Annotated in this window: 204 protein-coding genes, 7 tRNA genes, 4 pseudogenes and 1 riboswitch (1 of these 216 running past the window's edge); of the genes and pseudogenes, 124 read left to right on the forward strand and 91 right to left on the reverse strand. The window is 69.5% G+C overall.

What is annotated here, in order from left to right; translation table 11 throughout:
• The 3 genes and pseudogenes from ABZ194_RS04340 to ABZ194_RS04350 form a co-directional block, all read right to left on the reverse strand.
• A pseudogene (locus ABZ194_RS04340) lies at nt 1-96 on the reverse strand (hypothetical protein); the annotation flags it as partial.
• A gap of 112 nt (nt 97-208) precedes the next feature.
• Nucleotides 209-691: a hypothetical protein gene (locus ABZ194_RS04345; RefSeq protein WP_355592204.1), complete on the reverse strand. Its 483-nt coding sequence runs from the start codon at nt 689-691 to the stop codon at nt 209-211.
• The gene (locus ABZ194_RS04350) at nt 688-909 is read right to left on the reverse strand and encodes a hypothetical protein (protein WP_355592206.1); all 222 of its coding nucleotides are present in this window, start codon (nt 907-909) and stop codon (nt 688-690) included. The genes ABZ194_RS04345 and ABZ194_RS04350 overlap by 4 nt, the downstream gene beginning before the upstream one ends.
• 171 nt (nt 910-1,080) lie before the next feature.
• Here ABZ194_RS04350 and ABZ194_RS04355 point away from each other — a divergent pair, with 171 nt between their 5' ends.
• From ABZ194_RS04355 to cimA, 4 genes are all read left to right on the forward strand, one after another.
• Complete coding sequence (locus tag ABZ194_RS04355) at nt 1,081-2,355, forward strand: helix-turn-helix transcriptional regulator (protein ID WP_355592208.1); 1,275 nt, start codon at nt 1,081-1,083, stop codon at nt 2,353-2,355.
• 177 nt (nt 2,356-2,532) lie between these two features.
• Nucleotides 2,533-3,183 carry a YdcF family protein gene (locus ABZ194_RS04360; RefSeq protein ID WP_355592210.1) on the forward strand — a complete coding sequence of 217 codons (651 nt, stop codon included), beginning with the start codon at nt 2,533-2,535 and terminating at the stop codon, nt 3,181-3,183.
• Nucleotides 3,180-3,365, forward strand: a complete 186-nt coding sequence (locus ABZ194_RS04365) for a DUF397 domain-containing protein (RefSeq protein ID WP_355592637.1) — start codon at nt 3,180-3,182, stop codon at nt 3,363-3,365. Before ABZ194_RS04360 ends, ABZ194_RS04365 begins: the two co-directional genes overlap by 4 nt.
• Before the next feature lie 422 nt (nt 3,366-3,787).
• Nucleotides 3,788-5,365, forward strand: a complete 1,578-nt coding sequence (gene cimA, locus ABZ194_RS04370) for a citramalate synthase (RefSeq protein ID WP_355592212.1) — start codon at nt 3,788-3,790, stop codon at nt 5,363-5,365.
• 106 nt (nt 5,366-5,471) lie between these two features.
• Here the strand turns inward: cimA and ABZ194_RS04375 are convergent, their stop codons facing one another.
• Entirely contained in the window at nt 5,472-7,166 is a 1,695-nt protein-coding gene (locus ABZ194_RS04375; protein ID WP_355592214.1) for a heparinase II/III family protein, read from the reverse strand.
• 192 nt (nt 7,167-7,358) lie between these two features.
• On the opposite strand from ABZ194_RS04375, the gene ABZ194_RS04380 reads away from it, so the two are divergent.
• The gene (locus ABZ194_RS04380; RefSeq protein ID WP_355592216.1) at nt 7,359-7,955 is read left to right on the forward strand and encodes a cyanamide hydratase; all 597 of its coding nucleotides are present in this window, start codon (nt 7,359-7,361) and stop codon (nt 7,953-7,955) included.
• 21 nt (nt 7,956-7,976) lie between these two features.
• On the opposite strand, the gene ABZ194_RS04385 is transcribed toward ABZ194_RS04380, so the two are convergent.
• Genes ABZ194_RS04385 through ABZ194_RS04415 form a run of 7 tightly spaced genes read right to left on the reverse strand, consistent with a single transcriptional unit; the run spans nt 7,977 to nt 11,119 of the window.
• Entirely contained in the window at nt 7,977-8,420 is a 444-nt protein-coding gene (locus tag ABZ194_RS04385) for an antibiotic biosynthesis monooxygenase (RefSeq protein ID WP_355592218.1), read from the reverse strand.
• Between the two features lie 52 nt (nt 8,421-8,472).
• Nucleotides 8,473-9,060: an alkaline shock response membrane anchor protein AmaP gene (locus tag ABZ194_RS04390; RefSeq protein ID WP_355592220.1), complete on the reverse strand. Its 588-nt coding sequence runs from the start codon at nt 9,058-9,060 to the stop codon at nt 8,473-8,475.
• Between the two features lie 5 nt (nt 9,061-9,065).
• Entirely contained in the window at nt 9,066-9,779 is a 714-nt protein-coding gene (locus tag ABZ194_RS04395) for a DUF6286 domain-containing protein (protein WP_355592222.1), read from the reverse strand.
• Nucleotides 9,776-10,246, reverse strand: coding sequence for an Asp23/Gls24 family envelope stress response protein (locus ABZ194_RS04400; RefSeq protein ID WP_355592224.1), 471 nt, complete (start codon nt 10,244-10,246; stop codon nt 9,776-9,778). The genes ABZ194_RS04395 and ABZ194_RS04400 overlap by 4 nt, the downstream gene beginning before the upstream one ends.
• Nucleotides 10,243-10,431: a hypothetical protein gene (locus ABZ194_RS04405; protein WP_355592226.1), complete on the reverse strand. Its 189-nt coding sequence runs from the start codon at nt 10,429-10,431 to the stop codon at nt 10,243-10,245. Before ABZ194_RS04405 ends, ABZ194_RS04400 begins: the two co-directional genes overlap by 4 nt.
• Complete coding sequence (locus ABZ194_RS04410) at nt 10,428-10,694, reverse strand: hypothetical protein (RefSeq protein ID WP_355592228.1); 267 nt, start codon at nt 10,692-10,694, stop codon at nt 10,428-10,430. The genes ABZ194_RS04405 and ABZ194_RS04410 overlap by 4 nt, the downstream gene beginning before the upstream one ends.
• Nucleotides 10,691-11,119, reverse strand: coding sequence for an Asp23/Gls24 family envelope stress response protein (locus tag ABZ194_RS04415; RefSeq protein ID WP_355592639.1), 429 nt, complete (start codon nt 11,117-11,119; stop codon nt 10,691-10,693). Before ABZ194_RS04415 ends, ABZ194_RS04410 begins: the two co-directional genes overlap by 4 nt.
• Before the next feature lie 369 nt (nt 11,120-11,488).
• Here ABZ194_RS04415 and ABZ194_RS04420 point away from each other — a divergent pair, with 369 nt between their 5' ends.
• On the forward strand, nt 11,489-12,265 hold the full coding sequence (locus ABZ194_RS04420) for a fumarylacetoacetate hydrolase family protein (protein ID WP_355592230.1): 777 nt from the start codon (nt 11,489-11,491) through the stop codon (nt 12,263-12,265).
• Between the two features lie 28 nt (nt 12,266-12,293).
• Nucleotides 12,294-13,664 carry a glutamate--tRNA ligase gene (gene gltX / locus ABZ194_RS04425; RefSeq protein ID WP_355592641.1) on the forward strand — a complete coding sequence of 457 codons (1,371 nt, stop codon included), beginning with the start codon at nt 12,294-12,296 and terminating at the stop codon, nt 13,662-13,664.
• 151 nt (nt 13,665-13,815) lie between these two features.
• On the opposite strand, the gene ABZ194_RS04430 is transcribed toward gltX, so the two are convergent.
• The gene (locus ABZ194_RS04430) at nt 13,816-15,795 is read right to left on the reverse strand and encodes a M3 family metallopeptidase (protein ID WP_355592232.1); all 1,980 of its coding nucleotides are present in this window, start codon (nt 15,793-15,795) and stop codon (nt 13,816-13,818) included.
• 284 nt (nt 15,796-16,079) lie between these two features.
• Here ABZ194_RS04430 and ABZ194_RS04435 point away from each other — a divergent pair.
• The 3 genes from ABZ194_RS04435 (at nt 16,080) to ABZ194_RS04445 (ending at nt 16,377) form a co-directional block, all read left to right on the forward strand.
• Nucleotides 16,080-16,151, forward strand: a tRNA-Gln gene (locus tag ABZ194_RS04435).
• A gap of 62 nt (nt 16,152-16,213) precedes the next feature.
• A tRNA-Glu gene (locus ABZ194_RS04440) sits at nt 16,214-16,289 on the forward strand.
• Nucleotides 16,290-16,304: 15 nt separating this feature from the next.
• Nucleotides 16,305-16,377, forward strand: a tRNA-Glu gene (locus tag ABZ194_RS04445).
• 251 nt (nt 16,378-16,628) lie between these two features.
• Here ABZ194_RS04445 and ABZ194_RS04450 read toward each other — a convergent pair.
• Both ABZ194_RS04450 and ABZ194_RS04455 read right to left on the reverse strand, forming a co-directional pair.
• Nucleotides 16,629-18,365 (reverse strand): hypothetical protein, encoded by a 1,737-nt coding sequence (locus ABZ194_RS04450; RefSeq protein WP_355592234.1) that lies wholly within the window; start codon nt 18,363-18,365, stop codon nt 16,629-16,631.
• 51 nt (nt 18,366-18,416) lie between these two features.
• Nucleotides 18,417-19,133 (reverse strand): IclR family transcriptional regulator, encoded by a 717-nt coding sequence (locus ABZ194_RS04455; RefSeq protein ID WP_355592235.1) that lies wholly within the window; start codon nt 19,131-19,133, stop codon nt 18,417-18,419.
• 70 nt (nt 19,134-19,203) lie between these two features.
• On the opposite strand from ABZ194_RS04455, the gene leuC reads away from it, so the two are divergent.
• The 4 genes from leuC to ABZ194_RS04475 all read left to right on the forward strand — a co-directional run bounded on the left by leuC (nt 19,204) and on the right by ABZ194_RS04475 (nt 21,859).
• The gene (gene leuC / locus ABZ194_RS04460; protein WP_355592237.1) at nt 19,204-20,583 is read left to right on the forward strand and encodes a 3-isopropylmalate dehydratase large subunit; all 1,380 of its coding nucleotides are present in this window, start codon (nt 19,204-19,206) and stop codon (nt 20,581-20,583) included.
• A 12-nt stretch (nt 20,584-20,595) separates the two neighbouring features.
• Nucleotides 20,596-21,183 carry a 3-isopropylmalate dehydratase small subunit gene (gene leuD, locus ABZ194_RS04465; RefSeq protein WP_355592239.1) on the forward strand — a complete coding sequence of 196 codons (588 nt, stop codon included), beginning with the start codon at nt 20,596-20,598 and terminating at the stop codon, nt 21,181-21,183.
• A complete protein-coding gene (locus tag ABZ194_RS04470; RefSeq protein ID WP_355592241.1) occupies nt 21,162-21,416 on the forward strand; it encodes a hypothetical protein in 255 nt (84 codons plus the stop codon). Before leuD ends, ABZ194_RS04470 begins: the two co-directional genes overlap by 22 nt.
• A gap of 143 nt (nt 21,417-21,559) precedes the next feature.
• A complete protein-coding gene (locus ABZ194_RS04475) occupies nt 21,560-21,859 on the forward strand; it encodes an HU family DNA-binding protein (RefSeq protein WP_355592243.1) in 300 nt (99 codons plus the stop codon).
• Nucleotides 21,860-22,065: 206 nt separating this feature from the next.
• Here ABZ194_RS04475 and ABZ194_RS04480 read toward each other — a convergent pair whose 3' ends face one another.
• Both ABZ194_RS04480 and ABZ194_RS04485 read right to left on the reverse strand, forming a co-directional pair.
• Complete coding sequence (locus ABZ194_RS04480) at nt 22,066-22,299, reverse strand: hypothetical protein (protein WP_355592245.1); 234 nt, start codon at nt 22,297-22,299, stop codon at nt 22,066-22,068.
• Between the two features lie 9 nt (nt 22,300-22,308).
• Complete coding sequence (locus ABZ194_RS04485) at nt 22,309-23,070, reverse strand: TetR/AcrR family transcriptional regulator (RefSeq protein ID WP_355592247.1); 762 nt, start codon at nt 23,068-23,070, stop codon at nt 22,309-22,311.
• Between the two features lie 212 nt (nt 23,071-23,282).
• On the opposite strand from ABZ194_RS04485, the gene ABZ194_RS04490 reads away from it, so the two are divergent.
• Complete coding sequence (locus ABZ194_RS04490) at nt 23,283-24,740, forward strand: MFS transporter (protein ID WP_355592250.1); 1,458 nt, start codon at nt 23,283-23,285, stop codon at nt 24,738-24,740.
• A gap of 102 nt (nt 24,741-24,842) precedes the next feature.
• Here the strand turns inward: ABZ194_RS04490 and cofC are convergent, their stop codons facing one another.
• Nucleotides 24,843-25,508, reverse strand: coding sequence for a 2-phospho-L-lactate guanylyltransferase (gene cofC, locus ABZ194_RS04495; protein ID WP_355592252.1), 666 nt, complete (start codon nt 25,506-25,508; stop codon nt 24,843-24,845).
• 69 nt (nt 25,509-25,577) lie between these two features.
• On the opposite strand from cofC, the gene ABZ194_RS04500 reads away from it, so the two are divergent.
• From ABZ194_RS04500 to ABZ194_RS04515, 4 genes are all read left to right on the forward strand, one after another.
• Nucleotides 25,578-26,291 (forward strand): lysophospholipid acyltransferase family protein, encoded by a 714-nt coding sequence (locus ABZ194_RS04500; RefSeq protein ID WP_355592254.1) that lies wholly within the window; start codon nt 25,578-25,580, stop codon nt 26,289-26,291.
• Between the two features lie 20 nt (nt 26,292-26,311).
• The gene (locus ABZ194_RS04505; protein WP_355592256.1) at nt 26,312-27,322 is read left to right on the forward strand and encodes an NAD(P)H-dependent glycerol-3-phosphate dehydrogenase; all 1,011 of its coding nucleotides are present in this window, start codon (nt 26,312-26,314) and stop codon (nt 27,320-27,322) included.
• A gap of 162 nt (nt 27,323-27,484) precedes the next feature.
• Nucleotides 27,485-28,666, forward strand: a complete 1,182-nt coding sequence (locus ABZ194_RS04510; protein ID WP_355592258.1) for a PLP-dependent transferase — start codon at nt 27,485-27,487, stop codon at nt 28,664-28,666.
• Between the two features lie 50 nt (nt 28,667-28,716).
• On the forward strand, nt 28,717-29,826 hold the full coding sequence (locus ABZ194_RS04515) for a D-alanine--D-alanine ligase family protein (protein WP_355592260.1): 1,110 nt from the start codon (nt 28,717-28,719) through the stop codon (nt 29,824-29,826).
• On the opposite strand, the gene ABZ194_RS04520 is transcribed toward ABZ194_RS04515, so the two are convergent.
• Entirely contained in the window at nt 29,809-30,255 is a 447-nt protein-coding gene (locus ABZ194_RS04520; RefSeq protein WP_355592262.1) for a DUF3515 domain-containing protein, read from the reverse strand. The two genes, ABZ194_RS04515 and ABZ194_RS04520, sit on opposite strands and share 18 nt — an antisense overlap.
• Before the next feature lie 17 nt (nt 30,256-30,272).
• The gene (locus tag ABZ194_RS04525) at nt 30,273-30,506 is read right to left on the reverse strand and encodes an Lrp/AsnC ligand binding domain-containing protein (RefSeq protein WP_355592264.1); all 234 of its coding nucleotides are present in this window, start codon (nt 30,504-30,506) and stop codon (nt 30,273-30,275) included.
• Nucleotides 30,507-30,557: 51 nt separating this feature from the next.
• Between ABZ194_RS04525 and ABZ194_RS04530 the strand changes: the two genes are divergently transcribed.
• The 3 genes from ABZ194_RS04530 (at nt 30,558) to thiD (ending at nt 33,462) form a co-directional block, all read left to right on the forward strand.
• Nucleotides 30,558-31,514 (forward strand): thiamine-phosphate kinase, encoded by a 957-nt coding sequence (locus tag ABZ194_RS04530; protein WP_355592266.1) that lies wholly within the window; start codon nt 30,558-30,560, stop codon nt 31,512-31,514.
• Between the two features lie 97 nt (nt 31,515-31,611).
• On the forward strand, nt 31,612-32,643 hold the full coding sequence (locus ABZ194_RS04535; RefSeq protein ID WP_355592268.1) for a hypothetical protein: 1,032 nt from the start codon (nt 31,612-31,614) through the stop codon (nt 32,641-32,643).
• A gap of 15 nt (nt 32,644-32,658) precedes the next feature.
• Nucleotides 32,659-33,462 (forward strand): bifunctional hydroxymethylpyrimidine kinase/phosphomethylpyrimidine kinase, encoded by an 804-nt coding sequence (thiD, locus tag ABZ194_RS04540; RefSeq protein ID WP_355592270.1) that lies wholly within the window; start codon nt 32,659-32,661, stop codon nt 33,460-33,462.
• 96 nt (nt 33,463-33,558) lie between these two features.
• Here the strand turns inward: thiD and rpmB are convergent, their stop codons facing one another.
• Nucleotides 33,559-33,744, reverse strand: a complete 186-nt coding sequence (gene rpmB / locus ABZ194_RS04545) for a 50S ribosomal protein L28 (protein WP_012894387.1) — start codon at nt 33,742-33,744, stop codon at nt 33,559-33,561.
• A gap of 369 nt (nt 33,745-34,113) precedes the next feature.
• Here rpmB and recG point away from each other — a divergent pair, with 369 nt between their 5' ends.
• The 9 genes from recG (at nt 34,114) to ABZ194_RS04590 (ending at nt 41,196) form a co-directional block, all read left to right on the forward strand.
• The gene (recG, locus tag ABZ194_RS04550) at nt 34,114-36,285 is read left to right on the forward strand and encodes an ATP-dependent DNA helicase RecG (RefSeq protein ID WP_355592272.1); all 2,172 of its coding nucleotides are present in this window, start codon (nt 34,114-34,116) and stop codon (nt 36,283-36,285) included.
• A 515-nt stretch (nt 36,286-36,800) separates the two neighbouring features.
• Complete coding sequence (gene rsmD / locus ABZ194_RS04555) at nt 36,801-37,370, forward strand: 16S rRNA (guanine(966)-N(2))-methyltransferase RsmD (RefSeq protein WP_355592274.1); 570 nt, start codon at nt 36,801-36,803, stop codon at nt 37,368-37,370.
• A 15-nt stretch (nt 37,371-37,385) separates the two neighbouring features.
• Nucleotides 37,386-37,862 carry a pantetheine-phosphate adenylyltransferase gene (gene coaD, locus ABZ194_RS04560; protein ID WP_355592276.1) on the forward strand — a complete coding sequence of 159 codons (477 nt, stop codon included), beginning with the start codon at nt 37,386-37,388 and terminating at the stop codon, nt 37,860-37,862.
• Nucleotides 37,863-38,055: 193 nt separating this feature from the next.
• Nucleotides 38,056-38,484, forward strand: a complete 429-nt coding sequence (locus tag ABZ194_RS04565; protein ID WP_355592278.1) for a YceD family protein — start codon at nt 38,056-38,058, stop codon at nt 38,482-38,484.
• Nucleotide 38,485: 1 nt separating this feature from the next.
• Entirely contained in the window at nt 38,486-38,665 is a 180-nt protein-coding gene (rpmF, locus tag ABZ194_RS04570) for a 50S ribosomal protein L32 (RefSeq protein ID WP_179824792.1), read from the forward strand.
• Between the two features lie 262 nt (nt 38,666-38,927).
• Nucleotides 38,928-39,611 (forward strand): ribonuclease III, encoded by a 684-nt coding sequence (rnc, locus tag ABZ194_RS04575; RefSeq protein ID WP_355592643.1) that lies wholly within the window; start codon nt 38,928-38,930, stop codon nt 39,609-39,611.
• 62 nt (nt 39,612-39,673) lie between these two features.
• Nucleotides 39,674-40,540, forward strand: coding sequence for a bifunctional DNA-formamidopyrimidine glycosylase/DNA-(apurinic or apyrimidinic site) lyase (mutM, locus tag ABZ194_RS04580; RefSeq protein ID WP_355592281.1), 867 nt, complete (start codon nt 39,674-39,676; stop codon nt 40,538-40,540).
• The gene (locus ABZ194_RS04585; protein ID WP_355592283.1) at nt 40,537-40,812 is read left to right on the forward strand and encodes an acylphosphatase; all 276 of its coding nucleotides are present in this window, start codon (nt 40,537-40,539) and stop codon (nt 40,810-40,812) included. The genes mutM and ABZ194_RS04585 overlap by 4 nt, the downstream gene beginning before the upstream one ends.
• Before the next feature lie 189 nt (nt 40,813-41,001).
• Nucleotides 41,002-41,196 carry a hypothetical protein gene (locus ABZ194_RS04590; protein WP_355592285.1) on the forward strand — a complete coding sequence of 65 codons (195 nt, stop codon included), beginning with the start codon at nt 41,002-41,004 and terminating at the stop codon, nt 41,194-41,196.
• Nucleotides 41,197-41,277: 81 nt separating this feature from the next.
• On the opposite strand, the gene ABZ194_RS04595 is transcribed toward ABZ194_RS04590, so the two are convergent.
• On the reverse strand, nt 41,278-42,072 hold the full coding sequence (locus ABZ194_RS04595; protein WP_355592287.1) for a hypothetical protein: 795 nt from the start codon (nt 42,070-42,072) through the stop codon (nt 41,278-41,280).
• 152 nt (nt 42,073-42,224) lie between these two features.
• On the opposite strand from ABZ194_RS04595, the gene smc reads away from it, so the two are divergent.
• On the forward strand, nt 42,225-45,908 hold the full coding sequence (smc, locus tag ABZ194_RS04600; protein ID WP_355592289.1) for a chromosome segregation protein SMC: 3,684 nt from the start codon (nt 42,225-42,227) through the stop codon (nt 45,906-45,908).
• Nucleotides 45,909-45,958: 50 nt separating this feature from the next.
• A complete protein-coding gene (gene ftsY / locus ABZ194_RS04605) occupies nt 45,959-47,137 on the forward strand; it encodes a signal recognition particle-docking protein FtsY (protein WP_355592291.1) in 1,179 nt (392 codons plus the stop codon).
• Between the two features lie 118 nt (nt 47,138-47,255).
• On the opposite strand, the gene ABZ194_RS04610 is transcribed toward ftsY, so the two are convergent.
• The gene (locus ABZ194_RS04610) at nt 47,256-48,332 is read right to left on the reverse strand and encodes a PLP-dependent cysteine synthase family protein (protein ID WP_355592292.1); all 1,077 of its coding nucleotides are present in this window, start codon (nt 48,330-48,332) and stop codon (nt 47,256-47,258) included.
• Between the two features lie 280 nt (nt 48,333-48,612).
• Here ABZ194_RS04610 and ABZ194_RS04615 point away from each other — a divergent pair, with 280 nt between their 5' ends.
• The 5 genes from ABZ194_RS04615 to fmdA all read left to right on the forward strand — a co-directional run bounded on the left by ABZ194_RS04615 (nt 48,613) and on the right by fmdA (nt 53,191).
• Entirely contained in the window at nt 48,613-49,200 is a 588-nt protein-coding gene (locus tag ABZ194_RS04615) for a sigma-70 family RNA polymerase sigma factor (protein ID WP_355592645.1), read from the forward strand.
• A gap of 509 nt (nt 49,201-49,709) precedes the next feature.
• Entirely contained in the window at nt 49,710-50,570 is an 861-nt protein-coding gene (locus ABZ194_RS04620; protein WP_355592294.1) for a polysaccharide deacetylase family protein, read from the forward strand.
• A 302-nt stretch (nt 50,571-50,872) separates the two neighbouring features.
• Nucleotides 50,873-51,145, forward strand: coding sequence for an FmdB family zinc ribbon protein (locus ABZ194_RS04625; RefSeq protein WP_355592296.1), 273 nt, complete (start codon nt 50,873-50,875; stop codon nt 51,143-51,145).
• 73 nt (nt 51,146-51,218) lie between these two features.
• Nucleotides 51,219-51,866, forward strand: coding sequence for an AmiS/UreI family transporter (locus tag ABZ194_RS04630; protein WP_355592647.1), 648 nt, complete (start codon nt 51,219-51,221; stop codon nt 51,864-51,866).
• A 77-nt stretch (nt 51,867-51,943) separates the two neighbouring features.
• The gene (fmdA, locus tag ABZ194_RS04635; protein WP_355592298.1) at nt 51,944-53,191 is read left to right on the forward strand and encodes a formamidase; all 1,248 of its coding nucleotides are present in this window, start codon (nt 51,944-51,946) and stop codon (nt 53,189-53,191) included.
• Nucleotides 53,192-53,312: 121 nt separating this feature from the next.
• On the opposite strand, the gene ABZ194_RS04640 is transcribed toward fmdA, so the two are convergent.
• Nucleotides 53,313-53,555 (reverse strand): DUF397 domain-containing protein, encoded by a 243-nt coding sequence (locus tag ABZ194_RS04640; RefSeq protein ID WP_355592300.1) that lies wholly within the window; start codon nt 53,553-53,555, stop codon nt 53,313-53,315.
• A gap of 582 nt (nt 53,556-54,137) precedes the next feature.
• Nucleotides 54,138-55,991, reverse strand: a complete 1,854-nt coding sequence (gene typA / locus ABZ194_RS04645; RefSeq protein WP_355592302.1) for a translational GTPase TypA — start codon at nt 55,989-55,991, stop codon at nt 54,138-54,140.
• 357 nt (nt 55,992-56,348) lie between these two features.
• On the opposite strand from typA, the gene ABZ194_RS04650 reads away from it, so the two are divergent.
• The 3 genes from ABZ194_RS04650 (at nt 56,349) to ABZ194_RS04660 (ending at nt 60,537) form a co-directional block, all read left to right on the forward strand.
• Entirely contained in the window at nt 56,349-57,209 is an 861-nt protein-coding gene (locus ABZ194_RS04650) for an alpha/beta hydrolase (RefSeq protein WP_355592304.1), read from the forward strand.
• A 78-nt stretch (nt 57,210-57,287) separates the two neighbouring features.
• The gene (gene pta / locus ABZ194_RS04655; protein WP_355592306.1) at nt 57,288-59,330 is read left to right on the forward strand and encodes a phosphate acetyltransferase; all 2,043 of its coding nucleotides are present in this window, start codon (nt 57,288-57,290) and stop codon (nt 59,328-59,330) included.
• A 70-nt stretch (nt 59,331-59,400) separates the two neighbouring features.
• Nucleotides 59,401-60,537 (forward strand): acetate kinase, encoded by a 1,137-nt coding sequence (locus ABZ194_RS04660; protein ID WP_355592308.1) that lies wholly within the window; start codon nt 59,401-59,403, stop codon nt 60,535-60,537.
• Between the two features lie 287 nt (nt 60,538-60,824).
• Here the strand turns inward: ABZ194_RS04660 and ABZ194_RS04665 are convergent, their stop codons facing one another.
• Nucleotides 60,825-62,258, reverse strand: a complete 1,434-nt coding sequence (locus ABZ194_RS04665) for an aldehyde dehydrogenase (RefSeq protein ID WP_355592310.1) — start codon at nt 62,256-62,258, stop codon at nt 60,825-60,827.
• A 312-nt stretch (nt 62,259-62,570) separates the two neighbouring features.
• Here ABZ194_RS04665 and ABZ194_RS04670 point away from each other — a divergent pair, with 312 nt between their 5' ends.
• Nucleotides 62,571-63,482 carry a hypothetical protein gene (locus tag ABZ194_RS04670; protein ID WP_355592312.1) on the forward strand — a complete coding sequence of 304 codons (912 nt, stop codon included), beginning with the start codon at nt 62,571-62,573 and terminating at the stop codon, nt 63,480-63,482.
• Nucleotides 63,483-63,844: 362 nt separating this feature from the next.
• On the opposite strand, the gene ABZ194_RS04675 is transcribed toward ABZ194_RS04670, so the two are convergent.
• The 8 genes from ABZ194_RS04675 to ABZ194_RS04710 form a co-directional block, all read right to left on the reverse strand.
• On the reverse strand, nt 63,845-64,384 hold the full coding sequence (locus ABZ194_RS04675) for an NADPH-dependent FMN reductase (RefSeq protein ID WP_355592314.1): 540 nt from the start codon (nt 64,382-64,384) through the stop codon (nt 63,845-63,847).
• 104 nt (nt 64,385-64,488) lie between these two features.
• The gene (locus ABZ194_RS04680) at nt 64,489-65,850 is read right to left on the reverse strand and encodes an MFS transporter (RefSeq protein WP_355592316.1); all 1,362 of its coding nucleotides are present in this window, start codon (nt 65,848-65,850) and stop codon (nt 64,489-64,491) included.
• Nucleotides 65,851-65,943: 93 nt separating this feature from the next.
• The gene (locus tag ABZ194_RS04685) at nt 65,944-66,702 is read right to left on the reverse strand and encodes a hypothetical protein (RefSeq protein WP_355592317.1); all 759 of its coding nucleotides are present in this window, start codon (nt 66,700-66,702) and stop codon (nt 65,944-65,946) included.
• A gap of 78 nt (nt 66,703-66,780) precedes the next feature.
• Nucleotides 66,781-68,097: a hypothetical protein gene (locus ABZ194_RS04690; protein WP_355592319.1), complete on the reverse strand. Its 1,317-nt coding sequence runs from the start codon at nt 68,095-68,097 to the stop codon at nt 66,781-66,783.
• Between the two features lie 79 nt (nt 68,098-68,176).
• Nucleotides 68,177-69,325 (reverse strand): YcaO-like family protein, encoded by a 1,149-nt coding sequence (locus tag ABZ194_RS04695; protein WP_355592321.1) that lies wholly within the window; start codon nt 69,323-69,325, stop codon nt 68,177-68,179.
• Complete coding sequence (locus ABZ194_RS04700; protein ID WP_355592323.1) at nt 69,322-70,662, reverse strand: TfuA-like protein; 1,341 nt, start codon at nt 70,660-70,662, stop codon at nt 69,322-69,324. Before ABZ194_RS04700 ends, ABZ194_RS04695 begins: the two co-directional genes overlap by 4 nt.
• 123 nt (nt 70,663-70,785) lie before the next feature.
• Entirely contained in the window at nt 70,786-70,923 is a 138-nt protein-coding gene (locus tag ABZ194_RS04705) for a hypothetical protein (RefSeq protein WP_355592325.1), read from the reverse strand.
• Nucleotides 70,924-71,357: 434 nt separating this feature from the next.
• Complete coding sequence (locus ABZ194_RS04710) at nt 71,358-72,656, reverse strand: GH1 family beta-glucosidase (protein ID WP_355592327.1); 1,299 nt, start codon at nt 72,654-72,656, stop codon at nt 71,358-71,360.
• 71 nt (nt 72,657-72,727) lie between these two features.
• On the opposite strand from ABZ194_RS04710, the gene ABZ194_RS04715 reads away from it, so the two are divergent.
• Both ABZ194_RS04715 and ABZ194_RS04720 read left to right on the forward strand, forming a co-directional pair.
• Nucleotides 72,728-73,378 carry a TetR/AcrR family transcriptional regulator gene (locus ABZ194_RS04715; RefSeq protein WP_355592329.1) on the forward strand — a complete coding sequence of 217 codons (651 nt, stop codon included), beginning with the start codon at nt 72,728-72,730 and terminating at the stop codon, nt 73,376-73,378.
• Nucleotides 73,379-73,507: 129 nt separating this feature from the next.
• The gene (locus ABZ194_RS04720) at nt 73,508-75,037 is read left to right on the forward strand and encodes a penicillin-binding transpeptidase domain-containing protein (protein WP_355592331.1); all 1,530 of its coding nucleotides are present in this window, start codon (nt 73,508-73,510) and stop codon (nt 75,035-75,037) included.
• Here ABZ194_RS04720 and ABZ194_RS04725 read toward each other — a convergent pair.
• Nucleotides 75,025-76,824 (reverse strand): ABC transporter ATP-binding protein, encoded by a 1,800-nt coding sequence (locus tag ABZ194_RS04725; RefSeq protein ID WP_355592333.1) that lies wholly within the window; start codon nt 76,822-76,824, stop codon nt 75,025-75,027. The two genes, ABZ194_RS04720 and ABZ194_RS04725, sit on opposite strands and share 13 nt — an antisense overlap.
• A gap of 428 nt (nt 76,825-77,252) precedes the next feature.
• Between ABZ194_RS04725 and ABZ194_RS04730 the strand changes: the two genes are divergently transcribed.
• From ABZ194_RS04730 to ABZ194_RS04750, 5 genes are all read left to right on the forward strand, one after another.
• Nucleotides 77,253-79,724 (forward strand): tetratricopeptide repeat protein, encoded by a 2,472-nt coding sequence (locus ABZ194_RS04730; protein ID WP_355592335.1) that lies wholly within the window; start codon nt 77,253-77,255, stop codon nt 79,722-79,724.
• Nucleotides 79,725-80,262: 538 nt separating this feature from the next.
• The gene (locus tag ABZ194_RS04735; RefSeq protein WP_355592337.1) at nt 80,263-81,039 is read left to right on the forward strand and encodes an AMP-binding protein; all 777 of its coding nucleotides are present in this window, start codon (nt 80,263-80,265) and stop codon (nt 81,037-81,039) included.
• Between the two features lie 140 nt (nt 81,040-81,179).
• The gene (locus tag ABZ194_RS04740; RefSeq protein ID WP_355592339.1) at nt 81,180-82,463 is read left to right on the forward strand and encodes an extracellular solute-binding protein; all 1,284 of its coding nucleotides are present in this window, start codon (nt 81,180-81,182) and stop codon (nt 82,461-82,463) included.
• 114 nt (nt 82,464-82,577) lie between these two features.
• Nucleotides 82,578-83,465 (forward strand): sugar ABC transporter permease, encoded by an 888-nt coding sequence (locus ABZ194_RS04745; protein ID WP_355592341.1) that lies wholly within the window; start codon nt 82,578-82,580, stop codon nt 83,463-83,465.
• A 104-nt stretch (nt 83,466-83,569) separates the two neighbouring features.
• Nucleotides 83,570-84,394: a carbohydrate ABC transporter permease gene (locus ABZ194_RS04750; protein WP_355592649.1), complete on the forward strand. Its 825-nt coding sequence runs from the start codon at nt 83,570-83,572 to the stop codon at nt 84,392-84,394.
• 177 nt (nt 84,395-84,571) lie between these two features.
• Here ABZ194_RS04750 and ABZ194_RS04755 read toward each other — a convergent pair whose 3' ends face one another.
• Nucleotides 84,572-85,114 carry an RICIN domain-containing protein gene (locus ABZ194_RS04755; protein WP_355592343.1) on the reverse strand — a complete coding sequence of 181 codons (543 nt, stop codon included), beginning with the start codon at nt 85,112-85,114 and terminating at the stop codon, nt 84,572-84,574.
• A 160-nt stretch (nt 85,115-85,274) separates the two neighbouring features.
• Here ABZ194_RS04755 and ABZ194_RS04760 point away from each other — a divergent pair, with 160 nt between their 5' ends.
• Nucleotides 85,275-86,495, forward strand: a complete 1,221-nt coding sequence (locus tag ABZ194_RS04760) for an MFS transporter (RefSeq protein ID WP_355592345.1) — start codon at nt 85,275-85,277, stop codon at nt 86,493-86,495.
• An 8-nt stretch (nt 86,496-86,503) separates the two neighbouring features.
• Here the strand turns inward: ABZ194_RS04760 and ABZ194_RS04765 are convergent, their stop codons facing one another.
• Together ABZ194_RS04765 and ABZ194_RS04770 are read right to left on the reverse strand one after the other, a co-directional pair.
• On the reverse strand, nt 86,504-87,028 hold the full coding sequence (locus tag ABZ194_RS04765; RefSeq protein WP_355592347.1) for a cysteine dioxygenase family protein: 525 nt from the start codon (nt 87,026-87,028) through the stop codon (nt 86,504-86,506).
• 52 nt (nt 87,029-87,080) lie between these two features.
• The gene (locus ABZ194_RS04770; protein WP_355592349.1) at nt 87,081-87,971 is read right to left on the reverse strand and encodes an amidohydrolase; all 891 of its coding nucleotides are present in this window, start codon (nt 87,969-87,971) and stop codon (nt 87,081-87,083) included.
• Nucleotides 87,972-88,198: 227 nt separating this feature from the next.
• Between ABZ194_RS04770 and ABZ194_RS04775 the strand changes: the two genes are divergently transcribed.
• Nucleotides 88,199-89,152: a LacI family DNA-binding transcriptional regulator gene (locus ABZ194_RS04775; protein WP_355592351.1), complete on the forward strand. Its 954-nt coding sequence runs from the start codon at nt 88,199-88,201 to the stop codon at nt 89,150-89,152.
• A 140-nt stretch (nt 89,153-89,292) separates the two neighbouring features.
• Here the strand turns inward: ABZ194_RS04775 and ABZ194_RS04780 are convergent, their stop codons facing one another.
• Entirely contained in the window at nt 89,293-89,661 is a 369-nt protein-coding gene (locus tag ABZ194_RS04780; protein ID WP_355592353.1) for a phage holin family protein, read from the reverse strand.
• Between the two features lie 255 nt (nt 89,662-89,916).
• Here ABZ194_RS04780 and ABZ194_RS04785 point away from each other — a divergent pair, with 255 nt between their 5' ends.
• From ABZ194_RS04785 to ABZ194_RS04800, 4 genes are all read left to right on the forward strand, one after another.
• Nucleotides 89,917-90,969 carry an NADP-dependent oxidoreductase gene (locus tag ABZ194_RS04785; protein WP_355592355.1) on the forward strand — a complete coding sequence of 351 codons (1,053 nt, stop codon included), beginning with the start codon at nt 89,917-89,919 and terminating at the stop codon, nt 90,967-90,969.
• Nucleotides 90,970-91,047: 78 nt separating this feature from the next.
• Nucleotides 91,048-91,299, forward strand: a complete 252-nt coding sequence (locus tag ABZ194_RS04790) for a hypothetical protein (protein WP_355592357.1) — start codon at nt 91,048-91,050, stop codon at nt 91,297-91,299.
• A 60-nt stretch (nt 91,300-91,359) separates the two neighbouring features.
• Complete coding sequence (locus ABZ194_RS04795; protein ID WP_355592359.1) at nt 91,360-91,755, forward strand: OsmC family protein; 396 nt, start codon at nt 91,360-91,362, stop codon at nt 91,753-91,755.
• Between the two features lie 442 nt (nt 91,756-92,197).
• Nucleotides 92,198-92,274 (forward strand) — tRNA-Lys (locus ABZ194_RS04800).
• A gap of 126 nt (nt 92,275-92,400) precedes the next feature.
• Here ABZ194_RS04800 and ABZ194_RS04805 read toward each other — a convergent pair.
• From ABZ194_RS04805 to ABZ194_RS04820, 4 genes are all read right to left on the reverse strand, one after another.
• Complete coding sequence (locus ABZ194_RS04805; RefSeq protein ID WP_355592361.1) at nt 92,401-93,021, reverse strand: LuxR C-terminal-related transcriptional regulator; 621 nt, start codon at nt 93,019-93,021, stop codon at nt 92,401-92,403.
• A 745-nt stretch (nt 93,022-93,766) separates the two neighbouring features.
• On the reverse strand, nt 93,767-94,336 hold the full coding sequence (locus tag ABZ194_RS04810) for a YdeI/OmpD-associated family protein (RefSeq protein ID WP_355592363.1): 570 nt from the start codon (nt 94,334-94,336) through the stop codon (nt 93,767-93,769).
• 387 nt (nt 94,337-94,723) lie between these two features.
• Nucleotides 94,724-95,479 carry a hypothetical protein gene (locus ABZ194_RS04815; protein WP_355592365.1) on the reverse strand — a complete coding sequence of 252 codons (756 nt, stop codon included), beginning with the start codon at nt 95,477-95,479 and terminating at the stop codon, nt 94,724-94,726.
• A 758-nt stretch (nt 95,480-96,237) separates the two neighbouring features.
• Complete coding sequence (locus tag ABZ194_RS04820; protein ID WP_355592367.1) at nt 96,238-96,792, reverse strand: shikimate kinase; 555 nt, start codon at nt 96,790-96,792, stop codon at nt 96,238-96,240.
• A 77-nt stretch (nt 96,793-96,869) separates the two neighbouring features.
• Between ABZ194_RS04820 and ABZ194_RS04825 the strand changes: the two genes are divergently transcribed.
• Together ABZ194_RS04825 and ABZ194_RS04830 are read left to right on the forward strand one after the other, a co-directional pair.
• Nucleotides 96,870-97,130, forward strand: coding sequence for a DUF6458 family protein (locus ABZ194_RS04825; protein ID WP_355592369.1), 261 nt, complete (start codon nt 96,870-96,872; stop codon nt 97,128-97,130).
• Between the two features lie 323 nt (nt 97,131-97,453).
• Nucleotides 97,454-97,672, forward strand: a complete 219-nt coding sequence (locus ABZ194_RS04830; protein ID WP_355592371.1) for a DUF4235 domain-containing protein — start codon at nt 97,454-97,456, stop codon at nt 97,670-97,672.
• A gap of 226 nt (nt 97,673-97,898) precedes the next feature.
• Here ABZ194_RS04830 and ABZ194_RS04835 read toward each other — a convergent pair whose 3' ends face one another.
• Nucleotides 97,899-99,119 carry a glycosyltransferase gene (locus ABZ194_RS04835; protein WP_355592373.1) on the reverse strand — a complete coding sequence of 407 codons (1,221 nt, stop codon included), beginning with the start codon at nt 99,117-99,119 and terminating at the stop codon, nt 97,899-97,901.
• A 148-nt stretch (nt 99,120-99,267) separates the two neighbouring features.
• On the opposite strand from ABZ194_RS04835, the gene ABZ194_RS04840 reads away from it, so the two are divergent.
• Both ABZ194_RS04840 and ABZ194_RS04845 read left to right on the forward strand, forming a co-directional pair.
• Nucleotides 99,268-99,513, forward strand: a complete 246-nt coding sequence (locus ABZ194_RS04840; protein WP_355592375.1) for a BON domain-containing protein — start codon at nt 99,268-99,270, stop codon at nt 99,511-99,513.
• A complete protein-coding gene (locus tag ABZ194_RS04845; protein ID WP_355592377.1) occupies nt 99,510-100,223 on the forward strand; it encodes a metallophosphoesterase in 714 nt (237 codons plus the stop codon). The genes ABZ194_RS04840 and ABZ194_RS04845 overlap by 4 nt, the downstream gene beginning before the upstream one ends.
• A 150-nt stretch (nt 100,224-100,373) precedes the next feature.
• Here the strand turns inward: ABZ194_RS04845 and ABZ194_RS04850 are convergent, their stop codons facing one another.
• Nucleotides 100,374-100,523: a GPGG-motif small membrane protein gene (locus tag ABZ194_RS04850; protein ID WP_184719841.1), complete on the reverse strand. Its 150-nt coding sequence runs from the start codon at nt 100,521-100,523 to the stop codon at nt 100,374-100,376.
• A 22-nt stretch (nt 100,524-100,545) separates the two neighbouring features.
• The gene (locus tag ABZ194_RS04855; RefSeq protein ID WP_355592380.1) at nt 100,546-101,049 is read right to left on the reverse strand and encodes a DUF6328 family protein; all 504 of its coding nucleotides are present in this window, start codon (nt 101,047-101,049) and stop codon (nt 100,546-100,548) included.
• A gap of 67 nt (nt 101,050-101,116) precedes the next feature.
• On the opposite strand from ABZ194_RS04855, the gene ABZ194_RS04860 reads away from it, so the two are divergent.
• Both ABZ194_RS04860 and ABZ194_RS04865 read left to right on the forward strand, forming a co-directional pair.
• Complete coding sequence (locus ABZ194_RS04860) at nt 101,117-101,713, forward strand: nucleotidyltransferase family protein (protein ID WP_355592382.1); 597 nt, start codon at nt 101,117-101,119, stop codon at nt 101,711-101,713.
• 72 nt (nt 101,714-101,785) lie between these two features.
• Nucleotides 101,786-101,859: transfer RNA gene (locus ABZ194_RS04865), tRNA-Lys, on the forward strand.
• Between the two features lie 103 nt (nt 101,860-101,962).
• Here ABZ194_RS04865 and ABZ194_RS04870 read toward each other — a convergent pair.
• Both ABZ194_RS04870 and ABZ194_RS04875 read right to left on the reverse strand, forming a co-directional pair.
• Complete coding sequence (locus ABZ194_RS04870; protein ID WP_355592651.1) at nt 101,963-102,271, reverse strand: helix-turn-helix domain-containing protein; 309 nt, start codon at nt 102,269-102,271, stop codon at nt 101,963-101,965.
• 12 nt (nt 102,272-102,283) lie between these two features.
• Entirely contained in the window at nt 102,284-103,315 is a 1,032-nt protein-coding gene (locus ABZ194_RS04875; RefSeq protein WP_355592384.1) for a dipeptidase, read from the reverse strand.
• A 428-nt stretch (nt 103,316-103,743) separates the two neighbouring features.
• On the opposite strand from ABZ194_RS04875, the pseudogene ABZ194_RS04880 reads away from it, so the two are divergent.
• From ABZ194_RS04880 to ABZ194_RS04900, 5 genes and pseudogenes are all read left to right on the forward strand, one after another.
• Nucleotides 103,744-103,935 (forward strand): annotated as a pseudogene (locus ABZ194_RS04880) (FAD-dependent oxidoreductase); the annotation flags it as partial.
• Between the two features lie 185 nt (nt 103,936-104,120).
• The gene (locus ABZ194_RS04885; protein ID WP_355592386.1) at nt 104,121-104,258 is read left to right on the forward strand and encodes an acyl-CoA dehydrogenase family protein; all 138 of its coding nucleotides are present in this window, start codon (nt 104,121-104,123) and stop codon (nt 104,256-104,258) included.
• 83 nt (nt 104,259-104,341) lie between these two features.
• Nucleotides 104,342-105,718 (forward strand): annotated as a pseudogene (locus ABZ194_RS04890) (carboxyl transferase domain-containing protein); the annotation flags it as partial.
• A gap of 13 nt (nt 105,719-105,731) precedes the next feature.
• Nucleotides 105,732-106,352, forward strand: coding sequence for a DUF6537 domain-containing protein (locus ABZ194_RS04895; RefSeq protein WP_355592653.1), 621 nt, complete (start codon nt 105,732-105,734; stop codon nt 106,350-106,352).
• A 155-nt stretch (nt 106,353-106,507) separates the two neighbouring features.
• Nucleotides 106,508-106,738, forward strand: coding sequence for a DUF2277 domain-containing protein (locus ABZ194_RS04900; protein WP_355592388.1), 231 nt, complete (start codon nt 106,508-106,510; stop codon nt 106,736-106,738).
• A gap of 73 nt (nt 106,739-106,811) precedes the next feature.
• Here ABZ194_RS04900 and ABZ194_RS04905 read toward each other — a convergent pair whose 3' ends face one another.
• A complete protein-coding gene (locus ABZ194_RS04905; protein WP_355592390.1) occupies nt 106,812-107,174 on the reverse strand; it encodes a hypothetical protein in 363 nt (120 codons plus the stop codon).
• Between the two features lie 565 nt (nt 107,175-107,739).
• On the opposite strand from ABZ194_RS04905, the gene ABZ194_RS04910 reads away from it, so the two are divergent.
• Entirely contained in the window at nt 107,740-108,831 is a 1,092-nt protein-coding gene (locus ABZ194_RS04910) for a hypothetical protein (RefSeq protein ID WP_355592392.1), read from the forward strand.
• A 167-nt stretch (nt 108,832-108,998) separates the two neighbouring features.
• Here the strand turns inward: ABZ194_RS04910 and lpdA are convergent, their stop codons facing one another.
• Nucleotides 108,999-110,399, reverse strand: a complete 1,401-nt coding sequence (gene lpdA / locus ABZ194_RS04915; RefSeq protein WP_355592394.1) for a dihydrolipoyl dehydrogenase — start codon at nt 110,397-110,399, stop codon at nt 108,999-109,001.
• Nucleotides 110,400-110,664: 265 nt separating this feature from the next.
• Between lpdA and ABZ194_RS04920 the strand changes: the two genes are divergently transcribed.
• The 5 genes from ABZ194_RS04920 to ABZ194_RS04940 all read left to right on the forward strand — a co-directional run bounded on the left by ABZ194_RS04920 (nt 110,665) and on the right by ABZ194_RS04940 (nt 116,872).
• Complete coding sequence (locus ABZ194_RS04920) at nt 110,665-111,573, forward strand: MurR/RpiR family transcriptional regulator (RefSeq protein WP_355592396.1); 909 nt, start codon at nt 110,665-110,667, stop codon at nt 111,571-111,573.
• Between the two features lie 126 nt (nt 111,574-111,699).
• Complete coding sequence (locus ABZ194_RS04925; RefSeq protein WP_355592398.1) at nt 111,700-113,154, forward strand: APC family permease; 1,455 nt, start codon at nt 111,700-111,702, stop codon at nt 113,152-113,154.
• A gap of 29 nt (nt 113,155-113,183) precedes the next feature.
• Nucleotides 113,184-114,470, forward strand: a complete 1,287-nt coding sequence (locus tag ABZ194_RS04930) for a glutamine synthetase family protein (RefSeq protein ID WP_355592400.1) — start codon at nt 113,184-113,186, stop codon at nt 114,468-114,470.
• A complete protein-coding gene (locus ABZ194_RS04935; RefSeq protein ID WP_355592402.1) occupies nt 114,460-115,635 on the forward strand; it encodes an amidohydrolase family protein in 1,176 nt (391 codons plus the stop codon). Before ABZ194_RS04930 ends, ABZ194_RS04935 begins: the two co-directional genes overlap by 11 nt.
• 73 nt (nt 115,636-115,708) lie before the next feature.
• On the forward strand, nt 115,709-116,872 hold the full coding sequence (locus ABZ194_RS04940; protein ID WP_355592404.1) for a M20 family metallopeptidase: 1,164 nt from the start codon (nt 115,709-115,711) through the stop codon (nt 116,870-116,872).
• A 14-nt stretch (nt 116,873-116,886) separates the two neighbouring features.
• On the opposite strand, the gene ABZ194_RS04945 is transcribed toward ABZ194_RS04940, so the two are convergent.
• The 3 genes from ABZ194_RS04945 to ABZ194_RS04955 all read right to left on the reverse strand — a co-directional run bounded on the left by ABZ194_RS04945 (nt 116,887) and on the right by ABZ194_RS04955 (nt 119,223).
• A complete protein-coding gene (locus tag ABZ194_RS04945; protein WP_355592406.1) occupies nt 116,887-117,117 on the reverse strand; it encodes a hypothetical protein in 231 nt (76 codons plus the stop codon).
• A 101-nt stretch (nt 117,118-117,218) separates the two neighbouring features.
• Nucleotides 117,219-117,986 carry a DeoR/GlpR family DNA-binding transcription regulator gene (locus ABZ194_RS04950; protein ID WP_355592408.1) on the reverse strand — a complete coding sequence of 256 codons (768 nt, stop codon included), beginning with the start codon at nt 117,984-117,986 and terminating at the stop codon, nt 117,219-117,221.
• A 271-nt stretch (nt 117,987-118,257) separates the two neighbouring features.
• Nucleotides 118,258-119,223: a D-isomer specific 2-hydroxyacid dehydrogenase family protein gene (locus ABZ194_RS04955; protein ID WP_355592410.1), complete on the reverse strand. Its 966-nt coding sequence runs from the start codon at nt 119,221-119,223 to the stop codon at nt 118,258-118,260.
• A gap of 239 nt (nt 119,224-119,462) precedes the next feature.
• On the opposite strand from ABZ194_RS04955, the gene pglW reads away from it, so the two are divergent.
• Nucleotides 119,463-123,620, forward strand: coding sequence for a BREX system serine/threonine kinase PglW (gene pglW / locus ABZ194_RS04960; RefSeq protein WP_355592412.1), 4,158 nt, complete (start codon nt 119,463-119,465; stop codon nt 123,618-123,620).
• 564 nt (nt 123,621-124,184) lie between these two features.
• Complete coding sequence (locus ABZ194_RS04965) at nt 124,185-128,513, forward strand: DNRLRE domain-containing protein (RefSeq protein WP_355592414.1); 4,329 nt, start codon at nt 124,185-124,187, stop codon at nt 128,511-128,513.
• Nucleotides 128,514-128,618: 105 nt separating this feature from the next.
• On the opposite strand, the gene ABZ194_RS04970 is transcribed toward ABZ194_RS04965, so the two are convergent.
• From ABZ194_RS04970 to ABZ194_RS04985, 4 genes are all read right to left on the reverse strand, one after another.
• Nucleotides 128,619-129,092 (reverse strand): hypothetical protein, encoded by a 474-nt coding sequence (locus ABZ194_RS04970; RefSeq protein WP_355592416.1) that lies wholly within the window; start codon nt 129,090-129,092, stop codon nt 128,619-128,621.
• A gap of 184 nt (nt 129,093-129,276) precedes the next feature.
• Nucleotides 129,277-130,908 carry an integrase gene (locus tag ABZ194_RS04975; RefSeq protein ID WP_355592418.1) on the reverse strand — a complete coding sequence of 544 codons (1,632 nt, stop codon included), beginning with the start codon at nt 130,906-130,908 and terminating at the stop codon, nt 129,277-129,279.
• Nucleotides 130,909-131,149: 241 nt separating this feature from the next.
• The gene (locus ABZ194_RS04980) at nt 131,150-131,560 is read right to left on the reverse strand and encodes an ATP-binding protein (protein ID WP_355592420.1); all 411 of its coding nucleotides are present in this window, start codon (nt 131,558-131,560) and stop codon (nt 131,150-131,152) included.
• The gene (locus ABZ194_RS04985) at nt 131,557-131,820 is read right to left on the reverse strand and encodes a hypothetical protein (protein ID WP_355592422.1); all 264 of its coding nucleotides are present in this window, start codon (nt 131,818-131,820) and stop codon (nt 131,557-131,559) included. Before ABZ194_RS04985 ends, ABZ194_RS04980 begins: the two co-directional genes overlap by 4 nt.
• A gap of 199 nt (nt 131,821-132,019) precedes the next feature.
• On the opposite strand from ABZ194_RS04985, the gene ABZ194_RS04990 reads away from it, so the two are divergent.
• From ABZ194_RS04990 to ABZ194_RS05025, 8 genes are all read left to right on the forward strand, one after another.
• Entirely contained in the window at nt 132,020-132,877 is an 858-nt protein-coding gene (locus tag ABZ194_RS04990) for a helix-turn-helix transcriptional regulator (protein ID WP_355592424.1), read from the forward strand.
• Nucleotides 132,878-132,900: 23 nt separating this feature from the next.
• Entirely contained in the window at nt 132,901-133,191 is a 291-nt protein-coding gene (locus ABZ194_RS04995) for a DUF397 domain-containing protein (RefSeq protein ID WP_355592426.1), read from the forward strand.
• A 240-nt stretch (nt 133,192-133,431) separates the two neighbouring features.
• Complete coding sequence (pglX, locus tag ABZ194_RS05000) at nt 133,432-137,019, forward strand: BREX-2 system adenine-specific DNA-methyltransferase PglX (RefSeq protein ID WP_355592428.1); 3,588 nt, start codon at nt 133,432-133,434, stop codon at nt 137,017-137,019.
• 4 nt (nt 137,020-137,023) lie between these two features.
• A complete protein-coding gene (locus ABZ194_RS05005; protein ID WP_355592430.1) occupies nt 137,024-140,770 on the forward strand; it encodes a DUF6079 family protein in 3,747 nt (1,248 codons plus the stop codon).
• Nucleotides 140,767-143,403 (forward strand): BREX-2 system phosphatase PglZ, encoded by a 2,637-nt coding sequence (pglZ, locus tag ABZ194_RS05010; RefSeq protein WP_355592432.1) that lies wholly within the window; start codon nt 140,767-140,769, stop codon nt 143,401-143,403. The genes ABZ194_RS05005 and pglZ overlap by 4 nt, the downstream gene beginning before the upstream one ends.
• A 72-nt stretch (nt 143,404-143,475) precedes the next feature.
• Entirely contained in the window at nt 143,476-144,780 is a 1,305-nt protein-coding gene (brxD, locus tag ABZ194_RS05015) for a BREX system ATP-binding protein BrxD (RefSeq protein WP_355592434.1), read from the forward strand.
• Nucleotides 144,777-146,885 carry a DEAD/DEAH box helicase gene (locus ABZ194_RS05020; protein WP_355592436.1) on the forward strand — a complete coding sequence of 703 codons (2,109 nt, stop codon included), beginning with the start codon at nt 144,777-144,779 and terminating at the stop codon, nt 146,883-146,885. The genes brxD and ABZ194_RS05020 overlap by 4 nt, the downstream gene beginning before the upstream one ends.
• Before the next feature lie 652 nt (nt 146,886-147,537).
• Nucleotides 147,538-147,798: a hypothetical protein gene (locus ABZ194_RS05025; RefSeq protein ID WP_355592438.1), complete on the forward strand. Its 261-nt coding sequence runs from the start codon at nt 147,538-147,540 to the stop codon at nt 147,796-147,798.
• 40 nt (nt 147,799-147,838) lie between these two features.
• Here the strand turns inward: ABZ194_RS05025 and ABZ194_RS05030 are convergent, their stop codons facing one another.
• Complete coding sequence (locus ABZ194_RS05030) at nt 147,839-148,186, reverse strand: hypothetical protein (RefSeq protein WP_355592440.1); 348 nt, start codon at nt 148,184-148,186, stop codon at nt 147,839-147,841.
• A 161-nt stretch (nt 148,187-148,347) separates the two neighbouring features.
• Here ABZ194_RS05030 and ABZ194_RS05035 point away from each other — a divergent pair, with 161 nt between their 5' ends.
• The 4 genes from ABZ194_RS05035 to ABZ194_RS05050 all read left to right on the forward strand — a co-directional run bounded on the left by ABZ194_RS05035 (nt 148,348) and on the right by ABZ194_RS05050 (nt 149,728).
• On the forward strand, nt 148,348-148,497 hold the full coding sequence (locus tag ABZ194_RS05035; protein ID WP_355592442.1) for a hypothetical protein: 150 nt from the start codon (nt 148,348-148,350) through the stop codon (nt 148,495-148,497).
• Nucleotides 148,478-148,684 (forward strand): hypothetical protein, encoded by a 207-nt coding sequence (locus ABZ194_RS05040; RefSeq protein ID WP_355592444.1) that lies wholly within the window; start codon nt 148,478-148,480, stop codon nt 148,682-148,684. The genes ABZ194_RS05035 and ABZ194_RS05040 overlap by 20 nt, the downstream gene beginning before the upstream one ends.
• 79 nt (nt 148,685-148,763) lie before the next feature.
• On the forward strand, nt 148,764-149,360 hold the full coding sequence (locus tag ABZ194_RS05045) for a type II toxin-antitoxin system antitoxin SocA domain-containing protein (protein ID WP_355592446.1): 597 nt from the start codon (nt 148,764-148,766) through the stop codon (nt 149,358-149,360).
• A complete protein-coding gene (locus ABZ194_RS05050) occupies nt 149,357-149,728 on the forward strand; it encodes a type II toxin-antitoxin system PemK/MazF family toxin (protein ID WP_355592448.1) in 372 nt (123 codons plus the stop codon). Before ABZ194_RS05045 ends, ABZ194_RS05050 begins: the two co-directional genes overlap by 4 nt.
• Before the next feature lie 194 nt (nt 149,729-149,922).
• On the opposite strand, the gene ABZ194_RS05055 is transcribed toward ABZ194_RS05050, so the two are convergent.
• From ABZ194_RS05055 to ABZ194_RS05075, 5 genes are all read right to left on the reverse strand, one after another.
• A complete protein-coding gene (locus ABZ194_RS05055) occupies nt 149,923-150,168 on the reverse strand; it encodes a hypothetical protein (protein WP_355592450.1) in 246 nt (81 codons plus the stop codon).
• Nucleotides 150,107-150,775: a hypothetical protein gene (locus ABZ194_RS05060; RefSeq protein WP_355592452.1), complete on the reverse strand. Its 669-nt coding sequence runs from the start codon at nt 150,773-150,775 to the stop codon at nt 150,107-150,109. The genes ABZ194_RS05055 and ABZ194_RS05060 overlap by 62 nt, the downstream gene beginning before the upstream one ends.
• 421 nt (nt 150,776-151,196) lie before the next feature.
• Nucleotides 151,197-151,934, reverse strand: coding sequence for a hypothetical protein (locus ABZ194_RS05065; protein ID WP_355592454.1), 738 nt, complete (start codon nt 151,932-151,934; stop codon nt 151,197-151,199).
• A 286-nt stretch (nt 151,935-152,220) separates the two neighbouring features.
• Nucleotides 152,221-152,934, reverse strand: a complete 714-nt coding sequence (locus ABZ194_RS05070) for a hypothetical protein (protein WP_355592456.1) — start codon at nt 152,932-152,934, stop codon at nt 152,221-152,223.
• Nucleotides 152,931-154,334 carry a hypothetical protein gene (locus ABZ194_RS05075; protein ID WP_355592458.1) on the reverse strand — a complete coding sequence of 468 codons (1,404 nt, stop codon included), beginning with the start codon at nt 154,332-154,334 and terminating at the stop codon, nt 152,931-152,933. The genes ABZ194_RS05070 and ABZ194_RS05075 overlap by 4 nt, the downstream gene beginning before the upstream one ends.
• Before the next feature lie 259 nt (nt 154,335-154,593).
• Between ABZ194_RS05075 and ABZ194_RS05080 the strand changes: the two genes are divergently transcribed.
• Nucleotides 154,594-154,740 (forward strand): hypothetical protein, encoded by a 147-nt coding sequence (locus ABZ194_RS05080; protein WP_355592460.1) that lies wholly within the window; start codon nt 154,594-154,596, stop codon nt 154,738-154,740.
• A 77-nt stretch (nt 154,741-154,817) separates the two neighbouring features.
• Here the strand turns inward: ABZ194_RS05080 and ABZ194_RS05085 are convergent, their stop codons facing one another.
• The 4 genes from ABZ194_RS05085 to ABZ194_RS05100 all read right to left on the reverse strand — a co-directional run bounded on the left by ABZ194_RS05085 (nt 154,818) and on the right by ABZ194_RS05100 (nt 158,652).
• The gene (locus tag ABZ194_RS05085) at nt 154,818-155,606 is read right to left on the reverse strand and encodes a DUF6082 family protein (protein ID WP_355592462.1); all 789 of its coding nucleotides are present in this window, start codon (nt 155,604-155,606) and stop codon (nt 154,818-154,820) included.
• The gene (locus ABZ194_RS05090; RefSeq protein WP_355592464.1) at nt 155,606-156,226 is read right to left on the reverse strand and encodes a DUF6879 family protein; all 621 of its coding nucleotides are present in this window, start codon (nt 156,224-156,226) and stop codon (nt 155,606-155,608) included. The genes ABZ194_RS05085 and ABZ194_RS05090 overlap by 1 nt, the downstream gene beginning before the upstream one ends.
• The gene (locus ABZ194_RS05095; protein ID WP_355592655.1) at nt 156,219-156,488 is read right to left on the reverse strand and encodes a hypothetical protein; all 270 of its coding nucleotides are present in this window, start codon (nt 156,486-156,488) and stop codon (nt 156,219-156,221) included. Before ABZ194_RS05095 ends, ABZ194_RS05090 begins: the two co-directional genes overlap by 8 nt.
• A 562-nt stretch (nt 156,489-157,050) precedes the next feature.
• Nucleotides 157,051-158,652, reverse strand: a complete 1,602-nt coding sequence (locus tag ABZ194_RS05100) for a M4 family metallopeptidase (protein WP_355592466.1) — start codon at nt 158,650-158,652, stop codon at nt 157,051-157,053.
• A gap of 578 nt (nt 158,653-159,230) precedes the next feature.
• Here ABZ194_RS05100 and ABZ194_RS05105 point away from each other — a divergent pair.
• From ABZ194_RS05105 to ABZ194_RS05120, 4 genes are all read left to right on the forward strand, one after another.
• Nucleotides 159,231-159,446, forward strand: a complete 216-nt coding sequence (locus tag ABZ194_RS05105; protein ID WP_355592468.1) for a hypothetical protein — start codon at nt 159,231-159,233, stop codon at nt 159,444-159,446.
• Between the two features lie 13 nt (nt 159,447-159,459).
• Nucleotides 159,460-160,035 (forward strand): DUF6879 family protein, encoded by a 576-nt coding sequence (locus tag ABZ194_RS05110; protein ID WP_355592470.1) that lies wholly within the window; start codon nt 159,460-159,462, stop codon nt 160,033-160,035.
• Between the two features lie 208 nt (nt 160,036-160,243).
• Nucleotides 160,244-162,298: a tetratricopeptide repeat protein gene (locus ABZ194_RS05115; RefSeq protein WP_355592472.1), complete on the forward strand. Its 2,055-nt coding sequence runs from the start codon at nt 160,244-160,246 to the stop codon at nt 162,296-162,298.
• Entirely contained in the window at nt 162,240-162,896 is a 657-nt protein-coding gene (locus tag ABZ194_RS05120; protein WP_355592474.1) for a GNAT family N-acetyltransferase, read from the forward strand. Before ABZ194_RS05115 ends, ABZ194_RS05120 begins: the two co-directional genes overlap by 59 nt.
• 53 nt (nt 162,897-162,949) lie before the next feature.
• On the opposite strand, the gene ABZ194_RS05125 is transcribed toward ABZ194_RS05120, so the two are convergent.
• The 3 genes from ABZ194_RS05125 to ABZ194_RS05135 all read right to left on the reverse strand — a co-directional run bounded on the left by ABZ194_RS05125 (nt 162,950) and on the right by ABZ194_RS05135 (nt 166,283).
• Nucleotides 162,950-163,339 carry a hypothetical protein gene (locus ABZ194_RS05125; RefSeq protein ID WP_355592476.1) on the reverse strand — a complete coding sequence of 130 codons (390 nt, stop codon included), beginning with the start codon at nt 163,337-163,339 and terminating at the stop codon, nt 162,950-162,952.
• Nucleotides 163,340-163,420: 81 nt separating this feature from the next.
• Nucleotides 163,421-164,827 (reverse strand): DNRLRE domain-containing protein, encoded by a 1,407-nt coding sequence (locus ABZ194_RS05130; protein WP_355592478.1) that lies wholly within the window; start codon nt 164,825-164,827, stop codon nt 163,421-163,423.
• Nucleotides 164,828-165,467: 640 nt separating this feature from the next.
• Nucleotides 165,468-166,283, reverse strand: a complete 816-nt coding sequence (locus tag ABZ194_RS05135; RefSeq protein WP_355592657.1) for a helix-turn-helix transcriptional regulator — start codon at nt 166,281-166,283, stop codon at nt 165,468-165,470.
• A gap of 272 nt (nt 166,284-166,555) precedes the next feature.
• Here ABZ194_RS05135 and ABZ194_RS05140 point away from each other — a divergent pair, with 272 nt between their 5' ends.
• The 4 genes from ABZ194_RS05140 to ABZ194_RS05155 are packed head-to-tail and all read left to right on the forward strand — an operon-like array spanning nt 166,556 to nt 169,685.
• Entirely contained in the window at nt 166,556-166,954 is a 399-nt protein-coding gene (locus tag ABZ194_RS05140; RefSeq protein WP_355592480.1) for a helix-turn-helix transcriptional regulator, read from the forward strand.
• A gap of 15 nt (nt 166,955-166,969) precedes the next feature.
• Nucleotides 166,970-167,758, forward strand: coding sequence for a molybdate ABC transporter substrate-binding protein (gene modA / locus ABZ194_RS05145; RefSeq protein ID WP_355592481.1), 789 nt, complete (start codon nt 166,970-166,972; stop codon nt 167,756-167,758).
• An 11-nt stretch (nt 167,759-167,769) separates the two neighbouring features.
• Nucleotides 167,770-168,570, forward strand: coding sequence for a molybdate ABC transporter permease subunit (gene modB, locus ABZ194_RS05150; protein WP_355592483.1), 801 nt, complete (start codon nt 167,770-167,772; stop codon nt 168,568-168,570).
• Entirely contained in the window at nt 168,552-169,685 is a 1,134-nt protein-coding gene (locus ABZ194_RS05155; protein ID WP_355592485.1) for an ABC transporter ATP-binding protein, read from the forward strand. Before modB ends, ABZ194_RS05155 begins: the two co-directional genes overlap by 19 nt.
• Nucleotides 169,686-169,812: 127 nt before the next feature.
• Here the strand turns inward: ABZ194_RS05155 and secA2 are convergent, their stop codons facing one another.
• Nucleotides 169,813-172,014 carry an accessory Sec system translocase SecA2 gene (gene secA2 / locus ABZ194_RS05160; protein ID WP_355592659.1) on the reverse strand — a complete coding sequence of 734 codons (2,202 nt, stop codon included), beginning with the start codon at nt 172,012-172,014 and terminating at the stop codon, nt 169,813-169,815.
• A 458-nt stretch (nt 172,015-172,472) separates the two neighbouring features.
• Here secA2 and ABZ194_RS05165 point away from each other — a divergent pair, with 458 nt between their 5' ends.
• From ABZ194_RS05165 to ABZ194_RS05195, 7 genes are all read left to right on the forward strand, one after another.
• Nucleotides 172,473-172,835: a VOC family protein gene (locus tag ABZ194_RS05165; protein WP_355592487.1), complete on the forward strand. Its 363-nt coding sequence runs from the start codon at nt 172,473-172,475 to the stop codon at nt 172,833-172,835.
• 103 nt (nt 172,836-172,938) lie between these two features.
• Entirely contained in the window at nt 172,939-173,829 is an 891-nt protein-coding gene (locus ABZ194_RS05170) for a DMT family transporter (protein ID WP_355592489.1), read from the forward strand.
• A 165-nt stretch (nt 173,830-173,994) separates the two neighbouring features.
• Complete coding sequence (locus ABZ194_RS05175) at nt 173,995-174,756, forward strand: NERD domain-containing protein (RefSeq protein WP_355592491.1); 762 nt, start codon at nt 173,995-173,997, stop codon at nt 174,754-174,756.
• Between the two features lie 162 nt (nt 174,757-174,918).
• Nucleotides 174,919-174,992 (forward strand) — tRNA-Lys (locus tag ABZ194_RS05180).
• Nucleotides 174,993-175,487: 495 nt separating this feature from the next.
• A complete protein-coding gene (locus ABZ194_RS05185) occupies nt 175,488-177,425 on the forward strand; it encodes an ATP-binding protein (RefSeq protein ID WP_355592493.1) in 1,938 nt (645 codons plus the stop codon).
• Nucleotides 177,426-177,629: 204 nt separating this feature from the next.
• Complete coding sequence (locus ABZ194_RS05190) at nt 177,630-177,980, forward strand: helix-turn-helix transcriptional regulator (protein WP_355592495.1); 351 nt, start codon at nt 177,630-177,632, stop codon at nt 177,978-177,980.
• Nucleotides 177,981-178,308: 328 nt separating this feature from the next.
• Entirely contained in the window at nt 178,309-179,001 is a 693-nt protein-coding gene (locus ABZ194_RS05195; RefSeq protein ID WP_355592497.1) for a restriction endonuclease, read from the forward strand.
• Between the two features lie 92 nt (nt 179,002-179,093).
• Here the strand turns inward: ABZ194_RS05195 and ABZ194_RS05200 are convergent, their stop codons facing one another.
• Nucleotides 179,094-180,011, reverse strand: coding sequence for an aminotransferase class IV (locus tag ABZ194_RS05200; RefSeq protein ID WP_355592499.1), 918 nt, complete (start codon nt 180,009-180,011; stop codon nt 179,094-179,096).
• A 337-nt stretch (nt 180,012-180,348) separates the two neighbouring features.
• Here ABZ194_RS05200 and ABZ194_RS05205 point away from each other — a divergent pair, with 337 nt between their 5' ends.
• The 3 genes from ABZ194_RS05205 to ABZ194_RS05215 all read left to right on the forward strand — a co-directional run bounded on the left by ABZ194_RS05205 (nt 180,349) and on the right by ABZ194_RS05215 (nt 184,770).
• Nucleotides 180,349-181,983: a Coagulation factor 5/8 type domain-containing protein gene (locus ABZ194_RS05205; protein WP_355592501.1), complete on the forward strand. Its 1,635-nt coding sequence runs from the start codon at nt 180,349-180,351 to the stop codon at nt 181,981-181,983.
• Between the two features lie 315 nt (nt 181,984-182,298).
• A complete protein-coding gene (locus tag ABZ194_RS05210) occupies nt 182,299-183,093 on the forward strand; it encodes a DUF4253 domain-containing protein (RefSeq protein WP_355592503.1) in 795 nt (264 codons plus the stop codon).
• A gap of 453 nt (nt 183,094-183,546) precedes the next feature.
• Nucleotides 183,547-183,698: riboswitch (cyclic di-AMP (ydaO/yuaA leader) on the forward strand.
• A 238-nt stretch (nt 183,699-183,936) separates the two neighbouring features.
• Nucleotides 183,937-184,770: a hypothetical protein gene (locus ABZ194_RS05215; RefSeq protein ID WP_355592505.1), complete on the forward strand. Its 834-nt coding sequence runs from the start codon at nt 183,937-183,939 to the stop codon at nt 184,768-184,770.
• A gap of 175 nt (nt 184,771-184,945) precedes the next feature.
• Here ABZ194_RS05215 and ABZ194_RS05220 read toward each other — a convergent pair whose 3' ends face one another.
• The 5 genes from ABZ194_RS05220 to ABZ194_RS05240 form a co-directional block, all read right to left on the reverse strand.
• Nucleotides 184,946-185,317: a hypothetical protein gene (locus tag ABZ194_RS05220; protein ID WP_355592507.1), complete on the reverse strand. Its 372-nt coding sequence runs from the start codon at nt 185,315-185,317 to the stop codon at nt 184,946-184,948.
• Nucleotides 185,318-185,329: 12 nt separating this feature from the next.
• Nucleotides 185,330-185,710 (reverse strand): roadblock/LC7 domain-containing protein, encoded by a 381-nt coding sequence (locus tag ABZ194_RS05225; RefSeq protein ID WP_355592509.1) that lies wholly within the window; start codon nt 185,708-185,710, stop codon nt 185,330-185,332.
• A gap of 58 nt (nt 185,711-185,768) precedes the next feature.
• Complete coding sequence (locus tag ABZ194_RS05230; protein WP_355592511.1) at nt 185,769-186,731, reverse strand: hypothetical protein; 963 nt, start codon at nt 186,729-186,731, stop codon at nt 185,769-185,771.
• A gap of 4 nt (nt 186,732-186,735) precedes the next feature.
• Entirely contained in the window at nt 186,736-187,116 is a 381-nt protein-coding gene (locus tag ABZ194_RS05235; protein ID WP_355592513.1) for a roadblock/LC7 domain-containing protein, read from the reverse strand.
• 235 nt (nt 187,117-187,351) lie between these two features.
• Nucleotides 187,352-187,999, reverse strand: a complete 648-nt coding sequence (locus tag ABZ194_RS05240) for a class II aldolase/adducin family protein (protein WP_355592515.1) — start codon at nt 187,997-187,999, stop codon at nt 187,352-187,354.
• A 326-nt stretch (nt 188,000-188,325) separates the two neighbouring features.
• Between ABZ194_RS05240 and ngcE the strand changes: the two genes are divergently transcribed.
• Nucleotides 188,326-189,765, forward strand: coding sequence for an N-acetylglucosamine/diacetylchitobiose ABC transporter substrate-binding protein (gene ngcE / locus ABZ194_RS05245; protein ID WP_355592517.1), 1,440 nt, complete (start codon nt 188,326-188,328; stop codon nt 189,763-189,765).
• Nucleotides 189,766-189,866: 101 nt separating this feature from the next.
• The gene (locus tag ABZ194_RS05250) at nt 189,867-190,157 is read left to right on the forward strand and encodes a 4a-hydroxytetrahydrobiopterin dehydratase (protein WP_355592519.1); all 291 of its coding nucleotides are present in this window, start codon (nt 189,867-189,869) and stop codon (nt 190,155-190,157) included.
• Between the two features lie 204 nt (nt 190,158-190,361).
• On the opposite strand, the gene ABZ194_RS05255 is transcribed toward ABZ194_RS05250, so the two are convergent.
• Both ABZ194_RS05255 and ABZ194_RS05260 read right to left on the reverse strand, forming a co-directional pair.
• Entirely contained in the window at nt 190,362-192,644 is a 2,283-nt protein-coding gene (locus ABZ194_RS05255; protein ID WP_355592521.1) for an immune inhibitor A domain-containing protein, read from the reverse strand.
• A gap of 110 nt (nt 192,645-192,754) precedes the next feature.
• A complete protein-coding gene (locus ABZ194_RS05260) occupies nt 192,755-193,393 on the reverse strand; it encodes a GntR family transcriptional regulator (RefSeq protein ID WP_355592523.1) in 639 nt (212 codons plus the stop codon).
• Between the two features lie 110 nt (nt 193,394-193,503).
• Here ABZ194_RS05260 and ABZ194_RS05265 point away from each other — a divergent pair, with 110 nt between their 5' ends.
• The 10 genes from ABZ194_RS05265 to ABZ194_RS05310 all read left to right on the forward strand — a co-directional run bounded on the left by ABZ194_RS05265 (nt 193,504) and on the right by ABZ194_RS05310 (nt 207,032).
• Nucleotides 193,504-195,720 (forward strand): beta-galactosidase, encoded by a 2,217-nt coding sequence (locus ABZ194_RS05265; RefSeq protein ID WP_355592525.1) that lies wholly within the window; start codon nt 193,504-193,506, stop codon nt 195,718-195,720.
• Entirely contained in the window at nt 195,717-197,048 is a 1,332-nt protein-coding gene (gene gcvPA, locus ABZ194_RS05270) for an aminomethyl-transferring glycine dehydrogenase subunit GcvPA (protein WP_355592527.1), read from the forward strand. Before ABZ194_RS05265 ends, gcvPA begins: the two co-directional genes overlap by 4 nt.
• Complete coding sequence (gcvPB, locus tag ABZ194_RS05275; protein ID WP_355592529.1) at nt 197,045-198,604, forward strand: aminomethyl-transferring glycine dehydrogenase subunit GcvPB; 1,560 nt, start codon at nt 197,045-197,047, stop codon at nt 198,602-198,604. Before gcvPA ends, gcvPB begins: the two co-directional genes overlap by 4 nt.
• The gene (locus tag ABZ194_RS05280; protein ID WP_355592531.1) at nt 198,601-199,875 is read left to right on the forward strand and encodes an NAD(+)/NADH kinase; all 1,275 of its coding nucleotides are present in this window, start codon (nt 198,601-198,603) and stop codon (nt 199,873-199,875) included. The genes gcvPB and ABZ194_RS05280 overlap by 4 nt, the downstream gene beginning before the upstream one ends.
• Complete coding sequence (locus ABZ194_RS05285) at nt 199,872-200,639, forward strand: SDR family NAD(P)-dependent oxidoreductase (RefSeq protein ID WP_355592533.1); 768 nt, start codon at nt 199,872-199,874, stop codon at nt 200,637-200,639. The genes ABZ194_RS05280 and ABZ194_RS05285 overlap by 4 nt, the downstream gene beginning before the upstream one ends.
• 37 nt (nt 200,640-200,676) lie before the next feature.
• The gene (locus ABZ194_RS05290) at nt 200,677-201,990 is read left to right on the forward strand and encodes a sugar ABC transporter substrate-binding protein (protein WP_355592535.1); all 1,314 of its coding nucleotides are present in this window, start codon (nt 200,677-200,679) and stop codon (nt 201,988-201,990) included.
• Between the two features lie 5 nt (nt 201,991-201,995).
• A complete protein-coding gene (locus ABZ194_RS05295; protein WP_355592537.1) occupies nt 201,996-202,934 on the forward strand; it encodes a sugar ABC transporter permease in 939 nt (312 codons plus the stop codon).
• An 11-nt stretch (nt 202,935-202,945) separates the two neighbouring features.
• Nucleotides 202,946-203,797: a carbohydrate ABC transporter permease gene (locus ABZ194_RS05300; RefSeq protein ID WP_355592539.1), complete on the forward strand. Its 852-nt coding sequence runs from the start codon at nt 202,946-202,948 to the stop codon at nt 203,795-203,797.
• A 2-nt stretch (nt 203,798-203,799) separates the two neighbouring features.
• Nucleotides 203,800-205,467, forward strand: a complete 1,668-nt coding sequence (locus tag ABZ194_RS05305) for a glycogen debranching protein (protein WP_355592541.1) — start codon at nt 203,800-203,802, stop codon at nt 205,465-205,467.
• Between the two features lie 194 nt (nt 205,468-205,661).
• Complete coding sequence (locus ABZ194_RS05310) at nt 205,662-207,032, forward strand: helix-turn-helix domain-containing protein (RefSeq protein ID WP_355592543.1); 1,371 nt, start codon at nt 205,662-205,664, stop codon at nt 207,030-207,032.
• A gap of 194 nt (nt 207,033-207,226) precedes the next feature.
• On the opposite strand, the gene ABZ194_RS05315 is transcribed toward ABZ194_RS05310, so the two are convergent.
• The 5 genes from ABZ194_RS05315 to ABZ194_RS05335 all read right to left on the reverse strand — a co-directional run bounded on the left by ABZ194_RS05315 (nt 207,227) and on the right by ABZ194_RS05335 (nt 212,268).
• Nucleotides 207,227-208,369, reverse strand: a complete 1,143-nt coding sequence (locus tag ABZ194_RS05315; RefSeq protein ID WP_355592545.1) for a methyltransferase domain-containing protein — start codon at nt 208,367-208,369, stop codon at nt 207,227-207,229.
• A 20-nt stretch (nt 208,370-208,389) separates the two neighbouring features.
• Complete coding sequence (locus ABZ194_RS05320; protein WP_355592547.1) at nt 208,390-209,250, reverse strand: radical SAM/SPASM domain-containing protein; 861 nt, start codon at nt 209,248-209,250, stop codon at nt 208,390-208,392.
• A gap of 145 nt (nt 209,251-209,395) precedes the next feature.
• Nucleotides 209,396-210,253 carry a helix-turn-helix transcriptional regulator gene (locus ABZ194_RS05325; protein WP_355592549.1) on the reverse strand — a complete coding sequence of 286 codons (858 nt, stop codon included), beginning with the start codon at nt 210,251-210,253 and terminating at the stop codon, nt 209,396-209,398.
• A gap of 12 nt (nt 210,254-210,265) precedes the next feature.
• On the reverse strand, nt 210,266-210,778 hold the full coding sequence (locus ABZ194_RS05330; RefSeq protein WP_355592551.1) for a DUF6879 family protein: 513 nt from the start codon (nt 210,776-210,778) through the stop codon (nt 210,266-210,268).
• Between the two features lie 524 nt (nt 210,779-211,302).
• Nucleotides 211,303-212,268 carry a pirin family protein gene (locus ABZ194_RS05335; protein ID WP_355592553.1) on the reverse strand — a complete coding sequence of 322 codons (966 nt, stop codon included), beginning with the start codon at nt 212,266-212,268 and terminating at the stop codon, nt 211,303-211,305.
• Between the two features lie 274 nt (nt 212,269-212,542).
• Between ABZ194_RS05335 and ABZ194_RS05340 the strand changes: the two genes are divergently transcribed.
• Nucleotides 212,543-214,342 (forward strand): ABC transporter ATP-binding protein, encoded by a 1,800-nt coding sequence (locus ABZ194_RS05340; RefSeq protein ID WP_355592555.1) that lies wholly within the window; start codon nt 212,543-212,545, stop codon nt 214,340-214,342.
• The gene (locus ABZ194_RS05345) at nt 214,339-216,180 is read left to right on the forward strand and encodes an ABC transporter ATP-binding protein (RefSeq protein ID WP_355592557.1); all 1,842 of its coding nucleotides are present in this window, start codon (nt 214,339-214,341) and stop codon (nt 216,178-216,180) included. Before ABZ194_RS05340 ends, ABZ194_RS05345 begins: the two co-directional genes overlap by 4 nt.
• A gap of 68 nt (nt 216,181-216,248) precedes the next feature.
• On the opposite strand, the gene ABZ194_RS05350 is transcribed toward ABZ194_RS05345, so the two are convergent.
• Nucleotides 216,249-217,097, reverse strand: coding sequence for a fused MFS/spermidine synthase (locus ABZ194_RS05350; protein ID WP_355592559.1), 849 nt, complete (start codon nt 217,095-217,097; stop codon nt 216,249-216,251).
• A 62-nt stretch (nt 217,098-217,159) separates the two neighbouring features.
• Between ABZ194_RS05350 and ABZ194_RS05355 the strand changes: the two genes are divergently transcribed.
• From ABZ194_RS05355 to lat, 4 genes are all read left to right on the forward strand, one after another.
• Nucleotides 217,160-218,701: a penicillin-binding transpeptidase domain-containing protein gene (locus tag ABZ194_RS05355; protein WP_355592561.1), complete on the forward strand. Its 1,542-nt coding sequence runs from the start codon at nt 217,160-217,162 to the stop codon at nt 218,699-218,701.
• A gap of 87 nt (nt 218,702-218,788) precedes the next feature.
• Nucleotides 218,789-219,463 carry a hemolysin III family protein gene (locus ABZ194_RS05360; RefSeq protein ID WP_355592563.1) on the forward strand — a complete coding sequence of 225 codons (675 nt, stop codon included), beginning with the start codon at nt 218,789-218,791 and terminating at the stop codon, nt 219,461-219,463.
• 193 nt (nt 219,464-219,656) lie between these two features.
• Nucleotides 219,657-220,226, forward strand: a complete 570-nt coding sequence (locus ABZ194_RS05365) for an HdeD family acid-resistance protein (RefSeq protein WP_355592565.1) — start codon at nt 219,657-219,659, stop codon at nt 220,224-220,226.
• Nucleotides 220,227-220,327: 101 nt separating this feature from the next.
• Nucleotides 220,328-221,635 (forward strand): L-lysine 6-transaminase, encoded by a 1,308-nt coding sequence (lat, locus tag ABZ194_RS05370; protein ID WP_355592567.1) that lies wholly within the window; start codon nt 220,328-220,330, stop codon nt 221,633-221,635.
• A gap of 141 nt (nt 221,636-221,776) precedes the next feature.
• On the opposite strand, the pseudogene ABZ194_RS05375 reads toward lat, so the two are convergent.
• From ABZ194_RS05375 to ABZ194_RS05405, 7 genes and pseudogenes are all read right to left on the reverse strand, one after another.
• A pseudogene (locus tag ABZ194_RS05375) lies at nt 221,777-221,983 on the reverse strand (helix-turn-helix transcriptional regulator); the annotation flags it as partial.
• A 211-nt stretch (nt 221,984-222,194) separates the two neighbouring features.
• Nucleotides 222,195-222,267, reverse strand: a tRNA-His gene (locus ABZ194_RS05380).
• 77 nt (nt 222,268-222,344) lie between these two features.
• The gene (orn, locus tag ABZ194_RS05385) at nt 222,345-222,947 is read right to left on the reverse strand and encodes an oligoribonuclease (protein ID WP_355592569.1); all 603 of its coding nucleotides are present in this window, start codon (nt 222,945-222,947) and stop codon (nt 222,345-222,347) included.
• 22 nt (nt 222,948-222,969) lie between these two features.
• The gene (locus tag ABZ194_RS05390) at nt 222,970-224,205 is read right to left on the reverse strand and encodes a DUF2510 domain-containing protein (protein WP_355592571.1); all 1,236 of its coding nucleotides are present in this window, start codon (nt 224,203-224,205) and stop codon (nt 222,970-222,972) included.
• A gap of 52 nt (nt 224,206-224,257) precedes the next feature.
• Nucleotides 224,258-225,763 (reverse strand): hypothetical protein, encoded by a 1,506-nt coding sequence (locus tag ABZ194_RS05395; RefSeq protein WP_355592573.1) that lies wholly within the window; start codon nt 225,761-225,763, stop codon nt 224,258-224,260.
• Between the two features lie 22 nt (nt 225,764-225,785).
• Complete coding sequence (locus ABZ194_RS05400) at nt 225,786-227,465, reverse strand: protein kinase (protein WP_355592575.1); 1,680 nt, start codon at nt 227,463-227,465, stop codon at nt 225,786-225,788.
• A 90-nt stretch (nt 227,466-227,555) separates the two neighbouring features.
• Complete coding sequence (locus ABZ194_RS05405; RefSeq protein WP_355592577.1) at nt 227,556-228,209, reverse strand: pyridoxamine 5'-phosphate oxidase family protein; 654 nt, start codon at nt 228,207-228,209, stop codon at nt 227,556-227,558.
• Nucleotides 228,210-228,276: 67 nt separating this feature from the next.
• Between ABZ194_RS05405 and ABZ194_RS05410 the strand changes: the two genes are divergently transcribed.
• Nucleotides 228,277-228,803, forward strand: partial view of a PLP-dependent aminotransferase family protein gene (locus ABZ194_RS05410; protein ID WP_355592579.1) — the start only. 1,057 nt of this gene lie beyond the right edge of the window; the window shows 527 of its 1,584 coding nt (coding positions 1-527); the start codon lies at nt 228,277-228,279; its stop codon lies beyond the right edge, outside the window.

Consider the following 228,803-nt stretch of genomic DNA (forward strand, 5'->3'; position numbering starts at 1 on the left):
GCCGTGCTCCAGGGTGTCGGCCGCGACGTGCCCGGCCAGGTGGTGCACACCGTACAGCGGCACATTCCAGGCCAGCGCGAACGCCTTGGCCGCGGTTCTTAGGCCGCGTCCCGGTAGGGGTGGCGCGGGACCCCTCCGGCCCGGGTCGCACGACAGTGGGTACGGCGGCGTCCCCTTGGGAGGTGATGACCGCCGCCGCACCGGCTTCTTAGGCCGCGTCCCGGTAGGGGTGGCGGGGGTGGTGCGGCGCGGCGGCGGATGCCGGGGAAGGGACGCCGCCGCGCCTGCTCGGGGGAGACAAGAACGGTGAGGGCGTCGGGAGAGGCGAGGGTGCCGGAGGTGTCGGGGGCACCGAAGCGGTCGGGGCGGTTGGGGTGGCCGGGGCGGTGAGGGGGGTCTCACGGCGGACGGTCACGGTCATGATCGCCTCGTACATTCGCCTCTCCAGGTCCTCGGCGCCGGCGGCCTCGACCATCAGCGGCTCGGTCGTCACCCAGGCGGCGATGGCGTAGAAGCGGCGGCTGCCCACGCCGTACAGGACGATCCAGCTCGGCCACGCCTGGGCGAGTCGTTCGGCCTGGGCGCGGGCCGGGCCGTCCCACAGGCGGCGATGCACCACGGCCGGGCGGACCTGCCCGGCGCGGTTACGGCCCGAGGTGTAGGAGTCGCGGGAGGGGCGGCGCCACATCATGCGTTCACCACCCCGGCCGCTGCGGTTTCCTCCTGGCGGGCGGTCTCGGCCCGCAGCTCATCGAAGGTGTCGGCGTCCATCGTGCGCTCGGCCCCGGCGTGGAACGCCTCCGGGGAGAACGGCTCCCGGCGGCTGGCCCAGAACCGGCCCCTGTCGCTGAGGAACACCTGCCAGCCGGGGATGGCCGGTGCGGGCGCGGCGGCCCTAACATCACTCATGGATCGCACTCCTTTGCGATCAAGGAGCCCCGCATGGCCTGTCCGCCTGCGGGGTTCCGCTTTACGTAACGCTGACTGCTGCCATAGTTGAAGTCACGCATTGTGTGGGACAAGACGCAGAGTGTTACAGGCGGAGCGTGTAAGCCGTGTAACAGGGCCGAGGCGAGGGCGATGGGCGCAGAATCGCAGGAGTGGCAGGAGTTCGGTCGCGCGATACGAAGCCGGCGAGAACAGCGTCAGATGACCCAACGGCAGCTCGGTGAGCTGATCAGTTGGGCCTACTCGATGGTGAGTCGCTGGGAGGCCGGCGGCCACCGCCCGCCCGTCGAGGCGATCGAGGCGATGGACGCCGCGCTTGGGGCCGAAGGGAGGCTGATCTCCCTGGGATTTCGTGCCGCCATGGCCGATAGCAACCGGCTACGGAAGGGTACCGTCGAGGCGAAAGCCTCAACATGGGATGAGGATGATGAGATGGAACGCAGGCGGCTCCTCCAGTTCGCCGCTGGAGTGGGTGCCATGGGCGCGCTCGGCGCCGATGACGCCGTACGCAAGGTGCTGGATCTCACGATGGAGCCCCGCCCCCTCGATGACTGGCACCTCGCGTGCGCCGACCATCTTCACGCCGTACGGACCCGTCCGCCCATGCAGGCACATCGCGACCTGCTCGTAGACCTGGCGGCTCTTCAGCGGCAACTGTCCCTCGGCGGGCCGGATACGGCCGAGCTGTACCGTGTCGTCGCCGTGCTGGCCTCCTACGAGGGCAGCGTGATGACCCGGCTGGCCGACCCTGGAGCGGCGATTCGCTGGTATCGCACCGCCAAGAGCGCGGCCAACGCTTCCGATGACCTCGACTTGCGGGTGCGGGTCCGTGCTCACGAGGCCGGGCACAGTCTGTATGGGCTGCGCGACCCCGGTACGGTGCTGGCGCTCTGCGAGGAGGCCGAACGCCTCGCGGGCTCGTCCCCGTCGGTCGGCCTGGTCATGACCCTGCGTATCAAGGCTCACGCTCTGGCCCAACTCGGGCGTCACCAAGAGGCGTTCGCGGAGCTACGCCGGGTCCTGGAGTTGGCGCACCGGGACATTCCCACGGTCGAGGGTTGGTGGAGCGGCAACGGTTCGATCAATCTGACCGAGAGTCAGGTGCACGCCGCCGCGGGACGGACCGAGGACACGGCCAAGGCCGTGGAGAGCGTCGTCGCCAACAGTGCGATCACCGACTATCACGTACCTGTGAACGCCCGGCTTCACCTCGCTCAGTGCGCCGTGGTGAACGGAGACATCGAGGGTGGGGCCGACATGGCGGCCGCCGCGCTGGACTCGCTCGCGCCTCCCTACCGGAATTCGATGACGACCGAGACCGCCCAGCGCGTGCTGTCCGCCGTCCCGATCGACCAGCGGCAACACCCGGCCGTCGCCCAACTGCGCCACCTCGCGATCACAGCGTAAGACGCAAAAGATCTCAACCGCGTCCGTCACGCATCGGACATGACGGCGCAGAGGGACGGTGGTTCGTCGTCGACCCTCGACGAGACGACTCGGTGCGGAGCGGTACGCCGAGAGCAAGTGGGAATTCGGCATGATTCGAATGGTTCTATAGTTTCACGATTCCAGAATAGGCCGAGCATGGATATTCTGCCTGAAAACATTCTAGACGACCTTGAAATTCTGTGGGACTACCACAACCTGCACCATGAGCTGCGGCATTCCGATATCGGAGTGGGGCTCGGGAGTCACGACATAGGAGTGGCCACCTTTACAGCTGGGCTTTTCAAGAGGGGAATGTTCCCGCGCCTCGTCTTCACCGGCGCCAACTCGCCGACCACGGTCAAGCGGTTCCCGCGAGGCGAGGCGATTCACTATCGGGACGAGGCCGTCGGGCTGGGCGTGCCTTCAGAGAGGATCCTTGTCGAGACGAGGGCGACCAACACGGGGCAGAACATCGAGTTCACCCGTACGCTGCTTGCGGATCACGGCGTAGACGTCTCGTCCGTCACGCTTGTGTCCCGTCCCTACCAGCAGAGGCGAGCGTACGCGACCTGCAGGAAGATGTGGCCCGAGGTGGATGTCATCTGCGCGGCCGAACCCTTGTCGCTGGAGGATTACATCGAATCGATAGGAGACGTTGAACGGGTCGCCGACATGATCGTCGGAGATACTCAGCGCATCTCCAAGTACGCTGAACTCGGGTTTGCCATACCGCAGGAAATGTCCGACGAGGTGCGACGCGCATACGATCGCCTCGTCACGGCAGGCCATACGAGCAGGCTGATCTGACCGGTGCCGAGTTCCGCGGGTCCCGCCTCGGCGGAGCGGACAACAACCGCGTCGAGGTGGCGGCGAACCTTCCGGAGGTCGTCGCCGTCCGCGACGGTAAGGTCCCGTCCGGCCCGGCGCTGACCTCCTCCCCGGCCGCCTGGAGCGATTTCCTCATGGGTGTCCGCGCCGGGGACCTCTGATCCTCGGCACGGAAGGCGCCGCGCGGCCGGATGCCCGGGAACGCTCCCGGTCGCGCCTCCCGATCGAGGCCCGGACGGCCATGGCGAACGTCCTTGGGGCGCTGGATGAGAAGATCGCCGCGTACCACCAGGTCAGCCGGTCAACGGCTGGGGCGCGTGATGCTCCTCCGGGCGTCCGCCCAGCTGTTCCGGTGAGCGGACAGGTCTCGGATCCTGAGATCAATGTGTCAAACGGTGGTGGCGTGTGGCAGACTCCGAGGCATCATGTTCTACGGTCTGCTCATTATCGGCAGGCGCGCTGGCTGACAAGGGACACCGCCAGCGCGCCGACCTCTCACGTCCGTGAGGGGTTTTTTTGTTTCTCGGAGCCGAGACGAGCGCGCGGCGATCAGCGAATCATCGAACCCGCGAAGGAGACCGATATGGCCGACGACCGCTTCCATGTCTACGACACGACACTGCGTGACGGTGCCCAGCAGGAGGGCCTCAACCTCACGGTGGTCGACAAGCTGGCCGTCGCCCGCCAGCTGGACAGCCTGGGAGTCGGCTTCATCGAGGGGGGCTGGCCGGGCGCCAACCCCAAGGACACAGAGTTCTTCAGGCGTGCTCAAACAGAGCTGGACCTGAAGCACGCGCAGCTCACCGCGTTCGGCGCGACCCGCCGGGCCGGGGTGAAGGCAGCCGACGACCCATTGGTGGCCGCTCTGCGCGAATCCGGCGCGCCGGTCGTGACCCTTGTCGCCAAGAGTCACGACCGGCACGTGGAGCTCGCCCTCCGCACGACCCTCCGGGAGAACCTCGCGATGATCCGCGACACGGTCTCCCACCTCCGCGCGGAGGGACAGCGGGTCTTCCTCGACGCCGAGCACTTCTTCGACGGCTACGCCTCCAATCCGGCCTACGCGCTGGAGGTGCTGCGCACCGCGGCCGAGGCGGGCGCCTCCGTCGTCGCCCTGTGCGACACCAACGGCGGCATGCTCCCCGACGAGCTCGCCGATGTCGTCCACGCGGCCGTGCAGACGTCCGCCAGGATCGGCATCCACTGCCACGACGACACCGGCTGCGCGGTGGCCAACACCCTCGCCGCGGTGAAGGCCGGCGCCACCCACGTGCAGGGCTGCGCCAACGGGTACGGCGAGCGGGCCGGCAACGCCAACCTGTTCACCGTCGTGGCCAACCTCCAGCTCAAGCGGGGCTTCGACCTCGTCCCGCCCGCCGCGCTGGCCGACATGACCCGCATCGCGCACTCGATCACCGAGGTCACCAACGTCACCCCGAACTCCCACGCCCCCTACGTGGGTGTCTCCGCCTTCGCGCACAAGGCCGGGCTGCACGCCAGCGCCATCAAGGTGGACCCCAACCTCTACCAGCACATCGACCCCGCCCAGGTGGGCAACGACATGCGCATGCTCGTCTCCGACATGGCCGGCCGCGCCTCCGTCGAGCTCAAGGGCCGCGAGCTGGGCTACGAGCTGTCGCCGGACACCTCCCGCGAGCTGGTGAACCGGGTCAAGGACCTGGAGTCCAAGGGCTACACCTTCGAGGCCGCCGACGCCTCCTTCGAGCTGCTGCTCCGCGACACCGTGGCGGGCGAGCGCAGGCGCCACTTCGAGGTCGAGTCCTGGCGGGTGATCGTCGAACGGACCCGCGGCGGCGAACTGGTCAGCGAGGCCACGGTCAAGCTGCACGCCAAGGGGGAGCGGATCGTCGCCACCGGCGAGGGCAACGGGCCGGTCAACGCCTTGGACCGTGCCGTCAGGCTGGGGCTGGAGCGGCTCTACCCGGAGCTGGCGGCGGTCGAGCTGATCGACTTCAAGGTGCGGATCCTGGAGGGCGCCCACGGCACCGACGCGGTCACCCGCGTACTGATCACCTCCAGCGACCCGACCTCCGAGTGGGCCACCGTCGGCGTCGACGAGAACATCATCGAGGCCTCCTGGCAGGCACTGGAGCAGGCGGTCACCTACGGCCTGCTCCGGGCGGGCCACACCACCGACTGATTCCTCCGCCGGGGCGGGGAGGCCGGGAAACGTGGGGTACGGCCCGGCCGTACCCCACATCTGGGCTCTCCCGGGGACCCCGGGGGAGGGGTCTCCCGAGGGGATCTCAGGAGAGGCCGGTCCCGGCGGCCCGGAAGCTCACCGGGCCCTTGGCGGTCTCCAGGCGGACCTTGCCGCCCGAGCAGGAGACCGCGGGGTTGTCGACGCCGGGGACCACGACGGTGAGCAGCGCGTTCTCCGAGGTGGGGGAGAGGACCGCGGGAGCGGCCTGCTTGCGCAGGTAGGCGGGGGAGACCCAGCCCTGGTAGGGGTTCTGCAGGCCCTGGACCACCCGCAGCCCGTCCACCGGCCTGCACGACGGCATCGAGAGCTGGACCAGCGTCGCCTTCCAGCCCGTCCTGTCCTTGACCACGACCCGGCCGCCGGTGTTGGACACGGTGGACAGCTCGCGGGCGAGGTGCCAGACGTTGCCGACCCGGGAACCCCGGGGGACCGTGTCCAGCACGGCCATCACGTCCTGCTCGTGGTTGACCAGCACCGAACGGGTTCTCGGCACGCCGTACGCCCTGTCGGTCAGCCGGTGGCTCTGCCTGCCGTCGCGGATCGAGGAGCCGCTCAGAGTGGTGGCGGTTCTGGCCCGGAAGGCGGCGCCGATCACGGCCGGCGTGTTGTGCGCCTGCGGGGACATGGTCCAGCGGCGGTAGGGGTTGTTCTCGTAGGAGTGGAAGCCCACGTCGACCAGGACATCGCGCCCCTGGGCGTAGTAGGTCACGCCTAGGTGGTCCTCGTGGCCGTGGTACTTCAGCCCGGGGCCGAAGCGGATGGAGTAGAACGCCGACGCGGGGTCGTCCCAGGCGGTGCGCCCGTAGACGTAGCCGTTGCCGAACACCCGCACGGTCTTCTTGGGGTGGGTGTATCCGACCGGCCGCACGTCCGCGCCGCCGTCGCCGATCGGGACCATGAACCCGTTCGGCTGGGTGGAGTGCGAGATGAAGTCCTCCAGTGACTCCCACCGCCTGGAGATGTCGGCGGGCACCTTCCTGCCGCACTCCTCGATGCGGTCCATCGCGACCTTGAGCCGCTCGTAGACGTAGATCGCGTAACGCGGCGCCTGCTCCCGCAGCACGCCCTGGGAGTCGACGTCGAGTTTCACCGTCTCGGTCAGCCGCCTGACCGCGAGGTTGGACCAGCTCGTGTTCTTGTATCGGCAGCCGATGCCGAGCAGTGCGATGTCCTGGTCTATCCCGTGGTTGTGGCCCTTCTCGTAGCGGCGGGGGTCGGACAGCACCGTGGCGTGCTCGGCCAGGCTCTTGGAGAGCCAGGGCGCGTCGACGTGCTTGCTGAGGCAGACCAGCGCGGGCGCGCGCAGCGCGATCGGGTGTTCCTGCCAGGCGTAGGGGCTGGCCTTGGCCCCGCCGCCGCCTCGGGGGTTGTCCGCCACCCAGTCCTTGGCGATCTCGGTGGCCCGGGCCAGGTAAGCGCTCTCCCCGCTGGTCTCGTAGTCGGCGACCAGGCGGCCCATCCAGCGCAGCGAGTGGAAGACCATGCTCCAGGACCGGTTGCGGTAGGGGTCGGTTCGCCAGTTGACGTCCTTGTCCACCCGCACCGGGGGCAGGCCCACGAAGTCGACCTTGCCCGCCATGATGTCCGCCGCCGCCGGGGTCGCCGGCAGCCAGTCGCCCTGGCACTCGGCGGTGCGTTTGACCGTCTCGGCCGCCTCGGCGGTGACGGTCGTCGCACCGCAGGTCAGGAGGAGGACGAGGGAGAGGGAGAGGGGGAGTGCTTTGGTGCGGCGGCGCACGCCAGTTCCTTCCGGGCCGGACGAAGATAGCTGATCATGCTCTCCGAATCCCACCAAAACGGTCAAGTCGAGCGGCTTTTTCCCAGCACATCGTTAGCAACCAGACGCGTGGCAGAGGTTTACCGCTCTCCGGACGGATTCATCGGTGCGGGCCGGTCGCGGATGGTCCGGCGCGTGGGCCAGGCTGGGCGCATGAGACTCGCAGACATCGTGATCCCCGAGACCCCCGCGACCCGTGCCGCGCTGGAGGTGGCCACCGCCTACTGCTCGCCCGCGCTGCTGAACCACTCCGCGCGGTCCTATCTGTGGGCCGCGGCGTACGGCCTGGCCAACGGCGTCGCCTTCGACGCCGAGCTGCTGTACGTCTCCTCGATGTTGCACGACATCGGCCTGGTCAAGGAGTTCGACAGCCACACCGTGCCGTTCGAGGAGGCCGGCGGGCACCTCGCGTGGGTCTTCGGCGCGGCGGCGGGGTGGCCCGTCGAGCGGCGGGCGCGCGCGTCGGAGGTGATCGTGCGCCACATGTGGGAGAAGGTGGACGTCGCGGAGGACCCGGAGGGGCACCTGCTGGAGATGTCCACCGGGCTGGACATCTGCGGACGACGCTGGGAGGACCTCCCCGCCGGGCTGCGGGCCGAGGTGCTGGAGCGCCATCCCCGGCTGGGGCTCGGCGGGGAGTTCATCGCGTGCTTCAGGGACCAGGCCGACCGCAAGCCGGAGAGCCCGGCCGCCCTGTGCGTACGCGCCGGGATCGCCGAGCGCATCGAGGCGAACGCGCTGGACCGCTGACCGGCCGGTACGGCGTGCCTCTCACCCGGTCCGGGGACCGGCGCTCTGCACGACCTCGAACGACCAGAGCTCGGCATCGGAGGCGGCGGGCCCCTGCCCGTGGCCGTGTCCCTGCCCGTGTCCCTGCCCGTGTCCCTGGCCGGTGGCCTGTCCGTGCGGCTGCTCCCCGCCGTGCCCGTTCCCGTGACCCGGTCCGCCCGGTCCCGCGCCCGCCTGCCCGGCGCCCGCCTGGGCGTGCCCCCGCTGGAACGCCTGACTCTCGGTCCAGCGCCGGAAGTCCTCCTCCGACCGCCAGCGGGTGTAGACCAGGTAGCGGTCGGTGCCCTCCTGCGGGCGCAGCAGCTCGAACCACTCGAAGCCCTCGGCGGACTCCACCACCCCCGCCCGTCCGGAGAACCGGCGCTCCAGTTCCTCGCGCATCTCCGGGGACACCGTCAGCACATTTATCTTCACGACCGAAGGCACATCTTCTCCTCGAAGTGTTGGTTGCCCTGACCACTCTATGATCGGCGGCCGGTCAGACGACGGTCCTGCGGGGGTGCGGAGGCTCCTCCAGGCTCACCTGGGCGACCGCCGGTACGGTCTCCATCTCCAGGGCCTGACGCATGTGCGGGATGGCGTGGCCGCCCAGGTGTTCACGGAGCGCGCTCATCGGGACGTTCTCGTCGGCCACCACGCGCAGCCGTACGGCGGGGTGCGCCCTGGTGCCGATCATCGAGGCGCCGGCGCTCAGCACGGCGGGGTGGGCGCCGACCTCGTCGGCCATCGCGTTGGCCACGGTGTCCGCCCGGACGTCGGTGACCCCGTCGGAGCCGCTCTCCAGGCGGAAGTCGCCCAGCCGCTCACGCCGTCCCTGGACCAGCAGCCAGCGCAGCCCGAACAGGGCGAGCACGACGGCGCCCGCCGCGATCACCCACCACAGCCACGGGTCGTAGCGGGCGAAGGCCGCCCGTACCGGGTCGTTGATCAGCGGCTCCCCGCCGGGCGCCACGTTCTGCGGCCACGCGTGCGCGCCGCGGGCGAGCGTGTAGCCGCCCAGGAGCGTCAGCAGCAGCCCTATGATCAGCAGCCCCAGCCGGTTGCCCCGTATGGTCTTCCTGTCCATGGCGATCACTTTCCCCGCAGGCGCACGCGCACGGGATAGTCGTTCAGCGGGGTGAGCGCGGCGATCCGCGCCGCCACGGTCCGCCGTACGGCCTCGGCGAGCCCGGTGGGGTCCCGCAGCGGACTGTGGGCCGTCACCTCCGCGGTCCTCCCGCGCAGCCTCACCCGGGCGTGGTCCACCCCCTGCACCTGCTCGGCCGCGTGGGCCAGGGCACGGGTGAAGCCCCGCGGTCGCATGCCGATGATCAGATTGGGGTCGCCGGTCCTGACCGGAATGAGCCTGGGCCGGCCGGGCAGGAGCGCGAGCAGCACGAGCAGCAGGCCCAGCGCGGTGACCACGCCCGCGCCCAGCATCACCGACGGGTCGTCCCAGCGGGTGGAGGACGCCCAGGCCGACAACCGGTCGTACGGTATCCAGCGCAGCGGGCGGCCGAGCAGCGCGGAGATCACCTCCGCGGCCACGACGGCGCCGATCACGGTCATCAGGGCGGCGGTGATCACGGCGGGGATCACCCGGCGCGGGCGGAAGGCCCTGACCGCCGCCCGGTCCGCTCCGGGGTTCCTCGGAACCTCGGCGGGCGCGGGCGGGGTGGGCTCATCCGGATGTCCCGCGCCGGGTGCGGTCGTCGCCTCCGGGACGGGACCTGTCCCGGAGACAGGATCCGGGACAGGTCCCGCGCCGGAGGCGGGAACAGGCGGCCCGGTGGGAGGGACGGTCATCCGCCGTCCTCCTGCCGGGCGGGGACCACGCCGGTCACGTCGATGTCGATGTGGCCGACGGTCAGGCCGGTCAGCGTGTGGACCCGGTCGTTCACGTGCCGCCGGATCTCCTCGGCCACGCGCAGGAGCGGGGCGGGGTATCGCACCGTCACCTCAAGCTCCAGCGTGACCAGCCCTCCGTCCATGACGGCGCGGGTGCGCCTGCCGAGGGCCGTGGCCTTCCGTTCACGGACCGCCACGACCTGCTCCACCTCCCGGGCCGCGCGGGCGGCGATCCGCGTCACCACCCGCTCGGGGATGTCGGTCCTGCCCCGCAGCTCGGCCGGTACGGCGGGCCCGGCCGGGCCCGACCTCCGCGTCACGTCCGTGGGCGCGGTGTTCCCCGGCCCCGGGTCGTGACGGCCGGTCGCGCCGGTGGACGTCCCGGCTTCGGAGGGTGTGGCGCGGTGCTCGACCGGGGCGGTCATCGTCGCCTCGCGGCCAGCCGGGACAGATCGACCTCGCCACCCTCGACGACGTGGCCGACGAGGAGTCCGACGGCGCCCAGGACCAGCACCAGCAGGAACGCGCCGAGACCGCCGAAGGCTCCAGCGAATCCCAGTGCGATGCCGACGAACAAGCCGATCACTGTCCAAATGGGGAGCTGATTCATCGCATACCTCCGATATGTACGTTCACCGGGCGGTCTCCCACCAGGGGTGCGAGCGCCGTCCGGACCTCGTCGGCGATCTCCGGCAGCGGTCGCCCCGGCTGGACGACGATGGAGATCTCCACCTCGTCGTCACGGAGGGCGACACCGGGGATCTTCTCCCCCGGCAGGTAGGTCGCCACGACCCCGAAGGGGCCGCCCGACAGGTCCGCCACGCCGGGGCAGCGCCGTACGGCGTCCGCTATCTCGTGCGCGAGCTCGCTCACTGGACGCGCGGCTCCGGCTCGGACTGCTCGGATCCGCCCTTCCTGCCGCCGGTGTCGCCACCGGTGTCCTGGTCGGGCAGGTGGACGTCGTCGACCTTGATGTTGACCTCGGTGACCTCAAGCCCGGTCATGCGCTCGATGGCCGTGATCACGTTGCGGCGCACCGCGGCGGCGAGGTCCGGGATGGCCACGCCGTACTCGACCACCAGGTCGAGGTCGACCGCGGCCTGCCGCTCGCCCACCTCCACGGACACGCCCTGCGTGGCGCTCGCCTTGTCGCCGCTCACCATGCCGCGGACCGCGCCGAGGGCGCGTGCGGTGCCGGCGCCCATGTTGTAGACCCCCGCGACCTCCCGGGCCGCCAGGCCGGCGATCTTCGCCACGACCCCGCTGTCGATACTGGTGGTCCCCTTGGGGGTAACCAGACCCCCCTGGCCCGCGGGGACGTCGGTCCGGGCCCGCGACGCCGGGCCCTCGCCGCCGTTCGGCCTGTTCACCGTGTTGGCTTCGGTCACGTCGATTACCTCCCCCGAGGGGAAGACGGTCTGCTTCCCCGGAAGTCACCTCTAGCTCGTAATACCCCCCATATGAACAACAATCGGCACATATCTCTTCTTAGAGAATCCTTTATATTGACATCTCGGGCTTTTAGTAACTTTTTTGAATCTAACGGCTTTGTGTGTGTTTTGTCGCTTTTGGGGTCCTGTTGGGGGCCGTACGGCGCGGGGCCATCGGTACGGTTCCGGCGGCCGGCCACGGTCCGGCGGGACTCCGGGCGCGACTAGCCTTGTCGTGTGCGCATAGCGAGGTTCTCCACAGGTGAGGGTGTCGGATTCGGCGTGGTCGAGGGTGGACCCGGCGAGGAGTTCATCTCCGCGATCTCCGGCCACCCGTTCGGCTCGATCCAGTTCACCGGTGAGCGTCACTCGCTCTCCCAGGTCAAGCTGGTCGCGCCGATGCTGCCCAGCAAGGTCGTCGCGATCGGCAAGAACTACGCCGACCACGCCGGCGAGATGGGCGGTGAGGTCCCCGACGAGCCGCTGGTCTTCCTCAAGCCGTCCACCTCGGTGATCGGCCCGGGGGAGACCATCACCTACCCGACCGGACTGACCCGCCGGGTCGACTACGAGGGCGAGCTGGCGGTGGTCATCGGCCGTCTCTGCCGGGAGGTCCCCGCGGAGCGGGCCCACGAGGTCGTCTTCGGCTACACCTGCGCCAACGACGTCACGGCCAGGGATCTGCAGCAGAAGGACGTCCAGTTCACCCGGGCCAAGGGCTTCGACACCTTCTGCCCGCTCGGCCCGTGGATCCAGACCGAGCTCGACGCGGGCGACGTGGGCATCACCACCACGGTGAACGGCGAGGTCAAGCAGAGCTCCCGCACATCCCATCTCGTCTACGACATTCCCACGCTGATCGCCCACGTGAGCGCGGTCATGACCCTGATCCCCGGTGACGTCATCCTGACCGGGACGCCCGCCGGGGTCGGCCCGCTGAACATCGGCGACAAGGTCAGCGTCGGCATCGAAGGAATCGGCACTCTCACCAACCGGGTGGTCTCCCGTGATTAGGGTTCGTTTCGCTCCCTCTCCCACCGGCATGTTCCATGTCGGCGGCGCCCGGTCCGCGCTGTTCAACTGGGCGCTGGCCGAGCAGACCGGCGGCAGGTTCGTGCTGCGCATCGAGGACACCGACGCCGCCCGCAACCGGCCGGAGTGGACCGAGGGCATCATCTCCGCGCTGGCCTGGATCGGCGTCAACGGCGACAACCCCGTCTTCGAGGGCCCCTACTTCCAGTCGGCCTACGCCGGGCGGCACCGCGAGGCCGTCGCCAAGCTGGCCGCCGACGGCCGCGCCTACCACTGCGCCTGCACCCGTGACGAGGTCAAGGCCCGCACCGGTTCCGAGCACCGCGGTTACGACGGCTTCTGCCGCGACCGGGGCCTGACCGAGGGCGCCGTGCGCTTCCGCACCCCCGACGACGGCGTCACCGTGGTCGAGGACCTGGTCCGCGGCACCGTCGAGTTCCCCAACGACGCGATGGAGGACTTCGTCGTCGCGCGGGCCGACGGCTCCCCGCTGTTCGTGCTCGCCAACGTGGTGGACGACATCGAGATGCGGATCAGCCACGTGGTCCGCGCCGAGGAGCACCTGTCCAACACGCCCAAGCAGCAGCTGCTCTGGCAGGCGCTCGGCGCGACCGCGCCGGTCTGGGCGCACGTGCCGGTCATCGTCAACGAGAAGCGCCAGAAGCTGTCCAAGCGCCGGGACAAGGTCGCCCTGGAGTCCTACCGCGAGGAGGGCTACCTGGCCGAGGCGATGGTCAACTACCTGATGCTGCTCGGCTGGGGGCCGGGCGACGACCGGGAGATCATGCCCTGGTCGGAGATGGTGCCGCTGTTCAGGCTGGAGGACGTCAACCCGTCCCCGGCCTTCTTCGACGAGAAGAAGCTGCGGGCCTTCAACGGCGAGTACATCCGGGCGCTGCCGCTCCCCGTCTTCATCGCCCGCTGCGAGCCGTGGCTGAGGCCCGACTGGGACCGTGAGACCTTCGCCAGGGTCGCCGAGCTCGTCCAGACCCGTATCGCGGTCCTGTCCGAGGTCACCGCGAACGTGGACTTCCTCTTCCTGGACGAGCCCGTCTTCGACCAGGCGTCGTGGGACAAGGCCATGAAGAACTCCGCCGTGGAGATCCTCGGCGGTTACCTCGCCCGGCTGGAGAAGGCCGGCATGGACCCCGAGTCGCTCAAGACCGCGCTGGAGGAGGTCGGCACCGAGTACGGACTCAAGCTCGGCAAGGCCCAGGCCCCGGTCCGGGTGGCGATCACCGGCCGGACCGTCGGCCTGCCGCTGTTCGAGTCGATCGAGGTGCTCGGCCGTGAGCGCTCGATGGATCGGATCCGCGCCGCGCTCGCCAGACTCGGAGGCCGAACCGGAGCCGGAGAGGCCGGCCCCGGCACTGGAGGCTGAACCGGAGCCGGAGAGCCGGGCCCCGGCCCCGGATACGGGGGATTCCGTATCCGGGGCCGGGGCCCTTTCACCTCATGGGCCTCACCTCGTGGGGCGGGCCGGGTGAGCCGGGCAGGTGCCGACGGCGGCGGGACATCGGCCCGTGGGCGGCTCAGGTCAGCAGGCCACGGCGCTCCAGGAGGGGCTCGATGCGGGGGTCACGCCCGCGGAAGTCGCGGAAGGCGTCCATCACGTCCGTGGAGCCGCCGACCGACAGCAGCGTGGACCGGAAACGGTCGCCGTTCCTCCGCTTGAGACCGTCGTTCTCCTTGAACCACTCGACGCTCTCGGCGTCCAGCACCTCGCTCCAGATGTAGGAGTAGTAGCCGGCGCTGTAGCCGCCCACGCCGCTGCAGAAGACGTGGGCGAAGTAGTTGGTCCGGTAGCGGGCGCGGATCGGCGCGAAGGCGATCCCCAGCCGCTCCAGGGCCGCCGCCTCGAACGCCTCGGCGTCCTCGACGGTCTCACCGGGGGACAGCCGGTGCCAGGCCCAGTCGAGCAGGGCCGCGGAGAGATACTCCACGGTCGCGTACCCCTGGTTGAACGTCTCGGCGGCCTTCATCTTCTCCAGCAGTTCCCCGGGCACCGGCTCGCCGGTCTCGTGGTGCCTGGCGAAGTTGGCGAGGACCGAGGGCCAGGTCGCCCACATCTCGTTCACCTGGGAGGGGTACTCCACGAAGTCCCTCGGCACCTCGGTGCCGGAGACGAGGGGGAAGCGGACGTCGGAGAACAGGCCGTGCAGGGCGTGGCCGAACTCGTGGAAGGTGGTGATGACCTCGTCGAAGGTCAGCAGCGTCGGGCCCTCGGACGGCTTGGTGATGTTGAGGTTGTTCAGTACCACGGGCAGGTCGCCGAAGAGGTGCGACTGGTCCACGAGGTTGTTCATCCACGCGCCGCCACGCTTGGTGGGCCGGGCGTAGGGGTCGAACGCGAACAGGCCGAGCGGTGAGCCGTCCGCTTCGAACACCTCGAAGACCCGTACGTCCGGGTGGTATCCGGACAGGTCGTCGCGGTCGGCCAAGGTGATCCCGTACAGCTCGCCGGCGGCGTGGAAGACACCGTCCCTGAGCACCCGGTTCAGCTCGAAGTAGGGGCGCAGTTCGGAGCCGTCGAAGTCGTAGCGGGCCTTGCGCACCTTCTCCGCGTAGAACGACCAGTCCCACGGCTCGATGGGGAAGCCGGCCTGCTCGGCCAGCGCCTCGGCCTCGCGCCGGGCGTTGGCCACCGCGGGGCCCACCAGTTTGCCCAGCATCTCCTCGACCGCGTCGGTGGTCTTGGCCGTCTGGTCGGCGACGGAGTAGGCGGCGTGGTCGGGGTAGCCGAGCAGGGCGGCCCGCTCGGCGCGGAGTGTCGCGATCCTGGCGGCCAGCTCGAAGTTCTCCGGTGCCCGGTTCGCCGAGAGCTCGTACAGCCTCCTGCGGGTCTCCCTGTCGGTCAGCTCGGCCAGGGCGGGCTGGTTGGTGACGTTGAGCAGCGGCAGGACGTAACCGCCGTCCCTCTCGATCGCCTTGATCGCGCTGTCGGAGAGCCCGTCGAGCTCCCTGGCGTCCTCGACGACCAGCGCCGAGGCGGTGGAGGCCGCCAGCAGGTTCTGGGAGAAACAGGTGGCCAGCCTGGTCAGCTCCTCGTTGAGCTCCTTGAGCCGCCCCTGCTCGACCTCGGTCAGGTCGGCGCCGGCCCGGACGAAGTCCACGCGGTACTTCTCCAGCAGCCACGCCTCCTCGGGATCCTCGGTGGACACCTGCTTGATCCGTTCGTACAGCGCGCGGTTCAGCCGGACCGCGTCGCCGTGTTTGGTCAACCGTGGGTAGACCTCGGTTTCGAGCTCCCGGACGCGGTCGGTCGCGTCGGAGGCGGCGATGCTGGAGAAGACCGTGACGGTCCGCTTCAGGATCTGGCCCGAGCGCTCCAGCGCCTCGACGGTGTTGGCGAACGTGGCCGGCTCGGCGTCACCGGCGATCGCCTCTATCTCCCGCAGTTGTTCGGCCATGCCGCGTTCGAAGGCGGGAAGATAGTGCTCCTCCCGGATCTCGCCGAAATTTGGCAACTTGTAGGGCAATGGGCTGGGGGCGAAGAACGGGTTCTCGGCCAAGGCATGGCTCCTTAGATGGGGACGGATCTCCTGAGCAGCGTTACACAACGACCCGCCGGAGGGCACGGCGACGGTGGGGGACGGTCTCGAAAGACATCCGTGGGACACCGAGGGGGGAGGGCCTGGAGGCGTGAGGGGAGGGGCGCTGAGATGCCGGGGAAGGGCCGTGGGGGAGCGCGGGACACCGAGGGGATTGGCGGTCAGTCAATCGTTTTGGTCTTGACCCCCAACCTGGGCTATTCTTTCGGAGTCGCCAGCGAACCCCGCAAGGGGGTCAAGCGCGGTGGGGTATGGTGTAATTGGCAACACGGCTGATTCTGGTTCAGTTGTTCTAGGTTCGAGTCCTGGTACCCCAGCTGCACCTCCTTCGGGAGGTGCCGCGGATTCCTCTCCGGCGGGATCCGACGACAGTGTGTATGGTCCCGTCGTCTAGTGGCCTAGGACGCCGCCCTCTCAAGGCGGTAACGCCGGTTCGAATCCGGTCGGGACTACCACTGTCATCTTCGCAAGGCTCCGTCGTCTAGTGGCCTAGGACGCCGCCCTCTCAAGGCGGTAGCGCCGGTTCGAATCCGGTCGGGGCTACCCGGCTGAAACCCTCGGAAGCATTGGCTTCCGGGGGTTTTCGCATTTCCGGCCACCGCTTTCCGGCGATCGCCCTCTTCTCCCGTCTCCCGGCGACACCTCTGTTTCCCGGTCACCCCTGTCCGGAGGGCGCCACCACCCCTGCCCGGAGGGCGCCGCGGCGGCGCGGGCCGTATCCCCCGTACAGTCGTCCGCACCGAGCACGCCGCGGTGGCGCGGGCCGTACACCCGTGCCACCGCGGTCACGCCGTCTAATTGTGGGCGGAGCGGGCCTTGAACAGGGCCCGCTTGGCGGCCTTGCCCACCTGCTTGTCCGGGTGGGCCTTGCCGATCGCCTCCAGCAGCTCCTCCAGATGCGGGTGTGGCACCTTCCAGATCACGTCCAGCAGGCTGATCAGGTTCGGTACGTTGCCGATGTCGTCCAGGCTGCTGACGAACTCCGGCCGGCCGAGACCGGCGGAGATGGTCAGCATGTCGAGGATCAGCCAGTGGGTGTCGGCCTGGGTGGGCGCGGGAGCGTCCTCGATGCCGAGCTGGGCCAGGTGGGTGGCGGCGTACGGGCGCAGGGACGGCTCGTTGAGGGCCTCCTGCCACGCGGGCACGGCCACCTCGCCGAGCGAGCCGACCATGCTGGCCGCCTGGACCCGGACCAGCGCGTCCGCGTCGTCCTCGGCGGCGGCCTCCAGCAGCTCCTTGGCCGCGTGGTCGGGCCGACGCAGCTCCATCCAGGCGGCGAACTCGGCGTCCGCCTCCTCCTCGGGCAGCTCCGCGCTGAAGGAGAGCAGGTCCAGGGCGGTCATCGCGTCGATGGCCGGCCGGGCGTCCAGCTCGATGTCGGCGTCGTCCGCCAAGTGGACGACGCCCTCCATGCCGAGCGGCGTCAGCCGTACCTGCTCGTGCTCGACCTCGACCATGCCGTAGCCGGCGAGCCAGTCGAGCACGGGGCTGAGCGGGTCGCCGTACTGCGCGATGGCCGAGGTCCAGGCGTCGGCGCCCTGCTCGTCGTACTCGGAGACGGCCTCGGCCAGTTCGGTACGGAGGTCGGCCAGCGGTTTGGAACCGGTGGCCAGGAGCACCCGGACCAGCAGCGCCCGGGTCAGCCCGGACAGGGCGATCGTGGCGTCCTCGTCCTCCAGCTCGGGGTCCCCGTAGTCGATCGAGTGCAGACCGGCCATCCAGGCGTCCAGGACGTCGTCGTCCTCCTCGAAGGGCCACTCGGTGGTGTCGGCGTCGGCGCTGACGGTGTCCTCGCCCTCGGGCTGGAGGAAGTCCAGGTCGATCGCGAGGTTCCAGATGTTCCAGAGCGCGGGCACCGAGTCGGCCAGCGGCCTGTCGCCCGCGGCCGGGACGGCGAGCCCCAGCGCCCCCAGGGCCTCGGTGATCTCGGCGTCGGTGAGCAGGTTCGTCTCGCCCACCCGGCGCTCGGATCCGACCCAGATCGCGAGGTCGCGGGCCTTGACGATCAGCTTCGCCCGCCGGGCGGCGGCGGCCAGCTCGGCGTCCGGGCGGAGCCGGATGGTCGGCAGTTCCGCCAGCTCGTCGGCGAACGGCTCGAAGTCGCCGAGCCCGTCGGTCTCCTCCTCGTCCTCGTCCCCGTAGTCGTCCTGCTCGACGAGGTCCTCCATCGCGTCGACGAAGTCGTCTTCGAGGTGGTCGAGCTCGGTCAGCAGCTCGGTGAGCGCGGCGGAGCCCTTGGTCAGCCGGTCCGTCTCCGACAGGAAGGTCAGATAGGCGCGGATCGAGGGCACCATGCCGTCGGCTGCGGCGTCCGGATCCTCCACGACCTGTGGCATCCGGTCGAGCAGCACGGTGCGCAGATCTGCCTGCCTCCACCGGCCGACGTCGGTGGAGGCGATCAGCCGGTGCCACAGGGCGACGGAACCGACCAGATTGGAATCGCTCCCGGGCGCGTTCTCCCGCGCCCAGAGAATGAAGTCTTGGAGCAGGGGGCGCAGTTCAGCGGCGGCTGCCTCGATGCGATCTGTCACCTACCCAGCCTAGGGGGCCGCAAGGGTGCTCGCCTCCCCATATCGCACAGCTCAGTTGGCCCGTCGCATCGATTCGGTGATCCGTTCGGCGGCGGAGACCACCGGAGCGGCGTGCAGCCGGCCCGGGGTACGGGTCAGACGCTCGATGGGGCCGGAGACCGAGATCGCCGCGACCACCTTGCCGGCCGCCCCCCGGATCGGCGCCGAGACGCTGGCCACGCCCTGCTCACGCTCGCCCACGCTGTGCGCCCACCCCCTGCGGCGGACGCCGGCCAGGGTCGACGCGGTGAACTTGGCGCCGCGCAACCCCCGGTGGAGGCGGTCGGGCTCCTCCCAGGCGAGCAGGATCTGCGCGGCCGATCCGGCGAGCATCGGCAGGGCCGAGCCGACCGGGACGGTGTCGCGGAGCCCGCTGGCCCGTTCGGCGGCGGCCACGCACACCCGCTCGTCGCCCTGGCGGCGGTAAAGTTGGGCGCTTTCGCCGGTCAGGTCCCTGAGCTGGGTCAGCACCGGCGACGCGACGGCCAGCAGCCTGTCCTCCCCGGCGGCGGTGGACAGCTCCGACAGCCGGGGGCCCAGCACGAATCGGCCCTGCGGGTCGCGGGAGACGATGCGGTGATGTTCCAGCGCGACGGCGAGACGATGGGCCGTGGGCCGGGCCAGTCCGGTGGCGTGGACGAGCTGGGCCAGCGACGCCGGACCGGCTTCGAGGGCGTTGAGCACCAGTACGGCCTTGTCGAGTACGCCGACTCCGCTAGAGTTGTCCATACACCGATACTGCCGTCTCGACATATGAGAAAGCAAGTGGGGTGCGGAATGGCGATCGCAAGGAGGCGACATGGGCCGCACGCTGGCGGAGAAAGTCTGGGAGCAGCACGTCGTACGACGTGCCGAGGGAGAACCCGACCTGCTCTATATCGACCTGCACCTCATCCACGAGGTGACCAGCCCCCAGGCGTTCGACGGCCTGCGCCTGACCGGCCGCCCGGTCCGGCGCCCCGAGCTGACGATCGCCACCGAGGACCACAACGTCCCGACCGTGCTCGGCCCGATCACCGACCCGGTGTCGCGCGCCCAGGTCGAGACGCTGCGCAAGAACTGCGCCGAGTTCGGCGTCCGGCTGTACCCGATGGGTGACGCGGGCCAGGGGGTCGTGCACATCATCGGCCCGCAGTTCGGCCTGACCCAGCCGGGCATGACGATCGTCTGTGGCGATTCTCACACCTCCACCCACGGCGCGTTCGGCGGCATCGCCTTCGGCATCGGCACCTCCGAGGTGGAGCACGTGCTGGCCACCCAGACGCTTCCCGCCTACCGGCCGAAGACGATGGCCGTCGAGGTCTCCGGCGAGCTGCCGGTGGGCGTCACGGCCAAGGACCTGATCCTGGCGATCATCGCCAGGATCGGCACCGGCGGCGGCCAGGGCTACATCGTCGAGTATCGGGGCGAGGCCATCCGCAGGCTCTCCATGGAGGGCCGGATGACCGTCTGCAACATGTCCATCGAGGCGGGCGCCCGGGCGGGCCTGATCGCCCCGGACGAGACCACGTTCGAGTATCTCAAGGGTCGTCCCCACGCCCCGGCGGGCGAGCGGTGGGACGCCGCGGTCGCGCACTGGCGGTCGCTGGCCACCGACGAGGACGCCGTCTTCGACGCGGTCGTGGAGATCGACGCCTCCGCGCTGACCCCGTTCGTCACCTGGGGCACCAACCCGGGCCAGGGGGCTCCGCTGGGCGCCTCCGTGCCGGACCCGCATGACACCGACGACCCGGCCGCGGCCCGGCGCGCGCTGGACTACATGGGCCTGACCGCCGGCACCCCGCTCCGCGAGATCGAGGTGGACACGGTCTTCGTGGGCTCCTGCACCAACGGCCGTCTGGAGGACCTGCGGGCCGCGGCCGACGTGCTGCGGGGCCGCCGGGTCGTCACCCGCACGCTGATCGTCCCCGGCTCGATGCTGGTCAAGCTGGAGGCCGAGCGGGAGGGGCTGCACGAGGTGTTCAAGGCCGCCGGCGCTGAGTGGCGCGAGGCGGGCTGCTCGATGTGCCTGGGCATGAACCCCGACACCCTCGCCCCCGGTGAGCGCAGCGCCTCGACGTCCAACCGCAACTTCGAGGGACGTCAGGGCAAGGGAGGCCGTACGCACCTGGTCTCCCCGCAGGTCGCCGCAGCGACCGCCGTCACCGGAAAACTGACCGCGCCCGCCGACCTGGCCTAGGAGACCCCGATCATGGAAGCCTTCACCGTTCACACCGGCCGGGCCGTACCGCTGCGCCGCAGCAACGTGGACACCGACCAGATCATCCCCGCCGTCTGGCTCAAGCAGGTCAGCCGGACCGGGTTCGAGAGGGGCCTGTTCTCCGCCTGGCGCGAGGACCCGGGCTTCGTGCTGAACGACCCCGCCCACGAGGGCGCCTCGATCCTCGTCGCCGGACCCGACTTCGGCACCGGCTCCTCGCGCGAGCACGCCGTCTGGGCGTTGCAGCAGTACGGCTTCCGCGCCGTGATCGCAGCCCGTTTCGGCGACATCTTCCGTAATAATTCCACCAAGATGGGCCTGCTCCCGGTCGTCCTGCCGGCCACCGCGGTCGAGGCCCTGCAGGCCGCGGTGGAGGCCGACCCCGCTCTGGAGATCACCGTTGACCTGCGGGAACGGCAGGTGCGCTGGGCCGGCGAGGTCGTCGCGTTCGAGATCGACGACTACACCCGCTGGCGGCTGACGGAGGGGCTCGACGACATCGGCCTGACCCTCAGGAACGCCGATGACATCGGGATATACGAGAATGGTCGGCAGCCATGGCTGCCGACGACCGTCTGATCCGTTCAGAAGACGAGCTGGCGCGGCGGTTGCGCGACGCGCACCGCCGCGTTCGCGTCCTGTCCCTGCCCGCCGCCCAGCGGGAGCGGCTGGCCAGGCGCCTGCTCTCCATCTGCGACCTCGCCAAGCGTGATCTCCTCCACGCAGCGGGGCGTCTTGATTTATTCCTTCTCGACCTTGATGCTCTGGTTTCAGATACGCCAAGTGCTGGAAACATTGCGGAAGGTGATTGAGTCATACGGCTCCGTCCCTTAATTTCAAGCGGGCAAGGGGTTTCTCGCTCTGTTGAGACCTCAGGCCGTGACAAATCGGGTGAGACGGGCTATCTGCCTTATGACCCACTCCCAGACATCGGTAAGCAGGGGGAGCAACCTTTATGAACAAGAAGGAACTCGTCGACGCGATCGCGGATCGAGTGGGCGACAGGAAAACCGCCACCGAGGCCGTGAACGCGGTGCTCGACACCATCCAGAAGACCGTGGCCGGTGGAGACAAGGTCTCGATCACCGGCTTCGGCGCCTTCGAGATGGTGCACAAGCCCGCCCGTTCGGCCCGGAACCCTTCGACCGGCGCCGAGATCAAGGTCGCCGAGAGCTGGGGGCCCAAGTTCCGGCCCGGTTCGGACTTCAAGGAGCTCGTCAACGTGGAGGGGAAGAAGGCCGCGAAGAAAAAGTAGGGCTCCACTCGGGTGCCCGGGCTCCCGTTGAGGGGATCCGCCGCATCCGCCCTTACGGGGTCGCCCCGCCCGCACGGGCGGGGCGGCGGCCGGTCGGCCGGAACGGGTCCGAGGTCGCCTCGGGAAACGGGGCCTCGGCCGGCCGGAGCGGGCTTCGGGGCCGTCTCGCGGGGCGCGGGCCCCGGCCGGTCAGGCCCGGTCCGCGATCATTTCGGGGGCCCGAGCGGGGGGCTCGGGGCTTCGGGCAGGGGAAAGGTCGACAGCGTGACGTAGGTGACGAGACCGTCGTCCACCAGGATGTTCACCCGCTGGCCCGCCCTGAGCAGCCGGAGCGGCCCGGCGTCGAAGGCCGCAGCGCCGAACGGGATCTCGGTCCCGTCGTCGAGATAGGCCGACCCCGACCTGGTCGCCGGGTCGAAGGCCCGCACCGTCGCCTGCACCCGGTCAGCCTAGTCCCGGCCGGGCTCGGCGGAGGGGGACGGGTCCGCGTTCCGCGCGGCCTCCTCGGCGAAGGACGCCAGGCCCCGGATGATGATCTCGATACCGAGGTCGAACCGCTCGTCGTTGCCGCTCACCAGCATCAGGTCGCCGAGTGAGGTCAGGTTCGGGAAACGCTCGGGCGGTAGATCCCTGAAGTAGAGGCGCAACGTCTCGCGCATGTCCGCCCAGGACCGCTCGCCCGCCTCCTGGCGGCGGGCCTCCCACATGCTCTCCTCCAGCGCGAAGCCGTCGATGAAGGTGGAGATCACGTCGCCCGCCGCCCCGGCGAGGCGGTCGGGGAGTCCCGCGGCCCGGAAGAGGCCCAGAAGCTGCTCCAGATGCGGCAGCGTCTCGGGACCGAAGGGCGTCTCCCCCATCGAGAGCCGGGCCATGTCGCGGTGCTCAAGCAGCTTGGCCCGGCCGGTGCGGGCGTAGTCCCTCACCTGCTCCCGCCAGCGCTCCGGGTCGGGGGTGGGCAGATCCCAGCCGGTGAAGAGCCGGGCGTACATCAGCTCAAGGAGATCGTCCTTGCCCGTGACGTGGGCGTAGAGGGCGGAGACCGCGACGCCCAGCTCGGCCGCGACCTGGCGCATGCTCAGCCTCTCGTAGCCCTCCCGGTCGAGCACCGCGTAGGCCGCGTCCACGATCCGGTCCCGGGTGAGCGGGATCCGGGTGGGTCCGGGCCTCCGGCGTGCTCGCTCCCAGGGCAGTGCGGGCAGCTCGTCACTCATGGCACCAGTCTAACGCTTCCCTGAACAGTGCTCACGTTGGCGAACGCTGCTCATTTTCGCGACATATCTTGTCTAGCGGAGAGATGCGACATATCTTAAGAACATCGCACTGTTCGGCGAACATCATTCGTTTTGAGAACAGTGTTCATGTATGCTGAACGCCGTTCACAACCGATGAGCGCGCCCCCCGCGGATCAGTACGAGGAGTCCCCATGTCCACTGGCCTGACAGCCACGGCCCAGCCGGCGACCGAGCCGGCCGCCTACCGGTGGCGCTGGGCCGCGCTCCTGGTGATCCTGGCCGCCGAGGTGATGGACCTCCTCGACGCGATGATCACCAACATCGCCGCCCCCACCATCCGGGCCGAGCTCGGCGGCACCGCCGGCACCATCCAGTGGCTCGGCGCCGCCTACACCCTCTCCATGGCCGTCGGGTTGATCACCGGCGGGCGGCTGGGCGACATCTTCGGCCGCAAGCGGATGTTCCTCATCGGCGCGCTCGGGTTCACCGCGGGCTCGCTGCTGTGCGCCGTCGCCCAGTCGCCCGAACTGCTCGTCGCCGCACGGGTCGTACAGGGCCTGTTCGGCGCGGTCATGCTGCCGCAGGGGCTCGGCATGATCAAGGAGATGTTCCCGCCGAAGGAGATGGGAGCGGCGTTCGGCCTGTTCGGGCCGGTCATGGGCCTGTCCTCGGTGGGAGGCCCGATCCTGGCCGGATGGCTGATCGACGCCGACTTCCTCGGCACCGGCTGGCGCATGATCTTCCTGATCAACCTGCCGCTCGGCCTGGCCGCGCTGGCCGCCGGGCTGCGCCTCCTGCCCGAGTCCCGCTCGCCGCGCCCTCCCAGGCTCGACATCCCCGGGGTGATCCTGGCCTCCGCCGCCGGGCTGCTCCTGGTCTTCCCACTGGTCCAGGGCCGGGAGAGCGGCTGGCCCGTCTGGTCCTTCGTGATGATGGGCGCGTCCGTGGCGGTCTTCGCGGTCTTCGGCTGGTTCGAGTCCCGAAAGAGCCGCGCGGGCGGTGACCCGCTGGTCGTCCCCAGCCTCTTCCGCAAGCGGGCCTTCACCGGCGGGCTCCTGACCGGCCTGGTCTTCTTCTCCTCCATGTCGGGCTTCGCGCTGGTGTTCAACCTCTACAGCCAGATCGGCCTCGGATACTCCACACTCAAGGCCGGCCTGGTGATGATCCCCTGGTCGCTGGGCATGGTCGCCGGCTTCGGCCTGGCCCAGGCGGTGGCGAGGTTCGGCCGCCGGGTCCTGCAGGGCGGGGTCCTGGTCATGGCGCTCGGCACGCTGGGCGTCCTGCTGACGATCACACTCGTGGAGGCGCCGGCGACCCCCTGGCAGTTCGTTCCCGCCCTGGCGGTCACCGGCGTCGGCATGGGGCTGCTGATGGCACCGTTCTTCGACATCGTGCTGGCCGGGGTCGAGCAGCACGAGACCGGTTCCGCCTCCGGCACGCTGACCGCGGTCCAGCAGCTCGGCGGCGCCTTCGGGGTGGCGCTGCTCGGCACGGTCTTCTTCGACCTGCTGGCGGCCTCGCCGGCCCCCGACTTCGCCGGGGCGATGCGGGTCGTGCTCTGGACTGTCGCCGGCATGCTTCTGCTGACCTTCCTCGCGGCCTTCCTGCTGCCGGGGCAGGCTCGCGAGGAGGAGCACGCCGGGCACTGACCCGCGGGTCCGGCGGCGCGACGAGAGGCCGCGCCGAGGGGCCGGGGAAGCCGGAGAGGAGCGGGGAGGCCGAGAGGCGGGGAGGGAGCGGAGGGGGAGTCCCTAAGGGGGGTTCCCCCTCCTCAGCTCGTCCACCACCGCGAGGGTGCGGGGGCCGACGCCGAGCGCGAGCGCGGCCCACAGGTCGTCGGGGGTGTCCACGTCCCGGCGGACCGAATCGGTCCCGTCCGGGCAGAGCTCCTTCGTCCCGCGCCGCAGATGGCGCTCGCGGGACTCGCCGCCGAACCCGGGGGTGAACGGGACGCCGGCCCGCACCCCGTAGAAGGTCGTGCCCACCTCGGCGGCGTCGGGCAGGAACGCCTGGTCGAACTCCGCGGCGGCGGCGAGCACACGGGCCAGCTCCGCCGGGCGGAGCGCCGGGAGGTCGGCCTGGAGCGCGCCCACCGGGTCGCCGGGCGCCAGCCGTACGGCTTCGGCGGCGCCGTGGCGCAGCGCCGCGTTCAGCCCGGCCTCCGGGTCGCCGACCACGTGGGCGCCCACCGCGCCGAGCGCCTCGGCGGCCACCGGATCACCCGTCACCACCACGACCCGTGCGACGGCCGCGCAGCTCAGCGCCGCCTCGACGGTGTCGCAGGCGATCGCCACGGCCAGTGCCGCCCGGTACGGCCCCGCGGCCCGCGACAGCCGGGTCTTGGCGGCGACCAGCGTCTTGACGGGTACCACGAGGGTCCAGGTGGAACATTCCTGAGCAGGCATAGCCTTAAGCATCTCGCCTCGACATCCCGTGCGGCCAACCGGGACACTTGGGGCGCACCCCGCTCGGATGGAGGAGCTGCGATGAGACGCCCTGGATGGCCTTCCCGCTTCTGGGTCGCCGTGGCCGTCACGATCGTCAAGCCGATCTCGTGGCTCCTGGTCGGAAGGGACTGGCGCGGGGCGGGTCATCTGCCGGACGGCGGCGGGATCATCCTGGTGGTCAACCACCTCTCCTGGGCCGACCCCATCCTGGTGGCGGACTACCTTTACAGCAACGGCCGCTGGCCGGTGATCCTGGCCAAGTCGGGGCTCTTCTCCGTGCCGGTGCTCGGGCGCGCGGTGAAGGGGCTGATGGCCATCCCGGTCTATCGGGAGAGTGCCGACGCGGCCCGCTCGCTCGCGGAGTCGGAGCGCAGGCTCGCCGAGGGGGCCTGCGTGATGTTCTATCCTGAGGGCACCTGCACCCGCGATCCCCGGCTCTGGCCGATGGAGGGCAAGACCGGCGCCGCCCGGCTGGCCCTGGCGACCGGCGCGCCGGTGATCCCGGTGGCCCACTGGGGTGCCCAGGAGATCCTGCCCTACGGCCGCAGGTGGCCCCGTCTCCTGCCGCGCAAGACCTTCCGGGTGCTGGCCGGGCCGCCGGTCGACCTGTCGAGGTACGAGGGGCGGCCGCTCCACGCCGACGTCCTGCGCCGGGCGACCGCCGACATCATGACGGCGATCGCCGTTCAGCTCGCCGAGTTACGCGGGGAGAAGGCACCCGAGACGCTGTTCAAAAGACCCTCTGACCATTGACTTCGACGTACGGTGATGAAATGACCAAGGCGGCTGTATTCGGCACGGGTTCGTGGGGCACGACCTTCGCGATGATTCTCGAAGGGGCGGGCTGCCGGACGACCCTGTGGGGCAGGCGGCCGGAGGTCGTCGAGGCGATCGACCGCCGGCACGAGAACCCCGACTACCTGCCCGGCGCGATGCTGCCCGAGACCCTGCGCGCCACCACCGATCCCGCCGAGGCCCTCGACGGCGCCGACTTCGTGGTGCTCGCCGTCCCCTCCCAGACGCTGCGGTCCAACCTGATCCGGTGGAAGCCGGATCTGCCGCCCGAGGCGGTGCTGGTCAGCCTGATGAAGGGCATCGAGCTCGGCACCACCAAGCGGATGAGCGAGGTGATCTGCGAGGTCGCCGAGGTGTCCCAGGAGCGGGTCGCGGTGGTGTCGGGGCCCAACCTGGTCGGGGAGATCATCCGGGGGCAGCCGGCCGCGACCGTGGTCGCGTGCGCCGACGAGCGCGTCATGGAGCGGCTTCAGGCCGCCTGCCACCTGCCGCCGTGGTTCCGTCCCTACACCAACCCCGATGTGGTGGGGGTGGAGCTCGGCGGGGCGGTCAAGAACGTGATCGCCCTGGCCGTCGGCGTCGCGGCGGGGATGGGCCTCGGCGACAACGTCGGGGCGATGCTGATGACGCGCGGGCTGGCCGAGATCTCGCGGCTGGGTACGGTGCTCGGCGCGGATCCGCACACCTTCGCCGGGCTCGCCGGGATGGGGGATCTCATAGCGACCTGTACGTCCCCATTGTCCAGGAACCGTACCTTCGGTGAGAATCTTGGCCGGGGCATGACCCTCTCCGAGGTCATCGCCGCGACGAAACAGACCGCCGAGGGGGTCAAGTCCTGCGAGTCGGTCTTGGAACTGGCCAGAAAGCACGACGTGGAGATGCCGATCACGGAGGTGGTGGTGGCCGTCGTCCATGACGGGATGCCCCCCAGCGAGGCCGCGATGCTGCTGATGTCGCGGACCCCCAAACCGGAACGGTACGGCATTTGACGTCCACTCCGACCTCGGCGGCCGAGGACTGTCGGCCATCCGACCCACCGATGTCCTGAGGGAGGGAAGTGCCGTCGCCCTCCGGCCCGAAGACCGGAGCGTTTCGGCGCGGATAGGGTGAACCGACGTATACGCAGACAGAAGGGCGAGAACACCCGATCGGTGCATCCGCCCCCCCTGACCACACACGGGCAGGTCCCGCTGGGCCTTCCGGTATGGCGCAACTCCGCGTGGGGCTTCGGCGAGTGCGCCGAGTACGCCGACGCGTGCGGTGACAGCCGCTCCGCCTTGGCCCCCGGCCGGGTGGACAACCCCACCACCGCCGCGTTCGCCGCCGCGGTGGCCTCGCTGGAGGGGGCCGCGGCGCCCGAGGACGTCTCCGGGCAGGCGTTCGCGTCCGGGATGGCCGCGATCACCGCCGTCCTGATGACCTTCCTGCGCGCGGGGGCGCACATCGTCGCCCCGGTCCCGGTCTGCGGCGGGACCCGCTCGCTGATCACCAACGTGCTGTCCAGGTTCGGGGTCAGCGCGAACTTCGTCGACTACGGCGATCTCAGCCGGGTGAGCGCCGAGATCAGGCCCAGCACAAAGATCATCTACGCGGAGACGCTGTCCGACCCGACCATGGCCGTCTCCGACATCCGCGGCCTCTACCGGATCGCCCGCGGAGCCGGGGCGCTGCTGGTGGTCGACTCCACCTTCGCCACCCCGATCGTGTGCCGCCCCCTCGAACACGGCGCCGACCTGGTGATCCACTCCGCGACCAAGTACCTCGGCGGGCACGACGACTGCGTCGGCGGCGTCGCGGTCGGCCGGCCCGACCTGATCGCCCGGCTCCGCGAGGTCCGCGTCGACACCGGCGGCGCGCTCTCCGCCGACGACGCCTTCCTGCTCCGCCGGGGCCTGGCGACCCTGCCGCTCCGGGTGCGCAGGATGTGCGCCACCGCGATGGTCTTCGCCGCGGCGGTGGCCAAGCATCCCGCCGTGCGCCGGGTCGACTACCCGGGCCTGCCGGAGCACCCCGGCCACCGGCTCGCCAGGCACCTGTTCGACTCGGGGCCCGAGGGGACCAGGTACGGCGCCTGCGTGACGGTCACCCCGCACGGCGGCTACGACGCGGGCGTGGCGCTGGCCGACGGCCTCAGGCTCGCCTCGATCGCCACCTCGGCGGGCGGCACCCGCACCAGGGCCACGCACGTGGTCTCGGCCGGCCATCCCCGGCTCGGCGCGGGCTCCGGCGTCGACGCGGCGGCCGTCCGGTTCTCCATCGGGCTGGAGGACGCGGAGGACCTCATCGCGGATGTGACCCAGGCGTTGGACTCCCTTCCCACATCGGATGGATAGGCATGTCTGACAACGGGAACGACATTTTAGAGGGGGTAGATTCGGTCATCATGAGCGATCAGTATGGAAGCCGGCCTCGGGTCGCGGTCGTCTTCGGTGGGCGCAACTCCGAGCACGCCGTCTCCATCCTCGGAGCCGGGAGCGTGCTGGATGTCATCGACCGGTCGAAGTACGAGGTGGTTCCCGTGGGGATCGCCCAGGACGGCCGCTGGGTGCTCGCCTCCGGAGAGCAGCGCTACGCGATCGAGGGCGACGATCTGCCGGTCGTCGACGCCCAGGGCATCGGGCTGGCGCTGCCGTCGGGCGACGGTTCGCTGGTGGCCTGCGATGTCGGCGACATCCCGGTCGAGCTCGGCAGGGTGGACGTCGTCTTCCCCGTGATGCACGGACCCTTCGCCGAGGACGGGACGATCCAGGGGCTGCTGGAGATGGCCGGGGTCCGCTACGTCGGCTCCGGGGTGCTGGCCAGCGCGGTCGGCATGGACAAGGGCTACATGAAGATGGTGCTCGCCGCCTCCGGCCTGCCCGTCGGCCCGCACGTCGTCGTCCGCGACCGCGACTGGCGGATCGACCGGGAGCGGGTGCTCAAGGAGGTCCAGGAGCTCGGCTGGCCGGTCTTCGTCAAGCCCGCCCGCGCCGGGTCGAGCCAGGGCATCTCCAAGGCCCACGACCTGCGGGAGCTGGAGTCGGCGATCGAGTTCGCCCGGGGGCACGACCCCAAGGTGCTGGTGGAGGCCGCGATCGTGGGCCGTGAGATCGAGTGCGCGGTGCTGGAGTCGCTGGGCGACGAGCGCCCCAGGGCCAGCCTGCCCGGTGAGGTGCTGGTCCACGGCGACCACGAGTTCTTCGACTTCGCGGCCAAGTACATCGGGCAGGACATGTCGCTGGCCGTGCCCGCCGACATCCCGGCGGACGTGGTCGAGGAGCTGAGGGCGATGGCCGTGCGCGCCTTCGAGGCGCTGGGCTGCGAGGGACTGTCCCGGGTCGACTTCTTCTACACCGCCGACGGACGGCTGATCCTCAACGAGATCAACACGATGCCCGGCTTCACCGCGGTGTCGGTCGCGCCGCAACTGTGGGCCGCCACCGGCCTGCCGTACGCCGGGCTGGTCGACCGGCTGATCCAGCTGGCGCTGCGCCGCTCACCCGGTCTGCGATAGCGCGGCCTTGACGGGGGCCGCGAGCTCGACGAGCACGTCCTGCGGGACGTGGTCCCGGGAGATCGTCACCTCGACGTAGGCCGCCCCGCCGACCGCGGTGAACAGCGCCGGTCTGGCGGGATCGGGGAACCACGCCACCCCGTCTATCTCCGGCACCTGCTCGGTGGCCGTCATCGTCGCCGGGCGGGGCACCCCGCAGCGCAGCGCGATCCGGGCGTCCCCCCACACCGCCACGTACGGCGAGGCGGGCGTCGACTCCACCCGGTCCAGGCCGTCGAGTGTGCCGGGAAGGTGCCCGGCGAGCGACCTGCACGCGGCGGCGGCCGCCCCCTCCGGGACCGGCGGGTCCACGCGGACCGGGCCGCCGCATCCCGCCAGCGTCAGCAGGACGCAGGCGCACGCCGCCCAGCGGGCGGACCGGAGTGACATCTCACGTTCCCGATGGATCAGATATGGACGATGGGACAGGTAAGCGTACGCGTTATGCCGTCCACCGCCTGAATCTGCGCCACCACGAGCTTGCCCAGATCATCCACGTTACGGGCCTCGGCACGGACGATCACGTCGTAGGGGCCGGTGACGTCCTCGGCCTGGGTCACACCGGAGATGGAGGCGATCTGACCGGCGACGTTCGCCGCCTTGCCGACCTCGGTCTGGATAAGGATGTAGGCCTGCACCATAACGTCCTCCCGGGCGATCGGATCAGTGCCGAAGGGCCACCGTACCCTGTGATGAACGGGAGGTGTGTCATCACAGTCGGAGATCTCGGCGAATTCGGAGTAATTGCGCGTATTGCCGGACGTTTGCCACAGGGTGGGACGGTACTGCTCGGTCCGGGAGACGACGCCGCGATGGTGCGGGCTCCTGACGGGCGGGTCGTCGTGACGACGGACCTACTGCTTGAGGGTAGGCACTTTCGCCGCGATTGGTCCAGTGGCTATGACATCGGCCGTAAGGCGGCGGCCCAGAATCTCTCCGACATCGTGGCGATGGGCGCCGAGCCCACCGGCATCGTGGTCGGCCTCGGCCTGCCCGCCGACGCGGCCACGGGCTGGCTGGACGACCTCGTCGACGGCTTCCGCGACGAGTGCGACCTCGTCGGTGCCAGCGTGGTGGGCGGCGACATCACCCGCTGCGACCTGGTCGTGATCGGGATCACCGCCCTGGGCGACCTGGGCGGGCGTGCCCCGGTCACCCGCTCGGGGGCGCACCCCGGCGACGTGGTCGCGGTGGCGGGGCGGCTCGGCCACGCCGCCGCCGGTCTCGCGCTGCTCACCGCGGGCCTGACCGGTCCCGAGGAGCTGATCGAGGCCCACCGCCGTCCGGACCCGCCCTACGCCTGCGGCCCGCGGGCGGCCAGGCTCGGGGCGACCTCGATGCTCGACGTCAGCGACGGCCTGCTCCAGGACCTCGGCCACCTCGCGGAGGCCGGCGGGGTGGGCGTCGTCCTGCTGCCGGAGAAGTTCGCGGTCCCGCCCGCGATGGAGGAGGCCGCCCGGCTGCTCGGCGCCGACCCGCTGGAGTGGGTGCTCGCCGGTGGGGACGACCACGCCCTCGCCGCGACCTTCCCCGCCGGCGTACGGCTCCCGCCCCCGTGGACCGTGGTGGGTCACGTCGTCGCCGGCGACGGGGTGCAGGTCAAGGGCCGATCGCCGATTTATCGGGGCTGGGATCATTTCCGGAAGTGACGTTTCCCACTCTTGTGACATTAGTTAAATTTGCCACGAACGGTTACGGAACTGATATGAAGTTGGGCGGCCGAGATTCCCAAGAGGAAGGGGCGACATGGGCCGCCATGGTGAACATGGGGAAAACGCCCCCCGTGGCCGGGGGAAACCTGAGCCGAAGCCCGCTCCGGAGCCCGTAACCCGAGACGAGCCGACCGGACGCCGGCTCCGTCCGGAGGAGTCGGCGATCACCGAGCCACCCGAGGGGTCTCCCGGGTCCGGATGGTCGTCCACCACCCAGCTGTCCGACCCGCTCTGGCCCGACGAGGAACGGAGCCCCGGCGGGCGGGTCAAGACGGCGCTGCTCGCCGTCGCGGCGGTGATCGTGGTGCTCGGCGGGACCGTGATGGGCATCCAGGCGATGAGCGGCCCGGCGGGTTCGGCCGTCGACTGCTCACCGGGCCGGTGCCTCGCCGACGCCTCCAACCAGCCTGAGCCCTACATTCCGCTCACCGAGCCGGCGGACGGCCCCCCGCCCGCCGAGGAGCCCACGGCGCCCGAGGACTCCGCGGGCACCACCTCCGCCCCCGCCCCCGCTCCGGCACCGACTCCGCAGCGGGCCGGCCGTACCTCCGGCACCGGGCCCAGGCCGGCGCCGACGGCCACCCGCACCTCGCGCCGCCCCCAGCCGGCCCACCCCAGTGGAGAGCCCCGGCCCACGCCGAGCGCGACCGGAGAGTCGGTCATCACCGACACCCGCACCCACAGGCCGGCCGTGACCACCGAGCCCTCCGCCACCGCCGAGCCCACGGCCGACCCGAGCGCGGCCTCCGGAACCCCCGCCCCGGTGGGGGGCGCGGCGGTCACCGTCGGCTTCGGCATGGTGAAGGAGAAGGAACAGATCTACACCGCCGAGCTCGTGGTCGCCGCTCAGCAGCGGCTCGACCACCTGACACTGAGCGTGCCGGTCGGCGGCCGGGTCGCCTCGGTGAGCGGAGCCGACTGGAGGCAGTCCGGCCACACCCTGGTGATCGAGTCCGTCCGAGCCCTCGGCGCGGGTGAGAACCTGGTCGTCACCTTCACCGCCTACGGCGAGGCACAGCCGCCGCGGACCTGTCAGAGCACCCAGGGCGACTGTGTGATGACCTGACCGGAACCTGATTGGATGGGGTGCATGACCGGTTCAACCCCTCCCCGAGTGCTGACCGTCGCGGGCTCCGACTCCGGCGGCGGCGCGGGCATCCAGGCCGACCTGAAGACCATGCTGGCCCTCGGCGTGCACGGAATGAGCGTCGTCGCCGCGGTGACCGCCCAGAACTCACTGGGCGTGCAGGGATACTGGGAGCTCCCGCCTGAGGCGGTCCGGGCCCAGCTCGACTCGGTGCTGGGCGACATCGGCGTCCAGGCGGTCAAGACCGGAATGCTGGCCTCACCCGTGCTGGTGGAGACGGTGGCCGAGGTGCTGGCGCGGGTCGAGGCGCCGGTCGTGGTGGACCCGGTGGGGGTCTCCAAGCACGGTGACGCGCTGCTCGCGCCCGAGGCGGTGGACACGGTGAGGACGCTGCTGCTGCGGACGGCCACCGTCGTCACCCCGAACCTCTGGGAGGTGGCGCAGCTCACCGGCGTGAAGGTCGAGGACGACCGGGACATGCGCCGGGCCGCCGACGCCATCCTGGAGCTGGGGCCCGTCTGGGCGCTGATCAAGGGCGGTCATCTGCCCGGAGCCCCGGTGGACCTGCTGACCGACGGCACCCGGGAGTTCCGCTTCACCGCCGAACGCCACGACAACCGGCACACCCACGGCACCGGCTGCACCCTGGCCTCCGCCATCGCCTCCCACCTGGCCCTCGGTGACGACGTGCCGGCCGCCGTGGAGAAGGCCAAGCTGTACGTCACCGGCGCCATCGCCCACGGCTTCGCGCTGGGTTCGGGCATCGGCCCGGTGGACCACGCCTGGCGCTGGCGCTAGCCGTACCCGGCCGGCGCGGGACGCGGCGAGAGCGGCCCCGCACAGGCGACAGCCCGCCGCCCCGTGAAGGGGCGGCGGGCTGCGCGGAGGTTCTGACTAGCGGGTGACCTTGCCCGCCTTGATGCAGGAGGTGCACACGTTCAGCCGCTTCGGCGTGCCGTTCACCACTGCGCGCACGGGCTGGATGTTCGGGTTCCAGCGGCGGCGGGTGCGGCGGTGCGAGTGGGAGACGTTGTTGCCGAAGGTCGGCTTCTTAGCGCAAACATCGCAGACGGAAGCCACGGTTCGCTCCTTAGATCAGTCGAGAGGCTCGATCCGCCGCACTGGCGACGGTCATCGGGCACGCCGGGACGACCGGCTGGCCACACGAGGATATCCGATGTCCGGCCATGCATGCCAACACGGGCCGCCATGACTGGCCGAACGGGGATAATCTCCAAGGGCCACCGTAGCGCATCCCGGAGGGGCGGACGGCGGGCGTGCTGCGGGTTCTCCGTCCGGCCGCGCCGCGGCGGCCGTCGCGGGCGGGGGCCGGGCGGGTTCCGGCGGGGGAGCCGTACGGGGCGCGGGGAGGGCGTCCGCGCGGGTTCACAGGTGAGGCTTGGGGTGAGGTGCGTCGATTATGTCGCACGGACGCGGTAGAAACTTGGGGTGACGAGCTTCGACGAGCCGCTGACCAAGGCGCTTGACCCCAAGACGGCCAAGCTGCTGGAGAGCGTCCTCGACCTGCGCACCGTCGGCGACCTGCTGCGCCACTACCCCCGGCGCTACGCCGAGCGGGGGGAGCTGACCGACCTCGACGACCTGCGGATCGACGAGCACGTCACCGTGGTGGGCGAGGTCGCCAGGGCCATGCGCAGGCCGATGCGGAACAAGGGGGGCACCTGGCTGGAGGTCGAGGTCGTCGACGGCCGTCGCAGCAGGATCTACCTGTCGTTCTTCGGCAAGACCTCCCACATGGTGGAGTCGCGGCTGCGGCCCGGCGCACGGGGCATGTTCGCCGGGAAGGTCGGCGCGTTCGGCCAGGGCGACAAGCGCAGGTGGCAGCTCTCCCACCCCGAGTTCGAGATGTTCGACGAGAGCGAGGCCAAGGCCGAGGAGTTCGCCGCCGCGCTGGTGCCGATCCATCCGGCGGGCAAGGACGTCACGCCCTGGGCCGTCCGCAGGGCGCTGAGGGTGATCCTCGACACCCTGGAGCCCCTCGACGACCCGCTCCCGGCCGACCTGCGGAGCCGGCGAGGCCTTCCCGGTCTGGCCGAGGCGCTCCTGGCGATTCACCGGCCGCGTGACCACGCCGACGTCACCAGGGCGCGCCGGAGGCTCAAGTTCGACGAGGCGTTCCTGCTCCAGGCCGTGCTCATTCAGCGCCGGATGGCCGCCGCCTCCTGGTCGGCCACGCCCCGGCCGCCGCGCGGCGACGGGCTGCTGGCCGGCTTCGACGCGCGCCTGCCGTTCCAGCTCACCGAGGGGCAGCGGAGCGTGGGGGAGGAGATCGCGGGCGACCTGGCCCTGGCCCACCCCATGCACCGGCTGCTCCAGGGCGAGGTCGGCGCGGGCAAGACCGTCGTCGCGCTGCGGGCCATGCTCCAGGTGGTGGACGCCGGGGGGCAGGCCGTGCTGCTGGCGCCCACCGAGGTGCTCGCCCAGCAGCACCACAGGTCGATCTCCGCCATGCTCGGAGACCTGGCCGCCGGCGGGATGTTCGGCGGCACCACGGTCGCCCTGCTCACCGGTTCGCTCGGTATGGCGGCTCGCCGCTCGGCCATGCTCGACGCGGCCTCCGGCGCCGCCGGGATCGTGGTCGGCACCCACGCGGTCCTCCAGGAGCGCGTGCAGTTCGCCGACCTCGGCCTGGTCGTGGTGGACGAGCAGCACAGGTTCGGCGTCGAGCAGCGCGACGCGCTCCGGGAGAAGGCCGGCGGCGGTCGCCCGCACGTGCTGGTCATGACCGCCACGCCGATCCCGCGCACGGTCGCCATGACGGTCTTCGGCGACCTCACCGTCTCCACGCTCTCCCAGCTGCCCGCCGGGCGCGCGCCGATCACCACCCACGTGGTGCCCGCCACGGAGAAACCCCACTTTTTGGAGCGGACCTGGACGCGGCTGCGCGAGGAGGTCGAGCTCGGCCGGCAGGCGTACATCGTCTGCCCGCGGATCGGGGACCTGGAGGGGGACGAGGGCGATCTGTCGAAGGACGACGACGAGCGGCGTCCGCCGCTGGCCGTGCTCGACGTGGCCGCGACGCTGTCGGAGGGGCCGCTGCGCGGCCTCCGTACGGCGGTGCTCCACGGCAAGCTGCCGCCGGAGGAGAAGGACGCCGTGATGAGGGCCTTCACCCGGGGCGAGGCCGACGTCCTGGTGGCGACCACGGTCATCGAGGTCGGCGTGGACGTGCCCAACTCCTCGGTCATGGTCATCATGGACGCGGACCGGTTCGGGGTCTCCCAGCTCCACCAGCTGCGCGGCCGGGTCGGCCGGGGCGGGCTGCCCGGGCTCTGCCTGCTGGTGACCGACTCCCCGGGTGGCGGTCCGGCCCGTGAGCGTCTTGACGCGGTGGCCGCGACCCTGGACGGCTTCGAGCTGTCCCGCGTCGACCTGGAGCAGCGCCGTGAGGGTGACGTGCTGGGGGTGGCCCAGTCGGGCCGCAGGTCGTCGTTGAAGATGCTTCAGCTCCTGCGTGACGAGGAGGTCATCCACACCGCCCGCCTGGACGCCGAGGCCATGCTGACCGCCGACCCCGGGCTGGCGGGGTACCCCGTCCTCCGGATGGAGATCGACAGACTGCTGGCGGACGAGCGCGCCGAATATCTCGAAAAGGCATGAGACCGAGAGGGCCGGAGCTCGAAAGGGCTGGGAAACGCCCAACTGCGGGGACGGCCTCCCCCCGAATGCCGTCCCCGCTTGGGCCCACTCTCGGGTCAGGTGCCGAGAGCACCGGCGTGCGGAAGGGCTCACGATCACGCCGGTCGGCCTTCCCCTGGGTCACTTGAAGGCCGCAGGACTCATCATGCAAGGCCCCGTGGCCGGGGGGAACGACCCTTGCGCTTTCGTCGCCACTCCTTGCCCACTCTTGACCTAGATCACCTCGCCAGACCCTTTTGACCTGCGGTTATGTGATGCGCCACGACACGCCGGGCTGCGGACGCGCCTCGGTGCCGGGACCGTCGGGACAAGGGAGGACATCTTTCCGGGGCGTCTTCGCCCCCGGCGCGGCACCGCTCGCCGGCCCCCGGACCCGGCGTTCCACGACGGGTCCCGGAACCGGGGCCGGAGCCGGGACCGCACGGCGCGATCCCCGCCTGGACGGTCGCCGGGACGGCCGCTGAGACAATGGGCGGGTGAGTCGAGTCATCGCGGGAAGCGCAGGAGGACGGCGGCTGGCCGTGCCGCCGGGGATGGGGACCCGCCCCACGAGCGACCGGGCCAGGGAGGGGATCTTCTCCACGGTGGGGTCGCTGCTCGGCCCACTCGACGGCGCCAGGGTGCTCGACCTCTACGCGGGGTCCGGCGCGGTCGGCCTGGAGGCGCTGTCGCGGGGGGCGGCGCACGCGCTGCTCGTGGAGTCGGACGCGAAGGCGGTCCGCACGATCAGGGCCAACATCGCGGCCCTCGGGCTGCCGGGGGCCGAGCTGGTGGGCGACCGCGTCGAGCGGGTGCTGGCGCGCGGGGCCGCCGAGCCGTACGACCTGGTGTTCGCCGATCCGCCCTACGCGGTGACCGCCGAGGCGGTGGACACCGTGCTTGAGCTGCTGAGGGACCACGGCTGGCTGGCCGGGGAGGCGCTGGTGGCGGTGGAACGGGAGAGCCGGGGAAAAGACCTGGTATGGCCCTGTGGATACGAACAGGAGAGGGTCCGTCGTTACGGTGAAGCGTCCGTTTGGTACGGTCGCGCCGCCGGGAATTCATAGAGCAGGGGGTTCGCCTTGCGTCGCGTTGTCTGCCCTGGATCGTTCGATCCCGTTACCAACGGCCACCTGGACATCATCGGCCGCGCCTCCCGTCAGTATGACGAGGTCGTCGTGGCCGTCCTGATCAACATCGAGAAGAAGAGCCTGTTCACGGTCGAGGAGCGGATCGAGATGCTCCAGACCGTGACCAAGGAGTACGGCAACGTCCGCGTGGACAAGTTCCACGGCCTGCTCGTGGACTACTGCAAGAAGCAGGAGATCCCAGCCATCGTCAAGGGCCTGAGAGCGGTCAGCGACTTCGACTACGAACTCCAGATGGCCCAGCTCAACTATCGGATGTCCGGGGTCGAGACGCTGTTCATGGCCACCGGCCCCGAGGTGTCGTTCCTCTCCTCCAGCCGCATCAAGGAGATCGCCAAATACGGCGGGAACGTGGCCGGTCTGGTCCCCGATCTCGTCCAGGAACTCCTGGTGGAACGGCTCAGGGGCTGAGCCCTGGTATTCTTCTGTTTCTGCCTTGCACAACGGCGTTGATTCGCCATGCCTGATGAGAGTGGCAATGACTCCGCACAGCCTTGACCCCCGCGCCCCATGGGTGATCTCCACCCATGATCTGGGCCGGAGGCCCGGGTCGATGCGCCGAATGAGCCTCTCTCTCCCGGCACCGGCCGATATCGGCGTTGACATGATCGGTGTCCCCAAGGGCGCCGATGTCGAGCTGGACGTCCGGCTTGAGGCGGTCATGGAGGGTGTGCTCGTCACGGGCACCGCGCAGACCCCGCTGCGGGGGGAGTGCGCACGCTGCCTGGAACCTCTCACCTCGCACACCGAGGTGGGTTTCCAGGAGCTGTTCTTCTACTCGGCAGAGGATGCTGCCGAGGACGACTCGCTTCTGGCCGGTGAACTGCTCGACCTGGAACCCGCGTTCCGCGACGCGGTGGTGCTCACACTGCCGCTGAGCCCGGTCTGCAGTGAGGACTGCGCCGGGCTCTGCGTGGAATGCGGGATCAGGCTGGCGGACGCCGAACCTGGTCACAAGCACGAGGTGATCGACGCCCGCTGGGCCAAGCTGCAGGGTCTGGTTCCGGAACACAACAACGATCAGGAGAGCTGACGTGGCTGTCCCCAAGCGCAAGATGTCGCGGAGCAACACTCGCTCCCGCAGGTCGCAGTGGAAGGCCGCCGCGGTTTCGCTCGTGAGCTGCCCCCAGTGCCGCTCGCCGAAGCGTCCGCACGTGGCGTGCCCCTCCTGCGGCACCTACAACCGCCGTCAGGTGATCGAGCCCTCCGCCTGATCGCATTCTGACCGACGGACGTCGGCCGGGTCCCTTCGACGCCGGCCGGCGCCACCGTCCGCACTCCACTGCGATGGCGGTCGGCCCGCGGCCGTGGTGGACGCCGGGGTTCGCGGTAGCGCGTACCCATTCCCGGCGTCCACCACGTCTTCGGGCACTTCTCGTTCCCCCCTTCGCCATCGCGCATCCGACGAGAGACGTGCGAGGAGAAGACGTGGGTACGAGTGTTAAGCCGGTGGCCGTCGAGCTCGCCAGGGACGAGCTGGAACGGTTGCTTTCGGTGCGGCTGGACGTCGCGATCCTGGAGCGGGCGCTGACGCACCGCTCCTACGCCTATGAGAACGGCGGGCTGCCCACCAACGAGCGGCTGGAGTTCCTCGGTGACTCCGTGCTGGGCCTGGTGGTGACCGACACCCTCTACCGCAACCACCCCGACCTGCCCGAGGGGCAGCTGGCCAAGCTCAGGGCCGCGGTGGTCAACATGCGGGCGCTCGCCGATGTGGCACGTTCCCTGGGCCTGGGACGGTTCCTGCGGCTCGGCCGGGGCGAGGAGGGCACCGGGGGGCGCGACAAGTCCTCCATCCTCGCCGACACCCTTGAGGCGCTGATCGGCGCCGTCTACGTGGACAGGGGCCTGGACGAGGCGTTCCGGGTCGTCCACCTGCTCTTCGACCCCCTCATCGTCCGTTCGGCCTCGCTGGGGGCCGGGCTCGACTGGAAGACCTCGCTCCAGGAGCTCACCGCGTCCGAGTCGCTGGGCGTGCCCGAGTACCACGTGGACGAGAGCGGCCCCGACCACGCCAAGTCCTTCACCGCGGTCGTCCGGGTCGGCGGCGAGGAGTACGGCTCCGGCGCGGGCCGTTCGAAGAAGGAGGCCGAGCAGCAGGCCGCCGAGACGGCCTGGACCCGGATCCGCCAGGACCGGGAGAGCGCCGAGGCGGGCTGACCCCGTCCGAGTGAGAACCACTCCCCGAGCGAGAAACCGGCCGATCTGCCCGAGGAGGGTGCATGCCCGAGTTGCCGGAGGTCGAGGTCGTACGGCGCGGCCTGGAGCGCTGGGTGTCCGGGCGGGTCGTCGCCCACGCCGAGGTGCTGCACCCGCGGGCGGTCCGCCGCCATCTGTCCGGGGCCGAGGAGTTCGCCTCCCGGTTGAGGGGCCGCGTGATCGGCTCGGCCGAGCGCCGGGGCAAGTATCTCTGGCTGCCCCTGGACGGCTCCGACGCGATCCTGGCCCACCTGGGCATGAGCGGCCAACTGCTGGTGGTGGAGCCTGAGGCGGACCAGGAGAGGCATCTGCGGATCCGGATCGGTTTCACCGACGGCGGCCCTGACCTGCGCTTCGTCGACCAGCGGACCTTCGGGCACGTGCTGGTGACCTCGATGGCCCGCTCCGGGGGCAGGCCGGTGCCGGAGCCGATCACGCACATCGCGGCCGATCCGTTCGAGGCGCACTTCGACGAGGACCTGTTCGTCCACCGGCTGCGTGCCAGGCAGACCGAGGTCAAGCGGGCGCTGCTGGACCAGTCGCTGATCAGCGGGGTCGGCAACATCTACGCCGACGAGGCGCTCTGGCGGGCCCGGCTGCACGGCACCAGGCCCACCGGGTCGCTGGCCGGGCCGAAGGTCTCCGAGCTGCTGGCCGCGGCCCGCGAGGTGATGGCCGCCGCCCTGTCGGAGGGGGGCACGTCCTTCGACAGCCTCTACGTCAACGTCAACGGGGAGAGCGGTTACTTCGACCGTTCGCTGGCGGTTTACGGTCGGCGGGACGAGCCCTGCCGGCGGTGCGGCGCCCCGATCGTCAGGGAGTCGTTCATGAACCGCTCCTCCTACAGCTGTCCGCGGTGCCAGCCCCGTCCTCCAAGGGGTGGGGCATGACGGAGGTCCGGCTGACGGCCTGGGTCAGGGGCCGGGTGCAGGGAGTGGGTTTCCGCTGGTGGACGCGGGCGAGGGCACTGGAACTCGGGCTGACCGGCTGGGCCAGGAACACCGCGGACGGCCGGGTGGAGGTCGTGGCCGAGGGGGGCGGGGAGCCGTGCGCCCGGCTGCTCGAACTGCTCAGGGGCGGTGACACCCCGGGCCGGGTCGACGGGGTGGTGGAGCGCTGGAGCGAGGCCAAGGGAAAGGCCGCCGGTTTTGTGGAGCGCTGATCCCTTCCCTAACCCGCCCGAAATAAGGTATATTTTACTGTCGGGAGTGCCCACTGGTGCATCCACACGGGGCGTTCAGCTTGACCGTCCCTCTCACCGGTGCGACTCTTGATAAGAACCACGCGCACCCCTCCCGCGGCAAGAAGTGCGCGAACCAGTCTGGTCACTCAGCGTGGAGGACCCTTAACCATGGCGAAGGCTCTACTAGGCCACGTCGGCGGTCCTGACCCTCGTATGGTCTCGGAAATGCGCCGTCTCCAGCAGCGCGTCCGTGATCTTGAGGCAGAGCTTACCCGGCTCCAGGCCCAGAACGACGAACTCGCGGCCAACACCCGTGATGAGGCGTTCACCCGCCTGCAGGATCGTGAGCCGGTTCTCACTTAGAGACCGGGACGGAAAACACAATGTCCAGGGGCGCCTCTCCGGGGCGTCCCTTGCCGTGTCCGGCGTTCGCCGTATGCGGAATCATATGTGACGCGCGAGGAAGTCCAACTGCTCCGGGAGCACCCGGCGGCGGTAGGCCGTGTCCTGGCATCCCGGCGAGATCCCACCCTCGGCGGCGGCTCCCAGCGCCTTCAGCCCCTTCAGCATCGTCTCCGTCTGCGGGGCCCAGCTGTCACGCTCGCCACAGCCCAGCCAGACCGGGATGTCCACCAGCTCCCGCAGCGGCGCCCGCCCCGCGGTGACGGCCGGTGACGCCGCGGCGACGGCCGACACCCGGCCTGAGCCCAGCCTCGCGGCCAGCCTGAGGGCCGCCGCGCCCCCCGCCGACCAGCCGAGTAACCCGATCCGCCGGGTGTCCAGCCCGCAGGCCCGCAGGTAGGGCAGGAGCGTTCCGGTGATGTCCACCGACGGCCAGCCGTCGACCGAGGCCACCGCGAAACGCCCCCGGCTCGCGGCCAGATAGCGGTCGACCGCGTAGAGGTCGAACGGGGTACGCGCGTCCCCGGGCGCCCCGGGGAACATGACCACCACGGAGACCGTGCCCCGCGCGCGCGGCGGCAGCGCGATGATCACCCGGCGTCCGTCCACGGTGCTCTGCTGGCGCCGTCCCGGCGCCGTCTCCGGCGGCTCGGGGATCGAACCGCAGACGATGTGGGCGTACGCGTCCCGCACCCCGTCGGGCCCGGCCACCACGGCGGTGCCGCCGAGACCCAGGACGGCCAGCCCGCCACCCACCAGGAAGGCCCGCCGCCTCAAACGACCCTCCCCGCCGCGCGGGGATGCTGGAGCCTCGCCGTCACCGCGTTCCGCGTCCATGCAGGGCACCATAGGCGGTGTACCGGCGGGCGCGGGCGAAGAACGGTAGTCTTCCCAGGCGGGAATGGCCGGACGAGGCGGAAAGAGGCCGACGGCGGGGTTCCGCGCCGTGACGCGCGGGGATACGGCGGACGCGCGGGGATGGGAGTGCGATGTATCTCAAGACCCTCACCCTGCGCGGGTTCAAGTCCTTCGCCTCGGCCACCACCCTGCGTTTCGAGCCCGGCATCACCGCGGTCGTCGGCCCCAACGGCTCGGGCAAGTCCAACGTGGTCGACGCGCTGGCCTGGGTCATGGGCGAGCACAGCGCCAAGTCGCTGCGCGGCGGCAAGATGGAGGACGTCATCTTCGCCGGCACCGCCTCCCGGGCCCCGCTGGGCCGCGCCGAGGTCACCCTCACCATCGACAACACCGACGGCGCGCTCCCGATCGACTACACCGAGGTCACGATCAGCCGCCTGATGTTCCGGGCCGGCCAGAGCGAGTACGCCATCAACGGCGACACCTGCCGGCTGCTCGACATCCAGGAGCTGCTGTCGGACTCCGGCATCGGCCGGGAGATGCACGTCATCGTGGGGCAGGGCCAGCTCGACCAGGTGCTGCACGCCGGGCCCGAGGAGCGCAGGGCGTTCATCGAGGAGGCCGCCGGCGTCCTGAAGCACCGCAAGCGCAAGGAGAAGGCGCTCAGGAAGCTCGACGCCATGCAGGCCAACCTGACCCGCGTCCAGGACCTGACCACCGAGCTGCGCCGGCAGCTCAAGCCGCTGGGCCGCCAGGCCGAGATCGCCCGCCGGGCCGCCGTCATCCAGGCCGACCTCCGTGACGCCAGGCTCCGGCTGCTCGCCGACGACGTGCTCACCCTGCGCACCACCCTGGAACGGGAGACCGCCGACTCCGCGGCCGTGCTCGCCCGCCGTACGACGGTGGAGGCCGAACTGGAGCAGGGACAGGTGACCGAGGCGGAGCTGGAGGCGGCGGAGGCCGACGCCCAGCCTCGGCTGGCCGCCACGCAGGAGACCTACTTCCGGCTCTCCGCGCTCCGCGAGCGCCTCAGGGGCCTGGCGGGGCTGGCCGCGGAACGGCACCGCAACGCCACCGACACCGCCGTGGAGCGGCGCGGGCGCGACCCCGAGGACTACGAGCGGGAGGCCGGGGAGATCCGGGAGCAGGAGCGGGTCCTCGCCGAGTCGCTCGCCCGTGAGCAGGAGTCGCTCGCCAGGGCCGTGGCCCGGCGGACCGAGACCGAGGGCGCGCTCGCCGCCGAGGAGCGGCGACTGGCCGCCGAGGCCAGGGCCGCCGCCGACCGGCGTGAGGGGCTGGCCAGGCTCCGGGGCCGGGTCGAGGCCGTGCGCAGCCGGGCGGGGGCGGCCGCCGAGGAGATCGGACGGCTGACGCTCTCCCTGCGGGAGGCCGGGCAGCGGGCCGAGCGGGCCCGCGCCGAGCACGACGACCAGGAGCGGGCCGACCCGGCGACCGACCCCGCCCTCGCCGAGGAGCTGGAGATGGCCCTGGAGACCGTGGACCAGGCCGGGCAGTCCGTGGACCGGGCCAGGGCCGTGGTCGAGGAGGCCAAGGCGGCCGTCGCGGGCCCCCACGCCGCCCTCGCCGCGGCCAGGGCCGCCGTGGGCGCCGCCCGCAAGGCCGACCAGGAGGCGCAGCGCCAGGTCGCCGCGTTGGAGGCCAGGTTCGAGGCGCTCGAACTGGGCCTGGCCGGTGGCGCGGACGGCGCGGCGGCGCTGCTGGCCGCGGGCCTGGCCGGGGTGCTCGGCCCGGTGGCCACCGTGCTCACCGTCCGCCCCGGCGCCGAGGTGGCCGTCGCCGCCGTGCTCGGCGCGGCGGCCGAGGCCGTCGCGGTGGAGGACCTGCAGGCGGCCGCGGACGCCCTCGACTTCCTCAGGAGCGGTGGAGGCGGCCGGGCCGCCCTGGTCATCGCCGCCGACGGGGCGCGGACGCCGCCGGACCCGGTGCCGGTGGCCGGGGCCGAGTGGGCGGCCGGCCTGGTCACCGTCCCGGCGGGGCTCCGGGCCGCCGCCGCGCACCTGCTGGCGGATGTGCTGGTCGTGGACGACCTGGCCACCGCGAGAAAGGTCGTCGAGCAGTGGCCCGAGCTGCGGGCGGTCACCCGCTCCGGCGATCTGCTGGGGCGCTACGCCGCCGGGGGCGGCGCGGCGGACGGTGCCTCGGCGCTCCAGATGCGGGCCGCGCTGGACGAGGCGGTCGCCGGCCTGGCCGAGGCCGCCGAGGCCGCCGAGTCGGCCGCGGCGGTGATGGAGGAGGCCGCGGAGGCCGAGGCGGCGGCGGAGCTCGCGGTGGAGACCGCCCAGGCCGGGGTGGCCGAGGCGCAGACCGGGGTGCAGACCGCGCAGGGCGGGGTCAGCGCGGCTCAGGCGGCCCTGGACCGGGTCCGGGCCCGGCAGCGCGACGCCGACCAGCGCCTCGCCGCCGCCGCCAGGCGTCTCGCCCAGCTGGGCGCCGCGGCCGAGGCCGCCGGCGACGAGTGCGAGCGGCTGGCCGGGGCCGTGCGGGCGGCCGAGGAGGCGCGTGACCGTGACGCGGCCGGCCTCGCCGAGCTGGAGGAGCGGCTCGCCGCCGCGACGAGCGCCGGTGAGCTGGAGGCCGAGCCGACCACCGAGATCCGCGACGAGCTCGCGGAGATCTGCTCGGTGGCCAGGCAGGGGGAGATGGAGGTCCGCCTCGCCGTACGGACGGCCGAGGAGCGGGTCAGGGGCATCGAGGGCAGGGCCGATGAGCTGGTGCGCGCGGCCGGGCGGGAGCGTGAGGAGCGGTCCAGGGCCGCCGAGCGGCGCGAGCTGCGGCGCAGGCAGGCCCATGTGGCGCAGGCGGTCGTCCGGGGAGCCGAGACGACTCTGGCCCGGTTGGAGACCTCACTCGGTCTCGCGGCCGCCGAACGCGACGAGGCCGAGCGGGCGCGCGGCCAGATCGACGCCTCGCTCAAGTCGGTCCGGGTCCGGGTCAGGGAGCTGTCCGGGGAGCTGGACAAGTTGATCAACCGGGCGCACGGCAGTGAGGTGGCCCGCACCGAGCGGCGGATGCGCCTGGAGCAGCTGGAGGCGCGGGCGGTGGAGGAGTTCGGTGTGGAGACCGGCACCCTCATCGCCGAGTACGGCCCGGCGGAACCGGTCTCCACGGCCGACGGAGATCCCGTCCCCTATGTCAGGGAGGAGCAGCGGAAGCGGGCCAAGGCGGCGGAGCGGCAGATGGCTCAGCTCGGCAAGGTCAACCCGCTCGCGCTTGAGGAGTTCGCCGCGCTTGAGGAGCGGCACGCCTTCCTCACCTCGCAGCTGGAGGACCTCAAGAAGACCCGGCGTGACCTGCTGCTGGTCGTCAAGGAGGTGGACGACCGGGTCGAGCAGGTGTTCACCGCCGCCTACCAGGACGTGGCCCGCGAGTTTGAGACGATCTTCACGCGGGTGTTCCCCGGCGGTGAGGGCAGGCTGCTGCTCACCGACCCCGAGGACATGCTGACCACCGGCGTCGAGGTCGAGGCCCGTCCGCCGGGCAAGAAGGTCAAGCGGCTGTCGCTGCTCTCCGGCGGCGAGCGGTCGCTGACCGCCGTGGCCTTCCTGGTCTCCATCTTCAAGGCGAGGCCCTCGCCGTTCTACGTGATGGACGAGGTCGAGGCGGCGCTGGACGACACCAACACCCAGCGCCTGCTGACCCTCTTCGAGGAGCTGCGGCAGGCGTCACAGATCATCATCATCACCCACCAGAAACGCACGATGGAGATCGCCGACGCCCTGTACGGCGTGTCGATGCGGGGAGACGGTGTGACCCAGGTCATCAGTCAGCGGCTGAGGGAACACGACTCCGACTAAGGGACCCGGGGGGTCGGAGCATCCTGGGGCGTCTGGAAAACTGTGGTCTTGTGGAAGCCTATCTCGGCATAATCGCGATCGTTGTCCTCATCGCCCTGGTGGCGGCGGGCGGCATGTTCCTGCTGTTCAGGCCGGGCGGCAAGGCGGCTCCCCCGGTCGAGCCGCCCGAGGCGCCGCCGCTGTCCACCCAGGAGCGGACGCCCTCCGGGGTGGTCACCGAGGGCGATGACGCGGGGACCACCACGATCCCGCCGCCGGCCAGACCGGCCGAGCCCATGGTCGTCCCTCCGGCCCTGGAGGTCCCGCCGCCGTCGGCCGGCCGGATGACACGGCTCCGCGCCCGGCTGGCCCGCTCGCAGAGCACCCTGGGCAGGGGGCTGCTCGACCTGCTCTCCCGCGACCGCCTCGACGACGACACCTGGGACGAGATCGAGGAGACCCTGATCAGCGCGGACGTCGGTGTCGCGCCCACCCAGGCGATGGTCGAGGAGCTGCGGACCCGGGTGAAGGTGCTGGGCGGCCGGACGCCCGCCGAGGTGCGCGGCCTGCTCAAGGAGCAGCTGCTCACCCAGATCGGCGCGGACATCGACCGCACCCTGCACGTCAAACCGCACGGTGAGCGCCCGGCCGTGGTCCTGGTGGTCGGCGTCAACGGCACCGGCAAGACCACCACCACCGGCAAGCTGGCCAGGTCGCTGATCGGCGACGGGAACCGGGTGGTGCTCGGCGCCGCCGACACCTTCCGCGCCGCCGCCGCCGACCAGCTCCAGACCTGGGGTGACCGGGTCGGAGCCGAGGTCGTGCGCGGCCCGGAGGCCGGTGACCCCGCCTCGGTCGCCTTCGACGCCGTGGCCAGGGGCATCCAGAACAAGGTAGACGTGGTCATCGTGGACACCGCCGGCCGGCTGCACACCAAGACCGGCCTGATGGACGAGCTGGGCAAGGTCAAGCGGGTCATCGAGAAGAAGGCCACGGTGGACGAGGTCCTGCTCGTCCTCGACGCCACCACCGGTCAGAACGGCATGCGCCAGGCCCGGGTGTTCGCCGAGGTGGTGGACGTCACCGGCATCGCGCTGACCAAGCTCGACGGCACCGCCAAGGGCGGCATCATCATCTCCGTCCAGCGGGAGCTGGGTGTCCCGGTCAAGCTGGTCGGTCTCGGAGAGGGCCCCGACGACCTGGCCCCGTTCGACCCCGAGGTCTTCGTGGACACGCTCCTCGGCGACTGAGGCCGTCCCGATCGACGGGCGGCGCCGGAGGCCGGCGGGCACCGGCTCGGGCGGGCCGCCGACCGAGGACGGGATCCGTCCAAGGCGGCGGCCGGCGCCCCGGGGCGCGGGGACGGGATCAGGGCATGGCAGGGAAGGATCTCAGCTCCGCCAGGTGGGGGGCGATGTCCAGGCCGTGTTCCGCCAGCCAGGTGTCGTTGTCGTAGGTGCCGCGGTAGCGTTCGCCGCCGTCGCAGATCAGGGTGACGACGCTGCCCCGCTCGCCCGCCTCGCGCATCTCCCGCAGGATCTGTACGGCCGCCGCCACGTTGGTGCCGGTGGAGCCGCCGACGTCGAGGCCGGTGACCTCGCGGACCCAGCGCATGGCCGCGATGGACCGGGCGTCGGGAACCTGGATCATGCGGTCGATCACCGCGGGCATGAAGGACGGTTCCACCCGGGGGCGGCCGATCCCCTCGATGCCGGAGCCGGGGGCGGTGGCGCCCGTGTCGCCGGTGCACCAGGAGGGGTAGAAGGCGGAGTCGTCGGGGTCCACCACGGCCAGGCGGGTGGGGTGGCGCCGGTAGCGGATGTAACGGCCGATGGTGGAGGAGGTGCCGCCGGTCCCGGCCCCGACCACGATCCAGGCGGGCTCGGGGTGGGGCTCCATCTCCATCTGCTGGAAGATGCTCTCGGCGATGTTGTTGTTGCCGCGCCAGTCGGTGGCCCGCTCGGCGTAGGTGAACTGGTCCATGAAGTGGCCGCCGGTCTCGGCGGCCAGCCGGCGGGACTCCTGGTAGATCGTTCCAGGGTCGTCCACCAGGTGACACCTGCCCCCCTGGAACTCGATCAGGGCGATCTTCTCGGGGGACGTCGAGGCGGGCATCACCGCGATGAACGGCAGGCCGACCAGCCGGGCGAAGTAGGCCTCGCTCACCGCCGTCGAGCCGCTGGAGGCCTCGACGACCGTGGTGGAGGGGCCGATCCAGCCGTTCGCCAGGCCGTACAGGAAAAGGGAACGCGCCAGCCGGTGTTTGAGTGAACCCGTGGGGTGGACCGACTCGTCTTTCAGGTAGAGGTTTACCCCCCACTGCGCGGGAAGCGGGAAGACATGGAGATGGGTGTCGCAGCTTCGGTGGGCGTCGGCCTCGACTCGGCGGATGGCCTCGGCCACCCAGGAACGGGTATAAGGGTCATGCCTGTCCACGTATTCCATGCGGCCAAAGTTACCCCGAGCTGGTGTTATGTGATGATACACACACCTTCGCCCAAATTTGGAGGGAGATGTTACGATAATGAGACTTGTCCGGCTGTAGGGCGTGTCGCACCCGCCGCGGAACAGCCACCGGCCCAACCTCCTGACCAGGCAGAACCACCCTTACGGCCCGCTTACGAGGTGCCTGGGAACATGCAACATGCCGTCAGAAGGGGTGCGTCGTGCCCGTGCCGGATGGTAGCGGGGGGAACAGTACAAGGGGGAAGAAGACGTGATCACGATGACCGAAGAGCAGCGCCAGGACTGGTTCGAGCGTGATGTCGTGCCGGTGACCAACCAGCTCTACGCGTCCGCGATGCGTTTGACCCGCAACTCGGCCGACGCCGAGGACCTGGTGCAGGAGACGGTGGCCAAGGCCTACACCTCCTACCACCAGTTCCGCGAGGGCACCAACCTCAAGGCGTGGCTGCACCGCATCCTCACCAACAACTTCATCAACGACTACCGCAAGAAGCAGCGCTCGCCCAAGCTCTCGGCCACCGAGGAGATCGAGGACTGGCAGCTCGCCGCCGCCGAGTCCCACACCTCCTCCGGGCTCAAGTCCGCCGAGACCGAGGCGCTGGAGCAGCTGCCCGACAGCGCCGTGATGGATGCCCTGCGCTCGCTGCCGGAGGACTTCCGGGTGGCCGTCTACCTGGCCGACGTCGAGGGCTTCGCCTACAAGGAGATCGCCGAGCGGATGGGCACCCCCATCGGCACGGTCATGTCCCGGCTGCACCGGGGCCGCCGTCAGCTCCGGGCGATGCTGGAGGGGTACGCCCGCCAGGAGGGCGCGCTCCGGCTGCCCGAGCAGCGCCAGGCCGCCTGATCCGGTGACCGCCGCCTGATCCGGTGACCGCCGGCGCTCCTGACCAATAGTGGTGAACCGCTGTCCGGAAACAGTCCGGAGCCACACCATTACAGCATGTCGCTTTCGCTGTCCGCCGGTGTGCCGAACCCGCCGGCCCCCGTACCGCCCGTCCCGTCACGCCGAGGGGGTGGCGGATGAGTGAGTCTCTTGTGGCCATAGACAGGCTCCGTGCCGAGCTGGCGGGCCTCGGTGTCACCGGTGTCCACGAGGTCGGAGGCGATGGCACCCTGTCGGTGTGGATTGGGCTTGTTGTGCGCTTCCGTGATGGTTTCTACCGGTGGCAGGAAGGCCAGGTGAAACGACGCCATCTGGGTACGGATCCTGAGGGATGTGCCATTCGCGTGGCGCGTCGTTACGCGGAACTACAGACCAATGTCCCATCCTGGTGGGAGGACCTGGCCAGGATCTTGCGGGGGGATGTGGCCGAAGACTACCCATAGTCCCCGCCTGGTGTTCGGGGGGCAGGCATGCGGCTATGGAGCGTTCCCGCAGCTCTGCTGCTCCTGGTGGCCGGGGGCTGTGCCTCCCCGGTCGCCCTGACCGGCTCCGTGGTGGAGCCGATGGCGGCGCCCTCGCCGGCTCCGCCCGCCGTGCCGCCACCGGCCACGCCTTCGCCGTTCGATCCCGAGGAACTGGCCTCGAAACTGACCGGGATCCAGCCGCAGTGGCCCAAGAACAGCTTTCCGGCGGCACCCGCGGTACGCAAACTCGACTGCCGGCGGATCAGGTGCGTGGCGCTGACCTTCGACGACGGCCCGGGGCCGCACACCGCGAGGCTGCTCGACATCCTCGCGAGGCACCAGGCCAGGGCGACCTTCTTCGTGATCGGTCAGATGGTGGCGGAGGACCGGGGGGAGAACCTCCGCCGGATGGTGAGCGAGGGCCACGAGCTGGGTAACCACAGCTGGGACCATCCACCGCTCACCCAGCTGTCGGAGGCCAGGCTCAAATACCAGCTCCGCAGCACCCAGAAGATCGTCAAAAGGCTCTCCGGGGTCCGGATGACCCTGATGCGCCCGCCGTACGGCTCCACCGACGGCCGGGTCGCCGCCGAGACCCGCCGTGAGGGGCTCGCCCAGATTCTGTGGAACGTCGACACCCTGGACTGGCGCGACCGTGAATCCTCGATCGTCACACAGCGCGCGACCCAGGCCGGGCCGGGGTCCATCGTGCTCATGCACGACATCCACGGCACCACGGTCGACGCCGTCCCCGCGATCCTGGACCAGTTCGCCCGGCGGGGCTACGCGTTCGTCACGCTCTCCGAACTGTACGGCAGAGCCCGCCTGACCCCCGGCAGGCGGTACACCAGCTACGCCGACCGATGACACGTCCGCGGCCGGGCCCCGGTGACGGGGACGGCGCCGAGCGGGCGTGTTGATCCCGGCCCCTTGTTCAGGAGGCGGTATCTCCCCGGTCCGGGGTTGTCCAGGGCCGGGTATGCGTTTGACCGGCTGTCCGCCGCCGCGGGGGATTGGGCGGCCTGAGCCTGGGGCAGGGCCTTGACAGGTCGCTTGATTTTCGGATACCCCGTAAGTGTGGATTCGGCTCGTCACTGATCCGGATGCCCTCGGTTGGAGAGCCGGGAACGGAAGATCCCCGCCTTCGGCCGGACGGGGAGGAGGTGCCTATGGCAACCTACGAATACGTTTGTCTGGACTGTGGGCGGTTCGATGTCCGCCTTCCGATAGGAACGGCCCCACTGTCGCGTGACTGCTCCGCCTGTGAGCGCGAGGCCCGTCGCGTCTTCTCCCCACCGAACTTCTCCCGGGTGCACCCGGCCCTGTCCGCGGCGCTTGGTCGCGAGGAGCGGAGCCGGGACGCGCCCACGGTCGTCTCCGGCATACCCGGCCGGCGGCCCCGGCCACCGCGTCCGGCGTCGGCACGTCTGCCGCGGCCCTGAGCGTACGAGCGCGTACGGGGACCACGCGACCCACCTGAATTCCCCATCACGGACACTAGGGGGTGTGTCACCGATGGGAGACGTCGGACTGCTTTATGTCGGTGCGGTGCTTTTCATCAACGGGTTGATGCTTCTGGGAAAGGTCGACGCGCGGGCGGCGGCCATCTTCAACCTCTTCGTCGGGGCGCTACAGGTGATCACGCCCATCGTGCTGATCATCACCTCCGGCGGCAGGCCGGATGTGGTCCTGGGGGCGTCGGGAATCCTCCTCTTCGGCTTCACCTACCTCTACGTGGGGATCGGCCTGCTCGGCGGGTTCGACACCACGGGGGTCGGCTACTTCTCGCTGTTCGTGGCCATCATGGCGCTCGGCTACTCGTTCGCCAACTTCCGGCTGCTCGACAACAAGCCCTTCGGTGTCATCTGGCTCTACTGGTCGTTCCTGTGGTTGCTGTTCTTCCTGCTGCTGGGGTTGAAGCGTGGACACCTGACGGCCTACACCGGCTGGGTGACGGCGATCGAGGGATGGGTCACCGCGGCGATCCCGTCCTTCCTCGTCCTCACCGGCTACTGGCAACGCTGGAACCAGACCGTCCTCGCGGTGATTCTCGCCGTGTTCGGCGTGGTGGTGTTCGGCCTGCTCTGGCCGCTGACGAGGAAGGGGGGAACGACCCCGGCCCGGACGGATCCGGCGGGCGGGGAGACGACCGCCGCCCGTTAGGCGGCAGAACGGGGAGAGGGGGTGATGCGCTCTTCGGAAGACCCGACCACCGTGAGAGAACCTGAGAAGGAGTCGTCATGCCCAAAGTCGTGTTCAGCGTGGACCAGTCGAAGTCGATGCGCGACCAGGAGGTGCCAGGCCATAACCGCTGGCATCCGGACATACCACTAGCCACCATGGTGCGACCTGGAGATGAGTTCCGTGTCGAATGCCGGGAATGGACCGACGCTCAGATCCACAACAGCGACTCGGCCAACGACGTGCGGGACGTCGACCTGACCTTCGCGCACATGTTGAGCGGCCCCATCGGGGTGGAGGGGGCCGAACCGGGAGATCTCCTGGTGGTCGACATCCTCGACCTCGGCCCGATCCCGCAGCAGACCGGTGAGGTGCCCGGCCAGGGGTGGGGGTACACCGGCATCTTCGCCAAGCTGAACGGGGGCGGCTTCCTGACCGACTACTTCCCGGACGCCTACAAGGCGATCTGGGACTTCCATGGCATATATGCGACATCTCGCCACCTGCCCGGCGTCCGGTACGCCGGCATCACCCACCCCGGCCTGTTCGGCACGGCGCCGTCGGCGGAACTGCTCGCCAGCTGGAACCGGCGCGAGCAGGCGCTCATCGACACCGACCCCAACCGGGTCCCGCCGCTGGGCCTGCCGCCGCTGGCCGGCAACGCCCTCGCCGGAAAGGCGACCGGCGAACTGGCCGACCGCATCGCCCGCGAGGGTGCCCGGACCGTTCCCGCCCGGGAGAACGGCGGCAACCACGACATCAAGAACTTCACCCGGGGGGCGCGCGTCTTCTACCCCGTCCACGTGAAGGACGCCAAGCTCTCGGGAGGGGACCTGCACTTCAGCCAGGGCGACGGCGAGATCACCTTCTGCGGGGCGATCGAGATGGGCGGCTTCATCGACTTCCATGTGGACCTCATCAAGGGCGGCATGGAGAAGTACGGCGTCAGCACCAACCCGATCTTCATGCCCGGCAACGTCGAGCCGCGCTACTCGGAGTTCCTGTCGTTCATCGGCATCTCGGTCGACCACGACACGGACACGAACTACTACCTCGACGCCACGGTGGCCTACCGCCGGGCCTGCCTCAACGCCGTCGAATATCTCAAGAAGTGGGGCTACAGCGGCGAGCAGGCCTACCTGCTTCTCGGCTCGGCTCCCGTGGAGGGGAGGATCAGCGGCATCGTCGACATCCCCAACGCCTGCTGCTCGCTCTACCTGCCCACGGAGATGTTCGACTTCGACGTGCGCCCGAACGCGGACGGCCCCGTCAAGAAGAGCCGGGGGCAGTGCGCCGTGACGTCCTGACCGTCGCCCTCGACCGATGAGGAGCGCGGCGGGTCGCGACGGCCCGTGAGGGAGGGGCCCCGGCGTCGCCCGCCGGAGGCGCTCCCTCACCCGGCACGTGACACCTCCGGCGTTCGCCCGGCTATCCGGCGTGCCCGACGTCGAACTCGGCCGCCTTCACCCCGCTCAGGAAGGCCTCCCACTCGCCGGGGGTGAAGTAGAGCACCGGACCCGAGGGGTCCCTGCTGTCGCGGACGGCATGGGTGGCGTCCCGCTTGTGCTCCGGCCGATGGGAGGTGACGCCGAGCTCGGCGACCTCGACGCAGTCGCCTCCGTTGACGCCGCTGAAACTCGATTTCCGCCACGGGAGATTGATCAAGTCCATCTCTCCTCCGCCATTCCCTTGATGCGGCCGTCGACACGCCGGGCGGTAATGTCTCGGCGAGGACAGCCTCGAATAGCCGCACGGTTTCCGGAACCTCCGGCGGTTCACCGATGACGAGGCCGCGAACGCCGTTTCCGAACACGTTACCTCGTTTTCGCCGCCGGGGGCGGTGATGCCCCCGCTCCCCACCAGGCACGTACTTGTCAGCGGGTCGGTAAGGGGCCGTATTTCCGGGGAAAGTCGCGACGCCGGTAACCGATCACTTCCCGGGATGACCGGTGTTCTCGCGCGGTGACGGAGACGTGGCGAGAAACCGGCCATTCGAATTACGGCACGTCGTAAATCCGCGCACCCGATAATCACATTTCCCATGGGGAGGTGGAATTCGCTCCCAGCCGGCGGAGAGCCGCACCGGACGAGGGCTCAGACGAGCAGCGGCACGAGTATGGCGAAGACCGCCCACGCGAGCGCCAGGGCCAGATGTAGGCGGCCGGGCATGACCTGCATTGTGGATCCCCCCTTTCGGGGAGGATCCTGCCCGCGGACTCTTGGACGACGGTTGGAGCCGGCTGGCGGTGCCGCTCAGCCGCTGCGCTTGGCGCGGGCGGTGGCCCGGCCGCGCGCGGCGGCGTCCAGGACGACCTTGCGGATGCGCACGGTCTCCGGCGTGATCTCCACGCACTCGTCCTCGCGGATGAACTCCAGCGCCTGCTCCAGGGAGAGCTGTCGCGGCGGGATCAGCGTCTCCGTCGTGTCACTGGTGGAGGAGCGCATGTTGGTGAGCTTCTTCTCCTTGGTGATGTTCACATCCATGTCGTCGGCGCGGGAGTTCTCGCCGACGATCATGCCCTCGTAGACCTCGGTGGTCGGCTGGACGAACAGCACGCCGCGCTCCTGGAGGTTCAGCATCGCGAACGGGGTCACCGGGCCGGGGCGGTCGGCGACCAGCGAGCCGTTGCTGCGGGTGCGCAGCTCGCCGAACCACGGCTCGTACGCCTCGAAGACGTGATTCACGATGCCGGTGCCGCGGGTCTCGGTGAGGAACTCGGTCCTGAAGCCGATCAGGCCCCGGGCAGGGACGACGAACTCCATCCGGATCCAGCCGGTGCCGTGGTTGGTCATGTGCTCCATCCGGCCCTTGCGGACGGCCAGAAGCTGGGTGATCGCCCCGAGGTACTCCTCGGGGCAGTCGACGGTCAGGCGCTCGACCGGCTCGTGCACCTTGCCGTCGATGATCTTGGTCACCACCTGAGGCTTGCCGACGGTCAGCTCGTAGCCCTCACGGCGCATCTGCTCGACCAGGATGGCCAGCGCCAGCTCGCCCCGGCCCTGCACCTCCCAGGCGTCGGGCCGCTCGGTCGGCAGCACGCGCAGCGACACGTTGCCGATGAGCTCCTTCTCCAGCCGGTCCTTGACCATGCGGGCGGTGACCTTGGAGCCCTTGACCCTGCCGACCAGCGGCGAGGTGTTGGTGCCGATGGTCATCGAGATCGCGGGCTCGTCCACCGTGATCAGCGGCAGCGGGCGCGGGTCCTCGGGGTCGGCCAGGGTCTCACCGATCATGATGTCCGGGATGCCGGAGATCGCGATGATGTCGCCGGGGCCGGCCTCCTCGGCGGGCTTGCGCTCCAGCGCCTGGGTCATCAGCAGCTCGGTGATCTTCACCCGCTGGATGCTGCCGTCGGTGCGGCACCAGGCGACCTGCTGGCCCTTCTTGATGGTGCCCTGGTGGACGCGGCAGAGCGCGATCCGGCCCAGATAGGAAGAGGCGTCCAGGTTGGTGACGTGCGCCTGCAGCGGGGCGGTCGGGTCGTAGGTCGGGGCCGGGATCGTCTCGTTGATGACCTGGAACAGCGGCTCCAGGTCCTCGGAGTCCGGCATCGCGCCGTCGGCGGGACGGTTCAGCGAGGCGCGACCGGCCTTGGCCGAGGCGTAGACGATCGGGAAGTCGATCTGCTCCTCGGTGGCGTCCAGATCCATGAAGAGCTCGTAGACCTCGTCCACGACCTCCTTGATCCGGGCGTCGGGGCGGTCGACCTTGTTGATGCACAGGATCACCGGCATCTTGGCGGCGAACGCCTTGCGCAGGACGAACCGGGTCTGCGGCAGCGGCCCCTCGGAGGCGTCCACCAGCAGCACCACGCCGTCCACCATCGACAGGCCGCGCTCGACCTCGCCGCCGAAGTCGGCGTGGCCGGGGGTGTCGATGATGTTGAGGGTCATCTCGCCGTGCTTGACCGCGGTGTTCTTCGCGAGAATGGTGATGCCCTTCTCGCGTTCGAGGTCGTTGGAGTCCATGACACGGTCGTCCACATCCTGGTTTGCCCGGAAAGCTCCGGACTGCCAGAGCATGGCATCCACGAGAGTGGTCTTGCCGTGGTCGACGTGCGCGATGATCGCGATGTTCCGCAGGTCGTCGCGGCTGTTCAGAGGCATGATGGAGTCTCACTCTGTGATCGTGGAGGCTGGCCGCGGACCGTGCGGCCTCACCATTTTAGTTGATCCGCACAATCACTCTCACGTCTCCGACGTATGAACCCCGTCTGTTCGCGTTCCCAACCCCTTTTCACCCTGGGGTTCCTTCCCGATGTCCGCCATCCGGAAGGGGCGGAATTCGCCTCCGAATCCGGTTCCAGACCCACTCGGCCCCCGTCCCGGGAGCGCCGGCTCTCCCCCCCGGCGCACCCGGCCCCCGTCCCGGCGCCGGTGAAATCCCGCTCCCGGCGCACCCGGACGGGGCCGGGGACGCGCGGCTCCGCCGGGCGCCGGCCCGGTGCGCCCTAAGCTCGGGGCATGCCTTTCGCCCCGTCGTTCGCCGTCATGCTCAGGACCGAGGACAAGGTGCGGATCGAGGCCGCCCACACGCCGTCACGAGGACCGGACGGCCTGGGGATCGTGCTGGCGCACGGGTTCACCGGATCGCTCAGGGAGCGCCCCACCCGGCGGATCACCCACGTGCTCAGCGGGTTCGGCGGGGTGGTCTCGTTCGACTTCCGGGGACACGGCCGCTCCGGCGGCGAGTCGACCGTGGGCGACCTGGAGATCCTCGACCTGGACGCGGCGGTACGGCACGCGCGGGCGATCGGCTACCCCAGGGTCGCCGTCGTCGGGTTCTCGATGGGCGGGGCCGTGGCCGTACGGCACGCGGGGTGGCGCGGGACCGGTGACCAGGAGGGGCGCCACGGCCGGAACGGCGAGGAGGATCGGGAGGGCCGGGAGGACCGGGAGCGGGGAAACCGGGGGAGCGAGGGGAGCCGGGGCGGCGGTGTCGTGGACGCGGTGGTCGCGGTCAGCGCCCCCGCCCGCTGGTACTACCGGGGGACCCGGCCGATGCGGCGGGTTCACTGGGCGATCGAGCGGCCGCTGGGCCGCCTGTCCGCGCGGCTGGGCAAGAGGACGCGGATCGGGAAGGGGGTGTGGGACCCGATGCCGTCGGCGCCCCACGAGGCGGCCGCGAACATCGCCCCGGTCCCCCTGCTGGTCGTCCACGGCGACCTCGACGCCTTCTTCCCCCTCGACCACGCCTACCAGATCTACGACGCCGCCCGGGAGCCCAAGGAGCTCTGGGTCGAGCCGGGGTACGGTCACGCGGAGTCGGCGGCCACCCCCGGCCTGATCCGCCGGATCGGGGAGTGGATCAGTGTGAACTCCTGATCCTTCGAGGGTGTTTACTCCCTTTGGGAAGGATGCGGTGAGATGTGATGAGACATTGAGGCCGGAAGGGCGGGGCACATGCGCAGCATCTACGTGGCGGGGCTCGGCCGCGGCGACGGCAGGCAGATCGTCGAGCTCGGCCTGATGGACCTGCTCACCCGCCGCGTCGACCGGACGGGGGTGTTCCGGCCGATCACCAGGGGCGGCGACCGCATCCTGGAGCTGCTCAACACCAGATACCGCCCCACGGCCTCGGCCGTCGGGGTCACGGCCGAGGACGCGGCCGAGATCTACGCGGGGCAGGGCAGCGAGGAGCTCGTCGCCCGGCTGGTCTCCCGCTTCCACACCCTGGAGCGGGAGTGCGACGCGCTGCTGGTGCTCGGCAGCTCCTTCGCCACCGGCGACCTGCCCGGGGAACTGGCGTTCAACGCCCGCCTCGCCGCCGAGTTCGGCGCCCCGGTGATCGTGGTGGTGGGCGCGTACGGCAAGCGGGCCGCCGAGATCGTGACGGAGATGCGCACCGGCTACCAGGCCTTCTCCGACCTGGGCAGCACCGTGCTCGCGGTGATCGCCAACCGGGTGCCGAGGGGGGTGACCGTCCAGCCCGGGCTGCCGGTGCCCTGCTACACCATCCCCGAGAACCCCTCGCTGTCGGCGCCGACCGTCGGCCAGGTCATGCGGGCCGTGGCGGCCAAGCAGGTCCAGGGCGACGAGGAGGGGCTGCGCCGGGACGTGCTCGGGTTCGTGTTCGGCGGCGCCACGCTCCCGCTCTTCCTGGAGTACCTGGCCGACGGGGCGCTGGTGATCATGCCCGGTGACCGGTCGGACCTGCTGCTCGCCTCGGCCGCGGCCGAGGCCGCCAGCACGGTCAGGCCATCCGGTGTGGTGCTGACCGTGGGGGAGGTGCCCACCGAGGCCGTACGGGCCCTCACGGCCCGTCTGGCGCCCGGCATGCCGGTGCTGTCGGCCGCCGCGGACAGCTTCACCGTCGCCACCACCCTGGGCGGACTGGAGGGGCGGCTCACCACGGACAACCCGCGCAAGATCGAGACGGCTCTGGGCCACTTCGAGACCCACGTGGACACCGCCGACCTGGCCGACCGGATCGAGCTGGCCCGCTCGGGGCGGCTCACCCCGATGATGTTCGAGCACACCCTGCTGGAGCGGGCGCGCGCCGACCGGCGGCACATCGTGCTGCCGGAGGGGGAGGAGGACCGGATCCTGCGCGCCGCCGACCTGCTCCTGCGGCGCGGCATCGTGGACCTCACCCTGCTGGGCCGCCCCGAGGTGGTCCGGCGGCGCGTCGCCGACCTCGGCCTCGACCTGTCCGGCGCGACCGTGATCGACCCGCTGACCTCACCGCTGCGCGACCCCTTCGCCCGGGAGTACGCCGAGCTCCGGGCGGACAAGGGCATGACGCTCGAACGGGCCAGGGACGTGGTGACCGACGTCAACTTCTTCGGCACCATGATGCTGCACCGGGGCGACGTGGACGGTGTGGTCTCCGGCGCCGCGCACACCACGGCCGCCACGATCCTGCCCGCGTTCCAGATCATCAAGACGGTCCCGGGCACCTCGATCGTCTCCTCGGTGTTCTTCATGTGCCTGGCCGACCGGGTGCTCGTCTACGGCGACTGCGCGATCAACCCCGACCCGGACGCCGGGCAGCTCGCCGACATCGCCGTCTCCTCGGCGCGTACGGCGCGGCGGTTCGGCATCGAGCCCCGGGTCGCGATGCTGTCGTACTCCACCGGCCGCTCCGGCACCGGCGCCGACGTGGACAAGGTGCGCGCGGCCACCGCCCTGGTCGCGGAGCGGGCGCTGGACCTGCTGGTCGAGGGGCCGATCCAGTACGACGCCGCGGTGGACGCCAGGGTCGCCGCGGCCAAGCTGCCCGGTTCCCAGGTCGCCGGCCGGGCCACCGTACTGATCTTCCCGGACCTCAACACCGGCAACAACACCTACAAGGCCGTGCAGCGCTCCGCGGGGGCCGTCGCGATCGGACCCGTTCTGCAGGGGCTCCGCAGGCCGGTCAACGACCTGTCGCGGGGCGCGCTGGTCACCGACATCGTGAGCACCGTGGCCATCACCGCCATCCAGGCGCAGGAGGCCGCCGGGTGAGCGGGCGCCGCGCCACGGGAGGGCAGCCGGCGAGCCGTACGGCGGCCGGCCGTACGGTGAGGGAGGCGTGATGGGCCGGGTACTGGTGCTCAACACCGGGTCGTCCTCGGTGAAGTACCGGCTTGTGGACGGTGACCGGCGGCGGGCGTCCGGGATGGTGGAGCGGATCGGCGAGCCCGGGTCCGCGGCGGCCGGCCACGAGGAGGCGCTGAAGGTCGTCGCGGCCGAGCTGGCGGCCGGCGGGTTCGGGCTGGACTCCCCGGAACTGACCGCCATCGGGCACCGGGTGGTGCACGGCGGCACCACCTTCACCGAGCCCACGCTGATCACCGAGGAGGTGGTCAGGAAGATCGAGGAACTGGTCCCGCTCGCCCCGCTGCACAACCCGGCCAACCTGGCGGGCATCGAGGTCGCCCGGCGGCTCCGCCCCGACCTGCCGCAGGTCGCGGTCTTCGACACCGCCTTCCACGCCACGATCTCCCCTGCCGCCGCGACCTACGCGATCGACCGCGAGACGGCCGAGCGACTGAGAATCCGCCGCTACGGCTTCCACGGCACCTCGCACGCCTACGTCTCCCGTGAGGCGGCCCTCGCCGTGGGCAGGCCGCTGGGCAACGTGATCGTGCTGCACCTCGGCAACGGCGCCAGCGCCTCGGCGGTGTCGGCCGGGCGCTGCGTGGAGACCTCGATGGGCATGACCCCGCTGGAGGGCCTCGTCATGGGCACCCGCAGCGGTGACCTCGACCCGGCGGTGGTCCTCTACCTCGGCCGGACCGGGGGCATGTCCCTCGACGAGATCGACACGCTGCTCAACCGCCGCAGCGGCATGTTCGGCCTCTGCGGCGACAACGACATGCGCGCGGTGCAGGAGCGGCTCGCCGCCGGGGACGCCGACGCCGAGCTGGCGTTCTCGGTCTACTGCCACCGGCTGCGCAAGTACGTCGGCGCCTACTACGCCGTGCTCGGCACGGTGGACGTGATCGCGTTCACCGGGGGTGTGGGGGAGAACTCCCCGCTGGTCAGGCGGACCGCGCTGGCCGGTCTGGAGGCGCTCGGCATCGCCGTCGACCCCGCGCGCAACGAGCGCGGAGAACGGCTGATCTCGCCCGACGGCTCGGTGGTGAAGGTCGCCGTGATCCCCACGGACGAGGAACTGGAGATCGCCCAGCAGACTCTGGCGGTTATTTCGCGAACCAATCGCCAATAAGCGACGTCTACCTAAACGCGGACGGATGAAATCCGCCGGACATGTCCACGGGACACGGCTCTCGGCTCGGCGAGGCCGTACGGACATGTCAGGGCGGTGGCCCAGCGTCGCGGGGGCGTGCTGGGCCCTTCCTCCGCCCACGGATTGTGCCCGTACGGCCCCGCGGGGCCGTACGGGCACATCCCGCGACTCCCCGGGGTGAACCCCGGAGGCCGGGGGAGGAGGGTCCCGGATGGACTCCAGGACCTCCCGCTGCCAAGCCTCCTCGGGGGCCGGGGAGGAGACTCTCAGCCCAGGCGGGCTATGGACTTGTACTCCAGGTAGGCCGACAGTCCCTCCGGGCCGAGCTCACGGCCGATGCCGCTGTTCTTGAAGCCGCCGAACGGCGAGCTGGGCTCGATCATGAAGAGGTTGACGCCGTAGGTGCCGGCGCGGACCCGGCGGGCGATGTCCATGCCGTGCTCGGTGTCGGAGGTCCACACCGTCCCGGCCAGCCCGTAGTCGTTGTCGTTGGCGATGCGGACCGCGTCGGCCTCGTCCTCATAGGGGATCACGGTCAGCACCGGCCCGAAGATCTCCTCGCGGGCGACGCGCATCTCGTTGGTCGCTCCGGCGAAGACGGTCGGCGCGACGTACCAGCCCCGGTCGCGGGGGCGCTCCAGGCCGCCGACGACGGGCTTGGCCCCCTCGGCGATCCCGATCTTGATGTAGCCCTCCACCCGCTCCCGCTGCCGCCTCGCGACCAGCGGGCCGATGCCGGTCGCGGGGTCGGCGGGGTCGCCGACCGGCATGCCCCCGACCATCGAGGCGACCGCGTCCACCACCTCGTCGTAGCGGCCTCTCGGGGCCAGGATGCGGCTCTGGGCGACACACGCCTGGCCGTTGTTCATCAGCGCGGCGATCGACAGGAATCCCATCGCGGAGGGCAGGTCGCAGTCGTCCAGGATGATCGCCGCCGACTTGCCGCCGAGCTCCAGGGTGCACCGCTTGAGCCGCTCGCCGCAGATCGCGGCGATGCGGCGGCCGGCCGCGGTGGAGCCGGTGAAGGCGACCTTGTCCACGCCGGGGTGCGAGACCAGGTGCTCGCCCGTCTCACGTCCCGCCGCGACGATGTTGACGACGCCGTCCGGGATGCCCGCCTCCTTGACCATCTCGGCCAGCAGGTAGGCGTCGAGCGGGGTCTCCGGAGCGGGCTTCACCACGACCGTGCAGCCGGCGACCAGGGCGGGGGCCAACTTGATCATGATGACGAACTGCGGGATGTTCCAGGGGACCACGGCGGCGACCACGCCGACCGGCTCGCGGCGGACGGTCACCGGTCCGAAGGTGCCGGGCCGTTCCTCCTCGACGGCGAACGTCCGGCCGAGCTCGGCGTAGTACCGCAGCATGCCGAGCGGCTGGGGGGCCTGCGCCATCTGGGAGAAGGTGATCGGGGAGCCCATCTCCTCCGTGATGAGCTCGGCCATCTCCTGCTGGCGGGCCTCGTAGATCTCGGCGAGCCCGCCCACGACCGCGGCGCGTTCGGCCATGGTCATCCGGGGCCAGGGGCCGTGGTCGAACGCCTGGCGGGCGGCGGCGACCGCGCGGTCCATGTCGGCCGGGGTCCCGTCGGGAACGCGGCCGACCAGCTCCTCGGTGTGCGGGGAGACGACATCGATGGTCCCGGTGCCGGAGGGGGCCACCCAGTCGCCCCCGATGAACAGCGTGTCGTGCTGGCGCATGGCGCTTTGCCTCCTGGCCGGCGGGCGGAGCCGATTCCAAACTAGTGTTTGCTTGGACAGTCTCCCCGGCGGAGGGGATCTTCACAAGGCTCGCCGCCGCTGAAGCCGAATCATGTTCTGTCGATACCCGCCGGAGGTGTGTATCGTCGGACGATCTCCCGTCCTGTGACCCTCGAAGCGTTTGTTTAAAGCGCCACACACTGGTAGATAGTTCGTCAATGGTGCGGGAGTTCCCTCGTTTCGGTGGCGGGCATCAAGATCGTCTTCTATAGTTTCGCTCCGTCCGTGAGGGGCTCTGGAGGTGAGCGAAGCGTGAGACCGAGTCGCTCGATCGCACTCGGCGCCGTGCTCTCCGCCCTGCTCCTGACCCCGGTGACGGCCGGGGCCGCCGCCTGGCAGGCGGTCAAGCCCGACCCCGAGGCCGAGCTCCGCAAGCTCACCCGTGAGGCGAGCCAGCTCAACAAGAGATACCGAGGCCAGGTGCAGAGCCTGGAGGAGGCTCGGGTGCAGGCCGGCAAGGCCACCGGCACCGCCAAGAGCCTCAAGAGGGCGCTGGCGACCGCCGAGACCGACGTCGTGCGCTTCGCCCAGAGCGCCTACATGGGCGCCTCGCTGGACGGCGGCAGCCTGGTGAGCTTCGAGGGGGACGCCGGTCTCGTCCTGGACCAGGCCGCCACCATGTTCTACCTGGCAGGCCAGCGCGCCACCCGGCTCACCCAGATCAAACAGCTGATCAAGGATTCCCGGGCCGCGGAGAAGGCGGCCGGTGTGAAGGTCGTCAAACTCAAGGACGACATCGCCAAGCTCAAGAAGGACCGGATCCGGATCGAGGGCCTGCTCGCCAAGTACGGCTTCCAGCAGCCCGGCGGCAGCGACGGCCTGACCCCCCGCACGGTCGCCATGCGCAACCTGGTGATGCAGACCTTTCCGATGCCCTACGGCGTCGGCTGCCTGCGCCCCGGAGACCCGGGCGAGCACGGCAGCGGCCGGGCCTGCGACTTCATGATGAGCGGCGGAGGCCGCATGCCGGCCCCCGACGCCAAGGAACGCGGCGACCGCCTGGCCCAGTGGGCCATCGACAACGGGCCGCGCCTCGGCATCATGTACATCATCTGGCAGCAGAGATACTACGACGTCCGGACCGGCGCGGGCTGGAGGATGATGTCCGACCGAGGCGGCATCACCGCCAACCACTACGACCACGTCCACATCTCGATGTTCTGAGCTGCCGGGCTTCCGGCCCGCGGTGATCGGGTTCTGAGAGCCCTCCCGAGGAGTAGGTCATGGTGCCGATCCGGATCGTCCGCGAGGGGGCGAACATGCCGGTCGGGTCCGGGGCGCTCGGGTCACTGGACTTCTCGGCGCTCTCCGAGCTGATGTCCGAGGCTACGATCCCCGCCTTGCCGAACTGGAAGGAGCCGGTCCGCCGAATGTACGGCTTGCTGTTGCCCTCCCAGGTCACGGCGCTGCTCTCGGTGAACTTCACCCCCCTTGCCCACGACGAACCGGCTCTTCAACGCCTTGATCGGGTCAGCGGGAACGGCCTGGACGTGCCCTCGGTCACCGGCTCGACAGGTGTCGGCCGCTCACCTCTTGGTGACGGCGGCGGAGAGGGTTTCGAGGGCTTTTGCGATGTCCGCTCTGGTGGTTCCGTCGGAGATGAGACCGGCGGGGGTCACGGAGGCGCGGTCGACGGGGATGCGCACGCAGGCGTCGGGGACGGTGAGGGCTCCGGTGTAGTTCAGCACGGTGCGCAGTGAGTCGTGGGCGCGGGCCGCTCCGGTGGGGGCCGTCGCGGTGTTGATCCAGCCGGCGGGTTTCTGGTACATGCAGCCTCCGATCGCCCACTCCAGGAGGTTTTTCAGCGCGCCGGGGAGGGCTCCGGCGTATTCCGGGGTGCAGAACATGAACGCGTCCGCCCCGGCGAAGGTCGAGCGTAGCCGGGCGACGGCGGCGGGCAGGTGGGGGCCCTCCAGGGCCGGGTTGAAATGCGGCAGCAGGTGTGTCTCGTCATAGGCCCTCGCCACATGGTTCTCGGAGGTGAGGGTGGCGGCGGTGCGGACCACCGCGTCGCTTACCGACCCGTGACGGATGCTTCCCGCGATCAGGAGCAGCAGGGGGCTCATGGTTTTCTCCTGGGGGTTCCGGAAAACCTGGGGGTGCCGGAAAAATCGCCGGGGTGCGGGGAGGGCCTGGAGGGCCGACCGGTGGACGGTTCGACGGACGGGCGTCAGGTCTCCGCCTCCCATGTGCCGGGGAGTTCCCGCACGGTCAGGAGGGGGGAGCACGCGAACGGAACGATGGTGAGGGCGGCGAGCAGCGCGGCCAGCCAGAGGGTCCAGGTGTTTCCGGTCAGGGTGGCGACCAGGCCCCCCACCATCGCGCCGACCGGGACCGCGCCCATGGTGACGAATCTCCTGGCCGAGGTGACCCGGCCCATCAGGGAGTACGGGGTCACCCGGGCGTTGATCCCGGTCGAGCTGATGCTGGCCATGACCAGCAGAGCGCTGAAGAGCAGGCTGCTGACGGTGATCGGGACCACGTGCGGCACCGGCAGGACGGCGGTGAGCGGCACCATGGCGAAGGCCGCCGACAGCGAGCAGTAGCAGACGATGACGGCCCGGATGGACCCCAGCGCCTTCTTCACCCTCAGTCCGGCGAGCGAGCCGATTATCCCGCCCAGCGCGCCGATGGAGGTGGCGAGGCCGAACAGCGCGGGGCTCAGCCCCAGGTCGCGCAGGACGAACAGGGCCAGCACCGCGCTGTAGGCGCCGGCCCCGAGGTTGATCAGCGCGCCGGACATCAGGAACGTACGGAGCACGGGGTGCCCGGCGACGAAGCCGAGCCCGGTCCTGAGCGAGTTCCAGAAAGGTTCGCGCTCCCTGTCGCGGGCGCCGTTGCGGGCCGCGTGCCGTGTGGTGTCCCGGGCGGCGTTCCCGCTGGTGTTCCCTGTGGTGTTCCCGCTGGTGGGTTCGGCGACGTCGATGCCCGAGATGAACAGCCAGGAGAGGGCGTGCGTGATCGCGGTCACCCCGTAGACCAGCGGGCCGCCGGTGAATTGCAGGATCTGCCCGGCCAGGCCGGGGCCGACCACCCGGATGGTGGTGTCGCTGGTCTGGAGCCTGGCCGATGCCTCGGAGACTCTCGCGCGGCTCACGATGGCCGGGAGGATGCTGGTGTGGGCCACCCCGAAGAACAGGTCGGCCACCCCGGTGACGGCGGCGACGACCATCAGCTGTGCGACGGACAGGACGCCGAGGACGAAGGCGATCGGCACGCCGGCTATCGCGACCGCGCGGACGACCTCGGCGGTCAGGAGCACCCGCCTCTTGGACCACCTGTCGACCCAGACGCCGGAGGGGATGCCGAGCACCAGGTAGGCCATGGACCCGAGGGCGGCGATGACGCTCATCTCGAAGGTCGAGGCGTGCAGGGTGGTCACCGCGGTGACGCTGAGCGCCAGCGTGCCGAACTGCTGACCGACGCTTCCCGCGAGATTGGCCGCCCAGAGTCTTCTGAACGAGGCGACCCGCAGGACTCCGAGGTCACGTGCCCCTTCGCGGGCGGTGGGCTTGTCGAGGTCTGGAGTCATGATCGCTTTCCATGGGAGAAGCCGGGCCCCCTCGGGTGAGGGCGGGACGCGGTGGAGAGCCGGGCGACGGTGCGGCGACGCCGCGCGAGCCGGCTAGGTGGGGTGGGGGGAGTGGGCGACCCGGTGGAACATGGTCACCGCGTTCGCGAATTCGGCCCAGTAGTCGATCTCGTCGACACGTCCGTGTCCGCGCCCGTTCAGCAGGAGCGACAGGTAGACGTTCCCGAGGCCCGCCGACTCGGTGAAGATCGGCTGGATGTGGAATCTCAGATGGTGGTAGTCGTGATCGCTGACCGTGATGTAGATGACTCTGTCGTCCGCGGGCGGGGTCTCGCGGAGCAGTTCCGCGAGTGGGGGCACGCTCTGCCCGGCCAGTTCTCCGTCGGCGATCGGGGCGAACTCCTGCCAGTAGTGAAACTCTCCGGGGTCGTTCTGCGGGCCGACCGCGAACGCGAGGCCGGGGGTCCTGGAGCGCAGCGCGTTGCGTACCGCGACATATCCCCCGCCGGAAGGACCGTGCCAGGCGATCCCGCTCAGCCCGTTCTCCGCGCGGATCCAGGCCGTCAGGTCGTCCAGCCGTGGCCAGAACTCGTCGTCCCCCAGCAGGAACCAGCCAATCGACGGATCCGGGCTGAAAAGCAGCATCGGGTCGGAGGCGAAAAGGCATATCGCGTTCAGCCGCTGGGAGCTTGTCCTGCGGTGGTACACGGGCGGGATGAAACTCGCCCGATCGACCTGGCCGTGGAAGAAGACGTGTAGCAGAGGGTCGGCGACGACCTCCGGCGTGCGCAGCAGCAGGTGTAATTCATATCCCCTGGAGTGCGAGTAGACGATTACCTCTTCCCGCTGCATTCTTCGCCTCTCTGGTTTCGGTGGAATCCGTGCCGGCGGGCGCCGTTCCGTGCGCGCCGTGATCCGGCGATGTTCGATCTAGCGCAGTACGGGCATCGAGCAGTCTCGCGGGAGCAGGGGCGGGAACAGCAGCGGACCCGGCCGCGGGCCAATCTGCCGGGCGGTGCCCCGCTGAAACGTGTTCGACGAGGGCGAGTACGTGACGGGGACCGGCCTGAGGCTCACCCCGAACCGGCGGGCGAGCCTCTCCAGCCGAAACGCCACCGGACCGTAGACGACGTTCACCCCCGAGGTCGCCTGATACAGGATGGCCGGCGGGATCTCCGACAGCAGACCCTCGGGAAAGCTCCGGGGCAGGGACAGCTCGAAGTACGCGGCTCGCCACCGTGGAACCCGGCCCAGGACCCTTACCCGGCCGTGCGGGCGGACGTTGGAGAACATGGTGAACGCCCACTCGGTGCGCAGGCCCATGACCACGGAGAGCAGGTTCCCCGCCAGCAGCAGGACGCCCAGCGCGGTCCACCACGAACGCGGGCTGATGAAGCTGTCCGCGAACGGGCCCGAGGCGGCCATCGTGTACACGGACGATCCGAAGAGCACGGCGAGGACACCGCACAGTACGGTGCCGGCCTCGACGTGCCGGTAGATCCACGCCGTACCGAACCGGCTGCCGACGCCGAACAGGATGGCGGACACCAGGGCGAGCCGGGCGACGGGCGGCCAGCCGAACCCGGTCGCCGGCTCGGCGCTCGCCGCCCAGAGGCAGAGCGCGACCAGGGAGAACGGAAAGTTGCCCGTCATGCCGAATATGAAGTGCATTCCCGCCGCCACCGTGAAAAGCGGATACAGCGGGGCGTTGAGGAGCAGCGCGCTCCCCAGGTACAGCTCCACCGTCACCACCAGAAGGGGGGCGCCGAAAAGGACGCCGTCGCCGAGCGGAAGCCCCAGCCGTTTCGAGTACAGACGCGGGATCAGCCGCCCACAGCTCTGGGCCGTCGCCAGGAACTGACGGTTGACCTTGAAGAGCCCGGAGGTCAGATAGACGCCGCCGAGCAGGAACCTCGCGACCTCCCCGATGTGGGCGGCCGGAACCGTCTGGAACAGGGCCACAGCCAGGAGCGCCAGCCAGACGTGGTTCGACAGCCGCCAGTTCTGGATCGCCACCCAGATCACCAGGAGCGGAACGGCGGTGAGTCCGGCGGTCCGTCCGCCGAGCAGGAACAGCGCCGCGCAGACGGGGAGCAGCGCGGTCCGCAGCGGGGCGACCAGGGGGCGGGGCGGGGAGACGCCCGTCACCGGCGCGAAGGTGTGGGAGAGGTGGCCCGTCCCCTCGCGGAGCACGTTGTTCACCTGATGTCCCATGAGCGCCACGGTCAGCAGCGCGCAGTGGTTCATCGCCCACCCCCGGGTGGACGGGCCGTCCGCGGCTGCCCGGGGTGGACGAGCCCGGCCGGCGTCGATCGACGTGTCGCCGTCATCGCGGTATGACGCCGCGGTTGTGGTAGGCCAGCCCGGGGGCGATCACCCGGACGACCGAGAAGTCCTCCGGCGCCGACGAGAGATCGACGACGACGGGCTCCAATCCGGTGATCCGCTCCACGTGCTCCGCGACCGATCGGAACTCGCCGCGGATGCTGCCGGAGTCGAAACCCGTCTCCTGGGCGGCCTGGGCCCAGGTGAGGTCGCCGGTGTCGAACTCGGGGGCGGTCATGCCCGTCTCCAGGGCGGCGTTGCCGGACGGGATGTCGTCGCGTGTTCCCGAGATCCCGGTGAGCCTCGTCTGGACGGCCTCGGTGAGGGCGCGGGAGAGCGCCACCTCGGCGCTGGAGTGGCACCCCGATCCAGCGCAGACGACCGGGTATTCCGGCGACCAGATGAAGCAGACGAAGCACGGCAGGCCGAAGGCGTTCGGCACCGAGGAGATCTCCGTGCTGACGTCGGCCTCGCGGAGGGAGCCCAGCAGCGCCGAGCAGTGGTCGTTGGTTACCGTCTCGATCCGGAGGGTCCGCCGGTGGTCACGCGCTCCATGGCGGAGCGAACTGGTCGCGTGGCGCTCGATGACCTCGTACATCGCGTGCAGGGCCGCCTCCTCCAGACTGTTGCCCGACGCCAGGCCGTTGCTGGACGGATGGAGGACGTTGGCCCGCCAGTCGAGACCTGAGGCGAGGGAGAGCCGGATGAGATCGGCGGGCACGGGGACGGCCCGCCCGCTGACCGCGCCGGCGCCCTCGGCCCAGCGCAGACGGAGCCCGTCCCGGTATGGCGTGAGTTCCGGTCTGATGGGCAGGTCGGTCAGGCCGTACGGCAGATCCAGGTCCTCCGCCGGGGCGGTGAACGTTTCAACGGCGGGTCTCTCCGCGTGCCAGAGCTCGATCGACTCCATGGCGGCGGATATCTTCGCCAGCAGCAGGGTCGCGCCCTTGCCCTGGGAGACCGCGAGCGTCTCCGACCTCGGGCGGATGGCCATGCAGACGGGCACCCCGATGCAGTCCAGGTGGGTGACGTCCGCGACCCGGCTGATGCCGGCCCTGCCGAGATGCCGGTTCACCACGGCCCAGGTCTCCTCCGGAGTGCGCGTCCGGTGTGTTCCGGGGAGCCGGATCCTGTCCGCCGCCGGGCTCATCGGGTCGCTCCGAGGTCCGGTTGGCGCGAGAGCGCGGTGCGGACCCTGAAGCAGTGGCCCAGGACGAATGTCCGGAACGCCGCCATGGCGTCCTCCGTGGTCCGGAACCCGCGGTTCGCCGCCTCGCGGCACAGGGCGTCGTCCCGGATCCGCCACAGGTCGCGCAGGAGCCCGGCCGTCACGGAGCCGCGCATGAGGTGGTGGCTCAGCCCCGGATGTCTCATGGCGAACGACGTGTTCTCCGCCAGGCACGACCGGATGTGCGCCCTGTCGTCATCGGTCTCGTTCCTGAGCAGCAGGCGGAGCAGTTCCGGATGCCCGAGGTTGAGGCGGGGGCGGAAGAGGTCGGTCGGCCGGAGTCCGTCTCCGTCCGGTTGAGGCCACCGCGCTCCGCCCGGCGCTGTCCCCGCCACGAGCCGCGCCCGCTCCACGAGGGGCATGGGGGCCGAGCCGTCCACGGGGGCCTCGGAGAGCCGGTGGAGATAGCCGGCCCAGACCGCGGGGAATCCGGGGTCGAAGATCTGCTGGTAGTGCACCCTGCACCGGGCCGGAACGCCGGGCTCCGTCGCGTCACGGACGAAGTGGTCGACCCAGTCGCGGTAGAAGCCCGTCCGCCACTCCCGGTCCGACCCCGGAGGGCTCGGGGAGGGCCGCCCGCCGGACGACAGCTCCTCGCCCACCTGGGCGATCGCGTGGACGGCGTCGGCCCTCTTGAGATTGCAGAAGTGCCGATCCGCCCTGAGGCGGGCCGTCAGCCAGCCGACGAACCCGGCGCCCGGCTCGCTCGCCTCCCGCATCGAGACCAGGGTCCGCTGCGGATAGTAGATCGCCCGGAACAGGTCCGCGTGACGCCGGGCCGCGGGGCCGGTCAGGACCCCCTCGTCGACCGCCCGCCGGAGCATCGCCCGGACGTTGACCATCGGAATGCTGCACGCGTGCCAGTCTCCCGAGGGGGACTGCGCCACGGCGACCTCGTCGTCTCCCTCGATCTCGCCGCGGACGTACTGCCCGTACACCTCGCCGAGCCCCACCATGCCGTGCTCGCGGAGCTCGGCCGCGCGCAGCGCGCCGATGCTGGAAGCCCCGTATGTCCGGACTCCCCGGTGCAGCACGTGCAGGATCTCCTTGTGGCGCAGGGCCCGTGACTGGTGGAACAGCCCGTCGATGATCAGGACGGCGTCGCCCGGCCCGATGGCGGGGTCGAAGAGGTCACCGTGCTTGACGGGGCCGTGGGCGACGACGTCCGGCCGCAGCAGCCGCGCCTCGGCCGGGCTCAGGGTGGGGCCGCTGAAAACGTGCACTTTTGCTGGACACCGGGGGATGTCTTCCCATTTCATGCGGTTGCTCCTCACGGCTTGATCGCCGTCCGGGGCCGGGGGGTCGCAGGGGCCGAGCCACGGAGGTGACGGGAGGTCACTCCGTGGGCCCGGCCGGCTCTCATCTGCGAATGGTTCGGCGCGTCAGTCCTGGGTCGCCGCGTCGTGGCACATCATCGCGGGGGAGATCCCCTCGAAGAGCTCACGGAAGTCCTCGGCCTCGATCTGCCGGGCGACGCTGGCGGTGGTTGCGGTGACGACATCGCTGGGATTGGCGGACATATGCTTCCCCTTCCCTTGAAGGTGTCCATTCTGGACACCTTGGGTGCCATTCTTGGCATCCGATGAAATGAGGTTAGCAGTCTCGATAATCGCCTTGCCAATGGTTTATTTGGCGGCGCATCCGGAGGGGTGGTGACTTTGGAAGTGGCTATATATTTCCAATTTTATTGGCATAATAAATGATGTTCATTGACGGTCTGGCGTCGCTGTCTCGGGATTGCCTCGCAGGCCGGAAGATGTTTTGACCGCGTCGACATGATCGCGAACGGATGTAGTGCCGGATGGGTGAGGCCCTGCGGAGATCATGGATGTCCGACGGCTTCGGCGTTTTTCCCGTGGTGGTCTTCGGCGGCCTTCGCGCGGGCTGCTGCCGCGCCTGCCCCGGAAAGGGGCCGGACGCCCTGTCCGTCGTTTTTTACGGCCCTCGCCGTGTTCTATGGCGCTATTCGGTTTTTGAACCAGTGGTAGGACGCCTTCGGGGTGCGTTCTCCGGTGGCGAAGTCGACGTGCACGAGGCCGAAGCGCTGGTTGAAGCCCTCGGCCCACTCGAAGTTGTCCAGCAGGGACCAGACGTAGTAGCCGCGCACGTCCACGCCCTCGGCGCGTGCCTGTTCGACGGCGCCGATGTGACCGTCGAGGTAGGCGATCCTGGCCTGATCGTCCACGGTTCCGTCCGGGCCGGGCGCGTCGGGCTGGGAGCAGCCGTTCTCGGTGATGTAGACGGGGGGCAGGGCGTCGCCGTAGCGGGCCTTCAGATCGACGAGGAGGCGGCGCAGGCCGTCGGGGACGACGGGCCAGCCGAAGGCGGTGGTGGGGTAGCCGGTGACGCCGGCGTCGGTGAAGGGCAGGCCCTCGTCGGTGGGGGCGGCGATCCGGGTGGGGTTGTAGTAGTTGATGCCGATGCCGTCGAGGGGGGTGCCGATCAGGTCCAGGTCGCCGTCCTGGACGCAGTCGAGGCTCACGCCGTACGCCGACATATCGGGATATTTGCCGAGAAGTACGGGGTCGTTGAACAGGCGGTTGTGCAGGGTGTCGTAAGCGTCGGCGGCGGCCAGGTCGGCGGGGTCGGAGGAGGCGGGCCAGACGGGGGTGCAGTTGTTGGTGATCAGCACCCGCTGCGCGCCTCGCTCGCGCAGGGCCCGTACGGCCAGGCCGTGCCCGAGCAGCTGGTGGTGGGCCACCGGCAGGGCGTCCAGCAGCAGGGTCCTGCCGGGGGCGTGGGTGCCCAGGCCGTAGCCGAAGACCATGTGCACGAAGGGCTCGTTCAGGGTGATCCACATGGGGATCCGGTCGGCGAGCCGGTCGGCCACCAGGGCCGCGTAGTCGGCGAAGCGGTGGGCGGTGTCGCGGTTCAGCCAGCCCCCCGCGTCCTCCAGGGCCTGCGGCAGGTCCCAGTGGAACAGCGTGGCCGCCGGGACGATGCCCCGGTCGTGGAGCGCGTCGGTCAGCCGGTCGTAGAAGTCCAGCCCCGCCCGGTTGGCCGGGCCCCTGCCGTCGGGCTGGACGCGGGGCCAGGCGACGGAGAAGCGGTAGGAGTTCACGCCGAGGCCGGCCATCAGCGCGACGTCTTCAGTCCAGCGGTGGTAGTGGTCGCAGGTCACGTCGCCGGTGTGGTCGTCGCGGACACGGCCGGGCCGGTGGGCGAAGGTGTCCCAGATGGAGACGCCCCTGCCGTCCTCGGCGACGGCGCCCTCGATCTGGTAGGAAGCGGTCGCCGTACCCCAGAGGAACATCCTGACCTCCCAATTGTATGAGTGGGGCTCATGTTAGCCCCCGCCGGGCCCAAGTAGGAGATGATGGAACGATGACGAACGTTTCCGGGGGGACACTGCGCCGTCGCCCGGCTCAGCGACGTAGCCTCGAACGGGTCGAGCGCATGCTGGACGAGTGCGCGCGGCTGCTGGACGAGGCGGGCTACGAGGCACTGACCACCAAGGAGGTCGCACGCCGGGCGGAGGTGCCGATCGGCACCTTCTACCAGTTCTTTCCCGACAAGCAGGGGCTGGTGCGCGCGCTCGCGCTGCGCAACCTGGAGGCCTTCCTCGACAGGGTCACCGCCCGGCTCGTGGTGGTGCGGCTGTCGGACTGGACGGAGATGGTGGACCTGGCGATCGACGAGTTCGTCATGATGAAACGGTCCACACCCGGCTTCGCGGTCGTCGACTTCGGCGAGGTGCTGGTCACCCCGGGCGGCCCGGCCCTCAAGGGAACCGAGCGGATGCTCGACGCCGCGCTGGAGAACAACGTCATCGTGGCCGACCGGCTCCGTCTCATCACCGTCGAGCTGCTCGGCGTCCCGATCGGACCCGGGCTGGACCGTGCCCTGCTCGTCGCGGTCGAGGCGGCGGACGCCGTGCTCAAGCTCGCCTTCCGCTCCCGGCGGGACGGTGACCCCGAGCTGATCGACGAGTGCAAACGCCTGGTCCGCCGCTACCTGTCCGAGCACATGCCCTGAGCGTCCCGGCCGATAATCCGTGGTGGATTAGAAGTGGTGGATTAGAAGCCGTACGACCGCTTTGCCCCAGGGGGGCGCCCTCTTTTCGTTCCGGCTGTTAAACCGGTAGCGGGATCGGGGGAGGGGCCAATGGCCGCACCGCGCGCACGCCGGATCAACATTCCGCTTCGCCACGTCGCCCTGACATGCGGGGCCATGCTGTTCGCGCTGCTCGCCAACGTGACCTACCTCCAGGCGTTCGGCGCCGACCGGCTCGACGAGGACCCCCGCAACCGGCGGACGCTGATCGCGCGCTTCGACCGCCCCAGGGGGGACATCCTGCTCCGTGACGGCAGCGTCGTCGCGGCCAGCATCGAGAACGAGGATGGCGAGTACCGGTATCGGAGGGTCTATCCCGGTGGACCGCTCTACGCGCCGGTGACCGGGCATCTCTCGCTCCGGGGCGCCGACGGCATCGAGCGCGCCGAGGACCCGGTGCTGTCCGGCAAGGCGCCCAGGGTGAGGGTGCACTCGCTGGTGGACGGCACCGAGGCCGGGGCCACGCTCAGGCTCACCGTCGACCCGAGGGCGCAGCGGGCCGCGTACGAGGGGCTGCGCGCCACCGGGCGGCGCGGGGCCGCCGTCGCGATCGACCCGGCCACCGGCGCGATCCTGGCCATGGCCTCCTTCCCCTCCTACGACCCGAACGTCTACACGACCTTCGACGGCGCCGCGCTCGACAGGGCGGACAAGTTGCTGCGGAGCGATCCCGCCGACCCGCTGCTGAACCGGGCGATCCAGCGGAGCTACCCGCCGGGATCGGCCTTCAAAGTCGTCACCAGCGCGGCCGCGCTCGGTTCGGGGAGATACCGCCCGACCACCGACGTCGGCGCGCCCGCCGCCCTCCGCCTCCCGGAGACCGGCACCGGCCCGCGCGACCCCGGCGGCACGTCCTGCGACGACGGCACCCTGCCGCTGGCGGACGCGTTCAAGGTCTCGTGCGACACCCCGTTCGCGAAGATCGGCGTCGAGCTCGGCCAGGACGCGCTGCGCGACCAGGCGCGGGCCTTCGGGTTCGACGCCGACGACCTCGCCGTGCCCATGCCCGTGACCGGGAGCGTCTACCCGCAGGGGATGGACCAGGCGCAGACCGCCCTGTCGGCGCTGGGACGGTTCGGCGGCCGCGCCACCCCGCTCATGATCGCGATGATCTCCGCGGCGATCGCCAACGACGGCGCGCTGATGCGCCCCTACCTGGTGGAGGACGTCCGCCTCGCCGACGGCACGGTGATCGACGGCGCCGAGCCGTCGCAGTACCGTCGCGCCCTCGACGCGGACGAGGCCAACCGGCTCACCGCGATGATGGTCACGGTCACCCGGCCCGGCGGAGCCGGGGAGGCCGCGGCCATCCCGGGCGTCGAGGTCGCCGCCAAGACCGGCGGCGCGGAGAACACAGCCGGGAGCGCCGCCTCCGGTCAGGAGCACGGGATCTTCACCGGGTTCGCCCCGGCCGCCGGCCCCCGGGTCGCGGTGGGGGTCGTGGTGGAGCACGGCGGCCCCGGCGGCCGGGTGGCGGCCCCCATCGCCAGAGCGATCATGCAGGCCGTCCTGGGGCTGCCCGCCGTCGCCGATCAGAGTGCCGGAAGCCCGCCGGGCGATACCGGTGATCAGGTGGAGTAGGCGTCGGCCTGCAGGCCGTACAGGTCGGAATACAGGCCGCCGAGCTCGATGAGCCGGTTGTGGGTGCCCTCCTCGACGACCTCGCCGTGGTCCAGGACGTAGATCCGGTCGGCGTAGCGGACGCTGGCCAGCCGGTGGGTGATCAGCAGGACGGTACGGCCGTCGGCGTGCCGCCGGATGCGCTCGAAGAGGGCGTGCTCGGCCCGGGCGTCGAGGGCCGCGGTGGGCTCGTCGCAGATCAGCAGGGGGGCGTCCCGGTGGAAGCCCCGGGCGACCGCGATCCGCTGCCACTGGCCGCCCGACAGCTCCTGGCCGTTCTTGAACCGCCGGTCCAGCAGCGTGCTGTAACCGTGGGGCAGTTCGGCCACGACCTGGTCGGCGCCCGCCACCTCGGCCGCCGAGCGCAGCGCGTGCTCTCCCCTGTCGGTGCCCATGCTGATGTTGTGCCTGGCGGTCAGCGGCCAGCGCGTGTGGTCCTGGGCGATCACCGCGATGTTGCGCCGCAGCTCCTCGGGGTCGACGTCCGCCAGGTCGGTGTCGTCCCAGCGGATCCGGCCGCCGTCCGGCGGGTAGAGACCGGACAGGATCTTCGCCAGCGTGGTCTTGCCCGACCCGTTCTCGCCGACCAGGGCGATCACCTCACCCCGGTCGATGTGGATCGACACGCCGCGCAGGGCCGGGGTGGCGGACCCCGGGTAGGTGAAGACGACGTCCTCGGCGGTGATCCGCTCGAACGTCTCCGGAGCCTCCTCCGAGTGACCGGACCCCACCCGGGTCTCGGCGTCGGCGCAGAAGTCCAGAAAGTCGGTGAAGTAGAGCCCCTCCTCGTAGAGGCGGTTGGTGGCGTACATCAGGTTCGCCAGATAGGTCTGGCCCGAGCGGATCGCCAGCACGGCGGTGCCCGCCACGGCCAGCGGCACCGCGCCCGCGGCGAGCAGCAGGCCCAGCACGACGTAGACCACGGCGGTCCCGATCCCGCCGAGCGCCTCACCCACGACCTTCGCGAAGGTCTGCCGCCGGGCCAGGTTCAGCAGGACGGTCTGCTCCGCGGTGGCCACCGCGTCGTACATCCGGAGCAGGAAGTGACGCATCGTGAAGGAGCGCACCTCGGCGGCGGGCTCGCGCTCGGCCAGCAGCTCCGAGATGATCCACTTACGCCGGGTGGCGGGGATGATCGCGTACATCGTGCTGTAGCGCATGCGCGCCGAGCGGACCGCCGCCCAGGCGTCCGGCAGCACCGCCAGCACCAGCAACGGCAGCAGCACGGGATGGAGCACCCCGAGCACACCGGCCGCCGCGGCGATCCCGATGATCGCGGTCAGCACGTTGATCGCCGTACCGACCACCACGTCCGCCATGGCCACCCCCCGCGACCTGGCCCGTTGCAGCGTGTCGTGGAAGCCGGGGTCGTCGAAGGCCGCCAGCCCGACCCGGCTGGTCAGCTCGTACAGCCGCTCCTCGGCGATCCGGCTGACCTGCGGGTCCAGCCGGGACTGCGCCCAGCCCGCGCCCGCCTGCACCAGCGTGCGCAGAGTGCCCGCCACCCCGACCAGGATCAGGCTGGGCAGGGCGGCGGCGACCCGCTCCGGGGTCGGGCCCGCCTGGAACAGGGCCGACAGCACCCCGGTGGTGGCGAGCAGCCCGAACGCGGTGAACGCGCCGCCGAGCAGGCTCAGGGTGATCGTGACGACCGTGTCGCGCGGGCCGGCCAGCCAGGCCAGCCGTACGGCCTGCGAGACCAGGGCCGGCAGCCGCCGGGCGATGGTGAGAAAGCCGATGCCGGTCATCTTGCCGACGTGGGCGTGCCAGTCGGAGAGGTTCAGTTCGCCGAGCTCGGTATCGAATCCGGATTCGGATTCGGATTCGAGCCGACATCCGGATTCCGGCCGGGGTTCGGGCCGTGAGCCGGATACGGGCTGGGATTCCGGCGGGGATTCGGGCTGTGATCCGGATTCGGGTGGGGATGGGTGTCGGGGTTCGGGGGGAGTGTCCGCCATGCCTGCAGTGTGGATCGCCATGCCGACAATTCGCCATCCGGTGGCCGATGACGGTCAGCGTTGAGACTTCATGTTTATCCCTCATATGAATTTCCGTACCCGGACATTGCGGGGGGTCCGAGAAGCCGAGCATCCGAAATGGTGCTAAGCCTGGGCACGGCGCGGTAATTGGTGTCACACTTTCTGTGACGGCTGGCCCGCGACCTCGTTAAGAGCCGATGACACAGGACACCGCGCACATTTTTCTTACCGGCGGCAACCTTCCCCTCGAACCCAATGGCTTCGTCGGCCGTGAGGCCGATGTGGAGGAGCTCATCGAGTTGTTGAGCGTCGCCCGGCTGGTGAGCCTGTGCGGGGCGGGAGGCATCGGCAAGAGCAGGCTGGCGGTCCGGGTGGCGTCCCAGGTGGCGGCCGAGTTCTCCGGGGGCGTCTGGCTGGTGGAGCTGGCCGAGGCGGTGCGGGACGAGCTGCTCGTGCCCCGGGTGGCCGCCGTGCTCGGGGTGAAGGCCGAGCCGTCGCGCCCGCTGGCCGACACGCTGCTCGACGCCCTCGGCGACCGGCAGCTGCTGCTGATCATCGACAACTGCGAGTCGCTCATCGAGGAGTCCGCCCGGTTCTGCCGGACGCTGCTCACGGTCTGCCCCGAGGTGCGGGTGCTCGCGACCAGCCGGGAGCCGCTCCGGGTGGCGGGGGAGACCGTGTGGCGGGTGCCGCCGCTCACCCTGCCCCGGCCAGGAGGCCACGACGTCCGTACCAGCGAGGCCGTGCGGCTCTTCATCGACCGGGCCGGCGCCGCCTCACGCGGCTTCACCGCCGAGCACAACGCGGGCGAGATCGCCAGCCTGTGCGAGGCGCTCGACGGGATGCCGCTCGCCATCGAGCTGGCCGCCGCGCTGTGCAGGGTGCTGACGGTGGAGCAGATCCACGCCCGGATCAGGGACCGGTTCCGGCTCCTGTCCGCCGGGGACAGAACGGCCCCGGCCCGGCACCAGACCCTCAGGGCCACCGTCGACTGGAGCTACCAGCAGCTCAAGGAGCCCGAGCGGATCCTGCTGCGGAGGCTGGCGGTGTTCACCGGGGGCTGGACGCTCGACATGGCCGAGCAGGTCTGCGCCGGCAACGGTCTTTGGGCCGAGGACGTCCTGAGCGTGCTCTGCGACCTGGTCGACAAGTCCCTGGTCCTGGCCGACGCCGAGGTCGCGGGCCAGACCCGCTACCGGATGCTGGAGACGATCCGCCAGTACGCCGCCGAGCAGCTCGACGTCTCCGGCGAGGAGATCGAGCTGAGGCGGCGGCACCGGGACCACATGATCGAGATCGCCGGCCGGATCCACCGGCTCATCGTCCGCCGCCCCCGCCCCACCTGGGCGGAGATCTGCCCGATGCTGGTCCTGCTCGACGAGTTGCAGGCCAACGTGTGGGCCGCGGTGCGCTGGTCGGCCGAGAACGACGACCCGGAGAGCGCCCTGCACCTGCTGGTGCTGCTGCGCTGGCCGACCATCGCCGGTGGCAGGTTCACCCCCGCCGACCACTGGCTTGACCGCCTGCTGGAGGTGGAGTCGCCGGCGCTGACCCCGCGCATGCGCGGCGACGCCCTCGTGCTCCGCGGTCAGGTGGCCTTCGGGCAGGGCGACCCCGAAGCCGCGCGGAAGGCCTGCGTCGCCGCGGCCGAACTGTGCCGCGCGACGGGCCTGCACGGACCGCTGAGCGGGGCGCTCGCCATCCTGGCCTGGGTGGCGATCTACCAGAGGAGGCCGGACCGGGCCCGGTGCCTGCTTGACGAGGCCCTGGAGGCGGTGCACCGGGTCGACGACCCGTGGCACGAGATGGTGATCCGCGCCATGGAGGGGACGTTCGCGCTGTCGGAGGGGCGGGCCAAGGAGTCGCAGCGCTCCTTCGAGGCCGCGCTGGCCATCGCCCACGAACTCGACAACCACTGGGCCGCCCCGGTCGCGCTCATCGGGCTGGCCCAGGTCGCCTGGGTCCGGGGTGACCTCGCGGAGGCCCGCGCCTACTACGAGCAGGCCCTCGACCTGCTCCAGGACATCACGGCCCACTGGCAGACCATCACCTGCCTGTCGGGCCTGGGCCGGATCGCCCTGGCCCAGGGGGATCTCACCACCGCCCGCGCCAGGCTGATCGAGAGCCTGCGCCTGTGCCGGGGGACCGGCCAGAGGCTCGGTGTGGCCCGGCGGATCGAGACGCTCGCGCAACTGGCGCTGGCCGAGGAGGACGACCGGCGGGCGGTGCGCCTGGCGGGAGCCTCGGCCGCGATCCGGAGCGCGATGAGCGGTTCGGTGCTGCCGTCCGGCTTCGGCGCGCGGATGGAGGAGCTGCTCCAGCCCGCCAGGGCCAGGCTCGGTGACGCGCTGGTCGCCCAGTTGTGGGCGCACGGCCAGGAGATGTCCCAGGAGCAGGCGGTCCGCTACGCGCTGGAGGGCGACGAGCGAGTCGGCACGTCCCCGCTGACCGGCCGGAGCCCGGCCGCGGCCCCGCTCACCACGCTCACCGGCAGGGAATGGGAGATCGCCGATCTGGTCGCCAGGGGGCTGAGCAACAAGGCCATCGCCGACGAGTTGGTGATCAGCCCCGCGACCGCGGCCCGGCACGTGGCCAACATCCTGGCCAAACTCGGATTCTCCTCCCGCATCCAGGTCGCCACCTGGGTCATCGAGCAGAATCGCGGCTGAGGGGTGCCACCCGGTCCCTACACACCGCCCCACCCGGGTCTACACATCGGCCGCCGCCGTAGATACATCTCCGGATACGCACTCCGGAGCATGCGCCGGACCCGCCGCCCGCCGTACGTTTCCCTGGTGTTCGACCGATGACGCCCAGCCTTCCGGGCCGTGCCCGCCACCATGGCGGTCCGGTACGGCGGGCCCACACCATCCCTGGCGTCTCGGTCGGGCACATCGGGAGCGTCGCGTGTCCCTCCGACGGCCGAGGTCTCCTCGGAGGGGTGGGGACTACAGGCCATGGGTCACGTGACAGCGGGCTCGAGCCGCGCAGGGCTCGGGCCCGCACCGCGTAGGCGGGGCCGAGCCCGCGTTTCCCGGCGGTCCGGTCTCCCGCGGAGTGCCCGCGTCCGCGGATGGCGCCGGGCGCCGCGTTTCCCGAGAGAATCCTGAGGAGGAGGGAGCCGGGAGAGGGGCGGTCCCGAATACACACTCATTTACATACATCTGTCGATGCTCCTACCGGAAGATCGGCCGTACCGTCGGCACCATGAGACCCACCTCCTCGTCCATCAGGGGCACCGTCACCGAGGCGGTGTTCGGTTGCGCACGCGAGAGAGGTGACCGGCCCGCACTGATCGATCTCGGCGCCGGCGCGGTGTACGGCTACCGCCGCCTGGCCGAGGAGGTGACACGGGGGGCCTCGGGGCTGGTCCGGCGGGGCGCCCGGCGACGGCAGGTGGCGGGCATCCACGTGGACAACGCCGCCGCCCAGACCCTCGCGGTGCACACCGTCATCGCGGCAGGTGGGGTGGCGGCGCCGATCGCCTCCCGGAGCGGGCGGATGGCCGAGCTGCTGGCCCAGTGGGACGCCCGGCTGCTGATCACGACGCCCGGCCTGGCGGAGACGTCGCTGCGGGCCGCCGACGTCTCCAGGGTGCGGCAGGTGATCACGTTCGGCCAGGCGCGCGACACCGTCGACTTCGCCGACCTGCTGCTGCTCACCCCCGGGCCGCTGCCGCCCCTGGACCCGTCCGTCCAGCCCGCGCTGCTGGCCGAGGACGGCGGCGTGTTCACCCACGAGGACCTGATCTGGCGGATGCACGAGCTGGACAAGCACGCCGTGCTGGAGAAGTCGGACGTCCTGCTGGTGACCTGGCCGCTGGCGTGCACTCTGGCCCTGACCACCCTGGTCGGGCTGGCGCTGATGCGCGGCTCGCTGGTCGTGGTGGCCCCGGGTCTCGCCCCCGACGAGCTCTCCGCGACCCTCCACGACTTCGGCGTCACCGTTTTGACCCTGCTCGACGGCGCCGTCCAGCGGGTGTAGGCCGGGATACGGAGCCGTCGTCCACGCGAGTCTTGACGCCCTCCGCCGTCAAATGCGTTGATTGCTGTGCTGACAAGCCGACAGCGTTGTCATCTTCTCGGGGAACCTGCGAAACCTCGACCCCGAAGGGACGGGATGCTATGCGACGACGGTGGAAGGCGGCCGTCGCGGTCGCCGTGGCGGGTCTGCTCACCCTCACCGCCTGCGGTGGCGGTGATGATGCCGGGCGGCGCTCCCAGGCCGTCGACCACAGGAAGGTCGAGGTCTTCTCCTGGTGGACGGGGCCGGGGGAGGCCGACGGGCTGAAGGCCATGAAGGAGATCTTCGAGAGGCGCAGCGGCCTGAGGTTCTTCGACGCGGCGGTGGCGGGCGGATCCGGTGACCAGGCGCGCGCCCTGCTGACCACCAAGTTGCAGGCCGGCACCCCGCCGGACACCTTCCAGGGACACGCCGGCGCCGAGCTGCAGGGCTACGTCAGGGCCGGGCAGCTGGAGCCGGTCGACTTCCTCTACGACGAGCTCGGGCTGAGGGACGTCCTCCCCCGGCAGTTGATCGACCAGATCAGCGTGGACGGCAGGATCTACTCGGTTCCGGTGAACATCCACCGCTCCAACGTGATGTGGTTCAGCCCCGCCGTGCTGAGGAGGGCGGGCGTCACCGAGGTGCCCAAGACGATCGACGAGTTCGCCGCGGCCCTGGAGAAGGTGAAGAAGACGGGTAAGATCCCGCTCGCGATCGGCTCGGAGTGGACGATGGTGCACCTGCTGGAGAGCGTGCTGCTCGGCTCGCTCGGCACCGACGCCTACAACGCGCTCTGGACCGCGAACTCCGACTGGTCCGGCCCGGCGATGACCAAGGCGCTGAACGACTTCAAAACGATCATGTCCTACGCCGGGGACCCGTCCGACGACTGGCAGCCCGCGGCCAAGCAGGTGGCCGAGGGCTACGCCGGGTTCACCGTCATGGGCGACTGGGCCTACGGCTACTTCCACAACCCGCCGGACGGCGGCCTGGGCAAGAGGTCCGGGACCGACTTCGACTGGGCGCCCTCGCCCGGCACCGGCGGCACGTTCATGTGGCTGTCGGACAGCTTCACCCTGCCCAAGGGCGCGCTGAACCGCGACGGGGCCGTGGCCTGGCTGAAGGTGGCCGCGAGCAGGGAGGGGCAGGACGCCTTCAACCCCAAGAAGGGCTCCATCCCGGCCCGCAGGGATGCCGACACCTCCCTCTACACCGGCTATCTCGCCGACGCGCTGAAGGATTGGAGCGGCGACAGGCTCGCCGGGTCCATCCAGCACGGCGTCAACGTCAACGACGCCTGGCGTGTCTCGATCAACGAGGCGGTCGGCGTGTTCCACGCGAGCCGGGACGTGGCCGCGCTCCAGACCGCGCTGGCCGAGGCGGCCAAGGCGTTCGGCCGTTGACATCCCTTCGGCTCCGTCCGATTCCACCGGCGAGAACCCGGAGGTGAGCATGCGGGGCCGCCTCTCGTCTCCTGCCCGCCCTGAAGGGCGAGGCGTCCACCCGGCGGACGCCCGGTGACGCGGGTACGTGGGTGGCTGCCGGGGCTGCTGCTGGTCACCCCGTCGATCGCCGCCGTCGGGGTCTTCGTGTACGGCCTGCTCGGCTGGAACCTCCGGCTCGCCATGACCGACAGGCACGACGAGGTGTCCGAGGGGCGTTTCGTGGGCCTGGAGAACTTCGTCACGCTCTGGGACCAGCGGCGCTGGGGCATCTCGGTCGACCACGCGATCGTCTTCACCGCGGTGTTCACGGTGGGGACGCTGGCGCTGGGCTGGCTGCTGGCCTTCCTGATGGAGAAGGGGATCAGGGGTGAGGCGGCCTTCCGGGCGGTCTACCTCTTCCCGATGGCGGTCTCCTTCGTGGCGACCGGGATCGTCTGGCGGTGGCTGATGCACTCCGGACGAGGGGAGCGGGCGATCGGGCTGAACCGGCTCTTCGAGAGCCTGGGCCTGGACTTCCCGCAGTGGGGGTGGTTCCGGGACCCGGACTGGGGAATGGCGGCCATGGCCCTCCCCGCCGTCTGGCAGATGGCCGGATATGTCATGGCACTGTTCCTGGCGGGTTTCCGGGGTGTCCCCGAGCATCTCAGGGAGGCCGCGCGGGTGGACGGCTGCACCGAGTGGCAGGTCTACCGGCACATCGTGCTGCCGCTGCTCCGCCCGGTGACCCTGTCCGCGCTGATCATCCTCGGCCACATCTCGCTGAAGGTCTTCGACCTGATCGTGGCGGTGTCCGGCAAGCAGATCATCACCGACGTGCCCGCGGTGTTCATGTGGGTCGCGGTCTTCGACTCCCACGACCCGGCCAAGGGTGCCGTCATCGCGTCCTACATCGTGCTCGCCGTGAGCCTGTTCGTCGTTCCCTACCTGGTCAGAACCCTGCGCGGGGAGCGGCGGTCATGACGGCGCCCGTGAAACCGGCGCCCGTGACGTCGGCGTCCGCGGCGCGGGAGCGGGATCCCGGCCGGAGGTCCCGGCGGCGGGCCGTCCCGGCGCGCGGCGCCCGGATGGCGCTGCTGGTCCTGTTCGTGGTGGTCTTCCTGATTCCGATCTACGTGCTGCTGGTCACCAGCTTCAAGCCGCTGTCCGAGGCCGACCCCGGCCGGGCCTGGGCGCCGCCCCAGGTCTGGACGCTGGAACCGTGGCGGGTGGCCTGGGAGAAGCTCGCGCCCGGCGTCTGGAACAGCGTGCTGCTGGCCGTACCCGGGGCGCTGATCTCGGCGGCCCTGGGCTCCATGAACGGTTACGTGCTGTCGAAGTGGCGCTTTCCCGGCGCCGACGTGGTGTTCACGCTGCTGCTGTTCGGCATGTTCATCCCCTACCAGGGCGTCATGATCCCCCTGGTCCGGCTCCTGGTCCGGCTCAACGAGATCACCGAGTCCCTCACCGGGGCGCACGGTGTCTTCTACGGCGCGATCCCCGGGCTGCTGCTCGCGCACGTGGTCTACGGCATCCCGATCTGCACGCTGATCTTCCGTAACCACTACGTCACCATCCCGGACGAGCTCATCGAGGCGTCCCGGGTGGACGGCGCGGGGATGCTCAGGACCTACTGGTCGATCGTGCTGCCGGTCTCGGGTCCCGCCTTCGCGGTGGTGATCATCTGGCAGTTCACCGCGCTCTGGAACGACTTCCTGTTCGCGGTCTTCCTCACCGGGCCGCAGAGCTGGCCCACCACGGTGATGCTCAACAACATCGCCGGAGCTCAGACCGTCCCCTACAGTCAGCAGATGGCCGCCGCGCTGCTCGCCTCCGTGCCCACGATGACGGTCTACGTCCTGCTCGGCCGGTTCTTCACCCGCGGCCTGATGGCCGGGGCGCTGAAGGGCTGATCGGGGCCGGCGGGTGGGTCGTCCGGCGCGGGATCGGTGGCACAGCCGGATCACGTCCCGCTCCAGGGGCGCGTGGAGGCGCGGCCAGAGCGAGGCCGATCTCCTCCACGAGCCCCTCGCGGGTCGGACGGTACGGCTCCGCGACCCGCCCGTCAGGCGCGCGTCGCGCCCGTCAGGTCAGGCGAGCCTCCACTCCTGGTTGGGCTGGCCGAAGATGCAGGTCCACTGGTGGATGTTGGCGCCGTCGTGGGTGCTCACGCCGGACACGTCCAGGCACTTGCCGCTGTGCCGGGCGACGACGGCGAAGTAGCCGCTGTCCCGCTGGACGAGCCTCCACTCCTGGTTGGGCTGGTTGGGCAGGCAGGTCCACTGGTGGATGTTGGCGCCGTCCTGGGTGCTCACGCCGGACACGTCCAGGCACTTGCCGCTGTGCGTGGCCCGGAGGGTGTAGTAGCCGTCGCTGGTCGCCACCAGGTTCCACTCCTGGTTGGGCTGGCCGAGGATGCAGGTCCACTGGTGGACGTTGGCCCCGGTCTGGGTGCTGACACCTGACACGTCCAGGCACTTGTCGCTGTGCCTGGCCACCAGGGTCGTCCTGAACCTGGCCTCCGGCTGTCCCGGCGCGCCGCTGTCGGCACTCGCCGCCGGTGCGGCGACGAACGGGCCGGCGAACAGAACGGCGGCCATAACCAGGGTGCGACCTGCGTTAACGAGTCTCATGGAGCCTCCCAAGGTGCTCTAGAAAGATCAACGAGTTCTTCGTAGCACGGATGACCGAGAGTGTCGGCCCATTACGATCCGTGATCGAGCGCGTGTCGCGGCGCCGGCGTTCTCCACGCCCCCGTGACCCCTTCCGAACGCCCTGTGGGAGGGTGGGGCGATGTTCGAGCGGGGGACCGGGGTGTCGCGGGCGCTGCTGATCGCGGGGTTCGTGCTGGCCTCGTTCAACCTGCGGCCGGCGCTCGCCGGGATCTCGCCGGTGCTCGACGAGATCATGGCCGATCTGGGGCTGAGCGCCGCCGGAGGCGGGGCGGTCACCACCGTCATGCTGATCTGCCTGGGGGTGCTCGGCCCGCTCGCCCCGCTGCTGGCCCGCCGTTTCGGTCTGGACCGCACGCTCCTGGCCGGGCTGCTGACCCTGGCCGCCGGGGTGCTGCTGCGCGGCGCGGGCGGCGTCTTCGAGCTCTACGCGGGCGCGGCCGTCGCCGGGACCGCCATCGCCATCATGAACGTGGCGATGCCCGGCGTCGTCAAACAGCACTTCCCCTCGCGGATCGGCCTGTTCACCGGGATATACGTCTCCGCCCTCGTCCTGGGCGCCACCGCCGCGGCCGGGCTGACGGTCCCGCTGGAGCGCGCCACCGGGTACGGCTGGCGCGAGGTGACCGCGATGGCCGCGGTTCCGGCGGTGGCGGCGGCCCTGCTCTGGCTGCCCCAGGCACTGCGGTCCCCGGTACGGCCGAGCGGAGCGCCGAGGCGGTTCCATACGCTGCTGCGCACCCCGATGACCTGGTTCGTCACCCTCTACATGGGGTTGCAGTCGCTGACCTTCTACATCATGCTCGCCTGGCTGCCGACGATCTTCCGGGACGCGGGACTCCCCGCGGACCAGGCGGGATATCTGCTCGGCCTGACGAACCTGGCCCAGGTGGCGGCCACCCTCACCGTCCCGGTGCACGCCGGGCGGGCCGGGTCGCAGCTGCCCCACGTCACCGTGGCGACCGTCCTCACCATCGCCGGATACGCCGGTGTGCTGGTCGCGCCGGCCACCGTTCCCTGGCTGTGGATGATCGTTCTTGGGCTGGGGCAGGGGGCCTCGATCACGCTGGCCCTGCTCATCATCACGCTCAGGGCCTCCGATCCGGCCGAGGTGACCGCGCTGTCGGCCGTCGCCCAGTCCGTCGGGTACGTGCTCGCGGCGCTCGGCCCGCTCCTGGTCGGCGCGCTCCGCGAGGTCTCGGGCGGCTGGACGCCACCGCTGCTGGCCGGGCTCGGCGCGTGCGCGCTCCAGCTGGTCGCCGGGTTCCCGGCCGGACGTCCGGCGCCGCCGGCGGGCACCGGGGGGGATCCGCCCGGCGCCCGCACCGGGCCGGCGCGGTGACCGCGGTGTCACGCGATGGCGGCCTCGGCTGTCCGCCGGGTCTCGTCCATGGGACGTAGCTCGTCGGCGTAGCTGACCGAGACGCGGCGCATCACGCCGCTGTCGCTGATCGAGTACTGGCCGAGACGCCAGAGCGGCGGCGAGTAGGCGTGGATCGAGACGCTGCCGTCCACAGCGCCGGTCAGCCGGTGGATGTGGTCGGGGCCGAAGGAGAACGACTCGCCCGCCGAGACCACGGTCTCCAGGTGCTCGCCGCCGATGCGGGGATTGCACTCCCGCAGCGTCCCGGCCACCACCCGGACCGCGCCGGAGGAGATGTCGTGGTCGTGCCAGCCGGTGTCGTCCTCCGGACGCCAGCACAGCAGCCAGACGTCGACGTGGGTGTCGCGGTAGAGGGAGACGTAGTGGCGGCCGCCCTCCTGCGGGAAGTCCACCAGGTCTTTCCATCGGGACGGGTCGGCGGCCAGCTCGTCGACCAGGTCGCGGAGCTCGCGCCGGTCGAGGGCGCGGGCCGGCAGGGTGTCGTAGCTCATCGCCGGCCTCCCCGGAACGCGCGGCGCTCACGGCCCTGGGACTGGTTCACGTTCACTTGCGCGACTCCTTTCGGTTCAGCAGGCGGCCGGGGTTGACGACCGCCACGGCGTGCCGGGCGGCGTCGCCGAGCGCGGGGTCGGGGGCGGTGGCGTAGGGCTGGTCGGAGCCGTTGACCACGACGTCGACGCCCAGTTCGCGGATGATCGCGTCGATGGCGCGCGGACCGTAGGAGGAGGTCTCCAGGAACGTTTCCGGGTCCACCCGGCCCCGGCTCCCCCCGCCCCGGCTGGTCAGCCGTTCGGAGTGGAGCGGGGCCAGGCCCGCCAGCAGGGCGAAGCAGACCCGCAGGCCGGGGTGGCGCGGGCGGCCGAACGCGGTGAAGGCGAACCAGGCGGCGTGCATCTGCTGCACGTACGGCACGACGGCGGGCCACCAGCCGGGCCCGGTGGGCTCGGCCGCCGGTCCCGGGTGCACGAAGAGGGGGAGGTCGCGCTCGGTGAGCACGTCGAGCAGCGGGGCGACCCTCGCGAGGTCCGCCCCGGTCCCCGCGGCCGTCGCGGGCAACTGGAGCCCGGCGAACCCCTGGTCGAGGGTCTTGGCGAGTCTGGCCGGGTCGATCTCGTCGAGGCAGGTCGCCGCCCAGGCGCCGAACGGGTCGGGCAGCGCGAGGGCGTCCTCGTGGTAGGCGTCGATGATCGGCCAGGCGTCCTCGGCCGGCAGTGACTCGATGCCGAGCGGGCTGGACAGCGAGACCAGTGCCAGCTCCAGACCCTCGTTGAGCGCGAGGCGCCCGGCCAGGTCGTGGTCGCCGGGGTGGACCCGGTAGGCGGGCTCACCGGCCAGGTGCAGCGTCCACCCGTCCAGGCGGGGCGGTGTCCCGCGGCGTCGGAGCGCGTCCACGAACGCGGGGGTCCACAGGTGCTGGTGCACGTCGACCGCCATTTCGGCCCCTCCTTTCGAGGTATTCCCTACCTAGAATATAGGCAACAGTCCTGACCTTAAAGCACCCCGGGTGACACGATTCAGTGAACCGATTCAGTGAACCGTTTCACTTTATATGTGTCAATGCCATAAACCGTCCTGATCTGGTGGAGAACCCATCCCGGGCAGAAGGTGAGGCATAGGGTGGGCTGGTGCCCCAGCCCCGGAAACGAGCGACGATACGCGAGGTGGCGAAGGCCACCGGCCTCTCCCCGGCCTCGGTCTCCTACGCCCTGCGAGGGATGCAGGTGTCGGAGGAGACCATCGAACGGGTGCGCCGTGCCGCCGCGGAGCTCGGCTACGAGGCCGACCCGATCGCCCGGGCGCTCGCCAGCGGCCGGACCGGGGTGATCGGTCTGCTCTGCGGCTCCCTGGAGGACCTCTGGCAGCAGGCGCTGGCCGTCGGCATCGGCCGGGCTCTCAAGGACAACGACCGCTACGCGCTGATCCTGGACGCCGCCGGCGACCCGGCCCGAGAGCGCACACTGGCCCGGCAGCTCCGCGACCAGCGGGTGGACGCCCTGATCGTGCAGCCGGTGGATCCGGCGGCGCCACTCTGGGCCGAGCTGTCCGAGAGCCTGCCCGTGGTGTCGATCGGCGACGCGCTGGCCGGGGCGCGGACGGCGGGGGAGGTCGTGTTCGACAACCGCGCGGGCGTCACACTGGCGCTCGAACACCTGCGTGACCGGGGCCGGCGGCGCATGGCCGTTCTCACCCCGACCAGGGCCAGCACCCCTGACCGCCCCGCCGACGTGCACGTCATGGCCGAGGCGGCACGGCTCGGGCTGGACATCGAGGTGGTCACCGCCCCCCAGGCGCTGACGGGCGCCACGGAGGTGGCCGACCGGACGCTCGCCGGCGGGCACCGGGCGTTCTTCTGCTTCGCCGACTCCATCGCCTACGGGGTCTACGCGGCGTCGGCCGATCGGGGCCTGCGGATCCCGGACGACGTGTCGGTGATGGGCTACGACGATCACCCCATGTCGGGCCTGCTCACGCCGGGCCTGACCACGGTCGACTGGGACATCGACGGCATCGTCCGGGCGGCCGTCCGCATCGTGGTGGCCGCCGCCGACGGCAACACCCGCCGTCGCCGTATCGTCCAGGCCCCCGAACTCCGCGCCCGCGGCTCGGTCGGCTGACCTCTTCCGGGGCGGTGTCCGCCCCCGCCCCGGCCGGTGGGGGAGTGGGGGCGGGAGCGGTCGCCCACCCGCCGGACGGGCCGGGTGGGCGCCGTCCGGGGTGACCGATGACGGTGGTGCGGTGGAGGGTGACGGTGGTGTCAGTCACCGAGGACCAGGTCGAGCAGCCAGCTCACCAGGCTGATGATGATCGCGCCCCAGAACGCGGCCCAGAAGCCGGCCACATGGAACGACAGGTGCAGCTGGGCGGCTATCCAGCTCGTGAGCAGCAGCAGCCCCGCGTTCACGACCAGCGCGAACAGGCCGAGCGTGAGCACGTAGAAGGCACAGCCGAGAAGCTTGATGATCGGCTTGAGCACCGCGTTGACGACGCCGAAGACGAGCGCCACCGCGACCAGCGTGCCGATCTTGTTGGGGGTGGTTGAGGCGGACACCGTGATGCCGGCCACGATCTGGGTGGCCGCCCACAGGGCGGCCGCCACAGCCAGGACCTTGATGATGATTCTCACGTTTGGGCATCCTCGCATGGGAGATCGGACGAACGATAGATCCGCACCGTCGGCGGCGGATATACCTGGACACTAGACACTTCAGTGGCCCCCGCGGCGCCTGCCGGGCACGGATCCCGGAGACCGGATGCCGGGCGCGGGGTCCCGGGCCCCGATGATCCCTGGGCGAGAGATTGCCGGATGATGACGATGCCCCTGGACGGACGGGGGAAATGGCACCGGGGAGAAAACGCGAACCGCCGAGGGAGCCCCACCATGTCCGACGTCACGTCCAACGACTCCGGGGCCGTGGGCCCCGCGGTCGTCTCGCGGGAGATCCGGCTCGCCTCGCGGCCCACCGGCTGGCCGGTGCCGGAGAACTTCGAACTCGCCGAGGTGGAGGTGCCCGCCCCCGGCCCGGGACAGGTTCTCGTCCGCAGCCTCTGGATGAGCGTCGATCCGTACATGCGGGGACGCATGAACGACGCCCGGTCCTATGTCCCGCCGTTTCAGGTCGGCGCGCCCCTCGAAGGCGGCGCGCTCGGAGAGGTCGCCGAGTCGGGCGCGGCCGGTCTCGCCCCCGGCGACCTCGTCCTGCACGGGTACGGCTGGCGTGACTACGCCCTCGTCGACGCCGCCCAGGCCCGCAAGGTCGAGGAGATCTTCGGCGTCCCGCTCTCGGCCTACCTCGGCGTGCTCGGCATGCCCGGTCTCACCGCCTACGTGGGCCTGCTCGACATCGCCGCGTTCCAGGAGGGCGACGCGGTCTTCGTCTCCGGCGCGGCCGGTGCGGTAGGCGGCCTGGCCGGGCAGATCGCCCGCCTGAAGGGCGCCTCCCGGGTGGTGGGCAGCGCGGGCTCGGACCAGAAGGTCGCCTACCTGACCGAGAGGCTGGGCTTCGACGCCGCCTTCAACTACAGGACGGGCCCGGTCCGCGACCTGCTCGCCCAGGCCGCCCCCGACGGCATCGACGTCTACTTCGACAACGTCGGCGGCGATCACCTGGAGGCGGCCGTCGACGCGCTCAGGAGGTACGGCCGGACCGCGATGTGCGGGGCGATCTCCGTCTACAACGCCGCCGAGCCGCAGCCCGGTCCGGCCAACCTCTCCCAGATGATCGGCAAGCGGCTCACCCTGCGCGGGTTCATCGTCTGCGACCACGCCGACCGGCTGCCCGACATGACCGCCGAGGTGGGGGCCTGGCTCCGCGACGGCGAGATCACCTTTCAGGAGACCGTCGTCGACGGCCTGGAGAACGCCCCGGCGGCCTTTGTCGACATGCTCCGCGGTGCCAACATCGGCAAGATGATCGTCCGCTTGACCCGCTGAACATGCATGATCGACACGATCTCTGGGCAGAAGGGGCCTGAGGGGGTGGGTCAGTTGGAAACGGATGAATTTGAGACGTTGTCGGCCCATGAGCTACATGATCGCGCGGTCCGCTACGCCGTGCACCACGGAGACTTCGCCTTCCTGTGGGAGCTGCTCAAGGTGATCCCGGCGGCGGAGGCGTCCACCGGGAACGAGGACGAGACGGCCAACGATCTGAGCCGGGTCTCGGCTCTGCTCAGCGATGCCATGGCGTCCGGCGAGGGCGAGCTCGGCGACGCGCTGCGCCCCTTCTACATCGACTACCTGTCCAAACACCGAGACGCCTAGGTCGCCATCCGCTCTGGCCGCTTGGATAGGGTGTCGGCAGAGTTGTGAGGAGGAAGCGTCATGGCGCTGGTAAGGGTGGAGCGGACCGACGACGGGTTCGTGGCCCGCAACGACCGCGGGGCCGAGGTCGCGATAGGCGGCGACGAGCAGGGGGTGTTCACCCCGGTGGAGCTCCTGCTGGCCGCGCTCGGCGGCTGCAACATCGTCACCGTCGAGCCGCTCACCGCCCAGCGCGGTCACCGGCTGGCCCGCCTGGCGATGACCGTCCAGGCGGAGAAGGTCGAGCCGACGCTGCTCGGCACGATCACCGTCACCTACGACGTGGAGTATCCCGAGGGTGACGAGAAGGCCGCCGAGGTCTTCCGCGCCGTGGCTCAGCGGGTCGAGGACAAGTACTGCACGGTGAGCCGGGCCCTGCGGGAGAAGAGCGAGATCAGCCTCGAACTGCCCGAGTGATCCGGGGGCGGACGGCCGTGGCGCGCGGGGTCTCGCGTTGATCGACGGCGCTCGGTGGGGCCACTCGGTGATACCGGGTCATCTCCGGGTGTAGGCCCAAAATCAACCCGCGTATGACGTGCTCCTTACATTTGGTTCTGTATTGTTGAAGCAGGTCAAGGGGTTCTGCGAAGCCCGGGGGGAGCATTGCAGAGACTTTTCACCGGATACAGGACGCGAGGGGGATCGCGTCCCTGAGCGGAGCCGCCGGAGTCTTGGGGGAGACGATGGAGGGGCCCGCGAGGAGGCCGGGGCCGGACAGTTGGGGGACTGTCCGGCCCCGAGTCTGTTGCGGGGCCGGACGGTTCGAGGACCGTCCGGCCCCGATGTCGTCCCCGGGCCGTCGCGCGACCGTTCGTGTTTCCCGCCCCCGGAGCTGCTGCTAGAGTTACCTCCGTCGCAGGCGCCGCTAGCTCAGTTGGTTAGAGCAGCTGACTCTTAATCAGCGGGTCCGGGGTTCGAGTCCCTGGCGGCGCACCACGGTTCAGGCCGATGACCGGGCACCTTCCACCATGTGGACGGTGCCCATAGTCATCTACAGGGGTCCGTCCTGTGTGGGCGGCGCCACACGGGCTGCCCTTCCCGCTGGGCGCCAACGCCGCGGCCTTAGATCCACCCTCTCTCCACCGCGCGCAGTCCGGCCTCGAAACGGCTGCGGGCACCCAGACGGCTCATCATGCCGGCCACCGTCCGCCGTACCGTCCTGGGGGAGATTCCCAGGTGCCGGCCCGCTCTCGCGTCGGTGAGCCCCTCGGCCAGCAGCCGGAGCAGTTCCCGCTCCTGCGGGGACAGCCCGGCATCGTCCTTCGCCGGAATCGAGTCGATGGGCAGGGCAGAGGCCCAGACCTGTTCGAAAAGGGCGAGAATCGCGGCGACGGCGCCCTTCCCCGTGACCTGAACCGCACCGGCCGCGCTGTTGGCCGGATCAAACGGGACCAGGGCCACCTGCCGGTCGTATATGAGCATGCGGACCGGCAGGGTTGGAGCGACCCGAACCTCGGCTCCGATGTCGACCAGCCGGCGGGCATAGGTCAGGGCGGCCGGATCCCCGCGGAGGCGGTCCATGCCGACGCTGCGGATCGTCACCCCCCGTTCACGCACCCGCCGGTCGAGGGTTATCGCGGAGTCGATCACGGCCGGGTCCCGGGGGACGGCCGTCATCAGGCTCGCGATTTCGATCTCGGCCCGCAGCGCGAGCCGTTCGATCCGGGATCGGATGGCGTCCATACCGATTAGCCGTTCGGTATCGGGGCGTGAGACATCTGTTTCCAGGCCGGCGTACTGGCTGATCAGTTGTGTCATCGCCGCCCAGATCTCGGCGAACTCCTGCCGCTGACGGAGGAGTTCGCCCTGATGGCACGGTGAAAGAGCCCCAAGGCCGACCTCGGGGTTGACGGGCGACAGGGGCTGCGGTGATTCCCGGGAAGGGTGGAGCGGCGCCGGTGTGACGAGTTGATCGAGTGTCGCGCGGATCTGATCCTCGGGCACGGAGAGTTCTGCGGCGATCCCCTCGATGTCGAGGTCATGCCTGGTCGGCAGGGGACGATGGGTTTTTCGGCAAGGGTGTCCAATCCCAGAGCGTTCAACATCCCGTCCCTGTTTTTCGGGTGATCCGAGATGCGTCATCCGGTAAATCCTTACCTCCTCGGAGTTGCTCCGCAAGTGTGGGGGATGGGCTGCTTCCGGTGAGTGGCCGCATGCTGAAGTGTCGTGTTTCCGGATTAGGCCACGGCCGGTTTCTGATCATTTCGCCGCGGAGCACGGGAGGCCCGCCGACCGGCGCCGGACGGTGTGGAGAATGGCGCGTGCCGAGGAAGGGGTCTCCACACTCAAGGAGTTTCGATGAACGTCATCACCGCACGCCAAGCGTTTCCGGAAGTACGGCCGGCCGACGCGCTGCCGAACCCGCTGTCCGTCGTGGATCAGAGCCGACCGTGTGAGTCTCAAGCCCGAGCCGTTGTGAGAGCCCGTGTCACGGGTAGATCTTCTTCTGCTCGCCGAGCATCGCGACGTATTTCTCGATGCGGCGTGCCCGCGTCTCCGGCTTCTTGGCGTCCTGGACCCGGTAGAGAACCGCGTAACGGTTCCTGCTGTCGAGTGTGGTGAAGAACTCCTGGGCGGCGGGGTTCCGCTCCAGTGCCCGCTGGAGGTCGTCGGGAACCGTGATGGTGCTCTGCGACTCATATGCCGCGTCCCACCGGCCGTCGGTTTTCGCCGCCTCGACCTGGAGCAGGCCCGCGGGCTTCATCCGGCCCTGCTCCAAAAGTTTGGCGACATTGTTCCGGTTGTTCTTCGACCACTTACTGCCGGCCCGGCGTGGGCTGAACCGCTGCTGCCAGTACTCGTCGTCCACTCTGTCGCGCCGGCCGTCGATCCAGCCGTAACAGAGGGCGATGTCAAGCGCCTCGGCGTATGAAACCGTGGCGATGCCGGAGTCCTTTTTGGCAATCTTGAGCCAGACGCCGACGGATGTCTCGTGATGCTCCGCGAGCCAGGCTTCCCACTCGTCCGGGGTGCCGAAGGCGACAAGCATCAGATCCATCCGCCGATTCAACCACACGGCATACCGGAATGATCGCTCCCCGATGGGCTCAATGGTGGCCTGGCGGGCCGCCGTCCGGTGTCCGGCCCCGGGTCCGCCTTCTCTGGGTCCGATCCCCTCCGGAGGGGCTTCCTCGGTGCGAGCCCCTCCGGAGGGGCTCCGGCGCACGGCCCTGGGGGTGAACAAACAGTTTTAAAGCTGAGGCCATAGCGGTTCACAGCCTTTTGATCGGCGCTTCCCGGTAGAAAGGTCATGTCAACGGAGTGGCTCAACCACACCGGGCTTGGAGAGCATCGGACGAGTATTCCCCCAGCCGGGTCACGAAAACAAAACGCGGTCGACCCCCTCAAGCGGCCAGGCGAAGATCATGAAAGATTTAGGTTGGAGTCAGGCCGGCTCGGCCGCATGTATCCATTCCGTGAAATGGTTGTCGTTGAACCAGGCGGTGCTCTCGCAATCCCAGGAGGTTAGGGAATGGGCGCCGTTCGTTGAACTGACGGGTATTCCCTGGGCAGTCATTACTCCCCTGAAACTCAGATGTACCGCGTCGTAATCAAGGCGTACCGCTGTCCAGTCGATCTTCGCTTGCCCGTTACCGGGAATGCCGTACAGTTCGGCTAAGGCCGCGATGTCCTCAGGGCCGTCAATGTTGAAAATCCTTGTTTTTGGGATATCGACAGAGATGTGATGCTCGTTTAATTCTGATTTATCGACCGGCACGAAGGAGCTGTCGATCGCGGCCAGCCAGGAACTTCGGTTTGCTTCTATTAGTGAAGATGTCCAGAGTGCTCGCGAGGGTTTTCCGTGGAGTGGAGCCCCATTCTGATCGCCGAAGTTAACACTCTTTTTTGGATTTCCGAAGTGAACTTGTGGCGATGATGTCCTCGTGAGGTGACGGGAAATCGGGTGATGATCTACGACGTCGGCCAGAACTCGGGCCATCGCCAGAATATCCCTATCGGTGGCGGGGGGAATCTTGTCCGGATCGTCGACCCCCTCGGAGACTCTCAGTGCCGCTACAACGCACATCTCATGAAGATTCCAATAACTTCGATTTCTCCACCAGTCGTCGGCGAACTTCAACCAGTAGGCGGAGTTGCGCCCAATGGGCGAACGGAGAATCTCGTCCAGCGTGGCGGACACTCACTCATCCTCGTTTCTTATTATACAACCATGTGGCGACAGCTGACACGGCCGGAGCGGTGTGGCCGGTTTGTTTTCAGCGAGCAGGCACGCGCCGGACGGACGGCCATCGGGCTCGGGGATTCGAAAGGGGAGACCTCCTCGCTGCCGAGAGGAGCAGGAATGGCAACTCCCTTCCCATCGCCGGGATCTTTTTTTGAGATTGAGTATAGTCATATATGACGTTCATGTTTTCCGATGCGATCCATGTTTTCCCGGCGAGATGATTCGTGCCTCCAGAGATCGTTTCTAACACCTGTAAAGTCATCGGTAAATATGTTTCCAGGGGATTGCCGGCAGGATGCGTTTCGGTGCCCCGGGGTTGTCGGATTTAGTCAGGTGATCTCTGTGGTTCAAGCCACTTGACTTGCCCAGTGTTTGGAGATGCCTGCACTTCGATGAGATGATCTCGGCGACTTTCGCGTTGGGTAGCCGTGTGCGAAGTGAGTGAGAACGAGTGCGGCTTTGATGATGTCGCCGATTCTTCTGGGACCGGCGGTGATGCGCTGGAGGGTGCGGCAGCGTTTCGTGAGAAGGGCGGAGCCTCGTTCCCCAGGCGGTGCAGGGCGCGCAGGAGCGCGTTTCGGGTGCGGGTGCCGGGGGCGAGCGGCCGACCGCCGGACGGTTGTCTGACCGGGGTGAGAACGCCGGCCGTCATAGCCGGAATCGGCCGGCCTGGGAAGATCGTCCGCGTCTCCGAGCTGTCGATCCCTCTTGGGTCAGTCGTCGTGCCGGGTGCTCTGTTCCAGCGACCTGATCACCTCGTCCAGCGATCTGATCACCTCGGCGACCACCTCCTCCGGGGTGGTCGCGGACACGTCGAAGGTCAGGTCGGCGACCTCGGCGAACAGCGGTCCCCGGTGGGCGCGCTGGGTGGTCAGCATCGCCTCCAGATCCGGCTCGAAGTGCGGGCGGTGCTCGCCGGAGCGCATCCTCTCGGCGAGTACGCTCGCGGGCGCGTCCAGCCAGACCACCAGGGCCGGGCCCAGAGCCGTACGGTCGGCGGGGTTGTCGATCACGCTCGCCGCGGCGGCGATCACCGGCGGGGGCGTTTGCGCCAGCGCTTCCCGCAGGTGCCGTGACTCCCGCTCGTGGAGCACGTCCGCGCCCTCCAGGACGAAGGTCTCCGCCGCGGTCCTGCCGCCGTACCGCGCGGCGAGGTCGGGATCGCTGTCCCGCAGGCTCCGGTCGAGCGCGGCGGCCAGGAGTCGGGCGACGGATGACTTTCCCGAGCCCATCAGGCCCATGACGACGATCGGGCTGTCATATTTCAACGGCTCCTCCAAGGGTGACGTTTGAGATTCGCATGGAGGATAGGTGATGAGGCGCTGGTTCGAAGGAGGGAATCCCCATGACCATCGCAGGTGGCATCATCCTCATCATGCTCGGCGCCATCCTCACGTGGGCGGTCGAGTTCGACATCGCCGGTTTCGACGTCAACGTCGTCGGGGTCATTCTGATGCTCGGCGGCCTCGTCTGGCTGCTGTTCGCGATCTACCGGTTCAGTGTCGCCCGGCGGGCCGTGGCCCCCACCACCACCGTGATCGAGGACCCGGTGACCCACCGGCGCGTCTACGAGGAGCGCCACTACGACGACCCCCCGGTCGTGTGACATTCCGCCGTTCCCGGGGGAGGGGCGGCGGGCCCGGGGTTTCCCCACCTGTGCCTCCCCGGTTCTGAGGTTCGCGCCGGCCCCGGCCGGCCTGGGAGATCCGCTGGTCCAGGCCGTGCCAGGGGAGGTGCCACCTCCCATCAGGTCCTTCCGAGGGGACCGTTGCCTTCGGGCGACGGGAGATCCGAGGGCAGGGTTTGCCCTTCGCCGGGCCGCGCGAGCGGTTCGGCGAGAAGCCGCTCTCTTCGGGGAGCGGAGGAGTCATCGAGTGTGAAACGGAGGACGGGACATTGAGCAGGGTCGTATCCCGAGGGGCGGGCGCCGTGAGCGGAATGCTCGGCGGTGCCATCGCCGGCGTCGTTTTCAAGCAGGTATGGAAGCTCGCGTCGGGCAAGGAGGACGCGCCACAGGCCACATCCGGAGAGTACGGCTGGGGCGAGATCCTGGTCGCTGCCGCCATTCAGGGAGCGATCTTCGGCGTGGTCAAGGCGGCGATCGACCGCTCGGCGGCCCGGAGCGTCCACCGAGCCACCGGCAGGTGACCTCGGGAGGGGAGTCCCGGTCCCGATACCAGGGGCCGGGACTCCTGGCGTCCACGGGCGGCACGGTGCGCGGGTCGAGGACGCTCTCCAGCAGCGTGAGGCCGGGGCTCCTCGCGTCCACTGGTGGCCTCGGGTGCCCGGCTCCCGGAGGGCCGCCCGGCCCCGCCCGCCGCGGACCCGTCATCACCACGACCTCGTTCTCGTGATCTCCCCCTCCGCGACCGGCTCAGGCGGCTCCCGTACCCGGGCGGGCGTCGCCTCCCCCGGGTGCCCGGCCGCGGCAGGCGAGTACCTCGGTGTAGACGGCGGCGGTCCCGGCCGCCACCCGCGCCCAGCCGTAGCGGGACCTCGCCCGGGCGGCGGCGGCCGTGCCGTACGACGTGAGCGAGAGGGGGTCGGCGAGCAGCCCTCGCAGCGCGCGGCCGAGGGATTCCTCCTCACGCGGCGGGACCAGCAGGCCGGTGACGCCGGGGACGACCGTGTCCAGATGGCCGCCCACGGCCGAGGCGACCACGGGGACGCCGCAGGCCATGGCCTCCAGCGGCACGATGCCGAACGGTTCGTACCACGGCACGCTCACCACGACGTCCGCCGAGCGCATCAGCGCCGGAACGTCGTCGCGGCTCACGTGGCCGAGAAAACGGACACGGTCCGCCACACCGCACCCGTCGGCGATCCGCGCCAGACGCTCCGGTTCGGGTTCGCCGGGGCGGCCTCCCGCGATCACGAGGGTGGCTCCGGGCACGTGGCGGAGAGCGCGGATCGTGGTCTCCACGCCCTTGCGCGGTACCGCCCGGCCGATGGCGAGCAGGACCGGCCCGGGCCCCAGGTCCGTCCTCGGGCCCGAAGGGGTGAAGGCGCGCAGGTCGACGCCGCAGGGGACGACTCTCGTGGTGCCGCCGGGTGTCCGCATCCGGCGTAGCTCGGCCACCTCGTCGGCGCAGGTCGCGATCACCCTGTCCGCCTGGCGGGCGATGAGCCTCTCCGTCTCGACGCGCTCGCGTGGGCTGGTGTCGGCGCCGCCCTGGTGGCGCCGCTTGACGGTGCCGAGGGCGTGGAAGGTGTGCACGACGGGCACCCCGTTGTCGCGGGCCGCGGCCAGCGTGGCCAGGCCGCTCATCCAGAAGTGGCTGTGCGCGATGTCGGGCGGGGCGGTGCGCCAGTGCCGGGTGAGCAGGCGGCCGAAGTCCGGCATCCAGGGGAGCAGGTCGTCCTTGGCCATGGTCACGGCGGGCCCCGCCGGGATGTGGACCACGGTGACCCCCGGGGCGAAGGCGACCTCTTCCGGCTGGCGCGCCGATTCCCGGCGGGTGTAGACGGTCACCCGGTGTCCCCGTGCGGCGAGCGCGCGGGAGAGGGCGGCGACGTGGACGTTCTGTCCTCCCGCGTCGACACCTCCCACGGTGGCCAGGGGACTGGCGTGCTCGGACACCATTGCGATCTTCACAGGCACTGCCTCCGCGGCGGTATGCGACAGAAAAAGTGCCTGCGTCTTAGGCATCCGATCGTCCTGACTTCCCTCCGGCGGTCTTTTAAACGCGTTTCACGCCGGGCCTGCCGGGAACGCGAGCTCTCTGAGGGAAAGGAGTTCGACGATGGAGGCTCCGCAGTACGTCGCCGCGCGCGTGCAACGCGCACTGGCCGAAGACGAGAGAACCCACGAGCTCGGCATCCGGGTGGACGTCCGGGGCGGGCAGCTCTTCCTGCGCGGCCAGGTGACGTGTGACGAGCGCCGCCTGCTGATCGCCGACGTGGCCGGCGAGGCGGCTCCCGGCCTGACCGTCCGCAACGAGGTCACCGTCACGGAGGTCCGGGGACCGGGGGAGGGGGAGAGACTGTGAGAGGGCTGCGGATCGCGGCGGTCGGCGACATCCACCTCGACGAGAGTCTCGGGGGGCGTTACCGCAAGCAGCTGGACGACATCGAGGAGCACGCCGACGTGCTGCTGCTGGCCGGGGACCTGACCCGGCACGGCACGCTGGAGGAGGCGCGGGTGGTGGCGGACGAGTTCCGTGATCTGCCGGTCCCGGTGGTCGCCGTGCTCGGCAACCACGACCATCACTCCGACCACCCGGCGGAGATCGCCGCCATGCTCTCCGACGTGGGAATCAGGGTCCTGCACGACGAGGCCACCGTGCTCGGCATCGGCGGGGTACGGCTGGGCGTGGTCGGAGGCAAGGGCTTCGGTGGGGGATACGCGGGCAAGTGCGCCAGTGACTTCGGTGAACCGGAGATCAAGGCGTTCGTCGGGCACACCAAACGGATCGCCGAGCGCTGGCGGACGGCGCTCAAGGAGCTGGAGGCCGACCGCCGGGTCGTGCTGTCGCACTACTCGCCGGTCAAGGACACCCTGACGGGGGAGCCGCTGGAGATCTACCCCTTCCTGGGCAGCTATCTGCTGGCCGAGGCGGTGGACGCGGAGGGCGCCGACCTGGTCGTCCACGGCCACGCGCACGCGGGCACGGAGAAGGGCGTCACCCCCGGCGGCATTCGGGTGCGCAACGTGGCGTTACCGGTGCTGAGACGGGCGTACGGGGTGTACTACCTGTAATCGTCCCGTGGTTCTGTGGTTCCGGTGATGTCCGGGGCGGGGCGGAAATGAAGAGGCGGGCCGGGTGAGAACCCGGCCCGCTAAGGCTTCTGGTGGGAAGTTCGGGGCGACTTGTGTTTGATGTGTGGTTGTGCGAGCGGCGGGCCCGCATCAGACATTGAAGATGCTCACCCCTCCGGGCCCGACGAGGAAGCCGAGAACGATGAGGACGATCCCCCAGAGGAGGTCGCGGCGGGCCAGGATCACGTAGATCCCGGAGATGACGAGAACGACTGCGATGATCCACAGCAAAGTAGCCATAAGAAGCCCCTGCCCTCCTAATTCATGATTTAACATCTTTGATTCGGTAGAGATCCACAACCGGCTGGAGGATCCACAACCACGCGCTGGACAGGGCGATCGCTCCGCCGAACAGCGCGGCCGGCCACGCGTTGACGACCGTCTCCGCCACCAGGGCCACCGAGCTGGTCATCGCGACCGCGAGCCCGACGGCTCCGGCGATGCCCAGCTCGTTGGCGCGGTGCAGCATCTTCTCCTTCAGCGGGGTCCTGAACAGCAGGCGGTGCTGGGCCGCGGGGGTGATGAAGCAGATGGAGGCCAGCGCGGCACTCAGCAGGGCGATGAAGAAAAGCCAGCGGCCCAGGAGGTCCACCTTGTGAAAGCCCGCGGCGAAGGGCAGCGTCAGCAGGAAGGCGAACAGGACCTGCACCCCGGTCACGGCGACCCGCAGGCCCTGTAACAGCTCGCCGAGCTCCCGGTCCACCCGCTCCTTGTGGGTTTCGCCGGACTCGGCATCCTCGTCGGGTACGTGTTCCGAATCAATCATGGGGATGCGCTGCCCGAGTCAAGGTTTACTATGCCTACCTGCTGACCTATGGGGTACCCGGGGTGTTATGGGAAGCCACAGTCACGAGGTAACCGACGCGATCCTGGAAACGCTGAAGCGGGCGAGCACCGGGTTGAAGGACGCCGACGTCAGATTCGCGCTGGCCGGGGGGTGCGCGGCGTACGCGCGCGGGGCCGCGCCCTCGCTGCACGACGTGGACTTCGTCCTGCCCCGGGAGGATGTGCCGGTCGCCTTGGACGCGCTGCGGAGCCTGGGCTTCGAGACGGTCAAGCCACCGGAGGACTGGCTGGTCAAGGCCTATGACGAGGGCCGGCTGGTGGATTTGATCTTCAGTATCTGCGATCGCCCCGTCACCTCCGGGCTGCTGGCGCGGGCCGAGCCGTTGAAGGCGTCCGCGGTGATCCTTCCCGTGCTGGAGGCCACCGATCTCGTCATCACCTGGCTGCTGCCACTCTCGGAGCACAGTTGCGACTACGGTTCGCTGCTATCCCAGGTCAGGGCGTTGCGTGAGCAGGTCGACTGGGACCGCGTCGCGGCGGTCACACGCGACTCGCCGTACGCCCTCACCTTTCTCACCCTGCTGGAACGGCTCGGCGTGCTTCCCGGCCCCGCCGACCCCTCCGGGGAGCCGTCCTGGCCCTGATCACGGGACCGGAAACCGGAGAAATCGATGTATCGACCACATGTCCGGGTCCGGTAGGCTTGTTCAGGTTGGGCGCCGCTAGCTCAGTTGGTTAGAGCAGCTGACTCTTAATCAGCGGGTCCGGGGTTCGAGTCCCTGGCGGCGCACCGGTGAAAAGCCCAGGTCGGCATGTCCGGCCTGGGCTTTCGCCATGTGGTGACCATCTCTGCGGTGACACCGGGTCCGGGAACGGTGTCGCGCTCCGGCGTTTCAGCGGGGCGGGGCCTCCGGGTGGATTCCCGCCAGGCGGGCCACCTTGAGCCCGAGGTGGAGGGCGAGGCGGTTGTTTCCGTCCGACAGGGTGAGGCCGGTGATCTCCTCGGCCCGGGAAAGCCGGTAGTAGAGGCTGGTCCGGTGGAGGTTGAGGATCTCGGAGGTCTCCTTGACGTCGCCGGCGTGGTCGAGGAACGCCTCAAGAGTACGCGTGAGAGTGCCGTCCTTGTCCGAGGCGAGCAGGCGGTTGACGCCGGGTTCGAGGACGTTGCGCGTCAGCTTGCCGGTGGGGAGGAGCGCGATGATGGGGCAGTGCGCCTAGGCCGTGAGCTCCTGGCGGAAGAGGCGCATCAGGTTTCCTCCCAGGATGCCCGTGACCGTGGCCTCGTCGAATCCGCGCCGCAGCAACGCGGCGGTGACCAGGGGAAGTCCACTCGGGCCTCGCAGGCCGGCCACGTGCGCCAGCGGGTCGAGGCCCTCCACCGAGAGGTCGTCGCACCAGCGCGGCGTGAGCTCGGAGAAGACCTGCCACACGAAGTCTGGGCCGATGCCCACGTGCTCGGGTCCGGCGACCCCGGCCATGTGCTCGAAGTGGTCCACGAGCCGTTCCATGGAGGGGTCGCTGTCGTGGACGAACGCCGCGAGGAAGTTGACGCAGATGACGCCACCGGTGTTCGCGATGCCCCTCAGCTGCTCGTCGGTCAGGTTGCGGTGATGGTCGCGCAGCGCCCGCGCGCAGGAGTGGCTCGCGAGGACCGGCCGGTTGGCGATCTCCAGTACGTGGGCGACGCCCTCGGCTCCGAGATGGGAGACGTCCAGGAGCATGCCGAGCTCCTCCATCAGGCCGACCGCGTCGACGCCGGCGCGGGTCAGCCTGCCCCCTGTGGCGTCCTCACCGCTCCCGTCGGCGAGCGCCGACCGTCCGAAGTGCGTGAACGACGTGATCCGCACACCCAGGCGGTAGAGGGTGGACAGCAGTTCCACATCGGTGTCGACCGCGGGGCAGCCCTCAAGCGCGAGCACGAGGGCGATCCTCCCCTCGGCCACGGCCCGGTCGATCTCGTCGGCGTCGCGGCAGAGGGCCACGTCACCCGGGGAGCCGGCGGCGATCGTGTGCGCCGACTCGATCATGCGCAATGTCTGGCGCAGCGCCTGTTCCGGCTGGAACGCCGTGTCGATGAAGACCGGAAGCACCTGGACGTCGACGCCGCCCTCGCGGAGCTGCGGCAGCCAGTTCGCGCGGAAGAACGCGGACCACTGGGCGGGCGGCCTCGCCGCGACGGTCATGAGAAGGTCGTTGTGGGCGTCCACGACAACTGACTCACGGTGCAGTACAGGCGCGTCTGGCATTTGAAAACCCCCATTGAGACTCGGATCTGCGAAACGTACTCACCGGTGCCCGGATATCGCACCCGCATATCGACGTGCCTGTCCGCTGGAAGCTTCGACATTTGTCGATCAGCCCAGGGAAAGGCCCCCGTCAATTTGATGTGACAATCCGTGCCCGACTTTTTTTCGGGCGCCCCTGGAGGGTGACATGACCACCATATGTGCCATTGTCGGCGCCGAGATCGTGCGCCACGACGGCTCCGTCGAACGCGCGGACGTCGTCCTCCACGACGGAGGAGGCGATCAGGGCCGCCTGACAGGGACGGGTCGACGCGCACACGGACACGGTCGCGGCGGCGGTCGCCGCCGGGGTCCGGATCGCGGTCTCGGGTGGTGGTCGACGACCGCGCGGCCCGGGAGGTCGCCGGCGCGGGACAGGGGGGTGTGCGATGACCGTCCGTCTCGACCACGTCGGGGTACTCGGCGCGGGCATGGTCGGCCTGTCCACGGCCTGGTTCCTCCAGGAGCGCGGCATCCGCGTGACCGTGCTCGATCAGGGCGACGTCGGCGCGGGCGCGTCGTGGGGCGACGCCGGCTGGGTCACCCCGAGCATGATCGCGCCGCTCGCGGATCCGGCGGTCCTGCGGTACGGAATCCGCGCGATCCTGAGCCCGTCGTCCCCGGTGTACGTCCCGCCGGCCGCCGTACCCGGGCTGATCGGTTTCCTGATCCGCTTCGCGCTTCACTCCACGCCGCGGACCTGGCGCCGCGGCATGCGGGCGATGGCGACGCCGCCCGGACGGCGAACGACGTCGCCGACGCCGCGGTGCAGATCTTCGGCGGATACGGATTCATTGAGGAGACCAGAGTCGCCATGCACTACCGAGATGCCCGGATCCTCCGCATAGGTGGAGGAACAGATGAGATCCAGCTGGAGATCCTCGCGAAGGGGCTGGGGTTGTGAGCGGGGGACGCGCCGACCTGGACGCCGCCGTCGCCCGTGCCGAGGCGGGCGGCGACCGGTCGAGGCTGGGCACGAAGCTCGCCGTGCGGGACCGGCTGCGGCTGCTGCTCGACGAGGACTCGTGGGTGGAGGACGGCCTCCTCGCGCACGCCACGGCGGAGGGCTATCCGGCGGACGGGGTGCTCACGGGAACCGGCCGGGTGGGCGGCACGACGGTCGCGGTCATCGCCCACGATCCGACGGTCAAGGCCGGATCCTGGGGGCTGCGCCCGATCGAGAAGCAGATCCGGATACTCGAACGTGCCGACCGTGACCTCCTGCCGGTCTTCTACCTGGTCGACTCCGCGGGAGGGCGCCTCACCGACATGGCGGGCTTCTTCGCCCATCGACGCGGCGCCGCGCGGATCTTCCACCTCCAGGTCCGCCTCAGCGGGCGGGTGCCGCAGTTCTGCTGCCTCTTCGGCCCGAGCGCCGCCGGCGGGGCGTACATGCCGGCGTTCTGCGACTGGGTCGCGATGGTCGACGGGAACGCCTCGATGTACCTCGCGTCGCCGAGGATCGCCGAGATGGTCATCGGAGAGAAGGTGACCCTTGAGGAGATGGGCGGTGCCCAGATGCGCACGACCGTCTCCGGCTGCGCGGACCGCCTCTGCGCCGACGACGCCGAGGCCATCGGCGAGGCCCGGCGGCTGTTCTCCTACCTGCCGGGCAACTGGTCGGTGAGACCCGGCGACCTGGAGCCCGACACCGCGGAGAGCGACGACTGGGACGGCGTCGTCCCCGACAACCCGAAGAGCCCGTACGACGTCCGCCTGGTGGTTCGGCGGATCGTCGACTCCGGCAGCTTCTTCGAGGTGAAACCGGAGTACGCGCGGGAGATCGTCGTCGGCTTCGCCCGGCTCGGCGGCCGCGTGGTCGGGCTGATCGCCAACCAGCCGCTCGTCAACGGCGGGGCGATCTTCGTCGACTCCGCGGACAAGGCCGCGCGCTTCATCATGCTGGCCGACGCCTTCAACATCCCGGTCGTCTTCCTTCAGGACGTACCCGGATTCATGATCGGATCCGCGGTGGAGCGTCGCGGCATCATCCGCCACGGCGCCAAGATGATCACCGCGATGGCCTCCGCGGAGGTGCCGCGGTTCACGGTCGTCGTGCGCAAGGCCTACGCGGCCGGGTTCTACGCCATGTGCGCGCCCGGTTTCGAGCCGACCGCGACCCTCGCGCTGCCGACCGCCCAGATCGGGGCGATGGCCGCCGAGGCCGCCGTCAACGCCGTGTACGCCAATCGGCTCGCGGCGATCACGGACCCCGTCGAACGCGCCGAGTTCACGGCGGCCAGACGCGCGGAGTACGACAGGGAGATCGACCTGCTGCGGAACGCCTCCGACCTGGTCGTGGACGAGGTCGTGCAGCCGCACGGACTGCTGGACGCGTTGATCGCCCGGCTGCGCGCCACTGACCCGGCTGGTCGCGATCGGGGTCCCCGACCTCGCCGGTTACGCCGACGCCCGGTACGCCGCCGACTACGCCGGAGTGGTCGAACGGGTGCGGGCGCGCGAGGCGGCCCTGCTGCCCGGCTCCACCACGCTCGCCGAGGCCGTCGCGCGTAACCTGTACAAGCTGATGGCCTACAAGGACGAGTACGAGGTCGCCAGGCTGGCCCTGGATCCGGCTGTCGCCGCGGACGTCACCACCCGGTTCGGGCAGGGCGCGAGCTACTCGTGGAAGCTGCACCCGCCGATCCTGCGGACTCTGGGGATGCGCCGGAAGATCACTTTGGGGCCGTGGTTCCGCCCGGCGTACCGTGTCCTGCGGAGGATGCGACGGCTACGGGGCACGGTGTTCGACCCCTTCGGACACGCGGAGGTCCGCCGGGTCGAGCGCGCTCTGATCACCGAGTACCTTGACATGGTCGACCGTCTGCTCGGCGAGCTGACCGCCGGCAACCATCCCGCGGCCGTCGAGATCGCCGAACTGCCGGAGCTCGTGCGAGGCTACGAACACGTCAAGCTGGGCAACGTCGACCGCTACCGCCTCCGACTCGCCGAGTTGCTGTCGGCCTTCGCCCAGACCGGGCCGCCAGCCGAACCCTGACGCCGCGTGTTCCGGTCCGGCACGGGGAGGGAGGGGCGACGACGCCTCGCGCGGAGTCGGGCCGGGACGACGCTCGGTGAACCCGGAACGTGACGCCTGGAGGGCGCGCTCCCGGTGCCCCGGTTCTGTCGGCGGGGTGGCGTAGGGTCCCTCCCATGTGCCGGAGTATCAAAACCCTTCGGGAGCCCTACGCCAGCGACGTGACCGACGAGGATGTGCGGGCCGCCGCGCTGCAGTACGTCCGTAAGGTCTCCGGGTTCCGGGCTCCGTCCACCCGCAACGCCGAGGCTTTCGAGCGGGCCGTGGACGTCGTCGCCGCCGCGACGCAGGCCCTCCTCGAAGACCTCCAGCTGAGACAGGCCCCCCGCCGGCGGACACAGGCGTGAGACCCGGCCCGGTCAACCGGGGGAGACCCTGGCCGGGCCCCGGGGCGTTCGGCCAGGGAGGACGCGGGCGTGGCTAGCCGACGTTGGCGCAGATCACGTAGACGCTGATGCCGACGTCGTTGTAGCCGTCCTGGCGGCCGAGGCCGATCCATCCGGCCCCGTCGTCGGTGGGGAAGGAGCCGACCAGGATCGCGCGGTTGCCCTGGGCCTCGGCGCCGCCTCCGATGGCCCGCTTGCCGCCGGGGCAGCGGACGACGCGCCGGGTGAAGTTGGGCACGTTGGCGTTGGGCAGCTTGACGATCTGGTAGCCGCTGAAGTCGGCCGCTGAGGGCAGGGGGGCGGAGGCGGCGGCCGGGCCGGCCGCGGCGACCGTCGTCAGACCGGCGCAGCCGATCAGAGCGGCCATGGCGATGGTCGTGAGCCTGTTGAGGCGCATGTTCTCTCCTGGGTCTGGTGGTGCTGATGTGGTCACACAAAGTAAATAGATGGATACCTGGAGTGTCCAGCCATGATTCTGTGACCTTGTGGTTACTTGCCGTGATCGACCTCTTGGCCCTACAGGGCCTCGCCGCCGCCCCCGCCCACCCGGGGCGGATGGTCCGTCGGCGCGGGCCGGCGGGCTTGCCCTCCGGGTCGCCCCTTCCCGTCGCGCCTCCGGTGTCCCTCGCGTCCCTGAAGGCCCCGTGATCATGGTGATCACGGTGGTTTCGGAGGGCGCGCCGAACTCGGCGTAATCACGTGGGCCTCAGGGGTTGACGGACCGCGTCCACGCCGTACCATGACGTAAAGTAATCGAACCAAAACCCTCTGTCGTTGGACGGTCGCCCGTCCGGCCCCCTCGCCTCTCGCGCGGTCGCGACGGCCGGCCCTGGGTGGGTGTGCGATTACGGGAGCCAAGGAAAGTACGTAAACCAGACATTTAACTCAACTTCGCCCGGCTTGCCGTGTCGGCGGCGCGGTTGTGTCTGGAGGTCCACCCCCCCCGGCCGATGGAGAACGGCATGCGTCAGTTACGGAAGGTAATTTTCAGGACTCTCTGTGTCGCCCTCATGCTCGCGGCCGGGCTCGTCGCCGTGAACACGAGCGCGCAGGCCGCGGTCCCCAACCGGTGGGGCTTCGCCTACGTCGACGTCCCCAACGGTGTCCCCAACCTCACCCACCAGGCGGGAAGCTGGCCGGCCGCCTTCAACGTCTCGGTCGCGACCCCGCTCGGCGGGCCGACCCTGGTGAGGTTCCCGCAGATTGCGACCAACGGCGGCGTCGTGCACGTCACGGCCGTCTCCGACGGTCCCCACTGGTGCCAGGCCCTGTGGTGGGGGCCCTCGGGCCCCGACCAGTTCGTGGCGGTGCGCTGCTACCGGTACGGCGGGGGCCCGGTGACCATCCCCTTCACCGTCGTCTTCGAGCAGAGCAGCGGGGTGCTGCCCGCGCCCCAGGGGTTCGGCTACGTCCACTACAGCGGGGTGACGATCGCCACGCAGTTCAACTCCGCCGGAGGCCCGCCCAACACCGTCGTCCCCGGCCCCCCGGGGGTCTGGACGGTCACGCTGCCCGGCCTCGGCTCGACGGGCCGGACCGGCGGCGTCCAGGTGACCGCGCTCAACCCCACGCAGCCGGCCCGCTGCAAGGTGGGCGGATGGGCGTCGGCGCCGGGCGCCCAGGTGGTCCAGGTGCGCTGCCACAACGCTCTCAACGTCCCGCTCAACACCGGCTGGACGCTGACCTACCAGCGCGAGCGGGCCATCACCGGGGCGGCGGTCCCGCCGAAGAACTTCGCCTACACCTTCGACAACAACCCGGCCAACCCCGGCCCCTACTCCCCGCTGCCGGTGGCGGTCAACCACAACTCCCAGGGGGGCCTGAACACCGTGCAGACCGCCGGGGCCGGCTTCCGCCTGATCACCTTCCCGGCGGTCGGCGTCCTGCCCGACCACGTCCAGGTCACCGCCTACGGTCCCGGCCCGGAATACTGCAACCTGCTCACCCTCTGGGGCACCGGCGGGCTGAACGCGACCGTCCGTGACGTCGTCTGCTACAACGCCGTCGCCCGGGTGAACCAGCGCTCCCTGACCTCCTACACCTCGGCCCGCTGATCTCGGGCCCGGCACGGGTCTCCCCGCGTGGACGTGGCACCCTGCCCGGAGCCGGCGGCCTCCCCTCGGGAGTCGCCGGCTCCGGCCTCCGCGTGGAAGGCCCGTCTCGCACAGGGGAAGGCCCTCTCACGCGCGGGAACGCCCGTCTCGCACCTGGGAGGCCCGCCTCACATGTTGATCATGTGTCCCGCCAGTCCGTGGATCGCCTCCTTGACCGCCTCGCCGAGCGTGGGATGGGCGTGCACGTTCCGCGCCACCTCGGCGACCGTCAGATCCCACTGCTGGGCCAGCGTCAGCTCGGGCAGCAGCTCGGTGACCTCAGGGCCGATCAGGTGGGCGCCGATCAGCTCACCGTGCTCGGCGTCGCTCAGGATCTTGACGAACCCCGTGATGTCGCCCAGGCCGTGGGCCTTGCCGTTGGCGCTGAACGGGAACCTGGCCACCTTCACGTCGAAGCCCAGCTCCCTGGCTTGGGCCTCGGTGAAGCCGAAGCTGGCGATCTGGGGCTGGCAGTACGTCGCCCGGGGGATCATCACGTAGTCGAGCTCCATCGTCTCGGCGTCCGCGATGGTCTCCGCCGCGACGATCCCCATCGCCTCGGCGGCGTGCGCGAGCATCAGCTTGGCGGTCACGTCGCCGATGGCGAAGATGTGCGGCACGTTCGTACGGCCCCGGCCGTCGACGCGGATGGCGCCCCGGTCGGTCAGGGCGACCCCGGTCCGCTCCAGCCCGTACCCCTCCACTCTGGGCTGGAAGCCGATCGCCTGCAGCACCCTGTCGGTTTCGAGAACCTGCTGCCGCCCGTCGCGTGAGACCGTCACGCGGACCCTGTCGCCGGAGTCGTCGATGGACTCCACGCGGGTCGAGGTCAGGATCTCGATGCCGAGCCGCTTGTAACGCCGTGCCAGCTCGGCCGATACTTCCTCGTCCTCCAGCGGGACGACGCGGTCGAGGAACTCCACGATGGTCACCTTGACCCCGTAGTTGTGCAGGATGTAGGCGAACTCGACGCCGATCGCGCCCGCGCCCGCGATGACGATGCTCTCGGGCAGCTCCTCGCTCAGGATCTGCTCCTCGTACGTCACCACCCGGTCCGTCACCGACGTCCCCGGCAGCAACCTCGTGGTCGCCCCCGTCGCGATGACGCAGTGGTCGAACGTCACCGCCTGCTCGCCGCCGTCACGGCCGGTCACCAGCAGGGTGCCGGCGTCGGCGAACGTTCCCCACCCGTCGTACTCGGTGATGCCGTTCTTCTTCATCAGGTAGTGCACGCCCTTGACGCGCCCGTCGGCGACCTTGCGGCTGCGCTTGAACGCCTCGCCGTAGTCGAAGGTGACCTCACCCTCGACGCGGATGCCGAATGTCTTGGCCTCGCGGGTGAACAGGTGGGCGAGTTCGGCGTTGCGCAGCAGCGCCTTGGAGGGGATGCATCCCACGTTGAGACAGACGCCGCCCCAGTAACGGTCTTCGACAATCGCGGTGCTCAGCCCCAGCTGGGCGGCCCGGATCGCGGCCACGTATCCTCCGGGGCCCGCACCGAGGACTACCACGTCATAGTGAGTGCTCATGGATCGGACAATATTCAATACGGGGCCGTCCGGGGTGTGGCGGGACCCGATTTCGCGTCACCGTCACCGCGGGCGCGGGCGTGCCCCGGGGCGGGCGGTGATGGGGGAGGGGAGATCCTGGAGGAGAGACCCGGGTGCGGAGACCGGCCGATCGGGAGGCGAGAACCGGCGGGAACCCCTCCGTTTGTGGTCGACCCGTTCGCCGGGCATGCTGGCCGGCCAGGACGAGGGGTTGGACAACCCGATACGGTGAAGAGGGGTTCCGATGACCGATGAGGGCGGCGGGAAGGCGGGGGGCGACCTGTCCGGGGACGGCGCGGAGGTCTTCGTCTCGGTCGCGGAACGGGTACGGCGCAGCCTGACCGACTCCTCGCCGGGGGAGCGGCTGATCGCCAGGACCCTGCTGGCGAACTACCCCACGGCCGGGCTGGAGACCACGGCGCGACTGGCCGAACGCGCGGGGGTGAGCGCCCCGACCGTGGTCCGGTTCGTGGCCAGGCTGGGTTTCGGGGGATACCGGGCGTTCCAGCAGGCGCTGCGGGACGAGATCGAGGCCCGGCGGGCCTCGCCGCTCACGCTCGCCCAGCAGCTCGGCTACGGGGTGAGCCCGGACTCGCTGCGGGTGACGGCCGGATCGACCTTCCGGCAGCGGCTGGACGAGTCCTTCGCGGCGCTGTCGGACTCCGAGCTGGAGGCGGTGGTCGCCCTGCTGGCCGACCCGGGCCGCCGGATCGCGTCGATCGGGGGACGGTTCTCGCACCTCCTCGCCGAATATCTCGACCTGCATCTGCGGCAGCTGCGGCCGGGCACCCGCGTGCTCGACGCCCGGCCGGAGAGCCTGGCCGCCTTCTCGGTGGACATCGGGCGGCGCGACGTCGTCGTGGTCTTCGACTACCGTCGCTATCAGCGTGACATCGTGGAGTTCGCCCGCCGCGCGCACGACAGGGGAGCCAAGGTGGTGCTCTTCACCGATCCGTGGCTCTCTCCCGCGTCGGAGATCGCGGATCTGGTGATTTCCGTCCGGGTCGAGGTGCCGAGCCCGTTCGACAGTCTCGTCCCGGCGCTCGCGCTGGTGGAGACGGTGGTCGCGGGGGTGACGGTGCGGCTGGGGAAGGCCGGTGAGGAACGACTGCGGCAGTGTGAGGAGATCGTGGGCGACGTCACGCTCGACTGACCGGCATGTCCGGATAGATCTGCAATAAAAATTTCACAAGTTATTGTTAACGGTCTTGGTGAAAGCTAAATTTCATCGACAAGTGCTGGTTGTGTCACCGGCGCCGTTGTCACCCCAGGAGGTGCCATGACCGAAGAACTGCGCCCGCCTCGCAAATTACGCCTGTGGGAGGCGCTGGCCCTGTCCGTCGGGCTGATGAGCCCCACCCTCGCCATGGCCCTGAACGGCGCCGGAGTGGTGACCAAGGTCGGCAAGGCCGTGCCGCTGGTCTTCGTGCTCGGGCTGTTCGGGGTGGCGCTGGTCGCCTACGGGTTCGTACGGCTGACCCGCCACTTCAACCACGCCGGATCGGTCTACGCCCTGGCCGGGGTCACCCTGGGGCCCCGGGCCGGGTTCTTCGGCGGATTCGCGCTGGTGGGAACCTACGTCTTCTTCACCGTGTGCACGCTGGCGGCGACCCCGGTGTTCATCGAGGCGTTCGCCACCGCGGTCGGCTTCTCGCTGCACATCCCCTGGTCCGTCGTGGCGGCCGTGGCGTGCGCCGGCGTCTGGATGGTGAACTCCCGTGAGTCCCGCATCACCGCCAGGACCCTGCTGCTCGTCGAGGGCGTCGGCATCGCCGGCATGCTGGTGCTCAGCGCCGTCATCGTCTTCCGCACCGGGAGCGGGAGCGCCCCCGCCGGGCAGACGCTCGACCTGTCGGCGTTCGGATTCGGCGGCACCACGGCGGGCGCGGTGATGACCGCCCTGGTGTTCGCGTTCCTGTCCTGGGCGGGCTTCGAGGCGTGCGCCTCGCTGGGCGAGGAGACCGCCGACCCCCGGCGTAACGTGCCGCGCGCCCTGGTGGGAAGCGTGCTGCTCACCGGTGGCCTGTACATCTTCGTGATGTTCGCCCAGACCATCGGCTTCGGCACCGACGCCAAGGGGGTCGCAGCGTTCGCCGGAGCCGAGTCCTCGCTGTCGGCCCTGGCACAGAACTACCTCGGCACCTGGTTCCTGCTGGTCATCGCCTTCACCGCCGCGGCGTCGGCGTTCGCGTCCGCGATCAGCTCCAGTGCGGCGGCGAGCCGCCTCATGTTCGCCCTCGCCAGGGACGGCTTCGGCCCGAAGCCTCTCGCCCGGGTCAACCCGCGCTCCGGGACCCCCAACGTCGCCCTGGGCGCCGCGCTGGCCGTCGCCCTGATCGGCGACCTGATCCTCAACGTCACCGGGGTCTCCGCCTTCGACACCTACTACTGGTTCGCCACGCTCGGCGTGCTCTGCCTGCTGGTGGCCTACGCGGTCGCCGGGGCGGGCGTGATCGCCTTCATCCTCTCCGGCCGGGGGCGGATCCCCCGATATGAGATCGTGATACCGGTACTGGCCATCGGCTTCCTCTGCTTCGTCTTCTACCAGCAGTCGGTGGGACAGACCAGCCCGTACAACTACTTCCCGTGGATCGCCGGCGCCTGGTGCCTGGCGGGACTGGCGACCGTGCTGGCCGCGCCCCAACTGGCCCGCCGGATCGGCGAACGCCTCACCGCCGAGCTGACCAGGACCGACGCCATCGCCGCCGCCGAGAAGGAGGCGGCCCAGGCATGACCCCCTCCCCCTACCAGGAGAATCCCGCCATGAACGCAGCAGTGCCCACCGTCTTCACGGCGACCTGCGACCTGGCCGCGCAGTTCCGCGGCCGTGCCGTACCCGCCTCGCGTGAGGAGGCGCTGCTGCGTGGCGGAACCGGGTGGGTCCCCGCGGACCTGGCCATCACCTGCTTCGGGCCGATCGCCGACAACGTGTTCGGCTCCACGGGTGACCTGCGGCTCATGCCCGACCCCGCCACCCGCGTCGACATCCCCGCGGACGGCGACATACCGGGCACACGGCTCTACCTGGCCGACCAGACGCTGCCCGACGGAACACCCTGGCAGTGCTGTCCCCGGAGGTTCCTGGCCTCGGCGGTCGAGGAGTTCGGCGCCGAACTCGGCGTCACCGTGATCGCCGCGTTCGAACACGAGTTCACCCTGGCGGGCATACCCTCGGTCCCGTCGTTCTCCTTCGAGAAGTACCGGTCAGCAGAACCGTTCGGCACCGACCTGGTGACGCTCCTGGAGCAGGCAGGGTTCGCCCCCGAGACGTGGCTGCCGGAGTACGGCGACGCGCAGTACGAGATCACGCTCAGCCCGGTCGAGGCCCGCGTGGCCGCCGACCGGGCGGTACTCCTGCGCGAACTGGTCCGCGACCTCGCCCGGCGGCGCGGGCTGCGGGCCTGTTTCGCCCCGCTGCCCAACCTGGAGGGCAGCGGGAACGGCGTGCACATCCACCTGTCGTTCTACGACGCCGACGGCAACCCCGCGCTCCACGACCCGTCCAGGCCGGGCGGGCTGTCGGAGCTGGGGACGGGGTTCTCCGCAGGAATCCTGCGCCACGCCCCGGCCCTGACCGCCGTGACGGCCGCGAGCCCGGTGTCGTTCCTGCGCCTGACCCCGCACCGGTGGAGCGCGGGCGGGGCCTTCCTCGCCGAGCGCAACCGGGAGGCCATGCTCCGGATCTGCCCCGGAACAGGCCCGGACGCCGGAGCCCGGCTCAATCTCGAATACCGCGCCGCCGACGCGACCGCCAACCCCTGGCTCGCGCTCGGCGTCCTGCTCAGGGCGGGGCTGGAGGGGATCCGCCGGGGCTACCCGGAGCCGGTCGTCTGGCCGGAGTCGGCCACCGAGTCCGACCTCGTCGTCGTGCCGCCGCTGCCCAAGACGCAGGAGGAGGCGCTGAACGAACTGGAGAGGGACGAGGTCGTCGGCGGTTTCCTCGCCCCCGACCTGCTGCACACCTACCTGTCGGTCAAACGGGCCGAGCTGAACACGCTGGCCGGGCTGGACGACGCGGAGCGCTGCCGGAGGATGGCCGATGTCCACTGAATCCCTTGAGCCTCCGAGTCGGGACGGGTCCCTGGCACGGGCGATCGAGGCGATCCCGCTGGTGGATCACCACGTTCACGGCGCCCTGGCCGAAGACGTGTCCCGGCGGGAGTTCGAGGAGCTGATCACCGAGTCCAACCGGCCGGTGCCCGGCTGGATGACCCAGTTCGACTCCCAGGTCGGCTTCGCCGTCCTGCGGCACTGCGCGCCCGTGCTCGGCCTCGACCCGCATCCGGACCCCGAGACCTACCTCGCGCGCCGTACCGAACTCGGCACCGAGGAGGTCAACAGGCGCCTGCTCGCCGCCGCCGGGATCGGTCACCTCCTGGTCGAGACGGGCTACCTGGGGGAGCGGATCCTCGGCCCCGGCCGGATGTCCGCCGTCACCGGCCGCCCCGCCGACGAGGTCGTCCGGCTGGAGGCGGTCGCCGAACGGGTCGTCGCCGACGGGACCGACGCCGTCGGCTTCGCCGCCCGCTTCGAGGCGGCCCTGTGGCAGCGCAGCCGTACGGCACGCGGTCTGAAGACGATCGTCGCCTACCGCCACGGGCTCGACTTCGACCCCCGGCCGCCCACCCCCAACGAGGTGACGGCGGCGGCCGGCCGCTGGCTGCGCACGGTCGAGCGGACCGGGACGGTCCGGGTCGACGACCCCGTGCTGCTGCGCCACCTGATCTGGCAGGGCATCGAGCGCGGACTGCCGCTGCAGTTCCACATCGGGTACGGCGACCCCGACGTGGACCTCCACCGCTCCGACCCGCTCCTGCTGCGGGGGCTCATCGAGCTGGCCGAGCCCCGGGCGGTCCCCCTGCTCCTGCTGCACTGCTACCCGTTCCACCGCAACGCCGGCTATCTCGCCCAGGTCTATCCGAACGTCTACTTCGACGTCGGCCTGGGAGTGAGCTACACCGGGGCGCGCAGCGTGGCCGTCGTGGCCGAGAGCCTGGAACTGGCCCCGTTCGCCAAGATTCTCTTCTCCTCGGACGCCTGGGGCCCCGCGGAGCTGCACCACCTGGGCGCCCTGCTCTGGCGCCGCGCGATGACCCGGGTCCTCTCCGGCTTCGTCGCGGACGGGGAGTGGACCGAGAGCCAGGCGGTACGGGTCGCCACCATGGTCGGCGCCCAGAACGCCCGTCGTGTCTACGGCCTCGGAGAGGCCGAGTGAACCGCGTCGGCCTTTACCGTTATGAAGAGATCGGCGTTGACGACAGGCACGTCCACACGCTCAGGGGGATTGTGTGAACGACATCCACAGACGGCTCCGGGCCGCGCTCCGCGTCGAGCTGCCCGCGGCCTACGACCTGCGGCGGGAGCTGCACGCCGAGCCGTACGTGTCCGGCAGGGAGGAACCGACGCTCAAGCGTGTGCTGGACGCGCTGCCCCAGGGCACCGCGTCCGAGCGGGTGGCGGAGACCGGCGCTCTTCTCCGCATCGGCGGTGACGGGCCCGCGGTAGGGGTCCGCGGCGAGCTGGACGCCCTGCCGATCATGGAGGAGACCGGCGTTCCCTGGGCGGCGCGCAACGGCGTCATGCACGCCTGCGGCCACGATGTGCACCTCGCCGCGCTGGTCGCGCTGGCCAGGGCGGTCGACCGGGTGGACGGCGTGCCCGCCCCGATGGTCGCGGTGCTGCAACCACGCGAGGAGACCTACCCCTCCGGGGCCCTCGACATCGTCGAGTCCGGCGCGCTGGGCCGCCACCAGGTGGCCGCGATGGTCGCCGCGCACGTCCAGCCGGTGCTCGCCGCCGGGCAGACGGCCTGCACCCCCGGCGCGGTCAACGCCTCCGCCGACGAGTTCACGCTGATCGTCCGGGGTCAGGGCGGCCACGCGGCCTATCCTCAGCTCTCCCGCGACCCGGTCCTGGCGCTCGCCCAGATCATCGTGGCCGCGCAGCAGCTCGTCAGCCGTGACGCCGACCCGATGACGCCGACCGTGGTCACCTTCGGGACGGTGTCGGCGGGCACCGCCCCCAACGCCACCCCGGCCGAGGCCGTCGCCCGGGGTACGCTCCGCACGATGTCGGAGGCCTGGCGCGACCAGCTCCACGACCGGTTCGGCGTGATCGCGGACGGGGTCGCCCGTGCCCACGGCTGCGAGGCGGAGGTGCGGATCGTGCGTGGCGAGCCGGTGCTCGTCAACGACACCCGCCTCGCCGAGGAGACCGCCCGCCTGCTCAACGGCGCGACCCGCCACTCGGCCGCCACCCTGCGCTCCTGCGGAGCCGACGACTTCGCCTACTTCACCTCCCTCGTGCCGTCCCTGATGCTGTTCGTGGGCACCGACACCGCGTCGGGGCTGCACAGCCCGGGGTTCCTGCCGGGTGACGAGACGGTGGCGGCGGTCGCCGAGAGCCTCCTGGCCGCCTACCTCGCCGCCGCCCACCTGATCGGCGGCGGATGACGGCGGCGGAGGCGTCAGGCTTCCGCGCTTATGCGAACGGGGCCGCCCTTGGGGTCGACCGAGGTGAGGATCCCCGTCGGGACGCGGAACACCCGGCCGGGGGCCACCGGCCACCAGAGCCGCCTCCGCGCGACGATCTTTCCGTCCTGCCGGAGGACGACGCGGGGAAACGGGATGTAGCCGAACTCCTCGACAGTCGCGGAGGTCTCCTGATCGTCGGGCGCGGGTGGTGAATACTGGGTCATGGATCCCAACTCCTATGTTTCCTGTCAGAGGACGCATCGGCTGGGGGTCCGGAGCCGGGTGGCGTTGCAGCGCCGCCCGGCTCCTCGAACCATCGGAACCTTCAGGACAGAACGATCACCCCGCCCTTGCGTGTGACGGCGTCCTGAATGCTTGACGGCGGTTCCGCCTCGGTGATGAGACCGGCGAACTCGCCCACGTCGGCGACCCGGTGCCGGGCGATCCGCCCGAACTTGCCGGAGTCGGCCAGCACGTACGAGCGCGTCGCGTTCCTGAGGATCGTCCTGCGTACGGCGATCTCGTCCAGGTAGTAGTCGGTCAGGCCGGCCACGGCGTCGACGCCGCCGGACCCCAGGAACGCGATGTCCGGGTTCAGGTCGGCGAAGAACGTCTGGGCGACCGAGTTGGAGAGCGCCAGATCCCCTCCCCGGAGCCTGCCCCCGCAGACCAGGACCTCCACACCGGCCCGCTCGGAGAGCTCGGCCGCGACCAGGAGGGAGCAGGTGGCCACGGTTCCGGAGAAGTCCAGCGGCAGGGCGCGGGCCACGTCGACGGCGGTGGTCCCCACGTCGATCACGATCGTCTGACCGGGGTGCGTGAGCGCCGCCGCGGCACGCCCGATGCGCCTCTTGGCCTCCGCGGCGGTCCCGGCCCGCTCGGCGAACGGGGTCTCCTCCCCGGCCGCCTGCCCGAGCGCGATCGTCGCGCCCCCGTGAACGCGCGCCAGCCTCCCCCGGCGCTCCAGCAGCACGAAGTCACGCCGGATCGTCTCCGCCGACACGCCGAGCTCGCGCGCGATCTCGTCCGTGCTGACCACCCGGGAGGTCCGCAGCGCCTCCCCGATCCGCGAATGCCGCTCAGCGGGCAGCATGCTTGACCGCTTCTGTGGAATTCTGTGTGTCCATGACGGGAAGCATGCTTCGGTGTTGTTTACACGCCAATACACAATCTTGACGTAAGCGGACTTTTTACCCAAAACGCCGCCGTCGCCCTGGGATGCCTCCGTACGAGGTCAACGACCTGGCGCGACCCGGATTCGCGCGATCGTCGGCGCTGCCGCCCGCTCCCGGGAAGAAGAGTTCCGGTTACCGGTTCCATACGATGACGTCGACCAGGACGCCCCCCTCCGACGGGGCGGGTGGTCAGTATCCGGTGGCGGGATCAACGAGCCCCTCCAACGGATGACCCGCCCGCAGGTTGCGCACGTTCCGCTCGACCCGCTCGCAGAACATCCGCGTGACGTACTCCGCCGAGTCCGCGCAGTGCGAGGTGATGAGGACCCTCGCGTCGCTCCACAGCGGGTGCCCCTCGGGCAGCGGCTCGGGTTCCGTCACGTCCAGCCCGGCCGCGGAGATCGTCCCCGCCCTGAGGGCCTCGACGAGCGCGTCGGTGTCGATGTGCGCACCACGCGCGACGTTGACGACGACGGCGTGCGCGGGCAGCAGCGCCAGCTCGGCGGCGCCGACGATGTGCCTCGTCTCCGGCGTCAGCGCGAGGGCCAGCACCAGGACGTCGGTCTCGGGAAGTACGGCGTGCAACGCCGACGAGGGCAGCGTCTCCTCGGCCCCCTCGACCTTCTCTGGGCGGCGGCGCACCACCGTGACCCGGCAGCCGAACGGCCGCAGAAGACGGATGAACTCCGAGGCTATGCCGCCGCCACCGAGGATCGTCACCCTCAGACCGTGCAGGGACCGGGGATCCACCGAACACCAGTGAGGCATCCGGGCCTGCAGGGAGACACCGCGCAGGCAGGTCAGCGTCAACATCAGCGCGTGCTCGCTCACCTGCCCCGCGAACGCCCCCTTCGCGCACGTGAAGACCACTGGACGCCGGAAGACCCCCGACGCCGTGAACCTCTCCACCCCCGCCCACGGAAACTGCACCCACCCGATCCCGGGATGACCGTCCAGCACCGGCCCGAGCCGCTCCGGCTCTCCGGGCACGAGCCACACGAGCCCGTTGGCCTCGGCCGGCGGGACATTGACGCCGCCACCGGCGACCACGGCCTCCATGACCCTGGAGCGCAGCCGGTCCAGATCGGGGGAGTTGGCGCGGCCGTCGACCGCTACCTCTTCGACGGATGGGGCGATCGCGATACGGGCTTCCATACCCGACATTCTGTCGCGGTCCATCAGCCGGGATCGGGGCGGCCCAGGAGCCACCCGGTTCGAGGAGAGCGAAGAGGAGCCCCGTACCGTCCGTGAGTCTGATCTTGCGTCGAGGGAGTCGCCGGGTGCCTCGATCGGTTTCGAGCCACCGTGACCGGCCGGCTATGACCGGCAAGCTGCGGCCGACGGAAAAAGACGGTCCCCGGGACTAGACTCTGCGCGGAGGAATGGAGGGGCGTGTGGAGTCCGGAAGCAGGCGCTGGGTGGAGGTCACGCCCTCCGAGCACGCTCACGAGCGTGGCGGCCTCGCCGCGATCAAGGCCGCGCTGGACGACGACGACCCCTACCGGGCGTGGAGCAACTTCAGCTTCACCACCCGCAGCGGCCGTCAGTACGAGGTGGATCTTCTCGTCATCGGCAGAGGGGGTGTCTACCTCCTGGAGCTCAAGCACTGGTCGGGCCGGATCAGCGGGGACCACCAGACCTGGCTCCACAACGGCAAAGCCGAGGACAACCCCCGCATTCTCGCCGACATCAAGGCCAAGCACTTCAAGCAGCTCCTCGCCGATGCCGGCGGCCGGGACCTGCCGTTCGTCCACGCGGGCGTGGTCCTTCACCAGCCGTCCGCCGAGATCAAACTCACAGGCAGGGGTAAACAGGGCGTCTACCGGATCGACGGGCAGGGCCCCGACGGGCTGGCCGAGCTGATCAAGGACGAGCTGGCCGTCACGCCGGGCAACCCCCGCAACGCCGTCGACCGCAGGCGCTCGGTCGAGCTGGCCAGGCTGATCGAACGGGCGGGTGTGCGGCGCAGCGTCCGGCACCACAGGGTCGGCAACCTGGAACTGGCCGACACCCCGCTGGCCGAGGGGCCGGGCTGGCAGGATTACCTCGCACGCCACCCGCTGCTCGACAGCGTCAGGCGGGTCCGCTTCTATCTCGTGCAGCCGGGCGTCTCCCAGGAGGAGCGTGCCACGACCCTGCGGGCCGCCAAGCGCGAGTTCGTCACTCTGGAGAACGTCAACCACCCGGGCATCGCCCGCGCGATCGAGTTCTACGAGCACGAGCGCGGCCTCGCCGTCGTGTTCGAGCATGACGCGACCGAGGTGCGCCTCGACCACTTCCTCATGCAGAAGGCCGGAGAGCTCTCCGTCGACGACCGGATCTACCTGGTCCGCACCCTGGCCAACACGCTGCGTTACGCGCACTCGCGGCGGCTGGTCCACCGAAGGCTCAGCCCACTGTCCATCTTTGTCCGCACCCTCGCCCGCGGCCGGTACGGCGTGCGCGTCCGTGACTGGCACACCGCCGGGCGCCTCGCCTCCGGGTCGCCCGGCCACAGCAGCTACGTCGTGGGCCCCCGCACGCTTGAGGCCTTGACCGATCGGGCCGCCCACGGATACATCGCTCCCGAGACACTCCACAACCCCGACGCGGACCCGGGTCTCGCCGACGTCTTCGGGCTCGGCGCCGTCTCCTCCCTGATCTTCACGGGGGCCGCCCCCGCCGACACCGGCGAGGAGCTCCAGCAGCGGCTCACCCGTGAGCGAGGACTCGACGTCGGCGTCGAGCTGGACGGCGCCCCCCAGGCGATGATCGATCTGGTGAGAAACGCCACGGCGGGCGACGTCGACCTGCGCACCGAGTCGGCCGAGAGGTTCGCCCAGGACCTGGAGGCGCTGGTTCAGGAGATCCTCCTGCGTGAGGAGGTCGCCCAGCAGGTCGATCCGCTGGACGCGACGCCCGGCTCGATGATCGGCACGCGAGAGCAGCAAGGCCGGTTCGAGGTTCTGCAGCGACTCGGCCAGGGTTCCACCGCCCTTGCCCTGCTCGTCAAGGACTCCAGGTACGGGCAGGCCGTGCTGAAGGTGGCGCTTGACGAGGAGGGCGCCGGGCGGAGGCTGCTGGACGAGGCCGAAGTGCTCCAGTTGGCCCGTGACCCACGCATCGCCCGCGGTCTGGAGGGGCCGCTGACGGTCGGAGGCCGTACCGCGCTGCTCCTGGAGGACGCGGGCCGGGAGAGCCTGGCGGCCATGATCCGCCGCGAGGGGCGGCTCTCACTCGACTTCCTCGCCCGCTGGGGCAAGGACCTGTTGGAGATCCTCGCCGCGCTGGACCTCGCCGGGATCAACCACCGGGACATCAAACCCGACAACCTGGCCTTCCGCGAGCAGGGCAAGAGCCGTGAGGTCCACCTCACGCTCTTCGACTTCTCGCTGTCCCGGGCACCGCTGGAACAGACCGGGGTCGGCACCCCGCCTTACCTCGACCCCTTCTTCGACCCGGTCCACCGGCCCCGCTACGACGCGGCGGCCGAGCGTTACGCGGCGGCGGTCACTCTCCACGAGATGGCCACAGGCCGGACCCCCACCTACGGCACCGGCGGCAGCCACCCGGCGGTGATCGAGGGCGACGTCACGATCGACCTGGACGCCTTCGAACCCGGCCCCGCCCGCGACGGCGTGGTCGCCTTCTTCCGCGGCGCGCTCTCACGTGACGTCAAGGCTCGCCACGACTCGATCGAGACGATGCGGATCGCCTGGCAGACGGCCTTCGACGCCGTCCCGCCCGCCGCGGCCACGTCCACCAGCGTCAACCCCGTCACGGGGGAGGAGCTCGACCAGGCGGCGGCCAGGGCGGTCCTCGACACCGCCGTCGCCTCGGCCGGCCTCACCCCCCGCGCCGTCGACGCGCTGCACCGCATCGATGTCAGGACCGTCCGCGACCTGCTGGCCCGCTCGCCGTTCGAGCTCTCCCGCCTGTCAGGAGTGGCGGATCCCACCAAGCGCGAGATCAGGCGCAGGGCCAAGCAGTGGCGCGGGCGGCTCCAGCCGGTCACGTCCATCCCCGAGGTGGAGGACCTTCAGGACGGCTCCGACCATGGCGTCGGCTCGGTGCTCGCCTCTCTTGTTCCGAAGAACCTCCGCAAGGACTCCGCGGAGGCGCAGGTGCTCCGGCTCTACCTAGGCTTCGAGGAGACCGCCTCCGACTGGCCGGACAACGTCGAACTGGCGCGAGCGGCAGGGGTCACGAGAGGCCGGGTCAGTCAGATCATCCCCAAGGCGCGTAAGGGGTGGCGGCCGAGGAGAAGCCTCACGCAGGTCCGTGACGAGATCGTGGAGATCGTCGAGGACGCAGGAGGGGTGATCGCCGTGACCGGCGTCGCCCAGGCACTGCTGGCCTCCCGCAGTCCCGACGCCGTGGGAGAGCGGTGGATGCGGCGAGCCCTCGGTCTGGTCCGTGCCGCGGTCGAGGTCGAGACCGAGCGCGGCGGGGAGGCCAGGCTCCTCCAGCGGCACTCCCACGGCTCGGTGGTCGTCGCGCTGGAGAAGCCGACCGACCCCGACGCCGTGCCGGGCACCGAACTGCTCGACTACGCCGTACGGCTGGGCAAGGTCGCAGACCAGCTGGCCGCAGAGGACCAGCTCCCGTCCGCCGCGCGCACCGAGGCCAGGCTCCGGTCCGTACGGCTGCCGCAGGGGTTGGCCGAACTGCGGCCCGAGCGGCTGGCCCTGCTCGCCGCCGCCTCCTCGCGCACGGCGGCGGCCAACGGCCGAGGTGAGATCTACCCCGACGGACTGGACCCGCGCAGGGCCCTGGAGCAGATGGCCTCCTCGCTCGGGGTGATCCGCCACGGCATGGACCCCGAACAGCTCAAGGCCCGGGTCCGAGCCCGCTACCCAAGGGTCGGCGCGTTCCCCGAGCGCCGCCAGGACCTGGATGCCCTCCTCAAGGCGGCCGGTGTCCCGCTGGTCCCGGGCCAGGGCGGCTACGCGCCGCGCGACGCGCGCGCCACCCTCCTGCCCTCCTCCAGGAGCCGGGTGCCGACGAGCCTGGGCGGGGGACTGGGCGGCAAGGAGTTCGCCGACTTCGAGCGCCGCATGGTGCTGTCGTCACGCGAGCGGGGGTTTGTCACACTCAGCGTCGACTACCGTTTCTATACCGACGCCGTCGCCACGCTGAGCACCCGCTTCGGCGCCGAGGTGGTTGACGTTACCGCCGAGCTTCTCACCGCGATGCGAACGACCGCCGACGCGCTCAACGTCGACTGGTCCCTGGTGCTCCGTTCCGACCGCCCGGACGCGGCACCCCAGGACGCCGCGAACCTGAGGCGGCTCGTCGCGATGGCGGCGACGGGGGTGGAGGAGCGGCTGGCCGCGGCCTCTGAGCCGTTGCTGATCGTCGAGGCGGCGCCGCTGGCCCGCTATGGTCGGCTGGGCGTACTAGACCGCCTGGCGGACAAGGCGACCGCCAGACCCGCGGCCCGCTGGCTGCTGCTGCCCGTCGAGCGCAGTGGCGTGCCGTACATCGACGACCGGCCGGCCCCGGGCACTCTCGGCGCGCTGAAGGTCTCCACGAAGTGGATCGAGGCACACCGGCACCTCGCGGCCTCCTAGGCTGTTTTCGGATCATGTGATCGTTAGTCCTGCTGTGTCATGAGGCGATGCACGATGAGTACGGATCGAACCGTTGCTGCCAGGGCACATTCCGAAGCGAGGTGGGGCGGTGGCGTGCCCACCGTCTGATGATCGATGCGATCGTCCGGAAGTACCGCATGTCCAGCCTGGCATAACCTGCCTGAGTGGCAGGGACCAGGGAAGTCGGTTTGGCCGGTCACGAAAAGATCACCGCCGCCTGTTGAGCCGGTTCCCTCATCACCGACATCTTCTTCCGGGCCGCACGGTGCTATAAGAAATCGCCTGGTTATCCGGTCGTCGACATGTCCGACGGTATTTCGGTGTGGACGAAGAAGGTGACTCCGTGGTACGGGCTGCGGCACCAAGCCGACCCGCCTCGGGTGCGGAGTATCTGGCGAAGCCGGGTCAAAAACGAACTTTACTTTCACGGTGATTTTATGTAACGATCATATCGTTTTGTTAATCATCGACCGAAAGGTTTAGATGCACACATTGCCTTGGCGGTTTGACCCGCAACGCCTCATCCGCCGTCATGCTCCCCCCATGGCGGCCCTGGGGCTCGCCTGCTCTCTACTGGTCGCTGTTCCGGCCGTCGCGGACCCGACTCCAACACCTGCCTCGCAGACTCCTATTGTTTCTGAAACGCCAGAGGTCACTGAGGCTAAGGCGGAGGCCAAGAGGCGGAACAAGCGGGTGGAGATCATCTCCTACCGCACCGAGACCTCCACCACCTACGCCAACCCCAATGGCAAGTCTCTCTACGCCGAGTTCTACTCCACCCCGATCCGGGTGAGAAAGGGCGAGGAGTGGCAGCCGATCGACCTGACCCTGGTCGAAGAGGACGGTGTCATCAGGCCGAAAGCCTCCAGAGGTGATCTGAGGTTGTCCGACGGTGGTGACACCTCCCTGCTGAAGGTCAAGGGGGAGCGGGGACAGGCGTCGGTGTCGGCGCCAAGCAAACTGCCAAAGCCGGCGCTGAAGGGCAACACGGCGACCTATCCCGACGCCTACGGCCCGAACACAGACCTTGTTGTCTCTGCCACCCCGGAGGGCTTCCGGCAGGAGATTGTCATCAGGAAGCGGCCCAGGGAGCGGGCCGGCGTCACACTGCGAGTGCCGGTGAAGCCTGTCAATGGCATGTCGTATGTTCCTGGCAAAGGTGGCAAGGCCGCCACGCTCAGTGGGAAGGGTGTTCGTCCCGTCACCATCGACACAGTGCCCATGATTGATGCGAAAGCGGCGAAGAGTCCCGACCAAGGGCGGACATCTACCGCCGCTGTCACTGTTAAACAGACCGGAACGGACACCACACTTACTCTGACTCCCCACGCGGCGTTCCTGGCCAACCCGACTACCAGTTATCCAGTGACTGTGGTGGCCGCAGGCGACCCATGGACTGGCACAGGCATCGCCGGTGACACGTTTGTCAGCAGCATTAACTGGCCGAACGGTCTGGCCAACAGCACGATGGAACGCCTGGTCGCCGGTATGTCGAACTCGGGCACGCAGGGTTGGCGCTCTTTTGTCCGGTTCAACGTTGGCGGATCCCTGAGGGGCGCGACCGTCCACAACGCCGATCTGCGTCTGTGGAACTTCCGATCCAATACGTGCACGTCACAGATCGAGCCGGGAATCATTGTCCAGGCCATCGCCACGGACTGGGACATCGCCACTCTGACGAAGAGCAACCAGCCCCAGGTGACCACCGAAGGGCGAGTCGGTAACAAGGGCGCCTATTCCGACGACTGCAGCCGCGGTGAAGGTGAGCTGTACTACAGCATCGAGACGATGGTGCAGAACTGGATGGATGGCGTACCCGACTATGGAGTGCGCCTCAGCTCGGTTCTTGAGACAGAGTCCACGAACTGGCGCTACTACCGCAGCTACGAGTACGGCAACTACGACAGCACTACCCAGCCACGAGGTCCAGTCGTGTTCATCGAGTACACGCCGCCGGTTGAGACTGACACGGTGTACTGGGGTCTTCCCGAAGGTCCCATCACAGAGGAGTTGCTGGAGCGATACAAGGGAAACCTCACCGATCTGGGAGCTCCGCCTCCCGTTGTGAACCGCGCCCAGGCCATGGCCGAGGCTCGTGCAGCGGATGGTTACACCGAGACCGGCCCCGATGACATGGTGGTTCCGCCCGATCTGTCGGAAGAACAGATCACGGCGGATCTGGACCCCAATCGGCTCCCGTTCCAAATCCCTGAGGACGAACAGACGGCGACACCGACGCCCGACCCGACTCCAACCCCTACCCCGACGGATCCGCCGAACGAGCAGACGATTTCGTTACCGGTGCAGACAGATACATGGGTCGATGATCAGGGAACGGTTGGTCCTGATTGGCCCACCCTGTGGGCGGGCTCCTACGGTGACGGTCAGTTCAGGACCATCGAGCGGACATACCTGAAGTTCGACACGTCACCTCTTGCGGGCAAGAACATCGTCGACGCCAAGCTGGAGCTATGGAACACCCAGGCATACGGTTGCGGTGACAGCGCCTCAGGCATAGAGGCGCAACGTGTCACCGCCCCTTGGACCCCGGAGACACTGACCTGGACCAACCAGCCCTCGGCCGCCATCAGTGACGGAGCGGTGGCCAAGGATCCCGGCGGATGCTCTGGCGAGTCACCGAACGGTGGCGTGACCTGGACCTGGCCGGTGACCGGCATGGTGCGGGACTGGGCCTCGGGACAGAGCGATCACGGCCTACTGCTGCGCGGAGTTGATGAGTCCGCCTCCGCCCCGCAGTATGACCGCGGCTATCACTCCTCAGAATCTGGGGAGACGGAGGCCCATCCACCGGTGTTGAAGGTGACCTACACCGACGGCACGAGTGCCACGCCGACTCCGACCCCCACGACCACACCCACGTCTGGGTCGGATACGATACCTCCGACGGTGGTCGAGGTCAGTCCTGTCAACGAGACCCCCGACGTACCGCCGAACGCACCGGTGACGGTGACGTTCAGCGAGCCGGTCACCAACGCGCAACTCTCCCTGCTCGACGTCATCCGTGGGCAGAACACCCCAGGCACCGGGACGATGAACGCCACCAACACGGTGCTGACCTTCACCCCGAGCGAGCCGCTGAACGGTTTCTATACGGCGGAGATCAGCGGGGCCAAGGATGCCGCAGGCAACACGATGACCTCGTATTTGTGGATGTTCTCCACCGGAAACGGGCTGGCCGAACAGGCGAAGTCATCGGCGGCCTCGGCGAAGCCCGACACCAGGCCGACTGTTGGCAGGTTGTGGACGCGCCCGTTCACCACGAAGGACGGCATGACGCTCACGTCGACGACGACGCCGCATCTCATGGTGAAGGTCTCAAACCCCCTCCACCGTCGCTCGGCAGTCCACGTCGAAGTGGCCCATGACCCAAGGGCGTCGTCGCAGGGGAAGGGCTTGATCTGGTCCGGAACCGTAACGAACGTATCTTCGGGGTCTACGGGGAGCGTTCAAGTCCCGGTGGGGAAGCTGGCCCAAGGCTGGCAGGTGCGCTGGCGCGCCCAGGTAACCGTAGGTGACACTTCCGGCTCATGGAGTCCCTGGCACGGCTTCACCGTGACACAGGGAAGATCCAGAGAGAACGAAGCCGCTCTTTCCGGTGCCCCCAAACCCGAAGCTCAAGCGGCCTCGGGAGTCGAATTTAAATACGACAGGATCAAGAATCCTCAGGAGTGTCGAAATAATCCCTCCAGTAAGTACGTGGCTCCCGAGAACGGCCAGCCGGCCAGGAACGAGAAGGGGTACACGAGGAATCACTTCTCCTGGTGCATGACAGTCAAGCCGGCGGTTGTCCATGAGGTGGTGGACCGCCGTGGGAGACGGACCGTCACCGACGTCATGGGATTCGATGTCGTCATGATTGGGCGCACCTTCCAGGGCAGCCGCACAGCAGAGTTCGACGTTTATGTCGAAGACGTCCTTTTCCCCATGGGCAACCGTTACCAATCCAGATCGTTCATTCTTAGCATGACGGGAAGCGGAGACCCCAGCCCTAAGGCGTGCCAGTCGGTTGAGGGGGGAGGGTATCAGCGTTCCTACACGGGGAACCGGTACTACTGGCAAGGGAAAAACGTTTCATTCAAGTTCGAGTCGCTTGACACGGGATACTCACCTGGGCCGAACAATGTCGAGATAATCGGTCACTGCGTTACGCAACTGCAACTGCAGGAAGTTCTGTCGCCTGTAGGTAAGAACAGCAACGTTCCCAAGCAGGTCATTCGCTGCGACTCTGCCGACTATATACGCTGGTATGCGACAGGGTGCATCTTCGCACACGTCGTGCCGTCGCTGAAGCTACAGCAGTCTCGATTTCCGAACGCCTATAACCACATCTCCAAGGCTTTCCTCACCCCGGATCAAACGATCCCTAACGCCACAAGTATCGCGAGACTGTGGCCGTCCCATATTCCGCGGACCACCCCAAAGAAGATTCTCGGATTCACCAAGAAGGACGCCATTCACCGTCTCTGGCGTGACGAACCTCGGATAGACAGAAACAGATGGCGCTCGGAACAGGCATGCGCCTACACCTACAATCCCAACTGGGGTGGGGGAACCTCGTTCCCGTGGGACACCTCCAAACAGGAGTGCGACGAGTTCCCATTCGCAAGCACCTATGAAGGTTCCTGGGTCTGGTGGCAAAGGAACCCGCCTCAAGGAGACCCGTTCACATACTCCGCAGGCGCCAACTACACTGTTTCGTTGATCCCAAAGACGGAGAATCGGCAGTGGGGCTCGACTAAACTAGGTGGCCTTGGCCACTTCTATATGAACGATCGAATCCTCGATGAGGATGATTTCTTCATCCGGCTCTACAATTCCAATGAGCAGCGGGTCAACCCCGACTCTCAGTAAAATGAGGCGGCACCTCTGAACGTCCCTCCGGGGATGGCTCTGGTGCCCTAAGGCACTTGATGCTTCACGGAGTCCCGTGAAGCATCAAGTGTTTTTTGTGTGACACTAGGTGGAGGGCCAGAACTGAAGTAAATATGCCTCCAACCCCTCGGGGGGATATGCGTCTGAAGGCTCGCGGTCAAGTGGCCGGAAAACCGCCCGCACGCACCACTCCCGCATTTCTCCATGCAAATCCATGACCTTGCTGGATGGACGTCCTAGCGTCTGCACCAGGCGTAGCCGCCCTGAGCTGGAGAACAGGGTGGTAATTATGTCTTTCTTTCCTGCGCTCTCGTCGGCAGGGGGAGGGCCATCCCAGAGCTGCAACGTCACATCAACTACGTGATAGGTATGCGGACTCGTCAGGATGGCAAGGTTGGCAGTTGTAACGAACCAGGACTCCTCGCTCGCCTGTGCTGCGAGTTCTGTGATGGACGGATATCCCTCCGGCTGTCCGGAGGCGCCGTCGAGGTCTTCAAGCGAGAACTCCCCGCTCTCGACTTTTATCCTGTCCACGAGGCTTTCGATAAGTCGGACCATCGTCTTCCTTTGAACGCCGTATAATTTATGGTGCGTCGATTGTATGTCGTCCCGGTGTCATCAGGGGCCTTTCGGATGCGATCCCGCTGTGATGAGGTGTCGTAGCCGGTCATCCGTGCTCCACTCGCCGGACCGTACTTCGTCCATCGGCACCCCGTGCGGCAGACGGCAGACTCCGCGCGGATCATTCGAGCAGGTCGCAGAGGTTCTGTCCGAGGTCGTCGCCGACCAGGCGCAGGGCGGTCTCGGCGCGGGAGGCGAGGGCGATGGGGGAGATCCCGGTGGCCAGGTGGGCGTGGGTGAGGCGGTCGAGGGCCGCACCGACCAGCGGGGCCGTCACACGGAGGGTGGCGGGCAGCGCTACGCCCCCGGTCGAGCCGCCGTGCAGCACGATGTTGCGGCAGCGGTACAGCCGGCGCAGCGACACCTCCACGTAGCCGCGCACCCGTTCGAGCACCCGTCTCTCGTCGGCGAGCAGCTCGCGCAGGCGCAGCACCGACGCGACGTCGCTGCCCGTCCGCCAGGAACGGACCAGCGGCAGGGAGCTCCGGTTCCGCAGCTCGGCGGCGATGACCGCGGCGCGGTCGCGGTTGGAGACGCAGGCGCCGAGGCGGGCGGCGAGATCGTCGCCCTTCACCTCGCGGATCCGGTGGGAGAGCGCGGTGAGTTCGGCACGCGGCCACGAGGCGGAGACCAGGGCGGCGGCCCGGGTCGCCGCCACCGCCTTTCCCCGCTCGTCGGGGTCGCGCGCCTCGGTGAGCAGTGACTCCAGGGCGGCCCAGCCTCCGGCGAGCGCGGGGGCGAGCGGTCCGTGGTTGAGTCCGGAGGCGATCTCCAGGGCGTCGTCGACCGTGCTCCTGGCCTGCTCTCCGAAGCGCTGCACCTCACCGCCGACCACGTAGAGCTGGCGTTCCGCGGCCAGCGACAGCACCTGGGCTCCTCGCGCGGGCTGCTGCAGCGGCACGGGTTTCGTCTCTCCCGCCACGTAGGCGTCGCCGAGAGGGAGGACGGGGCCACCTGCGGCGAACCTGGCCCTGGCCTGCATCCGATCGACCAGGTCGGAGACGGTCTCCACCGCGCGCGTCGAATCTCTCGCCTCGACGGTGAAGACCAGCGAGCCCACGGTTCGCTCCGGCGGTGTGAGTCCCGCCTCCGCGATCAGCGCCCGCGTCTCGTCGGCCGTCCGCCAGTGGGGCAGGTGCGCGGCCAGCTCCTCGTGCCGGTGCAGCGCGTGGAAGGGGACGACGACGCTCCAGCCGCGTGGCGGCCTGGCGAGCAGGGAGGCCGCCTCGGAGAGCAGATCGACGGCGGACAGGTTCTGCCGCCCGTCGCGCAGCCACCGCTGCAGCCCGGCGAGGCTGTGCCCGCTGTCCAGCAGGTGGGCGGCGACGGCCCTGGCGACCAGCTCCGGCTTCGGCGGTTCGTCGACGGCGACGCAGGCGGCCCAGCGGTCCAGATAGCCGGGACGGCCGACGTCGATGAGGTGGCGCAGCTTACGGCGCCCCTCGCTGGCGATCGTCAGGGTGGTCTTGACGCACTCCTGCAGCTCGCGCCGGTAGGGCTTGGAACCCAGCGCGGGGTCGCCGCCCAGCAGGCGCTCCAGTGCCTGGCGCTGCCAGTCGACCGCGCTCTGCGACAGGACCTTCCGGTCGACCCAGACACCCGCCTCGTGCAGCTCCTCCAGGGCGAGGAAGGAGCCTGTGTCCCACAGCCTGCGGGTCCAGGGGGTGGTGACGCCGGTGAAGTCGAGCAGGCGGGTGGTGATGTGCCGGGAGTAGGCGGACCTGGGGTCACGCCCGGCGGGGGTCGCGTTCATGGCGGTGCGGCCTCGGGACGGAGGGGGAGGTGGGGGAGAAGTAAAGAGGGCGCGGTCCGGAGACCGCGCCCTCGGGGGCATGAAGCCCCGGTTAAGCCTGTGCTCGCTTACGCGACTCCTCGAATATACCCCTCCTCACGATGATCGACCGCGATTTTCCGGCGAAGTCCCGGGTGCGGCCTCGCGCTCCGGCGGACGAGCAGGGAGAAGACCGCGAGTCCGGGGTCTCAGGGGGATCGGGTCATCCTCCGGCGAGCTGGAACCAGACCACGCGTCCGGCCGGGGTCTCGTACCAGCCCCAGGCCGACGACAGCTCGTGGACCAGCCAGAGGCCCCGGCCCCCGCCGCTGCCGGCGTTCACGCCGGGGCGCAGTCGTGGCTCGTGCCCCTTCGATCCGGCGTCGAGCACGTCGATGTGGAGCGTTCCATCGTGGGTGGCGATCGAGACGCTCACCCGGCCGCCGGGGACGCGGCCCGAGTCGGAGTGCCGTACGGAGTTCGTGACGAGTTCGGTGACGAGCAGCAGCGCGTCGTCGGCCTGGGGGTGGCCGATGCCCTCCAGCAGGTGGCGGACGTAGCGCCTGGCCTGGGGGACGGACGCCACCTTCGCCGGGAGGTCGACCTGTCCCAGCAGCCCCGACGACGCCCTCACCGCGCCACCTCCGCGATCCACCGGAAGACCTCCCGCGCCTCGGCCGGGGTGTTCGGGGAGCGGCCCCGGTCCCAGGTGAAGGCCGAGGTACGGCCCCGTCGCGCGCTCCTGATCGTCGTCCGTCCCGAGGGTGCGAAGACCACCAGGCTCGGCCGCCCGCCCAGCGGGAACCTGACCGTGGCGTCGAACCCGAACTCGTCCAACTCCCACGCCAGCCTCACCAGATAACCGCCCCACCCTTCGAGAGTGCTCGCCCTCATCCGCCCGCCCTTCGGAGATCTTGGAAGCGTCCACCGGAGCCACTGATGTCACGCTTCATGGTCGATTGATTACTCTCGGTGCCTAGTGTGCATGCCCTTAGGTCCTCCGGCAACAAGAATCAAAATGAACTTCGTGCATGTTGATGAGTGAAGATCATTGGGGCAGACTTGCCGAAGCTTGGCTACGCATAGGAGTCGAATGACCACCCAACGAAGTCCATCGGTTCGTAGGAGGCGTCTCGCAGCGGAGCTGCAACGCCTTCGCAAGGAGACGGGGGTCACGCGAGAGCAGGTCGCTGAACATGCCGGTTGCTCGCCGGTCACCGTCACACGGATCGAATCCGCCACGAGCGCCGCCACCGTCGCTCTCGTGGCCATGATGCTCGATCTCTACGAGGTCGCTGGTGAGCGCCGGGAAGCACTGCTCCAACTGGCGCGCGACGCGCGCAAGCGTGGCTGGTGGTACAAGGTCTCCGAGGCGATCCCCGAATGGGTTCAGAGCTACGTGGGGCTGGAAGAGGAGGCGGCTACCTTCCAGGAGTATCAGCCCGAGTTCGTACCCGGCCTACTCCAGGGCGAGGGTTATGCGCGGGCTGTCATGAAGTCCGCCCCCGTGCTGCCGCCAGAGGAAGAGCTGGAGCGACGGCTCTCAATCCGGATGAAGCGACAGGAGCGAGTTCTGGAGCGGGCGGACCCACCCAAGATGTGGTTCATCCTCAACGAAGCGGTCATCCGACGACCAGTTGGGGGAGCGGAGACGATGCGTGATCAACTCCAGCGGCTGATCCACCTCTCCGAGACGAACCACGTCACGATCCAGATTCTCCCCTTTGCCGTTGGCGTTCACCCTGCAATGGACGGTGGGTTCACGATCCTGAGTTTCCCCAAGCCGTCCGACCCCGACACCGTGTACGTTGAATATTGGCAGGGAAGTGTCTATTTGGAAGATCCGTCAGAAGTAGACGCATACGTCTTGCTTTTCAACCATCTACGTGCACGGGCCCTCGGGCCGGACCAGGCCCGGAACTTGATCGCGCAAGCTGCGCGAGAAATGTGACCGAACGGAGAAGGGCATCGAAGATGGATCTTTCCCATGTGATCTGGCGGAAGTCCAGTCGGAGTAACGCCAACGGCGGCCAGTGCGTCGAGGTCGGCATCTGGCGCAAGAGTTCCTTCAGCGGTAATGGTCAGAACTGTGTTGAGGTCGCGCTGACCGACGAGCTTGCCGAAGCCAAGTATGGAGATCTAGCCTCCCTCTTCCTTGTCCGTGACTCCAAGGACCCCAGGGGGCCGGTGCTGGCATTTACCCCGTCCGGGTGGGATGCCTTCCTGGGAGGCGTCAAGCAGGGGGAGTTCGACGATCTGGTCTGACCGTTATGGCGGTACGGCGTTGGCCGTTTTGCTGATGGCCGTACCGTCGAGTGAGACCTGACCGCAGGCCGTCTCCCAGGACTGTCATCCCTGTCCCCTGCGCGCCCATATTGTTATCAGGCTGGCTCGGCACACCGTGTCGAACTTGTCGGATCGGCGGTGCATCATGGCACTTCGTGGTGCACGCCGGTACGGACAGTGGCCGGCCGCCGGTGACGGGACGCGAAGGGTGGGGTGCAGGTGTCGGTTATCTCCGCCGTACTGCTCAAGGATCTCCAGAAGCAGGCGGCGCGTGTCGCCGACGACCTGCGTGAGCAGGCGAGCCGGGTCCCGGAGATCGGTGACCGGCTGACGGAGATGCACCGCGCAGCCAAGGGCATCGGCCGGACCGGTGAGAGCTGGAACGACTGGCTCACCGCCCAGTGCGCCCAAGCCGCCAGCTCCTGGGTGATCGCCTGCGCCTTCATCCGCTTCTGCGAGGACAACGACCTCACCGCCAACCGCTGGATCGCCTCCCGCGACGCCGCCGGGCACGCCACCTCCGAGGCGGCCGACGCCGAGGCCGCCTGGATCCAGCGCAACCCCCGCGAGACGGCCCGCGAGTGGCTGCGCGTGTCCTTCACCTGGCTCCGCTCCACCCGGGCCGGGCACGCGCTCTTCCCCGACACCGACTTCGTCTGGTGGTGGGACATCTCCGCCGACCAGGCCGAGGAACTGATCGCCGTCTTCCGGCGACGCGACGCGGACGGCGTACGGCTGGCGCACGACGAGTTCTACAGTGCCGATCTGGACACCCGCTTCCTCGGTGACCTCTACCAGGACCTGTCCGAGCACATCCGCAAGCGCTACGCCCTGCTCCAGACCCCGGTCTTCGTCGAGGAGTTCATCCTCGACCGTGTCCTCGACCCGGCTCTCAAGGATTTCGGCCTCGAAGGATTCAAGCTGATCGACCCGACGTGCGGATCAGGCCACTTCCTCCTTGGAGCGTTCGATCGACTCCTGGAGGAGTGGAGCACATACAAGCCCGGGCTGGAACAGCGGGTGCGGGCGCAGAAGGCACTCGACGCCATCCATGGCGTCGACATCAACCCGACCGCGACGGCGATCACGAAGTTCCGGCTGATGGTGGCGGCGTTGAAGGCATGTGAGGTTACCCGCCTCGACGCTCCGGACGCGCTGGCGCTCGATCTCAACATCGCGACGGGCGACACGTTGCTGTACGGCGGAGGCAAATCCGGCGGCGGGCGTCAGATGACCCTCGACGTCGTGGACAACGACCCGCTCGCCTCGCATCTTTACGACTGGGAAGACGTCGACCACTTCCCGGGCATCCTCGACTACAGCCGTTACCACGTCGTCGTCGGCAACCCGCCCTACATCACGGTCAAGGACAAGGCGCTCAACGAGGCCTATCGGAAACGGTATAAGACATGTGCGGGTACGTATGCCCTGTCAGTTCCATTTGCAGAGTTGTTTTTCCGGCTCGCGGTTAGGGATGACGAACAGCCGGGATACGTTGGGCAGATCACCTCAAACTCGTTCATGAAGCGGGAGTTCGGTAAGAAGCTGATCGAGAGTTTTTTTGCCGAGAAGATCGATCTAACGCATGTCATCGATACTTCAGGCGCCTATGTTCCAGGACATGGTACGCCGACGGTGATTCTGATGGGAAAGAACAGATCTTGGAATCGTCTTGGTGAGATTCGCGCTGTCCTTGGAGTTCGCGGCGAACCTTCTCAGCCTAAAGATGCAGGACAAGGACTGGTTTGGCGATCGATAATTGAATATATAGATCAGCCTGGAGTGGAGACCGATTATGTCTCTGTTATTGATCTACCCCGTCGTCGACTCGAAGTCCATCCATGGTCTTTGTCTGGCGGCGGATCTGGAGATCTTAAGAGATTGCTTGAATTGAATTCCGGTAGCCTCTTAAAGGATAAGTCAAGGCGAATCGGTTTTATAGGAATGACGCATGCTGATGATGTGATGCTGATTCCCGATAGAGCTTCTTGGCGGGCTAAGCTTGAGCCTGACGCTTTCCCTTCTGTTGGTATCGGCGAGCAGGTTCGCGATTACACTTGTGAAAGTAGTCTTGTCGTCTTCTTTCCATATGGTAAGGGCGGCACTCTCATTGATCTGGCCAGCTGGCCAGCTGTGGATCGATGGCTATGGTCCTACCGTACTGAGCTTGGTAGTCGTATCACATTCGGAAAGAATACGTACTTTGCTGAAGGGCGACCATGGCATGCATGGCATCAGCTACCAAAAGATGAAGGCACTCATCCTTGGTGTCTAACATTGGCGTTTGTTGCGACGCATAATCATTTTGTGCTAGATCGAGGCGGAAAGGTGTTCAAGCAGTCCGCACCGGTCATCAAGTTGGCGGCAAGTGCTACTGTAGACGACCATTTGCGTCTGCTTGGACTCCTTAACTCCTCCACCGCCTGCTTCTGGCTCAAGCAGGTTAGTCAGCCTAAGGGCGGCAGTGGGATTGGCCGTGGCATTCAAGACGAGGAGTGGGAGAACCGATACGAGTTCACCGGAACCAAGTTGCAGGAGTTTCCCCTGCCCGGCGATTCGCCGTTGAAGCGGGCTCGTCGGCTCGATGCGCTTGCTCAGGAACTGGCCTTAACCATCCCGCAGGCTGTGTGCGCGCAAGCCGCACCGTCCCGTGGCGCTCTTGCTGAGGTTTGGAAGCGGTATGAGGCAATTAGGGTCGAGATGATCTCCGTCCAGGAAGAGTTGGATTGGGAGGTCTACAAGCTCTATGGCCTCCTTAACGAGGACCTGACCTACACCGGCGATGACCTACCTGGGCTAGAGCTCGGGCAACGAGCGTTCGAAATCATCCTTGGGACCAAACTCCTCGATGGTGAGACCGAGACCCAGTGGTTTGCGCGGCACGGCTCTACGCCGATCCGGGACATTCCTTCCCACTGGCCGGAGGCATATCAGGATCTCGTTCGGCGGCGGATCGAGATTATCGAGGACAAGCCGCTGATGAACCTTGTCGAAACCCCGGAATGCAAGCGCCGGTGGGTTGCCAAGCCGTACGAGAAGATGCGGGCCGAGGCCCTGCGGGACTGGCTGCTGGACCGGCTTGAGGACGAGAAGCTCTGGATTGTCAACGAGGCGCCCAGGACGCTCACCGTCGCCCAGCTCGCGGACCTCGTCCGGACCGACGCCGACTTCCGGCAGGTCATGGACCTCTACGTCGGCCGTCCCGACTACGACCTCACCTCCGAGCTGGTCGCCCTGCTCAAGGATGAGCACGTCCCCTACCTCGCCGCGCACCGCTACTCCGCCACCGGCCTGCTCAAGCGGCAGGACTGGGAGGACGTCTGGGCGTTGCAGCGCAGGGAGGACGCGGGGGAGAAGGTGGAGATCCCGGTCCCGCCGAAGTACGCCCCCAAGGACTTCGCGAACGTCTCCTACTGGAAGCACCGGGGCAAGCTCGACGTGCCCAAGGAGCGGTTCGTCGGCTATCCCGGCGCGCAGCGGGAGAACGACGCGACCTCCGTCTACGGCTGGGCGGGCTGGGACCACCTCAGGCAGGCCACCGCGCTGGCCAACATGATCATCGAGCGGAGCTACCCGGCCGACGACGAGCGGGCCGTGCCGCTGCTCGCGGGCCTGGCCGAGCTGGAGCCGTGGCTGCGCCAGTGGCACGGCGAGTACGAGGACCTCTACGCCGGCTCGCCCGCCGAGTACTTCACCGGATGGCTGGAGGCCCAGCTCGCCGAGCGAGGCCTGACCCGTGAGACGCTTGCCGCTTGGCGCCCCGAGGCCAGACGACGTGGCGCGAGAACCGTGAAGAGGGAGGGCTGAGGGCATGGCGACTCCGCTCAGGGACGTCCTCTACATCAGCGAGGAGCTGAGCGCGAACGACTTCGTGCTCAGGCTCAGCGACGGCGTCTCCCAGGTCAAGGCGACCCTGGAGAACTATGTCGTCACGCCGCAGCTCGCCGATGCCTTCGACGCCGCGCTGTCGCTGGTGAAGGGCGCGCTGGAGAAGAACACCAGCGACGCGGCGTTCCTGCACGGCTCGTTCGGCTCCGGTAAGAGCCACTTCATGTCGGTGCTGCACGCCATCCTCAAACACGACCCCGACGCCCGGGGTCTGCGCGGCCTGGAGCCGACGATCGCCAAGCACGACCGGTGGCTGGCCGGGCGGAGGATCCTCTGCCTGACCTACCACCTGGTCGGCGCCGAGACGCTGGAGGCCGCCGTGCTCGGCGGCTATGTCGAGCAGATCCGCCACCTGGAGCCGGGGGCGTCGCTGCCCGAGGTGCACAGCACCGACGGCCTCTTCACCGACGCCGACAACCTCCGGGCCCGGCTCGGGGACGAGACGTTCTTCGCCGGGCTCGGACAGATGTCCGACCCTCGCTGGGGCGGGCTGGCGACCGGCTGGAACGCCGACTCCTACGTGGCGGCACGCCGGGCGCCGGTGGGCGACGCCACGCGGGGCAGTCTGGTCTCCGCGCTCGTCGGGGCCTACTTCACCGGATACACGCGCGGCGCGTCCTACCTCTCGCTGGACGAGGGCCTGGAGGTCGTCAGCGCCCACGCCAAGCGGCTCGGCTACGACTGCGTCGTGCTCTTCCTCGACGAGCTGGTGCTCTGGCTCGCCTCGCGCAGCTCCGACCCCGCCTTCGTCGGCAGGGAGGGTTCCAAGGTCGCCAAGCTCGTCGAGTCGGCCTCCAGCCACCGCGCGCTGCCGATGGTGTCATTCGTCGCCCGCCAGCGTGACCTGCGCGACTTCCTCGGCACGAACATCCCCGGCGCGGAGAAGCACGCCATCGGCGAGACCTTCCGCTGGTGGGAGGACCGCTTCAACCGGGTCACGCTGGAGGACCGCAACCTCCCGGTGATCGTCAAGCGCCGCCTGCTGAAGGAGCGGCCCGGGGCCGAGGGGGTGCTGGAGGGCGCCTTCGTCAAGGTGACCCGCGAGCCCAAGGTGTGGAACGTCCTGCTGGAGGGCCCGGACGGCTCCTCCGACGCGGCGGCGTTCCAGCACACCTACCCCTTCTCCCCGGCGCTGGTCTCCACCATGGTCGCGCTGTCCGGCCTGCTCCAGCGCGAGCGCACGGCGCTGCGCACCATGGCCGAGCTGCTGCGGCGCGGCCGTGGCGAGCTGACGATCGACGACATCATCCCGGTCGGCGACGTGTACGACGTGCTGATGGACTCCGGCGTCGTGCCGCTCACCGACGACATGAAGCAGCACTTCACCAACGCGCGCACGCTGTACGAGGACAAGCTGCTGCCCCGGCTGCTGGCCAAGCACCGGCTCGATTCGGCGGAGGCCGCCGGCGGGCTGCCACGCACCCACCCGTTCGTCACCGACGCCCGCCTGGTGAAGACCGCCCTGCTGGCCGCGCTCGCCCCCGGTGTCCCGGCGCTCGGCGCGCTCACCGCGCAGAAGCTCGCCGCGCTCAACCACGGCACCATCGCCACCCCGCTCAAGGGCATGGAGGCCCAGCGGGTCCTGGCGCTCTTCCGCGACCTGGCCGCCTCCGGGGTCAGCGAGATCCACCTCGCCGACGACCCGGCGAACCCACTGATCAGCGTCCAGCTCGCCGGGGTCGACTACGAGAGCGTGCTGGAGCGGGTCCTCAACCAGGACACCAAGGGCGAGCGCCGCCGTCTCGTCCGTGAGCTGATCTTCGAGTCGCTCGGCGTGAGCCTGTCGTCCGACACGATCAGCGGCGCCTACACCCACTCCTTCGTCTGGAGAGGCAGCCGCCGGGTCGTCGACATCGTCTACGGCAACATCCGCGACGAGGACGAGCTGGACCTGAACGCCCTGTTCGCCGACGGCGAGCGCTGGAAGCTGGTCATCGACTTCCCCTTCGACGACACCGGCCACGGCCCCGGCCACGACCTCGCTCGCTTCGAGAAGCTGGAGCGCGAGGGCGTCGAGAGCAGGAGCGTGGCGTGGATCCCCGCGTTCTTCACCCAGGAGCGCGAGCGCGACCTCGGCGAGCTGGTGGCGCTGCGCTACCTGCTGGCCTCCAACGACCGCTTCGAGCAGAACGCCAGCAACCTTTCCCTGCAGGACCGCGCCGCCGCCAAGGCCCTCCTCCTCAACCGGAGGGACACCCTGGAGGCCAAGATCAAGCAGGTCATCCAGCAGGCGTACGGCGCGGCGAAGCGTGAGCCCGCCGACATCGACACCACCCAGGGGCACAGCGCGCTCTTCGCCACCCTGGAGCCCCGGCTCAACCTCGGGGCGCCCGTCGGGGCGCGGCTGGCGGACTGCCTGCTTCACCTGCTCGACCAGATGCTCAGCTCGCAGTACCCCGACCACCCGAAGTTCGCGGGTGAGGTCCGCAAGCCCGAGACGGCCCTCGTGCTGCAGTACCTCGACAACGCGGCGGCCGACGAGTCGCGGCGCGTCCCCATGGCGCCCAAGGACCGCGAGACGATCCGCAAGGTCGCCAACCCGCTCGGCGTCGGTGAGGCGCTGGAGAACGCCTTCCTGTTCAACGCCGACACCTTCCCCTGGCGCAGGCGTTTCACCCAGCGCGCCGCCCAGGACGGCCTCGACGAGGTCATCGGCGTCGACCGGCTGATCGAGTGGCTGGACCAGCCCCAGCCACGCGGCCTGGACGTCTCCACCCGGGGTCTGGTCATCGCGGCCTTCGCCCTCGACCAGGACCGCGAGTGGTTCCACAACGGTGCCTCCGTGGCCAGACCGCCGCTGGAGCGCATCGACGGCGGCTACGAGCTGCGCCTGCCCCGCCTGCCCGACGAGACGACCTGGCGCAGGGCGGTCGACCGCGCGGCGAAGATCTTCGGTGTGCACGTCACGTCGCTGAGGACGGCGGCCAACGTCAACCGCCTCGCCTCCGACGTCCGAGAGCAGGTCCGCGAGCTGCAGACCCCCGCCAGGGAACTCGTCACCGTCCTCAACGCCCACCGCGACGTCCTCGACCTGACCGAGAACTCCGGCCGGCTCTCCACCGCCCAGGACGTCGCCTCGCTGGTCGCCAGGCTTCTCGGCGAGAGCGACGCCGCCGACCTCACCGAGGCGCTCGCGGACGCGAAGACCTCGGTCGTGGAAGAGGTTCTCGCCAAGTCGCTGAAGTCCGCGCGGGACGTCGTGGCGCGTCTGGAGGACATGGACTGGGGCCTGCTGGACGCCGTCGCCTCCATGTCCCACGACCCGCAGGCCGTCTCGACGCTGCGACACCTCCGAGACGTGGCGGCCCACAACGAGTTCCAGGTGTCGCTGGGGCCGGTGCTGGGAGAGACGCGGCGCACGGCTCAGATGATCCTGGCGAGACAGGCCAGAGTCGTCCCGCAGCCGCAGCCGCAGCCGCAGCCGCAGCCGCAGCCGCAGCCGCCCGCCGACCTCTCATCCTCCGGTTCGGCCGTGCCCGCGGGCCGGACCTCCGACCGGTCCGTCGTCGTGCCCGTCGACCCGGGCAACGGCAACGGCGCGGTGCCCGCGGCGAGCGGGTCGGCCACCGTCGGAGCCGCGCGGATCGCCGAGCTCCTGGAGGAACTGCGGGCCTTCGCGGGCCGGCATCCCGACGCGGAGATCACCGTTACCTGGAGCGCGCGCACGTGAGCGAGATCCGCCCGAACCTGGCCGCGGCGACCCCGCCACTGGTCCGCACGATCGTGCGCGACCTGCGGAGATCCGGCAGCAGGAAGCACGTGGTGGGCATCCAGGCCCGCCCCGAGTGGGCGGGTGACCAGGAGTTCCCCGTGGACGACAGGCCCGTGCGGGTCGAGGTCTGCCCCTCCCCGCTCGCCATGCGTGAGGCGATGCTCCGGCACGGCGACGGCTACCTCGTCGTCCTGACCGACCTCGACGACGCCGACCTCGGCATCGGGATCCGTGCGCACCTGGCCAGGGGACGGCTGGTCACGCTGCGGCCCTGGGACATGCTCAAGCAGTCCTTCGAGGCACGGGACGTCGACCCGCTGCTGCTCGACGAGGGATGGGCCGCCGGAGCCCTGGCCCGCTGGGAGCCGGCCGACGGCTGGCCGAAGGCGCCCGGAGGCACGCTCACCCGCGACCACGCCCTCGGCCATCTCGCCTCCGCGGTATTCGGCGCCTGCCCGAACGGCAACCGTTACGTCTCGCCCGCCCACCCCGACGCGCTCGGACTGCTGCGCTGGAGTCTCGACCCGGTCGCCGTCAACCGGGTCACCTCGCTCCCGGTCGACATCCGCGAGGGGCTCGCCGACTGGCTGAGCGAGGTCACCGGGGTCGCCGGGACCTGGACGCTGCGCGCCGCCGAAGCCGGGCACGGAGGCGACGCCGTACCGCTGGCGCTGGTCGCCGGTCTGCTGTGGGGTGACGCGCGGGCCGCCGCGGAGGCTCGCGGACTGGTCAGGGCCAGGGTCGGCGGGGCGGACCTGCCCGCGGAGCAGGCCCAGGTCTGGGCGAGGGCGGCGGACGCGCTGATCGGCCAGCTCGACCACTCGGACAGCCTGCTGGAGCGGGCCGAGGCGCTGCTGAAGGAGTTCAACGCGGAGAAGCTCCTCGTCAACTCCACCCTCCTGCCCGGCTCCTACACGCTGCGGCTGCGCGCCTTCGCCACCGCGCTGCGGCGATGCCTCCCGGTTCCCGACGCCGGGGCGCTGGAGCAGCTCGAGAAGGCACACGCCACGCTCGTCGCGCACGAGCTGGCCGGGTTCAACGGCCGTACGAACGCGGCGCGGATGGCACTGCGGCTGGTCCGCTGGCTGGCCACCCCGGACGAGCCGGCCGCCACCCTCGCCGACGCCCTGCACGACCAGGTCAGGGCGGGCTCCTACGTGGAGTGGGCCTTCCGGCGGGTGGACGACATCGACGACAGGGTCGCCGCGGTCTACCGGGAACTGCTGGCCGCCGTCGCGGCCCGTCGAGGCGAACGCGACCGTAGGCTGGCGGATCATCTGGCCGTCGCGGTGGCAGCCGACAGCGACCCCGGAACCCTGGTTCCGATCGAGTCCGCGCTCGGCACGCTCGTGCGCCCGCTGGGCCGGTCGCTCCTCGTCGTCCTCGACGGCATGTCCGCGGGCGTCCTCGCCGAGCTGGCCGACAGCCTCGCGGGGAGGCGGTGGACCGAGCTGGTCGACTCCTCCCTCGGGCATAGGCGGGTGCTGCTCCCCGCCCTGCCAACCGTCACCGAGGCGTGCCGTACCAGCCTGCTCACCGGGGCACTGCACACCGGCGGTCAGTACGACGAGAAGACGGCCTTCCCCGGCGCGGTCGGCGACACGCAGGCCAGGCTGTTCCACAAGGACGACCTGCGGGCCCCTGACGGGCACGCCCTTCCTCCGGCGGTGAAGTCGGCGATCGAGGGGCCGGCCAGGGTGATCGGTCTCGTGCTCAACGACGTCGACGACTCGCTGGACAAAATGGATCCGACCGTCGAATGGAAGGTCGAGCGGGTGCGGCGTCTGTCGGCCCTGCTGGACAGCGCCCGCACCGCCGGGCGGCTGCTCATTCTCACCTCCGACCACGGCCACGTGGTGGAACGCGGCAGCACGCTGCGCTCCGGCACCGGTTCCGAGTCTGGGCGCTGGCGCCCCGGCAAGGTTCCGCCGTCGGACGGGGAGACCCTCTTCAGAGGCAGGCGGGTCCTGCTGGGAGGAGGGGGCGTCGTGCTTCCCTGGCGGGAGGACATCCGTTACGGCCACAAGCGCGCCGGTTACCACGGCGGCGCGTCCGGGGCCGAGGTCGCGGTGCCGTTCGCGGTGTTCAGCGCCACCTCCGTGGACGAGGTCGCCGGGTGGCGCCCCGCTCCGGCCCAGGAGCCCGCCTGGTGGAACAGCGCGGTCACGATCCGCCGGGGGGCGACGCTCGAACCGCCTCCCTCGAAGGCCCCCGACGGCCAGGCCGAGCTGATCGGTTTCGAGGAGATGGTCGCCGCTCCTTCCCGGCCAGGCTGGGAACGTTTCCTCGACGACCTCCTGGCCTCCGAGCTGTACGCCGCGCAGCGGGCCCGCGCAGGCAGGGCAGCCCCGGACGACGCACGCGTCCGCGCCGTGCTCGCCACGCTGCTCGCCCACGGGGGCCGCCTGCACGAGAGCACCCTCTCGGCGGTGGCGGAGGTTCCCGCCGCGCGGTTGAGAAACGTGCTGGCAGCGGTCCGCAGAGTGCTCAGCGTCGACGGCTACGATCCGGTAAGTTACGGCCTCGACGAGGTGACGGTTGAACTGGACACCGGCCTGCTCGCCGAGCAGTTCGGGGTCGCCAAACCGTGAAGGGCAGGGCGGGCCGTGAGGTCCGCCGCAGGTCGCGAGGTGCGGTGCGGGCCGTGAGGGCAGGGGCAAGCAGTGAAGGTCAGTGAACGCCGCCGCCGCGAGGTGATCGACGCCCTGCGGCGCGGGACTGTTCCCTCGGCGGGGCTCGACCTGCTCGCCGTTGGGCTCGATCGCTTCACCGGTGCGCTGGACGCCGAGCTGGACACGGCGGTCCAGGGTGGCTCCGTCTTCAAGGCGGTTCGCGGGGAGTACGGCTCGGGCAAGACGTTCTTCGCCCGGTGGCTGGCCGAGCGGGCCAAACAGCACGGTATGGCCGTCGCCGAAGTGCAGATCTCCGAGACCGAGACGCCGCTGCACCGGCTGGAGACCGTCTACCGGCGGCTCTGCGAGAACCTGTCCACGGCCGAGTTCCCGCCGAGCGCGCTGCGCTCGATCGTCGACGCGTGGATGTTCACGCTGGAGGAGGACGCGCTGTCCGCCGGTGTGTCCGAGTCGGACTCCGCCGCCCTGGACCAGGCCGTTGAGTCGCTGCTGGAGAAGAGGCTGGCCGAGGTCAGCCGGTCGGCACCCACTTTCGCCGCGGCGCTGCGCGGTTACCGTACGGCGGTCGCCGCGGGAGATCCGGCGACCGCCGAGGGCGTGCTCGCCTGGCTGGGCGGGCAACCGCATGTGTCGGCGTCGGCCAAACGGTCGGCCGGGGTGCGCGGAGACCTGGACCACTTCGGCGCGCTGGGCTTCCTCCAGGGACTGCTGACGGTCCTGCGCGACTCCGGCCATCCCGGGCTGCTGCTCGTTCTGGACGAGGTCGAGACGTTGCAGCGCGTCCGCTCCGACGTCCGGGACAAGGCGCTGAACGCGCTGCGGCAGCTTGTCGACGAGATCGACTCCGGCCGGTTCCCCGGACTCTACGTGCTCGTCACCGGAACCCCGGCGTTCTTCGAGGGACACCAGGGCCTGCAACGCCTGCCCCCGCTGGCCTCCCGGCTGGCGACCGACTTCACCACCGACCCGCGCTTCGACAACCCGCGTGCCGTGCAGATCCGGCTGCCGGGCTTCACCCGGGAGGGCCTGCTGGAACTGGGGGGCAGGGTCCGCGACCTCTACGCCGTGGGCGCCTCCCCCCGCGTCCCCGACCTGGTCGACGACGACTACGTCGCGTTGCTGGCGGAGGCGGTCGCGGGTTCGCTCGGAGGCAAGGTCGGTGTCGCCCCCCGGGTCTTCCTGAAGAAGCTCGTGGGAGACGTCCTGGACCGGGTCGATCAGTTTCCCGACTTCACTCCCCGTGAGCACTACCGGCTCACCGTCGGTACCGCCGAGCTCAACGAGGTCGAGCGCAACGCGATGTCGGTCGACGACGTCGAGCTGGACGTCCTTTGAGCGCGGACGACCTCCACCCCGTCGTCCTGCACCACATCGTCAACACCCTGGGCTGGCCGGGGCTGCGACCGCTACAGGAGGCGGCGGTCGAGCCGCTGATCGCCGGCTCGGACGCCCTGCTGCTGGCCCCAACCGCCGGAGGAAAGACCGAGGCGGCGATGTTCCCCCTGCTCAGCCGGATGGCCTCGGCCAACTGGCGCGGGATGTCCGTGCTCTACGTCTGCCCGATCAAGGCACTGCTCAACAACCTCCTGCCGCGTCTGGAGGGCTACGCGAGCTGGACCGGCCGCCGTGTCGCGCTCTGGCACGGTGACGTCTCCGGCACCCGGCGCAAGCAGATCCTGCGCGACCCGCCGGACATCCTGCTTACCACGCCCGAGTCGATCGAGTCGATGCTGGTCAGCGTGAACGTCGACCACCGGCAGTTCTTCGAGGGACTGCGGGCCATCGTGGTCGACGAGGTCCACGCGTTCGCCGGCGACGACCGGGGCTGGCACCTGCTGGCCGTGCTGGAACGGCTCACCCACCTGATCGGCCGGCCGGTCCAGCGCGTCGGCCTGTCGGCCACCGTGGGCAATCCGGCCGAACTGCTCGCCTGGCTCCAGGGGTCGGGGAAGGGGAGTAGACCGGGGAAGGTCGTGGCCCCGGAGGCGGTCGCCGTACCGTCGCGGACACCCTCCGGTGACGTCCAGCTCGACTACGTCGGGTCGGTGTCCAACGCCGCCGCGCTCGTCGCCACGCTGCACCGGGGCGAGAAGCGGCTGGTCTTCTGCGACTCCAGGCGGCTGGTCGAGGAAGTCGGTCACGCGCTGCGCGCCCGGGGCGTCACCACGTTCCTGTCCCACGCGTCGCTGTCGGCGGACGAGCGCCGCCAGTCCGAGCAGGCGTTCGCCGAGGCCCGGGACTGCGTCATCGTCGCCACCTCCACACTGGAGCTCGGCATCGACGTCGGCGATCTCGACCGGGTGATCCAGCTCAACGCGCCGTCCACGGTCGCCTCGTTCCTCCAGCGGATCGGCCGTACAGGGCGAAGACCCGGAACAGTCCGCAACTGCCTGTTCCTCGCGCTGGACGAGGAGTCGCTGCTACGGGCCGCCGGGCTCCTGCACCTGTGGGGACAGGGGTTCGTCGAACCGGTCGTCGCGCCCGCCGAGCCCCGGCACATCGTCGCGCAGCAGATCCTCGCGCTCTGCCTGCAGGAGCGCCGCGTCGGCGACCGGACCTGGCAGGAGTGGTGGAACGGCCTCGGCCCGTTCGGCCCGCAGGCCACCGTGATCCTCAGGCACCTGGTCGGCAACGGCTATCTCGACGGGGACGGGGGCATGCTCTTCGTGGGCCCCGAGGCCGAACGACGCTTCGGCCGCCGCCACTTCATGGAGATGACCGGGGTCTTCACCTCCGCCCCCGAGTTCACCGTGCTGTCCGGGCGCAGGGAGATCGGCCGGACCGACCCCGCGCTGCTCACCGAGCGGGTCGAGGGCCCCCGCCTGCTGCTGCTCGCCGGCCGTACCTGGCGGGTCACCTACATTGACTGGTCGCGTCGGCGCTGCTTCGTCGAGGCGTCCGACGGCCGGGGCAAGGCCCGCTGGGGCGGCACCGGCTACGGCGGCCTGTCTCGCGCGCTGACCCAGGGCATGCGAGAGGTTCTTCTCGGGACGGATCCCCCCGTCCGGCTCAGCAGGCGGGCGATCGAGCGGCTCGCCGTCGTCAGGGAGGGCGCCGTCGACACCGTTCACCCCGGCGGAACCGTCATCACCCGGGATCCCGCGACGGACGATGTGCGCTGGTGGACCTGGGCGGGTTTCCGGGCCAACGCCACGCTGGCCGCGACCCTCGACGGCATCGCGGTGCCCGGCCGGCGAGTCGACGAGGTGTCCATTCGCCTCCGGAGCGATCTCACCCCGGAGATGTGGAGGGCCGGAACGGCCGACGCCTCCGACCGGCTCTGCCTTCCCGACGTGGACGAGAGGGCCCTGCACGGCCTGAAGTTCAGTGCCGCCCTTCCGGAACGCCTCGCCGTCGCGACCCTGGCCACCCGCCTGGCCGATCTCGACGGTGCCGACACGACGCTCGGCCAAGCGGTCCGCTGGATGATATCCCGGTAGGGACTTTGACCGTTCGCCCTGGGTTTGGTCTCCGAACCAGGATTCCCGCGAACGGGGTGTGCCGGAAGCCGCCTTCAAGTGGGGGCATCCGGGCTCGTTCACGGCGAGGTGGGCAGGCGCCGTTGGCGGCGCCTTCCTGGCCGACCCGCGATAGGTCTCCACGCTGTAGCGCCTGCCGCTCTCGTCGAGCTTGGCGTGGGCTGCGTCGATGAGGTCGATCTTCAGTACGTCGGCGAGCCGGGTCAGATAAATCATGACATTGGTCGGCTTGGATCTGAGACGTGTGGCCGCCCCTTGGTCGTCCATGACCTCCGCCGCTTCCTCGGGCGCCAGCCACTGGAGCTCCGCGAGCAACTCGCCGACCTCGCCCGCCAAGGCCATGGCGAGGTTCTTCGATGTGTGGAACTGCTCCCAGTCCCTGTCCTGCGCGAACCTCCGCAGTCTGTCGGTCAGCTCTTCCAACCCTGTCATGGCAGCACGTTACAAGGAGACGCTCGCCCGACTACAACCTTCCCGGCCGGCTCCGGGAGATCAGAGATGTCGCGGCCCAGGATGCCTATCTGCCCGCTTACCTGATCGAGACCGACGATCGCTCTCTGCTCGCCTTGAAACCGGCGGCCTTCGCCGGCCCCCCAAGTTGCCGCTGAGCCGCGTGGGCTCTTTCCAGCTGCGAGAGCGCCACTTCCTCCAGCTGTGGTGCGACGACGCGGAGCTACGCCGCCGCGCCGTCCAGGAAAGAGCCCTTGGTATGGCACGTCTGCGCGAGGTCCGTACCCGGGAGGACCCGGTCGCCCGGATCGACGGCCTGGCCACTCAACTTGAGGTCGCTCCCCCGACGCTCGCCCACCTGCGTGCTTACGCCAACAGCAGGTGTATGCACGACCACCTCGTCCATCTCGACGCACTCGAATAAGAAAAATTAAATCGGCGACCCTGGCGTGTATGTTTACATGTCAGTATTTGTCAAATATTGTCATTCCAGAAAATCTGGTGGCGTGATGCATGATGACGTCTCCGTGCGGTATTGGAGCATTGTTCTTCGTTATCATGACATAATCGAAAATCGAGAGCATTTCTGTTGTACCGTGACCACGGCTCTTGCTCTCGACGAAGCCGTCCGGCGCATTGGCATGGAGAGGGGAGATCTCGTTCCGGCCGATGGGGTCGACACCCTGGCCGAAGAGGGATATCTCCTTATCGGGCAGTATGGACAGGCCGTTGTCACGTTCGACGGAGCCGGGGCCGGCCGCTTCCTCCGAGACGAAGCCCTCGCGAAAGGGTGTGACCGCGGGGTCGTGCAATGGGACTTCTACAACCTGATGGTCAGCTACTCCTCCCGCGATGGCGGTGGTGGTTGGGGCGAGGAGTCACGCGATGACAAGCGGTCTTCGGAGGAGATGGTCGCGGCGTTGCGGAGGGGCCCCTCGCGGAGTACGCCGACCTGTTCCACCGCTATGTTGAAATGGAGCGGGGTGATGTCGACGAGGAAGCCGACCCGGCCTACCTGCAAGCAGGCGTGCTGACGGTCCTCGAACTGCGGACAGGTGTACGGCTCGACGACGGGCTCATCGAGAGCCTTCCCTGCCCCGTCTGTGTCCCGCAAAGTCTGTGATAGGAGGGGTCGGCTGGGCCGCAGCCCTCTCGATCTCGATCGGTGCTCCGGGATCAAGGACGAGAAGCCCTATCCCTCGGTCGCGGCCGAGGGATTTCACGTCATCCTGACCAACGACGCTCGGCGGATGCGGCGGCTTGAGCCGTACGGCGACGGCCTGATGGTCCGCGAGTTCCGCGACCCCTGAACGGCGAGCTCGCCGCCTGACGAGCGCATCGTCCTGGATGTGGCGATCGACCGACATTTTCGTTGCTGAATGTGATGATTTGTTCACTTTATGTCATCATCTTTTCCTGGCGGCGACATCTGGCGTTCAGCTGGCGAAGCTGCTCTACCTCGCCGATCTGGAGGCCGTCGAGTCGGGGCGCACGCAGTTCAGCGGGGCCACGTGGCGGTGGGACGACTACGGTCCCTACGATCACGCGCTCATGCGTGCCGAGGACTGGGTGGTGGAGAGCGAGTTGGTGGAGCGCCGCGACAACCGGAACGCGGACTACGGCTCGTGTGTGCTCACCGTGACCGTCGACATCGAAGATCCGCTGGACACAGACGACATGGAATGTGTGCGGAAGGTCGTCCGCCTGCACGGGGGCAAGAGTCCGACCGGTCTCAAGGATCTCTCCTACGAGACCGTTCCCATGGTTGAGGCGCGGACGGGTGGTGAGCGGGGAGTTCTGCTCGACCTCAACCGCGCACGGCGCCGCAGGCAGGTGGCCGCCCTTCGGGAGCGGTTCCGTTCGCGGCGTGAAGTGCTGCCTCCGCAGCAGGACGATCCGAGGGCGGGGGAAACGCTGAGAGCGGAGTTCCTGGAGGCGAGAGACAGCCTCCGGCGGGCCAACGCGAAGACACTGGGTGATCAGTGAAGGCATCCATCCGCAAGGGTGGCGGCTATCTCGTATCCGATCGGTCGCTCACGATGCCCCCCAACGACCAGCGTAACTACCGTTCGAAACGGCCAGTGATCGTTCTCAGCGGTGACGCGAAGAACGAGCAGGCCGACTGGCCCCTGGTGTATGTCGTCCCAACCTCGACGGCGACCACGCTCAAGACGGAATACTGCGTCAAGCTTGCCCAGGGAACCGGCGACCTGCCGAGTAAATGCTGGGTGCGGACGGTCCGCGCCCAGCCGTTCCTCAAAGAGGAGCTCGGTGACTACCTGGGACAGTTGCCAGCCCAGGTTCTCTGTCTGATCGAGGAGAATCTGTTCGCCTACATGGGGCTTGTCGACTGAGAGCGTAACGACTGGATCCAATCGCTTGATCCATGATCGTGATTTTCTGGAAGCGGAGGCCGAACGCCATGCGGGTGGTGTCCCTGATCGGCCGATTCGTTCCGGCTGGGCTCCCTTTCCGGGGCCCCTACCGTCTTGCCGAAGACCGTGGCGATGCCCCTATCCAGCGTTCGGCCGGACCCCGGCCCTATGGGTCAACGTCGTGCGGTGGAAGGGGGAACCTTCGGCGGGACGGAGTGGATCTCCTCTTCGAGGGTGCTGACGAGTGTCTGGGCGGCCTGGCGCAGCCGTACGCGGCGGGCGCTGAGGTCTTCGGCGAACCGCCGGGCCGTCGGCCCCACCCACGTGGGCCGGCCGGTGAACTGGGCGTGGGCGGGGTCAAGCGCGGCCTCCAGGATGGCGACCCGCGCCCTGACCTCCGCCAGCGTCTGTTCCAGCATCTGGCGCCGAGGGTTGGGCACCAGGCCCTCCGGTTGAGGATTCATACGCGCCTCTTCGGATGGGAGTACGTCGGATGGATCTATTGGACATTATTAGATCTACGGCACGTCGGCCAGTCCCGGAGTCGAGGATCCGGTCGTAATCGGCGTCGGGCAGGCCGAGAGGGGAGGAGGGGAGGCGATTGAACCGGGCGGCGAGTTTGGCGCCCTCCTTGGCGTTGGCCGCCGAGGTCTTTCCCGTCTTCTCGTCGTAGGCCAGCAGTCCCCAGCTGATCGGGTCCTGGTGCCAGGCGCCGGTCCACGCCGAGACCTGCTCCGGAGTGCCGATCGCTCCTCCGATCATGGGGAGGTCCTGGTTGATCGTCTGCAGGCGTTCGCGCAGCCCCGGGAGTTCGTCGCCGATCCAGCCCTCGATCTCCCTGATCGGCCGCAGGGCCGTCGCCGACGTCTCGGCCGTGGCGAGCAACTGGCGGATCCGCTCGGACTGCTCGCCGATCACGTCGCGACCGCGTTCCAAGGCGGTGACGAAGCCCTGCATCAGATCGGGGTCGATTCCGGCGAAGTCCGGAGAAAGAGGCCCCGTTCCCGACGGCATCGACTCCACCATTCCCCTCCCCCTATTTTTAATTGTTTCACTCTAGCTTTGCGATGGGCGTATTCAGTCGCGACTGAGAACTGAGGCGACGTGAAGTCCCGCCTCGTGGTGGACGGCGGATTTCTCGGCGCGTCCGGCGATGCCTCGCCACTGTTTGAGACAGCCGACGACAGCGGCCGACGCCGGCCGTGAGGTGGATCCCAGATGTCGGGCGGCGCCTGGGGCCGCCATACTTCGATCCGCACGGCTATGCGCACTTCGGGTCGGCGGAGCACGTCCTGGACCTGGTCCCCGACGCGGGTCGGCAGGCCGGAGCCCGCCGTGGTGCCGGGTTCGGTCCGACGATCGCGGTCTCGCGCCAGGAAGCCCCGAGGACGCCGTCCGCCTCGCGCGCTTCATCGGGGGGTCGTGCGGGGGAGGCCGCCTTCGCCTGTTATTTGATCAAATTTGCCGATTCGACGCCGGGCATCCCAAGCGCCATCCGGCCTACTACCCTGGCATCGGCCGGGTCGTCCAAGCGCACATAGAGTTTCTCGGAGACGTCGTTGATCGTCAGGTACAGCTCGGGTTGATAGTGCTTGATCAGCCGCAGCCCGAACGGCCGGTCCTGGAAGAAAACCTTCTCCACCCCGCGCTGTTCCCGTAGCCACGCCACGACCGCGTCCCGCTGTGCGTCGGTGCGAGCGCCGTTCCGGCACGTCGTGAAAGCACTGGTGGACCCGCACAAGTCCACCCGGAGATCCGCTCTGCCCTTCCAGAAATTCCCCGCGCGCCTGTACACCCCCGCCACCCCCGGTTCTCCGGTGAGCCGCCGCCTGACCGCCTCGAAATCCTCCGTACGGTGGAACTCGCCCTCGATCTGGGGAGGCCAGGCCCCCTGCCCGTTCTCCGTCGGGTCCTCCCCGGTGAGCGAGATCTCACTGATCTGGGCCATGATCTCCTCGTGGGGCACCACTCTGGACGACGTGACTTCGGGGACCCCGCGAACCACGTCGGCCGTCTGCTCGATCGTGCCTGCTCTGCAACCTATGTTCTCCCTCAGGCAGAGTTGGACGACGAAACCGACCGCGGGAGGGAACGCCACGTCCGGCGGCGGGGAGGGCAGCAGCGACTGCCGGTAGAGATGCCATCCGCCCGTGCCGAGCCCGGCGAGGACGACGGTCGTCGCCACCGTGACCACGAGTAGCCGCCGATGCGCGGCGGCCCAGGTCTGTAACCGTGGCTCTCGTTCCCCGCCGAAGGAAAGTTCGTCGGTTTTCCCGTGTGACATGAAACGACTATCGCGATCATGCTCAACATGAGTCAAGCCACTGTCATCCACACGCCGGTCCATAGGAGCACGTCCCGTTCGGGGCGCCGGGCAGGGAGCCCGGATACGCCGATCAACCGGCCCGTACTCTGGTGGCCCGCCTGTCGCGCAGGTCTGTACGGAGGGCGATCCCAGTGGTGTCCACCTCTCACTCGTCAGGTGATTTCGGAGGTTTGGGGGCGGGGGAGCAGCCGTAGGTCATGAGGTAGATCTCCATGGAGATCGACCCGCTGGGGGCGGCGAGGTCGTGGAAGTTGCGGGTCACGGCCGTTCCGAAGATGCGCGGGTACGCCTCGCGGATGGCCGTGTTGACCCGGGTGGCCAGGCGGACGCCGTCCCCGGCGGCGCCGTCGGCGCCGAAGGTCAGGACCATGCCCGCGTGCTGCCCGGCCAGGTGCCCCCGGTGTTTGAGCAACTCCTGCCGGACCTGCGAGGCCAGCGCGCCGTCCCCGACACCGGGGGCGACCTGGAACGAGATCGTGATCGGCTTCGCCTGAACGTCTCCGAGGGGGCCGGCGCAGGGGGAGGGGGTCGGCGAGGAACCCGGAGGGCTCGGCCGGATGGGTGCGGGATTCTTCTCCGCCGGAGGCGAGGTGGGTGCGGGGCTCTCCTCCGCCGAGGGCCGGGCGGGCTTGGGGCTTTTTTCCGCCGAGGGCCGGGTGGCGTCGGGGGGAGACTGCTCGGTCTCCGGCAGTGGCTGGACGATTTCCGGCAGGGGTCGGGCGGCCTCCGCCAGGGACTGGGCATGCGAGGGAGGTGGCGCCTGGGCACCCAGCATGATGATCGTGACTCCGAGCAGCAGGTCGGCGAAGAGCCAGCCGGCCAGCAGGGTTGAGGCGGGGGTCCTTCTGCGGGCGGTCATCTCCGAGTCCTCTGACGGGTGTCCGGGCCTCCGCTGTGTCCTCCGGCGTGTCCTTCGCCGTTTCCGTTGCTGCCGCCACCCTCGGGGGGCGGAGTGCCGAGGGCGGCGGTCGCGGGGTCGGCCGCGAGTTGAAGCCGGGTGACGGCGTGCTTCGGGTCGGTGAGCTCGCCGTCCGTGAGCTCCCTCACCCTCGCCGGCAGTTCGGCCAGAACCTCTCCCAGTACGCCGGGGAGCCGGTCGAGCGTGTCGGTGACCCGTTCACCGAGGAGGTTGACGGCTTTCTCCGTCGATGAGCCGACCGAGTCGATCGAGACGGCCGCGCGGCCGACCGCGTAGCCGATGCTCGCCGTCGCGTCGACCAGCTTGTCGACCCGGGTGTCCAGGCCGGAGACGGTGCCCTGGACCGACCTCATGGATCGTACGATCTCGTCGTTGAACGCGCGCCGCATGTCGAGGGTGGTCTGTGAGAGGGTCGTGGACAGCTGGTTCCCCGCGTTGGTCACCGCCTGACCGGTTCTGGACCCCGCGCTGTCGATCAGGGCTGAGGCCCGCACCACCGCCGCGGTGAGGTCGTCGCAGGTGCTGTTGATGGACGCCAGGTGCTTGCCGAGGAGTTCGACGGCGTCGCCCACGTCGATCGCACTGGTGGCCAGTGCGTCCGTGGTCTTCCGGGTGGACTCCAGGCTCAGGGTGAGAGCCTCCACCAGCTCGGTGTGTGTCTTGCGCGCCATGACGCCGACGGAGCCGATGTCGGCCGCCACCTTGCCGAGCTCGGCTCCGAACCGGACGGGGGAGGAGAGCCGGACGCCGCCGAGCACCAGGCTCGCCTGGGTCGTCGCCCGGCGGAGCCGGACCCGGAGAGCCGTCAGCTCCCGCTCGGAGGTCTCTTCTCTGCCACTGCTCGTGACGTTCTCGAAAACGGTCCAGAGGATGAGGCAGAAGATGGCCGCGAGGGTGCAGAGCGCGATGTTGTCGAACTTGAAGAACCCCGGCAGCCTGCCGTCGAAGCCCTGCTGCCACATCTCAAGGAAGGGCCGTCGAGCCGCGTCCAGCCCGTCGGTGTCGAGAACCTCGCCGTAGGCGCCCGTGGCCATCATCAGCCCGAGCCAGGTGATGAGGATCGGCACGAAGACGAGGGCGGGGCCGACGGCGGCGCCGAATCCCCGACGCCGTCCCGGTTTTCCCCGAGGGGACGCGTTCTCCGCCGTCTCGCCGTCCACCAGGATGGTGTCGTCGGGGGAGAAGGCGGCGAACAGGTCGATCTCACACCAGCGCTCGGCCTTGCCGGGGTCGGTGATCGCGTCCGCGAGGTCACGTAACTGGTCCTGGCGAGCCGTCAGACGGGGGTGGTCGGCGAGCTCGCGAAGCTCGGTGACAAGCTCCTGGTCCGTCACGGACAATCGACGTCCTCTCCTCAATGGCGCTGGGCACGGTCCCAAGGTCCGGATGGACCGATTCACGCCGCCGGGAGGCGTGATCATTTCGGCATACGGCGTATCTGTCAAAGGACGAAGGGGGCGGTAGGCGGGTTTACCGCCGCGCGGTATGAAGGTGGAATCGAGCGGTGCTCCGCCCCCGACCGTACCGGGCACAGGATGCCGGGTCCGCCGGGGCGGGTCCCGCCCAGCGTGGGTGATCGGAAGGAGAGGGAGGGCCGGGATGCCGGAGCGGCTGGACCAGGCCATGGATTACATCGGGCGCCACCTCGATCAGCGGACGGAGGTGGCCGAGCTCGCGCGGACCGCCGTCACGTCGGAGCACCACTTCCGGCGGCTGTGGATCCCCGTGGAGCGGACCACGGGCTGAGAGGGGGGCGGCCGGCCGCCGCGGACGGTTGGCCGATATCCGGTCACCGCGGCATCGGGTGGACAGCGCGTGACGCCTCACGTCACCTCTTCTTGGTACCGGCGTCTTCTCCGTGCGATGCCGCCTGCGACGGATGCGACGGCCAGGAGCCCCAGGAGCAGCAGGACCCGCCCCCTGGGGGGTGCCGGGAGGCGGCGTCTCAGCCTTGACAGGACGGAGCTCTCCGGGACGGGGTGAGGAGTGTCCCGGGGCGGGACGGGAACCGCGTGGTAGACCTCGTCGAGGATGTGGTTGAAGCGGCGTTCTCGCCGGGTTCCCGCGCTCAGCGTCCGTCTCTTCCGGGTGTCGGTCCAAAACCTCCAGCCGATGGGGCCCGACAGGACGACGGAGGAGACCGCTCGCAGGTGCGCCTCGGTGATGGCGCGGAGCTCCCACATCATCAGCCAGTGGTTGACGATCATGTTGACGTACATGTGCGCGCGCTGTCTGTCCGGGTTCTCGGAGGTGAAGAACGCGCCCCAGCAGGCTCGGTACACGGGGTCCTCCATGGCCATCCGCATGAGGTCGCCGTGTAGCGCGCGCAGTGTCTGCTCGCGGTTCGCCTTGCTCTCGCGCGCCTGGAGGATCAGCGACGCCGTCACGCCCATCAGCGCGAACACGGCGAGTACGGCGGAGGCGGCCCCGTAGGTCTGGCCGATGTCGCTCAACCTGTTCCAGTCGGTGACCTGGTCCTTCAGGAGTGAGAGGAAGAAGGGGGAGACCACCACGAAGCCGGGCACCGCCAGAACCATGAGGAGGAGCAAGACGATGGTGAGAAGGCGGCGCCCGCTGCCGGCCAGCCGGCTGAGCGGGAGCCGCCTTCTCACTACCGAGACTCTCGACCGGCGGTCTGTAGTGGGGGAGGGAGGGCGGCCCGGTCGTTCTCCAGGAAGGTCAGGAGGTCCTCGGCCCGGGAGAAGAGGTCTTCGACCTCATGCCGGCAGGACTCCATCAACCGGGGGTCCACGATCTTCCGGGCGCCGCTCAGTGTTCCGCCCGTGTCGTAGAGAACCTCGTACATGACCGATGAGCCCAGGATGACGAGCTCGGGCAGGGACCGATGGTCTCGCCCCCTCCCCAGGGCGTCGGCGTCCAGGATCCGGACCTGCTCTCCGGCCTCCGCTCTCAGCCGGATGAAGTACAGCTCCCATTGCAGGTAGGGCGTGTAGGGGCGCTCCACGACGCGGACCCGGCGCATCGGGAAACCCGGAGCCTCCAGGATCGGAGCCTGGATCTCCTGTCTGGTCTCGTCGACGATGCGCAGCGCCTCGTGCCAGTCTCCCCGGTCCAGCGCCTGCCAGCTGGGGTTGCGCGGTTCTTTGAACGACTGGCGGCATTCGAGCTTCCAGAACACCCCTTCGAGGTTCTGGAAATACGGCCAGAAATCGGAGAGATACTGCTCGGCACTGAGATTCTCCGCCCGATGTCTGCTTACATCGTCAAGCATCTGGTATATCCCGCTTCGCGGAGATGAGTTGGTTTCTGGGAATCACCACGAGACGTTCGTCGCGGCTGAGGCTCATCCCCTCGGGGAGCCGGTTCCGGTATGAATCGGTGAGGTCGCGGCCGACGACGGCGATGTCGCCATTGGAGAGTTCCCAGATGTCCGGGCAGTCCGGGCTCGCGGTCGTGTTTCCGAGTTCGAGGGGAGATTTCCCCAGGCGTCTGTGCAGTTCGGCGGCCGGATCGGCCTCCCACGGACGAGACATGGCGCTCCTCGTTTCGTAGATTTTTCCAGCGCCCACCGAGTTTCACACGACCCCTCCGGACGTGCAATGTTCCCCGCCGATCAGCCTTCCGTATCGTCATGGTCGCAATCCGTCCGGACAGGTAAGCCCTGGCCGCCGAGAAGAGAAGCCGGAAGTGATTCGGACACTCCGGTAGCCGGAGATGTATATGCCAAATATGAACAACCTCGATAATCGGCGGCAGGGTGTTCTCCGCAGGGCGGGGAGTTCAGACCGGAGCCTCGGCTCCCTTCCCCGAGTGACCGGCTCCCTTCCCCGGGTGAAAGGCCGGTCGGCCCGCTGCCGGAGCCGGCCGCCGGTGCCCACTCGCCTCGGTGCGGAGGCCCCTCTCCGGGACGTGGTCGTGATCACCGCCGGGTAGCCGGTGGGTGAGTGCCGGGACCCGACGGCCCGGACCATGCCGGTCCGGGCCGTCGGGCACTCCTCCTCAGAGAGTGAAGGCGAGCCCTCTTCTCCGAGGAGGAGCCGTCTTCTCCGAGGAGGCGGCCGGCAGGCCGGAGAGGTCCGCGAAGAGGTCAGCAGGTCAGCAGGTCGGCTCGCCGGCCCGCGCCGGGACGTTGACCGCGCTCCAGGCCGCCTTGACCGCGTTGAACTCGGTGCAGCTGCCCGGGAACAGCGCCTTGGCGCCCTTCAGGGTCGCCACTCGCGCCTTGGCGTGCGTCCACGGGATGGTCTTGCCGTTGAGCCCTGCCTGGAAGATCCGGCCGGCCTTCTGGATGCCGATGCCGGTCAGCTGGGCCGGGCCGGAGCAGACCGTGCTGGCGGGCTTGCCCGCCGGGTTGGTGCCCTCGGCCAGCAGGTAGAACCAGTGGTTCTGCGGACCGGCCGCGGAGTGCACCTCGGTTCTGGGGATGGCGGAGCTGTAGCAGTTCGGGTCGCCCACGGTGGACGGGTCGTACATGTAGCGGATCGGGCCCTGGCCGACCAGGTCGACCTCCTCGCCGACCGTGTAGTCCGGCGTGTCGGACCGGTTGGCGGCGTAGTGCTCGGTCAGCGCGCCGAAGATGTCGCCGGTCGACTCGTTCAGCCCGCCGGTCTCGTTGCCGCTGCCCGAACCGCCGGCCCCGGAGTACTGGAAGATGGCGTGGCCGTACTCGTGGCCGACCACGTCCATGGGGGTGGCCTGCTGGTTGCCGGCCTGGTTGCGGCCGAAGTTGGTGTAGGAGCCGTTCCAGTAGGCGTTGACGTCGGCCAGGCCGACGCGCACGGGGAAGCCGCCGCCGGCTCCGGTGAAGCCGTTGCGGCCGAGCCAGTCGCGCAGCATGTTCCACTCGGTCTGCGCGGCGTACAGGGCGTCGACGCAGGCGGTCTCCAGGCTGGTCCCCGACCCGTTGCCCCAGGAGTCGGTGCTCTTGGTGTAGGCGGCGCCGTTCTGGCCGCCGCAGCGCAGGCCCGGCCGGGTGGTGTCGGTCATCGAGTATGAGCCCGAGGTCTGGATGGTGACCGGGTTGCCGTTGTAGAAGCTGTTGCCGGTGCCCTCCTTGACCTCGTCCACCTTGTCGATGACGGCGCCGGTGTGGGCGTCGACGTACACGTGCAGCACGCTCTCGGCGTGTTCGGTGCGGCCGGTGAGCGCCACCTCCCACGCCAGCGTGGGCTTGTCGGTGGCCGCGTGTACCACGAGTACGGGCGGGGCGGCGGTCTCGACGGTCGCGAGCTGGCCGCGGGCGGTGACCGTGGCGGTGTCCGCGCTGACGGTGGCGTTGATGTCCAGCTTCAGCGTGGCGCGCTGGCCCGAGGCGACGTCCTCCACCCGCGCGCCCGCCCTGTCGGTGACGACGATCACGTCGCCGCCGTAGACCGGCAGGCCCTGATAGGTGCGCTTGTAGTGCAGGTACTGGATGCCCTGCGTTCCCACGACGACTCTGTCGCGGGTGAACCTGTCTCCTGAGGACTTGCGCAGGGACTGCGACTCCGCGGCCAGCGCCTTGTCGGCGGTGGCGATCGCACGCTCACGGCCCTTGGCGTCCGGTGGAGCGAAGGCGCTTTCGGAGCTCGCCGCGGGGGTCGGGTCCGTCAGAGCGTTGTTCTGCGCGTTCGCGCTGGTCGCATTCACGAGCGTGGATGTGGCGAGGGCGGCGACCGCCAGGGCGGCGATCCCTCCCAACCTCTTTGTGGACCTCACTGCGAATGGCTCCTCTCGAAGACCCGTGGGGGAAGGGGCTAAGGAGCCGTGGCCGGCCAGGGCTGAGCTAAAGGTGCCATCCGGAAGAGTTCTTACCAAAGTCCAAAACTCCATAACATTTAGATATGTAGCGTCACTTGGGCATCGTTACGGCACGTGTTCACCACGGTGCTCATCCCTCCGGCTGAGAGGCGTATCGCACAGCCGAGCGCGTGGCGGTCATGCCGCCCCCGACGCCTCCGCCTTCGAAGCGTCCGGTTCATCGCCCTCCGCCGTCCTCCGCGAGGCCCCCTTCGCCGGGAATCCGGATCGCCATCCCTGCCGTTTTCCCTGCTTTCATGTTTTAGATGGGCAAAACAGTCAACTGACTCTCATGGGGGCGATAAGGGGAGATTCTTCTGACGGTGTGAGCGACACGGAAGATCATGATATAAATATCCGTAATTTGATTTACGGTCGTACTGAAAGCCGCCTCGCGCAACTTGTGTTCTGTTCGTTGACTCGCCTTGGATCTCATGTTACCTTGCAGGAAATTTCGATAAATCTGTCACAGGGGAGCGATAGAAAAGGGGATAAGTGTGAAATTGACCATGCTTTATAAAGATTCGAACTCCGGTGGCCAGGGCTGCCCAAGCGTCTATCTGGCCGACAGTGGCGAGATGGTGGTGCAGGGCGTCCAGTTGGACGCGGACGCGATGGGGGAACTCGCAAACCTGTTACCCGGTGAGACCGCCATAAGAATAGACCCGGAAATTATCATGGGGGCGGTCCGGCGGTACCAGGCCAATCGATGACGGTGAACTTGCATTGGCCACAATATTTCTGTCGCTGAGTGACAGCGGATTCAACAGTCTTTTCAATGACTTTAAATACACGGCCTACCGCCTGGAAACGCTCCAGTCGTACGACGTCTCGTACGAACAGGGGGAGTTCGGGCGATTTCTCGCCGGTGAGGCGCGCGGCCGGTTTCCTGGCATCGCCGACTGGGCCGACACGGTACGGGCCGGGGGCCTTGAGGGAAAGCGTTTCCACCGTGTTCACGTGCTGGTAGAGCCCCTCTCGGATTATGTGCGCTTCGAGTGTGCGTGGTCGTATCGGCACACGGTCGCCGCCGGCGAGGACGTGAGAATCATTCCCGTCAGCGGTGGGAAATGGCCGGAAGGTCTGCCCGGAATCGATTACTGGCTCTTCGACTCCACCCGCCTTCTCCTGATGAACTATGCGGAGGACGGCGCCTTTTTATCCGCGGAGTTGACCGAGGAACCGGAGAGGGTCGTGGAGGCCAATCGCTGGCGTGATCAGGCCATCTGCCTTTCCATTCCGTTCTCAGAGTACGCCGCGGGTTACGATGATCTGATGCTCGGGCGGCGGGAATACGAATAATCGGGTTCCGGATGATTCTCTGGTGAACTCGCAGACCGCCCGCCCCTGACATGAGGTGTCGGCGGCCCATGGCCTTCACAGGGGGACGTGTGTTACAGAACGGCCGGCAGCCGGGCGCCACCTACAACGAGATCAGCGGTGAGTCCGGCGCGACGGTTCAGACGGGAACGGTTCACGGCGGCATCCATGTCAGCTCGCCCGCCAGGGGGTGTTCCCGGCTCCCCGCCAGCTTCCCCTGGGCGTCACTGAATTCATCAACCGGGAGGAACAGCTCGCCGAGCTGGACGCCTTCCTGCCGCTTGACACGCTCGATGGGCAGAGAGCCACCCGATTCGGAAATGTTCCGGTCGTCATTTCGGCGATCGCGGGAACTCCGGGAATCGGTAAGACCGCCTTGGCGGTTCACTGGGCCCACCGTGTACGACACCATTACGAGGACGGTGACCTCTACATTAATATGCGAGGATACGGCTCGGGTCCCGCCGTGAGTGTGGAGCACGTACTCGACTCGTTTCTCCGTGCATTGAACGTCACTCCGGACCGCATACCGTCGGACCTTGAGGAGCGGTCGGCAATATATCGCTCCATGCTGAACGGCAAGCGAGTTCTAGTGATCATCGACAACGCGTCATCCGTAAATCAGGTTCGACCTCTCCTGCCGGGCTCATCGAGTTGCATGACGATTGTGACGAGTCGCAACACCTTGCCTGGCCTTGTCGCTAGAGAAGGTGCAGTGCGTATGGTTATCGGTGTTCTCTCCATGACCGAGTCGCTCGAATTGCTTCGGCGAATCGTGGGTGCCGAGCGGGTCGATATGGAGTCGGCCGCCGCGGAACAGTTGGTGAAACAGTGCGCCTATCTCCCCCTGGCATTGCGCATCATAGCCGAGCGAATAACAAGTCATCCATACACCGATCTGGCTGATTTTGCGGAAGAGCTCGCAGACGAACGTGCCTGTCTTGACGCACTTGAGATCGAGGATGACGAACTGAGTGATGTGCGAGCGGTGTTCTCGTCGTCGTACAGGGCGCTCAACCCGAATGCGGCACGAATGTTCAGGCTGCTCGGCCTCCATCCGGGGCCGGAGTTCAGCGCACCGGCGGCGGCAGCCCTCGCCGGCCTGGACCCGAAGGCCACCAGGCGATTACTTGACATCCTTACCGGAAGCCATCTGGTACAGCTCGTGGCGCCGGAAAGGTATTTGCTGCACGACCTGCTCCGCGTCTACGCGGTTGAATGCGCGGAGGTAGGGGAGACGGCCCTCGAACGTGCCGCCTCCACGCGGAGAGTTCTCCTTTGGTACCTCGTGAGCGTTTATAACGGGCACAAGGTCATCCTGCCTCGCTTCCATAGCGTTCCGATCGATATCGACGAAATGCCGATCACCCCGCTCTCGTTCGATGATGTGGACAGGGCCATGCAATGGTTTGAGAGCGAGAAAAATAATTTGCTGGACGCGCTTAGGGTCGCTATGAAAGCCGAGCAGTTCGACATAGCCTGGAAGCTTCCCGCTGTTATGTACGGTTTTTTTGAGCTGCGATCGTACTGGTCTGATTGGCGGGAGATCCATGTCATCGGCGTACGCGCCGCCGAACTGAGTGGAGACAGGTACGGGGAGGCATGCAATTACCTTGGCCTCGGTGACGCCAACTGGTTGCTTCGCCGTCTCGACGAGGCGCTTGTGTGCTACCAGACCAGTACGGCAGCCGGACGTGAGGTAGGAGACGGGTGGATCGAGGGCTTCTCGCTGCGGCAGACGGGAGTGCTCCTCCTGGAGGCCGGGCAGTTCGAGCAGGCGATAGCGGTGATCGGGAAGTCGATCGACGTCTTTCGGGCTGTCGGGGAGAGGCGGGGCGAAGGGATGGCACTGGTCAGCCTCGGAAACTGTTACCGATCACGTGGACTGTACGGCGAGGCGATCGACCACGCCCATAAGGCGCTCCGCATATTCGCGGAGATCGAAGACGGCTGGAGCGTCGCCTGGGGCAGGTGTGCCCTCGGGGCCGTGCTCAACGCGTCAGGGGGGTATGAGGAGTCGTTGGGCAACTATCGGCTCGCCCTTGAGACATTCGTCAAGTTCGAAGACAGACTCAACGAGTCGCGGGCCCTAATCGGTGTCGCGGAGGCTCACGTCGGGATGAATAACAGGTCGGAGGCGCAGATCTACGTCCGGAGGGCGACCACGATCCTTGAGAATCTGGAGGATGCGGAGGTGGCCGACCTGTGGGAACGGATCGGCCCGCTGGACGACGCCAACTCGTAGCGTGACAGGGCGGAGGTGTGACTTCGTGGTAGCGGGGGCGGGGAAGCGGTCGGATCTGTCGGTCCGCGTGGGTGGAAGGGAACTGGCTGTCTCCCACCATCCCCGTATCCGGAGGTTGCATGACGAAATCTTTCTCCGGCCGCCCTTTGTCTTCGCGGAACGTGCTTCGGAGGAGCACGAGAACATGCTGACCTCGATCCGGGAAGATCCCACCTTCGGCATCTCCGTCGCACTGTGCGGTGCCGATCTGGTTGGATTCACCTACGGGCATCGACTGCCGGTGGATCATCAGTGGTGGGAGAGGTTCACGGTTCTCCTGCCCGCCGGAGTCGCGGAAGAGTGGGAAGGGCGTACGTTCGCCCTGATCGACATCGGTGTAAGCGAAAAATGGCGTGGGAAAGGCGTTGGCCGCTGCCTGATGGACTCTCTGCTCGGCCCGCGCGGTGAGCGGCGCGCGATACTTTCCGTACAGCCGTCGGCGGTTCGGGCGCATGCCTTCTACGAGCGGTTGGGCTGGCAGTTGATCGGCCGCAAAGGCCCGATACCAGGTGTTCTGCCGCCCTTCTGGGATATTTACTGCCACCCGCTGAGTGCTTGACGGTCTTCCGCCGTTCCGTCGCGGATGGTGCTCTCACCCGTTCGGATCGGCCCCTATGGCTGTTCGTGATCTGTGGAGGCCCGCCGTCCGGGATCTCCCTGGCCGGGGTCCGCCGAGAGGCCGAGTGTTATCGGCCCGGTGACGTCACGGCCTTGGAACACGGGGCCGTGCACGGTGCCGCTGATGGTGTTCGTCACGCCGCCGTCATCCGGGCGAGGCGTGGAGGCGGTCTTCCCGGAAGGCCCGCTGGGGGCGCGGCGGGTGAGCAGAAGGCCGTAGCCGGAGAGCCCGAGGCCGGCGATGCCGACCAGGCTGCCCACCACGCTCGCCAGTCTGTCCGCCTCATCGAGCCCTATCGCCGCGAAGTAGCCGCCCAGCCCTGCCAGGGTCACGCCGATCGCACAGGCTCCCACCCACGTCGGCAGAGGGCGCAGTCCGCTCATTTCCCCGCTCTCACCGGCCGGTGGGTTCGCTGGATCGCGTAGGTTCCGCACGCCCCAGGTTCGTCGGCCCTCGGGTGCCTGTCAACGCCGCCGGTCGCCTTCCTCCCCGGGGAGTCCCCTCCCGGATGGATGAAGTCGCCAGACCTGTTGAGACGGCGGGGACTTCTGGGGGAGGGTGTAGGAGACGGTCAGTTTGGGGATGCCGGGGCCGCCCGCCTCGGCGGAGTCGAAGATGCGGCTGTAGTCCGGCCGGGAGGCCGACTCGTCCACCCCGCTGAGCATGATGCCGTGGTTGGCCGCGCCGTCGGCCCACGCCCGCACGATGCCGGTCATGGGCCAGGTCGTCGTCTGACGTGTTCCGCAGCGGGCGGAGTCCCTCGCCACTCCTTCGCCCGCGGTCGTGGTGGCCGGCTGGGTATGCCAGGTCAGCGTCCATTCGTCCCAGGCCGCGGTGATCCGCTGGGCTTTGATACCGGAGAGACCGTCGCCGCACCCGGTGGCGAAGTTCTGTGTCAGGGCCAGGGAGGCGCTCTGCACGGCACGGCCCGAGACGGCGGAGGTGTCGAACATGAGGAACGAACGGTCGATGAGATACGGGCCCGAGAAGGGGTCGGTGTAACCTCCCGCCCACAGCTGGGTGTCGAGGTACTGGGAGTCTCGGTAGACCGCGGAGTTCTCGACCCAGGTATCGGCACGCACCCCGAGAGTGATGGTCGGGTCCACGGTCACGGGGAATCGGGTGGCCGGATCGGCCAGAAATCGCGCGTCGGGGGTGAGCACCAGCGTTTGACGTCCTTCGCCGCCGTCTACGGCCGTGTCAACCGAGGTACGCCGTGATCCCCGCTCGCCGCCGCGCGCACCGCCGTCCCACATGACCGGCGGGGAGCCCGCGGTGACCTTCTTGCCGCCGGCGTCGGTCAGGGCCAGGCCGCCGTCCGCGCCGGTGCCCAGGCTCAGGCCTTTCGCCTGAACGGGCAGCCTGAACTTCAATGGTGCCTTCGGACGCTCGCGCAGCACCACATCGAAGCGGAACCCGGAGGTAAGCGCCGTCACCACGAGATCCGCACCGGGCGTGGCCGCCGCGTCTTTATAGGTGGCGACATTGCCGCTGATTGTTGGCCTGGGCAATGATTCCGGCCATATCAGGGCCAGTTCCTGACTTTTCTCTGCGACACGCATTGAGGCGAAGGGGTGGTCCTGCCCGCCGGCGGACAACTCCACCGCCACCTTGGCCCCGGAAATCCTGGGCCTGAGCACTCCATCACGCTCGACCAGTGAATTGTCGATCCAGGACCACGACCCGCCTGACTGTTTCACCCGGGCGGGGGCCGCATACGTGTCGGTCGTGATGTGACCGTCGGGGAAAGCCCAGGATTCGCTGTTCTCCGTCGCCGAACTCAGCACCTCGACCGGTTTTTTCTGTTTCCGTGCCTCCGTGACGGCGGCGCGCAGGCCGGCGTCCGGATCCTTGGGGCGGGGAAACGTCACCGTCGTGTGCTCCGATGACGGAGTGCCTGGTGTCGGCTCTGCCCGTGCCGCGGAGGCTGTGGTGGCGACGGCCGTCATCGACGCCAGTGTGCTGCTTATCGCCACCAATCCGACCATACGGCGCAGCTTCGCACCGGCTTTCCGGCGCCGTCCTCGCGGGATGGATTCATGATTTCGAAAGGGGCTTAATGGGGATAGGCGATTCATGTCACTCCATCGGAATATGGACGCCATGGATAGCACAAGGGAACAGAAAAGATTGATATGAGTCAAGCTTGACAGCGGGTAGTCAATTCACTACGAACATAAATGTGCCCGGATCGATCTGAGCGGTATTCGCCTGCTCGGGCAGTGTGGATCACGTGCCGGTAAACGGCCGGCGGCGGGGTGGGTGTGGCCCGTGGTTCGCCTATTCGATGCCAAAACGTGATCGGGGTGAGGGGGTTCTCGGTTGTCGCCCTGCCGGGTCGACGGTTCTTTGCGAAGTGAGCCGGTGCCCACCGGGAAAGTCCGGGTGGACGGCGGTTCGAGGTTCGGGCCGGTCCCGGCGGCGGGCGCGCCCCGGTCCCGCTCGGCGTGCTCCTTCCCGGCCTGTCCTGCGGGGGCCGGTGCCCCGGGTGGAACGTTTCCGCTGGAGGGATCAGTCCGGGTGGTGCTGGTGTTGCAGGTAGGCGGCCGTCTCGGGGTTGGCCGGGAAATAGGCCTCGATGGCCAGTTCCGCGACCGTGATGTCCAGCGGGGTGCCGAAGGTGGCCATCGTGCTGAAGAAGGCGAGTTCGCGGTAGCCGCGCCGCAGGCGCAGGGGAATCACTATGTCCCCGGGGCCGGGCCGTTCTATCTCGGGCTCCGGCTGGTCGCAGGGGTAGCCGTCGAGTTCGCGCCAGAGCGCGGCCAGGTCGGGGTCGGCGGTGAGGCTGATCTGGCGGCGGAGCCGGTGCAGCAGGTGGGCCCGCCACTCGCCCAGATTGATGATCCGCTGGGCCATTCCCCTGGGGTGCAGGCTCAGCCGGAGCACGTTGACCGGCGGGGTGAGCAGTTCGGGCGCGACGCCGCGGAGCAGCAGGCCGGTGGCGGAGTTGCGGTCCATCAGGTTCCAGCGCTGGTCCACGACCACCGCGGGGTACGGCTCGTGCCCGCTCAGCACCTGGCCCAGCGCCTCCCTGACCGAGGCCATCTGCGGTGAGTTGAGGGGGGTCTCCGCGTAGACCGGGGCGAACCCCCCGGAGAGCAACAGGTGGTTGCGTTCACGCAGCGGCAGTTCCAGCTCCTCGGCGAGGTGCAGGATCATCGCCCGGCTCGGTTTGGACCGGCCGGTCTCCACGAAGCTCAGATGTCTGGCGGAGATGTTGGCCTGGATGGCGAGATCCAGCTGACTCATGCGCCGGCGCTCCCGCCATTGCCGGAGAAGTTCGCCGACTGGCCGGGAAGCGCTGGTCGTGGTCACAAAACCCAAGATAACCGGTCTAACTTTGCGAAAGCATTACCATGCGCATAATCGTGACCAGTACCTGCCCCCCCAGGGGCAGGGACCCGGGCGGGCGTACGGCCCCTCGCGAGGGGTGCGGTTCCGGCCGGGGGGATGGTTCTCGGTCCGGGTGTGTGGGCCGGGTGGCGCCCCGGAGCCGGGTATGCGATCGCAGGTGCGAGCTTTGGAGACCAATCGACATCGCACCTTCCAGTCCGACCGCCGATTGAGGCTTGAAAATTCAAGGGATATGGTGATGAGTTGTGACGACGTTCCGGATCAGCGAGGCCGCGGCACTGCTCGGGGTCAGCGCCGACACCGTGCGCCGCTGGGTCGACACCGGTCGGCTGCCCGCGCAGCGTGACGGCAACGGCCACCGCCTGATCTCCGGCGCCGAGCTGGCCGCGTTCGCGCGGTCCCAGTCGGGCCGCGACGACCAGGGCTGTGGCGCGTCCTCGGCCCGCAACCGCTTCCGGGGGATCGTGACCGAAGTGATCAAGGACACGGTGATGGCCCAGGTGGAGATCGCCGCTGGACCGTTCCGGGTGGTGTCCCTGATGAGCCGCCGGTCCGCCGACGAGCTCGGCCTGGAGCCCGGCGTGGTCGCGGTCGCGGTGGTGAAGTCCACCAACGTCGTCGTCGAGGTCCCCGAACCCCTCTGATCATTGGAGATCGCATTGAAACCGATCCGGATGGCATCGGCCGCGGTGGCCCTGCTGCTCGCGCTCACCGCCTGCGGCACCACCCGGGCCGCCGAACCGGACGCCGCCACGGGCACGGGGACGGGCACCGGGGGCGGGACGGTGACGGTGTTCGCCGCCGCCTCCCTGACCGGGGTGTTCACCCAGCTCGGCAAGGACTTCGAGGCCGCGTATCCCGGTACGCGCGTCAGGTTCAACTTCGGCTCCAGCGCCACCCTGGCCCAGCAGATCGTCCAGGGCGCACCCGCCGACGTGTTCGCCGCCGCGAGCCCCGCCACCATGAGGACCGTCACCGACGCCTCCCTGGCGGACGCCCCCGTCACGTTCGCGCGCAACCGGCTTCAGATCGCCTTTCCCAAGGGCAACCCGGCCCGGGTCGACGGGCTGAAGGACCTGACCGACCCCAAGGTCAAGGTCGCGCTCTGCGCCGTCCAGGTCCCCTGCGGCGCCGCCGCCGTCAAGGCCCTGGACGCCGCGGGCCTGAAGATCACCCCGGTCACCTTCGAGCAGGACGTGAAGGCCACCTTGACCAAGGTCGAGCTCGGAGAGGTCGACGCCGCCCTGGTCTACCGGACCGACGTCCTCGCCGCCGCGGGGAAGGTTCAGGGGCTCGACTTCCCCGAGTCCGGCAAGGCCGTCAACGACTACCCGATCGCGAAACTGTCCAAGGCCCCGTCCGGAGAGCCGGCCGGGCGGTTCGTCGAGCTGGTCCTCTCCCCGAAGGGCCGGGCACTGCTGACCGGCGCCGGCTTCGAGCTCCCCTGAGGGGTTCCGGCATGGGAGCGGCTCACCGTACAGCGGGGCGGATGCCGTGGGTGCTGACCGTCCCGGCGGTCGGCGGGCTGGTGTTCCTGATCCTGCCCCTGGCCGGCCTGCTGGTCAGGGCGCCCTGGTCCACGATGGGGGAGCGGCTGGCCGAGCCGAGGGTGCTGGAGGCGCTCCGGCTCTCGCTGGTCACCGCCACCCTCGCGACCGCGATCTGCCTGGTGCTCGGCGTTCCCCTGGCCTGGCTGCTGGCCAGGGGAAACCTCCCCGGCCGGCGACTCCTGCGGGCGCTGGTGACGGTGCCGCTGGTGCTGCCGCCGGTGGTCGGCGGGGTGGCGCTGCTGCTGGTGCTCGGCCGTAACGGGCTGGTCGGGCGCCGGCTGCACGAGGCGTTCGGGTTCTCGCTCCCGTTCACCACGGCCGGGGTCGTGGTGGCCGAGGCGTTCGTGGCCATGCCGTTCCTGGTCATCAGCGTGGAGGGCGCGCTGAAGGCCGCGGACTCGCGGTTCGAGGAGGCCGCGGCGACCCTCGGCGCGTCCCGCTGGCGGGTGTTCAGCCGGATCACCCTCCCGCTGGTCGCGCCGGGGGTGTCGGCGGGGGCCGTACTCTGCTGGGCGAGGGCCCTGGGCGAGTTCGGGGCCACCATCACCTTCGCCGGAAACTTCCCGGGCACGACCCAGACCATGCCGCTCGCGGTCTACCTGGCGCTGGAGACCGACCCGGAGGCCGCGATCGTGCTGAGCCTGGTCCTGCTCGCGGTCTCGGTGGCCGTGCTGGCCGGCCTGCGGGGGCGATGGGTCGGCGCGTCGTGATCGAGAGCAGGCTGATCGTCGAGCGGCCGAGGTTCCGCCTGGACATCGAGCTGGACGTGGCGCGGGGGGAGGTGGTCGCGCTGCTCGGCCCCAACGGCGCGGGCAAGACCACCGCGCTGCGCGCCCTCGCCGGGCTGGTGCCGCTGACCGGCGGGCACATCCGCCTCGACGGCGAGCCGATCCAGGACGCGCCCGCCGAGCGGCGCCCGATCGGCATGGTGTTCCAGGACTACCTGCTGTTCCCGCACCTGTCCGCGCTGGAGAACGTGGCCTTCGGGCCGCGCTGCCACGGCATGTCCAGGAAGGCGAGCCGGCTCCTCGCCCGGGAATGGCTGAACCGGGTGGGCCTCGGCGAACACGCGGTCACCAGGCCGGGCGAGCTCTCCGGCGGGCAGGCCCAGCGGGTCGCCCTGGCCAGGGCCCTCGCCGTACGGCCCCGCCTCCTGCTCCTCGACGAGCCGCTGGCCGCCCTCGACGCCCACACCCGTCTGGACATTCGAGCCAGGCTCCACCACCACCTCGGAGACTTCGACGGCGCCGCCGTCCTGGTCACGCACGACCCGCTGGACGCGATGGTGCTGGCCGACCGCCTGGTGGTGGTCGAGAACGGCGCCGTGGTCCAGCAGGGGCCACCCTCGGCGGTGGCCAGGCATCCCCGCACCGGGTATGTCGCCCGGCTGGTCGGGCTGAACCTCTATCGAGGGGTCGCCGACGGGCACGCCGTACGGCTGGACGGCGTCACCCCCGGCGGGGCCGGGCGGCCGGTCTCTCAGGAGGACGGGCGTCTGGGCGGTGCCTTCCCCGGTGGGGCCGGGTGGCCGGGGGGCGTCACCCTCAATGTGGCCGAGTCCCAGTCCGGCCCGGTCTTCGTCGCCTTCCCGCCCTCCGCCGTCGCGATCTACCGCAGCCGCCCTGACGGCAGCCCTCGAAACCTCTGGGAGGCGACCGTCGGAGGGGTCGAGCGTCACGGTGACAGTGTGCGCGTGCTGCTCACCGGCCCGATCGAGGCCGCGGCCGACGTCACCGCCGCCGCGGTCGCCGAGCTGGATCTCCGGCCGGGCAGGCGGGTCTGGGCGGCGTTGAAGGCCACCGAGACCCACGCCTACCCGGCCTGACGGCCCGCCTTCGTCTGACGGCCCGTCCCCGTCTGAGGGCTCGCCCTCGCCCGACGGCCTGTCTTCGCCTGACGGTCCGTCCCCCTCTGACGGCCCGCTCCGACCGGGCGCCTCAGCCGGCGGGCGGTCAGCGGCGGCGGACCTTGGTGGTCAGCCGGTTGAGGATGCGTTCCCACTCGGTGCCGAAGGGGTTCTCCTGGACGAGGTAGGTCCAGGTGGCGTTGGGGCGCCTGAGACCCGCGCCGTCGAGGTCGAGGCCGTCCGGGGTGATCGTGGCGGTCTCGAAGGTGGCGATCGAGCGGGCCTCGATCTCGGCCAGCATGCGCTCGTAGGCGGGCTTGGCCTCCTTGTTGAACTCGTCGATCGGGCTGAGGCGGCCGAGGGCGCGCAGATGGATGCCCTCGCGGAGGTCGGCGAGGTCGGCGAGGTGGTCGGCCCAGCGGCGGTCGAGGTGGAACAGCACGATCTGCCGGGCGGCCTCGTGCAGCACCTCCTCTCCCACGGTCTCCGCCAGCTCGGACCACCGTTCCGGGGCGGCCGCCGAGAGCGCGCTGCCGCCGGAGTGCCCGTGCAGGACCTTGTCACGCAGGTTGAGGACCAGGCTCCGATGCTGTTCGAGCAGGCGGGTGTAGCGCCAGGTGTTGCGGTGGATCTCCATGTCGACGCCCTCGGCGACGCGCTGGGCGTGCCCCACGAGGTCGCGGTCGGGGACGCCCCTGGCGTACTCGTCGGCCACGTAGTGGGTGATCAGATCGTCCTCGCCGCTCACGAAGAAGACCGAGCCGCCCGGGTCGCCCTGGCGGCCGGCGCGACCGCGCAGCTGGTCGTCCAGGCGGCTGCTGGTGTGCCGGCCGGAGCCGATGACGTACAGCCCGCCCAGCTCGTCCACGCCGTCGCCGAGGCGGATGTCGGTGCCCCGCCCGGCCATCTGGGTGGAGACCGTGATCGCGCCGCGCTCCCCGGCCCGCGCGATGATCGACGCCTCCTCGGCGTCGTTCTTGGCGTTGAGGACCACGCACTCCAGCCCCCGGCCGCTCAGGGTCAGCGACAGCCGTTCCGACTCGGCCACGTCCAGGGTGCCGATCAGGATCGGCCGCCCGGTGGCGTGCACCTCGACGATCTCGTCGATCAGCGCGTGGTCCTTGTCCATCCGGTACTCGAACAGCCGGTCGGGCGCGTCGGTCCGCACGCACGGCCGGTTGGGCGGGACCACGGCCACCCTGAGGTCGTAGAACTCGCGGAGCTGGTCGCCGACCGCGACCGCAGTACCGGTCATGCCGCACTTCTGCGGGTAGCGGGTGATCAGCCCCTGGACGGTGATCGAGTCGAGGATCTCGCCGGTCGCCGAGGGCGGCAGCGCCTCCTTGGCCTCCACCGCGGCCTGCAGGCCGTCCGGCCAGCGCTGCAGCAGCGCCACCCGGCCCCGGGAGGGGTTGATCAGATGCACCTTGCCGTCGCGGACGATGTAGTCCACGTCCTTGGTCAGCAGGGCGTGCGCGTGCAGGGCGAGGTTGACCTCGGTCAGCGTGGCGGGGCTGTCGTAGAGGTCCACCTCCAGCGCCTGCTCCACGCTGTCGATGCCCTTGCCCGTCAGATGGACGTTGCGCGCCTGGTCGTCGAGCTCGTAGTGGTAACCCCTGACCAGCTGGCGGACCAGCGCCGCCATCTGGGGCACCGCGTCGCCGGGATCGGCGGCCCCGGCCAGCACCAGCGGCACCCTGGCCTCGTCCACCAGCACCGAGTCGGCCTCGTCCACCAGCGCCACGTCCGGCGCCGGCACGACCAGGTCGGCCGCGTCGGCGCACGTCCGGTCCCGGAGCACGTCGAAGCCGATCTCGCTGACAGAGCCGTACGTCACGTCCCTGGCGTAGGCCGTCCTGCGCTCCTCCGGCGAGGAGGTCTGCCCGATCCAGCCGACCGAGACGCCCAGCGCCGCGTACAGCGGCCCCATCCACTCGGCGTCCCGCCTGGCCAGGTAGTCGTTGACCGAGATCACGTGGACGTGCTTGCCCTGCAGGGCGTATCCCGCGGCGGCCATCGCCCCGGACAGGGTCTTGCCCTCGCCGGTGGCCATCTCCGCGACGTTGCCGGAGAGCATCGCGAGCATGCCGACCAGTTGCACGTCGTACGGCCGGAGCCCCAGCGTGCGGTGCGCGGCCTCCCTCGCGACCGCGCAGAACTCGGCCAGATCGTCCACCGACGGGGCGGGGAGCTCGTCGAGCTCCCTGAAGCGCTCCTCCTGTGCTCCGGCCACGGCCACGGTCCGCTCGAAGGGGGCCAGATCGATCGAGCCGGGACGCTCCAGAAGCCGCCTGATGAGCTGAGTTATCGAGGCCACGTTCCCTCCAACGCCCGTCTTCGGGCTCACGTTCCCGGGCTCACACTCCCGCTTGCGCCTCACCGTACCGATCGGACGGATCACCGCGCGCCGCAGACCGCCGCGCGGGACGCCGGTTTCCGGTCCGCGCGACGGCTCACCCCGGCAGCCGGATTCTCCCCCTCTCCCCGAAGGTGAGCAGGCCGACGGCGCCGAGCGGCAGGACGGCCCCGCGGACCGCCTGCGGAGTGAGCCGTTTATGCGGGCGGCAGCCACCCACCGGACCGTTCGGATCCGGCTGTCAGGAGAGAGGACCGCCCGCTAGCGGGCGGTCGGCGGGGAAACGATGGTTATCGGCACCCGTCAACCCTGACGAGGCAATCGGTGATGCCTCCAGCCGTTATCCGAGCCCCCGGATCCGCCGTCGAACCTGACGCCACCTGACAGGTATGGGCGGAACGATGAGAGCCATGACGACGACTGCACAGTTTCTCGCCGTGAACATCGACTGCGCGGAGCCCAAGCGGCTCGCGGAGTTCTACGCGGCGGTCTTCGGATACGAGATCCAGCACGTGGAGGACGAGTACGCCGGGATCGGCGACGGCACGACGAGCATCTACTTCCAGCGCAACCCCGAACGCGAGGCGGCGGTCTGGCCCGGTCCGGGCAAGCAGTTCCATCTGGACGTCCGGGTCCCCGACGTGGACAGGGCGGTGGCGGACTATCTGGCACTCGGGGCGACCAAGCCCGACTTCCAGCCCGGCGGGGAGAACTGGACCGTGCTGGCCGACCCCGAGGGACACCTGTTCTGCGTCTGCCCGACCCGCGAGTGAGATGTGGCCCTTGGGGATACCCCCGCACCGGCTTGGGCGGCCTCTTACCCACTCGCCGGGCGCTCTAAGCTTGCGAGGTGACCCAAGAATCGCTCCTTTACCCATGCCCGATCACTTCCGGCAGGTGGTGATGACCTGGGTGGGGATGTCGATCGCTCTGATCGGTGCGCTGGGCTACGCCCTGGGGGCGGCTCTCCAGCAGTTCGAGGCGGTGTCGGAGGGGGCGTCGCTCAGGTTGATGAGACGGCCCCGCTGGTGGCTGGGCGGGGTGATCGGCTTCACCGGGGCGTCCCTGCACGCGGTCGCGCTGAGCCTCGCGCCGCTCGTCGTGGTCCAGCCGATCAGTGTGGCGACCCTGGTGTTCGCCGTACCGCTGGCCGCGGCGATGCACGGCAGGCGGCCGCGCAGAGAGGAGATCATCGGGTCGATCGCGGTGGCCGTCGGCCTGCTCGGCCTGATGCTGCTCGTCCCTTCGAACGCCGTGCCGCCGCACATGACGGACGGGGAGGCGCTCGGCTTTCTCGGCTGCGTCGGGCTGATCGTGCTGATGACACACGTGTTCGCCCGGAAGGTGAAGGGGGCGGCCAAGGCGCTGCTGCTCTCGGTCGGAGCGGGCGCGGTGACCGCGAGTGTGTCCACCTTCGTCCGGGTGGTGGGGGGTGGCCTCAACGGGGATCTGAGCAGGCTGCTGACCTGGTTCACGGTCGTGATCCCGGTGTTGCTCGTCTGCGCGGTGGTGTTGCTGCAGAAGTCCTACGAGGTGGGATACTTCGGCATCGCCTACGCGGCGGTCCAGGTGGTGGACCCCCTCACCTCCATTCTCGCTGGAGCGTTCCTCCTCGACGAGCCGATGCCGGCCGGGGTGGCGAACGTGATCCCCGCCCTCTTCGCCTCGGCGCTCCTGGTCTGGGGAACCGTCACGCTGGGGCGGCTCGCCCCCGATCACGGCGGCGGCCACACCACCGCCCGCGAGGCGGCCCCGGCCGTCTCATAGGACTCGTTTCAGTCCCGGGGCCGTCCATCCGCGTCAGGTATCCGGCTTGTGTTAGTTCCGTCACCTTTGGATGTCCGCGACCCCCGGCTGGGTATTGGATGACCAAGGATCTTCAGCGTTGTGGATCCGCGTGCCCACCCACCACTCGACTCTCAGGAGTTCGCTGTGCCCGGCGGATCGATCTACGTGACGAACGACGACCCGGTTCACGGATTGTCGCCCCAGGTCATGTACGAGCAGTTCTGGCGCAAGGAGGCCGACCAGCGCAGGAAGATGCGCTGGGTCAAGGCGGCGGGCGGCGTCGCCGTGGGCCTCGTGCTGGCCTACCGGTTCGCCATCCCGGCACCGGTGCTGGCCGGGCTCCTGTGCGGGGTGCTGGCCGGTGCCGCCGACATGCTCTGGACCTGGTACTCCTACGAGGCCACCGCGGTCTGGCGGGGCAGGCGCCGGGGCGAGACCATCACCGGAAGGCTGCTCCGCCGCAGGCTCGGCAGGCGTGGCTACCGCGTCCTCGACGGCCGCGCCGTACCCGGAGAGGCGTCGATCGACCACCTGGTCATCGGCCCCGGCGGCGTCTGGGCGGTCGACAACGAGGCATGGCACCCCGAGACCGAGATCGCCCGGTACGGCGAGCGGCTCTTCCTCGGCGAGAAGTACGGCTCGTCGGTGGCCAAGGCGCTCGTCGACGCCTCCGACTCGCTGGCCGCGGTGCTCTCGCGGGAGGCCGGCATCCCGGTGACGATCGAACCGCTGCTCGCCGTACACGGCGGGGAACTCCGGCGTACGGTCACCGCCGAGGGCCTCACCCTGCTCAAACCGCGCCTGGTGGCACGCTGGATTCTTTCCGGGTCACGGATGGAGCTGGACGAGCAGCAGGTGGAGCTGCTCGCCAGGACCGCCGCCCGCGTCCTACGCCGCATGCCCTGAGCCCCGGCCTTGAGCCCCCGCGTTCCCAGGGGCGCCGGACGACGTCCCACCCCGGCCTTCCGGTCTCCGGCCCCTTGCCGTCTCGGTCCCGTCCGGCCCGGTCCCGGGCTCCGCCGGATTTCGAAGTCCCGGCGGAAATACGCTATTCTTCAAGGGCTTCACGCGCCGCTAGCTCAGTTGGTTAGAGCAGCTGACTCTTAATCAGCGGGTCCGGGGTTCGAGTCCCTGGCGGCGCACAGACAGAAACCCCGGCTTACGTATTGTGAGCTGGGGTTTCTTGGTTTTCTAGCCAGCAGAGGGGCGTCGGTCGCAGCAGGGTTCTGCCTGGGTGCGCTCGTTTTGGAGCTCTTTTGTCGCGATCTTGTAAGTGGTGAGATCGTCGATCAGGGGTCCTCATCGCTGTCGGTGATGACATCCCCGTACATAACGAGCTCGCCTGTGGGGCGCACGGCCTCGCCATGTAGGGGGATCAGTAGCACTCCGGCAAGCCAATCCGCTTCGTCTTCGATCTCCTTCCTCCAGTCTCGGCATCCTCGGTCATCGACGGCTGGCGTCGGGGGTGATGCGGTGGACCGTGACTGGCTTCATGGCTGCCGAACTGCGTGTGGGCGAGCGGGGCGTCGGTTTCGAAGTCCGGCTGGACCTGTGGATGGGGTTCTGTTCTCACGCTCGGACACCCTGTTCTGATGATCTTGCGCGTGATTGCGCTTACCGTCTGCGATAGTGGCCGTGTGCGTACGGTTCATATCGAGGCCAAGCCGGATCATCTCCTGCGCCTCGCCCGCCTCAGAGATCCGGTGGGCGCGGTGGCGGAGATGATTTGGAATGCGCTGGATGCCGAGGCGTACAACATCACCGTCAGTGTCGAGGTCAACGGACTGGGCGGGGTCGAGTACGTCAGCGTTAGCGATGACGGTCATGGGATGCCGAACGCCTCGTGTGAGAACTACTTCCGAGGGCTTGGCGGCTCCTGGAAGACCAAGGCGAAGGTGTCGCCCGAGTTGAAGCGCGGGCTGCATGGCCGTACCGGACAGGGCAGGCTTCGCGCGTTCGCGCTGGGTGAGCAGGTGCGCTGGGTAACGGTCGCGAGAGCGACCGATGGCCGGATCGAGCAGACGACCATCACCGGAGCTATCGACCAGCCCGCGGACTTCAGCGTGTCCGAGCCGGAGTATCTGGACGCACAGACCGGAACACGTGTCGAGGCGTCGGTTCCTGCGGACTTCGTCACGCGGCTTGTCCAGGACAACACAGCCCAGCAACTCGCCTCGACCTTCGCCCCGTTCCTTGCTGCGAATCCCGACGTGACAATCATGTGCCAGGGGGAGCGGCTTGATCCGTCAACCGTCTGGGCAGACACCGCGGAGTACCCTGTCGACTGGTCGGGCGCCGATGATCATGCGGAGCCATTGCTGCGCGTCATCGAATGGCCTAAAGACGTCGGCAGGGTTCTCGCGCTGTGCGACGCCAGTGGCGTGGTGCTGGACGAGGTCCCGCCGGGGATCCAAGCTCCCGGATACCACTTCACGGCCTACCTCCTATGGGACGGATTCGTCGAGCGGCGTGGCGATCTACCCTTGGCGGAGATGGACGAGAGCGGCGATCTACTTGAGGCCGCTAGGGAGGCGCTGCGCGCCCATTTCCGGAAACGGGACCAGGAGCGTAGGGCTCGGCTGATTCAGGAGTGGAAGCGGGATGAGGTCTACCCTTATCCAGGAGAACCCGTTGAGCCCGCGGAGGCCGTGGAACGACAGATGTTTGACGAGGTCGCGACCACGATCGCACGCCGCCTTCCCGGGTCTCAGCAGAGCAGGAAGACGACATTCCGGCTCCTCCGGGAGATCATTTCTCATGATCCAAGCGGCCTCTATCCGGTGCTGGATGAGCTGTTCCGCTTGCCCCAGTCCGAGCAGGACGAACTCAAGAGGTTGCTCCAGCGGACGAGCCTCTCCGATGTGATCAAGGCCACTGGCCAGGTGACCGCCCGGCTGGATTTCCTGGCCGCGCTCAAGGTGCTGGTATTCGAGCCGGAGATCAGCCGGACCGTCAAGGAGCGGCGGGAGCTACACAAGATCCTTGAACACGAGACGTGGGTGTTCGGCGACGCGTACGCGTTGATGGTCAGCGACCAGAGCCTGGACGCCGTGCTTCGCCGTCACCTCCGGGCGCTGGGTCGCGAGTCAGAAGACGGTCAATTGGATCCGGTGCGCAGGGAAGACGGCCGGCAGGGGATTGTCGATCTCATGCTGGGCAGGGAACACCGAGGCAGTTCCGGCAGAGAGCATCTCGTTGTTGAGCTCAAAGCCCCCAAGGTGAAGATTGGGCAGACCGAAGTCGGCCAGATCAAGAGCTATGCCCAAGCGGTGATCAGCGATCCCCAGTTCCGAGATGCCCGAGTCTCCTGGGACTTCTGGATCGTCTCCACGGAGATGGACGACGTTGTCCGAAGAGACGCGAGAACGCCGAACCTGCCACCTGGGTGCATTGCCGAGTGGGAAGGCGGCGTCCGAATCTGGGCGAGAACGTGGAGCGAGATCATCGACGACTGTGAAGAGCGCCTCCACTTCTACCGTGATCGGCTGAATCACGACCCCGCCACGGCACACGCTCTCGATTACCTTCATCGGCTCCACGGCGCTGTGATCCCCGAGACTGTCGCGCAGAGGTAGCTGAACCGAATGGCGCTTGCACATCGCAGGCGGATTATCGGGTGCAACATCTAAAAGGAAGATCTCGGCTCGGCCACACAAGTAGCCCAGGCCGTGGCAGCACTGCGCGAAGAAGGCCGGCAACTGGGAGCGGTGGTATCGCGACAACATCCCACTGGCCGAACAGCTCTACATCGCCTACACCGTTGAAGAGGAGAGGTGACCATGCCAAAGCACCCTCCGCAGGACTGGGAAATCCTGGAACGAGAGCTGTACGACGCCGGCGTCTCCCCTGCCGAGGTCGTAGCCGGAGCTCGCCGGCTGCTCGCCGAGACACGCGGGCGCCAACTCGCCGAGGCGCGCAAGCACGCTGGGCTCACCCAGAAAGACCTCGCAGCCGGCATGGGCGTGAGCATCGCGCGCATCTCCCAGATCGAGCACGGTGAAGTGACCTCCATCGAAGTCGTCGCCCGATACGTCGAAGCGCTCGGCGGACACCTCGACCTGGTCGCCGACTTCGGAGACCACACCATGAGGTTGCCCGTCAGTGACCGGCCCACCGACACCGCCGCATGACACCGAACCGAGCCGTCGCACGAGCGAACGCGTGCCGCTCGCGCCGCTGATCTCCAACGCCGGCTTCGCTTGTTCGTCAAGGTTCTCTGCCGGAGCGGGGTGTCCATAACTGGACGGGGCGCAGTGGGCTTCCCGGATTGCCGCCGATTGATGGTTCAGGTATTGGTATTGGTAGTGGCGTCCGGATGGGCGGGTGGGTTCCGGGTCCTTCCACCCCTTGGGGACCTGGGCATCAGAGACGCACATGAATATCGCGCCGGGGGATCGTCGGTCCTCTCCGCCGGAGTCGAAGGTGACTCCCCGAACCCCGTCCCCTGGAGGTCTTGCGGTGGCACGACGACGGACACCCGCCGGCCGGAGGCCGCGTCGGCGTAAGGGCCGGCGCAAGCAGAGCGCGGACGGGGTCCTGTGGCCGGTCGGCGCCTTCGCCCTCGTGGTGGCCGTCGCATGGCTCGTCGACGTCGTCGCCGCCAACTGGGCGCTGGTCCTCGGCGTCACGATCGTGTTGATCGTGGGACTGGCCGGGGTGCTCCTGCTCCGCCGCCGGACGATCGAGACCCGGAGGCGGGAGTGGCTGAGGGGCAACGCGCGCCTCGAACGCGTCGACCGTATGACGGGTGACCAGTTCGAAGTCCTGGTGGAGACTCTGCTCCGGGACGAGGGTTTCCACCAGGTCCGCCGGATCGGCGGCAGCGGTGACGGCGGTGTCGACGTCATCGGAACAGCCCCCACCGGCGACCTCTTCGTCATCCAGTGCAAGCGCTGGAGCAACTCCGTGGGCGCGCCCGCGATCCGCGACCTCCTCGGCGCGCTCCACGCCTATCCCGGCCACCGAGGCGTCCTCGTCACCACGGCGCGCTTCACCGCCCCGGCCAGGGAGTACGCCGCGAGCACGGATCTGATCCTGATCGACCGCGCGCGGCTCGTCGCCTGGCTGGCGGGCTCCTACGCCCTCGCCCCGCCGGTCCGCCCGAGGGGTGCCCCCTGGTCGCTGCCGAGGCGTGGTGCGCCTTTCCTTTGACATGTGAGTGAGCTGGAAACTCTCAAGAATCCGGATATTTCCGGCTTTGGCCTGATGGGGATATCGGGGATGGGCAGACCTTGCCGAGCCTGTCAGGGCGGGCCGGAGACGCCGGAAGCACCGGAGATGCCAGGAGCGTCGGAGATGCCAGGAGCACCGGGGGCGCCGGAAGCGCCGGAGGTGCGACCGCTTCCGGGAGCGGACGGCATCGCCCGGGCGTGCAGCGCCCGCCGCCAGGACCCCAGCCGCGCCGACGTCCGTGCCTCGACGGCACGGCCCTGAGAGTCCACCCATCCGCGCACCGGCCGGATCCCGTGCAGCGCGTTCAGCGTCCACACCTCCAGCCTCTGGAGATCGTCGGTGGTGCTGTGCTCGGCCTGGAGCCGGCACCTCCGATCCAGGGCCAGTCGTTCCAGCATGAGGCGGGTGACCGAGGGCAGCACGGGCAGGCCGGCGGCGGGGACGCAGAGCGTGTCACCCCGCCACCACACGAGCGCGGAGTGGGCGGCTTCGAGCGCGGTGCCGTCCTCGCTGTACAGCAGCGCGTCGTCGGCGCCCGCCGCCCGCGCGTCGGCCCGCAGGGCCGCCATGGCCGCCAGGTCGGGCCCCTTCACCCCGGGCCGGGTGCGCGGATCGGAGCGGGAGGGGATCCACAGGGCGACGGTGTCGCCCCTCTCCGGTGCGGGGCGCAGCCAGAGCGTCAGCTGCGGCGAAGGGGCGCGATACGCCTCGATCCGGGGGAACCAGTGTCCCCCTGTGGGAAGTTCGCGGCGGACCGCGGCCAGGAAGCGCCGTACGGCCTCCTGCGGAAGGGCGGGCGCGAGCCCGGTGCAGGACTGCCGGAACCGTCGCTCGTGCAGATCGAGCCCCCGGACCCTGCCATCCGCCACCAGCCAGGAGTCCACCACCGAGGGGTCGCCGCGCGGCTCGCCCCGATCGGGCGACCAGGCGCCGTCCGGGGACCAGAGAAGCCGCTGTCCGGCGGGCGCGGGGCTGCGGGGGACCGTCATCTAACCGCCGACCTCCCTTGCGTACGGCGAGGCGACGTGGACGCCCCGTGTCTCGTGTGATCCCGTGTCTCCCGTGTTTCGCCATGGGCATCCGCGGGCATCCGCAGACATTCTCCGGTATCTGCCAGCATTCGCAAGCGTTCACGGAGGTTTGTCACCATCTGTGGATCACTGTCGGTGGATCACGGTCCGCGGACGGCCGACACCGCCCGCGGCGCTCCGCGGTCGCCCCGGAGTCCTGTTTTCGAGTAGGGCTCATGTTAGGTCTTGACTGGAGACCTGACAACGGCGGATGCTGTCGGCATCCCGCCCCCCCCGCCGGTTGTGTGAGGTGCCCATGGCCAGTTCCCGTTCCGTCATCCGGGTGATCGTCATCGCGTTGTCAATGATCGGCGCGGTGCTCCTGGCGGGCAGTACGGCCGGGGCCTCGCCGCCCCGCCCGGGGGCCGGGGTCAACGCCCTGGGCGAACCGTTCAGGGGCACGGCGCCCGACGGCACGGTCCGGGGCTTCGTCGACGCCCACAGCCACCTCATGTCCTACGAGGGGTTCGGTGGCAAGCTGCTGTGCGGCAAGCCGTTCGATCCCGGCGGCATCGCCAGGGCGCTGGTCGACTGCCTGGACCACCACCCGCACGGTGAGGCCGCCTGGTTCGAGAACTTCACCAGGACCGGCTCCCCGACCGGCACCCACGACCCGGTCGGCTGGCCCACCTTCAAGGACTGGCCCGCCTACAACTCGCTGACCCACCAGCAGGCCTACTACACCTGGATCGAGCGGGCCTGGCGGGGTGGCCTGCGCGTCATGGTCAACGACCTGGTGGCCAACCGGCAGCTGTGCGAGATCTATCCGCTCAAGCGGAACTCCTGCGACGAGATGGCCACGATCAGGCTGGAGGCCCGGCGGACCACCGAACTACAGGATCACATCGACGCCGAGTACGGCGGTCCCGGCCGGGGCTGGTTCAGGATCGTGCGCGACCCCGCGGAGGCCAGGAAGGTCATCGCGGACGGCAAGCTCGCCGTGGTCCTCGGGGTCGAGACCTCCGAGCCGTTCGGCTGCCGCCAGAGTCTCGGCATCCCGCACTGCACCAGGGCGCAGATCGACCGGGGCCTGGACGAGCTGCACGGTCTCGGCGTGCGCAGCATGTTCCTCTGCCACAAGTACGACAACGCCCTGTGCGGGGTCCGCTTCGACTCCGGCACGCAGGGGGCGATCGTCAACCTGGGCAACCTGCTGAGCACCGGTACCTTCTGGAAGGCGGGGACCTGCACGGGACCGGAGCACGACAACACGATCGAACCCGGCGGGATCATCCCCGCCCCCCTGGCGAAGTGGCTGCCCCCCGGTGTCTCGTCGCCGGTCTACCCGCCGGCTCCGCACTGCAACGTCAAGGGCCTGACCGGCCTCGGTGAGTACACGCTCAGCGCGATGATGAGACGCGGGATGCTCGTCGAGATCGACCACATGAGTGTGAAGGCCGCCGACCGGACGCTGGACATCCTTGAGGCCGCCCGCTATCCGGGCGTGATCTCCTCCCACAGCTGGATGGACCCGGGCTACTACCGCCGGATCTACGGGCTGGGCGGCATGATCACGACCTACGGGTTCCCGGCCGAGCGCTTCGCCGAGGAGTGGCGCAAGACCAGGGGGCTCAGGAGCGGCGAGCACCGCGCCGGGTTCGGCTACGGCCTCGACGCCAACGGCATGGGCCCGCTGCCCGCCCCGCGCCCGAACAACTCGGCCAACCCGGTGACCTACCCGTTCAGGTCCTTCGACGGCGGGGTGACCCTGGACCGCCAGCGCACCGGTGAGCGGGTCTGGGACGTCAACGTCGACGGCGTCGCCCACTACGGCCTGGTCCCCGACTGGATCGAGGACATGCGGATCGTCGCCGGAGACGAGATCGTCCAGGACCTGGCCGCCGGGGCCGAGTCCTACCTGCGGATGTGGGAGGCGGCCGGCCCCCGCTGAGCCGACGCCCCTCGGAGTCCCCGGAGCCCCCGGAGGCCCCCGGCTCTCCGGGGGTCTCCGGCGTAAACGACCGAGGCGCGAAAGGCCGCCGTTCCGCCCGTCGGGGCCGCGCCTGCCTGGAGGGGGCCGTACGGCGGGGTGGTGTCTCCTCGCCTCGCCGCCGCAGGTGTCCGGCCTGTGACACCGGCATGCCGTTCGTTTTTACCCACTGTGGGGGAGAACTGTCGCTCGGGACGCTTGACACGTCAAAATTGATCCGTGGTCAGGATCGGATCGGCAGGGATGAGCGATTGTGAGCGTGGGCAACTTCCCCCAGTGCTGGGCCAGCTGTTCACCGGCGGCGGTGACGGGCGGGTGCTCTCGATCGAGTTGCCGCCGGGTGACGTGGTCTGGCCCGATCCCGGCTACTCACAGTTCTCGCTCGACCACCGTCCGGCGTTCTGGCTGAGTGACACGGTGGTCTCCGGTGACCTCTGGGCCGGGCTGCGGGCCGAGCACGGGCGTTCGGGCCTCTGGCCGGTGCTGCTGGAGGACTCCGTTCAGCCGTGGTCGGCGGGACAGATCGCCCCGGACGCGGTGGCCGAGATCGACAACTACCATGCCGCCGCGTTCATGGCCGAGGTCTGGGCGGACTGGGTCCAGAAGGCCGATGCCGGGCAACTGGAGCTGCTCGACCCGTTCGGTCCCGGGTGTCCGGGGCCGGCTCCGTCGGGTGAGCTCGCCGCCGACCCCGGCGCGGTCGCCGACTGGTACGCCGGGGTGATCGCCGAGCGCCGGACCCCGCTCGGGCTGGTCGCGGCCGACCGGGGTGCCGACGCGCTGGCCGTCATGGGGTGGCAGGGGGCGCTGAACCACAACGAGTGGATGGTCCCGCTGGCGGCCGTGGTGCGCAGCTGGGAGGATCGGTTCGGGGCGCGGCTGGTCGGCATGGGGTTCAACACCCTGGACCTGAGCGTCGCCGCGCCTCCGGTCACCCCGGAGCACGCCCTGCACGTCGCCGCCGAGCACTGGACGTTCTGTCCCGACAGCGTCATCTACAGCGCCGGGACGCTGATCGACTACGCCGAGCAGATCAGGGGGAGGAACGCCTGGTCCTTCTGGTGGGACTGACCGTCCAGGTCGCGGAGGCGGGACGGGCCGCACGGGTGAGGGGCGGGTCGCACGGGTGAGGGCGCGGACCCGGCCGATTGGGCTCTCCGTGGATCCGCGGGCATATGCCGGGGCAGACGGCGTCGTTGTGAGAAGGATCGGCGCACCGGCTGGGGGCAGGGGCCGCGACAATCGAGCGACTTGTTCGTCAAGTCTGTCCTCTTCGGGGATTAAGGGGAAGAAGTCGCAGGTCAGGCGGGCGATGACGATAAGATCATTAGGTAGGTCCCCTAACGGTTCCGCCGGGCCTGACAGCGTGGAGTGAGGATGGTCAAGGCCTGGCCAATGGCTCTTTCTTGGCCGTTGAAGGTAGATCTTCTGGGGTTTTCATGGCTTTTGTTTTGCTTTGTCCCCATCTGGTAGGTAGTGTCCTAGTCGTTATCGGTCGGCGACTTGCCCTTCAGGAGAAGGAGCGGCCAACCGACGTCGAATCCCGAAGGCCCCCAGGGGGCCGCGGGAACCGGGGACCCACTTCGTGGGGTGAATCCGCCGCAGGTCTGCGGCGGTAGGGCAACTCCAGCGCCCGAACCCGTCAGCTAACCCGGTAGACGAGATGGAGAGGAGATCCCCTTCATGGATCGCTGTATCGCCTTCGTCCCGGTGCCGCCTACCGTGTTCGTGCCGATCATCTAAGACTTCCTCGCCGCGTCCGATCGCGGCACCACCTCGCATCGCGCCTCGCGTAGCGTCCGGCCCCTCCGGCTACGCCTTCTCTTCTCCGTGAGCGCGTACGCGTATACGCCCGTGCCTTCCTTGACCTCTTGCGCGGGCTGCCCTGTTCCCTCGCGAAAGAGTCTGCCTCCTATGCGTTTTTCCCCTCGTCTGCGCCATCACGTGTTCGCCGCCACCGTCCTGGGTGCGAGCATCCTCACCTCCGCCGGCGTCGTCTCGGCGCTCCCTGCCTCGGCCGACACCGGCTCCTCCGCCTCCGCCGACTCCGAGACCATCCTGCTCAAGGGCTCGACCAAGGCCTCCTACTTCTGGGACGACTCCTCAGGCCGCGCCGGGGACACCGGCCTGCCCGCGAGCGGCAAGCCCATGCAGAAGGGCATGATCGCGAGCCCGAGCTGGCCGCTGTTCACCGAGGGCTATGTCGTCTACAAGGGCAAGAAGGCCAAGTTCTTCGTCGGCGACCGAGGCCCCGGTATTCCCTCCAACAACGGTGTCATGATCGACCTTGACGCCAAGAGCTTCGCCGACCTGACCGGCGGCACGTTCAACTCCAGCACGCTGGGTGTGGACGGCGTCGGCGGCATGGGCCACATCAAGGTCGACTACGTCGTCACCAAGTGGGGCAACGGCGTGGGCAAGAAGAACCACCCTGTGGCGTTCGCCAGCGGCGCCTGGAAGGTCATGGACTCCAACCCGGCCGAGCCGCCGAAGGTCGTCCTCGCCGACCCGGCGCAGCCGGGGAGGGACCGGGAGGCAGGGAAGGCCGACGTCGCCGGCGCACCCGGGATCCTCATGCCCAACGGCGGCGCCGCCCCCGCGGCTCTCGCGCCGAAGGGCTTCCGGGACCTGAGCGGGTCACAGACCGCCCCCATCACCTCCGGTTCCGCCAACGCGCTGGCCGGTGCGGCGGGACTGGCCGCCGTGGGCGGCGCAACCTTCCTGATCGCCGGTCGTCTCAGCCGGTAGATCACGGAGCACCGCGCGCCCCGGTGGATCACGGACCGTCGCGCCCCGGTGGACCATGGGGCGCCGCAGCCGGTGGATCGTGAGGCGCCTCACTCCGGTGGATCACCGGTCGTCCCGCCCCGGTGGGCCGCCGGCGAACGGAGTCGAGATCGCCGGGGCCCGCCGTACCGGAGGGTCAGATCTCCAGCTTCTCCTCGATGGCGCGCAGGCTGTGCCGTGCGAGCGCGAGGTTGGCCCTGACCCGGTCGAGGGCCATGTAGAGGAAGAGCCCCTTGCCGCCGCGGCCGGTGACCGGGCGGATCACGTGATACTGGTTGGTGAGCGTGATGAGGATGTCCTCGATGCCGTCCTTGATGCCCAGCGACTCCATGGTGCGCATCTTCGCCCTGACGACCTCGGTGTTACCCGCCGCCGCCACCTGGAGGTCGAGCTCCTTGGAGCCGCCGAGCGCCCCCAGGGCCATGCCGCTGTTGTAGTCCACGACCACCGCGCCGACGGCGCCGTCGATCGCCATCATCTCCTTGAGAGAGATGTCCATATTGCCCATTTCTGCCTCCGGTTATTGAGTGGTCCATGTGCGGGAAGTGATGGCGGCCAGGTTCGCCGCCGTCTTGCGGCCTTCCAGTCGCAGCAGCCCGAGGTTGGCTCCCGGGCGGGCGAGGACTGTAAGGACGATCTTGGGGCCGGCCGCGTAGAGGGCCGTGTAACCGTGGGTGCCGGAGATCAGGGTCTCCTCGAAGGCGCCCTTGCCGGCCAGGCCCGTCATCCGGCGGCTGAGGGCCAGCAGGGCCGACGAGAGCGCCCCGATCTGGTCGGCGGCACCGTTCACGTCGCTGGCTATCGGCAGACCGTCCACGCTGCACGCGATGCTTCCTTCCACGTCGGGGATCCGCTCGCGTAGCAGCGTCATCTCCCGGCGCACCTCATCACGTAGTTCCACGGGAATCCTCCTTCCGGTCCGCCTCAGCGTCCGCAGCCTTATCGGCATCGGGCCGAGCTCACGTGAGTGCCTCCAATGCGTTCCTGAGCCGGACGAGCAGGTTCACGTCGGTGGGGTCTCCCGTCGCCGGGGGAAGCCAGGGGGGTGTCTCGGCGGCGCCGGTCCAGCCCTCCCCCCAGCCGGCCCCGTTCCCCCATCCCGGCTCGTCCGCTCCGTCCGGCACGGCGTCTCGCCTCCTGGCGGTGCAGGCGGTGCGTCTGGGCAGTCCGTCCGCCGACGCGCCGGGCAGTACGGCGGCCACCGCGGCGAGGGCGGCACCGGGTTCGGCGGCGGGCCCGGTGACGGGTGCGGCGGGAAGCTCGCCCCTGGGCAGGCGGAGCAGCCCGGCCGCGGCCAGCTGCCGTACGGCCAGCAGCACCGAGTAGGCCGGTCGGCCGAGCCTGTGGGCCAGGTCGGCGGGGGTCGCCGTGGCATCGGCTCCCACCACCACCTCCCACTGCAGTGAGGTCAGCACCACCCCATGGGCCGGGACGCGTCGTACGGGAACGACCGGAAGCGCGTCCAACTCGCTGGACGGCCAGACCTGGTTCAACTGCGCTCTCCTTCGCTTGCACTCCCGGAACAGTCCGGTCACGTCGAAGTGCCACTGGGCGCCGAGCCAGTGCCGCTCTCCCAGCTGGAAGGCGGACCGGCACGCCGTGGCGTCGGACAGGAAGTACGCGGCGTCGAGCACCGCGCCCAGTACGCACAGCTCCAGCTCGCCCCTGGTGAGCACGCCCTGGCGGATCAGCCGCAGGCCGCCGGGGCGGTCGTCGGTGGCGGCCCGCACGGCCTGGCGTACGGCATGGGCGGAGACCCGGCCTGAGGAGGTCAGCAGGTCCTCCAGCGGCGGGGCGGCCGGGCTCTCGGCGTAGGTCACGCACCCGTCCGTGAGATAGAACGTTCCTGTCCCGTCCAGGCGGAGTGCGCCGGTGACGTGATCGCCCGCGAGCCCGCTGAGTACGTTCTCCACAGTCGGCACGGTTTCACGTTGTTATCAGTCGGCCGGAAAGGGCCTGAAGGTGGTGACGTGCCAGGGCCAGGTTGGCGCGTTGGGAATCGAGCCGCAGGTAAATCACCAGCGGACCGTCAAATACCGTTTCGAGTGGCTTTAATAAATGGTGTCCGTCGTCGGTGGTGATGATGACATCGCGGATCCGGACGGTCCCGCCGGACGAGGCCGAGGCGAGTCCGTCCACGGTCGCCCTGAGGGTCTCGCTCAGCCCCGCGGCGGATCGTTCCACGTCGACGCGGCTGCTCCCGCCACGGGTCGCCACCGCCGTCCCACTGGTCTGATCGATCAGGATCACGTCCAGCGCGCCGGGGATAGCCATGACCTCAGCCAGGCAGTCTTCGATTCCGAGCACGGGCTCTCCCTCGCCAGCGACTTCACAGCGTCGCTCGGTTAGCGTAGGGATACCACTTTGAATCCGGGAGTGTTAGACAAAAGTGAGATATGTAGGGGGAGAGGATCCGTTGCCTGGGTAGAAGATTACCCCTCCCGAGTGGGAGGTCTCTTCTTAGGCTTAGGTGATTAATGCATTTTCGTCCCGCCGAAAAGCGGTGACATGCTTCACGGGTGACCCCACGGAGGCGGCCGGCTCAGTTCTCGCGGCGGGGGAGGCGGGGAGGGGTCAGGGCTCGCAGCGCCACCGCGGAGAGCTCTTCGGCGGTGAGCACCCGGGGTTCGGTGACGGCCCTGGCCCGTACGTAGACCTCGCAGAGCCACTCCAGCAGCCGGGTCGCCTCGAAGGCCGCGGGCAGGTCGTCGCCGACGGTGATCCCGCCGTGGCTGGCCAGCAGCGCCGCCCGCCGGTCCTGGATCGCGGCGCCGACGTTGGCGGCCAGCTCCGGGGTGCCGTAGGTGGCGTAGCCGGCGACCCGGACGGTCCCGCCGAGCAGCAGTGTGTTGTAGTGGATCGCCGGTAGCTCGGTCATGGTGGTGGCGACCACCGTGGCGAAGGTGGAATGGGTGTGCACCACGGCGCGGGCGCCGGTCGCCGCGTAGACCGCCAGGTGCATGGGGGTCTCGGAGGACGGCCGCAGCTCCCCGTCGACCAGGTGTCCCTCGACGTCGATCACCGGGCAGGACTCCGGTTCCAGGTGGTCGAGGGCGATCCCGCCGGGGGTTACCGCGACCAGTTCGCCGACCCGGACGCTCAGATTTCCCGACGTCCCGATGACCAGACCGGCTTCGGCGGCCCTGCGGCCGTACTCACACAGCAGCCGACGCTGCTCCGCCAGCAACATGTCCTAAAAGTAGGGGCTTGCGGTGATGTGCGGCAAACGACCATTATCTGGTCTAGACCGGCCGGCGGCCATGGGTCGCCGGGAATCGTGGATTCATTACTGTCTGACGATTTGAGAGTCAATGGTTTCGGGTGAATCACTGGACATTGAGGGTTGCCCTGTCGGAGGAGCGCGCTCCTGGGCGCCCGGGATCCGGACGTGTCGCGGAGATGTCACGGCTTGGTCTAGACCGGCTTGGATCTCTTGACGGTGGACGTCGCGGATATGTGGGTTCGGGCACGAGTTCAGGAACTTTCCTTACTGATTTCCGATTCGGAAGGGGCGCGATGTCCAGCTCGGCTGGTACACCCGGAGACGTCACCCGGCGGCAGCTGTTCCGCCGGATCGGCCTGACCGCCCTGGCGGCGGCCCCCGCCACCGGGCTGCTCGGCGCGTGCGCCACCCCCGGGTCCGTCCCGACGGCCACCTCCCCCGGTGGCCCGGTCTCCGCGGCCAACCCGTTCGGCGTCGGTGCCGCGGCCCCGCTCGAAGTGGTCATCTTCAAGGGCGGTCTCGGCGACGGCTACGCCACCGAGGTCCACGAGCCGCTCTACAGGAAGGCGTTCCCCAAGGCCACGGTCGAGCACATCGCCACCCAGCGGATCGCGCAGACCCTGCAGCCGCGCTTCGCCGGCGGCGACGTGCCGGACGTGATCGCCAACTCGGGCGCCGACCTCATGGACGGCGGAGCCCTGCAGCAGGAGGGGCGGCTCCTGGACCTCACCGAGCTCTGGGACGCCCCCGCCATCGACGATCCGAGGCGGAAGGTGCGCGACATGGTCGCCCCGGGCACCGTCGAGTCGGGCCTCATCGCCCAGCGGCCGTACCTGATGAACTACGTCTTCTCCGCCTACGGCCTCTGGTACGACTCCGTGCTGTTCGACAAGCACGGCTGGAGCCCGCCGGAGTCCTTCGAGGAGTTCAGGGCGTTCTGCGAGAAGGCCGAGGCCGTCGGCGTCACCCCGTTCGCCTACGCGGGCAGGAACGCCGCCTACTACGCCTACTGGATGATCCTCATCTCCGCGGCGAAGATCGAGGGCAACCAGTTCCTGATCGACCTCGACAACCTCGTCGACGGAGTCTGGAGGCGCGACTCGGTCAGGCAGGCCGCCACGGCCTGGGCCCAGATCGGCACGTACATGGACGAGGCGTTCGAGGGCCTGAGCCACACCGAGGTGCAGACCCAGCAGAACCAGGGCAAGGTCGCCCTCTATCCGTCCGGCTCCTGGCTGGAGAACGAGCAGAAGAGCCAGACCCCCAAGGACTTCAGGTACGCCCTGGCGCCCACCCCCAGTGTCACCGCGGCGGACCAGATGCCGTTCGAGGCCATCAGGGCCGTGGCCGGTGAGGCGTACCTCGTCCCGGCCAAGGCCAAGAACCCCGAGGGCGGCCTGGAGTATCTGCGCATCATGCTCTCCAGGGAGGGCGCGCGGGGCTTCACCGAGAAGTCCGGCAGCCTCACCGTGGTGACCGGCGCCGCCGACGGCCTGCGCCTGTCACCGGGCAACGCCAGCCTCAGCGCCGCGCAGAACGCCGCCGGCGAGAACCTCGTCACCTTCAGCAGTTTCGAGAACTGGTACAGGGAACTGGAGACCGAGCTCCGCAGGCAGACGAACGCGCTGATGTTCGGCCGCGTCTCGGCCGACGAGTTCTGCGACGCCATGCAGAAGGCCGCCGACAAGACCATGGCGGACTCCGCCGTCACCAAGCAGAACCGGACGGTGTAGGCCCCGATGCGGTACGGCGGGCACCGGTTCGTCGTTGGGGGCGGCGCGCCGGGGCGCGGCCGGGCCTGGCGGTCCGGCGGCGGACGTGATCTCCTGGGCCGATGGACCTGCTTGACGACTCCGCGGTGGAACAGAGGCTGGCCGCCGTCCCCGGATGGCGGCGTGAGGGCGACGAGATCCGCCGGACCATCCAAGCCGCCGACTTCCCCACCGCGATCCGCATCGTCGACGAGGTGGCGGTCGAGGCCGAGAGGCTCAACCACCACCCCGACATCGACATCCGCTGGCGCACCCTGCACCTGACCCTGTCCACCCACGACGCCGGCGGCCTGACCGAGCTGGACTTCACCCTCGCCGCCCGCATCGACGAGATCGCCGCCTCGCACGGCTGAGGCCCGGTCCCGGCCATGGCCCCGGTCCCGGCGTGGCGGAGCGGGGCCGTGACGGATCCGCTCCGCCGCGCCGGAGAGCGGGCGCCGGAAAGGGCACGGGAAGAGCACGGGAAGAGCACGGCCCGCGCCACCCGGAGGTGACGCGGGCCGTGTGTCCCGGTCGGGCGGGCCGTCGTGTTCAGGTCACGCCGGCCGCGCCCGGGGTCAGGAGGCCGGTCCGACCTGGACGGTCGCGCGGGCGCCGTCGTTCAGGACCGTGATGCGGGTGTTGGTGTCGGGCACCTTGACCCCGAGATCGGGGTTGGCGGCCGACCAGTAGACCCCGCTGTGGTCGTCGAAGGAGCGGACGCCGGGCTGGGAGCGGATGACCTTGGCCACGCCGTTCTTGTGAAGCTCGACCCGATCGCTGCTCGCCCTGCTGAAGGGGGCGTCGAACACCTGTGACCTGCCGTTGAGCAGTGTGAGGTCGGTCCAGGTCAGCGGGGTCGGGCGGGCGTCGACGGGCAGGATCATGCCCTCACCCGGGTGGTCCCTGGTGGTGTTGTCGGTGCGGTAGGTGTCCCAGAGCCAGACCAGCACGCCCTCCTGGTAGGGGTAGTGCTCGACGAGGTCGGCCTTGGCGGGGTCGCTGCGCCAGCCGAAGTTGTAGGGACCGGTCTTCAGGTAGGCGTTGTAGCCGGCGTACCGGCGGTTCTCCACCAGGTAGGCGCGGGAGTGGCTCTTCACGCCGACCTTGCCGATCCGGCTGAAGCCCACGGCGGTCCAGCCGTTGTCGCCGCTCTCCACGTCGTCCTGGACGACGCCGCCGAACGCGTCCACCAGGAAGCCGTTCTCCGAGGTGTTCGTGTCGGTCGAGTAGCGGAACCGGAAGTCGATCTTCTTGCCCGCGTAGGCGGTCAGGGGGAGAACGAGATCGTTCCAACCGCTGGTGCCGGTGATGCCGGTGGTGAACGGCGTGCCGCCCACGGTGCCGGGCACGGCCTGCCAGGTCTTGCCCCCGTCGATCGAGGCCTCGGGGTAGAGGAAGTCGTAGCCGTCCTCGATCTGGTACCAGACCTTGGCGGTCAGCTCGGCGGTGGTCAGCCCGGTGAGGTCGATCTGCCGGGTGAGCGTCTCGTTGAGATAGTCGCCCCTGCCGCTCCACCACTGGTAGGAGCCCTGCGCCGGGTCCACCAGCTCGGTGGAGACCACCCGCTTGGGCAGGTCGACGAGGACCGCCTGGGGATCCTTGGTGTTGTAGGAGCTGACGCCCAGGGTGTGCTTCGACGCCGTGGCGGCGCCGGCCCGCTCGTAGTTCAGCCACCCGAGCTGGAGCTTGCTCCAGGCGTCCAGGTCGCCGGCGTACTCACCGGTCGGGCCGTTCTTCGAGCCGAGGTAGGACCCCGACGACATCAGCGACCAGTAGCCGACCGCGTTGTCGCCCGCCGAGGCGTACAGGTCGGGCAGGCCCAGGTCGTGGCCGAACTCGTGAGCGGTCAGGCCGACGCCGCTGTTCTCGCCCGCGGTCAGGTAGTCGCCGACCCAGATGCCGGTGTCGCCGATCTGGGTGCCGCCCTGCTTGTTGCCCGAGGGGCCCGCGGTGCCGCGCTGGTTCCAGTAGGCGAAGTAGCGGTGCGCCCACACGGCGTCGGCGCCCTGCGCGCCGCCGCCCCAGGTCTCGTCGATTCCGGCGTGCACGACCTGGTAGTGGTCGAGGTAGCCGTCGGGCTCGTTGAAGTCGCCGTCGTTGTCGTAGTCGTAGCGGTCCCAGACGTCGAAGGTCTGTAGCTGCGCCTTCACGTCCTGGGCCGAGCGGCCACGGGCCAGCTCACCGGTGTACCAGGTGTTCACCGAGTCGCGGACCAGGTCCCAGTTGTTGTGGCAGATGCCGCTCTCGGCGCACCGGTCGCTGCCGTAGCGGGCCTCGTTGAACGGCACGCGCACCCAGTCGGAGACGTAGCCGTCCATGTCGTAACGGCCGGAGGACTGCACCTGGTAGAAGTTGCGCAGCGAGTTCGCGCCGGAGCGGTCGTCGAAGTACATGCCCTGGTAGGAGGACCGGCTGAAGTCGGGCTTCCAGAGGGTGTGGTTGTCCTTGCGCTTGTCCGGCTTGGGGATCTGGTTGTGCCGGGGGCCGGGCGTGCCGCCGTACTTGACCTGACCGTTGATCATGGTCTCGTTGTCGACCTGGTCGCCGAACTCGGCGAGCACGACAAAGATCCGGTCTTTGCGTTCCTGGTCCAGCTCGACGTACTTGCGGCCGACGCGGACGCTCTTGCCCGCCGCGGAGCGCAGGTTCTGGCCGCCGGAGGTGATCGACTCGACGGCCTTCTTGCGCAGCGACTGCTGCTCCTGCTGGAGCGGGCTGAGCTGGTTGTCGTGCCGGTCGGCTGGTTTGGCGGTGTTCGCCGGCGCCGGGCGTGGATCGGCCGGGTCGGCGGAGGCGAGGCCGGGTACGGCCAGCGCCGCGGCCAGTCCGGCCGCTAGTAACACGGAGATTCTTCGCACTGGGGAGAAGTCCTTTCGGGGGTCCGCCCGGGCGTGGAGGCACGCCGGAGTGGAGGATCTTCAATGCGAAGTAATATGTCACATGTGATCTATTGGAACTAGGCCCCAATTTATGGAATACGGGACATCATGCGCTCCATGCCGTTGACCCAGTTGTTGCGGAGAGCGGCTATGGCGCCCTTCTGGTCCCCGGCGAGCAGGCGCTCGGCGATCCGGCAGTGCTCCTCGGCGGCACGTTCCATCGGGGTGCTCCCGCCGGCCACCAGGTGGGAGTAGCGGCGCATCCCGGCCTTGACACTGGTGATCAGGTCGAGCAGCCGCTCGTTCAGGCAGCCGCCGACCAGCAGGTCGTGCCACTCGTCGTCGTGCCGCTCGATGTCCTGCTGCTCGGCGATGTTGTCGGAGAAATCCTGGGCGAGCCGGAGCAGTCTGGGCGCGATCTTCTCCAGGTAGACGGGGTCGGAGGTCTCCAGGGCCAGCGCCTCCAGCGCCGCCACGATGGCGCAGATCTCGCGAAACTCCTTCCGGCTCACCGGTGCGAACCGGAAGCCCCTGCCCTGGTTGCTCTCCAGCACGCCCTCGCCCGCGAGCGTTATCAGGGCCTCGCGCAGGGGGGTGCGGCTGACGCCCAGTTCCGCGGCCAGGGACGCCTCGTTGATGTCCGTCCCCGCAGCGAAGTCGCCTCGGTCGAGCCGGAGCATGAGCTCCTCGCGGATCTGCTCGCGGAGAGGGCGCCGCTCGATCGCCATGGCACTCCTTGTGTTGATCTTGTACGAAATCGCACCACTTGACGCGATGCAAAATATTGTACTATGAATTCTGCATACAAAATATTACAGGTCGTAGATCGGAGTTATGGGTGGGTCTGACCAGAGTTCCCGGCCTCCTGTTCGGCGGTGACTATAACCCCGAGCAGTGGCCGGAGCATGTCTGGGACGAAGACGTCCGGCTGATGGCCGAGGCCGGGGTGAACATGGCGACCGTCGCCGTCTTCTCCTGGTCCCGCCTCGAACCCCGGCCCGGGGAGTACGACTTCGGCTGGCTGGACCGGATCATGGACCTCCTCCACGAGCACGGTGTCGCCGCCGACCTGGCCACCGCCACCGCCACCCCGCCGCCCTGGCTGGTCCGGGAGCACCCCGACGTGCTGCCGGTGGACGCGGCCGGGACACGCCTGGACTTCGGCTCCCGGCAGAGCTACTGCCCCAGCTCCCCGGTCTTCCGCGCCGCCACGGTACGGCTGGCGCGCGTCATGGCGATGCGCTACCGAGACCACCCGGCACTGGCCATGTGGCACGTCGGCAACGAGTACGCCGACCACACGGTCGAGTGCTTCTGCGAGGAGTCGGCCAGGCACTTCCGCACCTGGCTACGGGCCCGCCACGGGTCGATCGACGGCCTGAACACCGCCTGGGGCACCTCCTGCTGGGGGCAGCACTACACCGCGTTCGACCAGGTCAACCCGCCCCGCAAGGCGCCGGGTCCGGTCAACCCCGCGCAGGTCCTCGACTGGCGCCGCTTCTGCTCCGACGCGCTGCTTGAGTGCTTCGAGCTGGAGAAGGCCGTGCTCGGCGAGGTCACCCCGGACGTCCCGGTGACCACCAACTTCATGAGCATCCTGCACGGCCTGGACTACTGGAAGTGGGCCGAGGCCGAGGACGTCGTCAGCGACGACGCCTACCCCGACCCCGCCGACCCCGCCTCGCACGTGGCCGTCGCGCTCAGCTACGACCTGATGCGCTCGCTGAAGCGGCAGCCGTGGATCCTGCTGGAGCAGGCCGCGAGCGCGGTGAGCTGGCGCGAGGTCAACGCGCCCAAGCCGCCGGGCCTGATGCGCCTGCACAGCCTGCAGGCCCTCGCCCACGGGGCGGACGGCGCGATGTTCTTCCAGTGGCGGCAGGCGAGGTACGGCCCGGAGAAGTTCCACTCCGCGCTGCTGCCGCACGGCGGAACCGCCACGCGCGGCTGGCGGGACACCCTCAGGCTCGGCGCCGACCTCCGGCGGCTCGCCGAGATCGCCGGGTCGCGGACGGACGCCGAGGTGGCGCTGGTCCTCGACTGGGAGAGCTGGTGGGGGCTGGAGGCCCCCGAGTCGATGCCCTCCAACCGGCTCAAGCTCAAGGAGCTCCTGCAGGCGTGGTACGGACCGCTGCACGCCCGCGGCTTCGCGGTGGACCTCGTCCCACCGGGCCGGGACCTGTCCGGCTACCGCGTGGTGATCGCCCCCAACCTCTACATGTGCACCGAGGAGCAGGCCGGGTGGCTGGCCGCCTTCGGAGGGCACCTCGTCGTCGGCCCGTTCAGCGGTGTCGTGGACCCGGACGACCAGGTCCACGACGGCGGCGCCCCCGGCCCCCTGCGCCCCCTCCTCGGCCTGACCGTGGACGAGTTCTGGCCGCTGCCCGACGGCCGCGTCCAGCGGGTACGGCTCGCCCCCGCGACCCCGGAGGGCGAGCCGCGGGCCGTACCGGCGCGGACCTGGGCCGAGTGGCTCAGGGTCGCCGACGCCGAGGTGCTCGCCCGCTACGAGGGCGGGGACCTGGACGGCCAGGCCGCGATCACCCGGCGCGGGAACGCGACCTACCTCGGCTGCCTGCTCGACGACGTCACCCCGGTGCTCTTCGAGGTCCTGGCCGCCGCGGGCGTCGAGCCGGTGGCCGACGTGCCGCACGGTGTCGAGGCCACCCGCCGGGGCGGCTACCTCTTCCTGCTCAACCACCAGACCTCCGCCGCCGTGGTCGATCTCCGGGAGCCGGGTGTCGACCTGCTCACCGGACGCGACCTGAGCGGCCGGATCGAGATCCCGGCCCGCGACGCCGTGGTGCTCCGCACCGCCCCCCGGCAGACCGGCGCCGGCCCCCGGACCGGCACCGCCCCCGACGCCGGGACCGCCCCCCAGACCGGCACCGCCGCCCCCCGGCCGCTCGGCCCCGGCCCCGAGACCGAAACCGGCCCCCGCCCCACCGGTCCCGGGGCCGGGCCGAGCGGCGCCGGCGCCGTCCCCCATGCCCCCGTCGACGCCGGTGCCGGCCCCCTCACCGGCACCGGCGTCCAGTCAACCGAAGGAGAACGGTGACACATCCCTACATCCCCAACGCCGAGCCGGGCGTAAGGGCCGAGATGCTCGCCGCAATCGGCGCCGCGAGCGTCGAGGACTTCTACGCGGACATCCCGGCCGGCCTCCGCCTCGACCGGCCCCTGAACCTGCCCGAGCCGATGGCCTCGGAGCAGGAACTGGTCACGCACATGCGGCGGCTGCTGGCTCGCAACACCGACACGACCGAGGCCCTCAGCTTCCTCGGCCACGGCTGCTACCCCCACCACGTGCCGGCCGTCTGCGACGAGGTCAACGGCCGGAGCGAGTTCCTCACCGCCTACGCGGGCGAGCCGTACGAGGACCACGGCCGTTTCCAGGCGACGTTCGAGTATCTCAGCATGATGGCCGAACTCCTGGAGCTGGACGTCGTCAACGTCCCCACCTACGACGGCTACCAGGCCGCGGGGACCGCCCTGCGGATGGCCGCCCGCTACACCGGCAGGTCCAAGGTGCTCGTCAGCGGCGCCGTCGCCGCGGACAAGATGAGCAAGATCCACGACTTCCTCACCCCCGACATCGAGATCGTCGTCGCCCCGGTCGGACCGGCGGGCGAGATCGGCGAGGTGCGGATCGACGAGACCTTCGCCGCGATCTACCTGGAGACCCCGAACGTCTACGGCGTCGTGGAGACCAGGGGCCGCGAGCTCGCCGACCTGGCACACGCCGCCGGCGCGCTGCTGGTCGTCTCCACCGACCCGATCTCGCTGGGCGTGCTCGCCCCGCCCGCCTCCTACGGCGCCGACATCGCCTGCGGTGACATCCAGTCGCTCGGCATGCACCAGAGCTACGGCGGCGGCCAGGCCGGATACATCGCCACCCGCGACGAGGAGCGCCTGGTCGCCGAGTTCCCCTCGCGGATCTTCGGCATCGCGCCCACCAAGGTCCCCGGCGAGTACGGCTTCGGCGACGTCTTCTACGACCGGACCTCCTTCGCCATCCGCGAGGAGGGCAAGGAATGGGTGGGGACCGCGGCCGCCCTGTGGGGCATCACGGCGGGGGTCTACCTCGCGCTGATGGGCCCCGAGGGCATGCGTGAGATCGGTGAGACGATCCTGGCCCGCACCCGCTACGCGATGAACCGGCTGTCGGAGGCCGGGGCCCGGGTGCTGCACGGCGACGCCATCCACTTCCGCGAGTTCGCGATCGAGGTGCCCTCGGCGGACGCGCTCCTGGCCGCGCTCCGTGAGCGCGGCATCTTCGGCGGTGTCCGGCTGGACGACCGCACGCTGCTGGTCTGCGTGACCGAGCGGCACTCCAGGGACGACATCGACAGGCTGGCGGCAGCCGTACAGGGGGAGCTCGCATGAGTGGGCACGCAGGAGAGCCGTTCGCCGAGCTGCCGGTCGCACCCAAACCGGGGCTGCGCCGGTTCCACCAGGCTCGCTGGGACGAGCCGATCATCTTCGAGCAGTCGCGGCCGGGGCGCCGGGGCATCGCCGTACCGGCCGCCGGTGTGCCGGCCGTGGAGCTCCCCGACTCGGTGCGGCGCGTCACGCCGCCGAAGCTGCCCGAGATGTCGCAGCTGCACGTGCTGCGGCACTACGTCCGGCTGTCGCAGGAGAACCTCGGCGTCGACCAGGCCATCGCGGTCGGTCAGGGCACCTGCACCATGAAGTACAGCCCCAAGGTCAACGACCGCTTCGTCAGCGACCCCAAGGTGGCCGAGCTCCATCCGCTCCAGCCCGACGACACCGTCCAGGGCGTTCTGGAGATCTACTGGCGGCTGGAGAGGATGCTCAGCGAGATCTCCGGCATGCACCGGGTCTCGCTCCAGCCCGGCTCGGGGTCGGCCGCGATCTACGCCAACGTCTCGATGATCCGCGCCTACCACGCCTCGCGCGGCGAGGGGGAGCAGCGCGACCAGATCATCACCACCATGTTCTCCCACCCGTCCAACGCGGCCTGCGCCAAGACCGCCGGGTACGAGATCATCACGCTGATGCCGGACGCGGACGGCTACCCGGACATCGAGGCCCTGCGCGCCGCCGTCGGCCCCCGCACCGCGGCCCTGCTGATCACCAACCCCGAGGACACGGGCATCTTCAACCCGCGCATCGCGGAGTTCGTGGACATCGTCCACCGGGCCGGCGGCCTGGCCTGCTACGACCAGGCCAACGCCAACGGGCTGCTGGGCATCACCCGCGCCGCCGACGCCGGATTCGACCTGTGCCACTTCAACCTGCACAAGACCTTCTCCACCCCGCACGCGTGCGGCGGCCCGGCGGCCGGCGCGTGCGGCGTCTCCGAGGCGCTCGTGCCGTTCCTGCCCGGCCCGACCGTGGAGTTCGACGGGGAGCGCTACCGGCTCGACGCCGACCACCCGAGGTCGGTCGGCAAGATCCGCCCGTTCCTCGGCGTCACCCCGAACGTGGTCCGAGCCTACGCCTGGGCCATGGCGCTGGGCGCCGAGGGCCTGCGCGAGGTCGCCGAGATCGCGGTGCTCAACAACAACTACCTGTTGCACAAGATCCTGCAGATCCCCGGCGCCTCGGCCCCCTGGGACCGGCGCCGCGTGGAACAGGTCCGCTACTCCTGGCAGGAGCTGTTCGAGGAGACGGGCGTGCACTCGGAGGAGATCGGCGTCCGCGCCGCCGACTTCGGCGTGCACTACTGGACCAGCCACCACCCCTTCGTGGTCCCCGAGCCCTTCACCCTGGAGCCGACGGAGTCCTACTCCCAGGAGGACCTCGACGAGTACGCCGCGATCCTCTCCAACGTCGCCGACGAGGCCCGTCGCGACCCCGAGTTCGTCAAGGGAGCCCCGTACAACCAGACCGTCCACAAGATCGACCAGACGTCGCTGGACGACCCCAAGCAGTGGTCGCCCACCTGGCGTGCCTACACCCGGAAGCATCTGACATGATCTCCGACCGGCCGGTGGCCTCCACCACGCCCCGGACCGCCGCGCAGCCGGCGGTCCCCGCCACGCGCAGGGCCGTCTCGCACGAGCCCGCGTCCCCGGGGAACGGAACCTTCACGGTCGGGTTGATCGTCAACCCGGTCGCGGGGGTGGGAGGCCCGGCCGGGCTCAAGGGCAGCGACGGCGCCGACGTCCAGCGGGAGGCACTGGCCAGGGGGGCCTCCCGGAGGGCGGCCGACCGCGCGGCCCAAGCCGTACGGGCCCTGCTGGCCCGGCGGCCCGGCACCAGGATCGTCACCGTCGCCGGGACGATGGGCGAGGACAGCGTGCGGGCCGCCGGAGGCGTCCCCGAGCTGCTGCGGCTCGTCCCCGGCGACCCGTCGTCCTCGCGGGACACCACGGCCGCCGTCGAGGCGATGAAGGACGTCGACCTGCTGCTGTTCGCCGGGGGGGACGGTACGGCCAGGGACGTGCTCGACGGCTCGCCGTCCTGTCCGGTGCTCGGCATCCCCGCGGGGGTGAAGGTCTACTCCGGCTGCTTCGCGGTCAGCCCCGTCACGGCGGGGGTCATGGCCGCCGAGTTCGTCCCCGGCGCCCGGGAGGCCGGGCAATCCGGGGGCGCCGGGGACGCCGGGGGCACGATCGAGGCGGAGGTGGTGGACCTCGACGAGCGGGTCTACCGGAGAGGCGGGGTGAGTCCCCGGCTGTACGGAACGCTCCAGGTGCCCGCGGTCAAGGCGCGCCTGTCGGGCCGCAAGGTCGGCTCCTCGGCGGCGGCCCCCGGGTCGGCCGAGGGCATCGCCTGGGAGGTCGTGGCCCGGATGCGGCCCGGCGCCCGCTACATCCTCGGCCCCGGCGCCACCACCATGGCCCTCGGCCGGCTGCTCGGCCTGCCCACCACGTTGCTGGGGGTGGACGTGGTCCAGGACGGCGAGCTGGTCGCCGCGGACGTGGCCGAGCAGGAGCTGCTGGACCTCGTCGAAGGACGGGAGAGCTACGCCGTCCTGTCGGTGATCGGGGGGCAGGGGTTCGTGCTCGGGCGGGGCAACCAGCAGATCAGCCCGGCCGTACTAAAAAAGATCATGACCTCCGGAGGGCTGGTCGTCCTGGCCACCCAGCAGAAGCTCGCCGATCTCGGTGGGCGTCCGCTGCTGGCCGACACCGGAGACCCGGAGGCGGACGCCCTCGTCGAGGGCCACTTCCGTGTCATCACCGGATATCGCGAGAGCGCGATGTACCGGATCCGTTCCGCTATGGAGGAGTGCCCGGCATGACCACCCTGACTCAGGCCCTGAACGGCAAGGTCGCCATCGTCACCGGCGGCGCGTCCGGCATCGGCCGGGCCACCGCGCTGCTCTTCGCCCGCCAGGGCGCGGCCGTGGTGGTCGCCGACATCGACGGCTCCGGCGCCGCCAAGGTCGTGAAGGAGATCGAGACCGAGGGCGGCAGGGCGGTGGCGGCCGAGACGGACGTGGCCTCCGAGTCCGACTGCGAACGGGCCGTACGGACCGCGGTGGAGACCTTCGGGGGCCTGCACGTGCTGTTCAACAACGCCGGGATCATCCGCCGCACCACCGCCCTGGACCTCTCGGCCGACGAGTGGGACCGGGTCATGGCGGTCAACGTCCGCTCGGTCTTCCTGATGTGCAAGCACGCGATCCCCGCCATGACCGAGGGCGGCGCGATCGTGAACACCGGCTCCGGCTGGGGGCTCAAGGGCGGCGGCAACGCCATCTCCTACTGCGCCTCCAAGGCGGCCGTGGTCAACATGACCCGGGCGCTGGCCATCGACCACGCCAAGGCCGGAATCCGCGTCAACTCCGTCAACCCCGGCGACACCGACACCCCCATGCTCCGCGACGAGGCCCGCCAGCTGTCGGAGGACTGGACGGCCTTCGCCGCCGACGCCGCCGACCGCCCGATGGGCCGCTCCGGCACCCCCGACGAGATCGCCCAGGCCGTTCTCTTCCTGGCAAGTGACGCCGCCAGTTACGTCACCGGAGCGGCCCTGGTCGTCGACGGCGGCGGACTCGCGTAACCCACCCCCGTAATAAGAATCCCCCAGGAGGCACACCGTGTCTTTTTCCGTTTCCAAAAAAGTCCTGGCCGCGGCGGCCCTCGCCCTGGCCGCCGTCGCCACCGCCGCCTGTAGCGGCGGTGGCGACGGCGGTGGCGCGTCCACCGGCGGCGCGTCCGCGGGCGGAAAAGTCACCATCAGGTGGTCCACCTGGGGTTCGGCCGACGACGTCAAGCTCTACAAGGGCTTCAACGACGACTTCATGAAGCGCCACCCGAACATCGTGCTGAAGCTGGAGTCGGTCCCCAAGTACGAGGACTACCACCCCAAGCTTCTGACCCAGCTCACCTCCAAGACCGCGCCCGACGTCTTCTTCGTCGGAGACGACCACGTCGGCAAGTTCGTCGCGGCCGGGGTGCTCGCCCCGCTCAACGACAAGCTCTCCGGCGCCGACAGCAAGAGCAGGCCCGAGGACTTCTTCGACGGCGTGTACGGCGGTGCCAAGAAGGACGGCCAGATCTACGGTGTGCCCAACGACACCAACCCCGAGGTGCTCTGGTACGGCAAGAAGGCACTCAAGGACGCCGGGATCACCGAGGACCCGGCCGAGCTGAACGCGGCCGGCACCTGGACCATGGCCAAGTACCTGGAGATGAACGCCAAGCTCAAGGCCGCGGGCAAGGCCGGCTCCCTCTTCTGGAACTGGTACGGCTCGACCTACAGCGTCATCGGCGGCTTCGGCGGCAAGGTCTGGGACGGCGGCAGGTTCGTCGCCACGACCGACCCCAAGTCCCGCAAGGCCCTGGAGACCCTGGCCAAGGGATACGCGGACAAGACCTTCCTCTCCGTCGACGTGCTGCCCGCGGGCAACGGCGCCGAGACCCGGTTCCTCAAGGGCGACGCGGGCTTCTACGCCGGCGGCCGCTGGGTGATCGACGCGCTGAGGAAGGGCGGTGACCTGGCCAACTACGACATCGTGCCGTTCCCGTCGGAGACCGGCCAGCCGATGTCGGGCGCGGTCGCGGCCTCCTACCTCGCGCTGAACAAGGACTCCGGGAACGCCAAGGAGGCGTTCACCTTCCTGACCGAGTTCGTCAGCAAGGAGGGGCAGCTCCTGCGGCTCAAGGGCGGCGGCGCGGTTCCCTCGATCAAGGGCGCCGAGCAGGTCGTGCTGGACGACAACTACCCGGCGCACGCCCAGACGTTCCTCGACGTCCGGAACACCGGCTTCGCCAACTACCCCGACGAGGTCGCCGTTCCCGGCCTCACCAAGGAGATCAACGACCACCTGCTGAAGATCTGGACCGGGAAGATCCCGTTCGAGCGGGGCATGACCGAACTCCAGTCCCTCGTCGACGGCAAGATCGGATAGGGGGCGTGGGCGCAGTCACCGGGACGCGCCCCACCCCGAAGACCCGGGCCGCACGCGCGACGGCGCGCGTGCGGCACCGGGACGGCTGGTGGGCCGCGTTCTTCCTCGCCCCGCAGGTACTCGGCCTGCTCGCGTTCCTGGTCTTCCCGCTCGGGTTCGCGATCGTGCTCGCGTTCATGAAGTGGGACGGGCTGGGGGAGAAGTCCTGGGTCGGCTTCGACAACTTCGCGGCCCAGCTCGCCGACCCCGAGTTCGGCACCGCCGTCTGGAACACCGTCAAGCTCGCCTTCATGACGGTCCCCGTGGGCCTGGCGCTCGCGCTGCTCGTCGCGGTCGCGCTGAACCACGTCAGGGGCAAGACCTTCTACCGGGTCGTCTACTTCCTGCCGGTGATCACCAGCTCGGTCGCGGTGGCCGTGATGTGGCAGGTCATCCTCTCCAGCGGCGACTACGGCGTCCTGAACACCACCGTGCGCGGCTGGTTCGGCGTCACACTGCCCGACTGGCTCGACGACCCGGCCTGGGTGATGGTGGCCATCGCGGTGGTGACGATCTGGTCCTCGCTCGGCCTCAACGTCGTGATCTTCCTGGCCGGGCTGCAGACCATCCCGCCGTCGCTGGTGGAGGCCGCCCGCATCGACGGCGCCGGCCCGGTCCGCGTCTTCCGCTCGGTGACGCTGCCGATGATCTCGCCGACCCTCTTCTTCTCCACCGTGGTCGCGGTGATCAGCTCGTTCCAGGCCTTCGACCAGATCTACGTGCTGGTCAACCCGGCCCACAACGACGGTGCCCGCACGATCGTCTACCAGGTTTACGACCTGGGCTTCGTGGACTTCGAGTTCGGCATGAGCAGCGCCGCCTCGCTGATCCTGCTGGCGCTGACCCTGCTCGTCACCCTCGTCCAGTTCGGGGCGCAGCGGCGCTTCGTGCACTACGACTCCTAAGGGGACCGTCGATGGCTGCTACCTCCGGCATCCCCGTCTCCCGCCGCCTGGGACAGGTCGGCCTGCACGCCGCGCTCATCGCCGGCGGCCTGGCGATGCTCTTCCCGTTCGCCTGGATGCTGCTCACCTCGTTCAAGAGCGTTCACCAGATGCTCAACGCGCCGCTCGACTGGCTGCCCGACCCCTGGCGGGCGCAGAACTACCCGGACGCGTTCGGCATGCTGCCCTTCGCCCAGGCGTACTGGAACAGCTTCTACATCGCGGTCCTCAACGTGGTGCTCACCCTGGTCACCTCAGCGATGGCCGCCTACGCCTTCGCCAGGATCCGCTTCCGCGGCTCCGGCCTGCTCTTCGGCCTCTTCCTGGCCACCCAGATGGTGCCGGTGCAGACGACCGTCGTCCCGCTCTACCTGATGCTGGCCCAGCTGGGCTGGATCGACTCGCACCTGGCGCTGATCGTGCCCGGCTACGTGAACCCCTTCGCGGTCTTCCTGCTGCGCCAGTTCATCAGGGCGGTCCCGATCGAGCTGGAGGAGGCCGCCCGCATAGACGGCGCCAGCCGCTGGACGATCTTCTGGCGGATCGTGCTGCCCAACATCAGGCCCGGTATGGGCGCGCTCGGCATCATCGTCTTCCTGGCCAGCTGGAACAGCTTCTTCTTCCCGCTGATCTTCCTGAACTCGCCGGAGCTGGCGACCGTGCCGCTGCTGGTCAGCCAGTTCGCCGGGCAGCACGGCGCCGTCGACTACGGCCTGACCCTCGCCGCCTCGGCCATCTCGGTCATCCCGATGATGATCGCCTTCCTGATCGGCCAGCGGCGCATCCTCAACAGCATGGCCATGTCCGGCCTGGGAGGACGCTGACCATGCTCGACCTTCGCGACCTGCGGACGTGCCCCTTCACCGACCGGGGCTCCCGGCTGCTGGTGATGGCCGCCGACGACGGCTCGCTCTGGATCGCCCGCGCCGAGTACGAGACCCGGCTGTCGGACGCCGTCGTGCTGACCGGGCTCCGGCTCTTCTCCGGGGACACCGAGCTGCCCGTACGGCACGCGCGCGCCGACCGGGTCTCCTTCGAGGGCGGCGTGGACCTGGTCTTCGCCGACGCCGGGACGCTGGTGCTGACCGGTTCGGGGGCGCGCGCGGTCTGGGACGGCGGCTCGGCGGAGGTCGAGGGCGCGTCCGTGCTGGTGGGGGAGGAGCGCCGTTACGACGGCCCTGAGCTGCTGGCGGCGGCCGAACGCCGGTGGCGGGGGTGGTTCGGCCGGATGCCGGCCGTACCGGAGGGGCTGCGGGAGCGGGCCGAGCAGGCGTGGTGGACGCTCGGCGTGAACCTGCTGCCCATCGCGTTCGCGGGGGGCCGCGAGGGCGTCGTCCCCTCCAAAATCGGATATGTCGGCGTATGGAACTGGGACGCGTACTTCCACGCCATCGCCCTGCGGCACGCCGACCCCGAACTGGCCCGCGACCAGATCCGCATCCTGCTGGACCACCAGCGCCCCGACGGCCTCATCCCCGACGTGGTCCACGACCTGGGGGTGCTCGCCGAGACCACCGACCTGCCCCGCTCCGACCAGGTCCGCCTGGCCCAGCACGTCGGCCAGGCCGCCGCCGCGGCCCCCGGCTCCGGGCAGGGACAGGGGCAGGAGCCGGGGCAGGGGCAGGCCGAGCCCGCGGGCCCCGTCGGCGGCGTGGTCCCGGTGACCAAGCCCCCGCTCACCGCCTGGGCCGTCTGGAAGATCCACGAAGCCGCCCCCGACCTGAACTTCCTCGCCGAGGTCTACGAGCCGATCACCCGCTCTCAGGAGTGGTGGCTGACCGTCTCCGACCCCGACGGGGACGGGCTCGCCGAGTATCTCCACCCCTACTCCTCCGGCCTGGACGACAGCCCGATCTGGGACCACGGCCCCAGGGCCGAGCCCCCGGACCTCAACTCCTACCTCGCCCTCCAGGCCGACCGCCTCGGCGACATCGCCGAGGCGCTGGGCCGTACCGGCGAGGCGGAGGCCTGGCGCGAGCGGGCGGCCCGGCAGACCGCGCTGCTGGTGACCCGGCGCTGGAACGGCCGGCGGTTCGTGACCCTGTCGAAATCCCTCCCCCCGGCGGAGGGCGGGCGGCCCCCGGCCGGGACCGAGGTGGCGACCCGGACCCCGCTGGAGTTGATGCCGCTGCTCACCGGGCGTCTGCCCGGGGAGGTCGCCTGGCGGCTGGTGGCCGACCTCCTCTCGGAGAGCTTCTGGAGCGGGCATCCGGTGCCCACGGTGGCCTTCGACGATGCGGCCTTCGATCCGGAGGCGATGTGGCGCGGGCCGGTCTGGCTCAACGTCAACTATCTGCTGATCGAGGGGCTGAACCGCTCGGGCTTCACCGAGGTGGCCGACGAGCTGACCGGGCGGACCCTGGACATGGTGAACGCCGGTGGCGGCCTGTACGAGTACTGGAATCCGCTCACCGGCGCCCGTGCGAGCCGGGCCGTCGCCGGCTTCGGCTGGTCGTCGGCCCTCTTCCTGGACCTGGCCACCCGTCAGGCGTGACCGCCCGGCGGGCAGGGCAGACCGCGAGCGGACCGTACGGCGCGGTGGCTCTGGCGTCGCTCATGGATCGCGGGCTCCTTCGCGATCGAGGAACCCCGTATGGCCTGTCCGCCTGCGGGGTTTCGCTTTACACAGGGCTGACGGATGCCATAGTTGAGTCACACAGTGTGCAGGACAGGCCACACAGTGTCGCCGTGAAGTCGGTGCGACGGGTGCGACGGATCGCGAGGACAGACGTGCCTGGACACTCGACATCGAACGCCTCAGTCGAGTGGCGGGAGTTCGGCCGTGCTCTGCGCGCACGAAGGGAACAGCGTGACCTGAGCCTGCGTGACCTCGCCGAGCAGGTCTGCTGGCATTTCTCAGTGATCGGCAAGTGGGAGCAGGGCAAAAACCGCCCATCCTTCGAGGCGGTCATGGCCCTTGACACCAAACTCGGCACCGAGGGTGAATTGGTGTCCCTCGCACTTCGTGCCTCAATGGCCGACACCGACCGGACACGAAGAGGTACGGTCGATGGCAAAACCTCACGCCAAGACGAGGATGATGAGATGGAACGCCGTGTCGCGTTGCAGTTCCTCGCCGCCCTTGGCGCCGGGACGATCGTGCCCGTCAACGTCGTTGACACGATCCTTTCCGGCGTGAATCGCGCGGCCGGTGAGGGAGACGATTTTTGTCTCGACGACTGGGAGGAGGTTGTCTGGGAATATTCCTACCAGCTCAACACCGGCCCATTCGGATCATTGATCCGCGACGTGTCGGCAGACTTGGTTGACATCGGCCGCCTTCTCGACGCGGGTCCATCTGAGTTCGTACGTGTTGGATTGTTCCGCATCAGCGCCCAGCTTTCCTTCCTGCTCGCCGAGGATCTCGCGAATGTCGGGGCGAGGAGCGCGGCTCGCCGGTGTTACCGTGCCGCTCATCGGTCCGCTGACGCCTCTGGCGATCGTGATCTGCGCGTATGGATGCGTGCAAAGGAAGCGCAGCGGGGGTTCTGGCAGGGGCGGCCCGAAGAAGTTGTCCTTCGACTGGCTGACGACGCCGTACGGCTGGCCGGAGACATCCCCAGCTCGGGAACTGCTGCGGCCTACAAGGCGCAGGCGTTCGCTCTGGCGGCACAAGGCGACGCGGACGGTGCCCGAGGCGCGCTGCGGCGCGTCGGCGACGTTTTCGAGCGACTGTCGACCAACGTCACCAACGACCCTCACCTCATGTGGGGCTTTCCGGAAACCGACCTTGTGTTTGGTACAGCATACGTTTCGTCTCTCATCGGAGACAGGCGAGAATCGCAACGGGCAGTGGATCATGCGCTCGCTCTTTATCCACATGAGCGCGTTTACGGCATCGCCAACCTGAGGCTCATCGAGATCATGAACGCCGTCCGACACCGGGACGACGTCTCAGGTGCTCTCGACTACGCTGTCTCGACCGGCCAGAACATCCCCGTTACCGCAGCGCGCCGGCGGATTACCGGTCAGATTGTCGAGGCCCTACCTCAGGAAACCCGCGCCCTTCCCGCTGCCCGCGAACTTCGCTTTTTAACCGCTAGCCTAAGGTCATCCTGAGTAAGGGCTCATCGTGCTCCAGGGGACCTCTCTAAACAAGAGCACGCCTAATATTGGTGACGCAACCAGGCGGTGTGATGATCGCTGGTTGAGCAACTGAAGGAAATCGCGTTCCCCGCCGTACGAAAGCCCAGGTGAACAAGATCGGCCCCGCGAACGCGGGGATGGTCCGACCGATGGTGGGTTACGTGGGGCTATTGGATGACGGCCTTCCACCCGCCCCGTTTCAGGGTGACGCGGCCGTCCGGCCGGACCACCGCCCTGGCTCCACGCACGGGCAGCTCGCCGTGCTCCAGCCAGTGCCGACGGATGTCATCGACGAGGTCCCATAGCCGCCGCTTCCCTCCTTGATGGATGGCCGATCCTCCCTCGGGAAGGGAGGTCGCCCGCGCCCAGGAGCCGTCCTGGTGCCAGAGGTAGGCCGCGCGCTCGCCGCTGTCACCCTCGGTGAAGTCGTGCTGGATGCCAGGCTCGGTGATCTCCAGCATGGCTGCCAGGTCCCACGACTCTGAAGGGAAGACGACCGGATACGGGCTCAGCGCCACAGTCTCTCCCTCCCCGTCGGTTTGGGGCGGCCGATCAGGACGTGGTGGATACCTCCCGGCGCCCGCCCGGGTGGGCATGAACATCGCGCGCTCCCACTCGATGCGCCCCACCGCAACGCCGCGCTCGTTCTTGGTCGCCGTCAAGATCAAGGAGGTTCCGGCGATCACCGTGACCAGCCGTCCGCCCGGCCGCAACGCCTCCAGCCAACTCGGGGGAACGGGCCGGATCCCGACCATGGAAACGATGCGGTCGAAGGAGCCGGGAAGCTTCTTGCGGGCGTCCAGGGGCAGCATCGTCGGGCGGTACCCGATCGCGGCCAGTCGCTCGGCTGCGGCATCCACCAGGTAGGGGTCTACGTCCAGGCTGCTGACGTGGTGGTCGCCGAGCCGGTGGCAGAGCAGCGCGGCCGAGTACCCCGAGCCCGTAGCGACGTCCAGCACGTCGGCGCCCGGGTAGACGTCGCCGTACCCCAGTATGCGGACCACCAGGCTGGGCAGGGTTGATGAGCTGGTTGGCAGCCCCTCGCAGGTCGCTCCCGGCTCGGTGTGGTCGGCATGGTGGCCGTCGACCTGCGTGACCAAGGTCTGGTCGGCGTAGGTCGCGGCCAGCCACGCCTCCTCATCGCGCGGACCAGCCCAGGACATCCACTGCCCGAAGGGCACCCCATCCGGGGTATCCCACCAGGACGGGACGAACCGGTGGCGCGGCACCGACGCGACGGGTTCTCGCCACGACGAGTCCCGCCCCGTCACCGATTCGGCCAATCGGGCGGCGAATGCCTCCCAGTCCATGGGCGTGGCCTCTCTTCGCATTAGTCGGGGTCGCAGGGCTCGTACTCGGTTTCGGCGGGCGCGCAGTCGCTCCCGTCACCGGAACTCGGCTTGCAGTCCGGGTTGCAGGTCCGGTTGTGGCGCGGCGCGGGCACGGTGGCGACCAGCTCGCACCAGCGCGGGCCACCGATGATGTCGCCGAGCGGCGTCTCACGGACGTTGCCCGCCGTCATCCACCGGGACATGACGCAGGGCCAGACGTCCCCATCGGGGTTCACGGCCGCCTTGCCGTCGCCGCACCGCCCGCAGAGCTTGGATACGTCGTTGACGGGCCGATCGCCGACGCCCCGGCCGTAGGGGCGAACCCAGTCCGTCCCGATGGTCACGACGCCCATGCTCTTGAGGTCTGCGATGGCCCCCTGCACATCTTGGTCGTCGTGGACGCCGACGATAGCGGCCCTGATTTTGATCCCCAGCTCCAGCGCCTTGACGATGTTGGCCCTGGTGCGGGTATGGCTGCCGACCCTGCCGGTGATGCGGTCGTGTTTATCGGCCTGAGCGGAGTAGTAGCTGGTCGCCAGAGAGACACCCGGCAAGCAGAACAGCCTCCACCAGGAGTCGCGGATAGCCACCAAGTTGGAGAAGACCTCCACAGTCGGACCATAGCCCAAGGCGACCAGCAGGATCCGCTCGAAATCCGGGTGGGTGGTCGGCTCACCACCGATGAGCTGGACGCGGGTCACGCCGAGGCCGGCGCCTTCCTCCAGCAGTTCCGTCCAGTCGGACAGGGCCATGGTGCCGTGGCCGCCGTTCGGGCCGGAGGCGGCGTAGCAGTGGAAGGGGCATTCGAGGGGACACTTGCCGGTCAGTTCCAGGTCCAGCCTGGTGAGGGTTGCGGACACGGGTTCGCCTTTCCGGTGGGGTGGCTGACCTTGTGGAGGAGGCCGCTGGGGCGGCGGGGATGGTCGGCTCGGCGATCTGTCCTTCGCTGAACCCGGTGGCCATGGCGGTCATAGTTCGAGCGTTGAGGCGCGTTCACCTGGGCGTCTACAAGGTTTCACGAGATTGCAGGAACTCTCGTGCCCCCTCGATCAACTCGCGGGCTGCGGCCCCGTAGACGGCCTGCTCCTGAAGGGCTGTGAACGCCTTGAGGAAGAACGCGAGGTCCTCGGCCCGTGTTGTCTGGAAGCGCCCTGTCCACAATTCGCTGCGCACGAGGGAGGCGTCGAACATGTAGAAGCACTCGCCGCCCCAGAGCTTGCGGAAGCCCGGCGGAATGATCCCCAAGGCCACATTGGGCAGACGGGTGACACGCGAGAGGAAGTCGAATTGCTCGTTCATGGTGGCCAGGTCGCCGAAGGCGTAGGTAAGGACGGCGGCCTCCATGACGAAGCCATACATGTGGGCGGTGCCGCCGGTCACCAGGTGCTGGCGCTCCAGCCGCGCCTGGACTGCTTCCTCCACCCCGTCGAGCGGTAGTCCGTGAAGGGTGGCGTTGGCAGTGAGGACGCCTCGCAGGTAGCCGGGCGTTTGGAGGATGCCGGGCACTACGATGGCCTCATAGGCGCGCAGGAGCCTGGTCTGCTCATAGAGGGGGGTACCGGCCGCCTGGATGGCCTTCTGGCTCTTCTTACGGAAATCCTCCCTATACTCCTCCCACATGCGCCGTACGTCGCGGTAGACGGCGATCAGTTCGGGGATGAGCCGGTCCGCGCCGCAGGCAATGGACCAGGCGCGGATGTCGCCTTCGGATGGACTCTGCCGGGCGTGCTCGATGCGCGAGATCTTGGTGGGGTGCAGGCCGGTGAGAACGGCCAGTTGCCTGCCGTTCAGCCCGGCGTCGCGGCGGAGATCCCGCAGCCTGATCCCGAATGCCTTCTTGGCTTCGGCCGACTGGTCTTGCACGGCTGGGGTGTCTTAAGCGGGCTTGTACTTGTGATGAGGGATGGCCAGAGCCCAGGCCGCCTCGAAGGCGTCCAGGCACAGCTTGACCACCTCAGGCTCGGTGTAGAGCTGGATTTCGGCGCGGTCCCCGTTGCCGTCAAGGACGTTGAACACGGCGGTGTGACCGTCCAGCACGAAGAAGTCATTGCCGGGCAGGGGCAGCGTGGAGGTCAGCCGCCGGGGGAGCCATCGCAGATCCTCGCCCGCGTCTACGGCCGGACCGCTGTATTGGACGGCCATCCGCTGATAATCCGACAGGGGTTCAGAGATTACGCGGACGCGCCGTAGATGCTCCCCGGCCTGCTCCATCTCCGCGACGCTGTCCGCCCAGACCTGATAGGAGGCCGCCACGGCGTCGAGATCGCCCGCCAGGAACAGCTCCAGGTCCTCGGCGTCTACCGCGTAGAAGTCGCGCTGTTCAAGTTTGAGGGTCTCGCGCACGTCCTTGAGCAGCTCCGACCGCTGCTTGGCCGAGATCAATTCCATACCGCTCCTCGACATACATCTGAACGAACCGCTCGGCCAGCGCCTCCGGGATCTCCAGAAACGTCTCGTCATCTCCGAGGGCGCGCAACTGAGCTCCGATGCCGTCTCCTCGGCGAATGCCCTGTACTACCCAGCTTTGGCGGTCCGTCCGGTAGAAAGCGGGGCAGTCGTCCTTCGTCTTGGAGGTGGAACTTTTGCAGTAGAAGGTAAGCCGTACGTCATCGCCGTTGCCGGGGTGTTGCATGAGATTGCACCTCCGAGGTCGCGAATCGCCTCCCCGAGGGCGCATGCCGTTCCGACTCGCGTCAAGCGGTCTTGAGCGCGGTTGGCGGGCGAGGCGTTGGCGGGCTTCCTACGCTGAAGGAGAGGTTGAGACGGGCATGGTGGTTCACATGTCCCCGGGGTGTCCTCGCCGGGGAGGCCGGCGAGGACACCGGGGGCGACCGGCGCGGGTTTCCCACCCCTCTTGAGGGGTCTTCTGGGGTGGGGTGGCCGTCGGCGCTCTTCGTGGATCTGGCCGCGCGTCAGGCGTGACCGGCGGGGATGGTGCCGAGACGCCCCGCCTGGTAGTCCTCGAACGCCTTGACCAGCTCCTCCTGCGTGTTCATCACGAACGGCCCGTAGTGCGCGACCGGCTCGCCGATCGGCTCTCCGCCAAGCATGACGACCTCCAGCCCCGAGGTGGGCGAGGCGGTGATCGTGATGGTCTCGGCGTCGGTGGCCAGGCCAGGGCGGTTGCCGAAGCCCTCGAAGACCGCGAGCTGTCCAGCGCCGATGGGCGCCTTCTCCGCGCCGACGCCGCCCTTGCCGGACAGCACGTACGCCAGGGCGTTGAAGTCCTTGCGCCAGGGCATCGTGAGCCGCGCGCCGGGGCTGACGCTGGCGTGGAGCAGGGTGATCGGGGTGTGGGTCGAGCCGGGACCGGTGTGCCCGGCCACGTCACCGGCGATCAGGCGGACCAGGGCGCCTCCGTCGTGGCTGCTGAGCAGGACGACCTTGGCACGTCCGATGTCCTGATATTTCGGGGTGAGCATCTTGTCCTTGGACGGCAGGTTCACCCAGAGCTGGATGCCGTGGAAGAGCCCGCCCTGCTGGACGAGCCACTCCGGCGGGGCCTCGATGTGCAGCAGCCCGGATCCGGCGGTCATCCACTGGGTGTCCCCGTCCGCGATGACACCGCCACCGCCGTGGGAGTCCTGGTGGACGAACGTGCCGTCGATGATGTAGGTGACGGTCTCGAAGCCCCGGTGCGGGTGCCAGGGGGTGCCCTTGGGCTCTCCGGGGGCGTAGTCCACCTCGCCCATCTGGTCCATCATGATGAACGGGTCGAGGTACTCGGGCTTGATCGTCGCCAGTGCCTTGCGGACGGGGAAGCCCTCTCCCTCGAAGCCGCTCGGCGCGGTTTCGACGGCGAGCACCTTCCGGCCGATTCCCAGGTCCTGCGGGATGCGGGGCAGGGTCAGCGGGTTCTCTACGGTCACGGCGGGCATGTGGGGCTCCTTCCTGCGGGGCTCGCCGGTATCAACTCAGTTGATTCTTCAACTATTCCGCGAGGGTGGGATCACCCCTCGGCCGAACATCTCCGGCGAGGGACGGGGACGACGACCGCGCCGCGCGAGCCGAGATCTCCTACCTTGATATCCGCCGCCGTAACCGGCTTGGCGGCGTCCTCAGGCAGTGTGAACATGCGGCTCACCGGCGCCTCACGGCTCCCCCAAGGGAAAGACGTGACATGACGAGAACACACCTCAGCAGGGGCGCTTGGTGATCGCCCGGCTCCGCGGACGCGACGAGATCGTGTTCTTCGCCTTCCTCTCGCGGGTGCACGCCGGGCTCGCCGGTGCCTGGTGGCTGCTGATCATCGTTCGTGGTGTGCTGCCGGCCGTATTGACCATCCTGATAGGAGAGCTGGTCGGAGCCGTGGAACAGAGCCTTCCACTCGCGGAGCCGCTGGCCGCGACCGGGACGGTGTTCGTGCTGATCCAGCTACTCGCGCCCGTGCACGCTCAAATGTGCGGCAATCTCGGCGACCGGCTGGCCGACCGGTTGCATACCCTGCTGGGGGAGGCCACGTCGCTTCCCTCAGGACTGGCGCATCTGGAATCACGCAGGCTGGCCGAGCGGCTGGCCGTTGCCCAGGACTTCAACCTCGGCATCTCGGGTCCGCCCATGTCGATCTCCATCGGCCTGATCACCGGCGGACTGGTGGAGTTCGTCGCCGGGCTCGCCCAGACGGCGGTTCTCTTCACCTATCACCGGTGGGCGGCACTCCTGGTGGCGGGAGCCTGGCTCTCGACTCACTGGCTTCTGCGGGAGAGCAGCTCCTGGGACCGTGACACCGACGACGTGCTCGCCGCACAGCGCACCGCCGAGTACACCTACCGGCTGGCGGTGGACGCGCCCGCGGCGAAGGAGCTGCGGATCTTCGGCCTGAGCGAATGGACCGTGGCGAGGTTCGCCGCCGAGCGCAGGAAGCTGATCGACCTGCGCCGGCAGGCCACTCGACTGCGGCGGCGTCCGATTCGGTGGGGCATCGTCGTCCTCGTCGTCGCGAACGGGCTCATGTTCTGGTCGCTGGCCGCGGAGGCGTCCTCGGGTGCCGTGTCCACCGGCCAGGCGGTGATGTTCGCTCAGGCCACGCTCGGCACGGCCGCTCTGGCCTTCGGCGGGATCAACTGGGCACTGCCCCCCACCGCCGAGTCCGTCGCCACCGCGCTCAGCCTGCGCGAGGTGATGAGGGAAGCCGGAGAACTGCCTTCGGAGGGTCGCAGCGCCGAGGGGCTGCCGTCGGCCGGCATCCACCTGCGAGACCTCTCCTTCCACTATCCCAACGATGCGCGTCCCGTGTTCAACGGACTGGACCTGACGATCGAGGCCGGCAGATCTCTCGCCGTCGTCGGAGTCAACGGAGCCGGAAAGACCACCCTGGTCAAACTCCTGTGCCGGCTCTACGACCCCACAGGCGGAGCGGTCGAAGTGGACGGAGTCGACATCCGGGAGTTCGACCTTGAGTCCTGGCGCGGCCGGATCGCCGCGGTCTTTCAGGACTTCCTGCGCTATCACATGCCGCTCCGTGACAACGTGGCGCCTCTGGGGGCCTCGGAGGAGGTGATCGTGGCGGCGCTCGCCGAGGCCGGCGCGCTGGACATGGTGGATCTCGACACGATCCTCGCCCGAGGGTATGAGGGCGGTACGGACCTGTCCGGCGGCCAGTGGCAGCGGGTCGCGCTGGCCCGGGCTCTGGCCGCGGTGCGCCTGGGCGCGGGTGTGGTGATTCTCGACGAGCCCACGGCCCAGCTCGACATCCGCGGTGAGGCGGAGATCTTCGAGCGTATCCTCGCGGCGACCCGCGGGATGACGACGATCCTGATCTCGCACCGCTTCTCCACCGTCCGGCACGCCGACCGGATCTGCGTGCTGGAGGAGGGCCGGGTGGCGGAGCTCGGCACGCACGCGGAGCTTATGGCCGCGGGAGGGCGCTATCACTCGCTCTACACGCTGCAGGCATCCCGGTTCACCGCGGTCAACGGGGACGCCGTGAAGACGGAAGAGGCTGGGGCATGATCCGCGGAGCGGGCGGAGCACGGGCCGCCGAGGAGACGTCCGACCCGCTGCCCTCCTCACTCATCTCGCTGGGCCGCTCGCTGCGCATGGGGTATCGCTCCAGTCCCGGCCTGATCCTGATCGCCTTGGTCACCACATTGGCCGGCGCCGCGCCTGACGCGCTGTTCGCCCTTGGCTTGGCCGCGCTGGCGAACGCGATGGCCGGGGGCAGCCACGGCGAGATCTTCGCGAGCGCGGGCCTGCTGGCGCTCATGGCAGCCTCCAACTGGCTGCTGGGTCTGGTCGGCGACCGGGCGAACCGGCGTTTCGCCGATCGCGCGTCTGTCCACGTGGAGTCGCACATCGCGAGCCTGCAGGCGGGTGTGGCCACCCTTGAGCACCACGAGCGCCCCGATCAGCTCGATCGCATCTCCGTGCTTCGTGATCACGCACCGGCGCTCAGTGATCTCTACCAGCAGCTGTTCGATCTTTTCGGCGCCGCGCTGAGGCTGTTGATCACGCTCGTCCTGCTGTGGTCCGTGCACCCGCCCCTGATCCTGATGGCCGTGTTCGCCATGCCCACGGTCTTGGTGTCGGGCCGCCGCGCGGCGGCCGAGAAACGCGTGGAGGAGGCCGGTGCGAGCCACAGCAGGCTCGCCCGCCACCTGTTCCTGCTGGCCACCTCGGCCTCCGGGGGAAAGGAACTGCGTGTCGCCGGAACCGGCGGTCTGGTGCTCGACCGGAGGCACGCGGCCTGGGAACGGGGTTACCATCCGCTGGCTCGAACGCGATGGGTGAGCGCGCTCTGGCAGTCCGGGGCGCTGGCACTCTTCGGCGCGGCGTTCATGACCGCGGTGGCGTACGTGGCGACGCATGGCTCGGGCAGGGCCGGAGCGGTCCTGCTGGTGCTTTCCGCAGGCAGCCGGCTCTCCGGGTACATCGGGCAGACAATCGGCCAAATGCACTTCTTCCGCACGATCTGGCTGGACTGTTCGCGCAAGCTGGCGTGGCTTGAGGACTACGCGAGAAGTCGCGAGGGGGCAGCGGACCTGCGTGCGCCGTCGCGCCTGCGGCGGGGGATTCGCCTGGAAGGGGTGAGCTTCGGATACCCGGGTACTCAGCGCGTCGTTCTGGACGACATCAGCGTAGAGCTTCCCGCGGGGTCCGTCGTCGCTCTCGTCGGGGAGAACGGGGCGGGAAAGTCGACTCTGGTGAAGTTGCTGTGTGGTCTCTACACGCCGACCTCAGGTCGGCTCACCGCCGACGGTGCCGACCTCGCGCGTGTCGCCCCCGCCGCGTGGCGACGCCGGCTGACCGGCGCTTTCCAGGACTTCTTCGCGTTCGAGTACCGGTTGCAGTGCTCGGTAGGGCTTGGGGACCTGAGCCGTGAGGGCGACGAGGAGGCCGTTGTGGCGTCCTTGGAGAAGGCGGGCGCCGCGGATCTGGTGGCATCGTTGCCCTCAGGCGTGCGGACGCAGCTCGGGGCGAGCTGGCCGGACGGGGTCGACCTTTCGCACGGACAGTGGCAGCGCGTGGCCCTCGCCCGTGGCTTCATGCGCGAAGACCCGTTGCTGACGGTGCTCGACGAGCCGACGTCCGCGGTGGACGTGGAGACGGAGCACGCCCTTTTCGAGCGGTACGCCGCCCTTGCGCGGTCAGGTGCGGAGGCCGGCACCGGCGGGGTCACGCTGCTGGTCTCACACCGGTTCTCAACGGTGCGGATGGCGGATCTGATCATCGTGCTCGACGGCTCGCGTCTCGTGGAGCAGGGCTCCCATGAGGAGCTGATGGCGGAGGACGGGCACTACGCGGAGCTCTACAACATCCAGGCGGCCGCCTATCACAGAGGCATGGTCTGAGGCGGCCGAAACCCACCGGCATCAACTCAGTTGATTTTTTAACTATTCTGCGAGGGTGGGATCACCCCTCAGCCGAACACCTCCGGCGGGGGGACGGGGATGACGACCGCGTCGCCGTCGCGCAGTGGTGGCGCCCCTGCCACGAACCTGGTCAGATCCTGGCCGTACACGCACCGGGCCTGGTTGAGGCCGCCCGCGGCCCGGCGGGTCAGATCGGCGAAGGGAAGCTCAACGCGGGAGGCGGCGACGATGAGGTTGCCGAAGCGGCGCCCCCGCATGACGCCGGGATCGGCCAGCAGAGCCAGGTGACGGAAGGTGCCGCCGACGGTGGCGAGCACCCGGCGGGCGAAGGCCAGGCCCTTGCCGTCGGCGACGTTGAGCAGCAGGGTCCCCGCCGGGCGCAGGACGCGCGCCACGTCGCCCATGTACTCGCGGGTGGCCAGGTCGATCGGCATGGTGGCCCCGCTGAAGGCGTCCAGCACGAACAGGTCGGCCGAGGAGTCGGGGAGAGCGGCGGTGGCGGTACGCCCGTCGAGCACCCTGACCTTGAGCCGGGGCACCGACTTCAGCCTGAGCTGGTCCCTGACCAGCTGGACGAGCCCGCCGTCCGGCTCGGCGACGACCTGCCACGACCCCGGGCGGGTCGCCGCGACGTAGCGGGGCAGGGTGCAGGCGCAGCCGCCCACGTGCACGGCGGAGAGCGGGCCCTCGTCGAGCAGGTCGATCACGATGGCCATCAGCCGCACGTACTCGAAGTCGAGGTAGGTGGGGTCGTCCAGGTCCACATAGGACTGGGGCACGCCGTCCTTGGAGATCACCCACCCCGAGGGCCGGTCGAGGTCGCCCAGGAGGTCGACCTCGCCGAAGCTCACCGGGTAGCGGCCCGGCATCGGTTCCCGAGGTTGGCGCCTGATCACTTTTGCCCTACTTTCCACCGCTGTTGAGGTACAACCGGGGGGACACCCTTGGGAGAAACCGTATGCGTAGCCGAGCGCTCCTCACGCTCATCGCCGTAGTGCTCCTCGTCATCGGCGTGAGCGTCTACACCCTGCTGCGGTCGGGCGGTCCCGAGGGGGCCGCCGAGGCGGCCGACCCCGGGGAGACGGGCCGGGCCTACCTGGCGCTCTGGGAGCGGAGCGACCTCGCCGGGATGAGCGGCCTGGTCGCCGACCGGCCCGCCGACTTCGTCGAGCGGCACCTCGCGTTCGCCCGCGACCTGGACGTCGAGTCGCTGAGGCTCACCCCCGGAACGCTCAGGCGCCAGGACGGGCAGACGGCCGAGCTGCCGTTTCAGGGGGTCAGGACGATCAGGAACCGGGGCGAGTGGCCGTTCGAGTCCACGCTGCGGCTGACCCTGCGGGACGGGCGCTGGAGGGTGCTCTGGGCGCCGGAGACGATCCATCCGGCCCTCGCGGGCGGCGGGCGGATCGAGTTCAAGGAGATCCAGGCCCCCGCCGCCGAGCCGGTCACCGGCTCCGGCGACCCGATCCCGCACGACAGCGGCGCCGAGAGCTACTTCGGCCTGTTCGGCGACGGCCGGCAGGCGACCGGGAACGGCTACGCGATCGAGGCGGTCCAGGCGGACGGCGGGAGCCGGGAACTGATGGTCTTCCAGCCGCCACAGGTCAAGGGGACTCCCACCACGCTCTCCCGGCCGGTCCAGGCCGCCGCGGCCCGCGCGCTGGACGGCGTGTCCCAGCCCGCCGCGATCGTCGCGGTGCGGAGCCACACCGGTGAGGTGCTGGCGGTCGCCGACCGGCTGGGCGGGGGGAACGGCGGGCAGAACGCCTTCCGCGGCTACTACCCGCCGGGCTCGACGTTCAAGGTGATCACCGCGACCGCCCTGCTCGTCGGCGGCCTGACCCCGGACTCCCCGACGGACTGCCCCGCCTCCTACACGCCCGCCGGCGGCCGTCCGTTCGGCAACGCCGAGGGGCACAGCGCCCCGGGGCCGATCAGCCTGACCACCGCCTTCGCGATCTCCTGCAACACGGCCTTCATCGAGCAGTCGGCCAGGCTGCTGCCGGACGGCGGCGGCCTGGTGCGGGCCGCCAGGCTGTTCGGCTTCAACAGGGACATCGAGGGTCCGGGGGTCTGCGGCAGGATCCGGCCCCCGGAGGGCGCCGACCAGCTGGCTTCCGCCGCCATCGGCCAGGGGGCCGTGGTCGCCAGCCCGCTCTGCATGGCCTTGGCCGCCGCCGCCGTGCAGGACGGCTCCTGGCACCAGCCGGTCGTGATCCCGGGGAGTCCGCGGGGCAGACCGGTCCCGCTGCCGGCGAAGGCGGCCACCGGCCTGCGCGCGATGATGAGGGCGGTCGTGTCGGCCGGCACCGCCTCCTCCGGGGGGCTTCCCCCCGGTACGGCGGGCAAGACGGGGACCGCCGAGGCGGGGGGAGGGGGGGAGCACGCCTGGTTCATCGGCTACCGGGGCGACACGGCCTTCGCCGTCTTCGTGAAGAACGGCGGCGCCGGTGCCCAGGCGGCCGTCCCCATCGCCGCCCGCTTCCTCCGGGCGCTCTAGCCGGCGTGACGGCGGGGCCGACGGTTCGGGCGAACCTGTCAGGAGGATCACAACCTACGGTGCCGTAACTTACGTTACCGTAGGTTCATGACCACGACCGCTGCCGAGGGATCTCCCCTCCCCGGGGCGAGCAAGCCCCGCCTCCGTGGCTGGCTGCACGCCGGAGCCCTGCCCGTCGCGCTCGTCGCCGGCTTCGTCCTCGTCGCCCTGGGGCCCACTCCGCAGTCGCGGCTGGCCGCCGCCGTCTACGCCGTGACCTCGGGCCTGCTCTTCGGCATCTCGGCCACCTATCACCGGGGCGCGCTCTCGCCGCGCCTGGAGGAGGTGCTGCACCGCCTCGACCACGCCAACATCTACCTGATCATCGCGGGCACCTACACGCCCTTCGCGCTGCTCGCCCTGGACGGTCCGGCCCGCCCGGTGGTCCTGGCCGTGATCTGGGCGGGGGCCGTCGCCGGGGTGCTGTTCCGGGTGCTGTGGACCTCGGCACCCCGGTGGCTCTCCACGGCGCTCTACATCGCCCTGGGCTGGACGGCCGTCTTCGTGCTGCCCCAGCTGGTGGCGGGCGCAGGGGTGGTCGCGGTGCTGCTGGTCCTGGCCGGCGGGCTGCTCTACACCGCGGGCGGCGTGGTCTACGGCCTGCGGCGCCCCGATCCCTCACCCCGCTGGTTCGGCTTCCACGAGGTCTTTCACGCCCTGACCGTCGCGGCCTACCTGGTCCAGTACGTCGCGGTCTCCCTGGTGGTCTACGCCGCCGGGTAGCGGGCCGGTCCGTTCGGCGTGTCGGAGGCCGGGTCTTGGGAGGGGGCCGGGCCGTCGGAGGCGGCCGGAAGCCCTCTCTGGGGCGATTCACCTGAATCTGCGATAGACCCGATTTGACGGAATCGCGGTGTCGTATTGGAGATCTTCGGGAAATGATCGGAACACACGGGGGTCGATCGCATCGGGGGGTCGCATGGAAGAGCTGTCTCGCAGCTGGTGGGTGTATCTGGTCCGGGGGATCTGCGCGATCCTGTTCGGCGTGCTGGCCCTCATCTGGCCGGCCATCACCATCCTCGCGCTGGTCGTCGTCTTCGGTGCCTACGCCATCGTGGACGGCGTGTTCGCCCTGTTCGGCGCGGGCCGGGGGGACGGCTCCGGCTCCCGGGGCTGGATGATCTTCTATGGCGTCGTCAGCATCCTGTTCGGCGTCACGGTCTTCATCTGGCCCCGGATCACCGCGCTCGTCCTGCTCTTCTTCATCGCGGGCTGGGCCGTCGTCACCGGTGTCCTGGAGATCGTGGCGGGCATCCGGGTGCGCAAGACCGTGGCGAACGAGTGGATGTTCATCGTCAGCGGCGTGCTGTCGGTGATCTTCGGCATCCTGCTGTTCATCTGGCCCGGCGCGGGCGCGCTGGCCGTGATCTGGCTCATCGGCGTGATGGCCATCCTGTACGGCATCTCCCTGGTGGTGCTCTCCTTCCGGGTCAAGGCGCTCGGCTCCCAGGGGCCCGGAACCTCGGGAACCACTCCTCGTGTCGCGTGATTGCCGGATAATCTCCAGAAAAATCTAGGCGTGCACGTAATGTATCCATATAGATGCGTCAACATCGGAGAATCATCCTCCTGACCCAATGTGGAGGGAACATGGACGTGCACGGCCGTCTCGCCCGTCATCTGCTGGTCGACGGTTACCGATTGGTGCTGGACCTCGAACAGAGCCGGGGATCCCGGCTCGTCGACGCCCGCACCGGCCGGAGTTATCTGGACTTCTACACCTTCTTCGCGTCGGCCCCGCTCGGCGTGAATCCGTTCGACGACGATCCGGACTTTCTGGCCCTGCTCGGCAGAGTCGCCGCGAACAAACCCGCCAACTCCGATCTCTACACCGGCCACCTCGCCGACTTCACCGAGACCTTCGCCCGGGTGCTCGGCGACCCGGAGTTGCCGCACCTGTTCTTCGTGGAGGGCGGGGCCCTCGCCGTCGAGAACGCGCTGAAGTGCGCCTTCGACTGGAAGAGCCGCCGCAACGAGGCGGCGGGACGCTCCGCGGAGCTGGGGAGCAGGGTGCTCCACCTCACCCGCGCCTTCCACGGCCGCAGCGGCTACACCCTCTCGCTCACCAACACCGACCCGGTCAAGACCGACCGTTTCCCGACCTTCGGCTGGCCCCGGATCGAGGTGCCCGCGATCCACCACGGCGACGTCGAGGCGGCCGAGGAACGGGCGCTGGCCCAGGCGCGGGAGGCCTTCGAGCGCCATCCGCACGACATCGCCTGCTTCATCGCCGAGCCGATCCAGGGCGAGGGCGGTGACAACCACATGCGGGCCGAGTTCCTGCAGGCCATGGAGCGCCTCTGCCACGAGCACGACGCGCTGTTCGTCCTGGACGAGGTGCAGACCGGTGCGGGGATCACCGGCACCCCCTGGGCCCACCAGCAGCTCGGCCTCCACCCCGACATCGTGGCCTTCGCCAAGAAGGTCCAGGTCGGCGGCATCATGGCGGGCCGCAGGGTCGGGCTGGTGCCGGACAACGTGTTCCAGGTCAGCGGCCGGATCAACTCCACCTGGGGCGGCGGGCTGGTGGACATGGTCCGTTCCCGGCGGATGCTGGAGATCGTCGAACGCGACGATCTGATCCGGCGCGCCGGGGAGCTCGGTCACGAGCTGCTCGCCGCGCTGCTGAAGGTCCAGGACCGCTTCCCCGAGCAGGTCGGCAACGCCCGGGGACGCGGTCTCATGTGCGCCTTCGACCTGCCGGACGCAGCCCGGCGCGACCTGCTGGTCAGCCGGCTCAGGCAGGACGAGGGGGTGCTCGTGCTGCCCTGCGGGGAGCGGTCGGTACGGCTCCGCCCGGCGCTGTCGGTCACCGCCGAGGAACTATGGGAGGGCGTGGCGGCCCTTCAGCGGGTCCTGGAGACCTCCCCGGACCCGGATCCGGAACTCCCGGCGTAGAGGGTGATCCCGGCCCCGGCTCAGGGCCCGAGCCCGGGGCCGGGACGCCCGCCGTGGCGTACGGGTCATCCGCGTCTCCGGAGGCCGGGGTTGCGGGGCAGGGGGGCCCGCCGGCCCCTGGCTCGCGGGCGCGCCCGGGGTTCAGAGGTGCCGGGGGTCCTCCCCGGTGGTCCGTCCCAGCCAGAGCTCGATCGCGGTCAGCCGTGAATCCGCGCCGAGCTTGGCGTAGATCCTGTTCACATGGTTCTTCACGGTCTTCTCGCTGAGGAACAGGCGCTGGGCGATCTGCCCGTTGGAGCAGCCCGTGGCGATCAGCTCCATGACCTCCGCCTCGCGCCTGCTCAAGCCCGTCACCACTCTGGGTTCGGCGTCGAGCGGTGCGTCGTCGACTCTCATCCGGCCTCCGAGGGCAGGCAACACGGTCAGGTCGCCGAAACCCCCGGTCTCACGGCGTAGCGATAGCAGTGAGCATAACCTGCGACATCAGTCTTTGGTGGGCAAGTCCGCATCGGAGGAGAAGCGGAACGGCCGGTCCCTCAGGACCGGCCGTTCTCTCCGGGGTGAGCGAGGGGACTTGAACCCCCGGCATCTAGGACCACAACCTAGCGCTCTGCCAACTGAGCTACGCCCACCATGTCCGCCGCGGCGGCACATGAAAAGTGTAGCGGTCTTTGGGAGTCGTTTCGCACCCGCTTTTCGCGGCGAGGGCTCAGGTGACGCGGGTGGAGACGCTCTCGGCCACCTCGCGGGCGGTGGCCGAGTCGGGGCCGGGCTGGGGCACGAAGACCGCCGCGCGGTAGTAGCGCAGCTCCCTGATGCTCTCCACGATGTCGGCCAGCGCGCGGTGACCGCCCTGCTTCTCGGGTGAGGCGAAGTAGACGCGTGGGTACCACCGCCGGGCGAGCTCCTTCACCGAGGACACGTCGATCATCCGGTAGTGCAGGAACGTGTCCACGCCCGGCATGTCGCGCGCGATGAAGGACCGGTCCGTGGAGATCGAGTTGCCGCAGAGCGGCGCCCGCTTCGGCTCCGGGATGTGGCCCTTGATGTAGTCGAGCACCAGGGCCTCGGCCTCGGCCAGCGTGACGCCCCCGCCGAGCACCTCCAGCAGCCCGGAGGCGGTGTGCATCTCCCTGACCACCTCCGACATCTGCTCCAGCGCCTCGGGCGGGGGCTTGATGACCACGTCCACACCCTCGTCAAGCCGGTTCAGCTCGCCGTCCGTGACCACGCAGGCCACCTCGACCAGCGCGTCTCGGCTGAGGTCGAGCCCGGTCATCTCACAGTCGATCCAGACCAGCAGGTCACTCATAGCCTTCAGGGTAGTACTCCCTTCAGGAGATCTTGAGCGAGTCGAGTACCCGATCGGCCACCGAGAAGTCGAGGTTGTCGGGCACGGACATGTACATCAGCGCCGGGCGCCTGCCCGCTCCCCGGTCCACGATCACGAATGTGGCCCGTTCCTTCTTCCACTTCCAGCCCTTGGCCCGGGCCTCCCTGGAGAAGTCGAGGTCGAAGGTGAACACCCAGGCGTCCTTGCCGCTCACCTTGACGGCCTTGTCCTTGACGACCTTCCGCTCGTGGGCGGGACTGTAGAAGGTCGGTTCGACCGCGTGCAGCAGCGTCGCGGCGACCCCGTGCATGCTGCGGACCCCGTCGTAGCCGAACTTGTCGGGAAGCTCACCGGTGAAGACGTTGCCGAGCCAGTTGTTGCCCCGGCCGTCGTAGTCCTCGTGGGACATCGCCACGGCCCCGCTGGTCCACACGAACCCGATCGGGTCGGTGCCCGTACTGACGGGCACCCGCCACGGGCTGCCGGGGAAGAGGTAGGACATGCCGGTCGCGGGGTCCTGGATGCGCCCGTCCTGCGGCCTGGGCAGCTCGGCCGTGGCCTCGGGCCGCGGGGTCTCCTGAGGCTCCCGCGTGTACGGCGGCTCGGACGTCTGGGGAGAGGGCACCCCCTCCTGAGTCGGCGGAACCGAGGGCGGCGTGGGGTCGCCGGCGGACGCCCGGCCCCGGGGGTTCACCAGGAACATGGCCGCGACCACGATCCCGACGATCAGGATCACCACCCCGCCGCCCCCCAGGATCCACGGCCACGGGCTGCTCTTACGCGGAGGTGGACCGGCGGGGAGGCCGTACCCTCCGGCGGGCAGCCGCATCGTGCCGCCGGCCGGGCCCCCGCCGCCCCAGTGCGGCTGCTCCGGCCGCGTCGCCGTCGGCCCCTGAGGCGGTCCGGCGGGCGAGGGCCACGTTCCCGTGGCTCCCGGCCCTCCGGGGCTCTCCGGCGCCCCAGGGGCCCCTGTGGGGCCTGTGGGGCCGATGGGTCCGGCGGTTCCGGCGGAACTCATGGGTCCGGCCGGTCCGGCGGTGCCGACCGGCGCGGACGGCGGTGCCGGCTGCTGGGGGAAGGCGCCGGTCTGAGGCGCCTGCGGTCCGGCCGGTGCGGCCGGACCGGCGGGGGCGTCGGCCGGGTGCGTGGCATCGGTCCACTGGTTGCCGTCCCACCACCGCAGCTGCGGTGAACCGTAGGGATCGGGGTACCAGCCGGCGGGGGTCTGCGTGGTCATGGCCGTCAGAGTAGTAAGAACCGGTTTGCCATGCATTGTGGACCTTGGGGCCTCACGGGCACCTGTAGGTGAAACTCGCCTTGTCCTGGAGTTTCCCGCCCGGCGGTAGCGGAGAGAGCAGCCGCAGGGTGGCCGTGCCCTTGAAACTCCCCTCACCCTTGACCGTCCACTCCAGGCTCACCTCGTGTGAGGTCTCCCCGGCGGCCACCGTGTCGGTCTGCTCGATCGGGGCCTTACGGTCGCTCCGTCTCCACTGGTAGTGGACCTCCCCGGCCGAGCCGTTGGTGGTGATCGTGCCCATGATCCTGACGGTCGTGTCACACCCCTGTGCCTTCTTCGGCGCGGTCGCCCGCACCTCGCTGACCGCCAGCGGGGCCGTCTGGCCCCGCAGCAGCCAGACGGCCAGGGCGCCCGCGATCATCAGCGCCAGGATCACCGAGGCGAGAGCCGTACGGCGCCGGCGTCGCCTGGCGGGCGCGCCCAGGCTGCGCAGCCGGTCGGACGGGGGGACGGTCTGCTGCTGGTCCCGGCCGGCACGCCAGATCTGCGCCGCGGTGGTCTCCGTCGGCACCCCGGGGCCGAAACGCACGACGGCCTCTCCCGTGGTCCCGGTGTTCGCGGTGTTCATCACGTTCGCGGTGTTCGCCATGTTCGCGCCGCCTCCGGTGTACGCCGGGCTCCCGGTGCTCGCGCCGCCTCCGGTGTGCCCGGCGTGGATCTCGCCGGTCCTGGGGACGTGCAGCAGCGTGACGATCTCCCCCTCGTCCGGCGGCGGCGTCACCGGGGCAGGGGGTGCCGTCCGGGCGGGCGCGTCGTGGCCCGGCCAGCGCCGCGCCACATCCACCAGAGCGTTTCGCGCGGGAAACCCCGGCAGCAGGTCGCGTCCGGCGAGCAGGGCGTCACGGGCCGCGGCGAGCCCGCGGAGGGAGGCCGTCGCCGCCGCCCGCTCCAGCACCTCGGCGCCCCGGGGAGAGGGGGCGGCCCAGTTCGCGGCCAGCTCGCGGGCCAACGAGGCCCAGGCCGCCACGTCGTGCTCGGCGGGGGAGGGGCGCCCGTTCAGCGCGTCGGCCAGCCCCCGTGCGGCGAGCAGCGCCGACCCGTCGGCGGAGATCACCACGGTGCCGGGGCCCAGCGCCCCGTGGGAGAGACCGGCGGCGTGCAGGGCCAGCAGCGTCCGCGCGGTCTCCAGCAGCACGGTGGCCGCTCCGCCCGCGTCGGGCCCGGGGGCGCCCAAAGACCCCGGGGACGCGGTGAGCAGATCGGCCACGGTCGGGCTCGCCGGCTCCGAGGTCAGCAGCCAGACCTCGTCCCGGGCCGCGATCAGGTCGGCGACCGGGACCAGCCCGGTCAGGCCGCCCCGGAGCAGTTCACGGTCCGCGACCACGGCCGCGACCAGCCGGTCTCGGGCCGCCGGATCCGAGGTCCACCGCGGATCGAACCTGAGCGCGCCGGCCGGCCGCCCGCCGGGCGTCACCGCCGACGACCAGGTGCCCAGTTCGTCGGAGCGGCTCCGGCCGGTCAGCCGGAATCCGGCGACGTTCCCCCCGTCAATATTCATGATCTTGTGTCCGTCCCGCCGTCTACCGCCGCCTCCGATGCCGACCGGCCAAGCCGCGTTTCACCGCCAGTGTGAACGGAACGGCGCCGCTCGTCACCAGTCCGAGGGCCAGAAGTGCCGAGGGGGCCGTCTCGACCGGGGGCGAGGGCGGGTCGGTCAGCGTCGGCGGCTGCTCACCCCCGCCGCTGGGGGTCCCGGACGGTTCGCCGGACGTGCTCTGCGAGGTGGAGGGGGTGGAGGTGGGCCGCGTCGGCCTCACCGTCGGGGTGGGGACGGGGGCGGTCGTCGACCTGGTCGGGGTGGGGGTGGGGGTGGGGGGCGCCGGCGGTGAGGGGAGATCCGGATTGCCGAGTGGGGAGCTCTCCTCGTCCGTGGGCGTCGGAGAGGGCGGCTTCGTCGGGTTCTTCGCCGGTTTCCTGGTGCGGGTCGGCGTCGGCTTGGGCGTCGGGGCCGGCTTCCTGGTGGGCGAGACCGTCGGCAGGGTGGCGGGTGTGCTCGCGGTCGGCGCGGCCGTCGGCGCCGGCTTGGGCGTGCTCTCCACCGAGGGGTCCGCCGAGGGATCCTCGGTGGGTTCGTCGGTCTCCGGGGGGATGATCGACTCCACCGGGTCGGAGGGGGCCGGGCTCGGCGAGGTGATCAGGCTCTGCGCCTTGATCTCGGTGGGTTTGCCGGAGGCGACCAGCACCGCGGTCACCCCGCCGATCACCGCGACACAGCCGACGCCGACCAGGATCTTGACGCTCAGCCTGCTCAGCGCGGAGGTGCCCCCGTGCCCGCCGAGACGCGTCTCGGCCAGCGAGGTGTCGGCCCCGGGCTTGCCGGTGTCCAGCGGGAGCAGCGCGGGCAGGAGCGCGGCGAGCCCGGCCAGGCGGCGACGGCCGCGCTCGTGCCAGTCCGCCCCGTAGGCGTCGGCGGCCACGGCCTCCAGCTCGGCGAGGAAGGCGGTGGCGGTCGGCGGACGGTCGGCCGGATGTTTGGCGAGCCCCCGCTCGACCAGGCCCTGCAGGGCGGGGGGCACCTCCTCCACGGGCGGTGGCAGGATCTGGTGCTGCCTGGCCAGGGCGGCGATGTTCGTCGCGCGAAAGGGCCGGGTGCCGGTCAGGCACTCGAAGAACACCGCGGTGGCGGAGTAGACGTCGGTGGACGGCCCGGCCGGGGCGCCGGTCCACTGCTCGGGGGCCATGTAGGGCGGCGTGCCCGCAGGGGTGTCCCCGTCCCCCGAGCGGATCGCGATGCCGAAGTCCACGAGCTTGCTCGCGCCGTCGGCCTCGACCATCACGTTCTCCGGTTTGAAGTCGCGATGCACGACACCGGCCACGTGGGCTGTGGACAGCCCCATCAGGGCGCCCTTGAGCACGACCAGCGCCGCCTCGGGGCCGGTCGGCCCCTCCGAACGGAGGATCGCGCGGAGCGCGACGCCGTCGACCAGCTCCATGACGATGGCCGCGCCCTCGCCGGTCTCGATGTAGTCGTAGAGCCGCACGACGTGCGGGCTGTCCAGGGTGTTGAGCACCCGCGCCTCGTGCCGGAAGCGGGCCACGAAACCGACGTCGCCTCTGAGCTCGTCGGAGAGATACTTGATCGCTACCAGGACGTCGTCGGCGTCGTGCCGCGCCATCACCACGCGTCCGGCCGCACCCGTTCCCAGCTCGCGTAACTCGGTGTATCCGGGGACTCGCCAGCCTGATGGCGTGCCGTACATAGCGGTCTCCTCAGTTGCCTGGGCCCCCACCCATAACAGACGGACCGTAGCTTAGTCATAGATCGCAAAATTCCGCGCACAAATCACAAATCAGTCTCGGGACGCGGGGAGAGCCGCTCGGGACGCGATGTGCTCGGGGACGTCCAGATCCGCGGTCATGGCGGGGTCGGGCTCGGGGGCGCCCCACGACAGGCGAAGCGGCAGCACCCCTGCCCAGATCGGCAGCGCGTAGTCCTCCTCCTCGTCGCCCGGCGGCCCCTGCCGTACCTTCACCGACGCCTCGGCCAGGGAGAGGGCGAGTACGGCGGTCGCCGCGAGCTCCTTCCGGTTCGGCGGGCGCGCGGCGTCCCACTGTCCCGGGGCGAGCTGCTCGGTGATCGCCCGCAGGGCCGCCAGCCGCTCCTCCTCGTCGCGCACCGGCCGGGGGCGGCCGTAGATCATGGCGGAGCGGTAGTTCATCGAGTGGTGGAAGACCGACCTGGCCAGCACGACGCCGTCCAGGTGGGTCACCGTGACGCAGACCTCGCCGGTACCCCGCAGGGAGAGGGAGCCGGTCGAACCGTGCAGGTAGAGGGTGTCGCCGATCCGGCCGTAGCCGGTGGGCACGACCATCGGGGACCCGTCGACCACCACGCCCAGGTGACAGACCAGCCCGGCGTCCAGCACCGCGTACAGGTCCGCGCGATCGGTACGGCCCCGCTCCTTGGAGCGGGCGAGAGCGGTACGGGGAGTCGTGGAGAGCATGGTTCTAATCTAGAGAGAAGTGGATATGGAAAACACGTCCACTTCCTGTTGTTTTCGGGAGACCACTTTGCCGCGTACCCCCGTCGACCTGCCCCTGTCGGTGGACCGCGAGGCCGCCACGCCCCTGAGCGTCCAGCTCGGCGACCGGCTGCGCGCGGCCATGCGCGACGGCACCCTCGCCTCCGGCGAGCGGCTGCCCTCCACCCGTGCCCTCGCCCGCCGGCTCGCGGTCAGCCGCACCGTGGTGACCGAGGCGTACGGGCAGCTCTACGCCGAGGGCTGGCTCGACGGCCGCCACGGCTCCGGCACCTACGTGGCCGACCTGGCCGGCCCCGCCCTTCCCGGCGGCTCCGTCCTCCCGGCCTTCCCCTGTGCCTCCACGCTCCCCGTCCCCGCCGCGCTCCCCGCGCCGGTCCGCGAGGCCCGCCGCGCTCACCGCGACCGATCCCCGGCCGCCGGAGCCGCCGGGACGCAGATCGACCTGCGCCCCGGCAGGCCGTGGGTCCGCGACTACGACGAGGCGGCCTGGCGCAGGGCGTGGCGCGCCGCGGCCGACCTGCCCCCCGGGGACGACCCCGACCCCTACGGCCTGCC

The organism is Streptosporangium sp. NPDC006007 (assembly GCF_040614315.1).
In the GTDB taxonomy this organism is placed as follows: domain Bacteria; phylum Actinomycetota; class Actinomycetes; order Streptosporangiales; family Streptosporangiaceae; genus Streptosporangium.

Bases quoted from the DNA above. Each gene is read 5' to 3' on its own strand.
- ABZ194_RS04345 (WP_355592204.1), bottom strand. From the start codon at position 691: ATGATGTGGCGCCGCCCCTCCCGCGACTCCTACACCTCGGGCCGTAAC.
- ABZ194_RS04350 (WP_355592206.1), bottom strand. From the start codon at position 909: ATGAGTGATGTTAGGGCCGCCGCGCCCGCACCGGCCATCCCCGGCTGG.
- ABZ194_RS04355 (WP_355592208.1), top strand. From the start codon at position 1,081: ATGGGCGCAGAATCGCAGGAGTGGCAGGAGTTCGGTCGCGCGATACGA.
- ABZ194_RS04360 (WP_355592210.1), top strand. From the start codon at position 2,533: ATGGATATTCTGCCTGAAAACATTCTAGACGACCTTGAAATTCTGTGG.
- cimA (WP_355592212.1), top strand. From the start codon at position 3,788: ATGGCCGACGACCGCTTCCATGTCTACGACACGACACTGCGTGACGGT.
- ABZ194_RS04380 (WP_355592216.1), top strand. From the start codon at position 7,359: ATGAGACTCGCAGACATCGTGATCCCCGAGACCCCCGCGACCCGTGCC.
- ABZ194_RS04390 (WP_355592220.1), bottom strand. From the start codon at position 9,060: ATGGACAGGAAGACCATACGGGGCAACCGGCTGGGGCTGCTGATCATA.
- ABZ194_RS04395 (WP_355592222.1), bottom strand. From the start codon at position 9,779: ATGACCGTCCCTCCCACCGGGCCGCCTGTTCCCGCCTCCGGCGCGGGA.
- ABZ194_RS04400 (WP_355592224.1), bottom strand. From the start codon at position 10,246: ATGACCGCCCCGGTCGAGCACCGCGCCACACCCTCCGAAGCCGGGACG.
- ABZ194_RS04405 (WP_355592226.1), bottom strand. From the start codon at position 10,431: ATGAATCAGCTCCCCATTTGGACAGTGATCGGCTTGTTCGTCGGCATC.
- gltX (WP_355592641.1), top strand. From the start codon at position 12,294: ATGTTCCATGTCGGCGGCGCCCGGTCCGCGCTGTTCAACTGGGCGCTG.
- ABZ194_RS04455 (WP_355592235.1), bottom strand. From the start codon at position 19,133: ATGGACAACTCTAGCGGAGTCGGCGTACTCGACAAGGCCGTACTGGTG.
- leuC (WP_355592237.1), top strand. From the start codon at position 19,204: ATGGGCCGCACGCTGGCGGAGAAAGTCTGGGAGCAGCACGTCGTACGA.
- leuD (WP_355592239.1), top strand. From the start codon at position 20,596: ATGGAAGCCTTCACCGTTCACACCGGCCGGGCCGTACCGCTGCGCCGC.
- ABZ194_RS04470 (WP_355592241.1), top strand. From the start codon at position 21,162: ATGGCTGCCGACGACCGTCTGATCCGTTCAGAAGACGAGCTGGCGCGG.
- ABZ194_RS04475 (WP_355592243.1), top strand. From the start codon at position 21,560: ATGAACAAGAAGGAACTCGTCGACGCGATCGCGGATCGAGTGGGCGAC.
- ABZ194_RS04485 (WP_355592247.1), bottom strand. From the start codon at position 23,070: ATGAGTGACGAGCTGCCCGCACTGCCCTGGGAGCGAGCACGCCGGAGG.
- ABZ194_RS04490 (WP_355592250.1), top strand. From the start codon at position 23,283: ATGTCCACTGGCCTGACAGCCACGGCCCAGCCGGCGACCGAGCCGGCC.
- cofC (WP_355592252.1), bottom strand. From the start codon at position 25,508: ATGCTTAAGGCTATGCCTGCTCAGGAATGTTCCACCTGGACCCTCGTG.
- ABZ194_RS04500 (WP_355592254.1), top strand. From the start codon at position 25,578: ATGAGACGCCCTGGATGGCCTTCCCGCTTCTGGGTCGCCGTGGCCGTC.
- ABZ194_RS04505 (WP_355592256.1), top strand. From the start codon at position 26,312: ATGACCAAGGCGGCTGTATTCGGCACGGGTTCGTGGGGCACGACCTTC.
- ABZ194_RS04515 (WP_355592260.1), top strand. From the start codon at position 28,717: ATGAGCGATCAGTATGGAAGCCGGCCTCGGGTCGCGGTCGTCTTCGGT.
- ABZ194_RS04520 (WP_355592262.1), bottom strand. From the start codon at position 30,255: ATGTCACTCCGGTCCGCCCGCTGGGCGGCGTGCGCCTGCGTCCTGCTG.
- ABZ194_RS04525 (WP_355592264.1), bottom strand. From the start codon at position 30,506: ATGGTGCAGGCCTACATCCTTATCCAGACCGAGGTCGGCAAGGCGGCG.
- ABZ194_RS04530 (WP_355592266.1), top strand. From the start codon at position 30,558: ATGAACGGGAGGTGTGTCATCACAGTCGGAGATCTCGGCGAATTCGGA.
- ABZ194_RS04535 (WP_355592268.1), top strand. From the start codon at position 31,612: ATGGGCCGCCATGGTGAACATGGGGAAAACGCCCCCCGTGGCCGGGGG.
- thiD (WP_355592270.1), top strand. From the start codon at position 32,659: ATGGGGTGCATGACCGGTTCAACCCCTCCCCGAGTGCTGACCGTCGCG.
- ABZ194_RS04565 (WP_355592278.1), top strand. From the start codon at position 38,056: ATGATCGGTGTCCCCAAGGGCGCCGATGTCGAGCTGGACGTCCGGCTT.
- mutM (WP_355592281.1), top strand. From the start codon at position 39,674: ATGCCCGAGTTGCCGGAGGTCGAGGTCGTACGGCGCGGCCTGGAGCGC.
- ABZ194_RS04585 (WP_355592283.1), top strand. From the start codon at position 40,537: ATGACGGAGGTCCGGCTGACGGCCTGGGTCAGGGGCCGGGTGCAGGGA.
- ABZ194_RS04590 (WP_355592285.1), top strand. From the start codon at position 41,002: ATGGCGAAGGCTCTACTAGGCCACGTCGGCGGTCCTGACCCTCGTATG.
- ABZ194_RS04595 (WP_355592287.1), bottom strand. From the start codon at position 42,072: ATGGACGCGGAACGCGGTGACGGCGAGGCTCCAGCATCCCCGCGCGGC.
- smc (WP_355592289.1), top strand. From the start codon at position 42,225: ATGTATCTCAAGACCCTCACCCTGCGCGGGTTCAAGTCCTTCGCCTCG.
- ABZ194_RS04610 (WP_355592292.1), bottom strand. From the start codon at position 48,332: ATGGAATACGTGGACAGGCATGACCCTTATACCCGTTCCTGGGTGGCC.
- ABZ194_RS04615 (WP_355592645.1), top strand. From the start codon at position 48,613: ATGACCGAAGAGCAGCGCCAGGACTGGTTCGAGCGTGATGTCGTGCCG.
- ABZ194_RS04620 (WP_355592294.1), top strand. From the start codon at position 49,710: ATGCGGCTATGGAGCGTTCCCGCAGCTCTGCTGCTCCTGGTGGCCGGG.
- ABZ194_RS04625 (WP_355592296.1), top strand. From the start codon at position 50,873: ATGGCAACCTACGAATACGTTTGTCTGGACTGTGGGCGGTTCGATGTC.
- ABZ194_RS04630 (WP_355592647.1), top strand. From the start codon at position 51,219: ATGGGAGACGTCGGACTGCTTTATGTCGGTGCGGTGCTTTTCATCAAC.
- fmdA (WP_355592298.1), top strand. From the start codon at position 51,944: ATGCCCAAAGTCGTGTTCAGCGTGGACCAGTCGAAGTCGATGCGCGAC.
- ABZ194_RS04640 (WP_355592300.1), bottom strand. From the start codon at position 53,555: ATGGACTTGATCAATCTCCCGTGGCGGAAATCGAGTTTCAGCGGCGTC.
- typA (WP_355592302.1), bottom strand. From the start codon at position 55,991: ATGCCTCTGAACAGCCGCGACGACCTGCGGAACATCGCGATCATCGCG.
- ABZ194_RS04650 (WP_355592304.1), top strand. From the start codon at position 56,349: ATGCCTTTCGCCCCGTCGTTCGCCGTCATGCTCAGGACCGAGGACAAG.
- pta (WP_355592306.1), top strand. From the start codon at position 57,288: ATGCGCAGCATCTACGTGGCGGGGCTCGGCCGCGGCGACGGCAGGCAG.
- ABZ194_RS04660 (WP_355592308.1), top strand. From the start codon at position 59,401: ATGGGCCGGGTACTGGTGCTCAACACCGGGTCGTCCTCGGTGAAGTAC.
- ABZ194_RS04665 (WP_355592310.1), bottom strand. From the start codon at position 62,258: ATGCGCCAGCACGACACGCTGTTCATCGGGGGCGACTGGGTGGCCCCC.
- ABZ194_RS04675 (WP_355592314.1), bottom strand. From the start codon at position 64,384: ATGAGCCCCCTGCTGCTCCTGATCGCGGGAAGCATCCGTCACGGGTCG.
- ABZ194_RS04680 (WP_355592316.1), bottom strand. From the start codon at position 65,850: ATGACTCCAGACCTCGACAAGCCCACCGCCCGCGAAGGGGCACGTGAC.
- ABZ194_RS04685 (WP_355592317.1), bottom strand. From the start codon at position 66,702: ATGCAGCGGGAAGAGGTAATCGTCTACTCGCACTCCAGGGGATATGAA.
- ABZ194_RS04690 (WP_355592319.1), bottom strand. From the start codon at position 68,097: ATGAACCACTGCGCGCTGCTGACCGTGGCGCTCATGGGACATCAGGTG.
- ABZ194_RS04695 (WP_355592321.1), bottom strand. From the start codon at position 69,325: ATGAGCCCGGCGGCGGACAGGATCCGGCTCCCCGGAACACACCGGACG.
- ABZ194_RS04700 (WP_355592323.1), bottom strand. From the start codon at position 70,662: ATGAAATGGGAAGACATCCCCCGGTGTCCAGCAAAAGTGCACGTTTTC.
- ABZ194_RS04705 (WP_355592325.1), bottom strand. From the start codon at position 70,923: ATGTCCGCCAATCCCAGCGATGTCGTCACCGCAACCACCGCCAGCGTC.
- ABZ194_RS04710 (WP_355592327.1), bottom strand. From the start codon at position 72,656: ATGTTCCTCTGGGGTACGGCGACCGCTTCCTACCAGATCGAGGGCGCC.
- ABZ194_RS04715 (WP_355592329.1), top strand. From the start codon at position 72,728: ATGACGAACGTTTCCGGGGGGACACTGCGCCGTCGCCCGGCTCAGCGA.
- ABZ194_RS04720 (WP_355592331.1), top strand. From the start codon at position 73,508: ATGGCCGCACCGCGCGCACGCCGGATCAACATTCCGCTTCGCCACGTC.
- ABZ194_RS04725 (WP_355592333.1), bottom strand. From the start codon at position 76,824: ATGACCGGCATCGGCTTTCTCACCATCGCCCGGCGGCTGCCGGCCCTG.
- ABZ194_RS04730 (WP_355592335.1), top strand. From the start codon at position 77,253: ATGACACAGGACACCGCGCACATTTTTCTTACCGGCGGCAACCTTCCC.
- ABZ194_RS04735 (WP_355592337.1), top strand. From the start codon at position 80,263: ATGAGACCCACCTCCTCGTCCATCAGGGGCACCGTCACCGAGGCGGTG.
- ABZ194_RS04740 (WP_355592339.1), top strand. From the start codon at position 81,180: ATGCGACGACGGTGGAAGGCGGCCGTCGCGGTCGCCGTGGCGGGTCTG.
- ABZ194_RS04750 (WP_355592649.1), top strand. From the start codon at position 83,570: ATGGCGCTGCTGGTCCTGTTCGTGGTGGTCTTCCTGATTCCGATCTAC.
- ABZ194_RS04755 (WP_355592343.1), bottom strand. From the start codon at position 85,114: ATGAGACTCGTTAACGCAGGTCGCACCCTGGTTATGGCCGCCGTTCTG.
- ABZ194_RS04760 (WP_355592345.1), top strand. From the start codon at position 85,275: ATGTTCGAGCGGGGGACCGGGGTGTCGCGGGCGCTGCTGATCGCGGGG.
- ABZ194_RS04765 (WP_355592347.1), bottom strand. From the start codon at position 87,028: ATGAGCTACGACACCCTGCCGGCCCGCGCCCTCGACCGGCGCGAGCTC.
- ABZ194_RS04770 (WP_355592349.1), bottom strand. From the start codon at position 87,971: ATGGCGGTCGACGTGCACCAGCACCTGTGGACCCCCGCGTTCGTGGAC.
- ABZ194_RS04785 (WP_355592355.1), top strand. From the start codon at position 89,917: ATGTCCGACGTCACGTCCAACGACTCCGGGGCCGTGGGCCCCGCGGTC.
- ABZ194_RS04795 (WP_355592359.1), top strand. From the start codon at position 91,360: ATGGCGCTGGTAAGGGTGGAGCGGACCGACGACGGGTTCGTGGCCCGC.
- ABZ194_RS04805 (WP_355592361.1), bottom strand. From the start codon at position 93,021: ATGGACGCCATCCGATCCCGGATCGAACGGCTCGCGCTGCGGGCCGAG.
- ABZ194_RS04810 (WP_355592363.1), bottom strand. From the start codon at position 94,336: ATGGATCTGATGCTTGTCGCCTTCGGCACCCCGGACGAGTGGGAAGCC.
- ABZ194_RS04825 (WP_355592369.1), top strand. From the start codon at position 96,870: ATGACCATCGCAGGTGGCATCATCCTCATCATGCTCGGCGCCATCCTC.
- ABZ194_RS04840 (WP_355592375.1), top strand. From the start codon at position 99,268: ATGGAGGCTCCGCAGTACGTCGCCGCGCGCGTGCAACGCGCACTGGCC.
- ABZ194_RS04850 (WP_184719841.1), bottom strand. From the start codon at position 100,523: ATGGCTACTTTGCTGTGGATCATCGCAGTCGTTCTCGTCATCTCCGGG.
- ABZ194_RS04855 (WP_355592380.1), bottom strand. From the start codon at position 101,049: ATGATTGATTCGGAACACGTACCCGACGAGGATGCCGAGTCCGGCGAA.
- ABZ194_RS04860 (WP_355592382.1), top strand. From the start codon at position 101,117: ATGGGAAGCCACAGTCACGAGGTAACCGACGCGATCCTGGAAACGCTG.
- ABZ194_RS04875 (WP_355592384.1), bottom strand. From the start codon at position 103,315: ATGCCAGACGCGCCTGTACTGCACCGTGAGTCAGTTGTCGTGGACGCC.
- ABZ194_RS04900 (WP_355592388.1), top strand. From the start codon at position 106,508: ATGTGCCGGAGTATCAAAACCCTTCGGGAGCCCTACGCCAGCGACGTG.
- ABZ194_RS04905 (WP_355592390.1), bottom strand. From the start codon at position 107,174: ATGCGCCTCAACAGGCTCACGACCATCGCCATGGCCGCTCTGATCGGC.
- ABZ194_RS04910 (WP_355592392.1), top strand. From the start codon at position 107,740: ATGCGTCAGTTACGGAAGGTAATTTTCAGGACTCTCTGTGTCGCCCTC.
- lpdA (WP_355592394.1), bottom strand. From the start codon at position 110,399: ATGAGCACTCACTATGACGTGGTAGTCCTCGGTGCGGGCCCCGGAGGA.
- ABZ194_RS04920 (WP_355592396.1), top strand. From the start codon at position 110,665: ATGACCGATGAGGGCGGCGGGAAGGCGGGGGGCGACCTGTCCGGGGAC.
- ABZ194_RS04925 (WP_355592398.1), top strand. From the start codon at position 111,700: ATGACCGAAGAACTGCGCCCGCCTCGCAAATTACGCCTGTGGGAGGCG.
- ABZ194_RS04930 (WP_355592400.1), top strand. From the start codon at position 113,184: ATGAACGCAGCAGTGCCCACCGTCTTCACGGCGACCTGCGACCTGGCC.
- ABZ194_RS04935 (WP_355592402.1), top strand. From the start codon at position 114,460: ATGTCCACTGAATCCCTTGAGCCTCCGAGTCGGGACGGGTCCCTGGCA.
- ABZ194_RS04945 (WP_355592406.1), bottom strand. From the start codon at position 117,117: ATGACCCAGTATTCACCACCCGCGCCCGACGATCAGGAGACCTCCGCG.
- ABZ194_RS04950 (WP_355592408.1), bottom strand. From the start codon at position 117,986: ATGCTGCCCGCTGAGCGGCATTCGCGGATCGGGGAGGCGCTGCGGACC.
- ABZ194_RS04955 (WP_355592410.1), bottom strand. From the start codon at position 119,223: ATGGAAGCCCGTATCGCGATCGCCCCATCCGTCGAAGAGGTAGCGGTC.
- ABZ194_RS04965 (WP_355592414.1), top strand. From the start codon at position 124,185: ATGGCGGCCCTGGGGCTCGCCTGCTCTCTACTGGTCGCTGTTCCGGCC.
- ABZ194_RS04970 (WP_355592416.1), bottom strand. From the start codon at position 129,092: ATGGTCCGACTTATCGAAAGCCTCGTGGACAGGATAAAAGTCGAGAGC.
- ABZ194_RS04975 (WP_355592418.1), bottom strand. From the start codon at position 130,908: ATGAACGCGACCCCCGCCGGGCGTGACCCCAGGTCCGCCTACTCCCGG.
- ABZ194_RS04985 (WP_355592422.1), bottom strand. From the start codon at position 131,820: ATGAGGGCGAGCACTCTCGAAGGGTGGGGCGGTTATCTGGTGAGGCTG.
- ABZ194_RS04990 (WP_355592424.1), top strand. From the start codon at position 132,020: ATGACCACCCAACGAAGTCCATCGGTTCGTAGGAGGCGTCTCGCAGCG.
- ABZ194_RS04995 (WP_355592426.1), top strand. From the start codon at position 132,901: ATGGATCTTTCCCATGTGATCTGGCGGAAGTCCAGTCGGAGTAACGCC.
- ABZ194_RS05005 (WP_355592430.1), top strand. From the start codon at position 137,024: ATGGCGACTCCGCTCAGGGACGTCCTCTACATCAGCGAGGAGCTGAGC.
- ABZ194_RS05035 (WP_355592442.1), top strand. From the start codon at position 148,348: ATGGAGCGGGGTGATGTCGACGAGGAAGCCGACCCGGCCTACCTGCAA.
- ABZ194_RS05055 (WP_355592450.1), bottom strand. From the start codon at position 150,168: ATGCTGGAACAGACGCTGGCGGAGGTCAGGGCGCGGGTCGCCATCCTG.
- ABZ194_RS05060 (WP_355592452.1), bottom strand. From the start codon at position 150,775: ATGGTGGAGTCGATGCCGTCGGGAACGGGGCCTCTTTCTCCGGACTTC.
- ABZ194_RS05070 (WP_355592456.1), bottom strand. From the start codon at position 152,934: ATGACCGCCCGCAGAAGGACCCCCGCCTCAACCCTGCTGGCCGGCTGG.
- ABZ194_RS05080 (WP_355592460.1), top strand. From the start codon at position 154,594: ATGCCGGAGCGGCTGGACCAGGCCATGGATTACATCGGGCGCCACCTC.
- ABZ194_RS05090 (WP_355592464.1), bottom strand. From the start codon at position 156,226: ATGCTTGACGATGTAAGCAGACATCGGGCGGAGAATCTCAGTGCCGAG.
- ABZ194_RS05095 (WP_355592655.1), bottom strand. From the start codon at position 156,488: ATGTCTCGTCCGTGGGAGGCCGATCCGGCCGCCGAACTGCACAGACGC.
- ABZ194_RS05120 (WP_355592474.1), top strand. From the start codon at position 162,240: ATGCGGAGGTGGCCGACCTGTGGGAACGGATCGGCCCGCTGGACGACG.
- ABZ194_RS05125 (WP_355592476.1), bottom strand. From the start codon at position 163,339: ATGAGCGGACTGCGCCCTCTGCCGACGTGGGTGGGAGCCTGTGCGATC.
- modB (WP_355592483.1), top strand. From the start codon at position 167,770: ATGGGAGCGGCTCACCGTACAGCGGGGCGGATGCCGTGGGTGCTGACC.
- ABZ194_RS05155 (WP_355592485.1), top strand. From the start codon at position 168,552: ATGGGTCGGCGCGTCGTGATCGAGAGCAGGCTGATCGTCGAGCGGCCG.
- ABZ194_RS05165 (WP_355592487.1), top strand. From the start codon at position 172,473: ATGACGACGACTGCACAGTTTCTCGCCGTGAACATCGACTGCGCGGAG.
- ABZ194_RS05170 (WP_355592489.1), top strand. From the start codon at position 172,939: ATGCCCGATCACTTCCGGCAGGTGGTGATGACCTGGGTGGGGATGTCG.
- ABZ194_RS05190 (WP_355592495.1), top strand. From the start codon at position 177,630: ATGCCAAAGCACCCTCCGCAGGACTGGGAAATCCTGGAACGAGAGCTG.
- ABZ194_RS05200 (WP_355592499.1), bottom strand. From the start codon at position 180,011: ATGACGGTCCCCCGCAGCCCCGCGCCCGCCGGACAGCGGCTTCTCTGG.
- ABZ194_RS05205 (WP_355592501.1), top strand. From the start codon at position 180,349: ATGGCCAGTTCCCGTTCCGTCATCCGGGTGATCGTCATCGCGTTGTCA.
- ABZ194_RS05215 (WP_355592505.1), top strand. From the start codon at position 183,937: ATGCGTTTTTCCCCTCGTCTGCGCCATCACGTGTTCGCCGCCACCGTC.
- ABZ194_RS05220 (WP_355592507.1), bottom strand. From the start codon at position 185,317: ATGGGCAATATGGACATCTCTCTCAAGGAGATGATGGCGATCGACGGC.
- ABZ194_RS05240 (WP_355592515.1), bottom strand. From the start codon at position 187,999: ATGTTGCTGGCGGAGCAGCGTCGGCTGCTGTGTGAGTACGGCCGCAGG.
- ngcE (WP_355592517.1), top strand. From the start codon at position 188,326: ATGTCCAGCTCGGCTGGTACACCCGGAGACGTCACCCGGCGGCAGCTG.
- ABZ194_RS05250 (WP_355592519.1), top strand. From the start codon at position 189,867: ATGGACCTGCTTGACGACTCCGCGGTGGAACAGAGGCTGGCCGCCGTC.
- ABZ194_RS05260 (WP_355592523.1), bottom strand. From the start codon at position 193,393: ATGGCGATCGAGCGGCGCCCTCTCCGCGAGCAGATCCGCGAGGAGCTC.
- gcvPB (WP_355592529.1), top strand. From the start codon at position 197,045: ATGAGTGGGCACGCAGGAGAGCCGTTCGCCGAGCTGCCGGTCGCACCC.
- ABZ194_RS05280 (WP_355592531.1), top strand. From the start codon at position 198,601: ATGATCTCCGACCGGCCGGTGGCCTCCACCACGCCCCGGACCGCCGCG.
- ABZ194_RS05285 (WP_355592533.1), top strand. From the start codon at position 199,872: ATGACCACCCTGACTCAGGCCCTGAACGGCAAGGTCGCCATCGTCACC.
- ABZ194_RS05300 (WP_355592539.1), top strand. From the start codon at position 202,946: ATGGCTGCTACCTCCGGCATCCCCGTCTCCCGCCGCCTGGGACAGGTC.
- ABZ194_RS05305 (WP_355592541.1), top strand. From the start codon at position 203,800: ATGCTCGACCTTCGCGACCTGCGGACGTGCCCCTTCACCGACCGGGGC.
- ABZ194_RS05315 (WP_355592545.1), bottom strand. From the start codon at position 208,369: ATGGACTGGGAGGCATTCGCCGCCCGATTGGCCGAATCGGTGACGGGG.
- ABZ194_RS05330 (WP_355592551.1), bottom strand. From the start codon at position 210,778: ATGGAATTGATCTCGGCCAAGCAGCGGTCGGAGCTGCTCAAGGACGTG.
- ABZ194_RS05335 (WP_355592553.1), bottom strand. From the start codon at position 212,268: ATGCCCGCCGTGACCGTAGAGAACCCGCTGACCCTGCCCCGCATCCCG.
- ABZ194_RS05345 (WP_355592557.1), top strand. From the start codon at position 214,339: ATGATCCGCGGAGCGGGCGGAGCACGGGCCGCCGAGGAGACGTCCGAC.
- ABZ194_RS05355 (WP_355592561.1), top strand. From the start codon at position 217,160: ATGCGTAGCCGAGCGCTCCTCACGCTCATCGCCGTAGTGCTCCTCGTC.
- ABZ194_RS05360 (WP_355592563.1), top strand. From the start codon at position 218,789: ATGACCACGACCGCTGCCGAGGGATCTCCCCTCCCCGGGGCGAGCAAG.
- ABZ194_RS05365 (WP_355592565.1), top strand. From the start codon at position 219,657: ATGGAAGAGCTGTCTCGCAGCTGGTGGGTGTATCTGGTCCGGGGGATC.
- lat (WP_355592567.1), top strand. From the start codon at position 220,328: ATGGACGTGCACGGCCGTCTCGCCCGTCATCTGCTGGTCGACGGTTAC.
- orn (WP_355592569.1), bottom strand. From the start codon at position 222,947: ATGAGTGACCTGCTGGTCTGGATCGACTGTGAGATGACCGGGCTCGAC.
- ABZ194_RS05390 (WP_355592571.1), bottom strand. From the start codon at position 224,205: ATGACCACGCAGACCCCCGCCGGCTGGTACCCCGATCCCTACGGTTCA.
- ABZ194_RS05395 (WP_355592573.1), bottom strand. From the start codon at position 225,763: ATGAATATTGACGGGGGGAACGTCGCCGGATTCCGGCTGACCGGCCGG.
- ABZ194_RS05400 (WP_355592575.1), bottom strand. From the start codon at position 227,465: ATGTACGGCACGCCATCAGGCTGGCGAGTCCCCGGATACACCGAGTTA.
- ABZ194_RS05405 (WP_355592577.1), bottom strand. From the start codon at position 228,209: ATGCTCTCCACGACTCCCCGTACCGCTCTCGCCCGCTCCAAGGAGCGG.